We start from the raw sequence: 230,686 nt of genomic DNA, 5'->3' as shown, positions 1-230,686 counted from the left end.
GCGTTTGATGGCGATCTCCGTGATGGTCATTTTGCCGGTTCGTTCTACTATTCGATGTTCAGGTTACTTGGTCTTCACGGATACGCCGTCACTGAGATTGATGAAGCCGCTGGTGACGACGATATCGCCCACATTCAATCCATCGACAACTGCAACTTGTTCCGCGTTTCCGGCACCGGTGGTGATCCGTTTGCGCATTGCACGACCGTTCTGTAACACGTACACTTCGGGTTCCAACGAGGATCCGATGATCGCCTTTGCGGGGATGGTCGGTGCCGTAGCAGCATCGGCAGGAACGGAGCGCACAGTGGCGGCCATACCGGGCTTGAGTCCCTTGGTATCCGCACCGTTCAGCGCAATACGTACGGGGAAATTATGTGACATGTCGCCGCGGCTTCCTACGCTGGTGATGATGCCCTTGATGCGCATGCCACTGCCGGATGCAAGCACATCAACGTGTTGATCTTTTCTGAAGCGCTCTAACTCGGATCCGGGTACGGCGATCGCGAGTTCCAATGTGCGATCATCGCTGATCATGGCCACGGGCATCGATGGGTTCAACACCGTACCGACGTCCACGAAAAGTTGTGCTATGTAACCACCTATCGGCGCGGAGATCTCCGTACGTTGTACTTGTTCTTGCAAGGTGCCTAGTTGGACCTTCGCGGCTTGTAATGCGAGTTCTGTTTTCTCCAGTTGAACGCCTTGCACGGCATCTTGCGCCGCCAAAATTGAGTAGCGTTCTTGGTCTTTTTCCAAGCCATCCACCTGTACTTGTGCGGCGCTCAATTGCCTGCGTAATAGATCGCCGTCCAAGCGTGCGATCACCTTGCCCTTTTCCACCCACTGTCCCTCCTGCACCGGCACTGCGACCACACGCCCGGGTACTTCGGCCATCACTTTTCCTTCGCTAACAGCCTCGATCGTTCCGCTATAACGCACGCCTTCGGATAGTGCGATGGAGCGCACGGTATCCACCACTACATGCACAGGCGTATTGCGATCGAACCGGTACACCCGTTCTTCTTGGATGCGCTTGTTGCCGGCCAATTTCCATACGGTCAACGCCAGCAAAGCGGCAATCACGAACCAAGGGATGTAGCGTTTCATGGCTGTTCGGTTTTGAGCAGGACACCGTTGAGGCGCTGCAGTTCAAGTTGTGCTTTGCGCAGGTTCACCAGTGCGTTGAGATAGTTCATCTGCGCTTCGTGTTCGCTTTGTTCCGCGAGGATCAGATCTGGCACGGTGGCCAAACCCTGTGCGTGTTGCGCCATGGTGCTCCGCCGGATACGTTCGGCCAGCGCCAATTGCGCGGTGTTGTTCGTGATCACTTGTTCAGCGATCGTGAGTTGCCGTTGTACACCGCGGCGTTCCACATTCTCCTTGTCCAGCAGTGCATCGCGTTGCAATTCGGTGCGTTGCAGTTCGAACTTTTTGGACTTGATGCGATGGGCCAGAATGGTTCCTTGAAAGATCGGTACTTGCAGTTGAAGACCGAGGTATCCGATGGGATAGAAGTTGAAGTGATCGTCGGCTTCCAACGGTCCGAAACCAGTTGTTCCGTACATGCCTTGGCCGCTGATCCCGGGTAGTCGCGCACGTTTCATGGTGCGTAATTCGGCGTTCTTTAAACGCAAGGCTTGATCGGCCATGCGCCGTTGCGTGGTGGTGCCCGTAACGGTGTTGGTCATTTCTTTTTTTTCGGGTGCTGTGGTGTCCACGGAAAGTGATGCATCCAAAGGCATTCCGGTCAAGACTTTCAAGCCATCCAATACCTGTTCATATTGACCTTGCACTTGGGTCCGTTGCGTGGTGAGTTGGTCCAGCTGTAGTGCGATGCGATCCACATCGGTGCGGCGTGCGAGCGCTTGTTCGTGCAGCAATTCCAATGTCCTGACCAGCGCTGCGGCATTCACCACGTTGCTGTCCAAAAAGGCCAAACGGCTTTGGAGGATCTGCACGTTGTAGTAAACGGCACTTACTTCCATTACGACATCTTCGCGGGTGCGTTCGTGCTGGATCGCTGCCATGGCCGCAGCTTCCTTGCCCACTTGCACGGCACTGAACGATGCCGGATCGTACAAAGGAATTTGCAACGCCAAGTTGGCCGCAATGTTCTGCGGCGTACCGAATTGGATATCGCGGTACGTTCCAGCTGGTCCTCCGAAAATAGAAGCCGGCATTAGCTGATACGGCAGGTCGGTGTAGTACTTGTAGTCCACCATGCCACGCAACTTCGGTAGTAGCGCGCCGCGCAATTCACCCGTGCGTTCATCGGCGATCTGCATATCGATCTCGGCCATACACACACGGCGCTCGTTCACCATCGCGGAATCGATGCATTGTTGCAACGACATCACTTGGGCATGCACTGGCGTAAGGGTCAGCAGCAACGCGACCATACTTAGCCAACGGCGGTAGGAAGGTGGTGTGTATGGCGACCGATGCATCCTGCTAATTCATTTCCACTGGACTACTCGAAGTAGTTGCCGTACGTACCGAGATAAGTTTTCATCTCTGCCAACTGCTTTGCATTTCCCGCGTCAAAACCACTGAATTGTTGGTGGATCGGGATCAGGTAATTGTGCAGTTGGTTGTGCGCTTCACCGGTCATGGTGCAACGCTCGAAGATCAATCCGAACTCCTTTTCCAGAGAGGCTTTCGCTGCCTTGGCATCACCCTTTTCTGCGATCTGCTTATCGACAAGCACGATCATGTTCGCGATGCCCGATGTGGTCTCGGGGTTGGCTTTCCAGCGCTTTCCGTTATCAAGCGTTACGGTTGGTTCAGACTCAACTGCCTTTGTTTCCGCCTTTTCATGTTTGGCGTGATCGTGGCCATCCTGTGCAGTGCAGCCTAAAGTGAAGAATGAGAGCGCAACGGTGGTAATAGCAAATTTGTAGTTCATGTTGGTATGTTTGTTGAAATGGTTCGTGTTTGTGGTTGATGTGCGCGACCGACCCGAATGGCCGTTGCGTAAAAAACGATAGTGAGTAGTGTACGGAAGATCATTGCGACGATCGTTCGTTGTTCATGGACACCGCCTTGGTAGATGTACCAGCCAAAGGCCAGAGAAGTAACAAGAAGCACAACACTGGCCATCCACAGTGGATAGCGCGCCCACCATTTGTGTGCGAGCAGTCCGATAGCCGCAGCGAAGTAGAGAATGGATGCGAAGAAATTCGCCAGCACAACGAACTGGACGTAGTTACCTTCCTTCTCACGCATACCAAAGAGATCCAGCAAGATGGAGCTGCTCAGGAACAACGTAACGCCACCGAAAAGCAGCAGCACCGCGATCAATGTCCAGCGTATCCATGAAGTATTTCGTGCGTTGCTCATCGTGCAGTGATCAAGGTTAGTATAGTGTCGATCAACTTGTTTCCGGCCCGTTTCACGTCGGTCCGTTTACCCGACATACGCCATTGCAACATGTGCAATCGGAAGGTCCCCATGACGATCTGCACCAGCATGTCAGTGGGTATCTTCTGAGTGAAGGTGCCTGCTATCTGGCCAGCACTTACAACTGCGCGCAGATGAACACGCATTACCTCCATCAAGTTCTTTATCGCCGTATCGATCACCAGCGAGGACTCCATGAAGTTGGTGGCGAAAATGGCCATCAGGTATTCCGGATGCGCTTTGAAATAGGTAAAGTGGCTATCGAACATCGCGCGCAGTCGCAGGTCCGGCTGATCTTCCTGGCTGGCCACCTCCTCCATGCGTTCCTGTACCGAAGCAGTAAGCAGTTGCAGCATCTTCAACAGGATATCTTCCTTGCTGCTGAAGTGCCGGTAAAGCGCGGCTTCACTAAAATGCATGCGCTCCGCCAAGCGCTTCGTGGTCAAACGTGCATAGCCGTCCTCGCTGATCAGCTGCCCTGCGGCGGAGATGATCTCGATCTGGCGTGGTGTGATTGGGGAGGGCATGGGTGATCGAATGAAACGCTGATCACGCTGAAAGAGTTGATCAACGCGGATCAAATAAGCGGGTTGAGAATTCAGAAGTTGTTAGCAGCTGTTGGACTGTAGATCGGTGAATTAGTTCTTCAGGAATGAAGAGTACATCCACACCAATTTCTCTTGCTCGCGGATGTAGTCGGACATCAGCGCGTTGGTGCCTTCGTCGTTCGCTTTGCTGCTCAGATCCAGGATCTCTCGTTGTAATACGATCAGCTCTTTGAATGACTCGAGGATGTGTTCCACAGCCTTTATACCGTCACTGACCTTCGGACTTTCTTTGATACTGGCCAGTTTGGCATAGGCGGAATAGGTGTGCTCCGGTGTGGATCCGAGCGTAAGGATGCGCTCTGCAACCTCGTCCACTTTCAGTAGAAGGTCGTTGTATAGCTCTTCGAATTTCACGTGAAGTTCGAAGAATTTTTCACCCTTGATATTCCAATGGAAGCCACGGGTATTCTGGTAAAAAATGGAATAGTCCGCAAGCAACACGTTGAGCTTTTCACTAAGCTTCTTTGCTTTCTTGGGGTCGAGGCCGATGTGATTGGTTTTCATGTTTTGTTGGGTTTGATGCGATGGATCACGCGTTCGTATGATCTATTTGTAACGTTTAACAGCAAGTGGGTTCATGGTTTAGGAGGAATTGTAGACCCACTTACTATTCTTGAAACGATTCCCTTTTGGTCCGTGAACTCGGCCCACAACACACCGGCTAAGTGGATCGTGATGAATGCCACTAAGTAGTAAACGCCGAGTTCGTGAACCTCCTCCAGTGAACCTTTCCATTCCTTCGGTCCCCAAACAATAAGCAGCCCGGTGATCAAAGAGACAACGACGAACCCGTAGAACAAGAGGTAGGTCCACTTCTTGAATTTCTCCGTTGTGGATAGAGCTTTTTCCATCGGGTTCTGGAACTTCATCTTTCCGAAAGCCGGAAGCATGAAGCGGATCGCGAACAAGCCTACGAGCACATAGCCTGTGTAGATATGCCAGTCCCACATCGGCTGCCGGATCTTTTTTGCCAAAGCGATGGCCTGATCCTCCGAAACATGCTGCTCCGTGTTGGCAAGCTGGTCCTGGATGATGGTCGCCACATTGTACTTGTTCATCCACGTCAACCGCAGAAAGATCGTAAACAGCAACAAAACGAACGACACCGCAATGGCCCAATGAACAATGCGGTATAGGGCGGGGTAGTTTTTCGATTTCATGGTGAACGGATCCTTTATGCTGCTTCCTTTATGGTGAGCTTCATGGTGTAGAACGAGATACCTAGCCATACAACCGATACGGTCATGGCGACAGCACCAACGAGCACCAGTGCTGGCGGTACGCCGAAGTAGACTTCAGCCAGAATGCCGATGGGCATCAACAAGCCGGCCATGGCCAACCACGAGATCGCTTTGGAATTATTCAACGTTCCGTGGAAGTGGAGCAGCAGATAACCGATGATCACATTCAGCACAGCGAAGAGATTGCCATGTACATGCGCCAAACGAGATTCGAAGTGCTTGCCGGTAGAATAGGTATCCACCCATGCCTGCTTATCGGGTGCGAAGTCACGCAGGTAGATCAGTAGGAAACCATAGAGCATGAAGCCGCCCATGATCAGGAAACCGATGGCTATGTTGTTCTTGCCGTGCATGGTGTTGGTTGTTAATGGAACGCTGATGACGCAGAAAGAAATGATCAACGCGGATAATGGTTTGTTGCTTCTGTAGTGCAAAGTTAGTTAGTGTTCACTAACCTAATGTGACCAATGTCACCTTTATGCCCTTTCGACCTTGAATTGTGGCCGTTGGAAAAGTTCATCGCACAAAAAAGCCAAGCAATGAAACGTGATCACGATCCGTTGCCCGGCCATAGCTTGCAGGTATTTACGCCACAGCGGCTACGGTCTCTTTGTTGTTGAAGCGCTCCACACCATTGTAGGTCACTTCCCAGGTAACGGGTAACGCACGTTTCATCATTGCGCTTACACCACAGAGTTCGTTCTGGGAACGGTCCACCACGCGCAATGCGTCCTCCTCATGTGCGGCATCACCGTGCATTTCGTAGATCAGGTGTACGCTTGTGTATTGGATCGGGGCCTGCTTGCTTATCTCGCCCGATACGTGAACCTCGAAACGGTCGAGCGGTTTGTCGGCTTTGCGTAAAAGCGCTATAACGTCCATGCCGGTACACCCGGCCAGCGCTGTAAGCATAAAGGGCTTGGGTATGGAGCCTTGGTCCTCACCACCTGCGCGCTCCGGCGCATCCATTACCACCGTGTGGCCTCCCACCAGTGCGTTGAACTGCATCTTCCCCATCCATACTGCTTCTACGTCGTGTGTCATTTTTGTTTTGTTTTGTGGTCCGGAACAGTTGTAGACCGCGGGCAAAGTTCTTGATAAAAAGGAGTGTGGAATGTGAGCAAAGTCACTGTTCGACATGATGGACCGGGGCAACACGCGGGACGTGACGTTTTGATCTTTACAAATGTCAATTGTTAAACGCAACATCTATTTTCGGACGTTAATATCTTATTTGAACTCTTCACAATATATTTGCACCCTCGATGTTCTCCAAGACCTGTGAATATGCCTTCCGGGCTACCACGTTGATCGCTGCTGCAAGCGCAGCCGGTGAACGACTCAGTTTGGATGCTATTGCCGAACGCACGGATTCGCCGAAGGCGTTTACCGCAAAAGTGCTTCAGCAATTAGCAAAAGCAGGCATTCTGGCATCGAACAAAGGTCCCAAGGGTGGCTTCGACCTACCCCCCTACGCAGCGAAAAAACTGAAGTTGAGCCACATCGTAAAAGCGCTCGACGACGACACCGTTTATCGCGGATGCGGCATGGGACTGAAAGAATGCAATGCCCTCAAACCGTGTCCGCTGCACGATCATTTCGAGCGCATACGGGAAGACCTACGGACCATGTTGGAGAATACGACGATACATAGCCTAATTGTTGGATTAGAAGATGGCGCAACATTTTTGAAGCGATGAAGTTATATTCATATTTCGGACACTTTTATCCTTTATTGCGCGGATCAGTTCTGTTGGGCGGACTACTCACCACCCGGATCACCTTCGCGCAAAGCACACGTACCGACGGTTGGGTCACTAGCCCCGGCGTGTTGGGGACGTTGCTCCTGATCGGTGTGGTCATGTTCATTGCCGTGCTGATTATTTCCGCCAAGGTGGATCGGGTCCTGAAAGCCACTAAAAAACGCAAGCTGCGCGAACTTCAAATTCCGGATGACGAACTGCTTTCACTGGACCCATCCGCATTAACACCGGAACAGCTGCAACGCAGAGACGCATTGCATTTCAAACTGAAAGGCCATGAATTGGGTGGCACCTTTCCCGCATTTGATGAGAAGGCTCTGATCACGCGATCCACCAGTGAACCGGACAATCCGTTGGTGGACGAAAAGATCTATTCTGGCACGCGACTAGCCGTGCCACCAGAGCTCACCAAACTCGTGCTTTGGTACCTCGGCGCTGCAACGTTCTGGTTGTTCTTCGGCACGTTGGTCGGGGAATACCTCGGATTGAAATTCGTTTGGCCGGACCTGGATGAAGTTTCGTGGCTCTCATTCGGCAGGTTGCGGCCCGTGCATACGAACACCGTGTTCTGGGGCTGGGCTTCCTTGGGCATGATCGGCCTTGCCTACTTCGTTATTGCGCGTACCTCCAACACGGTCATCCACAGTTATCGACAAGGCTGGTGGGCTTGGGGATTGATCAACGCATCGGTGCTGATCGGCAACCTGTGCCTGATGGGCGGCATCAACAACGGTGGTGGCGAATACCGCGAATATATCTGGCCGGTCGCTTTGCTTTTCGCACTCGCGTTGATCATCACGTTCCGCAATTTCTACGCCACCGTAAAACGCCGAAAGATCGCCGAGATCTATGTGAGCAATTGGTACATTCTGGCCTCATTGATCTGGACGATCGTGCTCGCCACGATCGGCTACCTGCCATGGTACCAGAACGGTTTAGGCGAAACGATCATTCAAGGCTACTACATGCACCAAGGTGTGGGTATGTGGTTCATGACCTTCACGCTGGGCCTCATTTATTACTACCTACCCTCCGCATTGAACAAGCCGATCTACTCTTACTCGCTGGGTGTTCTCGCTTTCTGGACACAGATGCTTTTCTACACGATGATCGGCACACACCACTTCGTATTCTCGCCTCTGCCTTGGTGGATGCAGACCGTCGCTATCGTGTTCAGTGTGGGCATGTTCATTCCTGTGATCGCGGGTAGCACGAACTTCCTGATGACCATGCGCGGGAGTTGGAGCGCGATCGGACGCAGCTATGTACTACCCTTTTTTCTTGTGGGTGTGATCTACTACTTCGTTGGTAGTTCGCAAGGCAGCTTGCAAGCATTCCGCTTCACCAACCACGTTTGGCACTTTACGGATTTCAACGTGGCGCACTCGCACATGACCATGTACGGCATCATCACGTTCATCCTGTGGGCTTGTATGTATGCGATCATCCCCAAGATCACCGGTCACGAACCTCCGCAAGTGCTGGTTGGAGCACACTTTTGGTTAGCCTTCATCGGACTGTTCGCCTACACGGTTTCACTCATGGCGGGTGGCACGGCGAAGGGGATGGCCTGGATCGAAGGTGTACCCTTCATCGAAACTGTCGTGAACACCCGAGGTTATTGGACATGGCGTGCGATCGGGGGCACACTGATGTTCGTATCGCACCTGATCTTCGTCTGGAATTTCTACACCATGTCGCGCCGCACCCGACCTGTTCCTGCACTAACCACTAATGCCGCTTGAGCCATGATCAACTTCCACAAGGACCATGCGAATCTGGTGAACGTAGCCCTGCTGGTGTTCGTTGTATTGAGCGTCGGCATTGCCGTTATGCCTGCAGAAGATCTTCAGAATACACAGCCGTTACCGGGCATGCCGATGATGACCGAAGCGGAACAACGTGGCCTATCCGTTTATATTTCTGAAGGATGCGTAGCCTGCCATACACAACAGGTACGCAACATCGAAATGGATAGAACATGGGGATCACGCCCATCGATCCCGAGCGATTACCACTACAGCAAGCAACGCATGAACGTATGGCAACAATCGCCTTCGTTGCTTGGCAGTGAACGTACCGGTCCGGACCTTACGAACGTGGGCCAACGCCAACCCGGCGCACAGTGGCATTTGCTGCACTTGTACGATCCGCGCATGGTGGTAAATGGATCCATTATGCCACGCTACGGTTGGCTTTTTCAGGAAGTGGATTCCGCAAGCGTGAATGAAGGTGATGTGGTGGTGCCGATCCCCGCCGATCGCTTGAGCGGTCCCGGTAGAAAGGTGATCGCTTCACCGGAAATGAACGATCTGGTGGCCTACTTATCTTCATTGAAACAGGCACCATTACCCACTGGTGTAGAACCGGGCATTTTCCTACCCTCCCCCGGCGCCGATGGCAAAGCTGTAAAACTCACTGAAGCGGATGCCCTGCCCGATGGTAGTGCGATCTTCTCCCAAACCTGTTCTGCATGCCACCAAGCAGATGGTAAAGGATTGGCAGGAGCATTCCCACCATTGGCCGGTAGCGTGATCGTGAATGATAAGGATCCTACACAAATGATCAGTATTGTTCTTGGTGGATACGATGCACGTGCGGATTTTGGCGTAATGCCCGCACAGGCCGAGAACCTCACCGATGCACAGATCACGGCAGTGGTGAACTATGTGCGATCCAACTTCAGCAATGAAGCACCACCAACAACCGAAGAGGTGGTGAAAAGCACCCGATTCACTGTTTCCCCTGAAACCGCACTACCATGATGCGCGCATTCCTATTCTTTTGCACCATGCTGCTCACCATGCCTTCGTGGGCCTGTGATGTCTGCCAGAAACAACAGCCGAAAGTATTGCAAGGCATTAGCCACGGAACGGGCCCCCAAAGTAGTTGGGACATGCCGATCATCACGGTGTCGGCGATCATCGTATTGTTCACTTTATTCTTCGCTGTAAAGTTCATGGTGCGACCGAACGAAGGCGACCCGGATCACATCAAGCGTTCCATCCTCAACACCTCTACACACCATGGCTGAAGAACGCAGTATCAAGCTCTTTCTCGACGAGGACCATAGTCCGTTCGCTGAATTCGCGCCGCCGGTAAAGTTCCTTTTCGATACCACGAAGTTACCCGATGGTCCGCATACTTTGCGTATTGTGGCACGCAGCACCAATGGCGTTGAAGGCATGCGTACTATCCCTTTCGAAGTACGCAACGGCCCAGCGATCACCGTGCTCGGGTTAAAGCCCAACGAAGTGGTGGAGGATCGCATCCCGATCACCATCAACGCTTATGGTAGTGAACGTAGCGATGTGTTCATGATCACCGGCTCGGAAACGCCGAAGGCAGTTCCTTCCTGGGTGTGGGCCTTGCTGATCGCGTTCGTAGGCTTTGCTGCATTCTATTTCACGCTCTACTGGGATCCAGCTTCACAATGAGAACGCTTAACGATATTTCCACGCACGACCATATTTGTCTTCTCGTGGATACCTTCTACGGTAAAGTGCGCGTAGACCCATTGCTGGGTGGCATTTTCAACGACGTGATCCAGGACCGCTGGCCGGAACATTTAGCAAAGATGTACCGTTTCTGGGGCACCGTTCTGATCAATGAGGGATCTTACAGTGGCGTGCCATTCCGTCCGCACGCAGGCCTGCCCGTATCCGAGGAGCATTTTGCACGTTGGCTCACCCACTTCCACGCAACGGTGAACGAACTCTTCATAGGACCCGTTGCGGATCTCGCTCACATGAATGCAGAACGCATGGCGGAGATGTTCATGATGCGGATCGATCGGTTACGAAAAGATCCGCGTACTTTTATCCAGTAGAACGCCATGACAACAGAAACAACTCCCATCAAAAGGCACCCTTCACTGAAGCCATTGAGCCGCGATCACCACCGCGGCCTTTTGCTCTGCTGGAAATTACGAACAGGTCTACAGAAGAACATAGACCCTGAGCGTATGATGGCGTACTGCCAGCGTTTCCACGCGGAACATCTGGTGCCACACTTCGGCTTGGAAGAAGAAGCGATCTTCCCGGTGCTTGGCAACGACCACGAGCTTGTGAAACGCGCTCTTGCGGAGCACCGTAGATTAACACGGCTATTCACGGAGAAAGAAGATCCCATTACCCGCATCTCGCAAATAGAAGAGGAGCTGGAAGCCCATATCCGTTTCGAGGAACGTGTACTCTTCAAGGAGATAGAAGCCGTTGCCACTGAGAAGGAATTGGATCGAATTGATGCAATACACGGTTCATTGGCCCCGAAGGGAGCGGATGCTTTGGAGGAAGATGTGTTCTGGGAGTGAAAACGTGTTCGTTGCCACCGCACAAGTTCAACCAATACATTTTTCGTTCCGTGCCATTTATTCCGCTGCGATATGCTGGTTCCGCAAACTAACCGTTGAACACCCCTGTGTGATCAAGCACCAACCCACTGCCGCAGGTATCTTTGCGTAGAGAACGTGAATATGCCATTACTGAATTCGGAACGGAAGCTGACCGAACGGGTCAAGGAATTAGCTTGTTTATATGCGGTGGCCCGTATTGCGCAAAAACAGGACACATCGCTTTCTGAACTTATTGATGGGATCGTTACCATCATTCCACAAGGGTTCCAGTTCCCGGATATTGCAGAAGCAATAGTGCGGTTCGATGATCGGGTGTTCGGTAAGGAAACCGACTCCCATGAACTATTGGATGCGGAATTATCCGTTGACGGCATTCGCCGTGGAAGCATTGCCGTGTCCTACCCGAACGGTACGGATACGAAAGACATGCCACTTTTTCTACCGGAAGAACAACAGTTGTTGGACAAACTGGCCCAGGAACTTGCTTTGATCATAGAACGAAAAGAACACCGCGAACAACAGACGCTCGTGCAGACTCACTTGCGAAACAATGATCGGCTGGCCATTCTTGGGGAACTGACCGCTGGTATCGCTCACGAATTGAACACTCCATTAGGCAACGTGCTAGGCTACGCTGAATTGCTGCAACAAAATGAAACGCGGCCAGAACGTAAGAATGATCTGCAGCGGATCATCGACTCCGCGCTTATTGGGCGTGAGATCGTAAAGAAACTGATGTACTTCTCATGCGAAATGCCCGCACAGTTCCAACTTACCGATCCAGAGCAAGCCATACGTGGAACCGTAGGATTGATCGAATACCGCTTGAACGAACATCACGTTTGCGTGGATTGGAATATTGCCCCCAACCTGCCTGAACTACGTTTGGATGCGATCCAATTCGCACAGGTGATCACCAATGTCATGCTGAACGCTCTAGCTGCTATGCCCAACCATGGCAATATCACCATCGCAGCATACAAGGAAGGTAGTTCCGTAAATGTTGCGATCACGGATAATGGCAAGGGTATAGCGAATGAGAACTTGAAAAAGATCTTTCAGCCCTTCTTTACGACCAAGGCGGTAGGCGAAGGAACAGGACTGGGCTTAGCGGTCGTGCACGGCATCATGAAAGCCCACCAAGGCGATGTAACAGTTAGGTCCAAGGTAGGTGATGGTACCACGTTCACGCTCACATTTCCCATACCATGAAAGAACAACCGTCCGTGCTGCTTGTGGATGACTCCCGCGATATGTTGGAACTGCTGCGGCGGTACATGAACAACATGGGGCTAACACCATTTACCACCAACAATGTGGTGGACGCGATCGCTGTGCTCGAACAAGGCCCAGTGGATCTCGTGATCACGGACCTGAACATGCCCGATGTACACGGCACCCAATTGGTGCGCTACGTTGCACAGCACTTTCCGAAAGTGCCTATACTCGTGTTGACCGGATACCCCGAAGTGCAGGTGGCCGTGGATGTAATGAAACTGGGCGCCGTGGAATTCCTAGTGAAACCGGTAACGCAGGATGAGCTCCGTGTCGCTGTTGAGAAGGCGCTTGGCAATGCGACATTGGGATCCATCAATACCCCCTCGGCAACGATAGAAATTCCGGGAATTATTGGCCGCTCACAGACCATGCAGGATGTGTTCCGGGTGATCGAACGTACACGGAACAACCAAGCAACAGTGCTGGTAACCGGAGAAAGTGGCACGGGCAAAGAAATTGTTGCACGTGCGATCCATTACAACAGTGATCGATCATCTGCACCGTTCCTAGCAGTGAATTGCGGGGCCATCCCGGACCAGTTGCTGGAAAGCGAACTTTTTGGACATACCAAGGGTGCATTCACCGGAGCCACCACCAACCGAGCGGGTTTCTTCCAAGCGGCCGATGGCGGAACCCTATTCCTGGATGAGATCGGCAATGCTTCCGCAGCCGTACAAGCCAAGCTGTTGCGTGCGATCCAGGACAAGGAGATAACCATGTTGGGTGCCACGAAATCCCAACGCGTAAGTGTTAGACTGATCTCTGCCAGCAACTCAAATTTGCTGGATATGGTGAGGAACGGATCATTCCGCGAGGATTTGTACTACCGGTTGAACTTGATCAACATCCACTTGCCAGCACTGCGTGATCGCGCAACGGACATTCCCTTATTGATCAATCATTTCAACACCAAATACTGCAAGGAAATGGGCAAGAGATCGTTGCGCATTTCGGCTGCGGTACTGGATGCGCTACAGGAATATGCATGGCCGGGGAACGTACGGGAACTCGAAAATTTCATTCACCGCTCAGTGATCATGAAGGACAGCTCCATCACAATGGATGACCTACCGGAAGCCATGAAGACCAGCGCTCCAAAACGTTCCTCGAGCACTGAACTTCACTCCCTCGCCGACATGGAAAAGCACCATATTCAGCGCGTGATGGAAGCAACCGGGAATAACAAGACCAAAGCGGCGGAGATCTTGGGGATCGATCGGAAAACCTTGCGGGAAAAATTGAAGTAGTACCGGTACATTCCGTACCAACCGGGGAATTACACCCCACTTTTACGGTGCTAACGATCCGTGTTCGGTGGTTCTATGACAACGATCAAAATTTTCTAAAATCCTTTATTGACAGTACTTTCCGAAGGATACATCCGAACCTAGCCCGTGACGATCACCCGCTTGGCATAGCCCTTGACCTTGGATGGGCAATGAACAAGATCCCGTCACAACCTGGAATTAGGTCCTCTGCGTCGCATTCGATCTGTCCATCGTGTGTACATGATGGCGACTGCGTATTTCAACGCAACGCGGCAACTCCTATTCTATTCTGTCTAGAACATGAGGTAAAACCAACGCCAACGCTGATGACAGTAGTTGATAGCCGCGTAATTCCGAAGACAAGCATTCCCGGATTATGCGGATCTTGCGATCATGTTGAATACTGTGCGTTACGAAACATGGATCACATCACGTATCATTGTGAGCATTATAAATGAACCCCGTCAAACCTGAAATGACAACAGAAGCCATAAAAAAAGCCGAACGAAAGGAAGGCATGTACGAGGTGGTCATGGAGCAATTCGCCCATGCCGCCGATATCATGGATCTGGACCCCGGTGTCCGCAAGATCCTTGCAAAGACCAATAGCGAGATCGTGGTCCACTTCCCGGTGAAGTTGGACAACGGCAAGATCGAGGTCTTCACCGGCTACCGCGTGCAGCACAACAATGCGCTCGGGCCCTACAAAGGCGGCTTGCGTTACCACCAAACGGTGGACATCGACTCCGCACGCGCCTTGGCCATCTGGATGACGTGGAAGACGGCGCTGGCCGGCTTGCCGTACGGCGGCGCCAAGGGAGGGATCCAGATCGATCCGAAGCTGTACTCGCAGAACGAACTGGAGCGGATCACACGGCGCTTCACCTACGCATTGGGAGACAACATCGGGCCTGACCTGGACATTCCTGCGCCGGACATCAATACCAATGCGCAGATCATGGCCTGGATCGCGGACACGTATTCCTCCACGAAATCCCCTGCCACACGTTTCGCCAACCTGCACGTGGTGACCGGAAAGCCCTTGGGCGCCGGTGGCTTGGAAGGACGTGATCGTGCTACAGGTTTCGGTGTAGTGGTGAACTTGAAAGCGTGGGCAAAGCGACGCAACAAGTCTTTGAACGGGATGAAATATATCGTGCAAGGATTCGGCAATGTGGGCTATTGGACCGCGCACTTCCTACTGAAAGAGGGTGCCACCTTGATCGCCGTTCAGGATGCTACGGCCACCTTGTATGACCCGAAGGGTATCGATCCCGAGGCACTGCTGACGCATAGTGATGCGAGTGGACGCAACATCAAGGGATTCGCTGGTGCGAAAGAAATGGAACCAAAGGATTTCTTCGGATTGGATTGTGAGATCGTGGTGCCAGCAGCACTGGGAAATCAGATCACCGGTGAGAACGCAGGAGCAATTAAAGCAATGGTGATCGCCGAGGGAGCCAATGGACCAACGAACACCGAAGGCGAACGGATCCTGAGAGAAAAGAACATCGACATAATTCCGGACATCCTTTGCAATTCCGGCGGTGTGATCGGCAGCTATTACGAGTGGCTCCAGAACAAACGAAGCGAGATCTGGAAGATCGCAGAAGTACTGGAAATGCTCGAAGAAAAACTGGAGGACGCATTCACGAAAGTGGCGGATACTGCCACGGAATTCAACGTGGATTGGCGTACCAGCGCATACATCGTGGCACTTCGTCGATTGGAAAAGGCATATAAGGAGCGTGGTATATTTCCATAAGTATGGTGTCCATAGGGATCTTGAAGGAACGGGCGGACCGCCGGGTGGTGGTGCTGTCACCTGCCGGAGTCGAACGCCTAGGCGGAAAAGCCACCGTACTCGTACAGCGTGATGCTGGACGTGCGGCCGGTTTCACCAACGAAGCGTACACAGCAGCAGGGGCACAGGTCGTAGAGAGAGAGGAGGAAGTGATCAATGGCGCTAACGTGCTAGTAAGCTATGACCATCACTACTTGGGCGGGCCGCTCAATGGAGCAAAGACCTTCATCGGTTTCTTCAATTTCCTAGGCATGCCTTCCAAGCTGGACCTATACCAACGTCAAGGAGTTTCGGCATACAGCTTGGACCTCATGCCAAGAACGACCCTAGCGCAAGCCATGGACGTACTCTCGTCGGTGGGGTCGATCTCCGGATATCAGGCCGTACTACTGGCTGCTGAACGATCATTGGCTACCGTGCCAATGATCACCAGTGCTGGTGGAACATTGAGACCAGCGAACTTTCTGATCATGGGTGCGGGCGTGGCCGGCCTCCAAGCCATTGCTACAGCACGCAGATTGGGTGCGGTGGTAAAAGCCTATGATGTACGCAGTGCATCCAAGGAAGAGGTGGAAAGCCTAGGGGCGGAATTCATCGAGGTTGAAGGAGCCGTGAACGATCGTGGCGCTGGCGGTTATGCCGTGGAACAATCTGAAGCCTTTCTGCAACAGGTGCGTGAACGCATCTCCTTGGAAGCGGCAAGGGCTGATGTGATCATCACCACCGCAAGGATCCCCGGAAAGAAAGCACCGATATTGATCACTGACGATATGGTGATGGGCATGAAACCCGGCGCAGTGATCGTGGACCTCGCGGCGGCATCAGGTGGCAACTGCACGGTGACACAACCCGACCGGACGGTGATGCATAACGAGGTCACCATCCTCGGTCCCACATCGATCGAATGCAGTTGTGCCCACAGCACCTCCTTCCTGCTCTCCAACAATTACAGCACCTTCATTGAATACTACCTGGCACACCGCGAGAACATCACCAATGATGAGATCTTGCGTTCTACGCTGGTTGTGCAGAACGGCGAATTGGTGAATGAGCGTGTACGTGCACTCACAGCCGCAACTCTTTAACTTATGGAATTCAGCTACACGATCACGTCGATCGACGGTCTCTTCGTTGTTGCTCTTAGCCTACTGGTAGGCTTTGAGGTAATAAAGAACATACCTGCGGTCCTTCACACACCCTTGATGTCCGGATCCAATGCCATCAGTGGCATTATCCTCATCGGCGGCATTATACAGTTGCTCAACACTACACCGGATAGTCCATGGACCATGGCGGCGGCATCACTCGCAGTGCTTCTCGGCACCATTAATATCGCGGGTGGCTTCTTCGTCACGCACCGCATGCTTTCCATGTTCGTTGTGAAACGTAAACCAGCTAAAGGTCAAAAACCATGAACATGGAATTGATCTATCTGGCAGCAGCTATAGGGTTGGTGCAAGGCTTGAAGTTCATGGGCGATCCAGCTCGAGCAAAACTGGGCAATACCGTCGCAGCAGGCAGTGTCATTGTGGCACTTATCGCAGTGGCGATCGCCCATAGTAACCCGGGAACAAGCATGATCAGCATAGCCCTGTTACTCGGGCTTATCCTGATCGGCACGGTGATCGGAAAGGTGTGGAGCGATCGTGTGGCCATGACCGCAATGCCCCAGTTGGTGAGTATTTTCAATGCCTTAGGTGGTGCATGCGCAGTAGTTCTAGGGTTGAATGCTGTGTATAGCGAGGCACCAGTGGAAAATAATTTCCTTGCCGTTGTGCTCATTCTCGGTGGTGTATTCGGTGGTGCTGCATTTACCGGGAGTATGGTGGCCTACATGAAACTGGATGGACGCAAACTACCCCGTCCGGTAAAAGCGCACAAATACATAGCGCAAGCCCTTTTGTTGATCATGAGCGTCCTCACGCTTGCCTATCTTATAGTGCCCAGCATGTCTCCGTCGTTCCCAACGGTTCTGCTCATGATCTCCATGGCTGCATTGCTCTACGGGATCTTCTTCACCTTGCCAATTGGTGGCGCTGATATGCCTGTGTTGATCTCGTTGCTGAACGCCTTAACGGGTGTGGCCACATTAATGGCTGGCCTCATCTTCCACGATCCGGTGATGCTCATCGGTGGTATCCTCGTAGGAGCTACCGGTCTATTACTGACCACCCAGATGTGTACGGCCATGAACCGATCGTTGGGCAGTGTCCTTGCGGGTAGTTTCCGCTCCTCTGGCGCAGCTACTGACGAGGCTGAACAAGAGATCAAACCGATCACCGCTGTGGAAACGGCATCTTTGTTGGCGTTCAGCAGACAAGTGGCAGTTGTGCCAGGTTATGGCATGGCCGTGGCACAAGCGCAACGCGAATGTTTCGCATTGCAAGAGCAATTGCGACAGAATGGGGTGGAGCTTCATTTCATCATTCACCCTGTAGCAGGCAGAATGCCCGGACACATGAACGTGTTGCTGGCCGAAGCGAATATTCCTTACGCATCGGTCCTGGACATAGCTGCGGTGAATGGAAAGATGGAATACTACGATGCGGTGCTCGTGATCGGTGCAAATGATGTAGTGAACCCCGCAGCCGAGAACGACCCTACCAGCAGTATTTACGGAATGCCGATCATTCGCGCTTACAAAGCCAAACAAGTGATCGTCATGAAACGTGGCATGGCCAAAGGCTATTCCGGAGTTACCAATACCCTTTTCGATCGTGCTAACTGCAAGATCCTTTTCGGGGATGCCAAGGAAAGTTTGGAAACAATAATCAATGAACTGAAACGAATTTGACATGGAAAACCCACGCTTGATCATCTGCGCTAAAGAACGCGATCTAATTATGGCTTGGATCATTGGTGGCACGCCGCCCGATATCACCATACGCCAGAGTTTGGATAAACTCTACTCGGAACTCGAACAAGCAGATATCCGAAAGGCCGAAGAATTGCCGCACGATGTAGTGCGCGTTGGGAGCATTGTTACCATACAAGCTCCATCCGGAAGAAAAGAAGGTCTGGAACTGGTGATGCCGCGTGATGCTGACCTGAAAGCCAATAAACTATCTGTATTTACCGTAATGGGTTCGGCGTTGGTCGGTTACAGAGAAGGAACTTCCATTACTTGGAAATTGCCCAAGGGCGAAGAAATGATCTACTTGGAGAAAGTGGACAACACCAAGATCCATACGCAAGTGAGTGACTGATCGGTAACGAGCGGAAGGTCCCAAAACCTTATACTTTTGTCAACCAGCGATCCGTACGTTCCATAACGTGCGGATCGTTGCGTATTGGATCCCACCTGTATGAACAACTTTTTCATCCCCATTGTTGTGGCCATCGGCATTACTGCGTGCAGTACCACGGAACTCACCACGCATGACCGAACTTCGGGATATGATCTGAACAAGCCATCAGCGATCGCCGTACTGCCCGATACCCTCCACGAGGTTTCCGGCCTTACCGATATCGATGATCATACCGTAGCCTGCATCCAGGACGAGAACGGTGTATTGTTCTTCTACGATCTGCTGACCAACTCCATAAAAGAGCAGTTCCAATTCCACATTGATGGCGACTATGAGGGCGTAACGCGTGTTGGAGATGCCATGTTCATTCTGCGTAGCGATGCGACCTTGTTCAAGGTGGATCACTACAGACAGAACGAGTTCACGTTGTACACTTACCCTACCGGGATCCCGGCAAAGAATAACGAAGGGCTTTGCTACGATGAAGCGAACAACAGGCTTCTTATCGCCTGCAAAAGCAAACTAGGGAAAGGTTCGATATTCAAGGATAAACGGGCGATCTATGCGTTCGATGTGGCAAGCAGCACATTACTGCCCGACCCCGTTTTCGAGTTCGATCTACAAGTGATCAAGGACTTCGCTATCGCCAAAAAGATCGACCTACCCGTACGCACCAAAAAAAGTAAGGAATGCGCGGTGGAAGTACCCGTGCTGAAATTCAGCTCCTCAGCGATCAGCGTACACCCCATCCGGAACGAGCTGTACGTTCTTTCCGCTGCCGATCATTTGTTCTTCATTTTTGATATGCAAGGAAAGATCATTCACATGGAGGCCATTGATCCCAACGTGTTCAATAAAGCAGAAGGCATTACATTCCTTGCCAATGGCGATATGCTGATCAGCAATGAAGGGCAGGACGGCAATCCCACTTTACTACGCTTCAACTACCGTTGAAGACCCCGTTGCACGGGCACTAAGCGCAGATCATCCCAATGAGAGGATCGCGATCAAGGACATTACGCTGATCAGGACCCACAACAGGATCCCCAACACCATCGGCTTAACACCTACGGCGCGCATGGTTTCCAACGTAAGACTGGCACCAACAAGAAAGAGTGTGAGCGTTAATCCACGTTTTGCGGCCAGTGCTAACCAACCATACACCGTGGCATATTCCGGAAAGTAGCTGCTGAACACCATGGCGGCAATGAACGATCCAATGAACCACGGCAAGGTGACCTTGCCCCCACCCTTCATAGCCAACGCGGTGATCAACGACAGCGGAATGATCCAGAGCGCACGTTGCAACTTAACCGTGGTCGCAATTTGCAGGGCTTCTTCACCATAAGCCGCGCCGGCGCCGACCACCGAGCTTGTATCGTGTATGGCAATGGCGCACCATAGACCGAATTGATGCTGGCTCATGTCCAACAAATGACCCAGCAAAGGAAAGATGAGCAGGGCCACCGAATTCAAGATGAACACCGTGCCTAATGCTACGGTCATCTGTTTACCATTTGCTCTAACAATTGGCGAAACCGCTGCAATAGCACTGCCTCCGCAGATCGCTGTGCCGCTGGAGATGAGAAAGGCGGAGATCCCATCGACCCGTAGCCACTTGGCAAGGATCCAACCCAACATCAACGTGAGAACGATCGAGAATACGGTGAAGACCAAACCGTCCTTGCCTGCAGCGATGGCGTGTTGCAGGTTCATCCCAAAACCCAGACCCACCACGGAAGCCTTCAGCAGCCAGTTGGTAGCCTGCCGGTTCCATGCCGCGAACGGATCACCGATGGTAAGTGCCAGCACTAGACCAAGCAACAGTGCCAATGGCGGCCCCATCGCCGGACTTAGACAGAGCAACATGGCCACAACGAAGATGCCTTGACGTGTACGCGGCTCAACGTGCAAGGGAGGTACTCCTACTACCATGTCATCATTCTGCACGGTTTCTTCGGGTCCTGACTTCGGCCCTTTCATGGATCAAAATTCGCCAATAAACACCATTACGCAAATTAATGTTCGGCACGATCGGTCCTCAGTTGAGTATTGCGCAACTTTTGTTTCCGGATCATACCACAACGCCCGTCTTTGTGATCTACCAGGTACCGTATAAAGATGAAACACATCCGTTGGACCATGTCCGGTGCGATCCCGAATAGCGATCACTGTATGATCATAAGCAAAAGTGCATGACTTCGCTGGTAGATGAGACCCGACCATGCTCAAAGTGGATATTGTTCCAGATCATGAATTGAGGATCGACAATTTCAAATGACCGCGAGCGATACATGGACTTGTGATACGGCTGATCGAAGGGGGACCGTGATCATGTGTTCTTCACAATATTTACAGATCGCCTCGTTGGATCCTTCTTATCTTGTCAACAAGGGGTCCAGTACAAGGCAATCGTTGCATGAACGAAGTAGATCGGCTCCGAAACTTGAAATGATCAACCCAAAGGCCCAATAGGATAATGAAGAATATGAGCGCGATAGGTCTGGACAAGACCCGATCAAAGGAATTGGCAGAAAAACTGAACGAACTGCTTGCTGATTATTCGATATTCTATCAGAATACACGAGGTTATCATTGGAATATCAAAGGACCGGAATTCTTCGAGCTGCACTTAAAGTTCGAAGAGTTGTACAACGACCTTCTCATCAAGATCGACGAGGTGGCTGAGCGGATCCTCACGCTTGGTCATACACCACATCATAAATACTCGGACTATACGATGATCTCGCGTATTGCGGAGAGCAAAGAGATCTCCGATGGCGCTAAGGCCGTAGCGGAGGTCCTTGATTCCTTCAAGGTATTGATCGAGCTACAAAGGGAGTTGCTTTCACTTTCCGCCGAGGCGAACGACGAAGGAACCAACGCACTGATGAGCGACTATATCCGTGAGCAGGAGAAATCGGTATGGATGTATTCTTCATACCTAGGCAAATAATGAAACAGAACCGTAATGAACGAAAAACATGAAGCATACGACACATTAGTGGAGGCGATCAATGGTCTTCGAAAGCAGGGCTATGTGGAAGACTTCAACCTGAAAGAACAATGCATTGAGTGTAGGAGTCGCGATTTCATTTTGTTCCACCATGAATTCGAAATTGACAAATACTTCCGGTTCGAAGGAGCTTCGAATCCTTCCGATAATTCCATTCTCTATGCTATTTCCAGCAAGACGTCCGACCACAAGGGTGTTCTGGTGAACGGCTACGGCATATACTCTGACGAAATGAGTGATGAGATGATGGAAAAGCTCGGATCCTAATGGTACAACGTTGTCGAATATGACACGGCCTGATGGCTTAGAGCAACAGTTATCCAGCGGTAGGATCAAGTTTTTAGTATGTTCTGTATAAACGATGCATTGCCATCCGTTCGAATGTGACAGGACATCAGAACCGATTGCGGAACCGATCAACGCTGGTATATGCTTCATCAACGCATTCAGAAGCGGGAGCATTACTTTGTACATTAAGACGCACGATCAATTTTCTGCTTCCATCAAATCACCCCGACCGCGCAATTGCCTAGAGCATGAATGTAATTTTCATAGTTGTTCTGACAGTACTACTGGTACCGCACGACTATTTCATTTCCATTCTGACCATGCGCCACGACCCGGTAGCGCATACCATTGATATGACCTGGCATATGACCGCGCATGATGTAGAACACGCATTGGCTAATGTTGCGGACCTTAAATTGGGGTCGCAGCATGAGCACCCGAAAGCGGATAGTTTGTTGAATGCCTACTTCGTGGACCATCTGCATTTGAGCAAGGATAACAGCGAACTGCAATGGCAATGGATCGGTAAAGAGCTGGAAGGCGAGAATTTGTTCTGTTACATGCAAGTGCAGCACATGAATAGCCTTGTTGGCCTGCGCATATCGAATACGCTTTTGCACGATGTGTTCGCGGAACAACAGAATAAAGTGATCGTTGAGGGGATCGGCGGAGGAGGTCCTGTTTGGACCTACACGTTCAACTTGGGCGATGGGCCGGTAGTGCATGGAGAATGAACAGGTGGATACTGACCATACCGTTGTTGTTACCGTTCATCTACGCACATGCGCTTTCGACAACACAGATACACCATAGTACTAGAGCGGATATGGTGGGGTTCGCGGCCGAATTACGCGTGATCGAGAACCATTTAGGAGAGCTCGGCTCCGGGATCCGGGATCAATTGGTACCGATCGAAGTACAGTATTATTCATTCACGGATAACACGTGTAACAAGATCGATACGACACGGTTGTACGCTGGGATCTTGATCGTACACAGTTGTTTGGTTGACGATGTGAAAGCCATATTCAACGAAATGAAACGTGATCGATTCCCCATTGCGAAAGTGATCCCTATCAATTGCTACGGATTGAATGCGGACAGCACCGGTTGGAACGATGCTGCATCCATGGCCGATAACAATACATCAGCATTCAATTACCGCAGTCGGCCGACTTCGCCGAATATCAGCAAGCACACACAAGGCATAGCGATCGACATCAACCCATTATTGAATCCCTGCACAACCGCTGGTCCCAACGGTACGATAGTGGAACCTCCAAGTGGAACGTATGTACCGGGGCGTCGCGGAACACTTATCGCAAATGAGATACTGGCGATCATCGGCAAGTACGGCTGGTCCTGGGGCGGACTGTGGCCGAAACCGAAGGACCTCCAGCACATCGAAAAGACCAAGGGGAGGTGCGAGCATATGGAATTCAGTAATGTCCTGCGTCAATGACCAAGCAAGAAAAAGCCGCCTTCGTGCAGGAAACATTGGAACGGCTTTATCCCGAACCGGCCATTCCACTTGACCATAGGGATCCTTACACCTTGCTGGTATCCGTGTTATTGAGCGCGCAATGCACAGATAAGAAAGTGAACGAGATCACCCCACTCCTTTTCGCAAAAGCGGATACACCGGAAAAAATGATGCGGCTTGACGTTGACGAGATCCGCGAGATCATAAAGCCATGTGGATTATCGCCTATGAAATCGAAAGGTATTTGGGGGTTAAGCCGCATCATTCTCGAAGAGCACGATGGCCAAGTACCCGCTGATATGGCAGCCTTGGAACGTATGCCGGGCGTAGGACACAAGACCGCAAGCGTTGTTATGTCCCAAGCCTTTGATATACCTGCTTTTCCTGTGGATACGCACATCCACCGCTTGGCATGGCGATGGACCTTGAGCACAGGTAAGAACGTGGAACGCACAGAAGCCGATCTGAAGAAATTATTTGCGCGAGAAACATGGAACGCCTTGCATTTGCAGATCATCTACTTTGGTAGAGAACATTGTCCGGCCAAGAAGCACGACCCGCGCGTTTGTCCGATCTGTAGTGTGATCGGTAGGCGATCAATATTCGATTAGATCAAAGGTGACAAGTGTCATGATCGGATCAGGAAAGTATGCGTACTTTCCTTGCATATCTAAGAAACCATGAGCACAACGACATTACTTCACAACGAATTGATACACCGTTTGATGGCCGATCGCGAAGGTCCATGCATAAGCCTATTGTTCCCGACACACCGGACCATACCGGATTCGGATCAGGACGAGCTCATCCTACGGCGTCTCGCGAAAGAAGCCGAGGAGCGCATATTGGAACTCGGTGACAAACGCTCCATGGCCGCCATTTTGGAGCGACTAGGTGCCGTAGCTGGGGCCATCGACCACCGCCACAACGAGGAAGGTATGGCCATTTTCATTGCCTCGGATATCACCGAAGTGGTGCGGCTTCCGTTCCCTGTGGATGAACGCGCTGCGGTCGACGACACCTTCGTTACTCGAGAGGTCATCCGTTGGAAATTGGGCGGAGTGGATCACCATGTTCTGGTGCTTGGCACTAAAGGAGCAAACCTGTACCATGCCTCGAACGATCGACTCGTAGGTGAGGCACACGGTACATTCCCGATGCGCAACAAACGCTCTGCGGCCAATTCCCATGCGGCGAGTCATTCGACAGGTCAGACGAACCTACTGCGTGAGTTCAATTTGGACGTGGATCGGGCGGTGAGGAAAGTGGTCGGCATAAAGGGCCGAGTGGTGGTGGCGTGCACCCATGAACAATACCCGCATTTGGTAGCCGCTGCCGAGGATGCATCCATCTACATCGGGAATCTGCACGGCAGTTACGATGAAACCGCTCCTGCGGCAGTAGTGAAGGCGGCATGGACGCTGGCCTACGAAGATCAAAAGAAGCGTCATCTCGCGGACCTTGAGGTCTTGCGAAAAGCACCGGCCACGATGCACAGCACATCGATCATCGACATCTGGAGGCAGGTCCGTGAAGGCAGTGGAATGACGTTGTTGGTGGAACGCGACCTACGCATAGCGGCCAAAGTGAACGGAGAACACATTGAACTTGTGAAAGATCCGAAGGCTCCGGGCGTAGTGGATGACATCGTGGACGACATCATCGAAGAACAGATCCGAATGGGTGGCGAGGTACGTATCCTACCGAATGGGCTGTTAGCCGAATACAAGGGTATAGCATTGCTGCTTCGGTACTGAGCCGGATGAACCGTGGACCCTCGCGACTTAACTTCGCGCCGGTCCATGGGTACCATTGGTTACTACATAGCGCTTCCGTTCATTTATGGCATATCGATGCTACCGTTCCGATTGCTTTATGTGCTTTCGGACCTGATGAATTTTGTCCTATTCGGCGTTATCGGCTATAGGAAACAGGTGGTCATGACCAATCTGCGCAACAGTTTTCCCGAAAAGAGCGAGACAGAGCTCCAGGCCATAGCGAAACGATTCTACAGTTGGTTCTGTGATCTGACGTTAGAAACGTTGAAAACATTGACCATTTCGCCCGAAGCGCTAAAGGAACGGGTGACGTTGCACGGGATAGAGATCCTAAAGAATTATGCACAGCGGGATCAGAGCATTATCATTGTGTTAGGTCATTTTGGGAATTGGGAATTGGCGGGTGCCAGATACAGCCACGAACCCGGTCTACCACAACTGTATGTGATCTACCATCCCTTACAGAACAAGCATTTCGATGCGTTGATCCTTAAAATGAGAACACGCCATGGAACACGTCTTTATTCCATGCGGGAAGCCAGCAAAAGCATGCTTCGGGATCGGCACTTATTAACAGCAACTGCGTTCATAGCCGATCAGACACCATCTCCGGAACGGGCATTTTGGCTTACCTTTATGAATCAGGAAACACCAGTATTTCAAGGCACGGAGAATTTAGCCAAGAAGCTGGGATATCCTGTAGTGTACATTTCGATCACTCGACCGCGACGTGGGCACTACAACATGAAAGTGGAGACTTTAGTGGAAACACCGACCAACACTCAGGAAGGTGAGATCACGAAGATCCATACGCAACGATTGGAACAAGATATAAAAGAGAATAGCGATATATGGCTGTGGACACACAAACGATGGAAGCACCGAGGGCCTTTGCACCAAGCATGAAAGTGCGCACGGAGAAGGAATTGATCCTTGCCACGAAGCAATTCGCACAGGAAATACGTGCGAAAAGCTGGTGGCATTTGGTAAGTACGAGCATGCTTATGGCAACGTTCTATTTCGTCATATTTTGGCCAACAACACCCATTTGGCTAAAAGCGATCGCGAGCGTACTTACAGGACTGACGATCGCGCGGATGTTCATCATCTATCACGATCATCAACACAAGGCCATCCTGCAAAAATCGAAGATCGCCGATGCGTTCATGACGCTTTTTGGGCTCTACATTCTGGCACCTACCAGCATCTGGAAACGGAGCCACGACCACCACCACACACACAACAGTAAACTCTACACCAGTAGCATTGGATCCTACCCTATCGTTACAACGGAAAAGTTCAAGTCCTTCACCAAAAAGGAACGTGCGGTCTACCTGTTCATTCGCCACCCGATCACGATTGCCTTCGGATACATTTTCGTGTTCCTGTTCGGCATGTGCGTGCGTTCTTTCATCAACAATCGCGCAAAGCACTGGGACTCATTGCTTGCCTTGATATTGCACGTAGGTGTAGGCACAACGATCGTTCTGACCCTTGGCTGGACGGCGTTCTGGCTGGGCTTTATTGCTCCTGCTGTTATTTCTCTTGGTCTTGGCGCATACTTGTTCTACGCACAGCATAACTTCCCAACAGCAACATTCAGCGATAAAGAAGGTTGGAGTTACGTGAATGCAGCACTAGGGAGCAGCAGCTACATGCGTATGAGCAAGATCATGCATTGGTTCACTGGCAACATCGGTTTCCACCATGTACACCACCTCAATGCTCGCATCCCATTCTACCGCCTTCCAGAAGCACACAAGGCCATCCCGGAATTGAAGAACGCGAAGACGACTTCTTTGATGCCTGGTGAAATGATCCGGTGTCTTCGGTTGAAGGTTTGGGATCCCGTTAAAGGGAGAATGATCGGCTTCAAGGAGATGAACTGGAAGAGTTCGAAGGTGTAGCAATCCCTTGCTTTGGTTGTTGGTTGAACGTAAATGGCATTGCTGTGCGTTTAGAATCGTTTGTCGCTTATACGACTAATGATTCTAAAAGCGTAAAGCCAAGAACTAGTTCAACACAATATCGATCTTTCCTACTGGAGGTGCATCGACAACGCGAAGTGCGCGGGAGTAGCCTAGAATAAGTTGGATGGTGTTGGCGCGTGGACCCATACTCAGGTGGTTCTTCGGGGTCTTTGGTGTGTTGCGCGAGTTCTTCTTACGAAGGGTAGAGTGGGCCATAAACTAGAGGGTTAAGTTTCTTTCAATGATGCTCTAACGCCGACCCGGTTCCGCGTATTGCATGGGTACCACAAAAAAATAGCGGCGGACCCACTATTTGTGCCCGCCGCCTTGGAATCTTAACTTCTACCTATGCGCGTTCGAGCACCAGGTCCCTTTCCTTGATCATTCTCCGCATATTGATCAGGGCATAACGCATACGACCCAATGCCGTATTGATGCTCACGTCCGTTTGCTCGGAGATCTCTTTGAAACTCATGCTCAAGTAGGTCCGCATGATAACCACCTCCCTTTGTTCATCGGGGAGTGATTCAATGAGCTTCCGTACATCCGCATCGATCTGCACATTCACCATGCGCTGCTCCACGTTCTTGCCGGGTTGTGCAATGGTGGCAAACACATCATGGTCCTCATTGCTACGCACAAGTTTCATTTTCTTATTGCGGCGGAAGTGGTCGATCACCAAGTTGTGGGCAATGCGAATGACCCAAGGCAGGAACTTACCTTCCTCGTTGTACTTACCGTTCTTCAGGGTATTCACCACTTTGATGAATGCCTCTTGGAAGATATCCTCAGTAAGTTCACGGTCGCGTACAAGCAAGTACACATGCGACCACACTTTGCGTTTGTGGCGCAACAGCAATGTTTCGAAGGCGGCTTCACTGCCCTCCAAATATGCACGCACAAGTTGTTGGTCCGTAGACACCTCCGCAGTAGCGGTCCTTTGACTTTTTGATAGCATGGCCTTGCCCTTTTTTGGTCCGTTGTGGATCGAAAAATGTAGAGGGTAGAGGTCTTGCTATCTGGTCTAGGTTTTGGTGTATGACCCTCTGCTAAGTGCAGTGGGTGTGTTGGTCATTGGTTTACAGACGTGATTCGGTACAAGGAACGTTGCCTGTCATATGGATATTGTGTAGTGCCTTAAAAAAATTGTTTTTCAGCCTTACATAGGCAAAGATAATGCCTTGAACTCATAAAAGGCAAACCGATAACTGCTTTTGGGCTAACGTTCCTTGCTCCTTCAGCATTATTTTATGGTCATAGCGCTAGTTCGTTCACCTGAGGGCAATGCATGTTCGCTGGTGCAGTGATTTCTTTCTGGATTCATGAATTTTGAGATCTAAATAAAAATTCCATTTGCACCGCTAAGTAATATTCACCTCTGGTCGACCCTCCCGGCTCAAGGCCGGGATGACAGGATCGACGCTAAGGATGCGTATTGGCGGTTGCGGTGCTTTCTATCTCTCTTTAATTCTTTCTATCTGTATCACCTCTCATTATTACTTATTCATTTTCTACTTCAACCCGGATCCATAAGGTTAAATTTGCGCCGCTCAATCCTCCCTATCCCATCGAAAAGACCACAACAGCGGCAAAAAACCCTTCGACACCTATGCGACCGAAAGCACATGGTTTCATCCGTGTCCAAGGCGCAAGGGTGCATAACCTGAAGAACATCAATGTGGATATTCCGCGGGGCAAATTGGTGGTGGTAACCGGTCTGAGCGGTAGTGGCAAGAGCAGCTTGGCGTTCGATACCCTCTATGCTGAAGGGCAACGGCGTTATGTGGAGAGCCTCAGCAGCTACGCACGTCAGTTCTTGGGACGTCTGGAAAAGCCGGATGTGGATCGCATCATCGGAATAAGCCCGGCCATTGCCATTGAGCAAAAGGTGATGACCAGCAACCCGCGTAGTACAGTGGGAACCAGCACCGAGGTATATGACCATATGAAACTGCTCTTCGCACGAGCAGGTCACACCATCAGCCCGGCAAGCGGCCAAGAAGTGAAGCGGAATACCATTGAAGATGTGGTGGCTGGCGTTAACAGCTACCCAAAGGACGGTGTAGTGCTAATGCTGTCCCCCATCCATAGGCCAGAGGGTCGGAAACTGCATGAACACCTCGATATTCTGCAACAACAAGGATTCGCACGTGTTCACGATGGAACGGATGTTCACCGGATCGAGGATCTTCTGAAAGCCAAGACGGAACCCACAGGCACATGGTTCCTGGTCTTGGATCGATTGACCGTTGACCCTGGCAATGAAGAAAGCGAAAGCCGCATTGCGGATAGTGCAGAGGGTGCCTTTTTCGAAGGCCAAGGTGAATTGATCCTGTTGGGTGATGATGCCAAAGGCAAACAGCGCCAAATGGGCTTCAGCGATAAATTCGAACTGGACGGGATCACGTTCGAGGAACCTATTCCGAACCTGTTCAGTTTCAATGATCCGGTAGGGGCCTGTCCGAAATGTGAGGGATATGGCAATGTGATCGGAATTGATGCGGACCTGGTGATACCGAACAAGACCCTGAGCGTGTACGACGAGGCCGTTGCACCTTGGCGCGGGGAAAAATTGAGCGAGTGGAAAGAGAAGTTCATTGTCGCCAGCGAAGCATATGATTTCCCGATCCACCGTCCGATCCATGAACTTTCCAAGGAACAGTTGGACCTGCTTTGGAAGGGAGGAAAAGGCGTGAATGGGATCGATCGGTTCTTCAAATATGTTGAAGAGAAAAGCTACAAGATCCAATACCGTGTGCTCGGTAGTAGATACAAGGGCAAGACCACCTGCCCGCTTTGCGAGGGTTCGCGATTGAAACCCGAAGCACGTTACGTAAAAGTAGCCGGCAAGGACATCACGGAACTGGTGGCTTTGCCGATCCGCGAATGCTACGAATTCTTCCGAACGGTAGAATTGAATGAACAGGATCAACGCATCGCCTCACGCTTGTTAAAGGAGATCACGAATCGCCTTCAGTATCTTAATGAAGTTGGCGTGGGGTATCTCACATTGGAACGGCGCAGCAATACGTTGAGTGGAGGTGAAACGCAGCGGATCGATCTGGCCACTTCGCTTGGTAGCAGCTTGGTCGGAAGCATGTATATTCTGGATGAACCGAGCATCGGGTTGCACCCACGGGACACACTGGCGTTGATCGAAGTGCTGAAGAAATTACGCGACCTTGGTAACACGGTGATCGTTGTTGAACATGATGAAGAGGTCATGCGTGCAGCCGATCACATCATTGATATGGGCCCGATGGCCGGCAGTCATGGAGGTGAAGTGGTCTTCTCCGGTACCCATGCCGACCTTATCAAAAGCGATGGTCTAACGGCGAAGTACCTGACCGGCCGTGAGCAAATTCCGACCCCGACCAAACGAAGACCCGTTAAGGACAAATTGATATTGAACGGAGCACGTGAACACAACTTGAAGGGCATCGATGTGGCCTTTCCGTTGAACATGCTCACCGTGATCACAGGGGTAAGTGGCAGTGGCAAGACGACCTTGGTAAAGCGCATCCTCTACCCCGCTCTGAAGCGGGAGTTGGAAGGATACAGCGAACGTCCGGGCGAACACAAGGCATTGTTGGGTGACATCAAGCGGTTAAAGGCCGTTGAAATGATCGACCAGAACCCGATCGGGCGCAGTAGCCGCAGTAATCCGGTTACCTATGTGAAGGCATGGGATGAGATCCGCACACTTTATAGTGAGATCGATGTGGCGAAAATGCGCGGTTACAAGCCTGCCTACTTCAGTTTCAATGTGGATGGCGGGCGGTGTGATGTGTGCCAAGGCGAAGGCGAAGTACACATTGAAATGCAGTTCATGGCGAACATCAATCTGAAGTGTGAAGCGTGCAATGGAAAGCGGTTCAAGGAAGAGATCCTGGATGTGAAATTCGCCGCTACCGATGTAGCTGAATTGCTCGACATGACCGTGGATGATGCGATCGGCTTCTTCCAGGAACATGGCAACTCCAACGCATGTACACGCATTGTGAACAAGCTGTTACCGTTGCAAGAAACCGGTCTAGGTTACGTGAAGTTGGGACAGAGCAGCAGCACGCTTTCGGGCGGTGAGGCGCAACGTATCAAGCTGGCCAGTTTCCTAGCGAAAGGTCAGGATGAAAAACCAACGCTCTTCATTTTTGATGAACCTACAACGGGTCTGCATTTCCATGACATCGCTAAATTGTTGAAGGCATTCGACATGCTGATCAGCAACGGCCACAGCGTGTTGGTGATCGAGCATAATGTCGAAGTGATCAAATGTGCGGACCACGTAATAGACCTCGGCCCTGAAGGCGGAGATGGCGGTGGCCAACTCGTATTTGAAGGCACACCAGAGGAATTGAAAACCGCGAAGGGATCGTATACGGCGCAGTTCTTAGCGTGATCGCACTAGACTTGCTTTGGTATATAGGCGTTATCGCACCACCATCACGTGTCCCAACTTGGTCACTTGCTCAGTCGGTGTGCATTCGGCGTTGTATTCCAAGCGATAAACGTACACATCGTTCTTTACCGGAGTGCCTTTGAATGTACCATCCCATGGTCTGATCGGTGAACCGGTTTCGTAGATCTTCTCACCCCAACGGTTAAAAATGAGCAGCTCGGTAATCCCTTCACCATACCCTGTAATTATGAACGTATCATTTCTTCCATCATCATCCGGTGTGAATGCATTAGGAGCGAATAAAAACGCATCCGGGTCTTTTGGCAGAACGGTTATCGTATCCAGGTGTGGGCAGTTGAGCTCATCCCAAACCGTAAACGGGTAAGCGCCTTCACCGTACACAAGTTGTGTTCTATTGGTCCCTCCCATTACCCATTGATAGGCCGTTCCCTCTATCGGTATGGATAGAAGAACCTCAGCACGAGGACAAGCGATCAATGAATCCGAAAGATCAAATTCCACCGCTTGTAGAACTTCAACGGTATCACGGCCCGTACATGTTCCGGCAACTACTTCAACAAAATAGATCCCCCCTTCTGCAACGGTGATGGTCGGTGTGGTTTCACCAGTGTTCCACGAATAAGTGTCAACATCCGCAGTGGCGTCGAGCACGGTGGTCTCACCAAGGCAGATCACTGCTTGTGGAACAAGACTGGTTGGTAGATCATTGATCAACGTCACTGGCAAGGAATATTCATCGCTTTGTCCACAATCAAGATCGGCAATTGAAAGGGTAACGGTGTATGTTCCGGGCTCATCGTAGGCATGTGTGGGTTCGAACGTATCGTAGATCGTACCGTCGCCCATATCCCAATTATAACTCACATTACCTATGCTGGAATTCGTGGTTGAAACCAGCAGTAACGTGCAGCTATCGGTTTGTTGAACGGTAAAAGCCGCAGTTACCGGAACCAATGGATCGATGATCACCTGGATGTTGGAAGTAACGTCCGGTACGCATCCCCATAGATCGGTAATGACCAACGTTATATCGTACGTACCCGGTCCGGAAAAAGTATGGACCACATTCGTGTCATTGTACTGTGTGCCGTCGCTCATGTTCCACTCGAATGCCATATTGGATCCGGAACTAAGATTTGTAGTAGTCACAACCAATTCCTCACAATCAAGGACCTGATCGATAGTGAAATCAGCGACAATTTGGATCAACGGATCAATGATCACCTGTACCGAAACCGTATCGGCGATATTGCACGTGGTGCTATCCACAGCTATCAATTCAACGGTGTACGTACCAGCACCGGAGAACACATGCGTAATATCGGTTCCTGTCAGCTGAGTACCATCACCCATGATCCATGTGTACACAGGAGCGTTACCTATCGAAGTATTGGTCGTTGAAACCAATAGATCATCACAATCCGGAAGTTGCTCAATAGTGAAGGCGGCTTCCAACAGAATGGGTTCAGCTATTACGATGGTAGAAACAACCGTATCCGGTTGGGCACAGCCTACCGGGTCGTAGGCGATCAGCTGCACGTCATACGTACCAGCGGTCGCGTAGTTATGTACCACATTGGTATCGGTGTAAGTAGTACCATCACCCATATTCCATTGAAATGAAACACCAGAGCCTGTGGTCGTGTTGGTGGTTTGAACTTGAAAGACGGAACAATCAACGGTTTGGCTGATCGTAAAACCTGCTGTAAGTACCTGGGCCGTATTGATCGTTATTGGAAAAGTAATTGTATCGGCTACGGTACAGGTAAGCGAATCATAGGCAATAAGCATAACGGTATATGAACCTTGAGTGGTGTAGGTATATGTAGGTTCAAATATGGAAACGGTGGGGCTACCATCACCGAAATCCCAGATCCATTGGTCCCCGGTACTGGTGTTGGAGAATTCGATCTCAACAGGGGCACACCCTTCATTGATATTGCTTCCTCCGGCGGCATTCACAGCTGCTACTTGAAAATCGATCTTAAAAACGCCTATGTCGTACCCAAAAGGATAGGTACTGGAGAAGGCGTTGGCAGTTGTGTTGAAACCAAAGTCAGTACACACTCCTTGATACACGATACCATCCTTATCGAATCGGCTAGTACCACCATCCACATGATCGCCATCACCTCCATAATAGGATCCGAAAAGGAGACTGGTCAGATCCGCGTCGAACGCGGCCAAGTAAAAACCGCCGGTGGCTTGTAACGCATTCGCAGTAATGGGCATGCCAAACCCCATTGCATAAGGTCCAGCATGCATAGAAATGTAGATATGGCCACACACATCCACCAAAAAGGCTATGGGAGCAAGGTCCGTACCGTCGCCCATTTCCGTGGTAATGAGTGTTGCGGAAAGATCGGGTTCAAGTTTTGCAACGAAAACATCACCTGGTGTACCATAGGTTCCTGCAGGAGTGATGGGAATTGTCCCGGCGCTTTCCCCGTAGATATAGACAAAACCGTCCTGGTCCGTATCCACGAAAAATGCTTGATCGAGTGAGGTAGTGCCGAAAAAAGTGGACTGGGCCATAACAGAACCATTTCCGGAAATATGGGCTACGAAGGCATCATTGGCCCCACCGGAATATGCTGGCGCGAATACCCCTGGCGTTATAGGGAAGCCTTGCCCTTCTGCGGCTCCGCATACAAAATAGCCACCGGTACCGTCCGGCGTAAGTCCATATCCGGCATCCATACCAGCGCCGCCAATATACGTACTGAACAGCAATATGCTTAAAGCAGGATCCAATGATACCAGCACGGCATCTTGTTGCCCTGCGTTGGCAGCCTGCAAGGCACCTGGCGTAACAGGGAAATCCGTGGAGGATGTCGAAGCCGCAACGACACAATTCCCGGCAGCTTCGAGAACGATCTCACCTCTGAAGTTATCGCCGTAATTATATGCGATCTGATTGAACCCATCCATATCCGCACCACCGAGATAAGTAGATCCGATGATAGCGGATCCATTGGAATTGAGGTGGGTAATTACAATATCAGTGATCCCAAAACCTGGTCCATTTAGACTTGTATCATAGGCACCCATACTAACTGGGTAATCGAATGAGGAGCTTGAACCTAGAACAAAAAGTTCTTCATTGGCATTTACCACCATGCTATGCGGGAGGTCATCATCATTACCCCCCAAATAGGTAGCATACATCAGCGCAGAACCATCTGCACTGAGCTTACTAATTACAATATCGGTAAAGCCACCACCGAAATTCAGCTGGAATGAACCAACGTTAGTTGGGTATCCTTGCCCAAACGATCTTGCTCCCGTATAGATATGGCCCTGTTCATCAAATGTTGAGGCATGACCATAATTTTCAGAAGTACCTATATCACCTGTTCCGCTGAGTGTACTTGCCAACAGTAATGGATCGATCACAATAGGCCGCGAATGATCCACCTCTGCTCCGAAGCTGAAACCAACAGAGTTTCCGTTCACCACGAAGTTGCAATCCAGCTTTTCCTTGGCACCATCCGCATACCATGCAACCGGTTTCATTTCGATCACCTCTCCTACGCTTGTTCCAAGCACTAGCGCACCATCGTTGCGCAAGTGGATACCATCCAGGCCTTCATAGGCTAGATCGATCTGATGATGATCCGCTCCGGCATCCAACAGAATATCATACTTGTACATACCGTCTTCGGAATACCAATGCATATTGACTTCGGGCCATAGATCGGTATAGGCAATATCGTAGAAACACGGGACCTCCCCTGCCCATTTGGACGGATCGTTCCCTAGAAAATAATTCAAGTGATGTTGTTTTCTTCGACCCGCTTCCAGTCTCGGGTTGATGTTCGCACCCACGAATTTCATTCTCCAAGCATGACCATGCACTGTTGGTTGATCACTTGTCCTATTCAAATGTACCTCGTGCAAAAGATCTCCCGCGTCTTCCTGAAGTTTCGAGAATGTTATGCCATCCAACTCAGCGAACAACGCCAACCCGTTGACTTCCGCTCGATATAGCACTTTGGAAAGCCATTGGCCTTTGTTAGCAATGAAACTCACACCGGTACTTGCATGTCCCTGAATGACGTGAGAGTCGGCGGGGTCGTGTTCATGTCCGTCCTTCGCACTGGAAGAAAGGATCAACCCTGCAAAAAACATAACACACCACGACCGAATGAGAGAGATATTCATGTGTTCAATTCTTTTTACCCATTACAACTATTCCGCTAAAAATCGGGGTATGATCAGAACCAACCAAATTAGATACTAAATGTACATCGCAATATCCATAAGTAGCTCACCAATGTTCAGTTTCCAGCGATGCATAGCTACATATTTCATTATTACCCGCGTATCTACTCTGATACCAGATAAACCCAGAACCATCCAATTATGCCCTACCGCACCAAAGTCACATGCCCATGATGCTCGGCGAATTCATCCGAGGCGCAACGATCCTTGAACGAGATGATATAGAAATACGTACCATCGGGAACTCCTGATTCCGTGGCATTATCCTTTCCACCGTTCCAACCTTTTTGGATCGAAGTGGTCTCGTACATCTTCAATCCCCAACGATCGTAGACCTCCATTCTGAAATCCTGGAATCCGATCCCATCGACCCCGAAAATATCGTTCTTCTGATCGCCGTTCGGTGAGAACACGTTCGGAATGAAATTATGTGCGCGGATCGGTGAAATGTGGAATACATCGATGGTATCCAGAACGGCACATCCTTGCAGATCAGTTGCGATGAAGGAGTAGGTATTTCCACCTTCAACTGGAATAGCCTCCTCTGTACTTCCGGTATTCCACAAGATGTTCGAAACACCGTAATTCGGTGATAAGGACCCAATATCCGCACCACAGATGAAGATATCCTCCATCGGAGGCGGCAGTGTGGCCAAGAACACATCAATGGAATCCGTTGCCGTGCAGAACCCGTCTGTAACGGTCACTGTGTAATTACCGACCTCAGTCACTGTGATCGTGGCATTCAATGAACCCGTTTCCCACAAATACGTATCGAACCCTGTACCAGCACTGATCTGCGTTGTGCCGTTCGGGCACAGATAACCGGGTGAATCAGGGTCAAAAGCCAATGATGGCGTAGTGAACGTAACAGGCATCGTTGTGGAGTCCGCTGAAATGCAGATGCCATCCACGGCGAGCAGACCAACTTGATACGTACCAGGCCCAGCATATTCATGGGTCGGAGCTGTTCCTGAGGACGTGGCCCCATCACCAAAGGTCCAAGTGAATTGATTAGCACCAATGGATGTATTGTTCAGTTGAAGGAAATAACCATCGCATGTGCTTAGGGGAGTTGCCTCGAATGCCGCAAGTGTCGAAGCAGGATCGTACACATACAATGTGATATAGGTCGTATCGGCGATGTTGCAGGAATTCGGGTCATTCCCGATCAGTGTTACGAGATAAGTTCCCACGGAATCATAGGTAACCGTAACGTTAGTGCCGGTCTGTTGGGGTGAGCCGTCTCCGAGGTCCCAAATAAATTCAGGAGCGATCCCTGTTGCCGTGAGATTGAATGTGGCCGGAACGCACCCCGTAATGGCATCCGAAGAAACATTGGCTTGCACACCTGCCGTCTCGAAATCGATCTTGAATACAGCGATATCCCAACCAACCTGATTTACGGGGGCGTATGCCCACGTGGTGGACTGCATGCTTTGACCTCCGCTACAGACGCCCTGGTATACGATCCCGTTCTTATCGAATCGGCTTGTTCCACCATCAACGTGGCTACCACCATAATGCGTACCGAACAAAATATCCGAAAGTCCAACATCGAATGAAGCGAGATAGAAGCTACCGGTATTATACAGAGCGTCCCCCGTAACAGGTAATGCACCACTTGAGTTATAGCCTGAGATATAAACGTGATCGCAAACATCCACCAAGAATGCAACCGGAGCAACATCGCCAGGGATCATGGTCGTGATCGGAGCGCTCGTCAGATCAGCTTGCAGTTTAGCGATGAAGATATTCCCTTGACCGGTAGCCCCGTAAGTTCCGGCCGGTGCAACGGGAACGGTGCCATCCGTTTGGCCATAGATCCATACATCGTCCGAGCTATCCAGATCGATGAAATACGCTCCGTCACCGTTGGTAGTTCCAAAAAACGTACCAGCGATCTGCGTGGTCAGGTCACTGCTGAAACGCATAACATACCCATCGCGATCGCCGCCGATATAAGTTGTTTGGTAACCGCCGGCCGGGATGGGTAGATCAGTGCTTTCGGTAATACCGGCAATTAGGATCTCGCCATTAGCGGCAATGCGAAGACCCATGGCATTGTCATCCGATGTTCCACCTACGAAAGTTGATGCAAGAACTTGACCACACGTTGGATCCAACACGACGATAACGGCATCTTGACCGCCTGCTAGCGATGTTTGGAAAGCACCGGCGGTAGTAGAAAAATCAGCGGAGCTGGAAAAGCTGGAAACAAGAATATTGCCAACAGGATCAACGATCACTTCACCGCGATAGGCCTCTCCGTAATTCGCGTACATGGTATTGTAACCATCCGATCCAGAGCCACCCACGAAAGTTGAGCCTTCCAAAGCCGATCCATCGAACGAGAAATGTGTTACACTGATATCCAGATCAGCGTTGGTGTTATCGAAAGCCCCGACTGTGACAGGGAAATCTGAAGAACTGGTGGATCCCAGCACGATCAATTCACCAACAGCATTCGTAACAAGACTATGTGGGTTCTCACCATCGGAACCACCCAGATAGGATGCCCAGATCAAGATACTTCCGTCGGGAGAATATTTGCTCAGACTGATATCCGTTCCACCACCTCCCATTGCGGTCTGAAATGCACCGACCGTTGCCGGATATGTAGGCCCGAAATTGCGGCCAGCGGTAAATATGTTTCCCGCATTATCGAAGGTTGCGCAATGCCCATAGTTACTGGCACCTGTTGCACCGGAATACGTACCTGCGATCAGCACAGGATCTATCACGATCGTCCGCGACGGGTCCACAGGTTGATCAAATTTGAACTTCACGGTAGTTCCATCAAGAATGAATGAGCAAGGGATGGCTCCACCTTTTTCGTCGCCGTAAAAAGCAACCGGAGCCAACTCGGTAACATCACCAACAGTGGTCGTAAGGATCAACTCCCCTTCTTTTCCAATGCTCATGGCGTTCAATCCATCATACGTAAGGGCCACTTTCGAATGGTCCGCGCCTGGTTCCAGAACCACATCGTATTTGAAGTTGCCGTTCACTTTGGAAAGCATGACATCGATCCCTGGCCAAACATTTTGCTGGACCAGACCACCGAAAACGGGCACATGGCCTTTCCATTTGGACCGATCATTGCCAAGGAAAAAGTTCTCGTAATGTGCGCCCTTGTCCGTTCCTATGGTCCTATCCGAACGACCATCAACGAAACGCATACGCCATGCATGTCCGTTGAATACCAGCGAATTTTGTTCCTCATTCGATAAGAGTGCGATATCGTGCATCCGATCAGCAGCGCTGTCCTCCAACTTGGACCATGTCCAACTGTTCTGTTCAACGAACATCATTGCACCATTCACACCGGTCCTGTAAAGCACCTTATCCGACCATTGTCCAAGATTCTGAACGAATGTCTGTTGGACGTTCGCTGTAATGGTCGCATTAGTTCCATGATCATGTTCATGCTCGTTACCGGCTTGTACGGTGAACGCTAACGATAGGATCAATGCGGAAGAGATCAATTTTTTCATTGTGTAGTAGATCATGTTTGGTGTTCGACCAAGGCGTATTGTCAGCGTACGACCATGATATGGCCCAATTTTGTTGCCTGTTCGGAACGTGCACATTCAGCGTTGTATTCCAATCGGTAGACGTACATGTCATTCTTTACTGGTGTGCCTTTATATGTACCATCCCATGGTTTGATGGGTGAACCGGTCTCATAGACCTTCTCGCCCCAGCGATCGAAGATGAGCAGTTCGGTAGTGCCTTCTCCGTATCCGGTAATGATGAACGTATCATTCTTTCCATCACCATCCGGTGTAAATGCGTTCGGAGCGAACAACAATGCGTCCGGATCCAACGCGATGACCGTGATGGTATCCATGTGCGGGCAGTTCAGGTCATCCCATACGGTATATGGATAAACTCCTGCACCATACACGGTCTCCGTTCTACTTGTACTTCCAGTTTCCCACTGATAGGCCGTTCCCGCCATGGGCACCGAAAGAACAACTTCCGCATGTGGACATGCATTCAATGAATCAGTAAGATCCAATAGCAATCCTTCGAATACTTCAACTGAATCTTGACCAAAGCATGTTCCGGTATACACGTTCACGACAAATATTCCGCCATGATCCACCGTGATGGTCGGTGTTGTTTCACCAGTGCTCCAGACATAGGAATCCACATTCGATGTTGCATCCAGCACAGTCGTTTCTCCAAAGCAAATGATCGCGGTCGGAACGAGCGCCGTAGGCAGCTCATTGATCAGTGTCACCGGCAAGGTCATTTGATCGTTCTGACCGCACCCTAGATCGGTGATGGTGAGGGTTACGTTGTAGGTACCAGGATCCGTATATGTGTGCGAAGGATCGAACGTATCGTACACCGTACCGTCTCCCATGTCCCACGAATAGCTCAAACTATCTCCGGTACTCAGGTTGTTGGTTGTAACAAGCAATAGTGTGCAGCTATCGGTCTGTTGAATCACAAAGTCGGCGACCACGGGGTCAATGGGGTCAATGGTGACCTGTGTATAGCTTGTATCATTCGGCACACAACCCCAGAGATCCACGACGACCAATGTGATATCGAATGTTCCTGGTGTGGTATACGTATGTGTTGCATTGGAATCGGTATACAGGGTGCCATCGCCCATGTTCCATTCAAACGCCATGTTGGATCCAACGCTTTGATTATCCGTGGTCGCTATCATCTGCGCACAATCAAAAACTTGATCAATGGTGAAGGCCGCAGCGATCGGTACCAATGGATCAATGGTGATCTGCACTTCGGTGGAGTCGATGATATTACAGGTTGAACTATCGACCGCAATGAGTTGGATGGTGTAGGTGCCTGGTCCGGAGAACGTATGGGTAACATCCGTTCCGGTCAATTGTGTCCCATCACCCATGTTCCATGTGTACGTTGGAGCATTTCCGCTCGACGCATTCGTTGTGGAAACCACAACGTCATCACAGTTCGGCACTTGATCAATAGTAAACACCGCACCCACTGTATCCGGAGCGGCCATGAATACTTGCTGGAGCAACGTATCCGGTTGGGAGCAACCCGTAGGATCATACGTAATCAGTTGAATATCGTACGTACCGGCAAGATCATAATTGTGTGTCACGTTGGTATCGGTGTATTGCGTACCGTCGCCCATATCCCATTCAAAAGCAATCGGCGATCCCGTACTCGTATTCGTGGTAATGATCTGGAACGTGGAGCAGTCAGAATTCTGCGTGTAGGTGAATGATCCTGTAAGTGTTTGCGCTTGCCCGATGGTGACCGGAAAAGTTATTGTATCGGCCATGTTGCATGCGAGGGAATCGTAGGCGATCAGCGTAACGGTATAAGCACCTGGCGTCGTATAGGTATATGAAGGTTCAAAGGCATTGACCGGAAGGCTGCCGTCGCCAAAATCCCAGATCCATCCATCACCGGTACTGTTATTCACGAAGTCGATCTGGATGGGTGCGCAACCTTCGTTCAACGTACCCGCACCTGCCGCATTTACACCAGCAACTTGAAAATCGATCTTGAATACGCCGATATCCCAACCAATGGTCTGGTTCGTCGCCCATGCCCAAGGGGTGGTCTGCAAGCTTCCCATGCCACTGCACACCCCTTGATAGATAACGCCATTCTTATCGAACCGGCTTGTACCACCATCTACGTGGGATCCTCCGTAATAGGTACCAAAAAGCAGGTCGGCCATATCCACATCAAAGGCGGCGAGATAGAAAGAGCCGGTCTGATAGAGTGAGTTGGCGGTCATTGGTTGATCTGACGGAGAGTTATATCCTGAAATGTAAATGTTGTCGCAAACGTCCACCAAAAAGGCGACCGGAGCCATTGTACCCCATCCGCCGCCGCCAATGGGACCTATTGTTGTGGTAATAGGAAGAGAGGTAAGGTCTCCGGAAAATTTGGCAATGAAAATCCCAGCGTTTGCTTGGCCATATGTTCCGACGGGCGAAATAGGTATGATCCCTTCCGTTTGCCCATAGATCCACACATCCTCGTTCAAGTCGATATCAAGAAAGTACGAGGTATCCTCCTCATCAGTCCCGAAGAACGTGCCCGCGATCATTGAAGTCAGATCACTGGTCAATCGCACTACATAGCCATCTCGTGTACCTCCCATATATGAAGGGGTGACCGACCCCGGAGTGGTTGGAAAATTGGAACTTTCCGTACCACCAGTTACGAACACATCACCATTTGCGGCGATCCTCAATCCTAGGCCACTGTCATTGGCCGTACCACCTAAATAAGTGCTGTACAATAATGAGCTACAGTTCGGTTGTATGGCAAGCACAACGGCATCTTGTGCTCCACCGAGCCCAGCTTGAAGGCATCCTGCAGTGGTCGGGAAATTCGAAGAACTCGTGAAGCTCGCTACAAGTATGTTGTTCGCACCATCCAGGAAGATCTCCCCACGATAGGTTTCGCCATAATTGCCCCACATTGAGTTGACGCCGTCTTCTGCGGTACCACCGACGTATGTAGACCCGATCACTGAAGAGCAATCCGCACTGAAGTGGGTAATGACCATATCCGTGCCACCTCCATTGGATGAAGACATTGCTGCACTGGAAACAGGGTAATTGCTGGAGCTTGTTGAGCCGAGGATGCACAATTCACCAAGGGAGTTCACGATCATACTGTGGGGGTTCTCACCAGAAGAACCACCGAGGTATGTCGCCCAGATCAAGTTGCTACCATCCGGGTTGTACTTACTGAAGGACATATCCGTACCACCACCACCGTTCGCAATTTGGAACGCACCCACAGTAGCCGGATACCCGGATCCAAAATTACGCGCGCCTGAATAGATATTCTCACTGTTATCATATGTAGCACAGTGACCATAATTATCACTGCCTACTGCTCCGCTCAACGTACTAGCAATGAGCACCGGGTCGATCGTGATAGGCCGATCATGGTCATACCCTTCCTCCAAAAGGAAACGAAGCATACCATGCCGAACTTGGAAATCGCACTTCAACGGCTCTTTCGTTCCATCGCTATAGAATGCGATCGGCTTCAATTCCACCACATTACCGACCGAGGTTAACATGATGAGCTGTCCATCGGCATTAACAGCGATCCCATCCAATCCATCAAAGTAGAAAGCCACATCATTCGGATCGGAATTTGCCTTTAACAGCACATCATATTTCAAATTACCATCGACCGCGTGATACCGAACATCAATGCCTTCCCATACATTGTTATAGATCACTTCGCTGAAAGCCGGGACATGGTGTTTCCATTTCGAAGGTTCATTACCAAGGAAATAGTTCTCATATCCGGGTTGAATATCCTCCGCGCTTACGGAAAGGTCTTGGGACGGCTGAAAAAAGCGCATCCGCCATGCGTGTCCTTTGATGACCATAGCGTCGCGTTCTGCTTTGCTCAATTCGGCGCTATTATGGATCTTTTCACTTGTACCATCTTCATATTTCACCCAAGAGATACCGTTCCGTTCCATGAAGACCGTAGCACCGTTCACCCCCGACTTGTAAAGTACAGGTTGGTCCCATTGACCAAGGTTACGGGAAAATCGTACGGACCTGGATCCGTGATCGTGCTCCGCAAAAGTGCTTATCGGCAACAGCGCTGCCAAAAAGATCAAGTTGCGTAGCGACCTGTGTAGTGTAATGTCCATACGTTCAAAGTATTGAATACCAGTTAAGGGACGTTGCCAAGTCACGATCCGTTGCCCGATCGTAAATGGACTGATGCTCTGAAACGGTAAGAACAACGGATGGAACCGATAATCCGTTCGCCGCGTTCACTCGTTGATGCTATAAGCCCCTAACATGAAAATTGAATTTACTATCGCACCAAGGTCACATGGCCTTTATGTGTCGTTAATGGCTCAGTATCACACCGATCCTTGAAAGAGATGATGTAGAAATACGTACCATCCGGAACTTTGTTGGAACTGTTATCCAGACCACCATTCCAACCCGCCGAAGGGTTGCTAGCACTGTACATCTCTTGCCCCCAACGGTTGAAGACCTGCATGTTGAATTGATCCACGGCTAGTCCTGTGACCTGGAATGTATCATTCTTGCTATCTCCGTTCGGAGAGAACACGTTCGGAACGAAAGCCAAGCCATCAGCCAGAGCCACCAGTGTCACATTCACCGTATCGCGAACAACGCAGCCATACTCGTCCGTTGCTGTAAAGGAATAATCACCAGAACCAGTTGCAAGGATCGTCGCAGAGGTATCACCGGTATTCCAGACAACACTACTAGTAAGGAACGGTACACTCAACAACGGACTGTCCCCTGGACAAGTTAACACATCACCTGCGCTTGGATGAGTCGGTTGTGCAAACACTTGGATCGTATCCGAACCAAGGCAGATCCCATCGGTCACATTTACCCAATACTCTCCCGGTTGGGTTACGGTGATCGTGCTAGTTGTACTTCCTGTTGACCATGCATAGGTATCGAAACCGGGTCCGGCGGATAGTTGAACGGAGCTTCCGTTGCAGATCGCGATCGGAGATGGTAGGTCGATCACCATGAATGGAGGATCAAGCGTAATGCGTTGTGTGAGGAAGACGGTATCCAAACAGACCAGATCTATCGCTGCAAGAACAACGTCATAATCGCCAGGCCCACTGTATGTATGAACGGGGTTGGTGCTGGTACTCGTTTGTCCATCACCGAAATCCCAATGGTAGGCTAGATCGCCGACAGTGGTATTAAAGAATTCAGCGGAAAATCCTTGGCAATCGCTATTCGGGATGCCAGCGAATTCCGGTAGTTGATCAAATGGTTCGATTATATTCACAGAGACGTAGGCCGTATCCGCTCCATTGCACGAAGCACTATCGGAACCAATTAGCATTACATTATAAACGCCAACAGCAGAATACGTATGGACCACTACATCACCGAATTGTATGCCGCTGCCATCACCGAGGTCCCACGTCCACAACTCGGCATTCCCATTAGCGGTAAAGGTGATCGGCGAACCCAAACAACCGGAGAGTCCATTTGCACTTACCTCTATGTTTGCGCTCACGCCTTGTTCAAAATCGATCTTGAATACACCTAGGTTACAATTCTGCCCCATATCGGTACTACTCCATGCTCCTGGAGTTGTGGGAAAACTCCCACTACCACAACCAGCGCAAACAGCTTGGTAGACAACCCCATCCTTATCGAACCGTGATGTACCGCCATCCACATGTTCTGCTGCAGTACCTCCAAAGAAAGTAGCGTAGGCCAAAGAGACCGCTTCCTGGTTCAGTACCATCAAGTAGAAATCACTTCCATCAGTCGTCTGTTGATAAGCATCAGTTGTAACAGGAAGCCCGACGGTGGAACTTGTGGAAACTCCCCCACCTGCAGGATTGGTGGAACCACCCCATCCACTGAAGTAGATCTGACCACAGATACTGACCAGAAATGCAGAAGGACTGATGTTCTCAACACCGGTACTTCCGATGCGTGTGGACCAGATCGATGTACTCAGGTCAGTCGAGAATTTCTGAATGAACTGCGAACCATTCGCGTTGTTGTATTTGCCCGGTGTGATCGGAAAGTTCCCAGCTGTCTGACCAACAACGTATACATCATCCTGCGTATCCAATTGCACAAAGTAGCTCTGATCGAATTCCGTTGTGCCGAGGTAAGTGGATGAAAGCAACGTGGATCCATCCGCAGAGAATCGCGCGATAAAACCGTCTACTTGTCCTGCCAAAGCACCTGAAGCAGGAGTCCCGGCCATTAATAGATCCGCGCTTTGCGTACCACCTGTTGCATAGATCTCACCGGTGGATGATATCTGCACACCAAATCCTGCATCATTTCCTGATCCCCCATAATATGTAGCCCACGACATGGTAGTCAGCAGTGGATCCAAGCGGAATAAATAAGCATCCAAGCCACCGCCGAACGTACTCTGAACTGCACCTGGTGTAGTGAAAAGGTTTGTACTTGTTGTACTCGTGATCACGATCGGGTTCTCCGCTTGATCCATAATGATCTCACCCCGGAATGGATCGCCATAATTGCGCAACAACGGTGTAAATTGATTCAACCCATCGTTCCCGGAACCACCAACGTAGGTTCCCCCGATCAGCGATGTTGCTGATGCATCCAAATGGATCACGGCAATATCACAACCCGCTGTATACGTGAAACCATATGACCCACCAAATGGAGGAGACGTACCACCGTTGAAAATGGTCTCGAACGCCCCGGCGCTCAACGGAAGATCGGTCGAGGATGTGGTACCAAGAATGTACAGTTCATCTGCACTGTTCACGACCATACTGTGCGGAATATCGTTTCCGGTCCCACCGATGTACGTGCTCCATACCTGAGCCGTTCCTGTAGGATTGAATTTCGTGATACCCATATCCACGGTTCCACCACCGAATCCTGGTTGTTGCACCCCCAAGGTCGTCGGGTAACCTATCCCAAAAGCACTTCCTCCGCCATAGAGGTTTCCGCTTTCATCATAGGTTGCTGTAAGTCCGAAATTATCGGCATTACTACCGGAGTAGGTACTGAACGATACCACCGGATCAATGACAAGTGGATAGTTTGGATCAATACCATCAGGGAATTCGAACTGAACACGGTCGTTCTTCAGAACATAACATGCGGCAACAGACCGTTCCGTTCCGTGTACCACCTGCCACGCGACCGGACGTTGCTCCACCACCCTGCCAGCAGAAGTTTCAATGAACAACATCCCCCCTTCAACATGGATCTTATCCTGCCCTTGGTAATGCATCACTATCAACGAAGCGTCGGCCCCTGGCGCCACCAACCAATCGTACTTCATTCCACCTTTCCCCGATACACGAAGATCGATACCGGGATACATGTCCTTCAACATGGCTCCTTCAAAAGCTCCAGCACCTGTGCCCCATTTCGAAGGATCATTGCCCAAAAAGTAATTAACGTAATGTGGCATGCGGCCAATTCCTTCTTGCCCAACCATTGCAGCTCCATCGAACTGTACGGAATAAGCGTGCATGCGCAACGGCTCTGCGTCTTCGGTTTTACCGCCATGGATCCGGTATTCACCGCCGGAAGTGATCACATAGGTGAATGCTCCTTTTTCAACGAACACAGCACCACCTTCGGTAAGGGCACGATAGAGCACCTGATCCGGCCATTGCCCTTTGTTCTCGTGGAATTCCAACCCGTCGTAACCCGCACTGGGAATGCGAACGTGCTCGTGTGCCAACAATGAAGAACACCAGAAGGCAAAGCTGATGAGGAGGAAATTTCGGATCATAGGAGTGGAATTGATTGCACAATATAACGACGCACTTCCACTCAATGTAGTTGTATGGGTCCCGGTTCAGCCTCCGGACCATTCCTAGGAACCTAAAACCACTGTGGTCCCGGATCAAGCAAACTGCAGATCGTACAACTTCCGGTAGGAGCCGTTGAGTGCCAAGAGTTCTTGATGGTCGCCCTGCTCAATTATCCTGCCTTTCTCAAGAACAATGATGCGATCGGCTTTTTGAATAGTGCTTAACCGATGCGCTATCACAATACTTGTACGCCCTTTGGTGATATGTTCCGTTGCTTCCTGGATCAGTTGCTCGCTGATGCTATCCACGCTGCTTGTTGCTTCATCAAGAACGAGAACTTGAGGTTCATGCACCGCGGCACGAATGAATGCGATCAATTGGCGTTGGCCAACACTAAGAATACCACCACGTTCAGCAACTTCCGTATCATATCCATTGGGCAAGCGTTCAATAAAATCGTGCGCACCGACGGCTTTCGCGGCGCCGATCACATGCTGACGGGTTATCCGGTGGTCATTCAATGTAATATTGTTATGTACGGTATCACTGAACAAGAACACATCCTGTAACACCACGGAAACACTCTTACGGAGTTCGGACAGACCGTATTCACGGATATCCTTTCCGTCCAACAGAACCCGTCCCTTTTGGTACTCGTACGCACGACTGAGCACGTTAACGATCGAGCTTTTACCCGAACCGGTAGCTCCTACCAATGCGATCATCTCCCCTGCCTTCGCCTCGAATTGTATGTCCTTCAGAACGTGATCATCCTCCTCATAGGCGAACCAAACGTGTTCAAAGCGGATGTCGCCTTTCAAGCCTGTAGTCGAAGCAGTACCAGTATCCATAAGGGCTGCATCGGTATCCAGGATATTGAACACCCGTTCACTTCCGACCATTCCCATTTGCAAGACATTGAACCGATCAGCCAATTGCCTGATGGGTCTGTACATCATATTGATGAACATGAGATAGACGAACACATCGCCCACCGTTGCAGTACCTTGCAATGAATCCTTCACACCCCACCAGACCAGAAAAGCCAATGATACTGCACTTAGGATCTCAACGACCGGAAAGAATACACTGTACGCCAATATGCTTCGGATGTGTGCTTTCCGATGCTCGCGATTGATCGCTTGGAATTTGGTGAATTCCTGTTTCTCACGTCCGAAGAGTTGCACGATGGACATCCCTTGAATATGTTCCTGAACGAATGCGTTCAAACGCGAAACCTGCGTGCGTACATCCTGAAAGCTTTTCTGGATGGAATTCTTGAAGATGTTGGTACTCCATAAGAGCACTGGTACCGGTATCATGCAGAGCAATGCCAATTTCCAGTTCACTACAAACATGACCACGACGACGACCGTCAATTTCAGAATATCACCCATGATCATCAGCAGACCTTGGGAAAAAATATCGTCAATGGTCTCAATATCGCTGATCACGCGGGTAACCAGCGTTCCTATCGGGGTACGATCGAAATACCGCATTTTGAATCCCATGACCTTGGTGTAGAGTTTTTGTCGCAGATCGAACGTAACCGCCTGCCCGAGCCATGCTGTCCAATAACTCTGATAGAACTGGATCACCGTTTCGGCCACCAATAATCCACAAACGATCAGTGCTACGGAAAGCAGTCCTTGCGCATCACCGGTCAATGCGTAGTCATCGATCATATCGCCCATCAGCAACGGCCTGACAACGCCCATTCCGGCCAATAGAATGGTGAGCGCGAATGATAACCAGAACAACCTTCTGTATGGTTGTACGAATTGGAACACGCGAGCGAAAAGCTTACGGTCGAATGCTTTTCCTTTCGTTGTGGAACTCATCGGTTGAAATCCACTTGAAGATTAGGATCCTCCGGAATGATGAACGGGTACAGGACATGTTCCAAATAGAGACCACGCGCAGGTACACTTTTTCCAGCGGCGCTGCGATCCATCGCCGCCAACACCGCCTTCATTGAGTCGGCAGTTGCTTCGCCTTTTCCGATCCGGATACAAGTACCAACGCAGGCCCGCACCATGTTGCGCAGAAATCGATCAGCCTTGATCCGGAATACATAGCCTTCCTTGGTTTCTTTCCAGATCGCCTCACGCACATCGCAGATCATGGTCTTGTTGTCTGCACCTGCTTTGCAGAAGCTACTGAAGTCCTGTTTCCCGATCAAATAGGAACATGCTTTGTTCATCGCTTCAATGTCCAACGCAGGGAAAAGCATGTACGACCTGTTAGCCAAGAACGGGTCCTTACGGCGATTGATCAAGTATTTGTAACCACGTTCGGTGGCACTGAAACGAGCATGGGCATCATCGGGCACTATGATCATACGCCGAACAGCAATACTTTCCGGAAGCATGCTACTGATACGATGTGCGAAACGCTCGTTGATGATGCGGTCCGTAGGTGCTTCGAAATGCAGATAATACTCCGTGGCGTGAACACCGGTATCCGTGCGTCCGCAGCCTACCACGTGGAGTGCAGGAAGTCGCAACGCTTTACGCAACGCTAGTTCGACGGTTTCCTGAACACTAGGATCCGCAGGTTGCCTTTGCCAGCCGCGGTATGGTGTACCGTCATACGTAACTTCCAGAAAATATCGGGGCATGATCTCCATGTGCCACTAAGGCCAAAAGGGCTGCAAAGGTATCCAGTACTCAGAACAACACATTCAGGGTATCGCGAACTTGAATAATTGACGAGCTACGTTCAAGATAGCATGTTTCTTTGCACCTATGCGTATCGGTCTATTAAGCGACACACATAGCTGGCTGGATCCGCGAATAAGAACGCATTTCACGGAGTGTGATGAGATCTGGCATGCGGGTGATATTGGAACGGAAGCGGTTGCGGATGAGCTCGAGAGTTGGAAACCGGTTCGTGCCATCACTAGCGTTTCTTACTCTACCATAACCTTCAACGTAGCATGTTCAAGCACCACGAAATAAGTACCTGCATTCACGTGAGTTAGGTCGATCTCTGTCCGCTTTTCGGTCGTAATTCCACTTAATACCAACCGTCCCGTAACATCACGGATCTGGTATGCATCATTGGAAAGCGTCCCTAGAATAGCGAACTCACCGGTAGATGGGTTCGGGGCTATGGAAAACAATTGCTTTTCCGCGAATGTAGTTTCAAGTAAAATATCATTGCATATTGCATAGGCTACTTGGTTACTGTCTAAATAGTTTCCGCAGAACGTATAAACGGGATCACTGCATCCTAGCGGCGTTGTCCAATATGGGCGACGAATTCCTTCTAGACTGCCAATGCCTTCGACCCAGACATCTTCATTAGACAAGAATAACCTTTTCCTTGTACGCCCATCCAAATCAACGGTATCTGTGGATAGCACGACCGTATGTCCAAAATCATAGTAGTAGTCGTAATAGGCAGTATCGCTAACGGCGAGGCTAAAGTCATACAATACAGTTACTGTATCCTGTTGTTCTAGAAGCCATCTCAAAAATAACTTTTGAGAATTATCATTACGCAAGCCAACTGCACCATGCCTAAGAAGAGGTCTGCATGGTATTCATACCGAACGAATGTACGGCGCGAGTTAAACAACCACGCGAACAACCTTTCGACCTTCCAGCGGCGTTTGTAGCGCCGTAATTCCCGTCCATCTTGATGCACTTGTCGTTTTCTGTTACTCCTGTGCGGACATACCAGTTGGATTCCGCGTTTCTTCAATGTGCGTCTTAGTTTGTCACTGTCGTACGCCCTGTCGGCGATCACACGTTTGGGCTTTATGGCACACGAACGGATCGTCCTATCGGCTAGCTTTACTTCATGGGTGCTGGCGCTAAAGGCCCGTACGGTGAGAGGAATACCAACAGCGTCTGTGACTGCCATGATCTTGGTGCCTTTCCCTTTCTTAGTAGGTCCAACACAAGCCCCCTTTTTTGGCACTTGCGAAGGTGCCATCGATAAAGCATTCGGTAATGTCGATCTTCCCTCGATCGCGTAGATCCGATGCAAGAGCATGCAGCAGTTTATCCCAAGAACCGCTCTTGCACCAGTGTTTGTGGTACCGATGGCAAGTCTGGTATGGCGGGTATCTGCCAGGTAGATCTGCCCATGGTGCACCGGTCCGGCATATCCACAAGATCCCGTTAAGCACCGCACGTGGATCTTGTCTGGGCCTGCCACGTGTTTCGCTCTTATGAAAAATACTTGTAAGCGGTTTTTCCAACACTTCCCATTGCTTGTCGCTGATGTCCATCGCTTTTCTTAGCGAAGTACATTGCGCCAAAGAAGAAGATCAACTGGAACATTAAAAAGTTGATCAAAGCCCAGTGTTCATAGATAACTTAGGCAATGCTTATTTTTGAGATTCCTTCTAGTGTGTGCCAGAACAAGACTTGCTGACCAGAAACTGCAATATATCCTGCATTATTACCAAATTCCCCCCAATCAAGCCCCTGAAATTGGATAGCCGGTTCAGCGGAATACGTATAGTAATGCGACATTGTCCATGGCCCGTTCGTAGCATCTTGGCAAGGCCAATTTTCAACGAACGTTGCACTAACATTAGGAAATGTGCGATCATTTTGAGCATAGGTCATTTGGGATAAGACCAAACACACTGCGGAGCATAGGACCTCGATCTTCATCTTTAGGAAATATTATGGTTGATATACCATTCAGACATCAGCAACGCCAAATTTGTTACTCCAACGATCCAACAATGCAATATACAATGTTTTGATCCATTTCCGTGAATGACATTCCGCTTTCCTTTGCACCTATGCGTATCGGTCTATTAAGCGACACACATAGCTGGCTGGATCCGCGAATAAGAACGCATTTCACGGAGTGTGATGAGATCTGGCATGCGGGTGATATCGGAACGGAAGCGGTTGCGGATGAGCTCGAGAGTTGGAAACCGGTTCGTGCCGTTTGGGGCAATATCGATGGGACCGAGCTGCGCAAACGTTACAAGGAGCATTATCGGGCAAATGTGGAAGGATTGGATGTGTGGATGACCCATATCGGTGGGCGGCCGCCGCGTTACGACAGATCTGTTGCGGAAGAATTGAGATCGAACCCACCAGGTCTATTCATCTGCGGGCATTCGCACATCTGTTTGGTACAGTTCGATCAAAAGCTTCGCTGTTTATACATGAATCCTGGTGCTGCGGGTCGGCATGGTTGGCATAAAATGCGGACGATCCTGCGTTTTACCATTGAAGCTGGGTCGCCCAAGGATCTGGAACTGATCGAATTAGGGCCGCGCGGTTCGATATGATCTGAAGGATGACCGTTTTCCGACCTTTTCATACGTTTCATTTTATCCAGGTGAACAGCTGATCGTGGAATTCGTAACGGATCGAACACGCTTTGCCACTAAATGCCGTTCTACATTCGTTGCCTTGCCATGAAAAAGCTTTGGGAAAGAACTCCAAAATTTCTACGGAATCGCTACGCAGTGGCCGTGGTCGTATTGGTAGGGTGGATCACGTTCTTCGACCAGAGTGATATCTGGACGACTTGGAAGAACAGTCGCGAGTTGGGCCACATGCGTGATCAGCAAGCTTGGTATACCGAGGAAATTGCACGCACCAAAGAGCACTTACACGAGTTGAACAGCGACAAGGTCCTGTTGGAGAAATTCGCACGGGAACGCTATTTGATGAAGCGTGATAACGAGGATATTTTTGTACTCGTTGAAACGCAAAAGTGACCTGTCCTTATTCCGTAGTACTGGGGTCGGGATCTTTCGCACAACAGGTTAACTGAGGAATTCCGCATAGATCACTGACCAGTTTCTCAGTTCTTGTATTGCGTCCCCATAGCTTCAGGTGGTACGGTGTATCCAAAAACGCGGAATCGGGGTAAACGCATTGTTCAGGTTTCCCGACCAACGGGATATCCATCTGCTGTAGTTCTTTGAACAGTACTTCATCGCGCAGCGCATCATAACTGGACCGAGCGATCGCAGGCCAGATGAACACTACCGTTGCTCCAACGCATTCCGCTTCGCTCTCCAATGTTCGCCAAAGCGCTCGGAATTTCTCCCCGATCAAGGTATTGCTGAATACTTGCGTATCCAATGGTATCGTATCCAATTCCATTGGGAGATCATACCCTACCATATCCCCGAATTCATTAAACGCTGCTGCTCTATAGATCGGGTCTATCAGGTCCTTTCTGCTGGGGTCCAATAGCAGTTTCCAGCCTGCTTGCAAACGCATTGTTGCAGCACCTAATATCGCCTCTGGCCAATGCTTCTTGGGAACATAGTTCAACCCATTCAGGTAACGTTCGGTCACAATTTGAGTGACATGGTTGAATTTCTCTGGATCGGAGATCACGTCCTGTTCCAAGCAGACGAGTATCAGGTCACCTTTTCGTATTTCACCTTCGATCTCACGCACCATGAAACCGAATCCCAAAGCCGCATGGATCGACATATTAACGACCGGCCTGCACAGCGCTTTCTCCAGCATTTCACTGTCAATCCCGAAAGTTGCACTGCTTCCTCCAATTATGATCGCTTTGGGAGACTCAAGCGCGTGCAAACGTTCATGCTTGGCGTTCATTCCATCGTAATAATCAACGCGGGTGGCATGTGGGGACATGCTCACGATAATGGCAAGGATCAAAGCGATCATGCAGACAAAACCAATGAAGGTGAAAGCGAAACGAGCGGGTGAGTTCATCGCTTCCCTAGAATTGGAAGTAAATGAATTCATGGCTCGATACCAGATCGATATTCAGAACAATGGCATATATCATTGCAATATACAAAGACCACCGAACCACTATCGAGAAGGGCAAACGGGCCATCGCGTACGCATCGGTCCTGCTGCGCCATTCCACGATCAGAAGCAGCACAACAAAAAGCATTTCGAACCGCCAGCAATACAGGATCATAGCACCTAGGCTTTCTCCAATGTTGAGCACCATGTACTTAAAATGGTCCAGTGCAGCATGGATCGACGTGGCACGGAAGAAGATCCATGCGAACGTCACCAATAAAAATGTTGAAGCTATCTGACGGAATTCGCTAAGCTGTGGAACTTTAGCAGGCTTTTTTGATCGATCCTTTTCGGGAATGAAATAAGTGCCGTGCAAAGCTCCCCAAGCCATATAGGTCCAATTGGCACCGTGCCAAAATCCGCTCACGGTAAACGTGATCATCACATTTCGTAATCGCCCCCACTTGGTATTGTAGCCACCTAGCGGGATATACAGATAGTCCCGGAACCATGAACTGAGCGAGATATGCCAACGACGCCAGAATTCAGGGATGTTTCGCGAGAAATAGGGATAGTTGAAATTCTGGCTCAATTTGAACCCGAAAAGGCGTGCACAGCCGATAGCGATATCCGAATACCCACTGAAATCGCCATAGATCTGGAATGCGAAGAAGAATGCGCCGAAGAACAAAGCGATACCAGGAGTAGTAGCTGGGTCGCCAGCGAAAATGGTATCGGAGATGGTAGCACAATTATCTGCGATGACTATCTTCTTGAAGAATCCCCAAAGCATTCTGCGTAAGCCATCATTCGCATCTTCAAGTACAAAAACCCTTGAGCGCTGGAATTGCGTAAGTAGATCTTTAGCCCGCTCGATCGGACCGGCCACCAATTGCGGAAAAAAGCTAACGAAAGCAAGAAAGGTAACAGGGTCTTTGCCTGGTTTAACGTGACCGCGGTACACATCGATCACATAGCCCAGTGACTGGAACGTGTAAAAACTGATACCGATAGGTAGGATCACGCGAAGCGTTGGTAAATTGGCTTGGAAACCGACCACGGACAAGAGGTCGTCCATGCCTTCGATAAAGAAATTGAAGTACTTGAAGAAACCCAGGAGCGTAAGATTGATCACAATGCTGACGGTGAGCAGCCATTTTTTTTGGATAGCCGTTCTGCACCGGACCATACCCTGCCCCAACAACAGATCAATAACGGAACTAGCGAACAAGAGCGACAGGAAGCGCCAATCCCACCAACCATAAAAGAAGTAACTCGCAGCCAGTACGAATGCGTTCTGTAACTTCAAATTACGCCCAAACACGAACCAGTAGATCACGAAGACCACCGGCAAGAACACTAAAAAAGCAAATGAGTTGAAGAGCATACCACTGCCGGAGACAGAGCTCGGCGGTTGGCTAAAATAACGGAGTTTTTTTTACCCCATGATCATGGCACTACCCACGTGGAGACCATAGTGGATGTATTTCCCTTTGTTGCACCAAAATTGCTTTTGAACCACATACCGCTTCCTTGGAAGGTATGCCCAAAGGTCCTGTTCCTCGGAAAGATCCTATTGGCAGAATGCTTCAGTTGTAGAGAACATAGGATCCTCAAGCCACAGAAAAACCAGCCAGATCATCCCGCAGATCAGGATATGGGAGTGCGACATCGATCAATGATGATGCCCACCCTCTCCATGCACATGGCCATGGTTCAGCTCTTCGTCGGTCGCTTCGCGTACGTCTTTGATATCCACGTTGAAGTGCAGCGTAACACCAGCTAAAGGATGGTTCCCGTTCAGGGCAACTACACCATCCTCAATTGAGATCACGGTGAAAACACCCATTTCGCCACCTTCATTACCTGCTTGGAATTGCATGCCAGGCTCAATTTTTTGATCACCGAAACGATCAGCGGGAACTTTATGAACCAACGAAGGATCAAGATCACCATACCCCTCAGCCGCCGGTACGACCGCCATCAATTTTTCGCCTGCTGCCTTGCCTTCCATCTGGCGTTCCAAACCGGGAACGATCATGTTCTGACCCTGAATATATGAGAATGCATCACGGCCAGCGCTGGTATCCAACAATTTGCCGTCTGGGTCGTTAAGGGTGTAATGAAAAGTAACTACTGAGTTCTTGGAGATCTTCATTGTTCAAGTAAATGATCTGCAAAAGTAGAAAACCTTAACAATTGCATGATCCGGGTTACAACTGACCTCGTGTTTCTTCCCAATGCACCCACATAATTTTGTTCGCACGTATGCGGTGAACAACAACGTTCAAGCGCAACACGTCCTACCTTTGGAAAGGCTGATCAACCAATGCACAGCTCTATTCGGTCAAATGTTCAGTTCAGTCAATTTCTTCGGTATTCACAATTCATTGCATTTAAGTCCGCGTCTTGCAATTTTCCTTTTGATAGGATCTACGACGACCCAATGTGATGCGCAACTGTTGATCAATGAAGTGTGTAGTAAGAACAACACGGTCCTGGACAATGGCACTGGTGGTCATCCGGACTGGATCGAAATGTTCAATGCAGGAACAACCACACTCTCTCTTGCTGACTTTTATTTAAGCGATGCGATCAACGACCCAGCGCCCTGGCATCTTCCGAATGTGCAATTGGAACCAGGCGCGTACGAAGTATTCTTGAGCGGCGATAGCGACCAGAACGATCATTGGTTCCCTTTCAGCCTATCGCGTGATGGTGAATCGCTTTTTCTAACGGACGGCAGTGGATCCATGCTGGAAACGTTCATCATTCCATATTTGCGAACGGACCATTCCTACGGCCGTTGGAATGGAGGCGAATACCGATTCTTCGGAACGCCTACACCAGAAACAGCGAATACCACGGATGCCTATCTTGGATATGCACAAACGCCGATATTCGACAGTGATCCTGGCTTTGTTGGTCAGGGAACCACTGTGGCGCTTGCTTCAATTCCAAATGCTTCCGTTCGGGTAACATTGGATGGATCAGAACCGAACGGGAACTCGCAGGAATACAATGGTCCTTTTACACTGAACAATACACAGGTCATAAAAGCCGTGGCCTATGCCCCGGATCTATTGCCCTCTGAGACTGCAAGCAATACCTACTTCGTGAGCGAGAATACGGAGTTGGCCATGGTATCGCTGAGTGTACATCCGGATAGTTTATTCGATGAGGTTCTGGGACTCTATATGCTTGGACCGAATGCGGATCCGGAGTATCCACATTATGGGGCCAACTACTGGAGCGAACGAAGTATCACTGTGCGAATTGAATATTTCGATGAGCTGCACCATCGCGGGTTGGATCAAGTAGTGGACCTGAAAATGCATGGCGGTCGTGTATCACGGAACCAACCGCAACGTCCGTTCCGATTGACTGCGCAGAAGCAATATGGTTCCGAGCTGATGGAATATCAGTTCTTCCCGGAAAAAGCACATCTGAATAAATTCCATACACTGATCCTACGCAATTCCGGTGCTGATTGGTGCATTGCGGAACAACGGGACCAGATCTGGCACCAGACCGCATTGCATGGTGGGTTGGATATAGATGTACTGGCCTATCGTCCGGTTGCGGTCTATATCAACGGTGCATATTGGGGATTGATGGAATTGCGGGAACGGATCGATGATGACTACCTCCATTACAATTATGGCGCGGACCGCGAAGACCTTTTATTAATGGAGGAAGAGAACGTGAGCATAGAAGGTGATACGATCCACTTTCATGATCTGAAAGAGTACATCTATGGCCATGACATGAACGACCCGGTCCATTATGCCTATGTGGACAGCCTTTTGGACATCAAGAGTTTCATGGACTATGCCATCTTGGAGATGTACGCAGGGAATGTGGATTGGCCGAGCAATAACCTGAAATACTGGAAACCCTCAATTACTGAAGGAAAGTGGCGCTATCTCTTGTATGATCTGGATGCCACAATGAATATTTTCGGTTGGATCCCGATCGATCTGGATAGTTTCTATTGGGTTCTGGTCCATCGAGCTGGTTTCGTGCATGCGGAGATCTTCAGAAGCATGTTGGGGAATGATGAATTCAAGCGCAAATTCCTGAATCGTATGGCGGACCTGCTCAACACAAGCCTTTCGGAAGAATCATTCGGCAATGAGATCCGCATGAACCGGGACCGGATCGTAGCTGAGATCCCGCATCATTTTGCGCGGTGGGGCTGTTACATTCCCCAGTGGGAAGACCATGCTTATAGTATTATCCCGAATTTTGCGGAGGTGCGTGGTGACATTATGCGTGAGGATGTGTTGAGCACCTTCGAACTCCCGAATACTGCGCTTTTGATGTTTGACGTATTCCCGAGCGCTGCAGGTTCGATCGCACTGAACACATTGGATCCTGAACTACCCTTCAGCGGCATCTATTTCAACGAGAATGCCATCGACCTGAGCACAACACCCAGAGATGGTTATGTTTTCGACCATTGGGAATACGACGCAGGGTCTGGCGAACGAATTTTTGACCCTACGATCCAACGCTCATTTGGTATGGATGGTAAATTAGTGGCCTACTATCGGAAGGTTGGAGAGTCGTTGACCGTATTTCCTAATCCTTTCTCCGACAGAACGGTGGTAAGCCTATTTGCCGAAAAAGAAGGAGTGACCACAATACGATTGATCGATGTTGAAGGCCGTATTCACTTAGATCGCAAACAAAACGTTCAACGCGGGGTGAATACCTTGGATCTGGACCTTGGCTCGTTAGGCAACGGAGTCTATACGTTGTGGGTGGAACTGAACGACACATTCGTCACCCAGCGCATGGTAAAGACCGGGTCATAGATCTGCCACTTTATAACTCGTAACGATCGTATGTTAGCCGTCATGATCCGGGTTAAATGAAGCTTTGTGCTTCGTATCAAGTTTTGTGGTGGTGGACAGTTCAGTGCTTCGAAATCGCCAACTTCTTGTAGCTGCGAACCGTTCAGGTGCATACGTAAAGGATATGCATGAATTGTTGACCCAATTCCAAGGACCCGATTCAATGAACTCTATTAGGCCACCACTATATACTCTAAAGAAGTTATCCGAATACTTGGTCCGGAACACAATGATCCGTAATATTGTAGTGAGAAATATGTGGTGCCCTCTACCCATCTCATCCTATTATTAACTAAAACCTTCACAATGAAAAGATCCCTACTCACAGCTTGCGTGGTACTTGGTGCGCTCTGGTCGAACGCTCAGGTAACCACATTCGTTACACAACCGGCATCCTTGGAGGGTGCACAAGAATTCACTTGGGCCGACAATTGGGGCCAGACCCCGGATCTGAATGATCCCGCTAATTCAGTGACTGCATTTGCAGCTCTGGTCGATGACGACAGCGGTGCGGATTCATTGGGCTGTGAAGCCTTAGTTAATGGTGCGGACATCTTAGGAAAGGTAGCTGTAGTCTACCGTGGTGTATGTGAATTCGGAGCGAAAGCCCTTAGCGCACAGAACGAGGGTGCAGTTGCCGTTGTTATCATCAACAACAGTGGAGCTCCCGTAGCCATGGGAGCTGGCGCTGTTGGTGGAGAGATCACGATACCTGTGGTCATGATCTCTACTGACGCCGGCGCTCTTTTGCACGACGAGATCGTTGCAGGAAACGTGGAATTCCTGATCGGAAGCGTTCTCGGTGTGTATGAATACAACCTGTTCATGGACAAGAAAACCGCTTTAATACCGCAGTATGCAGCACTACCTGCTTCGTTGGCGAATGCAACCGGATTTGCAATGGACCTGGGTTCCTGGGTGCGCAACTTTGGATCCTTGGACCAGACGGACGTAGTGGTTAATTTAACGATCACACAGAACGGAACGGAACTCTATAACGAAACCTCATCTCCTACGCCAGTATTGAACAATGACAGTGCGTATATGGCACTTCCTTTGTTCACCCAAACCAATTGGAGTGGTTATTACGAGGGGCTTTATACAGTAACCTCTGCTAACACGGATGGATTTCCGTCGGACAATTCCTATGATTTCAACTTCCTTGCGGATTCATTGTTCACCTACGCAAAGGTTGATCCAGCAACAAAGACACCATTACAAGAGTCTTTTGTTCGCGCAACTTTGAATTCACCAAGTTATCAGGTCTGTGCGTACTTCTCAAGCCCAATGGCCGAAATGTATCAGATCGAAGGACTTTACACCGGAGCAACCAAATCCGGTAACGCCAGTATGGATGGTGAAGTATTGGAAGCAAGGATCTTTGAGTGGAATGATACGTTCACTGGATGGGCCGATGCAACAACCAACGATCTTGCACAGCTCACTACTGCAGACTATTTCTTCGAGGATAGCATTGGCGGGCTTACCCTTTATATCCCATTCAATGACCCATTCGTAATGGTGAATGACAAGCGCTACTTATTCTGTGCTTATTCACCTTCTACGGACGTGTTCTTAGGAATGGACGGTGGTCTTGATTATGGGCGCATTCAGGCTGATCTGGATGAGCCGATCTACTTGATGAGCGACAATGGAGCATGGGGATCATTTGCAGATGCAACCTATTCTGGAATTGGCGTGAAGATGACTTCTGCCATAGTAGGCATTGATGAGCAGAACCGTGTTGACGTTACACCTTTCCCGAATCCAACGAATGACTTCATTGTTATTCCGTTGACCGGACAAAGTGGTGCAGCCAACTTGCAGATCTATGATCAGAGCGGCAAGATGGTAGCTCAACAAAAAGTGAGTGTGGCCAACAATGGTAGACTTACTGTTGATGTGAGCAATGTTGCTACTGGAACATACCTCTTCAACATGAGCTTCGACAATGGCCAATACGCAAGTTTCCGCGTGGTGGTAACGAAGTAAGTTAGTGCGGTCCGACTACGAACGGCCGCTCCGAAAGGGGTGGCCGTTCGTGTTTCGGAAGGTTATGGCACACTCTCCGGGCTGTCCTCTCGGGCTTGACCCGGGAACGGAGAGCGTTCCATCACTCCCCAATATCCTCGTTCCAAAGCTCTGGTTCTGCGGCGATGAATTCCTCCATCATTTGCACACATTCTGGTAGGTCCAGATCGATCACTTCCACGCCGTGGCTCTCCATGAATTCGCGCGCTCCGGAGAACGTACGGCTCTCCCCTACTATCACCTTCTTGATCTTGAATTGAACGATCGTACCAGCACACATATAACAAGGCATCAGCGTGGAATAGATCGTTGTGCCTTTGTAACTACCGATGCGTCCAGCGTTATTCAGGCAATCCATTTCGCCATGAAGGATCGGGTTCTTCTCCTGTACGCGTTTGTTGTGTCCTTTGGCGATCAACTTTCCATCGCGTACCAATGCGGAGCCTATAGGGATACCACCTTGTGAGCGGCCCAAGCGGGCTTCGTCGATGGCTGTTTGCATGTGTTGGTCAATCATGAACGTCCTCGAATTAAGGCGAACAAGTTCCTGACAAGTACACCTAAACACATTCCGATCGCAATGAGTGAAGCGACTTGAATGGGACGAACAGATTCATTGCCTGTTAATCGTGCGTAGTTACCAATGGTCAACGCGAGTATGAACGCGGGAATGACGAAGGATCGTATGCGTGCTTTGCGGTCCATGCTATGTGGCTAATTGGTTTTGAACTTATCAACCCTTGTAATGCCGTGGCTTCTTAGTCACCAATGCAGCAGCTGGTTCCGGTACCCAATGATGTCGTCCACCTGCCAGTTCATCATCGAAGGTTTTTGGGATGTTACCAGCGCGGGTGCGGTCGCCCCAGGTCAGGTGTTCCTTGCCATCATCGCGGCGATCCATGGTGATGCAATCCTCCACTGGGCAAACGATGGAGCAGAGGTTGCAGCCTACGCAATTCTCTTCGATGATACTTGGTATGCGGTTCAATGGGTCGCTGGATAATCCGATGGCCTGATGCGCACCGTCCTCGCAGGCGGTGTAGCACAATTGGCAACCGATGCATTTGTCGGCGTTGATCTCGGCCACCACTTTGTATTTGAGATTGAGGTCTTCCCAATGCAGGATGTTCGGTAGTGCTTTGCCTCGGAAATCCTCAATCGTCTTGAAGCCCTTTTCGTCCATGTAGCGCTCCAAACCGGAGTTCAGGTCGCGGATAATTCCGAAGCCATAGTGCATCACGGCAGTACACACTTGCACGGAAGTTGCGCCGAGAAGAATGAATTCCGCAGCATCACGCCAAGTTTCAACACCCCCTATTCCACTGATCGGAATGCCCACTTGGTTGTCCTGTGCGCAATTCTTGAGCATGTTCAATGCGATTGGCTTTACGGCCGGGCCGCAGTAACCACCGTTCGTGCTTTTACCATCTACACTCGGGCTAGACACGAACGTATCAAGATCAACGCCGATCACACTTTGGATCGTATTGATCAACGAGATCGCGTCGCTACCACCTGCTCTGGCTGCACGCGCTGGTCTGGTTATATCCGAAATATTCGGTGTAAGCTTTGTGATCACCGGGACCTTGGCAACTTCCTTCACCCACTCAACAATGGTCTGTAATACTTTGGGTTCTTGACCAACAGCGCTACCCATTCCGCGCTCGCACATGCCATGTGGACAACCGAAATTGAGTTCGATCCCATCCGCACCCGCATTCTCCACATCGCGCACTATGTTGTGCCATTCTTCGCGGGTTTCCACCATCAAAGAAGCAATCACTGCATGATCCGGGAAGCGCTTTTTCACTTCGGAGATCTCGCGGAGGTTGTCTGCAAGTGGTCGGTCGGTGATCAGCTCGATGTTATTGAAGCCCACCATGCGATTATCACGGTAGTTCAACGCACCGTAACGGCTACTCACATTCACCACAGGTACACCAAGTGTTTTCCACACTGCACCACCCCAGCCTGCATCGAAGGCTTTCATAATCTGGTAGCCGGAGTTCGTTGGTGGAGCAGAAGCCAGCCAAAATGGGTTTGGGCTTTTGATGCCTGCTAGGTTTGTTCTTAGATCGGCCATGTTTGATCAGAAAATTAGATGATCAGAAGATCAGAAAATGGGACTGCTTCTTACTCACTGGTTCCCAAACTCTGCTTCTTATTCGATTCAATTGTTTAAATAAGCATTGATCCCGTGTGCTGCTTTCTTCGCTTCGGCGGCTGCGTTCACCACTTCCACACCACCGTTCACCGCATCGCCTGCAGCAAAGTATTTCGGGTTGTTGGTCTGGTAATGTTCGTTCACTACCAAGCGACCTCGATCATCGAGAATGCGGCTTTTGTGTTCGAGCTTCACTCCTGAGATCTGTTCCAGCAGGTCCACTTGTTTGCCCTGTCCCGTGCCGAGCAACACCATGTCGCAAGGCTCAATGAACTCGCTTCCGGCTATCGCTTCGATCTTACCATAAGCAGCTTTGTTGCGAATGAATTTTACACCGGTCACCGAGCCATTACCCATGATCTCAACAGGTGTAACGTTGAACAATGCCTTCGCACCACTCTTCTTCGCAAGGTCGAACTCGAACGAGTAGGCACCCATCTCGTCCGCACCACGGCGGTAGGCGATGATAACACTCTCTGCACCCATTCGGCAACTTTCGCTGGCGGCATCCATTGCTGTATTTCCTCCGCCAAGCACGATCACCTTGTTCCCGATAGGTGATTTGTGGTGCTTCATCCTCAATTCCTCTGCATATTCCAAAGCGCCGAGCACGCCTTTCTTGTCCTCGCCGATAACGCCTAATTTGGAGGTACTTCCAAGACCGATCCCGATGAAGATCGCGTCGAAGTCCTTCTCCAGTTTTTCAAGATCCGCACGACCTGCAATGGCTTTGTTATAATGCACATCAAACCCGAACTGTTCTTGCAAATAAGCCATTTCATCCAACGCTTCTTCGTTGGTGAGCTTGTAAGGTGCCACCCCATGAACGCAAAGGCCGCTTGGCAATGCCCTTGCTTCATATATAGTTACGGCATGTCCCAACATCCGCAACTCGCACGCAGCCGAGATCCCCGCAGGACCTGCACCGATCACCGCCACCTTCTTTCCGGTGTCCTTTCCAACTCGGAATAATTTCTTTTTGGTACGGATCACTTCCGCCGTGGCGTGTGCTTGCAACCTTCCGATCTCGATCGGTTTCACATCGCTATGATTGTATACACAAGCACCTTCGCACAGTTCCTCTGTTGGGCAGACATTGCCGCAAGCATGTCCCATCCAATTGCTATCATAGATCGTTTTGGCGGCACCTTCATTGGTTCCACTATTGATCTGCCGAATGAACTGAGGAATGTCGATCCCTGTCGGGCAAGCAGTTACACATGGCGCGTCGTAGCAATACAGACAGCGCGAGCTTTCGTAATATGCTTCGGTATCCGTCATCAACGGTTTCTTCGGATGGAAGTTGGCGTTGAACTCGGCTTCGGTGGTTGGTTTCTTGTATTCTGCCATGGTAATAGAGGAACGCTGATGACGCTGATCTTTATGATCAACTTATGATAGGTTTGAGAAGACTTTTCTTTTGATGCGTGGCTTCTTCCCAAAGTTCAGTAAAAGACCTACTTCACTATTTGTTGCCTTGAGGTAATTAACCAATTGGTATTCGTCTGCCTCGCAGAAGTCCTTTGCCGCCTTCAACTCAATAATGACGAGTTCTTCAACCAAAAGATCTGCAGAGTAGGTTCCCACTTTCACACCATCATAGAAGACCGTTATCGGGTGCTGGTTCTTAACATTCAATCCCATTTTCCTCAGCTCATGGAGCATCGCGTTCTCGTAAACCTTTTCAAGGAACCCGTAGCCCAACGTGTTGTACACTGTGTAGAACGCCTTAATGACTTGTTCCGTCAACTCCGAATGCTTGTAATTCCCAGCATCCAGAAGTTGGCTTTCATCATTCTCTATCATATCAATCAGCGTCATCAGCGTTCTATAGTTCCGTGAGTCTACCGTATGTCTCCGGTCGCCGATCTCTGTAGAACTGCCAAGTGCTTCTCACCTCCTCGATCATATCCAGATCGAATTCCACGATCAGTAATTCATCATCATCGCGGCTTGCTTGTGCGAAGATCTGACCGCGTGGATCCACAAAATATGATTGTCCGTAGAACTTTCCGAGGTTCCATGGTTTCTCCTCACCAACGCGATTAATGCAACCCATGAAGTAACCGTTCGCCGCGGCATGCGCTGGTTGCTCAAGTTTCCAGAGGTATTCACTTAAACCGGCTACTGTGGCTGAAGGGTTATATACGATCTCAGCACCGTTCAGTCCTAAGCAACGCGCACCATCAGGAAAGTGACGATCATAGCAGATGTACACACCCACTTTGGCATACTTCGTTTGGAAGACGGGATAACCAAGATTGCCGGGCTTGAAGAAGAATTTCTCCCAGAAGCCTGTGGTATGTGGAATGTGGTTCTTGCGGTACTTTCCAAGGTAGGTGCCATCCGCATCGATCACTGCGGCTGTGTTGTACAACACACCGGCTGATTCCTTCTCATAGATCGGAACGATGATCACCATGTTGTACTTCTTCGCGTAGGTCTGCATCAATTCCGTGGTAGGTCCAGGAACGCTTTCCGCGCTTTCGTACCATTTATGATCTTGACCGGGACAGAAATAGGGCGTATTGAAGATCTCCTGCAAACACAGGATCTGCACACCTTTTTTGCCTGCTTCCTCGATCATCGGAATGTGCTTTTGCACCATCGCGTTGATGATCTCTGGGATCGTTCCTTCGCCCTCGGTCATGGGCAGGCTCATTTGGATAAGACCGGACTTTATTTTTCTTGGCATGTTCTAGGAAAATAGAGAACGCTGATAACGCTGAAAGAACTGATCAACGCAGATCAAGAGTTCGTGAAGATCTTTCTTTTGAATTGCGGTTTGGTCCCGAAGTTAAACAGTATGCCGACTTCGATACGTGTAGCTTTGAGATAGTTGATCAATTGATGAACATGCTCATCTCGTAATCCATCTGCTGCCTTCAATTCCAGGATCACTTTATTATCGACTATGAGGTCTGCATAGTATTGCCCAACTTCTTGATCATGATATAGTACGGTAATTGGTCTTTGCCGCTCAACTGAAAGTCCCATCTCCTTTAATTCCAACAACATGGCATTTTCATAAACCTTCTCAAGGAAGCCATAACCCAACCTATTATACACAGCATAGAACGCTTTAATAATAACATCGGTCAACTCACTATGTAAATATTCCTGTCCATCCTTCATATCAGTGTTTATCCGTTCTTACTGCGTTATCAGCGTGCCATTCCTTCAAAGCATTCCACTCACCTTGTTCCGCTTTATGAACTGCCCGTATCCCTTCTTGATCTTCACCTCGCCTTTGTCGATAGCCACTTGTCCACGTAGGATCACGGTCTTAACCTTGCCGGTCAGTTGCATGCCTTCATAGCCACTATAGTCCACGTTCATGTGGTGCGTTTTGGCGCTGAGTGTATGCTTTTCGTTCGGATCAAGTATCACAATGTCCGCATCGCTTCCAATGCCGATCGTCCCTTTGCGCGGAAACATCCCGAAGATCTTGGCAGGATTCGTAGCGGTCACTTCCACGAACTTGTTCAATGAGATCCGTTTCTTGTTCACACCTTCGCTGAAGAGCAACTCCATCCGGTGTTCTATCGCTGGATGTCCGTTGGGGATCTTCGAGAAATCTGCGGAACCCATCGCTTTCTGCGCCATCATAAAGGGGCAATGATCCGTTGCTACTACCTGGATGGAACCTTGCTCGATCGCACCCCACAAAGCGGCCTGATCCTTCTTCTCACGCAACGGCGGGCTCATCACCCATTTCGCGCCATCAGCCTGTTCATAAAGCGAAGCATCCAGCAACAAATACTGAATGCATGTCTCGGCCAACACGCGCTGGTTGCGTCGCGTCGCATCGCGAACATGGTTCAATGCACCTTCGCAGGTCATGTGTACGATGTACGCCGGTACACCCGTGTGCCAAGCCATATCCGCAAAGCGGCCACTCGCTTCAGCCTCGGTGATCTCTGGCTGAGATAAGTAGTGGTACAGCGGTGCCATCTTCCCTTCAGCCCGGTGTTTCTGAACCAGAAAATCGATCATATCGCCGTTCGTCGCATGCACCGTAACGAGTCCGCCCTGCGCCTTCACTTCGTTCATCAGACCAACCATTTGGCGGTCATCGATCATCAACGCGCCCTTGTAGGCCATGAAGGTTTTGAAACTGGTGATGCCTTCCTGCTCGATCATCTCCTTCACTTCCTTCTTCGTCTCATCGTTGAAATCGGTAACGGCCATGTGCCAGCTGAGATCACCGAAAAGATTGCCCTGCATGCGGCCTTGCCATTGTTCCAGCGCATGTCGCAAACTTTTACCTTGGGTCTGTAGTATGAAATCGATCACAGTAGTTGTACCGCCATGCAAGGCAGCGCGCGTTCCGGTCTCGTAATTATCACTGCTGAACGTGCCCATGAACGGCATGTCCAAATGCACATGCGGATCGATACCTCCGGGCAATACGAACATACCTTTCGCATCAATCACCTCAGCTCCTTCAGCAGCAAGACCATGGCCAATGGCCTTTACGTGTTCGCCTTCAATGAGGACATCGGCGCGGTGGAAATCAGCGGCGGTTACAACGGTTCCGTTCTTTATCAGTATGCTCATGATCAATAGGGTGTCAGTATCGGCTCCAAGTTACTTGGTTGGATCAGAAGTTGGGCGTGCCCCTTCGTACCCTTCGGCTCCGCTCAGGGAACTTCGGGTCGGGTTTGGAGTTGCCCTGAGCGGAGTCGAAGGGTGCAAGCCCGTAAGCGAGGAGTCCCGCAGTCCGCCGTACGGCGGACTGCGGGACTCCTCGCTTACGGGCTTTCCACTACTATCCCTCACGCAAGTCCAGATTATCTCATCAGTGAACATCAAACTCTTCCTTACTAACTACCATTTCGTGCTATATCACTGGCATTTTCGCTCTGATCTGAGTACTTTTCGCACACCAATGGAACTGTCGCCACTTCATAGTATGATCACTGTATTGGACGAGCCGTATTTATCGATACGCAGGTCAGCAAATAATGAATTGATCCACTTAGAATGGAAGGGCCATGCGCGCAGCGACCAGTATCGTTCAAGCCTCGAATTGGCGCTGGATATTGTCGTGAAGTTTGATCTGGTGTATTGGATCGCCGACCTACGCGAAATGACGGCGATCCTTAAATCGGATGAGCAGTGGGCGAACGAGGTCTGGTTCCCGAAATTATTTGATTCGCGGTTAGAAAAAATGGCGATCTTGGAATCGTCTGACTACTTCAACCAGACCAGTGTTCAGCGGTCCTTCACCGCAGTCCATGGTCAGCTCACGTTCAAAGTAGCATGGTTCCCTAAACCATCGGAAGCATTGGATTGGATATTCCAGCAAGAGGCGGTAAGCGTTTGAATTTTCCTGGAACCAAGAAGTATTAGCTATTGAAGCGTAATCACATAAGCTCAACTATCAATTTTGGCTGATCGTTGATCGTCGCTACGCTTTCTAGATCTAGCTCTCAGATGACTTGGGGTCGTGGCCTCATTCCAAGCCAATACACCACAAAGGCTACTACGAACCCAGTGAACCAAGAAAGTTGATAAAGCAAAGCCAGCGCTTCGACCCAGAAACCGATAAGTGCGGCGAACACACCGACAACAAGCGCGACGATCGCTACTATGTTAAAGCCAGAAGTGAAACGGTACTTGCCGTCCACCGCGAAAAGATCTGGCACTGACAATTCTTTCTTGCGGATGATGAAATAGTCGCACAACAGAATGCCCAACACCGGACCAAGCAATCCGCTCACGAAGATCAGAAGTCCGCTGATCTCATCGAGCAACCACCATGGGCAGATCAAGATACCGATCAACCCAGCGATCACACCACCAACCCTGAAACTGATCTTCTGTGGGAACAAGTTGCTGAATGCGTTCGCGGGTGCTATGACGTTGGCTGCAATATTGGTACTGAGTGTTGCGATCAACATCGCCAATTGTGCAAAAATGACAACGCCTGGACTGGAGAATTTGCTGACCAACGAAACGGGATCCCACGGTGCATCCTCTGCAATAAGTACATCCCGGAAGGCGATGACCGCCGCGCTTGTGACGAAGATCCCGACGAACGAATAAAAGATCATGGTACCCGGCAAGCCGATGAACTGCCCGGCCAATTGATCCTTCTGGCTACTTGCATAACGTGTAATGTCCGAGATACTGATCGCCATGGTTGCCCAAAAACCGACCATTGCTGTGAACCACAATAAGTAGCTCATAAAACCTGCACTTTCCGGCACACCGGGGCTAGCACCAACTTTTAGTATGGTTGACTCTTGCCCTTCAGCGTTCCGGAACTGAACATTCACTGATGGTTCAACTCCCATTGCATGACTTGTCGTCGAACTAGTGATCGGTAGCCAAGCATCCGATCCGCCATCCATTTTAGTTCTAGGAACAATTCGATACTCCGTGGCTTTTGGTACTCCATCCGAACCGACCAACGGCGTTAATCGCAATTCGTGACCGGTAGTGGCATCCGCGTAAGGCACCAACACGGCAGTTGCATGTTGCAATTGTTTGCCTTGTTCCAGTGCTACACTTAATCCGCCCGCATTCGTTGCACCCCAGCCGATCAATAGCATCCCGATGATGATCAGGATCGGTGCAGCCCATGTCTCCAGCCATTTTATGCTTTCGGTACCGCGCCAAATGAACCAGATCTGGATCAACCAGAAGATCCCGAACGCAATGAATTTTCCAGCGCTCAATCCAAGATCACCAACATCACCAGTTGCAGCATTCCATATGGAATAGATCGCCAAACCTCCGATCCATGTTTGCACGCCGAACCATCCACATGCAACGATCGCTCTTACGATACTTGGAATGTGAATGCCGACCGTTCCGAAAGCTGCACGACCTTGCACAGGAAAAGGAATACCATACTTCACGCCCGCATGGCCATTGAGGACCATAGGTATGGTGATCACCAAATTAGCCAAGCCGATAATAGTAAGTGCGGCTTGCCAGCTAAGGCCAGCGCGCATCATGTAACTCGCCAATAGGTACGTAGGAATGCATACGGCCATTCCCACCCATAATGCCGCGAGGTTCCATTTGCTCCACGTGCGTTTTTCTACTGGGATCGGCGCCAGGTCTTCGCTGTAGAGTGGGGAGTTTTTGATGCTGTGCGTGAACGGTTGATCTACCATTGCGTTAATGGGGCCAAGGAACGGAATGTTGTTCGATCTGGGATCGGAGTGCATACAAAGCTTACTCCTCTTGACGACAACTTGATCGATCATATCGAAAAGGCCTTACCGTAACTTCGGGCCATGTTAGCGTCCCTACCTTCCCATTTACTAATCATTGGCGCTACGCTCGCTTGCGCCTTTGCCATGAATACGACAAGCGCTCAGAATATGATCCACAGCGAAGCAACTGCCGTCAAGATCGCACCTGTTCACCATAGCGCCTTGGTGTTGGAATGGAACGGCGTAACGGTCTATGTGGACCCGCACGATGGCGCTTATCGTTTCAAGCAGTATGCCGCACCGGATCTGATCCTGATCACGGACATCCACGGAGACCACTTTGATGCAAAGACCTTGCAAGAATTTGATCTGAGCAAAGCGCAAATCATTGCGCCGCAAGCTGTAATGGACCTACTCCCCGAAGCGTTGCAAAAGATCACTTCCGTACTTGCCAATGGCGCATCTATCGAAAAGAACAGCATTGGTATTGAGGCCATACCAATGTATAATATGCCCGACCCTAACGACCCACGCCACCCAAAAGGACGCGGCAACGGCTATGTGCTCACTATGGGGGGAGAGCGCATTTACATCTCCGGTGATACAGAGGACATCCCGGAAATGCGCGCACTGAAGAACATCGACATCGCCTTTGTTTGCATGAACCTACCATACACCATGACAGTAGACCAAGCGGCTAGCGGTGTGCTTGCTTTTCAGCCGAAAGTGGTGTATCCATGCCACTACCGCGGTCCGGAAGGGTTAAGTGATGTGGAACGGTTCAAAGAACTGGTGAACACGGGTGATCCAAAGATCGAAGTACGTCTGGTGGATTGGTATAAGGAGTGAGTTACTCCGCAAAGGCTTCAAACACCAATTGCGAACCAGCTCACAGATCAACTCACGGAGCCCTCTACGTCACATCTCTTCCAACGCCAAGGCCAACTCGTGTAACTTCAGCACAGTGTTCCAATTGCGGGCAGTGTTCACTACTCCAATACCCTTATCGAATTTGGCGGCCATTTTGGAAGTGCCGAAGCCATTCGGAGTGTGGATGTAGGCCACGCACTTCACCACCTTCAGTTGCTCGCCATCCACAGCTATAGCTTGAATGGCTTTTATACGGGCCGCATCGGCTGCAGAAGCCAACAATGCCGCGTGCAAGAACTTGGGTGTCGCTAAGGCGTTCGGGAACGGGTTGTTGGCGATCACCTCAGCCCATTCCGCAGCCGTTGACGCGAAAATGGGTTTATCGAAACCGAACTGCTCCTTGCACAGTTCCACTACTTTGGCAAGAGTCTTATCCCGAGTAAACGTGCTCCGCACCAATGCGTTGCCGCTGTTGATGTACGTGGTCACTCCAGTGAAGCCCAATTCCGTAAGCGCCTTTCGCAATGGGTCAACAGGTAGTTGTGTTTCTCCGCCAACACCTCTAAAGAGCAGAATATAGGTAGTGGACTTCGGCATGGAAGCGATAACGCCCTTAACGGATCAGTTAAGATACCCCGCACACGATCCGTGATTTAGTTGCACCCCTCATCCGCAATACTCAAGGCCTTGCTGATGATCTCCATCCCTTCATCAATCCCTTCTTTGCCGATCGTAAGTGGCGGTGCAACGAAGATCCAGTTCCAGCGCACGAAAGTGAACATGCCGAGCTCGGTCAGCTTGGCAGCCACTTTGTTCATGACGCCCATTTGATCAGGTGTTGCGTTCCAAGGTGCCATGGGTTCTTTGGTATCGCGGTTCTTTACCAGTTCAATGCAACCGAGCAACCCTGTATTGCGGAAATCTCCGATGCTCGGGTGTTTCTGGGCGAGTTTGGCCACACTTTCATCCACATAGCGGCCCATGTTGGCAGCATTCTCAACCAGGTTCTCTTCTTCGTAAATATCAAGAACAGCATTGCCCGCAGCACAAGCCACGGCATGCGCGCTGTATGTCAGTCCGATGGGTAATGGCTTATCATCGAAGTGCTTGATGATCTCTTCTTTCACGATGATACCTCCGAGTGGGATGTAACCGGCAGTGAGTCCTTTCGCCATGCACATGATATCCGGCACCACACCATGATGATCAATACCGAACCACTTTCCGGTGCGACCAAAGCCGCTCATCACCTCATCGCAAATTGTCAGAATACCGTACTTCTCGGCAATTGCGCTAACGCCTTTCCAATAACCCGGTGGGTATTTAATGCAGCCACTGGAACCGCTCTCCCCTTCCATCATGATGGCCGCGATGTATTGCGGGCCTTCGAATTTCATCACGCGTTCCAAATGTGCTAGTGCGTTCTCGGTGCACTCTTCAGGCGTCTTGCTATTCCAAGGACAGCGATAGAAGTACGGATTCTCAACATGGATGATGTTGGGTACACCTTGGCTATCATGAGGCAATCCGCGTGGATCGCCACCTGCCGTTAATGCACCATATGTAGCACCGTGGTAGCTCTGGTAAAGTGTAATGATCTTGTGACGACCGGTATGCAAACGGGCCAACTTCATTGCATGTTCCACTGCTTCGGTACCGCCGTTCGTAAAGAACGTACGGTTCAAAGTACCAGGAGTGATCTCGCTCAATTTCTTACTCAACTTTCCACGAGCCTCGGTGATCATACCGGGATGCACGTAACTCAGCTCAGCCATCTGTTTCGCCACGGCTTCCGCCACTTTCGGATGTCCATGCCCAATATTCACGTTCATCAATTGCGAACTGAAATCGAGGATCTTCTTTCCCTCTCGTGTGTAGAGGTAAAGCCCTTTTGCACGTTCGATGTTCAGTGGAATCAAGCCGCTTTGCTTGCTCCAACTGAAAATGCTGTGTTCGAGGTTGTCCTTTAGGATCTCGGAGGGGTTGGTTTTGGTTTGCATACTCATGTTGGTTGGCGCAGGGCCATGGTCTTTCTATTTCGCTAGTTGATGGTCCGGAGCGATCCGGATTCCATTCAAACGTACAAAGTTCAACAATTTATCTTCGGTTTATCTGAAGCTCTTCTAGGCTATTCGCCTGCGTTCTTTTGTTGAAAGTCACGTATAATTGGAGTGGCATATTGGATCAGGACAGGTCATAGGTCTGTCGAATCCCAAGCCCTGAAATGTAGCCGAGTTGCACTTTATCATTCAAGCTGAACATCATCGCCCGGTCGTGGCCGGTCAGGGTAGTCCCCTTCCCACGTGGTCTGCGCCACGGAATCGGCTATCGCGGTGACGAAGCCGCCCACAGCGACACTAGGATAATACGTACCGCTGAAATTCGGATCATCATTCAGCTGCTTCTGGATCTCGACCGAATCGCCTTCCAAACTTCCGATGACCGCCATCAGCGCATCCTGAACCGTCATGCCCTCAGGTAATTCATCAGGCTCTACCAAATCATCCCATTTCGCAGGATCCCGCAGAACATTCCGGTAGTTTTCTAAATACATATGTGTATCGGCCAGTCGCACTTTTAGGCCTTCGTAGCCAACGTAATACCGTCTCAAGAAAACCCTAGCTCCTTTGGACACGACCGCACCAGGCGCCAACCTGAAGGTGAAGGTATTGTCGTCCACCATGATCACCGTTCCAAGGCTCTTCCGCTTACTCACATCCATTATATACTGCAAAGTGTTCCGAGCCTCTTTCTCCAACCCCTTCGCAGTCATAAAGCACATGACGACTGCAGCGTTTGACGTTGTCGATTCCGGATAGAGATCGCTCCGCACCTTCGTCCGAAGCGTATCATCGACCGAACCTTTGACCATTGGCAAGGCTGTGATGAAAAAGGCACCAGCGAGCCCCAAAGTATCTCGAAAGAAAGGTGAATCCAATGAACTTTCATTCTGATGGCGCTTATATGTAATTCCCGCATTCGCGCAATGCGCCCTAAGCTCATCCTCGCCCCAAACAGCCATGGGTGCAAACACGAAAATGGCCTGTGATACGAACGCGCTCTTAATGGCCGCCGTGTCCACCCAAGCGGCAGTGCTGTCCGGCTGCAAGGCGGAAAAATCGAATTGGATGTAATACGGTTTGCCGTCGGTGAATGCCACATCTTTGGGAGCCACTCGGCCGTTGTACAACTTGAATAGGCCGTAGACCATAGCGCCCACGAGGATCCCTATTGAAACCGCAGCAAACAAGGATCGTCTTTTTTGCGACTTGATCGGCGCTGGCGCTGGCGGGACAACGGCCTTTTTCGAATGGAAGCCGAAGAGCTCCACCGGCTCATCGAAGCCTTTTAGTTTGGCTTTTCCATAGCGGATATGGCCGATGTCAGCCGATGGATCGTTAGCGGCCCAACCGACGGCATTCTCCCATACGGACCGGGACGTAAGCACTTGCCCACCGCTGGCCAATGATTCGATACGCGCCGCCATATTTACTTGCCTACCGAAAACATCCTGTCGCAAGGAATCCTCAACAGCCACCTGTCCCATGTGGATGCCGATCCGCACTGTGAGCGTGTATTCCCCTGCGGAAAGGTTTTCGCGGTTCATATGGATGGCCCGCTGAACTTCCACCGCACGTTCCACAGCGGCAGAAGGCTCGGCGAAAACGCATAGAAAAGAGTCACCGATCTCTTTAACGATAGTACCCGCTCCATCACGAGTAATGATCTTTCGAACCAACTCGTCATGCAAATGCCGCAAGCCCGTGTATACCTTTTCACCCAAGCGTTCCGTTGCATTGGTGCTGCCCACAATATCCGTGAACATCACGGCGAGCACCGCCGTATTCCGCCGCTTACGGAACTCCTCAACGGTCTGCACCTCTTCGGGGCTAAGCGGCGCTATTACGGGCGATACACCTTCCATGATGGTAAATGTATGCGGTTTGAACTAGCAGGGATCAGGGTTGCCGCCCCACTTCCCCGCGCTCAGGCTTCCGACTGTTGTCTTTAAACCGAGGAAGGGCCAGATCACTTGTTCAGCTATAGACCGAATGCTCGAGATTGTCCTTGTGGATCTCGGCGGGGTTGGTCTTGGTGGTCGTGCTCATAGTGTGCAATTACATAGATAATGGAACGCAGATGACGGGGAAAGAATGGATCAACGCGCATCTGAAAGGGAGCATCTATCTGTGATCATCAGATCTTTCAGCGTCATCAGCGTTCTATTTATCAGCTCATCCAATTCGTCTTCCCCTCAGGATTCCACTTGGTGGTGGTCTTTTTCAGTTGTGTCCAGAATTCAATGGAGCTTTTTCCCGTGATGTCGCAAGTACCGAACTTGCTATCATTCCAACCGCCGAAACTAAAGGGTTCGCGTGGCACGGGTACACCGATGTTTACACCGATCATACCGGCACTGGCGCGTTCCATGACTTGACGCGCCTGTCCACCACTTTGTGTGAAGACGGCAGCGGCATTACCATACGGGTTTGCGTTCTCGATCGCGATCGCGGCATCGAGGTCCTTTGCTCGTATAATGCTGATGACGGGACCGAACACTTCTTCTTTTGAAATGCGCATGTCCGCAGTAACGTGATCGATGATCGTGGGCCCCAGATAGTATCCGTCTTTTGCACCACCATCCACTTTTGGGTTGCGACCATCGAGGATCACTTTTGCACCTGCCTTTTCCGCTTCATCTATGAAACCGAGGATCCATTCGTAGGATGCTTTGCTGATCACAGGTCCCAAATTCTTTCCGGGGATCAACTTCTTGGCTTCGATAAGCATCTGTTGAATAATGTGGTCCACAGCGCCGATCCCCACCATTTGCGCTGCGGCCATACAACGCTGTCCAGCACATCCGCTCATGCTCGCTACAACGTTACTGGCTGTCATTTCCAGATGTGCATCGGGTAGAACGAGCAGGTGGTTCTTCGCTCCGCCCAGGCACAACGCACGCTTCAAGGATGCGCATGCACGGATGTACACCAGTTTTGCAACCTTGGTACTACCGACAAAACTCACCGCCTTAATTCCGGGATGATCACATATCGCTTCAACGATCTCGCGATCACCGTTCACCACATTGAACACACCATCAGGCAATCCGGCTTCCTTCAGCAATTCAGCAATGCGAATGGCACTGATCGGCACCACTTCACTTGGCTTCAGGATCATGGTATTGCCCAACATCAATGCGTTCGGGATGGTCCAATGCGGCACCATGTTCGGAAAGTTGAAAGGTGCAATGCTGGCTACCACTCCCAATGGTTTGCGCTCGATACGGCACTCTACGCCTTTACTCACTTCGAGCAATTCACCTTGTACCAACTGCGGCAGGCTACAAGCAAATTCCGTAAGTTCCATGCTCTTGTCCACCTCGGCATAGGACTCATCCATAGTCTTGCCGTTCTCTGTATGCACGAGCAGGGCCAATTCTTCACGATTCTTGGATAGTAATTCGCGGTACCTGAAAAAGATCTGCGATCGCTCTTTGATCGGAGTGCCGCTCCACGCTGGGAATGCGGCTTCCGCGGCTTTCACAGCGACATCAAGATCCTTTGCGGTTGAAAGTGCAACGGTACTGATTATGCTCCCATCCAACGGCGAGCGAACATCCATTTTCTTGGGAGTGCCGTTCACTGGTTTACCAGCGATGTAATTTGTCGTTTCGGGATATTTAAATGTTTCGGTCGCCATGTGATGAGATCGTATAAAGCTTTGAATGTACAAAGGAAGTGGTTAACGACCGTAATTCAGCGATCCGATCAGTATCGTTGCACGTAAATGTGGCATGGGGACCCGTTTCGTGCTCACACTAGTTGTGATCATTTTTAATTGTGTTAGTGCATCATACCTATTCGGTGGAACTCCCGAAGAACGCTGGTTCCGCTTTCGGTATGACAATGATTTTTTCACGGCAACCGATCAATACTTCACTCAAGGCATACGGTTGGAATTACGTACTCCGTGGATCTCGAGCTCACCGCTTCGCCACGTATTACCACGTTTCAGCGGTGCGGCCAGACAGCAGGATAATCTCTTCGCACAACAGGAATGCTTTACGCCGACCAGCATCCGGCGCGATACCATCTTGCGCACCGATCGTCCTTTCGCAGCAGCATTGTACATCGGCCAACGTTCAAAATCCACCAACACGGATCGGAAAGAACAGCTTACATCAGCGCTTTCCATTGGCATTATCGGGCCATGCGCCTTGTGTGCCGGAGAACAGCGTGGGATCCATAAAGCACTGAATAATATTGAACCCTTGGGTTGGCAATTCCAGATACAGAACGATGTGATCGTGAATTACGCACTACAGTTCGACCAACGGTTGATCGCATCGCGATTCGCCGAGATCAGCGGTGGGGCTGGTGCAACTGTTGGAAGCTTTCGAACACACGCGGACGTGAACTTGCGAGGAGAGATCGGTCTGTTCAATTCACACTTTGATGAACCCGTGGATATCCTGAAGAAACTTCGGATCAGTACATTCTTGCAAGGGAATGCTCGCTTTGTTGGTTACGATGCCACCTTTCAAGGAGGACTCTTCAACACTTATGATCCGCACGTGATCGCACCGACGAATATGGAACGGATCGTGCTTTTTGCAGAGGGCGGAGTAACGCTCCGCTACCGCGGGATCGGACTTAGTTACACCAAGAGTTTCATTACGCGCCAATTCACCACAGGACGTGACCATGCTTGGGGTTCATGTGTGATAACCGCTTACTTCTGATTAAGCCGTTCACTGATGGTTCTTATGCTGATCATATCTTCGCGGTGAACTAGCACGCAGATCCACCATGCCATCCGTAGATATCCTTTCGAAAGTCGACCTTCAAATGCTCGATAACGCCGTGAACGTTGTTAAACGCGAACTCGAATCACGCTATGATCTGCGCGGTACGAATAGCAAAGTAGAAGCGGATCAAAAAGCACTCACGATCAAGATCAGCACGGAGGATCACATGAAACTTGATTCCATTCTGGATCTATTGTTGGAGCGTAGTGGCAAGCAGAAAGTTGATGTGCGCAGTTATGATCTTTCGGAGGAACCGGTGCCAAGCGGAAAAGTGCTTTATCGGATCATCAAGATCAAGCAAGGGATAGAGCGCGAAACAGCGAAGAAGATCATTAAAGCGATTAAGGAAAGTGGTTTGAAAGTGCAGCCACAGATCATGGATGATATGATCCGGGTGACCGGTAAAAAGATAGACGACCTTCAGGCGATGATGGCTCTTTGTAAAGAAAAGGACTTCGAGTTGCCGTTGACCTTCGATAATATGAAGAGCTGAGGCAGCTTTTTAACCGTTCGAGCCGTCTCATTTGCAAACCCTTTCTCATGCTACGAATCATACTCTCCTCGTTGATCATCACATTCGCATTTCAATTGAATGCGCAGACCTATTTCTACATCAGTGATATTGATGTGCAACCTAACGATCCCACAACAGCGGATAATGTATCGATCGAACTGACCGGTGGCCTATCCAGCACCGGAGCATACGTCAGTGCGGCAAGCGCTACAATAACGAACAATGTGGTGAATATTTATATCACTGCAATGGATGATGGTGGGGCCACAGTGATCGTACCACACACTGAAACAATAACGCTCGGCATGCTCGATGCCGGCCAGTATACCATTGTGATCAACGGTACACAGGTGGATGATCTCGCCGCTGTGGGCCAACATTTCTTTGAAGTAACTACGGGAGGAGCAGCATGCGATAGTTTAGACGTTATCAGCATCCAGTGGCATCCATTCACCGATACCTCGATCGTGATCCATGTATCTAACATGAACTTGAATACCCTGTTCGACTATCCGAACTTCATTCTATTCGATGCGAATGGCGATACATTAGCGATGGAGATCACGAATTTCTTTGGTATCGGGATTGATAATTGGCATGTTCTGCCACTAGTTCAAGGTGCGGTCGTTCCTGAAAGTCCATTCCTTGGCACCTTGGAACTGTGGACCGGTTTTACGACCGAACTCGCGTGCTCTTGGACTCCCTTGTTCGATCTGTGCCCGGCCGATCCATGCGTTGCGGTTTATCCGACGATCCAAAATTTCGGGGGAGGGTTGGCCATTGGTGAATTTGATTGGACCATTAGTGATACGAATGCAAACATCATGGGTTCAGGCACCTGGACAATGACCGATACGATCCAATACGTTCAGGACACGATCTGCCTTCCACCGGGCAGCTATACAATGGATTGTTTCCCGCAAGATCCGCCTTCTGGTGGACAATCCACATTCGGTATACAGGCTGCGGGCTGGCTTAATGGACCAAACACACCGGTCGTGTGGTCCTTGCCTACCCCACTTGAATTCGATCTCTTCGAAGCGTGTATCGACGGTACGAATGGATTACCCAATGTGGCTCTTGCTAATGAACCGTCGATCCAGATCATAGGGACCACGGCTTATATATCGAATTCGGGTTCAGAACCATTAGGATCGATCATCCTTTACGATGCACAGGGCAAGTCCGTTGTAACCAAAGTGGTGAACAAGAACTCAGCAAGCCTCGATCTTCAGGGTTTGGCCGTCGGTATGCATATTCTTCGGGTCGGCTCTTATTCACAACGGCTTATTATTGGAGCGCATTGATCCTGAAACGAAACATTCAGAAACGGCGAAACCAGCCTTACGGGGCTGGTTTCATTTCTTCCTGATCTCCCGGCTTACGGGCCCGGATCGGGATTTTTAACGCCGCGAGGCAGTTTCCCTTGGTGATCAGTATGCCTTGGGAACGGTTTCCCGAACCCTGCCTTTATAACGCAACCGTGTTACAAATAGTTTCAGTAGGATCGAGTTTGTTCAAGTCAATGATTCAGTTCACGGATCGAACAGTGGAAGCTTCAGACCTTAAAGCTGAACTTAACCGCTGGTAAAGCAACAGGCGAATGAGTCCTTTCCTCGAACGTCACCGTTCCATGCAAGTCGACCAGGAGAACCGTTGAGCAACGCGTGCCATAACCGTTCGTTGCAATGAAAATTGAAGACAAGGATCGCTCCCACTCAAGCGGAACACCGGTTTTAGGAAGGTCACTATCTGATGCACGTTCGGCAGAACCAAGCACAGAAAAAAGACGATCCACAAGAAGATCGGTCGATCCATCCATTGCAGCTGCAACAGCTATTTTGGCAGAAACCACTTTCGGCCATGGCGTATCCAATAAATGATTGCTCAATCCATGAATGCCGGAGCTCAACAGCAGATCCGACCCATCAATGTTGTTGTGATATCTCAACGCATCCATAGGCCCATAAATTAGATTGAAGCCATCGTATTGTTCCGAACTCGTAGGGTCGATATCAGCATCCAACGCATTGCGCACAAGTTCTCCACGAGAAGGGCCATTAGCGATAGGACGGGAGAGATCCCGAAAGTTCGTAAGCGCTGCGAACCGTTCCGTTCTGGTCACTCCCAACCAAGTTCCACCACGGCGTAGGTCTTTACCTGCTAGAATATGTGGCGCATCATTCCAGAACTCAGCTTGTCTTGCTGGGCGCTCAAAGAATTCATCGCGATTGGCAGCAATGATCAAGGGGAACTCAGGGTGTTCTCCAATAGCGACGATGATCAAGCACATTAAGGCCCCAAGATAGAGAGGCGGTTCAATAATGGGTCGCGGAGATCAATAGACGAATAGATCAGGACTTCTGGCCACTTTACACGCTGGACTAGGTCCGATCAGAATAAGACTTCGCCTTTCAGGAACATCACGAAGATGAAGGTCATCAAAAAGTGATGAAAGAGCAACAACGCTGATACCAACGTCAACACATTCTTACCACTCTTATTGAGTTCCGGAAAGAGCTTCTTGTTATTCATGGCGATGATCGGCAAAGGCACTGTAGCCAATAAGAACGTAACTGCTAGCGTTTTGAACGCCAGGCCATTATCGAAGATCCCAAAGAATAAATGCGCGTAGTAGAATCCAAATCCAACGAAAGACAATAGAGCCAACCGGATGAATATTCTAGCTTCTGCAACCATTTGTTTTCGATTTTCCATAATGTAGACGCTGCATTTTCAACGTGGTTGCTTCATCCATGGTTACAATTTATCAACAGAAACGGCAGATGAATGCATTCCTAGCGCTGACGAACTACCATTATCAGCCCGTGAAGCACCTCTCGTATAGGTAAAGAACAAGCCAGTGATCGTCATGCCACAACCAACTAAGAACCAGTGCATTGGATAGGAATCAGGTATATATGATCGCCCATCCGTCAAGCCACTTGCCCGGCTTTCAGCCATCAGCGTTCCATCCATCAAGGCATCAATGCCAAACGACCTTTGAAGCGGTTCCAGTGTAAATGAAAGGATCATGAACATGGCGCCACCGATCAGTAATACCCATGAACGCGTATCGATAGTAAAGCCATGTACGTTGGAACGGCCTCGCAGGATCACTATCGCCAGTGCTATCAGACCTATAGAAACTACACAAGGCGCCCAGACCGGCCCCACCCAAGGCACCGGGACAAGGAACAAAAGGTCAGGATCGGTGAGGGATGCAGGCCAATCCAGAAGCACTTTCAACCAAACATAGTAGAAGATATCCCAGATCCCGAAGCCAAAACAGAACCATGCGAACCGCTCTAGCCGGGAACGTGTCACCAGAGCTGCTGGCGCCAATAGCATGACCATTGTTGCGATCTCCCTCCCGACCTCTGTATTCACGAGAAGCCCATCCATAGCAACTAATGGAAAATCAAACCCTTCCGGATAGTACATGGCCCGGAGATACACAACCACGGCACTTTCAAGAAAGGCCATTGCGATGAAGAATACGGCCATCCAAAGGAAAATCCGTTGAATGTCAGGGCGCATTCTGTGTGAATTTCAGATCGGCCAATAAGCCTCTATGATCACTTCCGGGAATTTCGAAAGAGCTGACCTCTGCAGAGCAAAGCCCTTTCGAAACAAGCAAATGGTCGATCGGTATCAACGCCAAAGGCCCTACGGAAGGCCATGTCCGTTGGTCTGTTCGTGTGGTAGGTAAGAGTCCAGAACTAGCACAGAAGCGTGTATAGACGCGGTCCCAATGCACGGTATTGAGATCACCGATGACCACGGTGCGCATGCTTACGGCAGCGACTATACGAGCCACCTCATCCAATTGGGCATTACGCTCCCGAAAATGACCGTAGGATATCGGTGAGGTCGCATGAATTGCTAGAACACGTACAGCTTCGCCACCAACAGGTACAATGGCTTCAATGAACGGAGAATGCTCTACGATCAATGTATTCACCGAGTTGAATGGCAGCTTGCTGAACAGCGCGATCCCGTAGCAATTCGAGCGTGGCTCCAGGTGTTGATATGGATAACTGGTGCATAATCCATTGGACAAGGCAACTGCCCATTCCGGACTTACTTCTTGGAATGAGACCAGATCCGCATTGCTTTCTTCAGCGATCGCGATCGCATCCGCATGCTTCAGATTGGGTTGCAACACATTCATATGTGCAATGCGTAAGGATGGCCCAGCAATATCAACAGTTGTGGTTGCGATCTGCGGGTCGCGCACTTGGATCAGGATAAGTCCTACAGCGAATGATGTTGAGAGAAATAGCCACCAACGCATAGCACTCAAAGCCAATACAGCGATCAATGCAAAGACGGCAGCCCATTGCAGCAGGAATGCCCGCGCAAGCATAGGGATGTACGCATCAGGAGCGATCGCAAGGCCTGTCGCCAAGGTCAGCACCAATGATGCAACGAGGAGTTCGGTTTGTTTGGTGCGTGAGAAAACTTTCATGTGGCACTACCGGAATTTCGAACAGCCAAGCGATCAATGCGTTTAAGAACAAGCCAAAGCGGTATGGCGCCAATGACACCGAATGATGCATCAACACATCTCCAGAAGAAGGGAATACCACGGACCGGTGCCCATAGAAATGCCAATGGCAGCACAAGCAGACAACACCAGAGTCCCCATTCGATCACCCAGCGATTGCGCACCGGATCGCGATACGGACCAACAAAAGCAAGAGCGATGACCACATGGGCGAAGGCCAACCAATCGGTTCCGTAGAACAACATTGGATAGGTATTACCCACGTGTGCAACAGCTTCTGCGGAATAAGCACTCCAACCGGACCAAGGTTCTCCCCAAGGCTCAGTGACCTCGGCCAATAATTGTGTACCCCACTCCAGCGGAACAGCTGTAAGTCCACTGATCATCAATGCTACCATGAAGATGATGATCCATATCCGGATGTAGTGCAGATCGCTCATTGTTTATCGGTCCATAAGGCAAGCTTTCTCATTTGAAAAGCTGTGTCATCATCTGCCAACGAAGATTCCTGCCAATGCTGCCCGGCGTAACGGTCTTGAAATGCCCTGTACTTGACATCCAGTTCACGACGAAATTCAACGGGGTTCAAGTGATATACCCATCGCACTTCATTCTTACTGTGCTGCGCCATTTGGGCTTCTATCACATCTAAATTGACATAGAGCAGTGGCAAGACCTTATCGCTCATGTGTAAGTAATTATCGATGTCGATCTCGCCTTTGTTCTGGTGATGCAGGTTGTGCCGTACGATGAACGTATCCCAATCCACACAGGCCAGACCGACAAGTGTGATGAACAATGCCCAGGTATTCAACCGTGCGAGGTAGAAGAAACTTTTCCGATCACGCACTTTCAAGAAGAGCGTTACCAGCCCTACCAGCACCAATAGCAAGAACACGATAACACCGATCCGCTTATATGCCAATCCATGGAAGCTGATGTAATGGTAATTGCGCAAGAACACCGAAATGCCTAGGATGAAATTCTGCACGATCCATGCTATTCCTAACACACGCATGGAGCCGGAACGCTTGTAAAAATTAAGGTTTCCACGGAAAAGATGAAGGAGGATAATGATGCTCAACAGGATACTGATGATCAACATCCATGTTCCGGAATGCACGAATTGTTTCAGACTGAAGTTCTCGGGTACGGTAAATCCGAACCAGAACCAATCGATATCGATCACGTTCACCACGAGCAACATGGCATTCATGATCACAAGCAGCACCAGACCAGCTTTGCGCTCACGTTCCAACGGCCCCATGGATGCCGGCGCCAACCAATGTGGCCGTGTTTTCCGTTTGCGCAACAACACATCGGTCCAGCGCGACTCTGAATTACTCAAAGACCTTGGCGCGATGCGACGCATGATCACCGCACTCACCACCATCGCCAGCAGCAAGAAGAAAATGTGGGGCGTAAAGAACTCTGCCAGCAGATCATAGAATTCATCCAGAAAACCGGCCGTGAGTTGATTGAATTTGGGGTTCCCGGCTTTGTAAAGTTGCAGGAACAACACCCCGATCAGAAGCGGGATCAACGCCACTCTGAACCAAGCCCATTTGCTCCCTTTGGCACTCTGCTCATCGTCTAGACCATCCCACCCTTGCCATGCAGCAAGCGGTGCCATGACAAAGCTTGTTATGCTCTGCGGCAATGCATAGAGCACACTTCGCAGCTGCGGTTCATGCGCGAATGCAACAGCAACACTGAGCGAAAATATGCTAGCGACAAGTGCGATCGAACTGTCATGGACATACACCGTGACCGCCGATATCAGCGCGCCGAACAACGCGAACTTTGCTGGTGTTGAAAGTCCCTTCCAGCCGTAACGCATGACCAAGAAAACAGTGGACCAGAACGTGAAGAGCGTCACGTTGATCCCGGCCGAACGTTCCCAGAACAGAAAGTCGAAAACGAAAGTGGTAACAGCGACCGTCGCTATCGGGACCCACCGACCAAGAGTCGCTGGGAGTTCCATATTGAACAAGGGGTAAGAAGGTTGTGGGGAGGAATTCATGGGGGGTCAGGGTTTAGGGATCAAACGTTCGATGGCATCAATGTGATCGCGGAACGCTTTAATTCCGCTGGGTGTTGCCTTGTAGCTGGTATTTGGTCGTTTTCCAACGAAGCGCTTACGTACTTGCACATATTTCAATTGTTCGAGGGCCGCGAGATGGCTAGCGAGATTGCCATCCGTAACACCCAGAAGTTCTTTCAGCATGGAATGGTCAACCCACTGGTGTACTACCAGCACGGCCATGATCCCCAGCCGAACGCGACTTTCGAATGCTTTATTGAGTTGCTCGATCATTTGTTGATCGCATCCTTGCGCTCATACCGTAGATACATCAACCCGCCATAAAAAATGTGTAGTACGCCGAAGCCCAATGCCCAGAACATCAGTCCGGCCTGCAGCCAGAACAATGCGATGATGCCTAATACCAGTTCACTTATACCAAGCCACTTCACTTCATCCAACGTGAACTTGCTTGCATTGAAGAGTGCAAGGCCATAGAACACCAGTGTGGCTGGCGGCACCAATCCGGGCAAGCCGTAGTAGAATAGGGCCAAGCAGAACACCCCGCCAGCAGAAAGCGGGATCATCATGTTCCACAACAACCGCTTCGCGCTTGCGTCCCACATGTTCTGTCCTGTACGTTTAGCTCGCCTCCACGTGAACCACGCTGCACCTGAGAGCGCAATGACAAGAACCATCGCAGCATCGGTGATCAGCGTTACCAGGAGTTCATCCACCTGGCCATACTCGCTCCCGGTTCCGTACGTGAGTACATCGCGCGAAGAGCCCAACGCCTCGGCAATATGATGTTGCGCAAGTGCTGCGCCACCGAGTGCCACCACTCCGGCAATAACGCCACTTATCCCGCTCAGGCTGAGAAAACGGGTACTACGGTCCATCAACCCACGGATGTGGGCGAGGTCATTGAGTTGATCGTGCTTTTCCATTACAAAGTACTTTGCGGTACAAAGTTAAGTAAAGAACGTGGTTTGTGATTGATCAGTATGGGGGAGAGTGTTTTAGGCTAAAACCAAAGGAGGACAGGGAGCCGCGTCGGCTGCCCTGTCCACTCTGTCCACCTGTTATAAAGAGGTGTAATAGACAAAACGAATGGCTTTTGGGAGACGTTTGTCTCTAATGGACAAAACGAATGGCGAGTTATCAACCGTTGTTGGAGAACCTAATTGCGATTCTGATCTTTGGGTGTCTGGCGAAACGGAAGTAGGCTCTGCTGGAGAGCAACCTGCCAGGGATAAACCTGATGACTGAGCGATGATCGGATGGGAACGGAACCTTCGGATCAACCGTTCCCATCGCGAGGTCCGCATGCCTTCAAAAACTCATCGATAAATTTTTGTTTCCGAGTCAAGGAGAGGCCATTGTGATTGCGAAGCTTGTTCTTCAGGTCTGCGAAGTAGCCATCTATTGCATTGGTGGTGTTGGGAATATCCAGTTCAGGATAGTCGTACCAAGTGAACAACCAAGGCAGATTGCACGATAGGCTCCGGTGTGCGCTCCGCAGGCGACCGTGCGTATAACGTGACTTGCCGGTGGTTGATTCCACAGTTCGTTCAGCGAGGAAGGCCTTCCATTTGGTATGCCATAGTTGTAGACCCCCAGTGAAGCTTTCCTTATCGGTCTTCTTCAGCATCTGTGTCAATTGGCGCAGCTCAATGGCTGCTGGCAACTTGGGCTTTCTAGTGAGATAGCGGGTAATGATCGCTACTTGATGAAATTGGCACATTTGCACCGGGATTCCTCTGCAGAGTTGCAACAGGCCTCGTCGGCCATCACAAACAACGGCGCTTATCTCCACGCCTTGTCCACGAAGGAATTTCAGACCATCCGCATAAAGCTGGTTGGTCTCATGTTTTACGTATTTCCTATACAGGACTGTGCCTGTAGTTGCATCCCTGAACACCATTACACCGAAGGTTCTCCCGAAGTAGGTCGTATCCATTAAAACCACGGCTGAAGATGGCAGAACAGCCTTGGCTTCAGTGCCTGTGTATTTGTCCAACGTCCGCTGTATGGTCCGAATAGAACAACCATACTTGAGAGCCAACTGCCTGTAAGTCTGTTTGCCAGCTTGATACTCAAACCATAGTTCTTCGGGCTGCTTTGTTTGGCCGCCTAAAAATTGCTTACCACAAGTGCGGCAACGGTACCGTTGCTTACCCCGAACCTGGCCGTATTTGTTAATAACTGGACCACCACACAAAGAGCACTTTTTTGGTTCATGACCTTTGAAAGGCCTCTAACCTAAGCCAGGCAGGACTTTCAGAAGGTTTTACCATTCGTTTTGTCCATTAACCCTATAAAGACTAAACTCTCTTATGAAACCGGGCGTGAATTCGCATTATGGTGTCCCCGTGAATTGGTATAAAACAAGGTCCGTATCGCTAGTACCCAACCAATCCTAATGCACATGCCCTTCACCCAGCAGCATAAGCGCCGCAAGGCCCGCACCGATCAACACAGCAACGAAACGTGCAGCGTTGAATCGGTGTTCCGGAGCACTCTCGAAGATGATGGTGGTGCTGATGTGCAACAACATGCCAATTGCAAGCGCGAGCATATTGTCCAGCGGTTGCATGCCGATTCCCTCCCCTACCAAATGTCCAACAAGAATTCCCATTGGCGCAGCGAGAGCGAAAATAATAAGGAGGAGCCACCCTTGTAGTCCATTGGTACCTGTGCGTTGCAGGACGGTAGCCAGCGCAATGGCCATTGGCATCTTATGCAACAGAACACCGAATAGGAAAGGCATGTCGCTCGCAACGTGTTCTTGTGCGAATGGCATTCCTTCAGCGAAGGAATGGATACATAAACTGAGCAACGTGATCAAGGGCAGCGCTTTTCCATGCGCTCCATGGACGTGCAAATGTCCGTGCTCGATACCATGGCTGAAGAACTCAAGTACCACCTGCAGCAGGAAGCCCGCCAGCACCCATAGGCCTATACCCGTCCCAACATGGTGATACAGCTCCGGCAACATGTGCAGGAATACGACACCAAGTAGGAAAGCACCACTGAATGAAAGCAATAAGCGTAACCACTTGGGGTCCGGCTTAAGCAAACGCACCGTTCCTCCTGCGAGCAGGGGCAGCACAAAAAAGAGGATCCCTACCGTGACTATCATGCGTTCGGTTTATGGGCCCAAAGAACAAAACGGCTGGAAGTGTCTTTATCAAATGGCACTGGAACTGGCCCATCTGTAAGGTCATCGATGACCAGACCGGCCGCCACTGCCATTTCGATAAGCTTTTCGGGCATTAGTGCTTGTACCCGTTCTTGGTAATGATGAACCTGATCACTGTCCGTGACGGTTATCCGCTTCACGAGGATAGCCTCTTCAAGACCGCGTTCAATTTTGAAATGAACCCCATCACGCACCACTTCTTCCATTGGTACAAGATCGCGAAGCACAGCGTGTGTATTCATGAAATCAAGCACGAACCGGCCACCAGGTCTCAACGCTTGCATCACCCCAGCGAACACTTTGTGATCATCTTCCAACGAATCCGAATAACCCAGACTCGTGAACAAACAATATGCACCGTCAAAACGATCGGTAGCGAAAGGGATGCGCATATCGTGTACGTGGAACTCAACGGCCGGTGCAGCGATCCGCGCATCCGCGATGCTTTGTTCGGATAGATCTATACCGATCACGTTCATGCCATGTTCCGCGAACCACAAGGCATGCCTTCCTCTCCCACAGGCCATATCCAATAGGTCGGAACCAGCTTTCAAGTTCCATTTCTCCAGGATGGAACTGGCCCATGGTTGTGCTTCATCACTATCGCGATGCCCATAGAGCAACGCATAATAACGGGTACCGAACCATTGGGTGAACCAGCTCATTAGCGTAATACAAGGCGGCGAAAGTAAAGGATCCATACCGTTAACAAATACGTGCATAACTCCGCATCTTGTTCTGGAAAACCTCCTGCAATGCAGCTTTCTTTGCAGGGTGGATGTACTGCGAGGTGCTGCCAACGCTAAGAAATGCTCGACCAAATACATGACCTGTATGATTCCTTGGAACGCCAGCGCGTAATGCTGTCGTTCAAGGGCTCCCTAACACCGGAGTTGATCACAGCGTTATTGGGCATGATCGAGCAGAAAATGGATATCATTGAATCCGACGCAAAGACGCGTAAACGGGTCTTCAATGTGGTCATGGAATGCCTTCAGAATCTATTTCATCACAACGCGGTAAAGCAAGTTGACAATGGGCAGGATGCCCATCTCAAAGATCCACATGGCGTTGTGATGATCGCGCACTTTGAAGAAGGATATTCCGTGGTCACAGGTAACTTCATTGCTGGGAAGGACGTGGAAAAAATGAAGATCCATTTGGACAAGATCAATGGATTGGAGCCCGATGGACTCCGGGATCTCTACAAGGAAACACTGACCAACGGCAAATTCAGCGCCAACGGAGGAGGAGGATTAGGAATGATCGACATTGCCAGAAAGAGCGGAGGCAAGCTCGAGTATGGTTTCGTGCCCTACGATGAGCACAATTCGTTCTTCAGCCTTAACGTTAATGTGATCAAATAGACCAATTACTGATGGAATCGTTGAAATTAGAAGGCTCACCAAAGACACCTCATGTGAACTTCGATCCTGAGAGCGGTCTCATGGAATTGAAAGGACGCTCCATACCGGAGAATTCCATTGAATTCTACAAGCCATTGATCGACTGGATCGACCAATACGGTAGGTCTCCAAAGGCCAAGTCGACGCTACATATGCAACTGGAATATTTCAATACCAGTTCTTCCAAGTCCATTCTGGATGTTTTCAAGAAATTGGAAGCCATCCGTGCTGCCGGGAACGAAGTGATCATTCTGTGGCATTACGAAGCGGATGATGAGGACATGCACGAAGCCGGTGAGGACTACGCTGGGATCATTAACGTACCGTTCAAAATGATCCTTATTGAAGAGGTCGACGGTCAGTGAGACCGTTTGTTCGGGATCAAATGCATCAGCTTGGGGAAGATCTCGAATTTCAGCGCGATCGCAAGCAGTAAGGACATCAGCCAAAGCACGAACGTGTTGGCCCATAACGTAGGTATCCGGAACCCGAATACATATTTCGCGGGTGCATAGAACTGAGCGCCGAACAATCCAGCTTTGACCGGTTCCAAGTAGACGGGGTCGTTCTTTTGTACAAGTTCACCTTTGTAGGATACGATCACGTTCACATCGTTCTTGTTCGTGACGATATCGGCAAGGCTCTCATTCCTATACTGATCCAACAGTTCAAAATAGGCCTCACGTGCTTCCGGCGTACCGGTCATTTTTGCGATGCGTTCTTCCTTGAGTGATTCCGCGGATTTATAGGTCCACCGGTAATGTTCGGTCAGGATGTTCAAGCTCTCATCTACCCTGTCCAGTGCACCCTGTGTAACGTGCTCTGGATCCAACTTTTGCAGATCCGGAACGGAGAATCCATTCAGTCGTTCAGTCTCCTTGGTCAGCTCCCCGCGCAACAGCTCGAGTTCATAGGCCATGTTCAAATTCTCCATGTGCCCATCCAATCCACGCCGCACGTTACCAACGGAATTCTGCAATTCACGCACCCATAGGTCTTTCTTCCAGTTCGCGGTCTTCATGCGCTGGTCCAACGCATAGAAGTTCCGTTCATATTCATTATCCATGAACTGCGTAACGGCAAGCCCTTCGTAAGCCCAGCGCGATGCCATTACGTTACCAATGAACGGCACACTATTCTGCGATGCGAACCACGGGTGCAGTTTATCGAACTTAACGATGATGCCACTGAACAGAAGCTGAGGGATGATCAGCACCGGGATCATGATATAGATGACCTTCGCACTATTGAAACTCGCACTGACATTCAGTCCCAATACGTTCGCAAAACAGGAAATACTGAACAGCAATAGCCAATGTGCGAATGTGAGACCACTGATCCCTAGAACGGCATTGCCAACCAGCACGAAGAAGATCATCTGTAATGCAGAGATCATGAAGAGAATACTGATCTTGCTTAGGAGATAGCTGGTATAGCTTAGGTCCAGGAATTTTTCGCGTTGGCGGATCCTGCGGTCCCGAATGATCTCTTCGGCACTTACCGTCAATCCTAAGAAAAGCGCAACAATTACGGCAATGAACAAGTATTGCGGAAGGTTCTCATTTTCTCTGAAAATGTATTCGCCACTGGTACCTGGTCCTGTGCGATAGAACTTCAGAAAGAAGGCCATTACAAAGGCCAGAATAGGAGCTTCCAATAAGTTGATCAGCACGTACTGGCGGTTGGCCAGTTTGCTAAGCAGATCACGTTTGAAGTACACCTGGAGCTGTCTGATCTTCCGCGGGATCGCGAACGTACTTTTCGGAATACTTCGTTCATCGGCGACCTGAGCAATACGTGCCGGCGCTTGTGCACGGAACACTTCGTTCCATGCTTCCGGGCTTATGCGCCTTTGATCGGTCTCGTTCCCGTATTCATCCACTAGCTTAGCTTCAAGAATATTGAAGATCTGTTCGGGGTTCACGTTGCCACACGCCGCACATTGTCCTACTTCACTGTTCACTTGACCGGTTACACGTTTAAAATAGACAACTGCATCCACAGGATCACCGTGATAGACCGGATGACCTTCCTGATCCATGAGCAGCAAGCGATCGAACAACTTGAAGATCTCCGATGAGGGTTGATGGATCACTATGAATACCAAACGACCTCTGAGCGCGAGTTCCTTCAGCAGGTCCATGATGTTCTCACTATCCCGCGAACTAAGACCGCTGGTAGGTTCATCAACGAACAACACGCTCGGTTCTCGGATCAATTCCAGTGCGATGTTCACGCGTTTGCGTTGACCGCCACTGATGGTCTTCTCCAGTGGACTGCCCACTTTAAGATCTTTGGTATCGTAAAGGCCAAGCGTTTGAAGCATTCGCATTACGCGCTCACTTACCTGCTCATCATTCAGGTCACCGAAGCTCAATTTTGCGTTGTAGAATAGATTCTGGAACACGGTGAGTTCCTCGATCAATAGATCATCTTGGCTAACATGGCCAATGACTCCCCGTATACGATCGCGTTCAGTATGTACATCTATGCCGTTGATCGTAACATGCCCGCGGCTCGGCGCTAGATTCCCGTTCAATACGTTCAGCAATGTGCTCTTACCACTTCCACTGCCTCCCATGATGCCGATGAGCTTGCCACCGGGTTCCACCATGTGCAATTCATGTAGGCCCATGCGCCCGTTAGGGAACTTGTATTCGATCCCATCCGCTTTGAATACCAACCGTGCACGACCTTTCTTGGCCATGAACGCACTCAGGATATCACTATAGTAGATCGGCACACCGTTCGGCGGGCGTACGCTGGTACCATTGCTCAACACGTAATGACTGTCCTGAGCCATGCGTTGACCGTTCATCATGACTTCATCCTGGCCGGTGTAACGCATAACGTACAGGTTCACGCTTGGCAGATGGAGAACGCGTAATTCACCTTCCAGGCCATGCGCGTGCAGGTGCTTTGCAGAGTCAAACGTATTCTCAACTGCTGCATTGATGTAGAGGAGGTGCGTTGCGTCCTGACGTTCCTTGGTATTCTGTTCAACGAAGACCTTGCATCGGTTGAAATCCTGCTGACCAATATTGAACGTTTCGGCCACAGTGGCAACAAAATCATTCTCTTGAGCGCTCACCTCGCCATTGGCTACAATGAACTCCAATAGATGAACAAGCACCACGAATTTCTGCCGTTGGTTAAGCTCTTCGTTCACCTGCGTGCAGATCTTAAGCACTTTGACCGAATTCAACGAAGTACGCTTTCGCCCTGAGCGGCTTTCACCACCACTTGCATGAAATGCCTGCACGAATGCATGGTACCTGGCCATGTGCGCAAGTGCTATTTCCGGACTGAACTGTTTTCGTAGGAACCGTTCCAATGGAAGCGAGTTCTCCGGCCGATCACCGTTACCAACGGAATCGCCTTTCGCAATAATGGCGAACAATTGCAATAAGGCCTTAAGTATCTTCTCACTCATGCATCACTTCCCCTTCGCATTACGGCAAAGAAGAACGCCCCTCTTTACGGGAGGAGCGTTCGAAATGTTGCGGTATGTAACGGAGAACTTCCTATTTCTTGAAGCCCATGAGCAGAACGGCACATCCGCTGCCTGCTTTTGATGCATCAAGATCAGCTTCCACCGTAACATCCATGGTGTTGGCAATGGAAAGGTCCCAATAGGGAGCATTGAAATGATCCTTGTTGGTATAAAGGATATTATGCTCTCTATCATAGACCGTAAAGAGCAGGATCCCGTCGGTTTCACCACTACAAGCGGCTATTCGGTAAGTAGTTCCGCCGAACAAGGTCATGCTGAATTCAGCTATCTCGTCGCCTTGTAATAAGGCTCTATAGAACTGACCATCGGGGATGTAATTCTCGGTAATGTGCTGCTCACATCGGGTTGCGATGGATTCACACATATTCTGCGCTGACGCCGACATAGTTGTGGCGATCACTGTTGAAAGAAGTAGTTTCCTGTACATGTTCAGGCGATGATCATAGAACGAATGGAAGTAACCGACTTGACGATCTCCTGTAACGTATTCTCAGGAATGGTCACCGAGGTCTTGCTTTTGATATAAGTCGTTTTGCTAGCAGTTTCGGTAACTGGCTGCTCAAAAGTATATGTGCTTGTAACCCCAGCAAAGTGGCCTTGCAATGCCTTTAGTTCCTTCACCAATTCCCCGGCACTGTTGTCAGTATCCGAAGCAACAAGGATCTCAATGAGGCCATTGAGGACATTCTTCTGCTCACCAATGCGATTCATCAGCGCTTCACTTTTCACCGCGGAAGGATCGGATACGGTCAGATATAGTGATTCAACCCATCCACCTGCAAGCACAAGCGAACTCACGTCATCCCGCTTATTGTTCTTCAAGTACTTATCTGCAGCTCGGAAGGCGATCCCGCTGAACCGCATCAAGCTATCCTCACTACCTAGGTTCGATTTGAAACGATCCAACAGCGCTTTATCGAAGGCATTTGCCACTTCCAGCTTACCGCCCAGTTTCTCGATCGCTTGCATGGTAGCTAGAGCACGTTGACCATCCTTATGCACAGTGGAATAGGACAGATCCGCACCGAATACCCCGAGCAATAAGCTCTGGCTAGTTTTACTCGTTGCCGTCCCACCTTTCTCCAAAGGTGCTGTACTTTCCTTATGATATTCAAGGCCTGCACTTCGCATTGCCATGGCCGTTTGTGTTGGCGAAGGAATGCTGAAAAGCTTACCACCGATGTTAAGTACTTCGGTTTCTTTCGGTGTCGTCGTGGTCAAGGAGTCTACGGCCTTAGTGCTATCCGTTTCGTGAGCTGGATCACCACAGGCGAATAAGAATAGACAAAGACCCGCGCCAACCGCGGACTTTATTGAGTATGGCAAAACCATTCGAATACGGTGTTTCATATGTTGGGAAGCGAAGGTAACATTGCGTTATACGGCCAGATCCTCAAAAGGCTTCAGTTTTCAACACTTATTGTCTAACGGAGAATGCCATACACCTTGTATGACACGAACGCCGTGGCATACGCAGATCCGTGAGCTGTTGAAATTAAGATCCGAAATACACAGATCACCACTTCAATATGCGTGAGCCTTTGACCCCATACCACAGAATGTAAACGTAGCATGGCACTAACAGCCAATACGCATGCTGTACGCCTATGCTCGGTAATGCGCTGAACCAACCATAGATCAAAGGAAGGATGGCGCCTCCAGCTATTGCCATAATGAGCATTGCGCTACCCACGTTGATCGCACGTCCAAGCCCATTTATTGCCAAAGGCCATATCGCTGGCCACATCAACCCATTCGCCAAACCGAGCAAGGCCAAGAACAATACACTGACCGGAACTTCCATCCTCGTGGCGCTGAAGGTGAGCAGATCGAATCCGGGTAGTGAAATAACAGAGCCGATAGGAACGAAGATCACGCCAAGGGCGAACACAATTCCAAGCAATGCGGAAACAACCAATGCCGTTGTCTGCGAAAAGAAACGAGGAATGCACGCAATACCCACGATATAGGCCAGAACCATGGCGATCAACGGATAACTGGGCAACAACTTGGCATGGTCCAGTGACACTCCCAATGCTTCTCCGTAAACACCGATCGTATCCACCGCTACCACTTCAACACCTACATACAAGAACAGCGCAATTACCCCAAGTATGAGGTTCGGAAACGTGAAAACTGATCGCGCCTTGTGGGTTTCTTTATCCTTTATGCTCTCCTGCTCCAATTCCGGCAACGGAGACCAACGCACAAGCAGCCCCAGCGCAGCAAGGATCGCCGCCATTACCGCATAAGGCATGATCACCCTTGAAGCGATCTCATCCAAACGGGTTTCTTGAGCTACGCTTTGCAATGCATCCAATTCAGCCTGTAGCGTGGACGCATCGCTCAACAACACCGCTCCCAGAACGATCGGTGCCAATACACCGGCCATCTTATTGCAGATGCCCATGATACTGATCCGTGCCGCGGCGCTTTCGATAGGACCGACCACGGTGATGTAGGGATTACTCGCTGTCTGGAGCAAGGACAGGCCAGTGCCAATGACGAACAACCCCAGCAGGAACAACGGATAAGACCGAATTTGTGCTGCGGGTATGAATAGCAATGCGCCCAGTGCCATGGTAAGCAGGCCATAGGTCATGCCCAGTTTCATACCAGTTCGCCCAAGTACCCATGCCATGGGTAAGGCAGTAAAGAAATAAGCAATGTAAAAGGCGAACGTTACGTAGAACGGTTCGGCGCCAGCATCCAGCTGACAAATGATCTTCAAATAGCTGATCAGTGGACCATTGATCCACGTTGTGAAACCGAATAGAAAAAAGAGCGCGCCAAGAATAATGACGGCTGATGTGGTTTGTTTACCGTTGGCCATAGTGCTGGCCGGTGAAAGTAGGTGGGTGGATCAGGTGAGCAGTAACCTCAGGAAAATGGTCATGCACATAGGGCTGTGGAATGACCGATCATGCACGTCACCAGTTCAAGGCCTTCTTATAATAACGTGGGAACCGGGTCGACTTTCTCACCGCCTCATAATATTTGTGCCAGAGCGGGGTTGTCAGGTCGTACAAGTTTTCTTTTTTCGGCGTGTTCTTGTCCTGGTCCTCGGATGTTTTCTTGCCTTTCATACTCTACTGACATTGAAGACCACAAGAACGCTGCCTACTCCTAAGAAGAACACGTTCATCATTGAGGAACGGTCGAGTACGAGCAAGGACCGGTAGAACCTGAACCTGACCTACATAAGTATGACGTGCTGTCAAGAAGCAAAAAGCCAACTTTGCAACCATGATCCGGACTAAATCCACTTCCTTTTGTTCGCGGATGTGATCCTTCCTTTGGCCGTACCCGGTCAATTCACTTACGCGTTACCGGAACTCTTTGGTAACGTAGAGGTGGGGATGCGCGTGGTCGTACCCTTCGGACGAGGCCGGAAATTGTATAGTGGGTTAGTGCATAAGATCCATGATCTACGGCCCAGTGTCCGGAACGTTCGAGAGGTGGTATCCGTGTTGGATGTCGTCCCCATTGTTACCAAGGAGCAATTGGACCTGTGGAAGGTGATGGCGGATCATTACCTGTGTACGTTGGGCGAGGTGATGATCGCAGCACTTCCTGCACAACTTTCATTGAGTAGCGAAACCCGCTTGATCGCAGGGGCGGACATTGCCGATCAACCGGCACCGAATGCTCGAGCCGTGATGTTGCTCGATGCATTGGAATTAAGGCAAGTGATCACGTTGGATGAAGCAGGAGAAATACTCGGGCTGAAAGACCCCATGCCCTTGATAAAGGCACTCATGGATAGTGGCCACTTGCTCTTGGAAGAGGAATTGCGAAATACATGGAAGCCACGCACGTATACCTTCGTTAAGCTTACCTCGGCTGCATCCTCTGAAGAAGCGCTCCATGGTTGGTTCGACAAGATGGAACGCGCACCGAAGCAACTTCACGTTCTTATGCGCTTCATTGAATTGAGCCGCTGCATGAGTGATTCGCCACTTGAAGTGGATCGCACGAAGCTTATACATGCCAGTGGGGCATCTACAGGTGTAGTAAAGCAATTAGTTGATAAGGGCATTTTTGAATTGTACGAGCGCGAAGCCGGAGCACCATCGAAGGATCGCTTGGGACTAGAAGCACCTGAACTTTCGGCAGCCCAAACAATTGCGTTGACTGAAGTGCAAGCTGCTTTTATGGAACGCGATGTGGTTTTGCTTCAAGGCGTGACAAGTAGCGGGAAGACCGAGGTGTATACCACACTGATCGATGCTGCCATTAAGCGTGGAGAACAAGTGCTGTATCTCCTACCAGAGATCGCATTGACCACACAGATCATTGCGCGTTTGCGCGAACGTTTCGGTGAGGATATTTCAGTGTTCCATTCGCGCATGGCACAGTATGAAAGAACGGCATTGTGGTTACGGTGCTCGCAGGGGGCTGATCCTCCACGGATCATCATCGGAGCGCGTTCCGCTCTGTTCCTACCTTTCCGTAGGCTAGGATTGTTAGTGGTTGATGAAGAACACGATAGCAGTTACAAACAACACGACCCTGCACCGCGTTATAATGCACGGGACATGGCTGTGGTCCTATCCGGTCTTCATGGCGCAAAAACGTTGATGGGCTCCGCGACACCTAGCATGGAAAGCCAACACAATGCACGTACTGGTAAGTACGGACACGTGCGGCTGGATGTGCGCTTTGGTGATGTCGCGTTGCCCCATATTGAGCGCGTGGATCTGCATGACGCATACAAACGCAAGACCATGCGGGGACATTTTTCCGCTACGCTGATCGATGCCATCCAAAAGGCATTGGACCAGAAGAAACAGGCGATCATTTTCCAGAACCGCCGCGGATATGTACCGGTGTGGCAATGCGAGACCTGCAGTTGGGTCCCGGAATGTGAACATTGCGACGTGAGCCTGACCTACCACAAACAGATGCACCAATTGCGGTGTCACTATTGCGGCAGGCACTATCCACCGCCTACTACATGCGGAAATTGCAACAGTCCGCGCTTACGGATGTTAGGCTTAGGAACGGAAAAGATCGAAGAAGAACTGACCGAACTGTTCCCTGATATACGCGTAGCGCGCATGGATCAGGACACCACGCGTGGGAAAAACGCTCTGGAGAATATACTAAGTGATTTTGGTCAAGGAAAAGTACAGATCCTAGTGGGCACGCAGATGGTAACGAAAGGCTTGGACTTCGATCATGTCAGTGTTGTGGGAATACTTAATGCGGATACGATCATGCGTTATCCTGACTTCCGTGCGCACGAACGTGCCTTCCAATTAATGGCACAAGTTGCAGGGCGATCCGGCCGCCGGGGTGATGCCGGCACGGTGATCATACAAGCCCAGGAAGTGCATCATGAGATCCTTGATCTGGTATCGCGTCATGACACGGATGGTATGTATGAGCGAGAGATCGTCCATCGCCGAACGCATGGTTATCCTCCATTCATCCGGCTTATCGAACTCACGTTAAAACACAAGTACGAAGACCGAGTTGCGGCAACCGCTAGTGCATTGGGCATGGCATTACGAGAAGGGCTCGGAGACCGCGTTCTTGGACCGGACATCCCGCTCGTATCAAGGGTTCGGGACAAGCATTTGCGCAAGTTGTTGATCAAGGTCCGCAGAAGCGCTCATCAACGCGAAAAGGACTTTGTTCGCGATACGATCGATAAGGTCTTCAGTGTAAAGGAGAACGCATCCGTCCAGTTGGTCACAGATGTGGATCCGATGTGATGATCTCTCAATTCAACACAACTTTCAAGGTGCGTTGATCACTTCCTGTATCGAACTGTAGAAGAAAGGTCCCTGGAATAATATCCGAGAAATTCAAACTTAGTTCGCAATTGGTGGTCCACGAAGTTCCATTCGCGATCCGGCGCCCATCCAGTTGTATAAGGTCCCACACGACTTTTACATTGTTACTGTTAAAAGACCTCAGAAAGATATGGCCATTGGAAGGATTAGGTGATAAAGACCAAGATACGGTTGTTTGCTCGTCGATACCGTTCCAGCTGCAATTGCCTTTCAATCCGTCGAAAAAATTCTTGGCGTTCAACAAGGCAGGAAAAGCACACCCGCTGTGGTCCAGCTCACCCAGATCCATTCCTTCGACCGAAGTAGCACCATTCAGTTGCATTGCGTTGATCGTAACAATCGAATTCTCAGCGAATACATGATCATCACCATTGCAATAGATGATACGCATCGGAGCAGTAGGAACCCAGTCATACAGATCGTTCTCACGCAATGCCACGCGCATGCGATGGTTCGGATCCGTAGAGAATGATTGTAAGACGGAATCCTGCAATATCTCACTCGGCGCAGCTGGCATTATGGCATCCACTTCACCGGAACCGTTATTCCCTTGGAACAGCGGTGGCAATGATGTTGCCCACGGTTCTTGGATCACTTCACCAATATCCGCGTATAGATCCGGATACACATAGCCATAGGAGAACAGAACGTAAGGCAAGTAATATGGGGCCGGATAAGGATCCGGTGTAACCATAGCTTGCGCTTGTGAACCACTTACATCGTACGGACCACTGCACGGAGCACTCGCAGTCAGGTTGAATTCTTCCCCGAGTTGCTCCTGGATCATCTTATGGGTTGCCATGCATGCATGTCCACCTTGGGAATATCCGGTAAGAAAAACCTGACCATTCAGCAAGACCGACTGTTGCGCACAGAACTCACGTGTGGCACGCATCATATCAATACTTGCCGTGGCTTCAGAGGCCGCATGGACATAAGGATGCGGGCCAGGGCTATCTCCTAAACCCAAATAATCGGGCAGCGCTGCCACGTATCCTGTGCCGCCCAAGAAATAACCAACGATCATCTCTCCGCTCAAGCGGGATGGTACGTCATCGCGGTTGAGAATGGTGCCGTGCATGTATGCGGCCAACGCGTGGTAGCAGGATGTACCAACCGGCAGCACCACAGCCCCGCTCGCAATTGTGGGATCACCGAACGCATCAACCGTAGTGTAGATCAAGCGGTGGACTTCCACATCGTTCTCGGCGTTACCCACGCCTAGGTCGATCAATTCCTGCTGCGTAAAAGAGATAAGCAACGAGTCGCTGATGAGAACTTGCGCAGGTAGTGTTGTGGCCATTGTCATTAAAAAAGAGCCGATGATCGTTGCTTTCATGTTCAGGGAGATGGTGAATGAGCGGATCAAGGTAACAGAATGAAATGCATTGGCGTCCCAGCGGTTAGGCGCGATACTTAGTTCAACCCAGAAGTGCTTTCCAAAGTGGCGCATTAGGCGAAAGAGCCTCAACATAGATCTGAGCATCCGTCATGGGATGTTGGAAGGACAATGATCGTGCATGCAACATGATGCTCCGATCCTTCTCTCCCCTTCTAGCACCGTATTTCACATCACCTTTAATGGGATAACCAGCAAGTGCCAGTTGTGCACGTATTTGATGGAATGCACCTCCGGTTGGTCGAATTTCCAGCAAGGTGTAACGATCCCCGATATTCATTGGCTTCACATCCAAGAGCACATCCACACCGTCCGGATCATTCGCACTTGTTTCCTTGGCACGCTTCATTTTTTGAGCGTGGATCAAGCGATGGTGCAATGCGCGCGGCTCCTTGAATACACCTTCCACAATAGCCCAGTATACCTTATCAACTTGACGGTCCCGGAACATGCCATTCAATGCGGCCAACGTCTCGGCATCACGGGCAAAGACAACTACCCCACTTACTGGCCTATCCAACCGATGCACCAGCCCAATGGTGGGGTCATCATAGTGAGCTTGAAGGACATCCAACAATGAACGATCACCTGAAAGATCCGGCTGCACGGGCATACCGGCCGGCTTCAACGCCACGCAAAGAAAGGCATCTTCGTACAGCAGGACCAAAGCGGTTTCAGTACTGCTCATCCGCGCTTGGGAATTCCTTGGCGCGTACATCTTTTACGTACCCTTCAACGGCTTGGGTGATCGTTGTATGCAGGTCAGCATAACGTCTCAAGAAACGTGGGTTGAAATCCTGATTGATCCCCAACATATCATGAAGCACGAGCACTTGTCCATCCACATGTTGCCCTGCACCGATACCAATAATGGGAATGGAAACGCACTTCGCAACTTCCTCAGCCAGCTTTGCAGGGATCTTTTCCAATACAATAGCAAAGCAACCAGCAGCCTCCAACAGTTTAGCATCTTCACGCAATTGATCAGCTTCTTCCTGCTCCTTTGCCCGAACAACATATGTCCCGAACTTGTATATGCTCTGTGGTGTCAAGCCCAAGTGTCCCATTACGGGGATACCAGCCGTCAGTATCCGCTCAATGGAACCGATCACTTCACGCCCACCCTCCAGCTTTACAGCATGTGCACCGCTCTCTTTCATGATGCGGATGGCACTGTTCAATGCACCTTTCGTATTTCCTTGATAAGTACCGAAGGGCAGGTCTACGACCACCAAAGCGCGTTGCACTCCGCGTACTACACTGGACGCGTGATAGATCATTTGATCCAACGTGATCGGTAATGTGGTCTCATGCCCGGCCATAACGTTACTCGCGCTATCGCCAACCAAGATCACATCAATACCAGCTCCATCAACAAGCTTGGCAAGCGAATAATCGTATGCCGTAAGCATAGCGATCTTCTGGCCATTGGCCTTTAGTTCCAGTAAAGTATGGGTGGTTACCCGTTTAATGTTCTTCAGTCGAGTGCTCATGGCTTATGCCGTTTGGAAGGGCCAAATCTACAGCCCTTCGGCAACGTCTCCGGTTCTACCACTTATCTAACGCTTCTTGCCGGTCCTCCCGCAAGGATACCGTTCCCGGATTGGAGGTTGGATATACGACCACAACCCTATCTTTGGCAACCACGAGCTGCGGCAAGATCAAGCACGGAGCCCATTTCCCATCCATGAAAAAACTTGTTCTATTCTTCTTTGCCTCGCTCCTGTTCTTTTGTTGCAGTACGGACTTGGACATCAATGCACCCTACAAGAACATCACCGTGATCTACGGTCTTTTGAACCAACGCGATAGCGTTCAGTTCGTTAAGATCAACAAGGCTTTCTTAGGTGAAGGTGATGCCTATGTCTTCTCGCAGATCCGGGATTCCAGCGAATTCAACAGTGAAGACCTCACTGTTAAAATGGTTTATAAGGTGGTCAATGGGGACCGCGTGGCCTCCTTCCCGCTGTTGGATAGCGTAGTCACCAACCGTGAGCCGGGGCTCTTTTATGGACCGGAACAAACGGTGTACTATTTCGTGGACCCTACAATGTATGACCCAATAGAAGGAAAACCCGTCTACCTCGATCAGAATGCTGAATATGAGATCGAGGTAGTGGCCAAGGGCGAGAAAATGACTAGCCGTACCACCATAGTTAACAATTTCGACATTCAATCCGTTGATGCAGAAATAAACTCTGAAATGACGGTGATGTCCTTCAATGGACAAAGTTATGGTGCGTTCGAATTGAACTGGGACGCCGGAATAGATGGAAAGCGCTATGAAGCACGCTGGCGTTTCAATTTCGATGAGTACCGCAATGGTGTTGCTGAAGCAAGATCGGTCACCCGTAACTTGGCACGACAAACATCCACGAATTCCTCATCCACGGCTGACGATTTTGCGGTATTTATCAGTGGCGAGGATTTCTTTGGAGCCATTGCCAATGATGTACCGGTAGATCCTGCTGTGGAAAAGCGTGTATTCACAGGGGTTGATTTCCTATTCACGGTGGCCAATGATGACTTTAACACCTTCCTGACCTTGAGCGAACCCATATCCGGTATTGTTGAAGACCGTCCGGCATGGAGCAACATTGAGAACGGATATGGCATCTGGGCAAGCCGGTTCACAAAGAATGTGGGCCAGTACCGCGTGGGGAAAAAATTAAATGGGTATAGCTTGAATGAGCTGGTGAACGGTAATCTCACGGGCAACCGGATGTTCTGTAATGATATGATCGATCAGAACACCTCATACGATTGTCCTTGACGCGCTGTCGTTTTGACATGCAAAAGCCCGCAGAAATAGCGGGCTTTTGCATGCTTGTCAGTTTCTGATACAGAAAGTCGCTTTGGCATAACCCTTGTCAGGGAGAGACGACTGAATAAAACAGATCAACAGAACGAATGAGCAAGATAATTGGAATAGACCTGGGGACCACCAACAGTTGCGTAGCTGTAATGGAAGGCAATGAGCCTGTGGTGATCGCCAATAGCGAAGGCAAGCGCACGACCCCAAGCGTGGTGGCCTTTATTGAAGGTGGAGAGCGTAAAGTAGGTGATCCTGCTAAGCGTCAGGCCATTACGAACCCTACGAATACCATCTCCTCCATCAAACGCTTTATAGGCAATACCTATGAAGAAGATGCCAAGGAGATCGCACGCGTACCGTATAAAGTGATACGTAGCAGCGCCGGTATGCCACAAGTAGCCATTGGCGACCGCAACTATACACCGCAGGAGATCAGCTCTATGATCCTGCAGAAAATGAAGAAGACCGCTGAGGATTACCTCGGCACCACGGTAACGGAAGCCGTTATTACCGTACCAGCCTACTTCAACGACTCTCAGCGCCAAGCCACCAAGGAAGCCGGTGAGATCGCTGGACTGAAGGTGCGTCGCATCATCAACGAGCCAACTGCTGCTGCACTGGCCTACGGACTGGACAAAAAGCACATCGATCAGAAGATCGTTGTATTCGACTGTGGTGGTGGAACCCACGACGTTAGCGTCCTAGAATTGGGTGACGGCGTGTTCGAAGTAAAAAGCACGGACGGCGATACCCACCTAGGTGGTGATGACTTCGATCAAGTGATCATTGACTGGTTGGCGGACGAGTTCAAAAAGGACGAGAACATCGACCTGCGTAAGGACCCAATGGCCCTACAGCGCTTGAAAGAAGCTGCTGAAAAAGCGAAGATCGAACTGAGCAGCACGACCAGTACTGAGATCAACCTGCCGTACATCATGCCGGTGGATGGTATCCCAAAGCACTTGGTACGGACCATGAGCCGCGCGAAATTCGAGCAACTGGCTGACAGTCTGATCAAGCGCACGATCGCACCTTGCGAAAGCGCTCTGAAGAACGCCGGACTTAAGACCAGCGAGATCGACGAGATCATTCTTGTTGGTGGTAGCACCCGTATGCCTGCGATCCAGGAAGCGGTTAAGAAATTCTTCGGAAAAGAGCCAAGTAAAGGCGTTAACCCTGATGAAGTAGTGGCCATTGGCGCTGCGATCCAAGGTGGCGTACTTACCGGTGAAGTGAAGGATGTATTGCTATTGGACGTTACTCCATTGAGCTTGGGCATCGAGACCATGGGCGGTGTCATGACCAAGTTGATCGAGGCCAATACGACCATTCCTACCAAAAAGAGCGAGACCTTCAGCACGGCCAGCGATAACCAGCCGAGCGTAGAGATCCACGTATTGCAGGGCGAGCGCCCAATGGCGAACGGCAACCGTACCATCGGTCGTTTCCACTTGGATGGTATCCCACCAGCACGTCGTGGGACACCACAGGTAGAAGTAACCTTTGACATCGATGCCAACGGTATCCTGAACGTAGGTGCGAAGGACAAAGCCACCGGTAAAGAACAGAACATCCGCATTGAAGCAAGCAGCGGCCTAAGCAAGGAAGACATCGAGAAGATGCGCAAAGAAGCTGAGGCTAACGCCGATAGTGACAAAGCGTTGCGCGAGAAGGTGGACAAGATGAACGCGGCGGACAGCCTCATCTTCCAGACCGAAAAGCAAATGGAGGATCTGGGCGACAAGCTCCCAGCCGACAAGAAGCAGCCGATCACCGATGCATTGGAGAAGTTGAAGACCGCTCACAAAGCAGAAGACATTGCAACAATGGATGCAGCAATGGCCGAATTGAACACTGTATTCAGTGCGGCGAGCGAAGAGATGTACAAGGCCGGTCAACAAGCGCAATCCAATGGCGGAGCACAAGGTGATAACTCATCCAATACATCTGATGCGGAAGTAACCGACGTTGACTTTGAGGAAGTGAAGGACGACGCAGCCAAGTAAATCGTGCTAACCTATAAGATCAAGCCCTGCACAAGAATGTGTGGGGCTTGTTCCATTTTAGGAGGATCCGCCTAGGCCTCAATTCATACAACAAGGCAAGATCAGCTTCGATCTACCCTAATTCTATGGACTAAGAGATCCATCGAGCGAACAGTCCATTTTGTGATGGCTGTTTTCTTTGCTCTTTCGGGTTTGAGTTGATGCCCTACTTTGCGCCTCTTGAGCCGGAATCCCAATGAAAACCTCAGCACATACAAGCAATTCCATCGAAGCACTTGAGTCAGAGTATCTGTACACGGACCTTTCTCAAATTGCAGGATCCGGCAACGGACTATTTACTGCTATCGACATTTTCAAAGATGAAACGATCGCGGTTTTTGTTGGTGAGCTTCTATCCGTTGTTGAAGCAAAAAAACGTGCTGATGAAGGAAATGACCGCTACTTCATCAGCTTAGAGAACGGCCGCATATTCGACTCGATGCACACTCCTTGTTTTGCGAAATTCGCCAACGATGCTCAAGGACCAAGCGTCACACACTTAAAGAACAACGCACGGATCGGATTAGATGACAACAATGATGTGTGCATAGTTGCAACGCGGAAGATCAAAGCTGGGGAAGAAGTGTTCTGCGGCTATGGCAAACGGTATTGGCAGAAGCATAGCTGATCATTCGTTAACTATCCGCGAGGTTGGAAGTAGGAACAAAGAACCTTGGTTACTAGTTGTACTGGTCGTTGGCAAGTGGTGAAAGACAAAAGAGGTGGCTCAACACGAGCCACCTCTTCAAGTTTCAACATTCGCAATAGGTCACACAAGATCGAAGCGATCCAAATTCATGACCTTATTCCAAGCCGCAACGAAGTCTTTTACGAACTTGGCTTCAGCATCTGCAGAACCATATACTTCAGCGAGGGCGCGTAACTCGGAGTTGGAACCGAAGATGAGATCAGCACGCGTTCCGGTCCATTTCAATTTTCCGGTCTTGCGATCATGCCCCTCGAATACATCCTGTGCATCGGTAGTTGCTTTCCAGGTCGTACCCAGATCGAGCAGGTTAAGGAAGAAGTCGTTCGTCAAGGACTCAGGTCGCGCAGTGAATACGCCGTGTTCCGCTTGCCCAAAGTTGGCGTTCATTGAACGCATGCCGCCGAGAAGAACGGTCATTTCCGGTGCAGTAAGCGTCAGCAATTGCGCCCGATCCACCATTAATTCTTCAGCACGAATGCTCGTACCTGGTCTGATGTAATTGCGGAAAGCATCAGCAACCGGTTCCAGAACGGCGAACGCCTCTACATCTGTTTGCGCTTGCGTCGCATCTGCACGACCTGGAGTGAACGGCACATTAACAGCATGACCGGCATTTTTAGCTGCCTGTTCAACGCCGGCACATCCAGCGAGAACGATCAGGTCCGCCATTGACACTTGTTTACCAGAATTTGCGCCATTGAATTCTTTCTGAATGCCATCGAGCTTAGCTAGCACGCCAGCCAATTGGGCTGGTTCGTTCACTTTCCAATCCTTCTGTGGCGCAAGACGGATCCGTGCACCATTTGCACCGCCCCGTTTATCCGAACCACGGAAAGTTGATGCGGATGCCCATGCAGTCGAAACCAATTGCGATAAGGACAAGCCAGATCCCATGATATTCTTCTTCAGCATAGCTGCGTCCGCTGCATCGATAAGTGCGTGTTCCACTGCAGGGATCGGATCCTGCCAGATCAACTCACCGGAAGGAACTTCAGGTCCGAGGTAACGTTCCTTGGGTCCCATATCACGGTGCGTCAACTTATACCATGCTTGTGCAAAAGCCTCAGCGAATTGATCCGGGTTCTCGTGGAACCGCTTTGAGATCGGAGCGTAGTCGGGATCCAATTTCAATGCCATGTCCGCAGTGGTCATCATGGGCGCGTGGCGCAATTGTGGATCATGCGCATCCGGCACAGTTCCCTTTGCTTCGGCATTCTTCGGTGTCCATTGATGTGCACCGGCTGGGCTCTTTGTTAAGACCCAATCGTATCCTAGCAGCACATCGAAATAGCCATTGTCCCACTTGATCGGGTCTGTTGTCCAAGCACCTTCGACACCACTGGAAATGGTATCTATACCAGCACCACTGCCAAAGCTATTCTGCCACCCAAGACCTTGCATTTCAATACCTGCACCAGCTGGTTCAGGCCCTATATATTTACCTGGGTCAGCAGCTCCGTGTGCTTTTCCGAATGTATGTCCTCCGGCGATCAATGCAACCGTTTCTTCATCATTCATGGCCATACGCCCGAAGGTCTCCTTGATGTCGCGCGCTGAGGCGAGAGGATCTGGATTTCCGTTCGGTCCTTCCGGATTCACATAGATCAAACCCATTTGCACCGCACCTAGCGGGTTCTCGAGTTCGCGATCACCAGCGTAACGTTTATCTCCGAGCCATTCGGTCTCCGGACCCCAATAAATATCCTGGCTCGGCTCCCAAACATCAGCCCTTCCACCGGCAAATCCAAAGGTCTCAAATCCCATGGATTCCAATGCGCAATTACCGGCAAGGATCATTAGGTCAGCCCACGAGATCTTCTTCCCATATTTCTGTTTGATCGGCCAAAGCAGTAAGCGTGCTTTATCCAGATTCACGTTATCTGGCCAACTGTTCAGGGGCGTAAAGCGTTGTGTTCCGAAACCTGCACCGCCACGACCATCAGAAATGCGATATGTACCCGCACTGTGCCAAGCCATACGAATGAACAATGGCCCGTAATGACCGTAATCTGCTGGCCACCATGGTTGCGAATCGGTCATAAGCGCGTAGAGATCCTTCTTAACAGCCTTTAGATCGAGGCTCTTGAATTCATTCGCATAGTTGAACGAATCATCCATAGGATCGGACAACGTAGAATTCTGGCGGAGGATATTCAATTTTAGTTGATCCGGCCACCAATCACGATCAGAGGCTCCTCCACCTGCGGTCTGGTTAAGGGCTCCACCCATGAAAGGACATTTACCTGCTCCGTTCACATCACTTAATTTTCCTTTATCTTCCATTTTACGCTAGGTCCAAATATTCGTGTCCCCAAATTTACGATGATCATCGTAGTCGGATAGCGCTTGACCTGCACAAATGAAATGACCTCGATCGAACCGAACGTCAGAATATAATTCAGAACCTATTGGAGCTTACATACGGACCATTAATGGTATGAACCTCTTTCGATGGAAGCGCACTTAATATCCTAGCGGACCGTAGCCAATTTCCCACCGTCGTAGTCCTCTTCCTTCACCACTCCACCGGCTGTATCGAAATAGTTCCATGTGCCAATGCGCTGTGTATCCATGCGGGCCTGATCGTAACGGGCTCGGCCTTCACACTTTAATGCGCCACCTGGATGGAACTCCTGCTGGGTGAATTCGATCTTCTTTTTATCCACCAACTGTAACTTACTGATAGGGTTTCCATCACCTGCGAATAGGTTCATCGTAATGTAATAGGGCTGCTTACGGTGTTTCACTTCCTGGTAACGCATTTTTCCATCCACGTAATAGTCGGTGTACTCGTAGGATGCACCCTCAGCATAGCGTGCTTCGGATCGGAGATTACCATTATCATGATAAGCGCGCATTACACTCTTCAACGCATCCAACTGTTTAAAGTCGCGCTCCAAAGCGCCATTCTGGTAATAGTTCTTATAGGTGTAATAGACAAAACGAATGGCTTTTGGGAGACGTTTGTCTCTAATGGACAAAACGAATGGCGAGTTATCAACCGTTGTTGGAGAACCTAATTGCGATTCTGATCTTTGGGTGTCTGGCGAAACGGAAGTAGGCTCTGCTGAGAGCAACCTGCCAGAGATAAACCTGATGACTGAGCGATGATCGGATGGGAACGGAACCTTCGGATCAACCGTTCCCATCGCGAGGTCCGCATGCCTTCAAAAACTCATCGATAAATTTTTGTTTCCGGAGTCAAGGAGAGGCCATTAGGATTGCGAAGCTTGTTCTTCAGGTCTGCGAAGTAGCCATCTATTGCATTGGTGGTGTTGGGAATATCCAGTTCAGGATAGTCGTACCAAGTGAACAACCAAGGCAGATTGCACGATAGGCTCCGGTGTGCGCTCCGCAGGCGACCGTGCGTATAACGTGACTTGCCGGTGGTTGATTCCACAGTTCGTTCAGCGAGGAAGGCCTTCCATTTGGTATGCCATAGTTGTAGACCCCCAGTGAAGCTTTCCTTATCGGTCTTCTTCAGCATCTGTGTCAATTGGCGCAGCTCAATGGCTGCTGGCAACTTGGGCTTTCTAGTGAGATAGCGGGTAATGATCGCTACTTGATGAAATTGGCACATTTGCACCGGGATTCCTCTGCAGAGTTGCAACAGGCCTCGTCGGCCATCACAAACAACGGCGCTTATCTCCACGCCTTGTCCACGAAGGAATTTCAGACCATCCGCATAAAGCTGGTTGGTCTCATGTTTTACGTATTTCCTATACAGGACTGTGCCTGTAGTTGCATCCCTGAACACCATTACACCGAAGGTTCTCCCGAAGTAGGTCGTATCCATTAAAACCACGGCTGAAGATGGCAGAACAGCCTTGGCTTCAGTGCCTGTGTATTTGTCCAACGTCCGCTGTATGGTCCGAATAGAACAACCATACTTGAGAGCCAACTGCCTGTAAGTCTGTTTGCCAGCTTGATACTCAAACCATAGTTCTTCGGGCTGCTTTGTTTGGCCGCCTAAAAATTGCTTACCACAAGTGCGGCAACGGTACCGTTGCTTACCCCGAACCTGGCCGTATTTGTTAATAACTGGACCACCACACAAAGAGCACTTTTTTGGTTCATGACCTTTGAAAGGCCTCTAACCTAAGCCAGGCAGGACTTTCAGAAGGTTTTACCATTCGTTTTGTCCATTAACCCTTCTTATACAACACCAGTTCACCGCCATCGTAATACCCTTTGTGCTTAAGCGTGCCATCTGCATAGGCATCTTCAACCCAACCAATGCAAGGTTGGCCATCGCAAAGGCGGATGGAATCACCGCCCAAGCTTTTATTGAGACGTTCGTAGCGTTCAAGATCAGCTAGAGGTTCTGCACCGCCATCGCCGATCACATAGTGCTCATCAACCGAAGTCGGAGCATCATAATATTGAGCGGAAGAGATCAAACCACAGGTGATGAAAAGGAAAAGAGCAGCATACTTCATGCTCCGTGTTACGCGGATGGACCAGAATGGTTTGGGTTCTCCAACAGCGATCCGACGGAACGGAAAATTCAGCAGATGAATAAAACAAAGGATCCACCGGACATTATACCAGGCCCGCTGCGACTGAAAGTAATGATCCAGGAAGGGAACCTAAGGCCGATCCAGACATAAGCGCGCCGGACACGCCATACCTACCAAGGCTCTAGTTATCAAAATCAGTATAAAGAAGGTATTTCCCTCTGATCTTCATGAATCCATCCAACCCATCCTTCCACGTTGCCCGGATCTCTTCTTCACTCTTACCGGCAACGATCGCTTCGCGCACTTTGGCGGTGCCAACGAGCTTATCGAAGAACGGTGTGAACAATCCTTCTCCATATGGGGATGCTTCATACATGCCGATCAACCAATTCAGCCGAAGCTTACGATCCATGCGGCTTTGGAAGCTTCCATACTCTTCCAGATCGAGACCTGTACACACTTTGCCCATATGTGGTGGCTCCTTGGCCCCTGGCATGGAAACAGGTGTAAATTGATATGAACCCATCTTACAACCAGGAAAACCAATGCACTGGAATGGTCTTTCGGTACCGCGTCCAACACTCACTATGGTCCCTTCAAAAAGACCTAACGATGGATATAGGTACACAGCCGCCATATTCGGCAAATTCGGAGATGGACGTACAGGTAGGTCGTAGATCGTGTTGTGATCATACCCCTCGCAAGGGATCACGACCAGGTCACATTTCACAGCATTCTTCAACCAACCTTCTCCGTTGATCATCTGGGCGTACTCCCCCACTGTCATTCCGTGTACAATGGGCACCGGGTGCATACCGACGAAGCTCTTGTTCTGCATTTCCAGCAGCGGGCCATCCACATAAAAGCCATTGGGGTCAGGGCGATCGAGAATGATCAGCTTCTTCTTTTGCTCTGCTGCAGCCTCCATGACATAATGCAAGGTGCTGAGATAGGTGTAGAAACGCACTCCCACATCCTGGATATCGAATACGATCAGATCCACATCGGCAAGTTGTTCGGCACTTGGCTTTTTGTTGTTTCCGTAAAGGCTGACCAAGGGCAGACCAGTACGCTCATCCTTTTGATCCTTGACATGTTCGCCAGCATCCGCCTCACCTCGGAAACCGTGTTCAGGAGCAAATACTTTCACCACGTTCACCTTCAACGCAAGCAAGGAATCGACCAAGTGGGTCTTACCGATCAACCCGGTCTGGTTGGTTACTACGGCCACACGTTTTCCGGTCAGTTGAGTTAGATATTCACCGGTGCGTTCTGCGCCAACTCGTACGCTTTTTGCTTTCTGTGGCAGCAATATGGCATTATCCTGAACGACCTGTCCACATGAAGGTGCAACGAACAAGAGTACGCAAGCTATCTTCGCGAACTGCCTAGCAGCATTGCCCAACGTGAGTTTTCCGCATTTCATCGCAAGCCGCATTCTACGATCGGACGACACGGCTCGCACCGCTCGATTATCGCGTCCTATCGTTGCCATTGCAATGGTCGGTATCGTGTTGGGTATGGCGGTCATGATCATTACAGTGGGTGTTACCACGGGGTTTCAACGTGAAGTGCGTGCGAAGGTAACCGGTGCTGGAAGTCATTTGCAGATCAATGCCATCCGCCAGAATGACCCCAAGGAAACCCCGCGCATAGCGATCGCTCAAAATTTCTATCCCAGTCTGGATACGCTTCCTGGGGTGAAGCACATCCAGATCTATGCCACTAAACCGGGGATCATTGAAACAGAGCAGGACATACAAGGCGTGGTAGTTAAAGGCGTTGGGGCAGACCACGACTGGACTTTTCTAGGCAAACACTTAGTGGACGGTCAGCTACCTACTATAGGCGATACTTCGCGCCCCATTGACCTCCTGCTATCCCGCTACCTCAGCAATCGCCTGCAGATCGGGACGAATGATACGATAACGGTCTATCTGGTAAAAGCAATAGATGATATACGACCGCGGAAATTCCGGGTAAGTGGCCTATACGAAACAGGACTTGAACAATTGGACCATCAGTTAGTATATGTGGACATTGATCATCTGCAACGCTTTTCACAATGGGGTCTACAAGCCGAGATCCGCGTTGATGATGAACTGACCGAGCACGGCATATCCGTTGAGGGGCTGGCTTTTGGTGGTGACCGGAACTACACCTACGACTGGCTTGGAACAACACTGAGAGGAAGGGGCCCGCATTGGGTGGAGATCCCTCTTGCCGGAGACACAACACTTACCCTTGTAGTTCGCGACGCCGACGGCACTATACCTGATACGGCTTGGGTGCGCATACTACGATCAATTGATACACCTACGAAAGCCCTTGTTACGGAACGTGGCGGAAGTGGTGGTAGCAACAATAAATACGCGGGAGGCTTTGAAATAGAGCTGGAAGAATTCAGTGATCTGGAGGAAATGGACGCGAAAATTTACCGCGACCACTTGGAACTTGGCTTACGATCCTTGAGTGTTCGTGACCGTTTCCCGGAGATCTTCGCCTGGCTGGAATTATTGGATACCAATGTGCTCGTGGTAATCGTGCTCATGATCATCGTAGCAATCATCAACATGACCAGTTCTTTGTTGATCATTATCTTGGAGCGGACCACTATGATCGGTGTATTGAAGGCCCTAGGTAGCAGCAATGACACTATCCGTAGTATCTTTTTGATCGACGCGGCCTACATACTTGGCATCGGCATTATTCTAGGGGATATTCTAGGGATCACTGCGTGCCTGATCCAACAGAAATTCGGGGTGATCACATTACCCGTTGAAAGTTACTACGTGGATGCGGTTCCAGTAACGCTGCACTTTTGGCCGATCGTCCTACTGAATTTTGGTACGCTTGCTGTTTGTGTTCTGGCCTTGATCCTACCCAGCATGTTGGTAAGCCGCATTGCGCCCGCGAAAGCCATTCGGTTTGATTGACTTGTTGGTAAATGGTACATGGTATAGCGTACCGAGTATTACCTTTTACCTTCGCGACCCTTGCAGAAAGAGCATCACACGAACATCGATCCAATGAAGATCCACGAGAATATCCTCACCACCATCGGCAATACCCCAATGGTAAAGCTGAACAAGATCACCAAGGACCTACCCTGTACGGTATTGGCCAAAGTGGAAACCTTCAATCCGGGTAACAGCATAAAGGATCGTATGGCGTTGAAGATGATCGAGGATGCCGAGAAGTCCGGCGCATTGAAACCTGGTGGAACTATCATCGAAGGCACCAGTGGTAACACTGGTATGGGCTTAGCGATAGCCGCGATCATTAAAGGCTACAAGTGCATCTTTACCACCACTGATAAGCAGAGCAAAGAAAAAGTGGATGCATTGCGTGCCTTCGGTGCGGAAGTGATCGTATGCCCTACGAACGTTGACCCCGAAGATCCGCGGTCGTATTACAGTGTTAGTTCACGGTTGGTGAATGAAACGCCCAACAGCTGGAAGGCCAACCAATACGATAACCTCAGCAACAGCGATGCACATTACGAAAGCACCGGCCCAGAGATCTGGGACCAGACCGATGGCAAGATCACGCATTTGGTGGTTGGCGTAGGCACCGGTGGTACGATCTGCGGAACTGGCCGTTACCTGAAGGAGAAGAACCCGAACATCCAGTTGCTTGGAATTGACACCTACGGATCCGTATTCACTAAGTTGAAGGAGACGGGCGAATTCGATAAGAATGAGATCTACCCTTACATCACGGAAGGCATAGGCGAGGATTTTGTGCCGGAGAACGTGAAGATGGAAATGATAGACCACTTCGAAAAGGTTACGGATCGCGATGCTGCCATCTACACCCGCAAGATCGTAAAGGACGAAGGCATTTTCGTTGGCAACAGTGCTGGCGCGGCTATTGCAGGCTTGCTCCAAATGAATGCCCGGTTCAAAAAGGATGATGTTGTCGTTGTCATTTTCCATGACCATGGCACGCGCTATCTAGGCAAGATGTTCAATGATGATTGGATGCGGGAACGTGGATTCCTTGTCGAGGAAAAACCCAAAGCCGGTGATCTGATCAAAGGCAAGGAAGTTGCATTGTTAAGTGTGGAAGCAGATGAACCCGTGCTGAACGCGATCGACAAGATGAGAAGCCACAACATCGACCAGATCCCCGTATTCGAAAATGGCAAACCAGTAGGAACCATAACCGATGCGCGGTTGTTCGATGCCATTTTGGAAGATGCTGAAGTACGTCACCAAAAAGTTAGTGTGGTAATGGGCGCTCCATTACCTATTGTTGGGGTGGAAGCCACGTTGGAAGAAGTCACCGGCAAATTGGGCAACGGGAATCCAGCGGTCCTGGTGAAACTGAAAGATGGGTACGGTATCATTACGAAGCAGGATATTATTGGGAAGTTGAAGTAGGCGATCAGACCATCAGACGATCAGATAATTTAGCGCCTGCTTAGTCGAAGAATTGAACGCTGATGACGCTGATCGTTATGATAGATCAAGATGGATCCAAGTACCTGATATCTGACCTTCTGATCCAGCACTAGCATGGGAATCCATACGGATCAAATAGGGCGCAACATTCAAATGCCCGACCTGCCCCAACGCATCATCTCCCTAGTCCCTTCCCAGACCGAATTGTTGTATGACCTTGGATTGGGAAAACGCGTGGTCGGCATTACCAAATTCTGTGTGCATCCGGAAACGTGGTTCAGAACCAAGCCACGTGTTGGCGGCACAAAAAAATTGGACCTTAAGAAGATCCAGGAGTTAGCACCGGATCTTATCATCGCAAACAAAGAAGAAAACCTGAAAGCTGAGATTGAATCCTTAGCGAAGGAATTCCCTATCTGGATAAGCGATGTTCGCGATCTACCCAGCGCACTGGACATGATCCTGAAAGTCGGTGCAATAACCGGAACGAGCGCGAAAGCCGAAGCGCTTCGCAACCAAATAGCTGAGCGGTTCTCAACACTTCAACCCTTGGACCCACCTGCAACGGTGGCCTACTTGATCTGGCGCGAACCGTACATGGCGGCTGGTCACGGTACATTCATCAACGACCTTTTAGAGCGATGTGGAATGATCAATGTCTTTGACAGCGACGATGCGCGGTATCCGGTGATCACCGCCAAAGAGTTGGAAGAAGCTGCACCGGACCTGATCCTACTCTCTTCAGAACCGTATCCTTTCAACGAAAAACACATTGAGGAACTGCACGAGACTTGTCCTGGAACGCCAGTGAAACTGGTAGATGGCGAGTTCTTCAGTTGGTATGGCTCCAGACTTCTTGATACTGTAGAATACTTGAACGGCCTGTTGCGCGGTTGATCGGCTGTGCGGTCCGCGCTAGCGGCCCTACTTTTGCGTTCCTCGTATGGAACGTTCGTTACTTTCAATTCTATTCCTCATCATTTTCACTCAGATCCATGGGCAGAAAGTGGGTATGGTCCTAAGCGGAGGCGGAGCTGTAGGCCTTACGCACATCGGCGTGATGCAAGCGTTGGAGGAGAATGACATTCCGATCGATTTCATTACTGGAAGCAGCATGGGGGCCTTGATCGGCGGCATGTACGCAGCAGGTTATTCACCATGGGAGATCGACTCACTTTTCAATACCGACCTATATAAGATCATGGCCGATGGTGGAATTGAGAAGCGCTATCAATACTACTTCAAACAAGATGCTCCCGATGCATCATTGATCAGTGTAAAGTTGGATCTGGATACCACTATTCAAACCAGTTTGCCCACTAATCTGCGCAAGCCTGCCTTATTGGATTTTGAGCAAATGCGAACCTTCGGGCCGGCATCCGCAGTTGCGCGGGAGAACATGGATAGCCTGTTCGTACCGTTCCGCTGCGTGGCCTCGGACCTCACAGATCAAACCTCGGTAACATTCAGCAGAGGAAATCTGGCAGAGTGCATTCGGGCAAGTATGTCCTACCCGTTCTATTTCAAACCCATCAGTGTGAATGGGCATTTAATGATGGACGGCGGCCTGTATAACAACTTCCCGAGCGATGTGATGTATAATGATTTTCTGCCGGACTTCATCATTGGCAGTAACGTATCCTACAACGCGCCACCACCCACCGAAGATGACCTGTTGAGCCAGCTGCGTGCCATGATGCAGGAACACACGAACTACACGGTGATCTGTGAGAATGGGGTGATCATTGAACCCCTGACCACCACCACCCTGTTCGATTTCAGCAACCCATCCATTGCAATAAAAGATGGGTATGATGCGGCGATGGCGCAAATGCCGGAGATACTTGCTCGAACGATCCGTAGAATGCCCCGTGCAGATTTGGAAGCCCGCCGTGAAGCGTTCCGTGCACGCATGCCAAAAATGGAATTCGGCGACGTAGTGATCCAAGGTTTGACGAAGTCGCAAAAGCGGTATGTGGCAAAGACCTTGTCACGCCGTGATAAATTAATGTCAATGGATCAACTGAAACCGACGTACTTCCGTTTGGTCGCCGATAGGAATATAGCTTCATTCTTTCCCAAGGCCACATATGACCATATGGCAAACAACTTCCGGTTGGAACTTAAAGCGAAGGCGGAAAAAGACCTTGAGGTCAAGTTCGGCGGAATGTTCTCATCACGTCCGATCAATACGGGAATGGTGGGTCTTCGCTATAATCTGTTCGGTTCAACCTCGGCTCGGATCGAAGCGAATTCATACTTCGGCAAGTACTATATAGCCGGTCAGGCAAAACTTCGGATGGACCTTTCCACAGCATCACCGCTTTACATAGAACCGGCATTCACGATCCACCGCTGGGATTATTTCCGAAGTTTCACCACGTTCTTTGATGAAGTGAGGCCAAGCTTCGTAGTGAACCGAGAGACCTGGGGTGGCATCAACGTAGGAATGGGATTGGGCAATAAAGGACTCTTACGGCTGGATGCAAAGATCGTGGAGACGAAGGATAATTACTACCAAACGGCAGAGTTCAGTGGACAGGATACTGCAGATGTCTCCTATTTCAGTCACTTTACGTCGGGACTGTTGATCGAACGGAACACACTTAACCGGAAACAACATGCCAATGCAGGTGAGTCGCTTGCTGGATCGATCCGGGTGGTTACCGGTCACGAAACCACGGACCTTGGTTCTACGCGTGCAGAGAACTTGATGGACCACCATTACAACCATGATTGGATAGTCGCCAAGATCACGTTGGACAAGTATTTCCTGCCAAGGGGCATATTCAAATTCGGTCTATTGGCTGAAGGCGTATTCAGCAGTATGCCCAATTTCGAGAATTATACGGAGAGCATTATCCGCAGCCCAGCATTCCGCCCTACGCCGGAAAGCCATACCTATTTCATCCCTGAATTCCGTTCTACCAAGTTCGTCGCAGGTGGAGCCCGCCTGATCGTTGCCGTTGCAAAGAATCGCTTCGATCTGCGTTTGGAAGGGTTCGTTTTCCAACCCTATGAGCCCCTGATCCAACAAACAGACGGCAGTGCTATAACAGGTCTAGGGTTCGACAAGCGGTATTACATGGGATCAGGGTCGCTGATCTACCAAAGTCCATTAGGACCGGTCTGGTTCAATACCAGTTACATTGATGGCTTAACGCAACCGTGGGTCTGGAGCCTCAATTTCGGCTACATCCTATTCAATCAGAAAGCACAGGAATGAGTGGCCTTATCACACATCTGCTCTTGGACCAATACGAAAGTGTGTCCGGTGAACTGGAAAAGCTGCAGACCGAGGACCGACCGGATGCAGCGTTGTGGGATCTGTTGGATGAACTGATGCTGGACCTGCATTTGATCAACCATGGATATGCCAAGGAAGGATACATTGAACACTTTGATCGGCGGTTGTTGGAAGTCTGTGCGGATGAGGGTGTTGCGGATAGGATGAAGGCTATTCGGTTCTGAGGGGGTAGTATTCAAAACCAGCTTAAGTTGTGCCTTGATCGTGACTTACGAACTATCGAAGAATTGATGAAAACCTTAATATATCTAGCGTTCGCTATGATCTTACATGCCTGTAACGGTCAAAATTATTTATCTGATGACAAACATCTGATCGGTGCCTATTACTTCTTTGAGGCAGGGCCACAAAGTTGTATTGTATACAATGGCCGTGAGGAGTATCGCGGTACTGGCGCTGAGGTTGTTCCTGGAAAGGTAATTGACACCTCAATTCGCGGGCACTACTTGGTAGCTACTAGTTTGAATGTAATCACTGGAACAAAGTCATATTGGGTCATTAATACCGATCGTGATATCAAGGCGTACTATCAAGGATCCATGTCTCAAACGTATTACGATAGCGTTCTCACCTCCAACGTATTGGGTCCTTTAAATTTTGGCCAATACGCAGCAATGCTTGACACACTTTCGCTCTAATTGTAACAAGCAAGATCAAGTATGCAAGTTTCACTTGCAATAAATGGTCTTGGCTTTCAACCCTAGACTCAATTAGACGGAGTTAACATGGTGCCTAAGCAAGGCACCATGTCCACTCCGTCCACCCAGTGCAATGACCCAACCGAACCCACAAAAAAAGCCCCAGCAATACGCCGGGGCTTTTAAAATTTTTAATAGGGTCACTTACGCTTGCGCCGTAGGCCCTCCGAAGCTCATCGGGATCTCGGTGGCTTCGCTTTCGCGGATAGGTCCATGAACGCCTTCATACTTCTGTACGTTATCTGCTAGGGCACGCATAAGGCGTTTGGCGTGTTGCGGAGTTAGAAGTACACGACACTTCACTTTGGCTTTGGGTACACCGGGCATAACACGCACAAAATCCAGAACGAATTCCGAATTACTGTGCGTAATGATGGCCAGGTTACTATAAATGCCATCAGCGATCTCTTCGCTGATCTCAATGTTCAATTGGTTCTGACGTGGTTGTTCTTTCTCGTCGGCCATGGTCTGTAGTTTATGTAGGCTTATTGGTCTAATTGTGTCGAATGAAAAACGGCAAGCGACCCGGTAGTGGATCAGCTTGCCGCTAGTTCAAATGCAACTTACTGTTCGCAAGATCATTCTTCGATCTCTTGTGCCTCTAATTTAGAGGCTAGCATACGCTGGTATTCGTCCTTATTCGCAACAATGTTCTTCTGGTAAGCGCGCACTCCGGTTCCAGCAGGGATCAGGTGACCAACGATCACATTCTCCTTCAGGCCGTTCAAGTGGTCTTCCTTCGCGTTCACAGCTGCCTCGTTCAACACCTTGGTCGTTTCCTGGAAGGAAGCTGCCGAGATGAAGCTTTCGGTCTGCAATGAAGCACGCGTAATACCTTGTAGCATGGTACGAGCCGTAGCAGGTTGTGCCTGACGGGCTTCAGCTAACTTCGAGTCCTTACGCTTCAGTACGCTGTTCTCGTCGCGGAACTTACGCAAGGTCAATAACTGACCAACGCGCAATGACTCGCTTTCTCCAGCATCTGTAACCACCATCATATCGAAGATCTGATCGTTCTCCTCCATGAATTCGGTCTTGTTCACGCTTTGCTTCTCCAAGAACTTGGTATCTCCGGGATCCTCGATCTCCACCTTACGCATCATCTGGCGTACGATCACTTCAAAGTGTTTGTCGTTGATCTTTACACCTTGCATACGGTAAACCTCTTGCACCTCGTTCACCAAGTACTCCTGAACCTTGGTAGGTCCTTGGATATCCAGGATATCGCCAGGCGCGGTGGAACCATCGCTAAGCGGCTGACCTGCTTTGATGAAGTCGTTCTCCTGTACCAGGATGTGCTTGCTCAAAGGCACCAGATAGTTCTTCTGCTCGCCGGTGCGGCTTTCCACAATGATCTCGCGGTTACCGCGTTTGATCTTTCCGTAGGAGATGATACCATCGATTTCGCTCACAACAGCAGGATTGCTTGGGTTACGTGCCTCGAACAATTCGGTAACACGCGGTAGACCACCGGTAATATCACCACCCTTGCCGGAGCTACGTGGGATCTTCACCAGAATGTCACCGGCTTCGATCTTTTGACCCTCACTAACTACGATGTGTGCACCAACCGGCAAGCTATAGCTCTTCAGCTCTTCTTTGCCTTTACCGTCCATAATGCGGATGGTCGGGTTCTTTTTCTTGTCGCGGCTTTCAACGATCACCTTCTCAGCGAATCCGGTCTGTTCATCGATCTCTTCACGGTAGGTCGCATTTTCTTCAATGCTCTCGAAGTCAAGCTTACCACTGAATTCGGAGATGATCACAGCATTGTACGCATCCCATATACAGATCAGGTCGCCTTTCTTCACTTTTTTACCACCTTTCATATAGATGAACGCGCCGTATGGGATATTGCTGGTGGTCAATACGATACCTGTATTGCTATCCACTATGCGCATTTCCGCACTACGGCTGATCACTACTTCGGCATCTTCTCCTTTGCGGTCTTTCTTACTGACCGTGCGCAATTCCTCGATCTCCAATACACCATCATACTTGGCACGGATCTCACTTTCCTCTGTGATCTTACCGGCCACACCACCTACGTGGAACGTACGCAGTGTAAGCTGGGTACCAGGCTCACCAATGGATTGTGCGGCAATTACACCAACTGCCTCGCCCATTTGGACGAATCGGCCAGTAGCAAGGTTGCGACCATAGCATTTGGCGCATACACCTTTCTTCTGCTCACAGGTCAATACACTTCGGATCTCCACTTCTTCGATCGGGCTGTTCGCGATCGCGGCTGCGATATCCTCGTCAATGTTCTCCCCACTAGCCACCATTAGTTCGCCAGTCTGTGGGTGATGCACATCGTGTACTGAGTTACGACCGAGAATACGATCATACAACGACTCAACGATATCCTCGTTCTTACGCAGTGCAGAAGCCAGAAGTCCACGAAGTGTACCGCAATCATCATTCGTGATGATCACATCCTGTGCAACGTCAACAAGACGACGGGTCAAGTAACCAGCGTCAGCGGTCTTTAGAGCCGTATCGGCAAGACCTTTACGTGCACCGTGGGTAGAGATGAAGTACTCGAGAATGGACAATCCTTCCTTAAAGTTGGAGAGGATCGGGTTCTCGATAATGTCCTGACCGCCACCAGCGCCACTCTTCTGCGGCTTGGCCATAAGACCACGCATACCACTTAGCTGACGGATCTGCTCTTTGGAACCACGCGCACCGGAATCCATCATCATATAGATGGAATTGAACCCTTGACGGTCCTTTTTGATGCGCTCCATCAAAGTATAGGTCACCTTACTGTTGGTGTGTGTCCAAATATCGATCGTTTGGTTATAACGCTCGTTGTTGGTGATGAGACCCATGTTGTAATTACCGGTAACCTCATCCACCTCGGCCTGTGCAGCATTAACCAGCTTCTCTTTTTCAGCTGGAACGACAACGTCATCCAAGTTGAAGCTAAGTCCGCCATGGAATGCACTCATGAACCCGAGGTCCTTAATATCATCCAAGAACTGAGCAGCGCGTGCAGTTCCGGTCTCCTTAACGACCTTACCAATGATGTCACGCAACGCTTTTTTGGTCAATACGTCATTGATGAAACCAACTTCCTTCGGTACCACTTCATTGAAGATGGTACGGCCGCAAGTCGTGTCAATGATCGCAGATTTACCGTGGAAATCAACCCAACGCAGTTTAATGTGCGTGTGCAGATCGAGTTGTTTCTCGTTATAGGCGATGATCACCTCTTCCGGGCTGTAGAACGTACGTCCTTCGCCTTTCATGGTGCGTTCCTCGTCGGTAACGCGGCCTTTGGTGATGTAGTACAGGCCCAACACCATGTCCTGGCTAGGTACCGCGATCGGCGCTCCATTAGCAGGGTTCAAGATATTGTGGCTGGCCAGCATAAGAAGCTGAGCTTCTAGAATTGCGGCGTTGCCCAATGGCACGTGAACAGCCATTTGGTCACCGTCGAAGTCAGCGTTGAATGCTGTACAAACGAGCGGGTGCAATTGGATAGCCTTACCCTCGATCAATTTAGGTTGGAAAGCCTGGATACCTAGACGGTGAAGCGTAGGAGCACGGTTCAATAGAACCGGGTGTCCCCACAATACGCTTTCGAGGATATCCCAAACAACGGGTTCCTTCTTATCTACGATCTTCTTCGCGCTCTTCACCGTTTTCACGATGCCACGCTCGATCAATTTGCGGATAATGAACGGTTTGAAGAGCTCAGCTGCCATATCCTTCGGCAAACCACACTCGTGCAATTTCAGTTCAGGACCAACAACGATCACGGAACGTGCGCTATAATCAACACGCTTACCGAGCAAGTTCTGGCGGAAACGACCTTGCTTTCCTTTCAGCGAATCGCTCAAGGATTTCAATGGACGATTGCTTTCGCTCTTTACGGCACTGCTTTTACGGCTGTTATCAAAGAGGCTGTCCACAGCTTCCTGCAACATACGCTTTTCGTTACGCAGTATCACTTCCGGCGCCTTGATCTCCACCAAACGCTTCAAGCGGTTGTTACGGATGATCACTCGACGGTATAGATCGTTGAGGTCAGAAGTAGCGAAACGGCCACCATCCAATGGTACCAATGGGCGAAGCTCAGGCGGAATAACAGGCACCACCTTCACGATCATCCACTCGGGCTTGTTCTCCATGCGCGTATTCGCATCACGGAAAGCCTCAACAACGTTCAATCGCTTCAACGCCTCGGTCTTACGCTGCTGGCTTGTCTCCGTGTTGGCCTTATGGCGCAGGTCGTAGCTCAAACCATCAAGGTCCAAACGCTTCAACAGATCATACAAGGATTCAGCGCCCATTTTAGCGATGAACTTGTTGGGATCCGTATCGTCCAGATACTGATTCTCCTTGCCTAGCACATCAAGGGTATCCAAGTACTCTTCTTCGGTGAGGAAGTCGAGGTACTGAAGTGCTTCACCCTCTTTGTTCATGGCCGGACCTGCTTGGATCACTACATAACGCTCATAGTAGATCACTTGGTCCAACTTCTTGGTAGGTAGGCCCAATAGATAACCGATCTTATTCGGTAAGCTGCGGAAATACCAGATATGAGCCACGGGCACAACCAATTGGATGTGTCCCATACGCTCACGACGTACTTTTTTCTCGGTCACTTCAACACCGCAACGGTCGCAAACGATCCCTTTGTAACGGATCCGCTTGTATTTACCGCAATGGCATTCGAAATCCTTAACAGGACCGAAGATGCGCTCGCAGAAAAGTCCATCACGCTCCGGCTTATAGGTGCGGTAATTGATGGTTTCCGGCTTGATCACTTCGCCATGGCTGCGCTCGAGGATCTGCTCGGGGCTGGCCAGACTGATAACGATCTTATTGAAGTTGCTGTTGAGCTTTACTTCCTTCTTCATGTTGTCGCGTTACTTGCTTGCGTTCTTAGTAAAGTTGCTCTTAACCAATGGCTTACTCCAATGAAACATTCAATCCCAATCCACGCAGTTCGTGGAGCAGAACGTTGAAGGATTCCGGAATTCCAGGGGTCGGAAGGGGTTCTCCCTTCACAATAGCCTCGTAGGCCTTTGCACGTCCCAAGACATCATCACTCTTAACGGTCAGGATCTCTTGCAGGATATTAGCGGCACCGAATGCCTCCAATGCCCACACCTCCATCTCACCGAAGCGCTGTCCACCGAACTGTGCCTTACCACCGAGCGGCTGCTGGGTGATCAAGCTATACGGTCCAATGGAACGAGCATGCATCTTGTCATCCACCATGTGTGCCAGTTTGATCATGTAGATCACACCCACGGTAGCTGGTTGGTCGAAACGAACACCGGTTCCACCATCGTATAGGTAGGTCTTACCGTTACGTGGAACACCTGCTTCGTCCGTTTCCTTATTGATCTGATCCAAAGTGGCACCATCGAAGATCGGTGTCGCATACTTGCGACCCAGTTTCTTACCGGCCCAGCCCAATACGGTCTCATAGATCTGCCCCAAGTTCATACGGCTAGGTACGCCCAATGGATTAAGAACGATATCCACCGGAGTACCATCCTCCAAGTAAGGCATATCCGCATCGCGAACGATCTTGGCAACGATACCTTTGTTTCCGTGGCGGCCTGCCATCTTATCACCAACGGTAAGCTTACGCTTCGCAGCAATATAGACTTTCGCCAATTTGATGATACCTGCTGGCAGTTCATCGCCGATGCTCACTTGGAACTTCTTGCGCTTGTACACACCGCTGATATCGCCGTGGCGAATATTGTAGTTGTGGATCAGCTCACGAACTTGATCGTTAACCTTTTTCTCAGAGGTCCATTCAGTTGGATCCACCGTGATGAAGTCCACGTTGGATAGAACCTTTGCGCTGAACTTCACGCCCTTCCGGATCTGTTCCTCTTTGTATTTGTTGAACACGCCATTGCTGTTCATACCTTCCAGAAGGACCATCATCTTCTCAACCATGTGGTTGTTGAACGTGGCCAATTCCTTATCGTATTCTTTATCGATCTGCTCAAGAACACCCTTCTCGCTGCCTTTGGACTTTTTATCCTTCACGGCACGCGCGAAGAGTTTTTTGTCGATCACAACACCTTTGATGCTTGGCGGAGCCTTCAAGCTCGCGTCCTTCACATCACCGGCCTTATCACCGAAGATCGCACGGAGCAATTTCTCCTCTGGGCTTGGGTCGGTCTCTCCTTTCGGAGTGATCTTACCGATAAGGATATCACCTTCACCGATCTCAGCACCAATACGGATCAGACCGTTCTCGTCCAGATCCTTGGTTGCTTCTTCGGATACGTTCGGGATATCAGAGGTCAATTCCTCTAGGCCACGCTTCGTATCGCGCACCTCCATGCTGTACTCATCGATATGGATGCTGGTGAAGATGTCTTCACTGGCCACGCGCTCACTGATCACGATCGCATCCTCGAAGTTGTAGCCCTTCCATGGCATGAATGCCACTTGTAGGTTACGACCGATCGCCAATTCGCCATCTTCAGTTCCATATCCTTCGCAAAGGGTATGGCCCGCACTCACCTTCTCGCCCTTGGTAACTACCGGACGAAGGTTCATGCATGTGCTTTGGTTGGTCTTCAAGAATTTGGTGAGCTTGTATTCTTTCTCGTCACCATCGAAGCTTACGTTACGCTCATCGTCCGTACGCTTGTACTCGATCACGATCCGGTCGCTGTCAACATACTTCACAACGCCTTCACCTTCAGCAACGAGCAAAACGCGGCTGTCGCGAGCTACCAATTCCTCTAGTCCGGTGCCAACGAATGGCGCTTCCGGCCGCAACAAAGGCACGGCTTGGCGCATCATGTTCGATCCCATCAACGCACGGTTGGCGTCATTGTGCTCCAAGAACGGGATCAAGCTAGCTGCAATGGACGCGATCTGGTTCGGAGCAACGTCCATCAGATGCAGTTCGGTCGGCTCCACTACTGGGAAGTCGCCCATCAACCGCGCTTTAACACGGTCGGTCTGGAAATCGCCCTTATCGTTGATCTTCGCATTAGCCTGCGCGATCATCTTGTTGTCTTCTTCCTCGGCACTGAGATAGGTTACATCACCTTTCAGGTCCACTTTCCCCTCGTTAACCGAGCGGTAAGGTGTCTCGATGAAGCCGAGTGAATTGATCTTGCTATAAACACACAGTGAACTGATCAGACCAATGTTCGGTCCCTCAGGGGTCTCAATGGTACATAAACGACCATAGTGGGTATAGTGAACGTCACGCACTTCGAAACCTGCACGCTCACGGCTTAGACCACCGGGTCCAAGCGCCGACATACGGCGCTTGTGAGTGATCTCACTTAGAGGGTTCGTTTGGTCCATGAACTGGCTCAACTGGTTCGTTCCGAAGAACGAGTTGATCACCGAGCTCAAGGTCTTTGCATTGATCAGGTCCGTAGGTGTAAATACCTCGTTGTCACGCACGTTCATGCGCTCGCGGATGGTACGGGCCATACGGGCCAGACCAACGCCGAATTGGGCGTGCAATTGCTCACCCACGGTACGTACACGACGATTGCTCAAGTGGTCGATATCGTCCACATCAGCTTTGACGTTCACCAACTCGATCAGGTACTTGATGATGAAGATGATATCCTCCTTCGTCAACACCCTCACGCTCAGTTCACTTTCAAGGCCCAACTTCTTGTTTATCCTATAGCGACCTACCTCACCAAGGTCATAGCGCTGCTCACTGAAGAACAACTTGTCGATAACACCACGAGCCGTTTCCAGATCAGGTGGTTCCGCATTACGCAATTGGCGGTAGATCACCTCTACAGCTTCCTTCTCGGAATTCGAGGTATCCTTTTGTAAGGTGTTATAGATCAATGCATAGTCTGCGGCATTCACTCCAGCTTTGTGCAGGATGATCGTTTTAGCTCCACTCTCCACGATCTCATCAACGTGAGACTCTTCAATGACCACCTCACGGTCGATCATCACCTCGTTACGCTCGATGCTTACCACCTCACCGGTGTCTTCATCCACGAAATCCTCTACCCAGGATTTTAGAACGCGAGCAGCCAGTTTACGGCCCACTGCGTCTTTGATATTGGCTTTGGTCACCTTGATCTCGTCAGCCAGGTCAAAGATCTCCAGAATGTCCTTATCACTCTCGTAACCGATAGCACGTAACAGTGTGGTTACGGGCAATTTCTTTTTACGGTCGATGTAAGCATACATCACACCGTTGATATCGGTCGCAAATTCGATCCATGAACCCTTGAACGGGATAACACGGGCAGAATACAATTTAGTTCCGTTGGCGTGGCGGCTTTGGCCGAAGAACACACCAGGGCTACGGTGCAACTGGCTCACGACCACACGCTCAGCACCGTTCACTACGAACGATCCTTTAGGGGTCATGTACGGGATCTGTCCAAGGTACACGTCCTGTACAATGGTCTCAAAATCCTCGTGCTCCGGATCGGTACAATACAATTTCAACTTGGCCTTAAGCGGCACGCTGTAGGTCAACCCACGCTCTATGCATTCATCGATGCTATAGCGTGGCGGATCCACGAAGTAATCGAGGAATTCCAGCACGAACTGGTTACGGGTATCCGTAATGGGGAAGTTCTCGCTGAATACTTTAAAGAGGCCCTCGCTCACGCGCGCCTCTGGAAGTGTTTCAATTTGGAAGAATTCCTCAAAGCTTTTCAGCTGAATATCAAGGAAATCGGGATATTGGATCGATGCAGGGCTTGAGCCGAAATCGATGCGTTTGCTTTTCTTGGAACTGGTCTTCGCCTGAGCCATGTGTGCGTGTAGGGGGGAAGGAGTGCGACCGAAGGATCTTAAGAACTGAGCACGATCATCTGCGTCAAGATCAAAATGCAGGATCGTGTATTGTTGCCAACTAAGTGGCTACAGACGAGACAGCCGGAAAGGCCCGCCTTGGGGCCTCTCCATGCTGCTGTGCTGCGAGCGCTGTTGTGGCTTACTTAACCTCAACTTCTGCTCCGGCTTCCGTCAATTGCTGCTTCAGACTTTCTGCATCCTCTTTGGATACACCTTCCTTCAGCGGCTTAGGGGCACCGTCCACTAGGTCTTTCGCCTCTTTCAATCCGAGACCGGTAAGTTCTTTCACCAGTTTGACTACTTGAAGCTTGTTAGCTCCGCTAGCCTTAAGGATAACGTCAAAGCTCGTCTGCACGATAGCAGCTTCGCCACCACCGGCCGCTGGGCCAGCTACAGCAACAGCCGCGGCTGCTGGTTCGATCTTGTATTCGTCTTTCAGGTATTGAGCGAGTTCACTAACCTCTTTTACTGTTAGGCCAACGAGTTGGTCGCCGATTGATTTGATGTCTGCCATCTTTGGTTTTTGTTACAATTTTGAGAAATTCGAGTTGGAAGTGCGTAACGCGTTTAGTCTTGTTGGTTGGGGCATCCGCCGTATAGCGGATGCCTTTACGGATCTTTTTAAGCTGCTCTTTCTTCGAGTGTCTTAAGCAAAGCACCGATCTTATGTCCAGCACCTCCTTGAAGGCCGCTGATAACATTTGTCATAGGACTTTGTAGCATGGCGATGATATCGCCAATAAGTTCTTCTTTGCCTTTCAAGGTCGTGAGCATGATCAGGTTCTCGTCTCCGATGAATACTGCCTCATCGATCCAAGCACTTTTCAATTCCGGCTTAGTCTTCTCCTTGGTACGCAGGCTTTTAATGAGCTTTGCGGGAGCGTTTCCCTTCTCAGCATACATCACAGAGGTCTGTCCCACTAACGTAGGCATCAATTCACTGTAATCCTTGCCATCGATCTGCTCCATTGCTTTACGCAGGAGCGTATTCTTTACCACCTTCAGTTTAATGCCTTGCTTGTGACAAGCGCGGCGTAGGATGCTGGTGTCCTCCGCATTCATGCTGGAGGTATCTGCCAAGTAAAGCACGTTGGTGCCCTTGATCTCTTCTACCAAGATGTCAATTGCTTGGTTCTTTTCGGTACGTGTTGCCATTTTTGTACGCTTTTTTGGGATCAGGCCACTTGAACTGTGCGGGTATCAACCAACACACTTGGGCTCATTGTACTACTAATGCTAATGCTTCTGATGTATGCGCCCTTAGCTGTGCTTGGTTTCAGCTTGGCCAGGGTAAGAAGGATCTCGTTGGCGTTCTCGCTCAACTTGGCTGCGTCGAATGAAGCCTTGCCTATAACGGCATGTATCACACCTGCTTTATCCACTTTGAAGTCGATCTTACCGGCCTTGACGTCCTTCACGGCTTTGGCCACATCCATGGTCACAGTACCCGTTTTCGGGTTCGGCATAAGACCACGCGGTCCGAGAACACGACCCAAAGCACCCACTTTGGCCATAACGGCCGGCGTGCAAATGATCACATCCACATCGGTCCAACCGCCTTTGATCTTTTCAACGTAGTCGTCCAGACCGGCCATGTCAGCACCAGCTGCAACGGCTTCCTCCACTTTCGCAGGATCAGCCAATACAAGTACTCGGACATCACGACCTGTGCCATGTGGCAAGCTCACGGTACCCCGCACCATTTCGGTGCTCTTCTTTGGATCCACGCCCAATCGAACAGCAATATCCACTGTACCATCGAATTTGGTATTACTTACTTTCTTCACGATCTCCGTAGCCTCATCAAGCGTGTAGATCTTGGTGGCGTCGTACATCGCCAGCGCCGCTTTGCGCTTTTTGGTCATCTGTGCCATAGCGTGCTGGGTTTAGAATGGTTGATCTCCTGTTACTGTTACACCCATGCTACGAGCAGTTCCTGCTACCATTCGCATGGCGCTTTCTACAGAGAAGCAATTGAGGTCTGGCATTTTGTCCTCGGCAATGGCTTTCACCTGATCCCAAGAAACGCTTCCCACTTTTTGACTGTGAGGAATACCACTACCGCCTTTGATCTTGGCAGCATCGATGATCTGCACCGCAGCTGGTGGCGTTTTGATCACGAAGTCGAACGACTTGTCGCTGTAAACGGTGATCACTGCAGGAAGAACTTTACCTGCCTTGTCCTGCGTACGTGCATTGAACTGCTTGCAGAATTCCATGATGTTGACCCCTTTGGCACCAAGAGCTGGTCCGACCGGTGGTGATGGGTTGGCCGCTCCTCCCTTGATCTGGAGTTTAATGAGGCCCGATACTTCTTTCATTCTTCGTTTGTTGTGTCCTGTTTAACGTTCACCTAAGGTGGACTCGGACTGGTTTTTCATTTCTATGCACGATGCACCCATCGTGTATTGGATGTGCCGTTGCGAACAACCTCACATTTCTTTTTCTACTTGCATGAAGCTCAGTTCAAGCGGAGTCTTCCGTCCGAAGATCTTCACCATTACTTTAAGTTTCTTCTTTTCTTCGTTGATCTCCTCGATCATTCCGTTGAAACCATTGAAAGGCCCATCGATGACCTTAACGGTCTCACCCATATGGAACGGGTTATGGTTGCTTTCATCAGCATCGGCAAGTTCATCAACCGTTCCGAGGATCCGGTTCACTTCTGCCTGCCGCAATGGCATTGGCTCTCCGCCCTTTTCAGCGCCAAGAAAGCCGATAACATTCGGCATTTGCTTGATCGTGTGAGCGATCTCACCGGTCAGATCCGCTTCCATAAGAACATAACCTGGAAAGAAATTACGCTCCTTGCTCACTTTCTTACCGTCGCGGATCTGGAAGAACTTCTCCATCGGGATAAGCACTTGAGCCACATGGTTGCCGAGGGTTGAACGACGGATCTCCGTATCGATCAATTCCTTCACCTTCTTCTCCTTACCGCTGATGGCACGTACCACGTACCACTTTTTAGTTGATGTAGTCGTCTCGGCCATCGCGTTTACTGGATCAGTTTATAAATGAAACCGATCATCCCTTTCCATGGATTGGTATCCCCTTGGCCCATATTCTGAACGCCGAAGATGTAATCCATCAAAAAGATTATCAACGATATGATCAACGCTGAAACCAGGACAACAATAGCGCTGGCTTGTAGGTCCTTCCAAGTAGGCCAACTCACTTTGTGAACCAGCTCGTTGTAGCTTTCGCTAACGTATGTTTTTATGCTTGCCACTTGTTCTATCTTTTTACTTGCACGGGTGGCAGGAATCGAACCCGCAGCCTAAGGTTTTGGAGACCTTCGCTCTACCAATTGAGCTACACCCGTAGGTCTGTTCCTGTTCCCCTACCCTTGGGGTGGCGAAGGCCGGTCCGCCGATTGCGGACCGGCCTTGCCTCCCGTTGAGGTTTTGGAATTTATTTAACGATCTCAGTTACCTGTCCAGCTCCTACGGTACGTCCACCCTCACGGATCGCGAAACGAAGACCCTTGGACATAGCAATCGGAACGATCAATTGTACACTGATCGTAACGTTATCACCAGGCATGATCATCTCACGACCTGCTTCCATCGTGATCTCCCCGGTTACGTCCGTTGTCCGGAAGTAGAATTGAGGGCGATACTTGTTATGGAATGGTGTGTGACGGCCACCCTCTTCTTTCTTCAACACATAGATCTCAGCTTTGAAATCGGTGTGTGGAGTAATGCTTCCTGGCTTAGCGATGACCATACCACGACGGATCTGATCTTTCTCAATACCGCGAAGTAGAAGACCAACGTTGTCACCAGCTTCACCACGATCGAGAAGCTTGCGGAACATTTCAACACCCGTACAGGTGCTCTTCATCTTTTCTTCCTGCATTCCGATGATCTCCACCTCTTCGCCGGTTTTTACTACACCGGTTTCAATACGGCCGGTAGCAACAGTACCACGACCTGTGATAGAGAATACATCCTCCACGCTCATCAAGAAAGGCTTGTCAACCTCACGAGGAGGAACTGGGATCCAGGTATCAACAGCATCCATCAGAGCCATGATGCTATCAACCCACTTCTCCTCACCGTTCAGTCCGCCCAAAGCGCTACCACGGATCACAGGGGTATTGTCACCATCATAATCGTAGAATGAAAGAAGTTCGCGAACCTCCATCTCAACGAGATCGAGCAATTCAGCGTCATCCACCATATCCACTTTGTTCATGAATACGACCAATTTAGGAACACCAACCTGACGACCAAGAAGAATGTGCTCACGGGTCTGAGGCATCGGACCATCTGTGGAGGCAACCACAAGGATAGCTCCGTCCATTTGCGCAGCACCAGTAACCATGTTCTTCACATAGTCAGCGTGGCCTGGGCAATCAACGTGTGCGTAGTGACGGGCAGCCGTCGAATATTCCACGTGTGAGGTGTTAATTGTAATACCGCGTTCTTTTTCCTCCGGTGCGTTATCGATAGAATCGAAGCTACGCATCTCAGAAAGGCCTTTGCCGGCCAGAACTGTAGTAATTGCCGCGGTCAACGTGGTCTTACCATGGTCAACGTGACCGATGGTACCGATGTTGACGTGGGGTTTATCCCTTTTGTAAGTCTCCTTTGCCATTTTGGTTCGGTATTGTTCCTGTTGTTAAGGTCCTTTATTCGTTGTACCAAGCGTATCGAAACCATCGTCTACGCCAGTGCCCTAGTATTCGCTGTTGAGCCTTTGCCGGGAATTGAACCCGGGACCTCTTCCTTACCAAGGAAGTGCTCTACCTCTGAGCTACAAAGGCTGATCTGTTCATTCTTCATTCGCACTTTACTTCTCTTTTTCAAGAGACATCTGGTGGTTTTCAGTAGAGCGGGAGACGAGACTCGAACCCGCGACGTTCAGCTTGGAAGGCTGATGCTCTACCAACTGAGCTACTCCCGCATTTGTTTTATTCATTTGAGCGATGTTCATCTTGGATCTGCCGTACGGCAGACTACCAACTGAGCTACTCCCGCATTTGTTTTATTCATTTGAGCGATGTTCATCTTGGATCTGCCGTACGGCAGACTACCAACTGAGCTACTCCCGCATTTGTTTCATTCATGTGAGCGACGTTCATCTTGGATCTGCCATTCGGCAGACTACCAACTGAGCTACTCCCGCATTTGTTTCATTCATGTGAGCGACGTTCATCTTGGATCTGCCGTACGGCAGACTACCAATTGAGCTACTCCCGCATTTGTTTTGGTGGCTATCATTCAGCACTGAATGGTCTTGATATGGACCTGTCCTGCAACCGACTTTCTTCCTCCATTATTTGGTCTTTGCTCGATCACCTTCCATTTCTCGTACCTCATATTTAAGGTCGTGAAAATTGAATAGGCGATCATTTTCGGTTCTTTCCAGTAGGAACCCATAGCGATCACATCGATCGAAAGGGTCCCAACGGTCGAACCGAGTGCTAGGGTTCAACTTCTCTTCACCTTTGCTTTTGTCTGGAAGCGACATTAGCGGCTCCGTGGAGTGTTAGTGGGGAGAGCAGGATTCGAACCTACGAAGTCGTAAGACAGCAGATTTACAGTCTGCCCCCGTTGGCCGCTTGGGTATCTCCCCTGAACCAATTCACGGAGCCAATGAAGGGACTCGAACCCCCGACCGGCTGATTACAAATCAGCTGCTCTACCAGCTGAGCTACATTGGCCTGTACAACAAAGAAAAGAACGTACGTTTTCCTTCTTCGAAACCATAAGGTCCCGATTTGGGCCTGCAAAGGTAGATAAAGATCCGGTTCCCACCAAAGGATGGATGAAAGAAAATTCAGTTCGGCATGTGCTTTGATCGGAGCCACGCTATAATCACCCACGATCACGACTGTCTTTAGAAGCAAAAGACCAGTGATATCGGAGGCTCACAGGTCGGCTCATCACGGAACCGATGAAGGCCGGTATTTTATGGACAAGGCCACTACGCTGAGCTAGAGGCCATATCCGTACCCATGATCGATCGATCACTTAAATGGCTCGGGACTTTTCTTTGGTCTTTTCAGCTTGACTGCGCAAAGCTTCAATGGTATTTACAGCAGCTTCTTCGAACGTTTTACCTTGTCGTTTGGCAAATAGGTCGTTGCCAGGAACGGCAAGGCGGATCTCCACCACTTTGTTCTCGCGGTTATCACCATCGTGTTCCAATCTAAGGAACACATCACCGGATAGTATGCTATCATTGAACTGTGTTAGTTTACTGAGTTTTGTTTTGATGAACTCTACCAGTTTAGCATCGGCATTGAAATGAATGGAATGGACGTTCACGTTCATGGTCTTAAATGGTTGGTTGGTTCTACATAGCGCTAAGCCCCTCCTCTTGGATGGGCTTGAGCATGGACTTTTCTAAGTTTTTCTACTGTGTTATGGGTGTAGACCTGGGTGGCTGCAAGGTTCGCATGCCCTAAGATCTCCTTTACTGCATTAAGGTCTGCTCCGTGCTCTAACATGTGTGTAGCGAAGGTATGCCTCAGGACGTGTGGGCTGCGTTTTTTTTGTGAGGTGACCCCACTAAGATAGTGAGTAACGAGTCGTTGGACGGTACGACGCGCCAACGGTTCACCATTTTTATCAATTAACAAACCATCTGCTCCTCTTGCTCCTCCGAATAGGACTGTCCTTTTCTTGAGGTAATTTGCAATGTTCTTGGTCAAGTCATCGCCCAAGGGGAGGATCCGTTCCTTATTGCGTTTACCCAGCACTCGCAAGCTGTTTGCGCCTAGATCAATGTCTCCGACCTTGAGCCCCATGAGCTCCGCCAAACGCATACCGGTGCCATAGAGCAGTTCCAGGATCAACCGGTCCGTCATTCCTTTAAACCCTTCAGGCCATTTCAGGTCATCGAACATACACTCAAGCCTCTGTTCTTCAACGAATTCAGGTAAGCGCTTAGGCGTTTTAGGTGGATCAATGAGGGCCGTAGGGTCAATTGTGACCGCACCTATGATCCGAGCAAATCGGAAAAAACTACGCAGTGAACTGAGCTTGCGGTTCACGCTTCTAGGTCCCGTGTCCTCCTCCATAAGGCGCATCATCCACATGCGCACCACTTTATCGGTGGCTTTCTCCGGTTCATTCACCCCGAATTCTTTCAGGAATGCGGCGAATTGCTTCAGGTCCCGTTGGTAGGCGGAAACAGTATGTGCACTGTAGCGTTTTTCGTAGGTAAGGTGATCAACGAACCGGTCCAATAACATCACGACCAAGGTAACGGCCGAATTAACCGGTCCAGTATGTTCCTCGACGAGTTGTTAATTACGTCTTGTTCGTTTGAAGAGCCTTAGGTCCAGCCGACCTGATCAAACCAATATATTCCAGAACTACCGCTAAAAAATAAAAGGCGAAAAAGCCTTGATGGTCTTTTCGCCTTTCGGTGAGGGGTCGGTCGGTCCTAATCGTCTGCTACTTGTAGAGTAAGCTTGTATGCAGCGCGGATCATTTCTTTTCGACGGTCCACTGAAGGCTTGATGAACGCTTGACGCTTGCGCAATTGACGCATTGTCTGGGTGCGCTCGAATTTCTTCTTGAACTTCTTGAGCGCCTTATCGATGCTCTCGCCTTCTTTTACCGGAATGATCAGCATATGCCTGTGTCTTTTTTGCTTAGGGGGCGCAAATATAAGGAGCGGATCGATCGCCGCAAGTTCGGATCAAAGAAATATTATTCGATCCATCGGTGAGCATGAACCGATCGCCGTTGGGATCAGGATACAATATACCGTCGGGGCCTACGCCTTCAGCAAATTCCTACTGATCACCACTTTCTGGATCTCGCTGGTTCCCTCTCCGATCGTGCAAAGCTTGCTGTCACGGTAGAATTTCTCCACCGGGAAATCCTTGGTGTATCCATATCCACCGAAGATCTGCACCGCTTCATTGCTGGCCCAAACGCAAACTTCGCTCGCATAATACTTGGCCATTGCGCCTTCCGTGGTCATTTCTTTATGCCTGTTCTTCAGATCAGCAGCACTTAAAGTAAGCAGTTCGGCAGCTTCGATACGGGTCGCCATATCGGCCAATTTGAACGCAATGGCCTGGAAATTGGCGATCGGCTGGCCGAATTGCTCGCGTTCCTTGGCGTATTTAACACTGGCCTCAAATGCACCCTTGGCAATACCAAGGCTCAAAGCCGCGATACTGATACGGCCTCCATCCAACACCTTCATGGCTTGTTTGAAGCCATCTCCCTCTTTACCAAGAATGTTTGCCTCGCTTACCCTGCAATCCTCAAAGATCACCTCTGCGGTCTCACTAGCACGCATGCCCAATTTATTCTCCTTCTTTCCGGCTTTAAGGCCTTTGGTCCCACGTTCCACAACGAATGTGGTCATCCCGTTACTATCCAGCAGGCCACCGGTCCGTGCGATCACAACGACCACATCACTGCATTGACCATGTGTGATCCAACATTTCGTGCCATTCAATACCCATTCATTGCCCTCTTTACGTGCCGTGCATTTCATGCGCATGGCATCGCTGCCCGTGTTCGGTTCCGTGAGTGCCCAAGCACCCAACCATTCACCGGAAGCCAGTTTAGGCAACCATTTGAGTTTTTGTTCGTGACTACCGAATTGTAGGATATGTCCGGTACACAAACTGTTATGAGCGGCAACGCTAAGGCCAACGGATCCGCAGATCTTAGCCACTTCAACGATCGTGGTCACGTACTCGAAATACCCTAATCCTGCCCCACCATATTGTACCGGGACCAAAACCCCCAGCATCCCAGCAGGGCCGAATTGTTTCTTGAAAAGGTCGATCGGCATATGCTGACTTTCATCCCAATCCATCACATTGGGGCGTAATTCACGCTCACAAAGGTCACGCACGGCTTGTGCGATCATGGTCTGGTTCTCCGTTGTGCTGAAATCCATGGTGTTCAATATGAGATCAAGCGAATGATCTCGGCGTTATAGGGTTCAAGGCGTTCAACGCCGTTCAAGAATTCGAGTTCGATCAAGAAACTAAAGCCCGCAACGATACCGCCTTGTTTTTGGATCAGTTCTGCTGCTGCTACTGCAGTTCCGCCGGTCGCAAGCAGATCATCATGGACGAGCACTCGCATGCCCGGCTTAACGCTGTCCACGTGCATTTCCACCTCAGCACTTCCGTATTCCAGATCATACGTATAGCTCACGGTACGCCAAGGTAATTTTCCTTTTTTCCGCACTGTAACGAATGGCACTTCGAACGCCAATGCCAACGGCATTCCGAACAAGAAACCACGACTTTCAATTCCAGCAATGGCATCCACGTTCAGGTGTGCCAATGCATCCTTGAACCCATGCACGCAATCATTGCTCAGCGTTGGGTCTTCCAGCACTGGCGTTATATCACGGAAAAGGATACCTGGCTTAGGGAAATCCGGCACTGCACGGATAGCGGCAGCAAGACGTGTATTTAGATCTTTCACGATGGGGGTGCGAATTTATACCATTTACCACACGCATCTGATCTGTCTTTATTTTGAACTCGACTCATCACTCCAACCTAAGGTATGGCGCCAACCGATCGTATACGCTATCAGTGACAAGAACGCACTTCTGAATGTCCTCGATCTTCGCAAATGGTCCATGCTGCGATCGATAAGCGATCAATGGTTTGGCGATCTTCCAACGGGCATAAGGGTGTTCAGCCAGTTGCTCTACGGTACATGAATTGATCGGGACATAATGAACGGCATTCGGATCCAGTGTTAAGAGATCCTTGATCCGCGCGATAGCATCCGGCTTGTCACGCAGTACATAGACTTCTTCCAATTGATCGAGCGAATGAAAACCGCCCAGCATATCCCTGTACTTGATGATACCTCTGGCAAAGGAAGGTCCGATCCCTGGCAGACCAACAAGTGTTATGGAGTCCGCGGTATTGACCTCTGTTTTTGTGAACAGCTTCCGGGTATACCGATCATTAGCTACATAGGTGGAGCTATCCTTGGAGTACTTCGGCCATTGTTTCTTTTCATACGGTGGTCGGGCTGCTCGCACATAACTGTCCGGCAGTAGAATGTATGGTTCCAGTCTCACGTACATTTCCGGGCTTATCGTGTACATCCGCTCCACGTCTTTTTTGGAACGGAACTCTCCGCCTTTGGTAACGTACCGTTCAATGCCATCGACCTGTCGTTCGGATAATCCCAGCGCGATCCACTCCGATCGTTCAATGGTATTGGGATCAAACGGGAAAGGCTCCGCTAACTGATCCACGTTCAAGGACTTCTTTGCAGAACGCAATGCCGACCAGGTCTCCATTTCAGCTTTGAGTGCTGTAAGGTCTCTTTCTGATGGCTCGTATACGAATTTCATGTATCCTACCCAAGCCGAGGCGATCAATAGCACCAATACTATCAGAAAGAACCCACGACGTTCACCTGCATGCAAATTCCCTAGGTCCTTGAGCTTTTCCTTCAAGGGTCTAGTATCCGCGATCCTGTGTTGTTTCTTTTTGGCCACAGACAAAGAAAGGCATATTAATAGGCCATCTCAACGATCCCACTTCATGGAGATGGTATTCAACAGCGCACTTCACCAATGGAGAAGACTTCCATGCGAAAGACACTGTTTTTTCACCCCCCCTTCAATTGTTTCGTGAGAACGTCCAACCCTTCTTCGAAACTATGCGGCGTGTAGCCAAGGTCCTTTCGCGCCTTGTCCAATACAAAACCTGTCCGTGGTGGGCGTTCAGCAGGTTGTGAAAGGCTTGCTGAATCAATTCGGGTCACGATCTTATCATCCAATTCATAGTACTTCGCCACTCGTTGGACCAACTCAAGAATGGTCATGCCATCGGGTCCGCACAGATGGTAGACCCCCTGTGCTTTTCGCTTCGCGATGCGGATACACCCATCGGCAAGATCTTCGGCGAGCGTTGGCATACGGTATTGATCATCTACTACATTGATCGGACTTCCTTTTTCCAGTGCCCCTTTTGCCCAAAGCACCACGTTGCTGCGGCTAAGCCCAGCTGCAACTCCATAAACAATAATTGTCCGTGCAATGGCCCAATGTGCAAGGCCTGAGTTCATTACGAGCTGCTCACCATCCAACTTGCTTTGCCCATAAATGCTCAACGGGGCGGCGGCATCCTCCTCTCGATACGGGCCATTCTTGCCATCGAAAATAAAATCCGTACTCAAGAAAATGAAATGGGCATTGTGCTTTTTTGAAGCGGTGATCAAGTTCTCCGTGGCTGTGACGTTCTGCAGTTTACACGCCACGGGGTCCAACTCGCAGGCATCGACATTCGTCATTGCGGCAGTATGGATCACCGTATCGGGTCGAACCGTATCGAACACGGCATCAACTTCACTTTTGATCGAAATGTCCAAAGAACGATAGTGATCTCCAAGCGCATTCGGGGTTCTATCCTCCCCTCTCGATGTCGCGATAAGTGTAACCTCTGGATCATTCCGTAGGGCAGCGATCAGTTTCTGTCCGAGCAAACCATTGCTTCCTGTGATCAAGATCTTCATGGGGCGAAACTAAACCAGCGATCCGGATCAGGTCATATCCGTTACTCGATGATCCAGCTACGAGAATGCAGCCCACATAATAGAGGGCAATTACTATAGTTCCCAAACAGAACTACGCTTGGCGAACGGCCTTTTGATCCGCTCCTTATGTTCCAGAACGAAGGCCATGACCAGATACACGACCAAATGCAGCCCAACTGTAATGAAACTGAGGTAGATGAACGAAAGTCGCACTTGCTCGGTCTTGATGTTGAGCTTTTGACCCCACCAGTGGCAAACGCCGAAAAATTGGCGTTCCAAAGCGGTTTTGGTCCGATCGATCATCATGGATTCTTGAGCAATTCTGCTCCAATGACGCAAGATAAGCAATGACGTTGCCTGCAGTATGAATTCTTAAGTTGGATCAGTGCCTGACTACGCGCCGCATTGGGATTCGGGATCCCGAGTGAGACCCAATTATCCGTGATCGTGTTCTTTTCAGGAGACAAATGCTCCAGAAGGTTGAACGCACGCTCAGCAAGGTGAGGCTGACCCTGAACTTTGCCCATGGCAAAAAGATAGGGCACAAGAACGTTCGCGACCAAACGCTCAGCGCTGGAACGCCCTATCCTTTTGGGCTCGTATTTACTCTCGGAATCGAACCGGTAATGCGTGTTCCAGTATGTTGACGCTTCAAGATCGAACATATCGATCAACGGTTCCGGATCATCATGCTCCAACAAAGCTCCGAAGTGCCCATCGAGGCGTGTGACCAGTGCGGCTAGTTGGGCAATGCGAATGGTCGGAAAATTCGATGGGCGCATTCTTCCGAATTTCCATGCAGCCAGCGGTGCGGGAGTAAGGCCATGCAGTTGGCTCAACACACGATGTTCAGCTTGCAGACCACGTGGATGGTCATCAATGAGATCCGTTCGCAACAGACCCGCCTGACCAAATAACAATGCTTCCGTCCGGAAAGGATCATCGCGGTACTTGAGCAAGTACTTCAGCGGAAGTGAATGTGCAAGCATGGCGAAAGGTTCAGCATTCACCTTGAAGCCGAATCCGTTCAACAGCATATGGTAGAATGTTTCCGCAGGGTCGCCATTCAATTCCTTGTAAACAGTTTCAACACGTGCGGTTTTCTCCTCAAGGCGTTCCACAAGGACACGATCCAACCAAGGGCCTATGCGCGATGGATCCACTCTGTGCACGTGTTCTGCACAAGGCACCTGCTCGCGGTTCTTCATCAGATCAAGGTGAAGAAGCACACGCTCTTTATCAATGCGCCCGGCCAATTCAACGGTAGGTGGAGATTGACCATTCACGGTGTGAACCGCTGTGTCGTAGGTGTGTACCACATGGAGAATGACATTCGTGTATGCAGGGTCATGTTGATGGCCATGCCGATCCCATTCGCTGGCTCGCACATGTACTTCAACGGAACCGACCCATTGTTGTCCATTGATCCGGATCCTAGCGTTGGCGAGATCAGGACCGCTATTGGACTGAATGTTACCCGGATGGAGTATCTCTATGGTGTGGCCGTCTGTGGTGCGGAGGGATCGTGCATCGAACAGGCGACGTTCCCAAAGGAACTGGAGCAAATGCTCACCATAAGGAAAGGAAGGATCAAGAAGCAACGTCCCCACCTCTTCGCTAGGCGTGGGTAACAAGGCGCACTTATCTGCTACCAGCTGGTTCTGCCTTTCTGCATTGCTCTCAAGTGACTTGTACGTAGGATAAGGCCGAATATCCATGGTATTTGCAATTTGACAGGAAAAGTGTCAAACCGGTTGCCAAAAGATACGGATCAAAAAATGATACGGCCGAACAGATCCAGGGCTATTCCTCCGACCCACGCCCGCAGTAAGAAAAAGGAACCACAGATGAACACGGATAATTCCGCCGCACGGCGGATAAATGATCAACACTGAAGCAAGATCTGCGAGTTGACTCCTTTGCGGCTAAACAAATTCACAATTAGTCTTTCCTCGGTAGGGCGGAGTGTTTGAGACCCGATAACCCTGCGAACAGATCACTGCTCCGATCGCCAGATAGCCCAACTCATTTCGCAATGACCCCTTTGGAGATCATTCTCAAGGCCATTGTCCGTTGCAATTCCAAAGCTGCTTTCCGCGCTGCTGGAATACCATCAACTCCTGCACCAGCGTAAAGGATCCCACGCGAGCTATTGATCAGTACACCACCATCCTTGGTCATACACTTATCAAGGACAGCATCCAGATCCCCCCCTTGCGCACCTACTCCGGGAACAAGAAAGAAACTATCAGGTGCGGCTGCTCTGGCCTGCTCCAGAACATCTATATGCGTAGCACCTACCACGAACATTGTATCCAAGGGGGAGGTCCATGAAACAACTGTTCGGATCACGGTCTCGAACAAAGGGCGATCTCCATTCACATTCAAGAACTGGAAGTCCTTAGCACCGGCATTACTGGTCACCCCAAGCACAATGGCCCATTTACCCTTACGCCCAACGAACGGCTCAATGCTATCCCGCCCCATGTAGGGTGAGATCGTCACTGCATCAACACCTAATCGATCAAAGAAGGCTTCGGCATACTTGCGTGCCGTATTCCCAATATCACCACGCTTGGCGTCGGCAATAATGAAGCAGTCTCCCTTGCTCCGGATGTACGCTATGGTTGCTTCCAGATCGGACCAACCTTCATCTCCTAATGCTTCGTAGAATGCTAAGTTGAGCTTGTAAGCAACCGCAAGATCATGCGTTACCTCCACGATCGCTTCATTGAATGCACGTACAGGATGACTTTCTGCCATGAAGTGCTCCGGTACCAAGTGGATCTCGGTATCAAGCCCTACGCACAAGAGGCTCTTCTTTCTGCGGATCATGGCTACGAGCTGATCACGGGTCATAGGGCTAAGGAACGATTCAATGAGTTGATCAACATGATCCTGTTCTATTCAACTTCCGACTTTAGTTTTTCGGTCCTATCCGCCAATTGTAACGCATCGATCACATCCTGAAGATCTCCATTGAGAACCTCCGTCAAATTGTGAACCGTAAGTTCTATGCGGTGATCGGTGACGCGGCTCTGAGGAAAATTGTACGTTCGGATCTTTGCGCTGCGATCTCCACTGCTCACTTGGCTCTTTCGGTGCGCCATTAGCGCCGCATTTTCCTTGTGAAGACGTTCCTCATACAGCTTATTCCGCAGCATTTGCATTGCTTTCAAGCGGTTGCCAAGTTGGTTACGCTCCGTTTGACACATGACCACCGTGCCTGTCGGAATGTGGGTCAAACGCACTTTGGTCTCCACCTTATTCACGTTCTGCCCACCTGCTCCGCCGCTTCTGGCCGTTTCCATCTTAACGTCGGCATCCCGCACTTCCACGTCGAACTCTTCTGCTTCGGGTAGGACCGTAACCGTCGCTGCACTGGTATGTATGCGTCCACTGGCCTCCGTTGTCGGTACCCGTTGAACTCGGTGGACACCTGCTTCGAACTTCAATACGCCGTAAGCACCTGAACCATTCACATTGAAGATCACTTCCTTGTAACCACCAGCAGTTCCTTCGCTTACATCGGCCACCTCGATCTTCCACCCTTGGCCTTCGCAATACCGGGTATACATGCGGTACAGATCACCGGCGAACAAACTTGCTTCATCTCCTCCGGTACCGGCACGTACCTCAACCGTACAATTCCGTTCATCGTTCGGGTCCTTCGGCACCAAGAGCATACGCACCTCTTCGTCCATGGCCTCTATTGCCACTCGGAGATCATCGCGCTCGGAACGAGCCATATCAAGCAGTTCGGTATCCTTCTCGGAACGCAACATTTCCTCTGCACCGGAAAGGTCATCATGCATTTGCCGATACCTACCGAATGCCAGATCGATCGGTTCCAGGTCGCGGTAATTCCGATTAAGCTCCACAAAACGTTTCTGGTCGGCGATCACAGTGGGGTCAGCCAGTTGTTTGCCGATCTCCTCCCGGCGGTCATGCAATGCAGAAAGTTTTGAAAGTAGCGTACTCATGGTCCGTTCAACAAAGCACCTGTTGCTCGTTCAGGCGGTGTATATAAAAATGCCTTGTGGGCTCGTAAGAACAACTTCCTTCTTGTCTGCTTTCTCTACCCTTCCGATCACTTTGGCTTCGATCGCAAAGGTGTTGGAAATAGCGATGATCTCTTCCACAATTTCACCAGGAACATAAAATTCCAAACGATGTCCCATATTGAAGACCGCATACATTTCCTTTGGGTCAGTTCCGCTCGTGCGTTGAATTGCAGCGAACAAAGGAGGTACAGGAAAAAGATCATCCTTGATGATACGTAGTCCTTCAACGAAGTGAAGCACTTTTGTTTGCGCACCACCGCTGCAATGCACCATGCCATGGATGTGTTCCCGCACGGTTGCTAGTACCTTTTGCACAATGGGCGCATACGTACGCGTAGGAGAAAGCACAGCTTGTCCGAAATTCAACGGTGTGCCTTCCAATGGATCCGTCAGTGCTGCCTGACCGCTGTAGACCAGGTCACTCGGAGTACTTGGGTCGAAGGTCTCGGGGTAGGAAGTTGCCAATGCCTTGCTAAAAACATCATGACGGGCACTGGTCAATCCGTTGCTGCCCATACCTGCATTGTACTGATCTTCATACGTTGCTTGTCCGGAACTGGACAAACCAACGATCACATCGCCGGCCGTTATGCGTGCATTATCGATCACCTCATCGCGCTTCATCCTACAAACGACCGTGCTATCCACGATAACGGTGCGCACGAGATCCCCAACGTCCGCGGTTTCCCCGCCGGTACTTCGGATCCCGATCCCGAGATCGCGCATTTTTTGAAGGAACTCCTCGGTTCCATTGATCAATTCAGAGATCACTTCACCCGGGATCAACCCCTTATTACGACCGATCGTACTGCTGAGCAGGATATTATTCGTCGCGCCCACACACAAGAGATCGTCCAAATTCATAACGATCGCATCCTGTGCAATGCCCCTCCACACACTGATATCACCGGTCTCTTTCCAGTATGCGTAGGCCAATGCACTTTTTGTTCCGGCTCCATCGGCATGCATCACCAAACAATGATCAGTGCTCCCTGTAAGATCGTCTGCAACGACTTTGCAGAACGCCTTTGGGTAAAGCCCTTTGTCCAACTTGGCAATGGCCTGGTGAACGTCTTCTTTGGAAGAGGAAACACCGCGTTGTGCGTATCGTGAAGCACTCATGGGTCCAAAATAGAAGAGCACCCACCGATCGGATGGATGCTCTTTACATCATTGTTCGAGCTAATTCTCAGGCTCCGGCGCGGGAGGGGTGCCACCTTCCTTTGGTACAAAATCCCAACGCAATACGCGGAATTCCGTACGGCGATTCTGCTGGTGCGCAGCTTCCTGCTCTTCCTTGGTCTTCATTGCTGCGATCTGTTTATCCGTGATACGCAATTTACTTTCTCCATATCCTTTCGGAACCATACGTGCTGGATCGATCCCCTTCGTAACAAGATAGTTCACGCAGCTCTGTGCACGATTCTGAGAGAGGGTCATGTTCCTCGCATCATTATCCCGGCTATCGGTGTGTGCACTCAACTCGATCACAATGGTAGGATTATCGATCATGGTTTGGTAGAGTGTTTCAAGGCTATCCTTGGACTCCTCACGCAGGAAGTGCTTACCGAGGTCATATTGAACCTCAGGTAACTTAATATCCACGACGGATCCTTCGATGATAGTAGGTTGCAAGAAATACTCCTTTGCGAAGGTGGTACTTTCATTCAACCCAACGGTAGTGACCTGATCCTTCACGACAAGGTATCCTTCTTTCTCGGCCAAAATGCTATAGCTCGTGTTCTCTTTGATATAGCGGTCCTTTCCATTCTCTGCGAAGTTGAACCCACCATTTTCGTCAGTGGTCGCACTGAAGTTGGATCCATTCGTGCCTACAACACTGATGTTCGCTCCTGAAATAGGGAGACTAGTGATCTTATCATAGACCGTACCTTGAAGTGCGAACTCCATGTTCGGCATAAAGAAGCGCCAGATATCATCCATACCCTTCCCTCCTGGGCGGTTACTGGTGAAATACCCGCGATCCTCCTTTCCATCGTAGATGATACCGAAATCATCATAGGGACTGTTCAACGGAGCCTTCAAGTTCTCTGGAGCTGTCCATTTTCCCTCTCCCGCTGGTTCAGCACGGAACTGATCCATGCCACCCATTCCCGGAAAACCTGATGTTGCGAAATACAATGAACCGTCCTCACGCACGAACGGGAACAATTCATCTTTCGGGGTATTGATATCTGCGCCAAGGTTAACAGGCGTGCCAACAGGCTTACCGTCCTTATCCAATTTAATGGAATACAGGTCCTTTCCTCCTTTATGCCCTCCAAATGGCACGTTGGAAGCGAAGATCATCATCCCGTCATCTGCTGTAAGTGCCGGATGGCCAACGGTCATGCTATCATTCTTATCCTTCTCCGGCTTAAGAACCAACATTTCCGGGGCGCTGTAATTATTACCTACCTTCTTACTCACCCAGATGTCACAACCGTATACTTTCTTTTTCTCCATAGGGCAACGCGTGAAATACATCAGGTTGCGCTTTTCGTTGAAGATCGGTGCACCTTCGTTACCAAACGTGTTCAATTCGGAAGGTAATTTCGTTGGTTCGCTCCACTTGCCCAAGCGGTCACGTGAACTCGTGAACAGATCACTGAATGAAGTACCGATGATCTGATCAATGTCGGTTCCACTGGCACCCGAGCGGGTACTGGTGAAAACAACGATCTCATTTTTCTTATCCGCAAATGCCGGCGTAAAATCGTAATCCGGTGTATTCAAAAGAACTTCTGGGTCTACGCTATAACGTGTAGGACTGTCCTTCCACTTCTGTGCGTTCTGACAAGCGAGGATACTGGCATCAGCACGCATATCATTCGGCTTTTTCTCTTTGTACTTATTGAATGCTGCGATCGCTTCGGCATACTTGCCTTGCTGCTTCAATGACTCACCGATCCAGTAATAGGTTATCGGGTCAGCATATTGGGCCTTGTTGGCCTTCTCATACCAGACCTCACTTTGTTGGGCATCACCCAAAGCACGGTAGCTCTCGCCCACTTTAAAGATCAGGTCGGCTTTAGCACTTGCGGTCTTTTCAACCGTATAGGCCTTTTTATAGAGTTCGATCGCATTGAAATAGAACCCTTTATTGAATGCCTCATCTGCTTCTACGGCAAGTTTACCTTGTGCTAACGTAACTGTGGTCAGCAACATTCCGAAGCTAATGGTGGTCAGGTACTTACTTATCGTCATGTGGTGGTTGGCTGGTCCTATTTCTTGTGGTCCGTGCGAAGATAAGCAGATCCTGCAATGCTCCGCATCAACTTTCTAAGTTGCCAAAAGAACGAAGAATTTCGGATGTTCCGCTCGAAATAATTCCAAAATCACATTCGACCTTAGCGTGTATACAGTAATTCACGCATTTTGGGTAGCGGCCAGAGTTCATCGTCCACCAGCAATTCCAACTTATCCGCGTGATATCGGATGGTGTCCAAACACGGACGGACATGATCACAATAAGCGATTGCTTTATCCCGCATTTCCGACAATAGATTCGCCTTTTTGCGTTCTGCCACCATTCGATCGACCATTGTTTTGATCTCACCGATATGGTCACTCATCTCTTCGATCAAGCTAACCTGCGTAGAACATGCTTTCTTGGCTTTTTCAGCGGATAGAACTTCACGTAATCCTTTCACATTCGTGATCAACCTGTTCTGGTATGCGATCGCCGTCGGAATAATATGGTTCTGAGCGAGATCACCGGCAACGCGGCTTTCGATCTGTATCTTCAATATGTAACTATGAAGCATGATCTCATGACGTGCTTCAAGTTCCACAGCGCTCATGACCTCCAGTTCCGCGAACAGCTTCTTCGTGTCCTTGTGGGCCCAGATATCCAAGGCGCGCGGTGTATCCTTAATATTCTTCAGTCCACGCGATGTGGCCTCTTTGACCCATTCCTCACCATAGCCATTCCCCTCGAACCTGATCGCTTTGCTGCTAGCGATGAGATCTCGAAGGACGCGCAGAATGGCTTCATCCTTCTTGGTTCCTTTAGCGATCAACGCATCAACATCCTTTTTGAATTGACGCAACTGGCTTGCAACAATGGTATTAAGGACGGTCATTGGACCAGCGCAATTCGCGCTACTGCCTACTGCACGGAACTCGAATTTATTACCCGTGAAAGCGAATGGGCTTGTGCGGTTTCGGTCGGTATTGTCCAGCATCACACTAGGAATACGACCAATATCCAATTTCAGTTCGGTCTTCCGATCCGGGGTCATGACTCCCTTAATGTTCTTTTCCAGTCCATCGAGCAAATTGCTCAAATGGTCACCAATGAACGCCGAAATGATCGCTGGAGGTGCTTCGTTGGCGCCCAACCGATGGTCATTTCCCGCACTTGCAATGCTACCGCGCAGCACATCCGCATGCGTATGGATAGCCTTGATCGTATTCACGAAAAAGGTAAGGAACTGAAGGTTCTCTTTCGGCGTTTTAGCAGGTCTAAGCAGGTTTTTACCAGTGTTGGTAGCAAGGCTCCAGTTGTTGTGTTTTCCACTACCGTTCACTCCGGCATACGGTTTCTCATGAAGTAACACACGGAAATCGTGTTTCTGCGCTGTTTTCTCCATGATGTCCATCAACAGAACGTTATGATCCACAGCTAGATTGAGTTCCTCAAAGACCGGTGCACATTCGAATTGGTTAGGAGCAACCTCGTTGTGACGGGTCTTCACCGGAATTCCGAGCATCAATGCTTCCGTCTCGAAATCCCGCATGAAAGCACGGACTCTATCCGGTATGCTACCGAAATAATGATCCTCCAGTTGTTGTCCCTTAGCAGGTAGGTGTCCGAACAGCGCTCTGCCGGTCATCATGATATCCGGTCTCGCGAAATAGAGGGCCTTATCAATAAGAAAGTACTCCTGTTCCCAACCCAGCGTTGCGTTCACCTTGGTAACATCCTTATCAAAGTATTGGCAAACCGCAGTAGCTGCTTCATCCATAGCATGTATGGCCCGAAGCAATGGCATTTTGTAATCGAGCGCCTCACCGGTGTAGCTGATGAAGATCGTGGGTATACATAACGTGCGACCGATCACGAACGCAGGACTGCTTGGATCCCAGGCGGTGTATCCCCTTGCTTCGAACGTATTTCGGATGCCACCATTCGGAAAGCTGCTGGCGTCCGGCTCTTGTTGCACCAAGAGGCTACCATCGAATCGCTCAATGCTACGCCCGCCGCCGATCGGTTCAAAAAAGGCATCATGCTTCTCTGCGCTCAGCCCGGTCAACGGTTGAAACCAATGTGTGTAATGCGTTGCGCCTTTTGTAGCTGCCCACTCCTTCATTCCACTGGCCACTTGGTCCGCGAGTTTTCGATCGATGCGCTGGCCGTGTAAACTGGCTTGCCTCACAGCATACCATGCCTCTTCAGTGAGGAACATGCGCATGGCATCGTCATTGAACACATTCGCACCGAAGTAATCACTGATCTTTTGTGAAGGGGGCTCGCTGAATTTGGGTTGGCGAGACATAACTTCCTCAATTGCTTTAGCTCGGTTGCGGGGGGTTGACATGGGAAAATGGTATTTTCTGGCACAAAGGTATGTTCAGATAGGGGGTACCGAATAAATAATACCATATTTTCTTATCAACACCCCAAAAAAAATCAGCCGAGCGCGGAAAAACAAAATTCCGAACTATCCAATCGCACGTCCGTGTTGAAACCTGACTAAGCAAGCACGCTGATCTTGATCTAGGCAGATCATGGTTGATCAACTCTCGATCTTTCCTTCGGCAGCGGAGGGTTCATCCGGTTGTTCCAGAGCTGGAGGTGGCGGGATCTCACGCGACTTAGGCGTTGCCGGAGGGTCAGAATTGAAAACTTTGCGCTGGTCCTCTACGGTGCGCCTCACATCATTCGCCCCTTTGTTGATCTCGCGTTGCACTTCATTGCTCGCATCACGAACTTGCCTTAAGGCGCGGCCCATCGTTCGTGCAATGTCCGGAATGCCTTTGGCACCGAAGAAAAGGAGCACGAAAAGGAGCACAACGATCAACTCCCCACCACTAATGTCGAAGATCAACGGGATGAACATGGAAGCAACAAAGGTAACAGCGCCGGATCCCTCAACTGAACAAAGTGCATTGAGAACCCAGTAAATAATGATCACGCTATCACTGCCGTCCGGAACAATAGAACGGACCGGATAATTTTGCACTGCTAAAATAGGAAAGGGACCCCTGATTGCGTCGCGGATCCCTTTCCATAATTAATGGTACCATGGGCAAAATTAAGGCAAAGGCTGGAACTCCGGTTTACGGACAGCTGTTATCGCTTATCAACCGAAAAGACTTCCATAATGCGGTAGTTGAAACCGGTGCAGACTTCGCTGTAAAGAAGCTCAATACATGGACCTTGATGGGGTCTATGATTTTTGCCGTGTTGCAAAGAACTTCAGGGCTTCGCGAACTCACCAGTGGTTTAGCGGGTTATAGCGAAGGTCTGAAACACTTGGGGTTTACTCACCTGCCCAAACGCAGCACCGTAAGCGATGCGAATAAGAAGCGGCCACCAGAGTTGTTCGCTAGGGTTTTTGCGGACATATACCGCCGATATAGACACTATTTATCGGACAGCAGTTTGCCAAAGAACGAACGTTGGCTACGTAATTTGTTCTTGGTAGACTCAACCACAATTACACTTTTCAAAGAGATCATGAAGGCTTGTGGGCGCACTCCTGCCGACGGAAAACGCAAGGGCGGGGTGAAGGTCCACATGGGTATGCACCTTACTGAAGAAGTGCCATCTCTGATTCGGATTACCAAAGCGGCCACCAACGACAAGCAGTTCATGCCTGAGTTCAAGAACATGGCCAAGGGAACCATATTGGTGTTCGACAAGGCGTACATGAACTACCCTTTGTATAGGCACTGGGGTAAGACCGGGGTGCATTTTGTTACGCGCCTAAACCTGCGAAGCACGGTGCAAATACTTCGCGATCGCACGGTAAGCGCAAGCGCCAAGAAGGCTGGAGTACTCAAAGACCAATGGGTTCTGCTGGGCCACGAAGGCGAACTCAACCCTATACTGTTGCGCTTGATAACCTACTACGACCAGACCTTCAAACGCACCTTGCAATTCATTACCAACATGGGTAAATGGGACCGGTGAACGTAGCCCAAGCCTATAAACAGCGGTGGCAAATTGAGATACTATTCAAGCGTCTCAAGCAGAACCTGAAGTTTACCGACTTCCTAGGTGACAATGAGAACGCGATCCGGATCCAGATCTGGTGCGCCTTGATCGCGGATCTATTGGTAACGATCAAGCGCAAATTATTCTCCTTCAAGATCCAGCCAGCATATTCAACGATGGTGGGCCTAGTGCGATTGCATTTAATGCGTTATGTGGATCTAAAGGAATTGTTGCTGAGCCCTGATGATCCTACACTTTTCGGATCGCCACCAACTCAACAACTTACGTTTTTTAACTTCGGACCACCCTAACTTTAGTGTCCAGCAGACCAGTTCAACAAAACCAGGTCTTCCAGAACGTCAATCTGCCGAGCTAGGATTGTTCCGGACGGCAGTGATCCCGCTATCTCAATTGAAATAGCGGGATCAACACTAGATGGCTGAAGTGCTCATTTTAGCGCGGTGCGGATCGGATCCTTTCCTTTCAACAGATCCGTTACAATAGCGCTGGCAACGAAAACTGAAGAGTACGTACCTACACCGATACCGATCAACAAGGCGAAAATGAATCCCTTTATGGAGACACCACCGAAGAAGAATATCACGAACAACACCAGCAAGGTGGTCAATGAGGTGTTCATGGTCCGTCCCAATGTGGAGTTGATCGCTTTATTGATCACTACTACATACGGCTCGCGCTTGTGATCTCCTAAGTATTCACGGATACGGTCGAATACCACCACGGTATCGTTGATGGAATATCCGATCACTGTAAGGATTGCAGCAATGAATGCCTCGTCGATCTCCAACGAGAACGGCATGATCTTATAAAGCAGCGAATACAGGCCGAGAACGATCAACACGTCGTGTACCAAAGATAGGACGCCGCCCAAACCGAATTGCCAGTTACGGAAGCGGATCGCGATGTACACAAAGATCAAGAATAACGCTATGCTCAATGAAAGGATAGCGTTCCCTTTAATATCATCGCTGATCGTTGGGTCAACCTTCCGGCTTTCGGTTATCTCATATTCAGGGCTGACCTTGCTAAGACCTGCATTCAAGCGGTCGTCAACCAGCGCATCCACTTCCTTACCGGCTTCATTGAACAAGAAGTTGGTAGTGATCTTCACCTGGCGATCACTTCCATAGGTCTTAACGTTCACTGTGCTTTTCACCCCGTCCTCAGAAATGAAATTAGGTTCAAGCGCATTACGCACATCATCCACCTTCACGCTGTTATCGAACTTCACAACATAAGTGCGACCTCCACTGAAATCCACACCCCAATTGAAGCCATTCGTCACCACGGAGAAGATCCCAATGGCGATAATGATACCACTGAAGATGTAGAAATACTTCCGCTTGCTCATGAAATCATAGTTCGCATTGACGAAAATGTCCTTGCTCCACTTGTTCCATACGGTGAATTCGATCCCTTTCTCCAGCATGGTGGTAATGATCATACGGGAGAGGAACAATGCAGTAAACAACGAGGTAAGAATACCGAGACCAAGCGTTGTAGCAAATCCTTGCACCGGACCTGAACCGAAGATCAATAGGATGGCGGCAATTATGAGCGTCGTTACGTTCGAATCCACAATAGCTGACATTGCGCCTTTATAACCAAGGTCAACAGCAGACTTCATCATTTTCCCTTGACGTAATTCCTCACGGATACGCTCGTAGATCAGAACGTTCGCATCCACTGCCATACCCATCGTAAGTACGATACCCGCAATACCAGGCAAGGTCAATGCGGCTTGAAGCGAAGCCAACGCTCCGATCAGTACGAAAAGGTTGAAGACCAAGGCAAGGTCAGCAACCCAACCAGCACGCGCATAATAAAGAACCATGTAGATCAGCACCACTAAAAGTGCAAAACCGAAAGAGTACATCCCTGTGCTCACGTTGTCCGCACCCAAGGAAGGACCAACAACAGTTTCATCGATGATCCTGGCTGGCGCGGGTAAAGCACCTGCTTTCAGGATATTGGCCAGGTCATCTGCTTCTTGGATCTGTGTATTGAGATCACCGGATCCCATGGAGATCGTTGAACGTCCACCAGCGATCTCAGAAATTACGTTGGGTGCGCTATAGACAAGATCATCCAACAGAATGGCGATCACTCTTCCAACATTCTCGCCGGTCATCAACTTCCAGGTCTGGGCACCTTCGCTATCCATGGACATTGTTACTTCAACAGCACCTTTGAAGTCAAAATCCTGGCTTGCATTCACAATGGAACTACCATCCAGTCGTGGCTTTCCTCCACGAGGGACTTTCAGCGCATAGAGACTCAGGAATTGGGCCTTTCCGCCATCCTGCAGGTCGAACGTTTGTGGTTTTGCGCCCCACGCCAGTTTCACATCCTTTGGTAGCAACTGTTTCATGGCTGAAGAATGCAGGTACGCATTTACCTGTGCGGTATCTCCAACTCGCGCCGAACCTAGAATTGGTCCCTTTGCTTGATTACTTGGTTGCAGCAAAGCAAATAGTGGATTCTTCCGAAGAAGTTCAGCACGTTCCTCTTCGCTCAATTCCGTATCCGTTGTATCAGCAAGTGTACTATCCGCAGCGGCAGTTGTAGAATCACCTTCTGCAACCACATCATCACCTAAGCTCGCAACACGCAAAGCCATTCGGCGGTTCTGAGCTTGGCCTTCCGGTGTATCATTGGTTGCAACCGGATGCTGTGAACCGTATCCCTCGGCATCCAATCGATCAGCAGCGATACCCTTTTCCGTTAGTGAGGCCACAACTGCGTCAGCACGTTCTTGGCTTAGTTTCACATTATTGGCTTCGTCTCCGGTATTGTCAGTGTACCCACCGATCTTCAATTTTACGTTGGAGTATGCTTTGAGGATCTCTGCGAGGTTATTCAATTGACCTTCTGAACTTGCGTCAAGAACCGCACTGCCACTTGCAAATGTGGTTCTGTCGAAATTGAACCAAGCCTCTTTATCCACAGACTTTTTCTCTTCCAGGAAACCGATCAAACTGCTTTCAACACCGGTCTTAGCCCCTTTGACCTCCACCCCTGATGAAAGTTTTCTACCGAACTCAGCGTCAGTGCTTGTGTTCTTGGTAGAATCTACAGTGGCCAAAGCACCTAAACGGTCATTCACTTGCTGAAGGACCGGGAATACGGTCTCGTTGTCATGGGTCTCCCAGAACTCCAGATTCGCGGTGCTCTGCAGCACTTTACGCACGCGCTCTTTGTCCTTTACACCCGGCAGTTCGATCTGGATCCGGCCAGAGAAGCTCTGTTTTTGGATCACCGGTTGAGCCACACCGAACTTGTCGATACGTGTACGCATGATACGCTCCGTATTGTTCAAGGCAGCCTCAGCTTCACGCTTCAACGCAGCAATATACTGATCATCAGTACCTTCACGCTCGAACATATCCTTGCGCTCGGGTGTGTAGAAGATCGCAGAAAGTGGTCCGTGACCGGGCACTTTTGCATATTCTTCACCGAATAAGGTGATGAAATCCTCACTGGCGCTCTTTTGACGTTCACGGGCATTATTGATCGCAGTAATAAAAGCCGGGTCCTGACTGTTGCCACTGAGGTTCTGCACCAGTTCCTGAACACTCACTTCAAGCGTAACGGCCATGCCGCCTCGAAGATCCAGACCCAGATTCATTTCCCTTGCCTTGCATTCGGCATATGTATAACCGAGTACCGGATAGATCTCATCCTCACTATGAGTGCGGAGGTATCGATTCTCGTAGATCAGCTGTAATGAATCCTTGTCGCGCGTTGCCATTGCTGGGACCGCTTCGATCAATGAATCTACTGAATAGCCCGCTTCTACCTTGGCTTTCTTCTCCATGCTCGACGTAGGCCAAGAGAAGGAAAGTTGCCATAAACATGCGAGCGCTAATAGGATGGTAAAGATCCATAGCGCGCCTCGATTTTGCATACTGTTTTCTTTTAAGAGGCGGCAAATATAGCGTTGTTGGGCATCGGAGAGCTATCTGAACAGGAACTCTGCGATCCACCAGCAATGATTGAAGCTCGTTCAATTGCACGAAAGGCAATATGCGCCTAGTGTATCAGAGTACTTCAAGAAACTTCACCGTAACACATTTTTCATGGACGCATAGGCCACTTGGTGCTCCACCTAAAGATCCATAGTGCCAGTGTCTTCGATCAGAACTTAGCCAACCTCTATTGGTTAACAAATCCGCAGGGCGCTTTGCATACCTATTGCTCATCTTTGCAACACCATTCAACTAAATAGTGATGCGCACATTTCTACTTCTGGCTGTATTCTGCATTTTAGCATTATCACCCACACAAGCTCAGCTTGATCTCACCTTTGATAATTCCATACCCGTACAAGCCTTTAGTGCGACCTTGGATCTAGCATGGGGCGGTGGATTGAATTTTGCGCAGACCAGTGATATCGACCTGAATTGTGATGGTATCAAGGATCTGTTCTTTTTTGATAGAGCCGGAAATTCTGTTGTTACCCTGCTGAACAATGGATCGCCAGGTCCGATGGCCTATAGTATTACGCGTGCTTATGATAATGTCCATCCATTCCCGGAACTGCATGATTGGGTATTGTTGCGGGATTACAATTGCGATGGCAAGGAAGATATTTTCGCCTATACGAACGCAGGCTTCACGGTATACAAGAACATCGGTGATTGCAATGGGTTGGCCTTTACCCAGGTCGGCGATTATCGCGTTGGATCCAATTATATTTCTTCCAGCGGAAGCGGTGTTTTTACCAATCTCTACATTGCCCAAACAGATATTCCAGGGATCGAGGATATAGACGGTGATGGCGATCTGGACATTCTATCGTTTGCGCTAACGGGTAGCTATATACACTATCACAAGAACTTAAGCATGGAAACGTATGGCACCTGCGATAGCCTCAAGTATGAGCTACGCAACCAATGCTGGGGTTTCTTCTCGGAGAACTCCAATAATAACTCCGTGACCTTGAATGCGCCTTGCGATTATAATGTACCCGCACCAGAAATGGGTGGTGAACGACCAACAACAGAAACAGATGACAATGACCGTGCTACAACAGCGCATGCCGGCAGTACGATACTTCCTTTGGATCTGGATGATGATGGAGACAAAGAGGTCCTATTAGGTGACATTTCGTTCAATAACATCGTAGCGCTGTACAATGGTGGATCGGTATCCTTGGGGATGATGACTTCCGAGGACACCTTATTCCCTAGCTACGATACATCCGTGGATCTACCTTTATTTCCAGGTGCCTACTATGAAGATGTGGATAATGATGGTAAACGCGACCTGATCACCAGTCCGAATGGAACATCGTTGGCAGCGAACATTAATAGCATGTGGTATTACCAGAACATGGGAACGGATGCCGCACCACAATTCCATTTGATACAGGAAGATCTTTTCCAAGGAAGGATGATCGATCTCGGTGAAGGTGCTTATCCGGTTGCATTCGATCATGATGGAGACGGCGTTATGGACCTACTGGTAAGCAACTATGGCTATTATGACCCGAGCGGCACGTACGCTGGAAAGGTGGCCTACTTCCATAATACTGGCACTCTCACAGCGCCGGCATTCCAATTAGAGGATGAGGATTATATGAATTTGAGTTCAAGCGGCATTGGCACAAGCATGTACCCCGCATTCGCGGATATGGATGGTGATGGCGACATGGACATGTATGTTGGTGACCTTCAAGGCAAGATCCATTATTTCGTCAATACATCAACCGGGCCTGTAGCTCAATTCGTTCTGCAACAGCCGAATATTCCGGACAGTAACAATGACACCATCGATATTGGCCAGTTCGCTACGCCACAATTCACGGATATGGATGGTGATGGACTTATGGATCTTATCATAGGAGAACGCAATGGCAATGTGAATTACTATCGCAATACGGGTACGGGGAGCTCACCTGTTTGGACCTTGATCACAGAGGATCTCGGTGGTGTACTCACCGTAGTTGCCCCGAATGTCACCGGCCACTCGGTACCATTCATATTCACCACCAGCGCAGGTAGTCGGGAAATGCTGTTGGGTTCAGAGAGCGGATGGTTATACCACTATGGTGACATCGACAACAACATTGCCGGCACATGGACCTTGATCGACAGCACGTTCATGGACCTCCGCGATGGGTACCGCACCGCATTATGCCTCTATGATTACACCGGAGATGGTAAGCTGGACATGGTACTCGGTAATCTACGTGGTGGGCTAAGCTTCTGGAACAGCTCGAATACACTAGGGTTCAATGAGGTCTCTGATGCGCGTTCTTTCTTCAGCCTTTACCCTAATCCGGCAACTACGAGTGTGGACCTGGTATTGAATGCGCCACCTGCAAAAGGTTCTACTTGGGTGATCCGGAATAACATGGGGCAACTTGTACAACAACAACAGGCGCTTCAACAGCAAACCCAAGTGAATATTTCGGCACTGCATGAAGGTATCTACCTGGTACGCTTGGAGGGTGCAAAGCGCGGACCGGCTGAGCACTTGATCGTGCTCAGGTAGAACGGAATTCATGGAATGAGCAGGAGTTCCTTTCCAGTCCTACAGTAGTTCGCAGATCATATGCAACAAAGGCGCCCAATTGGACGCCTCTGTTGTTCATGAAACGAATGGATCCGATCACGCGGAGACGCTGTTCATTTTATCCAGAACTTCCATTACCTCCTTCACAGCCTTAGCACTCTGGTGCGTTTCGGCCATCTCTTCTTTTGTCAATTTCAATTCAATGATGCGCTCAATACCATTTTTACCGAGGATCACAGGGACACCAAGGTAAACATCTTTAAGGCCGTATTCCCCTTGTAGCCAGGCGCACACTGGGAAGATCCGTTTTTGGTCGCGTACGATCGCTTCAACCATTTGCGCAGCAGCCGTGCCTGGTGCATACCATGCAGAAGTTCCGAGCAGATTCACGATCTCTCCACCACCCTTCTTCGTGCGCTCGACAATGGCATCCAGCTTATCCTTATCCATCAGCTCCGTTACCGGAATGCCTCCAACCGTAGTATAGCGCGGCAATGGGACCATGGTATCACCATGTCCGCCCATCAGAACAGCCTGGATATCCTTTGGGCTCACGCCGAGTTCAGTTGCTAAGAAAGCACGGTAACGCGCAGTATCCAGAATACCTGCCATTCCGAACACACGCTGTGCAGGGAATTTGCTGTTCAAGAACGCGCAGTAGGTCATTACATCCAACGGGTTACTTACCACAATGATGATGCAATTGGGCGAATGCTTGATCACGTTCTCCGTTACACTCTTAACGATATTCGCGTTGGTCGCTATGAGATCATCGCGGCTCATACCAGGCTTTCTCGGCAATCCACTTGTGATCACTACAACTTCACTGTTGGCAGTTCTTGAATAATCATTCGTACAACCGGTGATCCGGCTGTCGAACAAGCTGATCGGCGCAGTTTGCCAGATGTCCAGAGATTTGCCTTCAGCGAAACCTTCCTTAATATCGAGCAACACCACTTCATTGGCGAGCTCCCAACGGGCCACGGCATCGGCGCATGTAGCACCAACATTACCGGCCCCTACTACAGTTACCTTCATTGTTCTATCAATTGCTATAGGGTTGAACGATCGAGAATTCGAGTTGTTTCAGCGAAATAATGAGCATCGCTTGAACAGGAGGGCGAAGGTAGTGGATAGGCCGTTGCATCATGATCAGGCGGATACAAATACCGAAGTAGGCTGGATGGATCCTGAATGCGGGCAAATAGTCCAGATCCGATAAAACATACACGCATTACCCTGAAGAACAGTACATTAGATCGGTATAGGCACACCATCATCGTTACTGATACATGACTTAGCGCGGTATACTTGGCCCTAAGAACAAAAGAATTTTCCTTTCAGAGGCATCCTTTTACTAGGTCTTGCGTCTTGAAGAAAGATGGCTACCTTGTCGGCATCCATGAGCACGCACATTGCTGAACCGCGAGCACCAGAACGGGGTATTCCTCGACTGATGGTATCGTGGTTCAACGGAGAAAATAAAGAACGTTCCTATTCGGAAGAGATAGACGGCTGCATGCGTGGTGAGCGTAAGTATGAGCAGCGTTTATATGAGATGTTCTACGGTAAAATGATGGCCGTTTGCCAGCGATATACCAAGAACGCCGATCAGGCGAAGGATATCTTACAAGATGGTTTCATCAAGGTCTTTGGCAGTCTGGATAAGTTCAATAAGTCCGGATCCTTCGAGGGTTGGATCCGTCGGATCATGGTGAACACGGCGATCGATCATTTCCGGAGGGCGAAGAATTCATACTTATTGCTTGGAGAAGACCGGAGCATAGAGGATTTCGCCGATAGTGATGCAGAGGACATCAGGGCAGAAGAAGAAGCGGATGACGAATTCTCCATGAAGCCAGCTGACGTAATAAATGCAATGCAGAAATTGACACCAGCGTATCGCACGGTATTCAACCTGTATGTTTTCGAGGAGCATACCCATAAGGAGATCGCTGAGCTATTAGGGATCAATGTGGGAACCTCCAAAAGCAACTTGGCGAAAGCCAAGAATAATTTGAAAAAACTGCTAATACAGGAGCAAAAGCTTCGATAATGTCATGACGATGATAAAAGGTCAAGATGCGTTTGAGCGTTCTCTGAAAGGGGCCTTGGAACAGTATGAGGTACCTTACAACTCTGCCGATTGGGCGCAGATGGAAAAGCGATTGGATGGCCAGAAAAAGAACAACTGGACCTCCTCTGCGGCACTCTATCTTCTCTTGTTAGGCGGGAGTTTAGCTGTTGCCACTACGGTGCAACAACTTGCCAGCAGTGCGAATATTGTAGCAGAAAATAACATAGAAGCCACTTCGAACCCAACGCATGTTCCTGAACAATTCGCAGCAGAGAACGTTACTGCCATTGAGACCAATGAAATTGAGACACCAGCGATCGTCGCTAATGAGGCCCTGCCTGTTGTTGTTGAGAAAACCACTTCACTTCGTACACGTGATCCGGGACCCTCTTCAAATTCCATGATCTCCACAAGTGGCGCTTCTGATGTGGCCCCTGCACCAAAGCCTGCCTCTACCACTGTGGCTATTCGGCCTAGTATCACGGAAGGTTGCCCAGGAGCCAATGTTGAGTTTGCCGTGGACAATATGCCCAAAACGGGAATGCACTTGTGGAATTTCGGTGACGGTAGCTTCTCCAACAAACCATCCCCTGAACATACGTTCAGCAAGGCAGGCACGTATGAAGTAATGCTGTCTCATTCATCGACCGGTGGAGGTTCCATAGAGAACAAACCAGCGAGCGACCTCATCGTGATACACGAAGCGCCGGAGGCGCAATTCAAACCGCTGAAACAAGAATACGATAATACGGTGCCATCAGTTCATTTCGAGAACCGAAGCCAAGGAGCGAAAAGCTACGTATGGGATTTTGGTGATGGTAGTACTTCCAACATAGCCCATCCGGATCACGTATTCAAGAAAAAGGGTTCATACCCTGTAACACTTACCGTAACCAACGATAATGGTTGTGTGGATAGAACGGAACAGACCATACGCATTGAAGACGATTACGATCTTTTCGCTCCAAAAACATTTTCCCCGAACGAAGATGGCCGGGATGATGTGTTCATTCCAGAAGCGCTGAAGACGCTTGGAGTGAAGTTCCGCATGACCATTTATGATACCAAAAGCGGTCAAATGATCCACGAAACACGCGACATATCACACCCTTGGAATGGTCGCATCGGCAACAAAGGTGAGCTTTGCTCCACAGGCGATTATATGTGGATGGTGGAGATGAAGGACGGTGATAAGCTTGGTGGTAGCTATACCGGCACGGTGAGCTTATTGCGATAGGCTTCCTTGATAACCTTTTTTGAGAAGTCCGGGAGGTGTTCCGGACTTCTTATATTTGGGGGTCAGGCAACTCCTAACAACATTTATACATCATAGTATGTGTAAGTGGAACTCCGTTAAGGGACGGTATGTCCTGCAATTCCGAACACTGACCCTATATGACAACGACCTTTAACCCTATTGACAAGCTGAAGCATCTATTAGGATCGGCCATGGCATTGGTGGTGATCATTACCTCTACTTCAGCTTATGCTCAACCCTATAGCATCGCTGCTGGCACAGTGAATGCTTGCGCAAGTATTCTTGAGGATACGGGTGGACCTAGCGCACCATATAGTGACAATGAGAATTTCACAGTAGTGATCTGTCCGGATGTTCCGGGTGATGCAATATCGTTGACATGGGTGTTGTTCAACTTAAGTACCCAAGGTGCTCAAAATACGTGGGATGCTATCGAGATCTGGGACGGAAACAGCACTTCAGAAACATATTTGGGGTCATACTCCGGCACAGCACTTTCCGGATTGATCTCGTCTGCAACCAATATGAATTCTACCGGATGCCTCACCATACGATTCCGTTCGAATGGGATCGGTACCGGTGATTTTGCTGCGGGGATCACGTGCTATACACCCTGCGAACGACCAACGGCCGTGGCTTCCATGAGCGAAGCTGGTCCCGCAATGATCTGTGTTGGAGAAGAGATCAGTTTTGATGGTACTGCGTCCTATGCAGCAACAGGCTTCAATATCACTCAATATACATGGGTATTTGACGATGGCAGCACGTCAAACACACCCGTAACGAGCCATATATTCTCTGCGCCTGGTGAATACATTGTTCAATTGAATTTGATCGACGATAATCAATGTGTGAATTCAAACGTAGTTGATCTCCAAGTCCTTGTAAGCACTACACCTTCTTTTGCGGGTACCGTAGAAAGTATCGAAACATGTTTGGGAGCAACAGTTGATCTTACGGGTGTTGTAACACCAACGACCTGGACGGGAATTCCGGATGCGAACTTCGGCGATGGTGTATACCTGCCCGATGACCTTGGTATCCCATTCGTTAGTGATCTACTATTCACCCAATTCGATCCTGGGCAAACCTTAACGGATGCGAACGATCTTCAATCCATCTGTGTGAGCATGGAGCATTCATTCATGGGTGACCTTGTCATTCAATTGGCCTGTCCGAATGGCCAGGTAATGATAATGCATCAACAAGGTGGTGGAGGAACCTATCTCGGTGACGCAAATGATGGAGATGGCAATGCTAATCCCACGATCGGTGAATGCTGGGACTATTGTTGGAGTCCGACAGCAACGCTTGGAACTTGGGAAGAATCTTCGCAATGGGGCACCGGAACACCGAATACCATGCCTTCGAGTCAAGGCACGGCATTGATACCTGGCACTTATTCCAGCGTACAACCATTCACCAACATGTTGGGGTGCCCATTGAATGGAACATGGACGATCACTTTCACTGATCTGTGGGGTGCGGATAATGGTTTCTTATGTGACTGGTCGTTGAATTTCAACCCAGCAATAATTCCTGATGCTACGCAGTTCACTCCGGATATTGGCACCAGCACGTTGGACTCTGCTTCATGGTCCGGACCAGATCTAGTATTAGACCCCAATGACCCATTGACCGCTGTTGCCACACCGACGAATCCGGGAACCTATGCTTATCAATTTTTTGTAACGGATAATTTCGGCTGTTCCTATGACACTACGATCACTGTGGAGATCTCACCACAGTTGGAGCTCACGGCAGGTCTGGACATCGTTCTCTGCAGCGACCCGCTTCCAATGGGAGGTGCAGTGGTAGCAAATGGTCCTCCAACAAATTGTGTCTACACATTACAACTTCACGAATCATTCGGCGATACTTGGAATGGCGCATCACTGGCAGTGAATATTGATGGTGTAATTACGAATCATACGATCAGTACATCAGGTATGACCGAATTGGTGGTCCCGTTGAACGTTACCACGGGGGCTACGATCACATTAACGTTTACGGCCGGGACCAACTGGAACAACGAGAATTCATTTACCTTATTGGATGACGCTGGTACGATCATTTATGATTCGCCCGATGGTCCAGCCTCAGGTGTATCGTATACGGGGACCATTGTTTGTGGTGGTGGAACAAGTCCGGTAACTTGGATCTGGAGTCCTGTGGATGGCTTGACGGACCCTAGTGATCCGACCACCAACGTCTATGTTACGGAACCCACGATGTATTACTTAACGGGTTACTTGAACAACAATCCGGATTGTGCGGTTATGGATAGCGTGATCGTGAGCCCGGATCCTTCCATAGATGCTGGATCGAGCGCAGCAATTACTCTTTGCTTTGGGGACCCGGCCATCCAATTGACGGATTCGCTGGAGGGCACGCCGGACCAAACGGGAGTATGGACCGATGCTGGTAGTGCCATCGTACCGGGATCATTTGACCCGACAATAGGCGCTCCGGGTTCATACACCTATACGGTAACGAGTGCTGCAGGATGTGTGGCCACTGCTGATCTGGTTATTACCATTCTAGCTGCGGATGATCCACTCTGTTGTGGTGTTCCGGATGCAGGAGAACCGACCTTTTCATGTAACCTCTCGATAAACTTGAATGCTACACCTGGAAATACCGGAGTCGGCATTTGGACGGGACCGTCAGGAGCAGTATTCGGAAACGCGAGTAACCCACAGACCACGGTTACACTACAGCCTGGTATGGGAGGAACGCATTGGTTCTATTGGAGAGAGAATGATGGCGCATTCTGTAACACGGTGGATAGTGTACAAATGACCCTAACAGATCCATTGGCGATCACGTTCTCGAAGACGGATGCCATTTGTTATTCCTATTGTGACGGAACTGCTCACGCAACCGTTGTTGGTGGAAATGCAGCAGTGGCACTTGAATATATTTGGAGCACCGGTGAAAATGGTCCGGCATTAACGGACGTTACTGATCTATGTGCAGGGAATTACAGCTTACTCGTAACGGATGACAACGCTTGCATCGATACCGCGTCCTTCTTCATTGATGAACCTATCCTTTTGGAGATCGATAGCATTGCATCACAACCCGTTACATGTTCCGGCGATTGTGATGGCCAGATCGAGATCTACGATCCAGAGGCGGTGGAATACAGCTACAATGATGGACTCAGTTGGTCCGTTGATGCTATCGCGATCGGCATATGTGAGGACATCCATCCGGTGCGGATCCGTGATTCGGCCGGATGCTTTGGAACAGGAGTAATAACCGTAGATGGTCCACCACCTGTTGTTTCAGAATTCGAATGGGGACCGATTCCTGCGAACATCAATGCCCCGACCATTACCTTCCATAATACAAGTACAGGTTCGCAGAATTACGTGTGGGATATCGATGGCCTTCTTACGACCACGGATACGGATACGGAATTCACGTTCACTGATCGAGTTCCTGGAACATACAATGTCTGTTTGGTAGCAATGAACTATAACAATTGCATTGACACGACATGCCATGATGTTATCATTGACGACATTCTTTTCACCTACATACCGAATGCGTTCACTCCGGATGATGATGGAAAGAATGACGTGTTCGCAATGAGCGTCAACATCGATGTCATCACGAAATTCCAAATGATGGTATTCGATCGTTGGGGCCAGATGGTTTACACCGCTACTAGCCCATATGACCCGTGGTTCGGAAGCTACAAGAACAGTGGAGAGATCCTACCTCAAGGTGTTTACGCCTATAGGATACTCTTCGAGATCGCGGGTACTGAAGTACAAAAAGAATTTCTTGGTCACGTTACCTTGATCAAGTAGAAATAATTTTCGTCATGAAAAGAGCGGCAAAGGAGAAAGATCCAATGCCGCTTTTTCGTATCCATACGTTCCGAGATCAAAAAAACAAACCTATCATCTGATCAATGCTGTTCATAGGTCCGGTTCGGCACTTCGTCCAAAATTGAATAGAACAGTCTCAGAATTAGGATGGAGTACATATTTTACAACCCGTGAGAGCGTCAAAAACCTCGATCATTTTACCTGCCCTGAACCATCGATAACTGAACGATCGCGATCCCGGAACATGTCATCCAAAACCATTCGCATCGTCCTAGCCATCGCTCTGGCTCTGTTTTGGGGAAGTGGTATGGAATTATTCGGGCAGCCGTTTCCAATTTTCAATGGTACCGATGTTACCTGTGTGGGTGCATTCTTGGATAGCGGGGGCCAGGGCGGAACCGGATATGGGAACAACGAGAATTACATATATACCCTTTGTCCCGATGACCCGACCGGTGCCATTTCGTTGAACTTCATCACGTTCAACTTGAACACGGCCGGTGCCGCACCGGGTGATGTGATGGTGATCCATGATGGGAACAGCGTGGCCGACCCTATCCTTGGCTCATGGACCGGAACCGCACTTCAAGGCTTGGTCGTATCGGCATCGGCAGGAAATAGCAGTGGTTGTTTGACCATTGAGTTCACGAGCAATGCAACAGGACTTGGAGTGTTTGCGGCATCGATAACCTGCTACCAGCCTTGTACACGACCAACAGCAGTTGCTACGCATGGAGCGGTAGGCGCACAGCGGATCTGCCCCGGAGAAAGTGTCACGTTCAACTCTGCTGGTTCATATGCAGCACCTGGATTTTCCATCGCAACTCGCAGATGGGTTTTTGGCGACGGCACCTTTCTGAATAATGCACCGGCATCGGTGAACCACACATACACGCAGCCTGGAGGTTATATCGCGCAATTGGAATTGGTGGACAACAATGGCTGTGCAAGCACCAACTTGGTCGATCTGCTGATCGAAGTTGGTACAATACCGAGTTTTGATGGAACAGGTGGACCCTTGGTCGGATGCCCAGGCGAAACCATTTGTTTGGATGGTGATGTGAACGGTACTACATGGACCGAGAATCCGACCCCTGGTCTTGGTAGTGGGGTTTTCCTTCCGGATAACGTGGGGTCCTGCTTCAACAGCACCGTTACTTACAACCAATTTACGTTGGGTCAAACATTGACTAATGTAAATGGTCTGCTTTCGATCTGTATGTCGATGGAACACTCGTTCATCGGCGATCTTGTGATCACTATTATTAGTCCAACGGGTGAGTCAGTGGTCATGCACCAACAGGGTGGCTTAGACACATATTTAGGAATTCCTATCGATGATGATCTAACCCCGAACGCACAAGGCACATGCTGGAACTACTGTTTCAGCCCTACCGCGACCAACGGCACTTGGGTGGATAATGCGCAAGCCACATTACCAACTGGAACCTATGAAAGTTTGAACCCTTTGAGTGGTTTGGTGGGGTCGTCTTTGAACGGCACATGGACCTTACAAGTCTGTGATCTGTGGGCGCAGGACAATGGGTTCATCTGTGATTGGAATATGGATTTTGCGCCATCACTTTTTGCGGACCTGATCGAATTCACGCCTGTTTATGGTGCCGGTTGTGATAGCAGTTCATGGAGCGGTGCGAACATTTCAAGCACCACAGGGAATTGTAACCAGATCTGCATAACACCGCCGGGTGTTGGGAATTTCCCATACGTGTACACCGTACAGGACAATTTCGGTTGCACGTATGACACAACGATCACGGTGAGCATTGTCCAAGGACCTCAAGTGAATGCGGGCGCCAACGTTACCACTTGTGGCGATCCAGTGCAGTTGGGCGCGACAATTACCTCTGGCGGAATAGCTTCACCTTGTAACTACACATTGACGTTGAATGATACATGGGGAGATGGATGGTTTGGGGGATCCGGTGTAACGATCACAGTAAATGGTGTACCAACAGCTTGGACCTTACCCAACGGTTCCACAGGCAGTGTGGCGGTGCCGGTCAACAATGGTGAGGCCATCAGCTTGAACTATACTGCTGCATTCTTGTTCAATGGCGAGCAATCCTTTACGTTGACCAACTCGTCCGGAACCGTAGTGTATAACTCAGGTAATGGTCCTGCAAGTGGCCTGTCATGGAGTGGGACCGCGATCTGCCCGAATGGTGGCATGGTCTATAGTTGGAGTCCAGCTACCGGATTATCCGACCCGAACATATCAAACCCTTTAGCCACCGTGGGTTCAACTACCACCTATTGCGTGACAGTTTATCAGATGGGTCATCCGGACTGCGCTACGACCGACTGTGTGGATGTATTGTTCGATAACCCTGCTGATCCAGGTATCAACGGAAATATTACGGTCTGCGAAACATCCAGCCCGATCAATTTGTTCTCACAACTAGGTGGCACACCTGAAGTTGGCGGTGCGTGGACCACCCCATCAAGCACACCGCATAGTGGCAATTTCATACCCGGAACCGATGTCCCAGGGTTTTATACTTACACCACAACCGGCACAGGTGCTTGTGGACCAGCTACTGCAAGCGCAACGGTAGAGGTGATCGTCAACTTATTGACGGATGCTGGGGATAATGGAGATGTTACCGTCTGTAGCAATGCAGGTCCAGCAGGTCTGTTCGCCGAACTCGAAGGTACGCCAATTGCTGGTGGTACTTGGTCAGGACCAAGCCCAATAATTGGCGACGCCTTTGATCCGAGCACCATGAACGGTGGGCTGTATACGTATACAGTCCCAAGTCCAGCTCCTTGTCCAGCAGCAACTGCCGAAGTTTTTGTGGTTATAGAACAACCCGTGGATGCAGGGACTGATGGGGCCATAGTTCTTTGTTCAACTAATGGTCCTGCTTCTTTATTCGCTCAACTTGGAGGTGCTCCCGCTGCGGGCGGAATATGGACCGGACCGAGCGCAGTGGTCGGTGGCATGTTCGATCCAGCGACAATGACCGCTGGTGATTATACCTACACCGTTACAGGAACGGCACCTTGTCCGGATGAGACTGCAACGGTAACCGTAACGATCAACACACCACCGGATGCTGGAGCAGATGGTGCTATCACCTTGTGTTCCACCGATGCGGCGGCTTCACTGATCACTCAACTTGGCGGCACTCCGGATGCGGGCGGAACATGGACGGGACCTAGCGCTGTCGTCGGCGGCATGATCGATCCTGCGACTATGACCGCAGGTGACTACACCTACACCGTTACTGGAACAGCACCATGTGCGGATGATATGGCTACGGTTAACGTAACCATCAACACCCCACCGGACCCTGGAACGGATGGTGCGATCACTTTGTGCTCCACGGATGCGGCAGCTTCTTTGTTCGCTCAACTTGGAGGTACTCCTGCGACGGGCGGAATATGGACCGGACCAAGCACGGTGGTCGGTGGCATGATCGATCCAGCGACAATGACCGCTGGTGATTATACCTACACCGTTACAGGAACGGCACCTTGTCCGGATGAGACTGCAACGGTAACCGTAACGATCAACACACCACCGGATGCTGGAGCAGATGGTGCTATCACCTTGTGTTCCACCGATGCGGCGGCTTCACTGATCACTCAACTTGGCGGCACTCCGGATGCGGGCGGAACATGGACGGGACCTAGCGCTGTCGTAGGTGGCATGATCGATCCTGCGACAATGACCGCAGGTGTTTATACATACACCATTACAGGAACCGCACCTTGTCCGGATGATTTGGCTACGGTAACCGTAACGATCAACACACCACCCGATCCAGGAACCAATGGGGCTATCACACTTTGTTCTACAGATGCTGCTGCTTCATTATTCACACAACTTGGTGGCACTCCAGATGCAGGCGGTACTTGGACTGGACCTAGCGCGGTGGTCGGTGGTATGATCGATCCGTTGACAATGTCTGCTGGCGACTATATGTACACTGTTGTTGGAACTGCACCCTGCCCCGATGAAACAGTAACTATAACCGTAACAATAAATACACCACCAAATGCAGGAACGGATGGAGCGATCACCTTGTGTTCCACCGATGCTGCAGCCTCTTTATTCGGACAACTCGGAGGTGTTCCAGATGCAGGAGGAACATGGAACGGACCCAGTGTTGTCGTAGGTGGCATGATCGATCCTGCGACAATGACCGCAGGTGTTTATACATACACCGTTACAGGAACCGCACCTTGTCCGGATGATATGGCCAGTGTTGCAGTAATTATCAACACTCCACCGGATCCTGGAATGGACGGATCTATCACTTTGTGCGCCACGGATGCGGCAGCTTCTTTGTTCGCGCAACTTGGTGGCACGCCGAATGCAGGCGGAACATGGACAGGACCTAGTGCTGTTGTTGGCGGCATGATCGATCCGTTGACAATGTCTGCTGGCGACTATACGTACACTGTTGTTGGAACTGCACCCTGCCCGGATGAAACAGCAACTGTAACCGTAACCATCAACACCCCACCGGACCCCGGAACGGATGGTGCTATCACTTTGTGCGCCACGGATGCAGCAGCTTCTTTGTTCGCGCAACTTGGTGGCACTCCGGATGCAGGCGGAACATGGACCGGACCTAGCGCAGTAGTTGGTGGAATGATCGATCCAGCGACCATGCTTGCTGGAGTATACACATACACCGTTGCCGGAACAGCACCTTGTCCGGATGATATGGCCAGTGTTGCAGTAATTATCAACACTCCACCGGACCCTGGAACGGATGGTGCGATCACTTTGTGCGCCACGGATGTGGCTGCTTCTTTGTTCGCGCAACTTGGTGGCACGCCGAATGCAGGCGGAACATGGACAGGACCTAGTGCTGTTGTTGGCGGCATGATCGATCCTGCGACTATGACCGCAGGTGTTTACACATATACAGTGACCGGAACTGCGCCATGCCCCGATGAAACCGCAGCGGTTACCGTTACGATCAACACCCCGCCGGACCCCGGAACGGATGGTGCTATCACTTTGTGCGCCACGGATGCAGCAGCTTCTTTGTTCGCGCAACTTGGTGGCACTCCGGATGCAGGCGGAACATGGACCGGACCTAGCGCAGTAGTTGGTGGAATGATCGATCCAGCGACCATGCTTGCTGGAGTATACACATACACCGTTGCCGGAACAGCACCATGTCCGGATGATATGGCTACGGTTACCGTAACCATAAACACACCACCCGAACCAGGAACCGATGGTGCTATCACACTTTGTTCCACTGATGCAGCTGCTTCTTTGTTCGCGCAACTTGGTGGCACTCCCGAAGCAGGCGGAACATGGTCTGGACCTAGCGGTGTAGTTGGTGGCATGATCGATCCTGCGACTATGACCGCAGGTGTTTACACATATACAGTGACCGGAACTGCGCCATGCCCCGATGAAACCGCAGCGGTTACCGTTACGATCAACACCCCGCCAAATGCAGGTATCGATGGTGACCTTACACTGTGTATAACCAGTCCGGCAACTTCAATGTTCGCCGCGCTTTCAGGCACCCCAGATGTGGGTGGAACTTGGACAGGACCAAATGTAGTTGTAGGTGGATTGTTCGATCCTGCGACCATGACCGCTGGCGATTACATATACACTGTAACTGGAACAACACCCTGCCCGAGCGATGCGAGCATTGTAACGGTCAGCGTTGTAAGCACACCTGATGCTGGTTTACCTGGCCTAGTAACACTCTGCACAAGTGACGCAGCGATCGCATTGTTCAACCAACTCACTGGCACACCGGATGCTGGTGGAACATGGACAGGACCTAGCGCAGTTGTTGGAGGAATTTACGATCCAGCAACAATGACCGCTGGTGTTTACACGTACACGATCGATGTGCCACCGCCTTGTGTTAGTGTGAGTTCGACAGTTACTGTAACGGAAGTTGCGCCTCCCAATGCAGGCATCGATGGTGACATTACACTCTGTGTTAGCAGTCCAGCAGCTTCGCTTTTTGCAGCGTTGACAGGTGCTCCGGATGCAGGTGGAACTTGGACAGGGCCAAGTGCGGTTGTGGGTGGAATGTTCGATCCTGCGACCATGACCGCTGGCGATTACACGTACACCGTTTCCGGAACAGCACCATGCCCAATCGATGCAAGTGTGGTAAGTGTGACTATTGTGAATACACCGGATGCTGGACTTCCTGGTAATGCAACACTCTGCACAAGCGATGCTGCGATCGCATTATTCGATCAACTTACTGGCACACCCGATGCTGGTGGAGCATGGACAGGGCCAAGCGCAGTTGTTGGCGGCATGTACGATCCAGCGACAATGACTGCTGGTATTTATACCTACACGATCACTGTTCCACCACCTTGTGTTAGTGTGAGTTCGACAGTTACCGTAACAGAAATTGCACCACCGAATGCAGGCATCGATGCTGACATAACATTGTGTGTTAGCAGTCCTGCGACTTCACTTTTTGCAGCGCTGACAGGCGCCCCGGATGCAAGCGGAACATGGACAGGACCGAGCGCTGTTGTCGGAGGCATGTTCAATCCAGCGACCATGACATCTGGTGATTACACCTATACTGTTGCAGGTACCACACCTTGCCCGAGCGATATGAGTGTAGTGAGCGTATCGGTTGTAAGCACCCCCGACGCTGGGTTACCGGGCCTAATAACGCTCTGCTCAAGTGATGTAGCGATCGCATTGTTCGATCAACTTACCGGCACACCAGATGCTGGTGGAGCATGGGCTGGACCGAGCACCGTTGTTGGTGGCATGTTCGATCCAGCAACTATGACCGATGGTGTTTATACATACACGATCGATGTGCCACCGCCGTGTGTCAGCGTAAGTGCAACAGTTACTATTATGGAAGTTGCGCCACCCGATGCAGGCACGGATGGTTCAATGACGGTTTGCATTAGTAGCCCGGCTGGATCGTTGTTCGATCAATTGACTGGCACACCCGATGTAGGTGGAACGTGGACTGGACCAAGCGCAGTTGTCGGCGGCATGTTCGATCCTGCGACCATGACCGCTGGCGATTACATATACACTGTAACTGGAACAACACCTTGCCCGAGCGATGCAAGCGTGGTAAGTGTAACCGTTGTGAATACTCCGAATGCAGGACTACCAGGTAATGCAACGCTGTGTACCAGTGATGCAGCGATCGCATTGTTCGATCAACTTATAGGCTCACCAGATGTGGGTGGAACATGGACAGGACCAAGCGTTGTAGTTGGTGGCATGTTCGATCCAGCAACTATGACCGATGGTGTTTATACATACACGATCGATGTGCCACCGCCGTGTGTCAGCGTAAGTGCAACAGTTACTATTATGGAAGTTGCGCCACCCGATGCAGGCACGGATGGTTCAATGACGGTTTGCATTAGTAGCCCGGCTGGATCGTTGTTCGATCAATTGACTGGCACACCCGATGTAGGTGGAACGTGGACTGGACCAAGCGCAGTTGTCGGCGGCATGTTCGATCCTGCGACCATGACCGCTGGCGATTACATATACACTGTAACTGGAACAACACCTTGCCCGAGCGATGCAAGCGTGGTAAGTGTAACCGTTGTGAATACTCCGAATGCAGGACTACCAGGTAATGCAACGCTGTGTACCAGTGATGCAGCGATCGCATTGTTCGATCAACTTATAGGCTCACCAGATGTGGGTGGAACATGGACAGGACCAAGCGTTGTAGTTGGTGGCATGTTCGATCCAGCAACTATGACCGATGGTGTTTATACATACACGATCGATGTGCCACCGCCGTGTGTCAGCGTAAGTGCAACAGTTACTATTATGGAAGTTGCGCCACCCGATGCAGGCACGGATGGTTCAATGACGGTTTGCATTAGTAGCCCGGCTGGATCGTTGTTCGATCAATTGACTGGCACACCCGATGCAGGTGGAACGTGGACTGGACCAAGCGCAGTTGTCGGCGGCATGTTCGATCCTGCGACCATGACCGCTGGCGATTACATATACACTGTAACTGGAACAACACCTTGCCCGAGCGATGCAAGCGGGGTAAGTATAACCGTTGTGAATACTCCGGATGCTGGCTTGCCAGGTAATGCAACGCTGTGTACCAGTGATGCAGCAATCGCATTGTTCGATCAACTCACCGGCACACCTGATGCTGGTGGAGCATGGACCGGACCAAGCGTTGTAGTTGGTGACATGTTCGATCCAGCAACTATGACCGCTGGTGTTTATACATACACGATCGATGTGCCACCGCCGTGTTCAAGTGTTTCTTCGACCGTTACGATCTCAATTTCTCAACCACCGGTTGCTGGCGTTGACGCATCCATCGTTCTTTGTAATGTCAGTGATATTGAGGATCTATTCCCCCATTTAGGAAACACTGCAGAACCAGGTGGGATATGGAGCGGAGCGAGTCCAGGAGCATTGGATGGCTCGTTCGACCCAGCAACTGATCTACAAGGAATATACGTCTACACCGTTTCAGGAACAGCCCCTTGCCCCGCAGCCATAGCTACGGTCGAAGTAACTGTAGTAAGCACACCTGATCCCGGGAGAAGATGGAATGATCACAGTCTGTGGAACGGACCAAACTTTTGAACTATTCGATCAATTACTTGGAGCTCCGGATGTAGGCGGAACATGGACAAATTCCGCAGGCATCTCTGTTGGGGATACGTTCGATCCTGCACAACATACATCCGGGATCTACACCTATACGATCAATGCACCAGCACCCTGTCTAAGTGCAAGTAGTAACGTCACAGTAACAGTTATTCAACCGCCAAATGCGGGCATTGACGGTAGCATAACGCTTTGCACGAACGGTGCGGCATTGGATCTCTTCACACAGTTAAGTGGCAACGCTGATCCGGGAGGAACTTGGAGCGGACCGGGAGCTTTTGGTCCAGATGGTGTATACGATCCATCCATAGGTGTTGCTGGCGTGTACGTCTATCAGGTTGAAGGAACTGTACCCTGCCCCGCGGATGTTTCGGAAGTGGTGGTAGCACTGACCCAAACTCCGAATGCAGGCCAGAATGCAACATTGAACTTATGCGTTAGCGGATCGCCATTGGATATCTTCCCAAGCCTTGGAGGAGCTGAACTGGGCGGCACTTGGACAGGTCCGAACAACACCCCATTCACAGGGATCTTCACACCCGGCACCAATGTGGATGGGAATTACACATATACCATTCCGGGCATCGCACCTTGTCCATCCGCATCCGCAATAATTACGGTCCAGCAACTTACGGATCCGGATGCTGGGCAGAACGGGGAGATCATTTTATGCACTACCGCTGCACCCGCTACACTATTCAACAACGTACAGGGTACACCTGATTCAGGTGGTTCATGGTTCATGCCAGATGGCACACCGTTCGATGGCATATTCGATGGAGCGACCCATCCAGCAGGAACTTACAGCTACATCATACAGGTTCCACCACCCTGCATCAGTGATACCGCCTTCGTATTCGTGACCACCGTTCAAGGGCCTGATGCCGGAGAGGATGGTAGCGCCACACTATGCGACAATGCACCGGCGATCCCGTTATTCGATGAACTCGGTGGAACACCGGATGCAAATGGTTCATGGACTGGACCAGGCAGTTTCAATGCAACCCATTTCACACCTGGCGCGGATGTTCCAGGTAATTACATCTACACGGTTCCCGGCGCAACACCATGCCCCAACGCAACGGCAATGGTCGTTATCGATGTGAATCCACTACCTTATGCTGGCGGCAATGGCTATCTGTCGCTCTGTCCAGGGGCCGCACCGGTATCGCTTTTCGATCGACTGGAAGGAACCCCGGATCCCGGTGGCACATGGACTGGCCCTGGAGGGAGTCCGAGCAATGGCGTATTCGATCCGAGTACGGACCCACAGGGTATTTACACGTACACTGTTTATGGCATTCAACCTTGTCCGAATGCCAGTTCAACCGCAACTGTGAATGTATTCGTGGTTCCAGCACCGGACGCTGGTCCCGATGCGATCAGTTGCAACCTCACGTTCACAATGAATGCAACCGGTGAATGGGCAACCGGTGTTTGGACGAATGTGAACGGTGCTGCGTTTGGGAACAATGCGGATCCCGTATCGCCTGTTACAGCACCAGCCGGTGGTAATTACACGTTCATTTGGTCCACCATAACTGCTGATGGATGCGCGAGTTCGGATACGGTCAATGTGCTGTTCACGGATCCGATCATAGCCAATGTCACGGTAACTGATGCGATCTGCTTTGGTGCTTGTGATGGCACCGCAACAGCAACTGCAACAGGTGGTAACGCAACTCCGGGAGCTTACACCTACACATGGCAGGTCGCAGGTACGGGAGACACCACCGCGATCAGTGGCTTATGTGCATATTCATTCACCGTGAATGTGGCGGATACCAATGCATGTAACGTTACGATCCCATTTATCATTGACCAACCGGACCCTTTGACCATCGCTTCGGTAATAGGCCAAGGTGAAACATGCCCTGGCGATTGCGACGGCATCATCATCATTGAAGATACAGCTGGTGTATTGTTCAGTTTGAATGATGGACCGTTCACGACGCAGACCATTTATGGCGATCTATGTCCTGATGACTACACTGTCCACATGCAGAATGCAGATGGATGTGAAGCAAGTGGTGCGGGATCCGTAGGCACTCCTCCTGTTGTGGAAGCTTCGTTCTACTTCGACCCGGATACATTGTTCACCAATGAACCCACAACATTAATGGTGAATACATCCGTGAATTCAACGAATTTCTTATGGGACTTTGCAGGTCTTGGAACAAGTACGGAGATCGTACCGACATTTGAATTCATCAGTCCTCTTGGGAACACGTACGAAGTATGTTTAACATCAATGGATGACAATGGGTGCCCGGATGTCTATTGCGCTTCGATAGCCGTGTTCGATATTCTGGATGTCTTTGTACCGAATGCGTTTACGCCAAATAACGATGATATCAACGAAGGTTTCTTGCCTATATTCAATCGTGACCATGGGATCGAGAATTACAGCTTCATGGTCTTCGATCGATGGGGCGAGCAGATCTTCTCCACGGAGGTGATCGGTTCGACATGGAATGGCAACTATTCCAGTATGCAATCCGAGACCGAAGTCTACGTATGGAAGTTACAATTCCGGGATGCTTACTCCGGTGAGTTGTACGACCTCACAGGCCATGTTACGCTGTTGAAGTAAAGCACGGTTTTTAGCGGGGCGGGTATCTCCCCTATCTTGGCAAACGCAATTGCTATGGCCAAGACCACTGACTTCATCCTGAACGACCGTACGATCCAAAGCACCGCGCCAACGGGCACGGTCCTGCTGGACATTATCCGTTACCACGAACAATTATCAGGCACCAAGATCGGCTGCCGCGAAGGCGACTGCGGAGCTTGTACGGTACTTGTCGGCGAGCTTAGGTCTTCGAGCGGAGCCGAGAAGCCTAAGCTCGAATACCGCTCGATGACCTCCTGTTTGTTGGCCTTGGCGAACGTGCACGGCAAGCACATCGTTACGGTGGAAGGCCTCACCGAGCCCTTGGAGCATGGTGCAGGCGTGGATAAACTAAGCCCCGTACAACAAGCGATGGTCGACCAAGGCGCCACGCAATGCGGCATCTGCACGCCGGGCTTCGTCGTATCGTTGAGCGGTTGCTGCCTTTCGCAGGAAACCATTACTTCAGAGCTCGCCGTGCGCTCCATCGACGGGAACATCTGTCGGTGCACCGGCTACAAAAGCATTGAACGCGCAGCCGCGGATGTCGCCGAGCAACTTGCCAAGAAGGACGTGAATGATCCTATCGCCTGGAGCGTGAAGAATGGGTTTGTGCCGGGGTATTTTTCAGAGATCACGGAACGGTTGAAGACCATTGCGCCCGCACCGCCCGTACGGGCGGGAAATTTCCCGCCCCTAGCGGGCGGCACAGACCTCTACGTGCAAAAGCACGACACCATGCACCATGCACCGATCCGCTCGGTGTTCAACGACGAAGGCTTGAAGGGCATCCGCATCGAAGGCGATGAATGCATCATCGGCGGAGCAGCCGTGGCGAACGAGCTGATCGCTTCGCAGGAACTTCGCGCGCGTTTTCCAAAGCTGGAAAAGCACTTGCTGCTCGTGAGTTCCACCCCCATTCGCAACATGGGCACACTGGCAGGGAACTTCGTGAACGCCTCGCCCATCGGGGATCTCACCGCCTTCTTCATCGCGCTCAACAGTACGATCACACTTCGCAGTTCTTCAGGTGAAGAGCACCAATTGAAGTTGAAGGATCTCTACAAAGGCTATAAGGACATCGACAAGTCCGCGGACGAGATCCTCACCACTGTGCGCTTCAAGCTACCCACACAGCACACACGCTTCAACTTCGAAAAAGTGAGCAAGCGCACGTACTTGGACATCGCCAGTGTGAACAGTGCGATCCGCTTGGAGATGGACAACAGCACGATACGAAAAGCGTTCCTGAGCGCCGGTGGCGTGGCACCTGTTCCTAAGTTCCTCGCGAATACTGCCGCCTTCCTTGCTGGGAAAGAGGCCACACCGGAAAACGTGCGCAAGGCCGTAGCTGCTATGAATGATGAGATCGCACCGATCAGTGATGCGCGCGGCACCGCGGACTATAAGCGCTTACTGTTGCGTCAACTCTTCTTCGCGCATTTCATGGAACTGTTCCCAGAGCGGTTCAAACTGAAGGAACTGGCATGAATACGAGCGGCAAGAAAGGAGCGCAACGCTTGATCCCTGACATGGAGACATTCGCTGAAACCGTTGCCCACGGCTTTGCTGTTGGATCCACAACGGCGAGCATGAAGAACGTCGACAGCGCATTCCACGTCACCGGGCGATCCATCTATTTGGATGACATCCCGGTGCAACAAGGCACACTGTATGCGCTTCCGTATGACGCGCCCTCCGCCCATGCGCACGTCAAAAAGCTCGATTTGTCCAAAGCGTTGACCGTTCCCGGCGTGGTGCGGATACTTACCTACAAGGACGTTCCGGGCGAGAACCAGATCGGTGGCATCATTCCGGATGAACCGCTTTTCGCAGAGGACGAGATCCATTTCTGGGGCATGCCAGTTGCGTTGATCGTCGCCACTTCGGAAGATGTGGCGCGGCAGGCACGCGCGCTCGTCAACATCGAATTGGAAGAATTGCCCGTGATCACCGATCCGCGTGAAGCACGTGCGAAAGGCGAGTTGATCATTCCGCCGCGCAGGTTCCAGCTGGGCGATACACAGAAGGCGTGGGACAAGTGCGCGCACATTTTCGAAGGTCGGGCTGATACGAACGGACAGGAACATCTTTACATCGAGACGCAGGGCGCGTATGCGTATCCGACCGAGCACGGAAGCGTTCGCATCAGCAGCAGTACGCAAGGACCAACCGCTGTGCAGAAAACCGTTGCGCGCGTGCTTGGCGTACCCATGCACAAGATTGAAGTGGATGTGACCCGCTTGGGTGGCGGCTTCGGCGGTAAAGAAGATCAAGCATCCGCATGGGCGGCATTAGTGGCCATGGCCGCGTTCGTGATGAAGAAGCCGATAAAATTCAGCATGCACCGCATGGACGACATGCGCATGACGGGCAAGCGGCATCCGTACAGCAGCGATTTCAAGATCGGCTTCGATAAGGATCTGAAGATCGTGGTCTACGAAGCAACTTTCCACCAGAACGCCGGAGCTTCAGCGGACCTCTCCCCTGCCGTAATGGAGCGCACGCTCTTCCACGCCACAAATGCCTACCACGTTCCGAATGTGGATGTGACGGCCTATTGCTGTCGCACAAATCTTCCGCCCAACACCGCATTCCGAGGCTTCGGTGGACCACAAGGCATGTTCGTCATGGAAGCCGCCATCGCGAAAGCCGCACAGACACTTGGTGTTAGCGCACGCGAGATCCAGAAACGCAATTTGATCAAGGAAGGCAGCGAGTTCAGCTATGGTCAGATCGCCGACCACGTCTTGGCGAAAGAAGCATGGGAGCTCGCGGAGAAGACCTTCGACTTCGACAAGCAGCAAGCGGAGATCGATGCATTCAATGTGAAGAGCGAAACGCACAAAAAGGGCATGGCGATCATGCCGATCTGTTTCGGGATCTCCTTCACCAACACGCCGATGAACCATGCACGAGCGCTGGTACACGTGTACCAGGACGGCAGTGTGGGCGTGAGCACCGGCGGCGTGGAAATGGGCCAAGGCCTTAACACCAAAATGGTGCAGGTTGCCTCAGCAGCCTTCGGGATCGGCGTGGAGCGCATCAAGTTGGAAAGCACCAACACCACGCGCGTTGCGAACACCAGTCCCAGCGCAGCCAGCGCAACTGCGGACCTCAACGGAAAGGCGCTGGAGATCGGCTGCAACGCCATTCTGGAGCGCATTAAAGAGAAAGCATCACGGATCCTCACGAGCAAGCCGGAGGCGATCACGATCGAGAATGAAGCGGTGCTCAACAACGGCAAAGCCACGGACCTCGACTGGAAGAATTTGATCCACCTATGCCACTGGGACCGCGTGAACCTGAGCGAAAGCGGACACTACGCCACACCGAATATCCACTTCGACAAGACGAAGGAGAAAGGCCATCCCTTTGCGTACCACGTGTATGGAACAGCAGCCGTAATGGTCACTGTAGATTGCATCCGTGGCACCTACGTTACAGATGCAGTAAAACTGGTCCACGACTTCGGCAAACGCATGAACGACGCTGTGGACATCGGCCAGATCGAAGGCGGTGTTGTGCAAGGCCTTGGATGGATGACGATGGAAGAGATCGTTTATAATGACAAAGGCAGATTGCTCAGCAACGCGTTAAGCACGTACAAGATCCCTGATATCCACAGCGTACCGAAGGAACTGATCATCGAAGCACTACCAACCGATGGACATCCGTTGGCGATCCGTAGAAGCAAGGCCGTAGGCGAGCCGCCGTTGATGTATGGCATCGGGGTGTACTTCGCGATCGAGAATGCAGTGCGGGCGTTCAACCCGAAGTATGTTGCGAAGTACGATGCACCATTTACTCCTGAGAAGGTTTTGATGAGCCTTTACACCTAATGGAACGATCATCCCAATATGCCGCGAAGTTCATCAGAGACTTGTCTGCTCTTGTTGAGCGATTGGCAGCACGCGACATTGTAATCGGCTCGCTTCACACAGAGTATTCGTCATTCGGTAGTTGGCAGCTCATCGCCATTAAGCATCACGAGGCAGTGCGTTTCCGTTGGGACGGTCGCGACGGCTACCTAACTGTTGCGGGTTCGCCGATGCCAGATAGCCGCACCCAAAAAGAATGGAGGGAGGAGGTTGTCAAGGGGTTTGACAGAGTTGCAGGGGATGACCCTCAACTGTTCGTTGACCAGTATCTGACGAAGAGGTTTCCAATTTGATTCCATGGCGGCTCGATTACAAGCGGCTACTGCATTTCGCGTGAGGGATAGAAGCGGAAAGCCCGGAGCCGTCTTCGGCGAGGACTTGCAGCGGATAGCCCGACGGTGTGCATTCAACACCGGCACGCCCAAAAGAATAGAACCCTCTCCAGTTCAAGACCGGAGTGACGAACGCTGAAAGAACTGACCAACACTTATAAGAGAGCCATCATATTTGCGTAGATCTGCGCGCATCGTTCGCGTTAACCGCGTTCCCTTCTCACTTTGCAAGCTGCACCCTACCTTTGGATAACAACCAAGTGCCATGAGCCGCATTGAATTCAAACAAGCGAACATCGCAAAGCAGGTCTTCAATACCAACGACGAGGAAGTCTTAGATCAAGTGAAGGCAGTGCTTGATCTACAGAAAGCCGATTGGTGGGAAGATCTACCTGCCAAAGTGCGCAAGGATGTTGAGCAAAGCCTCGCACAAGCCGATAACTGCGAAACGGTCAGCCATGCCGAAGCGATGAAGCAGATCCGCGCATGGCGAAAGCGGTAAGGTGGACGCCCAAGGCGATCGCCACATACATCGACGTACTGAAGTACCTGCGGGAAAAGTGGACTGGACGGGAAGAGCAACGTTTCGTGGATGAGGTCGATGCCACCATCCGTTACATCGTGATGTTCCCAAAAGGATTTCGCAGTACCGGTCATGCCCGCTTGCGTGAAGCGCCTATCAAACCTTACAACATACTGCTCTACCGCATCGACCGAAAGGCGATCGTGATCATTGGTCTCTTCGATATGCGCCGACACCCGAAATACCTGAAGAAACTGAAGAGTGGATGGAAGAAAGCATGAATCGTGTTTCCTATCTTCTGGCGATCCGGCGCAGCAAGGCGGTGGGCGAGCCGCCGTTGATGTATGGCATCGGGGTGTACTTCGCGATCCAGAACGCGATCAAGGCCTTTCGGCCGGACGCGCGGATGGTGTTCGATGCACCGTACACGCCGGAGAAGGTGTTGATGGGGTTGTACTCATGACCACTCGGGCAAGATTCTCTTTCGTCCTGGGGCTGGTCATGGCCTTTACGGGATGCAGGGAAGAGCCGTACCGCGAAATCCGTGAGCGTTATGACAATGGCCGCGAGGAGATCGTACGCACATATCCCGAACGTGGCGATACCAGCCGCTATACCCTGGAAGAGTTCTATCCTAGTGGGAAGAGGCGGGTCGTTGGTCATGCTCAAGGAGACACAATCATCCTCACCAGTTGGTATGAGAACGGGCAATTGGAGGCCGAATGGTCAGTGGTCAAAGAACTCGAGCACGGTGATATCCGGTGTTGGTATCCGAATGGCAAGCTCAAAAAGACGAACACGCTATTCCTTGGCGAAGAGAGCGGAGAGAGACGAGAATGGTACGATGATGGACGACCGAAGTACGAGGCGACATTCGAAGACGGCCGGCAGACCGGGCGCACTCACTATTGGTCAAAGACAGGTCGCTATATTTCCCGCACCTACATCAACGATACGCTGGAAGGCCCGACCATCGAGATCGACAGCATCGGCGGCCGCATGGTCGGACAATACCGGAACGCCCTGGAGGAAGGGCAATGGACCTGGATGGATAGCACGAACAGGATCCTCAGTTCAAGGATCTATCACAAAGGCAGGGTCATCTCGGAGCATATCAGGTGAACCGCGTTTACGTGAGGGATAGGAGCAAGTAGCCCGCAGGCGTCTTCGCCGAGGACTACTGCGGATAGCCCGACGGCGAGTCTTCGAGCCGGCACGCCCAAAAGAATAGAACGCTGATAACGCTGAAAGAGCTGATCAACACTGATCAGAAAGGCATTCTATCTGCGCCTATCCGCGCGCTTCGTCCTCGTTATCTGCGTTCCCTTCTCCCTTCCAAGATCTTCAAGAACGACCGCGTCCGGATCTCCGCCAGCGACAGCCCTGTAGCCAACGCCTCCTCCTCGCTGATCGCACCGCAATTCAATCCGCGCAGGAAGTAGTTGAGCAGGCCCTGACCGGTCGCGGCATCGTCGAAGACATCGCTGGTGAGCGTGGCGCGCGCGGCGCGTTCCACGAAGGCTTTGAGGCGCGCGGCGGCATCGTCGTAGCTCTCCAGGAAGAAGCTGTAGACGGCGGCGTAGCGCATGGGGAACTGCGCGGGGTTGAGGTCCCAGCCTTGGTAGAGGCCCTTCCAGAGCGAGTGGCGCGTGTGGTCGTAGGCCTTTTTCCAGTTGCGGTGGATCACGGCCTTGTTCTCGGCGCGTTGCTTCGGTGTGAGTTTCGCGCCACGGTGCGGACCGATGGGCATGACGTTGGTGGCGCCATCGCTGAGCCAGATGCCGGTGGCGCCGAGCGCGACCTTCATCATCATGTGCGCGAAATCGCAGACGGCGTGGCCCATGTCCTGGTACTTCGCGGTGATGTTGTTGGCGGCGGTGTAGTCGTAGGTGCCAAAGGCCGTGGCGATCATGCGGCCCTTGCTGGCGAGCACGAAGCGGCGCAGCGGGTTGCTGCCATCGGAACCGATGGTGGCCTGCGTGGTCTCCACCATCATCTCCATTTTCAGTGCGCCTTTGGCGATCTTGGTGTTGGCCTCGATTACTTCGAAGAGTTGCACCAGCGCAGTGATCTGCTCTGGGATGGACACTTTGGGCAGCATCACCACGAAGTTGTTGGGCAGCTTGCCGCCAGTCTTGCTGGCGAGGGTAGTGAGAAAGATGTCGAGTGTGCGCGCGCCGCGTTCCTTCAGGTCCTCGGTGAAGGGTTTGATGCGGATGCCGATGAACGGCGGAAGTGACTTCGCCTTCATGCCTTTGGCAGCTTCGATGGCGGCCTGCGCGGCAGTGGCGTCTTCTTCTTCCCAGCTGCGGTTGCCGAAACCGTCCTCGAAGTCGATGCGGAAATCCTCCAGCGCCTCGGTGCGCAGCTTGTGGATCACTTTGTTGTAGGTGGCGTAGGCGAGCCAGCCATTCTCCTCCTTGCGTTTGGTCGGCGAAAGCTTCGCAAAACGCTTCTCCAACTTGGCGATGTCGACGGCCTTCTTCGGCAGTTTTTCATAGCCGGGCAGCTCTATGGCGCGAGCGAATTCGGTGAAGTCGGCGGCGTTCTCCATGAACGTCTTCAGCGCGGCGTTCGCCATCTTCTGCGCGGTCTCGGCAGTGAAAAGGTCCGCGCCTCCATACACGGTGTGCACGGGCTGGCGGTCGGGCTTGTCGCCGGGGTAGATCAGCTGGAATGCCTTGTTGGCCTTGCCGAGGCTGGCGAGGATGCGGGACTTGTCTTTGGCGGGGATGCTTGAGGGCATAAAAGTGCAATTGGACTCGTGAAAACGTGTGTTACTGAAGGCGCAGATCAACTCCCCCGATATGTCGAATACCCCCAAGGGCTCAACAGCAGCGGCACATGGTAATGACCATCCGCGCCGAGTTCAAAGACCACTTCGATGTAAGGGTAGAAACTCTTCGCTTTATGTTCACTGAAATACGCGCTTACGTCAAAACGGATGCGATAAATTCCGGCTGGAAGTTGCGTGTCCTTTGGTAACAGCTCTGGAACACGGCCATCGGCGTTAGTGCTGCCCATGACGAGGTCTTCCCATTTGTGTTCGACAGTGGAGCGTTGCAGCGTAATGCGGATTCCGCGCGCAGGCATTCCGCGCGCCGTGTCAAGGACGTGTGTGCTGACGGTGCTCATGCCAGAAGTTTTTTCAGCCGCAGCTTCGTGATCTTGTTCTGCTCTCCCGCCGCGATATGGATCTCGTCCTTGGGGGCGTTCTTCATACGGGTTTCAAGCATCGCCAGCATTTCTGCTGCACTTTTTCCGGTGGCACACACAATGAAGATGTGGCCGAATTTCTCTTCATAGGCTGTGTTGCCCGCAGCGAGCTTCTCGATCACCGCAAGGTCTGCACCTTCCAATCCTTTCTGCTCACCGGCGGCCCACACTTTTGTGTTCGCGTATTTCTTGGCCAGACTTTCCACATCACCGATGCGCGGGTGGTGTGTAAATGCCTCTTCGTAATCATCCACGTCACATTCTTCCCAGATGGTATCGCTGGTCTCTAGAACCTCGGCGAGGCTTTCGTATGGCCTTGCATAGACCATGCGCTCTACCCATTGGGCAGCGCCGCAGCATTGTTCAAAGGCAGTGGTCGCATCGTCCTCATTGAGACGATTCAGTTGGTCGAGTTTCATTTTCAGGTTCGCCGGAGAGGCACAAAGTCACACAGATGGAGAGGGTAAAAGTCGTGAAAAACTGATAAAGTCGTGGTGGATCAGGTTTATGGCGTGGACAGAGGCACCGAGGCAGTAGACCCTGAGCCAAAGAAAATGGAAATGGAAGCTACATCACAACTACAGGTGAACATATGTTCTGATCGTGTGACCCTCTACTTTCTTGGGCTGAGCGAAGTCGAAGTTTCTCATCACGCGATCGTCCCCCATAACCGGATCCTACTTACCCCTCCATCCGGGAAAATATTCAAACGAACATGAGTGACCGGCTCATTACACGAAACCTCTTTCTCGAATTGGTGTTCGTGATGTGCTTGCATTTTCGTCCGTTCGATGATGGTTGACCACTTCGCATTGGCGAGATCATCCGTATCACTGGAGCATCCTTCCAGCGTGAAGGAATCAGGGTAATTCCCTTTGAAGTGTGCCGTGTCGATGAGTGCTTTTTTCAGGATTCCTTTATGTGCCAGGCGTATGATCACCCAGTCGTGGTTGTTCGGTGTACGGTTGCGCTTCGTCTCCCAACCATCACCCATGTTGATGCCACGACCAGGCATCAGCAGGTTGTTCATGTGGCTGAAGAACATATCGTTGCATTGGATGGATAATGCGCCGTTCTGGGCAGACGCAAGGTCGATAAGTTCATCGGCTTTTACTGCTGTCCAATCGCGCTGTACCTCTCCGTAGACGCGGAGACGTGCAACACCGCCGTCCGGATAGATGTGGAGTTTTACGTGGGTGAAAAGGCGATCGGCCGAAGGTGAATGATGCACGGGAACCAAGTGCTGCGACCCAGGGTTCAACACCGTCTTCCCTAGCACTTCCACCCATTCCGCCTTTTCCCAGTTGCCATCGGGTGCGTAGCAAGCATCAATAGTGCAATACTGTGGTTGGTTCCCGAGGAAGTGTGCAGTATCCACATCGAAACCTTTGATCACCCCCGCAGCACCGAGTTGAATGACTGCTTCATCGTGGCCTTCGGTGCGTTTGCGACGACTTTCCCAACCGTCCATCCACTTGCCACGCTCCGTAAATTTCTCCGGAATGAAGATGGCCTTCTCCGGTTTGATCAGGTTCTCCTTCGCGGCGAAGAAATCATCGGTACACCACAGTACTTTTCCTCCGAAGCGTTCTGCTGCGAGGTCTATGAGTTTGGTGAAGTTGGGGGCTTGTGTGTCGTTAGTCATGAATTCTTCCTATTTCAAAATTGATCTCGTCGGAATGAGCTTTCCTGTTTCATGCAACCATACTTGCAAATTCTCAGCGAGCTTGGCGGAACCTGGAAAAGTGGGAATGAATACGAGATGGTCACCTGCGCCATTGGTCGCAATTGCAATTGCCTCGGCTGGGAAGCTCAATGAACTCTTTGCATTCTTCGTTTCCAAGCCTATGTGATTACAGGTTCTGCTCAACCTCTTACTGTCAGACTTGTCCCAAAAAGGAAAGAGTTGCCAAACTTCGCTCGCCACACTTACTTCGCTACCGTTCATCAACATCATCTTCTTTTTGAACGCGTCAGGGAACTGAACTCCTAATTCTCGTTCGGTGTCTTCAATGAATCTTCTTTCGACAGGAAAAGGCATGGACCAGCAGCGTGTTAGTCTTCGCAATCCATCAAAAGCGGTGCGACAATGAGTTGACCAAAACTACCTTTTGTAAAAATCGTCATTCCTCCCAGAACCGTCCGATCCACCACCCCACTCAACGTCATCCCCAAATACGGCGTGAGCTTATGCCGGTGATGGATCTCCTTCACCACAAAACTCGCTTCGGGATCCCAAATAACGAGGTCTGCATCGCAGCCAACTGCAATACGACCTTTGGTCTTCAGACCAACGAGATCAGCAGGTTGTTCGCATAACAAACGTGCAACATCTTCTAATGAAAATCCGCGTTGTTGAGCTCCTGTCCAGAATGCGGGCAATAAGAATTGCAGCCCTGCGATGCCACCCCACGCTTTCATGAAATCTCCACTCGTGGTTTCTTTGATATCCGGCGGTGCGGGGCTGTGGTCGGTTGATACGAGATCGAGCGTTCCATCCTTCAGTGTTTCCCAAAGCAATTCGTTGTTCGCGCGTTCGCGGATCGGTGGGGCGCATTTGTATTCTGTGGCACCATCAGGAATGTGTTCTGCAAAAAAAACCAAGTAATGCGGGCAAGTTTCGGCGGTTATTCGGAGACCACGCTTCTTCGCATCACGGATCAAGGGCAACGCTTCGGCGGAAGAAACGTGTACGATATGGACATGAACATCGAACTCGTCGCTGAGGCGCATCATTAGCGCGACTGCATCGGTTTCCCATTTGGCTGGGCGGGAGGCGAGGTAGTTGGCGTACGAGCGGGCATCGGTGAGACTCCGGGTCAAGCCCGGAGTGACCGTGCCCGTGGTGGATCGTATGTCCTCCAACTCACAATGCACTAACAAGACCGCATCATGTTTCTTTAAGATCGGCAGTGCCCTCCGTAGATCTGCTTCGGTGACATTCGGGAATTCCTCAATGCCGGAATGCGTTAGAAATGCCTTGATGCCGAATACACCGGCACTCAACAATTCATCGAGGTCATCGATGTTGCTTGGAATCACACCGCCGTAGAATCCGCAGTTGACGTGCATCTTTCCCTTGGCGGCTTCAAGCTTCACCTTCAGTGCTGCTGCCGTGGTAGTGACCGGGCTAGCATTCAAGGGCATTTCGATCATAGTTGTGGTGCCTCCAGCAGCTGCGGCTTTCGTGGCAGTTTCAAAGCCTTCCCACTCGGTGCGTCCCGGTTCGTTGATGTGGACGTGTACATCGATCACACCGGGCATGATAACGTTGTCACCGACGCTTTCGAACGGAATTCCCTTGGACTCAACACGGCCTTTCAAGACCTCGGAGATCTTGCCGTTGGCGATGATGACCGTAGCTTCAATTACACCTGTTGGGGTGATCACGCGGGTGCTATGGATCGCTACACTTTCCATGTATGTAGATAAACCACAGAGAGCACAGAGGACACGGATGAGTTGCAATTCTCTGTGCTCTCAGTGTTCTCTGTGGTTGAATTGAGCGTTGTGATCATGGTATTTGAGCGCCCTGCAAGATCCATCGCTTCAACACGATCCGTTCTTCCTCGGTCATGTTCGTTTTGTTGCCTTGGGGCATGGTGTGGGTACGTACAGCGCGGGTCATGATCTTATCCGCCATGGCTTTGATCTGTTCTGGCGTATCGTACATCACGCCGTTGGGTGCGGTGGTCCATTGATCGTCCGTTGGGTTTGCGCTGTGGCATTGCACGCACCGGGCTTGGATAACCACGTTCGCTTCTTCAAAGGTAGTGGGGATCGCGGAATCCAACGTGTCCTCGAATGCTGGGGATATTGCCATGCTCATGATCACCAATGCTAGGATGCTAACTACCAGGACCCATGTGCGTTTGATGCCACGATCCAACAAATTCCAGTAATGTTTTATGCCAGCGCTTGCGACCATGATCACCATCAGGATCCACCAATTACCGCTGTGCCCGAACGTACTTGGGAAGTGATTGCTGAGCATGATGAACACAACCGGTAGCGTGAGGTAGTTGTTGTGCAAGCTGCGCTGTCCAGCCTTCTTGCCAAGCGACGCATCCAACGGCTGGCCGGTCTTTGCCGCACGCACCAACGCTTTCTGACTTGGAATGATAGTGAAGAATACATTGCCCGCCATGATCGTTCCAAGCAATGCACCCACGTGTATGTATGCTGCACGTCCGCTAAGCAAGTGCGTGAGGATGTAGGTTATCACACCCAACACAACCACACCAACTAATGCGAAAAGATCCTGTCGCAACACCAAACGCGATCTGCTCATGGCATCGTAGATCACCCAACCCAAGATCATGGAACCAATACCGATACCGATCGAAGCTGGCGCAGAAAGTGTAGCGATCGTAGGGTCGATCATGAACGCTTTCGCATCGGCGTAGTAGACGATGAACATCAGCGAGAACCCACTCAGCCAAGTGAAATACGCTTCATACTTGAACCAGTGCAGGTGCTTCGGGATCTCCTTCGGTGCGACCTTGAATTTCTCGACGTAGTAGAAACCGCCCCCGTGAATGGCCCAGAGATTACCTGCGAGTTCATCGCGCAGGCCTTCCGTTCGATTCAGGTTGTTCTCTAGGAAGATGAAGTAGAACGAAGCCCCGATCCACATGATGCCCGCGATCACGTGGGTCCAACGTACCGCTAGATTCAACCACTCCATGGCATAACCTTGCATGGGCGTGCCTTGTATGGCGACGAACGCGACATAGAAACCTGCAATGATCAACCCAAAGAATTTCGAAGCTTGTCGCGATGCGATCGCCGTTGATCGCGCATCCTCGACATCGAACTTAGTGGCGGAAGACAGTTCCGGATCAGCGAGCTTATCGTTCAGGACCAATGCCAAGTTCCGGAACCAAAGAAAAAGGAACAGGAACAGCGCAAGCATGATTCCAACGATGAAATTGACCGGACCGGCCGCCAGTTTTTCGCTGAAGCTGAGACCGGGAGGCCCACCCTCTATCGGAGCAGCATTGCTGACCGAATTTACCGGTAACGGATCTGCTGTACCTGCAACGCTTATCCCGGATGTAGCATCAGCATTGATCGCATTCGTATCAGCAACCTCTTGTATTGCCTCTACCACCATCGTATCCGCCAACATCGGTACATCGATAGTATCCTGCGCGAATGCCTCGGCTGCAAGGCAAAGCAGAACTAGGCAAAAGAGATATGCAGCAATGCGTCCCACAGGCAGCGAAGATGGTGGTTTTGGTTTTGTTCTACGACAAAGAAAGATCCCAGTACTTTGAACGCCCTATCGTGAACAAGGAACTTCAATTCTGGAAAAACGCATTGACCGCATTGGAACGCGGCGAGGAATGCATGGTGCTTGTCGTTGTGGAAAGCATCGGCAGTAGCCCTGGGCGTGCAGGTTTCAAAGCATTGGTATCGTCGGCAGGCGAGTTACATGGCTCCATTGGCGGCGGGAGCATGGAACATAAGTTGGTCGAGTTGGCACGGTCGCAACTCAAGACCGCAGGGTCCCTTCGTGCCTCAGAAGAGCCTGCGGAGGTTTGGGAGTCCGCAGGGTCCTCTGCGAGAGACCCGGCGGAGGTTTTACAGCTAAGCGGATCCACCGAGAACGATCCTTTTCTCATGCGCCAGATCCACCGGGCCAACGAACCAACGGACCGTTCAGGAATGATCTGTTCGGGAGAACAAACCATCGGTTTTTATCTGCTGAAACTGTCTCACCAGCCGCTGATCAAGAAGCTGGCAGAGAAGATCGCCACGGGCATTAATGGCACGTTACGATTCGACCACAACGAGATCTCGTTGCTGACCGAGCCGATCAAGCCGGGGCGAGCATTCCTTCAGCCATCTGCAACGGAATGGACCTATATCGAACCGCTTGTTACTCGACCGCGGATCATGATCCTAGGAGCAGGCCACGTAGGCTTAGCGTTAAGCAGGACCATGCACCAACTGGGATTCCATGTGCATCTTATGGATGATCGCGCCGAACTGAACACCATGGCCCAGAACCAATGGGCCCACATCAGCAGCGTGGTTGATTATGCATCCATTGGCGATGTCATTCACAGTGATCCGGAACTATTCGTGGTGTTGGTTTCATTCGGCTACAGGACCGATGATCTATTGGTACGGCAATTGATCCGAAAACCGTTCAAATACCTCGGCATGATGGGGAGCGAAGCGAAGATCAAGACCTTGTTTGTGGGATTACGGAAAGATGGCTTTACAGCGGAAGAGATCGGCCGTGTGAGGGCACCGATCGGTTTGGCCATTGGAAGCAGAACCCCCGAAGAGATCGCGATAAGTATTGCTGCGGAGATCATAAGCGTGCGAAATATGGCAAGCAATCCACTGTAAATCAGTGGATCACTTGATACCATCAGCTCAATTGTCTTGGTTAGGCATCCCATACCCCCGTGATCACGTCATGTATAAACGGTGGTGAACTACGATCTTTGCCGCCATTCAGAAAAAACGTGATCCACGCAAACCAATTCATACATGGCCAGTGCCGTAGTTCCGTGCATCCGACCATGGGTAACAGTCATATGCATCAACGGACTATCAACTGCTTGCGGTCTGTGATCACTAGCCTATTGTTGGCTGTTTTCATTCCGCTGGCGACGAACGTCAATAGCCAAACGATCTTCAGTATCACCGAAGGTTCCATCACTTCGTGTAGTGGTGCGATCGTTGATAGCGGTGGTGAAGGCGGACCCGGATACAGCAATAATGAATACTATGTTGCTACGATCTGCCCGGATTCTCCCGATGTCGGGATCAGCCTATCCTTCATTATCGGCAATTTGAGCACAGCCGGAGTACCGACCGATGAGTTGGTGATCTATGATGGGAATAGCACGGCTGCACCGGTCTTGGGCACCTATACGGGAACGACATTGAGTGGGGCAGTTGCTTTTGCCAGCTATGCGAACCCGACCGGCTGCCTTACGTTGGAATTCACATCGAACAGCATAGGAACTGGATCATTTGCTGCTACGATCACCTGCTTCATTCCTTGTTTACCTCCGACCGCAGTGGCTTCCATGAGCGAAGCTGCGCCTGTTAGGATCTGTCCAGGTGAGTCAATAAATTTCGATGGTTCGGCTTCATCCTCCGCTGGTGGTTTCAACATAGTGAGCTACGAATGGGATTTCGCGGATGGAACAACAGCTACCGGAGCAACGGTGGATCATGCGTTCATGGAAACCGGAGATTATCTGGTGCAGCTGACCCTTGAAGATGACAACGGCTGTAACAATACGAATTTGGTAGACCTACAAGTGTTGGTAGGAACCGAACCAAACTTTGTTGGAACCACAGCCGGACCGACCGTTTGCGAAGGAGGAACCGTTCAGTTGAATGGTGTAGTGAATACGGTCACTTGGACAGGTATTCCGGAAGTGGACCTTGGCGGTGGAGTTGCCCTTCCTGACAATGTGGGCGAAACATTTTCGAGCAGCATCGAGAACACCTATTTGCAGCCGGGAGCCACACTTACGAACATCAATGATATCCAAAGCATCTGTGTGGATATGGAGCATTCGTTCATGGGCGACCTCGTGATCAATATTACCTGCCCGAATGGGCAAAGTGTAATACTGCACCAGCAAGGCGGAGGAGGAACGTTCCTTGGCGAGCCGATCGACATTGACACACAACCGGATGACCAAGGCACCTGTTGGAATTATTGCTGGAATGCCAGTTCACCCAATGGCACATGGGTGGATGCTTCTGCGAATGGGATGACAACTCCTTCCATGGGAGGCAACGCATTAACACCAGGCACCTATGTACCCGTTGGCAACATGAATTCGCTCTTGGGTTGCCCATTGAATGGAACCTGGACCTTGAACATCACGGACCTCTGGGGCTCGGACAATGGGTTTCTGTGCAATTGGGAAATGAACTTCGACCCAAGCCTTTACCCCGACCTTGTTCAATTCACCCCAACGATCGGTAACACTACGGATTCCATTGCTTGGTCCGGCCCCGGTGTTGTGGTGGATCCTTCAAACCCACTGCAAGCAACTGCAACGCCCACCGAACCTGGCGATCAGGATTACACACTGACCGTTACGGATAACTTCGGTTGCACATACGACACGACGATAACCGTGATTGTTACCAATGCACCGCAAGTTGGCGCTACAGTAACATTAGGAGCTACATGCAGCGATCAGGCTCTGTTGGAGGCTGAGATCATCGCCTTCCCACCTGCGTCGAGCACATGCAATTACACGATCGTATTGCATGATACCAATGGAGATGGCTGGACAGGCAACGCAAGTATTACTGTTGTGCATGACACAGAAACGGATGATTTTCCGATGCCCGGCGGTAGCACGCTCACGGCAACATTCTCGGTCACCACAGGTGATGCGATGACCTTATTGTACACTGCAGGTTCATTCAATCAGGACAACTCCTTCGAGGTATTCGACAACTCCGGTGCGTTGGTCTATAGCTCTCCACAAGGCCCCGGTACCGGTACGCTTTGGACCGGCACCGCGAACTGTGGTCCCGGCACAGGCCCACTGGTCTACACGTGGACACCGGCAGGCAGTACGACCCCTGCAACTGGTCAGACGACCACTGCGGCCGTAACCGTTCCAACGGAAGTGGTCGTTACGGTATTTCCGCAGGATGCCCCCTATTGTTCTACCACGGATACGGTCCTGGTAATTCCTCCTTCGTTCTTGGACAATGACAGTATGGTTGTGGATGCGAATTGTTTCGGAGAAGAGGGATCCATTACGATCCTGACCTCTGGGCCAGGTGGGCCGTGGAACTACAGTTGGCAGAATGACCTAGGCAGTGTTATCCAGACTACGCAAGCCTCAGTGGGAGACGCGCTCGAAGCACCAATTGGCACCTTCACCGTGATCGTTACCGAAGGACCAACAGGTAACGGGTGTAGCGATACATTGATCGCGACCATTGCTGAACCACCTTTATTGGAATGGCAGAGCGTGCCTAGCGATACTACGATCTGCGTTACCGGAGATGCTGCTCTGAACGCAACCGCAATTGGTGGTACGGCGCCGGTAAACTTGGTATGGAACAACGGGCTTAGCGGAAATGGAACACAGACCGTTAGTCCGTTGGCCGGCTCGGTCCTGAATGTTGTGGTACAAGCTGTTGATGCGAATGGTTGCACAACGGATAGTGCGATCACAGCCATTACCGTCCTTGACTATCTAACATTCGATGCACTTGTACCGGATACGGAGTGCTACGGTATTCCTGTGCCATACGAAATGATGAACCCTTCGGGTGGCGATGGCAACTATACGTACAATTGGTGGGGTATTGGGATCGGCACCGACCCAACTGCTGTTTTCCTGAACGATAGTACGGGCAACATATGCGTATCGCTGAACGATGGTTGCGAAACGCCACCGGTATCAAATTGTGCCGAGTTGGTGATCCTGCACAGTCCAGATCTGGTGTTAACAGCGGATACAACACTTGGCTGTGCGCCATTGAGCGTCCGTTTCGACATACTGGATACGACGGAAATGGCGCATGTTTCGTGGGACTTCGGAAATGGCTTTGGTCCATTGGACAGTACTAGTGTAACGAATTTGTATACCGTGGGAAGCGTGTACGATGTGGGCGTGAATGTGCTGTGGCCGAATGGTTGTTATACGGATTCCGTGTATGTGGATATGATCGAAATACTCACGGTTCCCGTTGCACATTTTGATTGGTCACCACACCCGCCGACCATTTTGGATCCAGTTGTCGAATTCTACGATGCATCCATTCCGAACGTGGTTGCGTGGGATTGGGACTTCGGCGAGTTCGGAACGAGTACACAACAGGACACGATCATTGAATTTCCGGAAGATATCGGTGGCGACTACCCTGTGCAGCTTGTTGTTTACAATGCTCTTGGATGTTCGGATACGGTCCGGGTCTTAGTGCGTGTAGAGGATGAATTCATCGTTTATGTACCGAATGCCTTCACACCGAACGGTGCAGATGGGAATGAGATATTCCGAGTTGAAGGAAATGACCTTTCACCTGAAGAGTTCAGCTTGATCATTTTCGACCGTTGGGGCGAACAGATCTTCAATACGAACGACATAACCCAAGGATGGGACGGCACACTGGGTGGAAAAGGCGGAGCCATTCTGCCACAAGGAGTGTACGTCTACAAGTTGGAAGTACACGCGTTGAGTTCCACGAACAAGCGGAAGGTCTACGGACACGTAACGCTGTTGCGTTAGTTCGTTTCTAGGCACAGGGTCGCCTTTGGTGGAGGTTTAACTTTTAGCCACATCACTCCAGGCTCATAGTGAGTGTCCATCACCGAGCCATTTCGTTGCGACTTCAAGTGCATTATCCAATGAGCGTCGCAGATCAACGTCTGATGTTGGAATATCCAATTTCTTAGTTGAATAATCCCATACATGTACGAATGAATTTCCATCCGCGTCTGGTTTGTCAACCCATATCTGACACTTTGTTTGATTTCTAGAATTGAGTATCACAGAGCGTATTTGCACATCCTGATTCAATCGGTAAAGGTGAAGACCGTTATCCTTACACCACAATTCGATTATCGGATCAATGCTTGAGTAGTTCACAACCATTTTCACCACCACATCTCGGTTTCAGTACCTTGCCGTTGAAAAGCCATGTTACCAAATTTAATAGCATAATTCGGTCTCCCATAGTCGGCTAAGGCAAACACTATTCCAATGGTCTAGGGAACTTGGTCAAGACCTTCCTACACGGGTCAAAAACACGAATCCTATAATTGGGTGTAAATGGGTGTATCTTTGGGTGTGATATCCGAAACAAATGGGTGTAATTGGGTGTATAATTGGGTATAATGATCGATATTGCTAAGCTTCGCATCACTCCCGAGATTCTTGCACTGATCGCCGGGATCGACGAATTCAAGGGAACTTGGCGTGCGATCGGGACCCTGGCTCCGGAGCGTTTACGGGCGCTTCGAAGAGTGGCTACCATAGAAAGCATCGGATCTTCCACGCGCATTGAAGGTAGTCAGCTTTCCGATGCAGAAGTAGAGCGGATCCTCTCCAACTTGGAAGTAAAGTCCTTTGGCTCCCGAGATGAACAAGAGGTTGCAGGCTATGCTTACGTTATGGAAATGGTGTTCGAGTCCTGGAAGCACATCGACCTAACAGAAAGCCACATTCAGCAATTGCACAGAGACCTTCTTAAATATAGCGAAAAGGACACGCGTCATCGTGGTGCGTATAAGTCCGTGTCCAACAACGTTGTTGCATTTGATGGGGAAGGAAAAGAGGTCGGGGTCGTCTTTGTCACGGCTTCGGTCTTCGACACGCCAAGACTAATGACCGAACTCCTTGAATGGACCAATGAACAATTCGAGCATAGAACGCTTCACCTGTTATTGGTCATCGCGAATTTCATTGTGACCTTTCTTGCAATACATCCTTTCCAAGATGGCAACGGTCGGTTGAGTAGAGCACTTACCACCCTATTATTGCTTCGCTCGGGTTATGCGTATGTACCTTACAGTTCGCTGGAAAGTGTAATCGAGGCCAACAAGGAAAAATATTACCTGGCCTTGCGAAGAACACAGGTCACAATTCGGACCAATGAGCCGGATTGGGAGCCTTGGCTGATCTTCTTCTTAAAGTCGTTATCGAAACAAGTGAGCAACCTAGCAGAAAAGGTAGAACGGGAAAAGATCATAGTCGCTACCATTCCCGAACTTTCCGTACAAATACTTGACCATGTAAAACAACATGGCAGCGTAACCATGGCCGGCATGATCAAGTTGACCGGTAAGAGCCGCAATACCTTAAAAATGCACTTCCGCTCCTTGGTCGCAGATGGCCACTTGAAAGCGCATGGGCAAGGCCGCGGAAGTTGGTACGGTAAGGTGTGATCCGAACCACCGCCAAGTGATTTTTCGAAAGAAGGATCCGGTGCCTTTCTAACACTTGGTTCTTAGCGTATCTTGGCATTGTAACCGCTTAACAACGGCGTACGAACAACCCACTAACCAACGTCAAAACCCTCCACTTCGATTGGCGAAGTTTTGCAAAAATCAGCAACTAGCTTAATACCATTTCGCAACATATCCAACTCGGAGCCAAACCATTAGACAATCCCAAGTCATAACTGTGTATATCATATTGTTACTTACATGATCGTTAGCAGCCATTCAAGAATGAAAAACACTCTCCCTCTCGGTTTACTAATTCTCTGTCTGCAAGGGTGCTACTTTGGCGATAATCCATCGGTATATCATAGGGAACTACCCGGTGGGTTACGCCTCAGCGCAATGTTCAGTATGGAAGAGATGGCACTATTCAAGAAGAGCAGTTCATCGGCCGTGGTCAAAAGTACTATTACCAAAATTGGCTGGACTGATAATTTTGTTATTGCTCAATCACATCCATATCCTCACGGAATTCCGACCGATACAATCGGATCTCGGATAATTTTCAGAGAAATCAAGGACTCGGCCGACATAGCCTACTTCTTGTTCCACCGCAGACAAGATGTTGTCAATATGTATGGCAAATGGCATTTGCGATATCCTTTCGTAGAGCTTAAAACAGATTCAACCACTGACTATAAAGTACTTCCAAAATGGTACATAGTGGACATCAATAATGACTTCCAGGTGTTTGGTACGTACTCCTACGATGAATTCATCGAAAAACGAAGAACCCTTGGCCTTCCTGATACCTTATCCTTCTTTCTTACTTTCCCATTCGAAGAATATAAATGAACGGCTGCTAACAAGGGCTATGCGCAACTTGCCAACGCACAACCTCAACACGCTGCGCATAGCCTGAACGTTAGCGGTCATTTCCAATACACCATCGACGTTTGACAAAATGACGGATGACATCTATGCGATTACCTTTTATCGAGCATTAATAAAGTCATTTGTCATTTGGATATTCTTGATTCTTGCTATCTACATAAGTTTCAGCTTCAGGCTAATTCCTGCGGCTAATAACTCTCGTATTTTAACGATCTCATTCGAACTGATTATATGGACAATAGCCATTATGGGGCTATACATACATTTTGATTATTTGAGGCACTCGATTAGAAAGGAGCTGATCCTTTCCAAAAATGCTATTACGATATTAGACAGACGAACCAAGACTTCCACTGAGATCAAATACGCCGATATTAAGCATATTGAGCATTATGAAAGCATGGGTCCAGCAAGACTTCCTTGGTCGAACCATGAATATTTTTGTGTCGTTGGAATGGATGGACAAGAAATTATAGTTCCTTGCTATATTACTAACCTAATGACATTTCGGACGAACAGATTTGGCATCCAGGCAAGCAATAGGCCATACCGTACATCTAAGCGGTATTTACCAACAATCCGTCATGTCTGAAAAGGAAACGACCGCTAACAACGGCTATACACAACCGCCCACACACAAGCCGACGCATTGGTTGCGCATAGCCTAACCGTAATCGGCAAACCTATAGCGATAGTTCTAACATCAATCGAGAATTACGAAAAGACCTAAAATATTACTTGTGACAATTGTAGTTGTAAGCGGACTCATAGTTCTGTATTTCTTCTGCGGACTGTTTACTCCATACAATTATTTTACAGCAAAATGGGACATTGCACAAAACAGACCGAGAATCTTGCAATATGGAGAGGCAATGAATACAGACGAACAAGCTGTAAAAATTGCAGCAAATTTTGGATTCACCTACGACATTGTCGCTGGCTGTTTGGTGACAACTCCCCTAGTTAATGGTGTTGACATATATAATTCTGTAACGACAAAATATTTGGACAATAAACTTGGCAGCAACTGGAAAAAAAAGTTTGACTTTCAAGTTGACTCTTTGTTTCGTGAGGACAGGGTTGACACAATTCGTAAAACGATTCTTGCTATTGACGAGGTAAAAGAATTAGACAATTATCTTGATTCAGCCTCTAACGGAAAAGAACATTTATTCATCTGGGTTTTGCCACAAGAAAAAAACAATCCCAATGTTAGAGTAAGCAGAAAAATGCCTGACAGTACAATAAGAGTTTTTTATAACTATCAAGTAGACCCATACAGTTTACAAGCATCTTCAATTCAATACTAAATGACAATGTTAGACATCGCCCTTAATAAAATTTGGGTAAACATCTGGACCACATTTATTCGGACGGAAAGAAGGGCAGCCGATAATAGCACCTACCCAAAAGGCGGAGTTTTGTGTTCCAAAGACAGTTTTGTGGTTAATGGTAGTTTAGTTTTTCAATTCAAGTTTTGGGATAAAAGTCCCGCCCTTCGGGTAGCTCCAAAACGTCAGCCCAATCAACAACCCATACCCCAATGAAAAAAGAACCCCAGATCGCTCCAGGGTTCTTTCAGTTTCAGGAAATACGTTGGATCAAACGTCCAGTTTCGCGTAGATCGCGTTCTTCTCAATGAACTCGCGGCGTGGTGGTACTTCATCACCCATTAGCATGCTGAAAACACGGTCGGCCTCTGCACCATTCTCGATGGTTATTTGGCGCAAGGTGCGACGTTCCGGATCCATGGTGGTTTCCCATAGCTGCTCGGCATTCATCTCTCCCAGACCTTTGTAACGCTGTATGCCCACGTGGACATCCTTATCGCCTTTCATGCGTAGCATTTCACGGTCGCGCTCGGCATCGCTCCAGCAATACACGAGTTCCTTTCCTTTTTTGAGAAGGTACAGTGGTGGAGTAGCAATGTAGAGATAGCCTTGTTCGATCAGCGGTTGCATGTGCCGGAAGAAGAAGGTCATGATCAGCGTTTGGATGTGGCTGCCGTCGATGTCAGCGTCGCACATGATCACGATCTTGTGGTAGCGAAGCTTTGTCATGTTCAAAGCCTTGCTATCCTCTTCCGTACCGATGAATACACCAAGTGCCGTGTAGATATTCCGGATCTCTTCGTTCTCGAGGATCTTGTGCTGCATGGCTTTCTCCACGTTCAGGATCTTACCGCGCAGTGGAAGGATCGCTTGGAATTCGCGGTTACGACCTTGTTTGGCCGTACCACCAGCGGAATCTCCTTCCACCATGAAGAGCTCGCTGGCACTGGCATCCTTGCTTTGGCAATCGGCCAATTTACCCGGCAGGCCACCTCCGGAGAAGGCACCTTTGCGTTGTACAAGTTCACGTGCTTTTTTAGCAGCGTGCCGGGCCGTTGCAGCAAGGATCACCTTGTCCACGATCAGCTTTGCATCCTTCGGATTCTCCTCGAGGTAATTCTCGAGCATTTCACTTACCGCCTGGTTCACGGCACCCATCACTTCGCTGTTACCCAGCTTGGTCTTGGTCTGTCCCTCGAATTGAGGCTCTTGCACTTTTACACTGATCACACAAGTAAGACCCTCGCGGAAGTCATCACCAGCGATCTCGAATTTCAGGTTCTTCGTTGCACCTGTGCTTTCCGCGTATTTCTTCAACGTACGCGTAAGTCCGCTGCGGAATCCAGCAAGGTGTGTTCCACCTTCGTGCGTGTTGATGTTGTTCACGTACGAGTGCAGGTTCTCCGCATAGGAATCGTTGTAGACCATGGCGATCTCAACGGGAATATCCTGTTTTTCGCCTTCGATGTGGATCACCGATTCAATGATCGGGTTACGTGTTCCATCCAGGTAACGCACGAACTCAGGCAAGCCCAATTCACTGAAGAATTCCTCGGTGTGGAATGAACCGTCCTCCAACGTCTTCCGCTCGTCGGTCAATCTCAAACGGATCCCTTTGTTCAGGAACGACAATTCACGCAGACGTGTAGCAAGGGTATCGAAGTTATACTCCGTTACCTGAAAGATCGTAAGATCCGGCTGGAACAGAATGATGGTGCCACGCTCGGTGGTCGTACCAACTTCCTTTACCGGGTACTTGGGCTTTCCTTGGCTGTACTCCTGTTGGTACACTTTGCCATCGCGGTGAACTTCTGCAAGGAGCATGCTGCTCAATGCATTCACGCAGCTCACACCAACACCGTGCAAGCCACCGGATACTTTATAGCTGTCCTTATCGAACTTACCACCTGCGTGGAGCACGGTCATAACAACCTCCAACGCGCTACGCCCTTCTTTGGCGTGCATATCCACCGGAATACCACGGCCGTTGTCCTTTACGCGGATGCCGTTGGTCGGTGTGATCTGTACATCGATGGTATCGCAATGACCAGCTAGGGCTTCGTCGATCGAGTTATCTACTACTTCATACACCAGATGATGATATCCTTTTGCGCCGATATCGCCTATGTACATCGCCGGGCGTTTACGCACCGCTTCGAGTCCTTCGAGGACCTGGATACTATCTGCGGAATAACTTGCTGGCGCCTTCTTCTTATCGCTCATTTCTACAACTGTCTCTGACATGGTTCCAAATTGGATCTTGCCGCCTTGTTCAGCGGGCTTGCGAAGATACCCGAAAAAAGCACTCAAAATGAGCTATTTCCCAACAATAGCGGGGGTTTTGTTGATAATTAACGAAGTCAGGAATTTGGTTATTCCGGATGGATTGCTATGGATGGAAAATAGCCTGCGCAAAGGCACCGGTCAAACCACCTTTTTGTTCACGACAAGCTGGCACCAGGTCAGGTGCCAGTAGCCCATGCAGAACGTGTTCCTGCTTAGAACGCGTAGGTTGCTCCAAGTAGCACCATGGAACGTTGCACGGTGTATCTGTGCCAACGTTCGTACTTGCTTGCACTCAGGTTACTCAGATCCAAGAACATACTTAACCGTTTGGTGTATCGGTATTCCACGCCCAAATAAAGGTCCATGTATCCCTTCATATCGAATACACTCGATTCAGGAACGACAGTTGTACGGATCTCCTCTTTGGCTTTCCGCAAGCCCATGAACTGCATCTCGACCTTCAGGATCAGTTTATCGCGTACGTCATAGTTCGCGCCGATCGCAAGTTGGTAGGGAGGAAGGTTCCATGCTTCGGCCTCGACCTCCTGCGTGTAACTGCTTATATCGACCCTTGCGGTCACGCCCAAAGCCTCGCGAGCGTGGTAGTGCAGTTCACCACTGATGTTGAGGACACTGACATCATCGTACAGGATCGATAGTTGATCACCATAGGGCGTATACGGGTTGCTCACGAAGAGCATGCGGTCCTTCACCTTGCTCGCACTCACGCGTGCATCGAAACCAATGCTGTTGCTGAGGCTTCCTCGGATGCCGCCGTAAATATCATACATCTTGCTACTGTTCGCTAGCACTGGCGCACCATTCAACCAAGGGTTGATCCGTGTAACACTGCGGAAACTGTTCCGCTGTTTAGCACCATCCACACCTACGTATGGGATCAGGATATCATCGAACAAATTGTAACTGAGATAGGCCTGCGGGTAAAAGTGAAAGGTGGTCTTTCCAAGTGCATCGACGTACATGCCCACACCCACTTTCACCACGTACTTATCTCCTTTCGTACTCACGTTCGGCATCAACCCGACCAATGTTCCGCTTTGCCGCACGTCGGTGAATTGCATGGTACTATCGATGTAACGATGCGCTTTGTATGCGTTGTTATCGATCAACAACCCAACACCATAGGTCTCCTTGCCATAAACGGTAGAGAGGTCCGTATTGATCTTTACGTTGGTCTCTGAACTACCGGTCAGGTTGCTGTATGCATGGACCTCAAGCCCTACATCGTGCGCGATCTTGCTGCTATCACCGTAAAGCGATCGCACGCGTCCACCAAAACCGATGTCGTTGTACACTTGTTTCACTTGGTCATTTGCAGGTGGTGGTGAAATATTGATGACCTCGGCAATGCTGTCGGTTCGTTCGTAACCATAGTAGCTCACCCTGCGGCGATCGTACATCAAACGCACGCTCACTTCATGTTTCGGCAAGTTGTGTTTGTAGAACCCATCGATGTTGTTGAAGCTGTATTCACTAGGCCCAACATCATCCAGACCACCGTTACTGCTGAAGTGTTTCATGTGGATCCCGTAACCGTTGGTCTTGCTACGCGTTTGGTCATAGAAAACCTCGCCCAGTGGTGTGGTGTATAAACCGAATCCACCTTTAACGAAACCCTTGTACAAGCGCTCGTTCGAACCGAGCACGCTCAGCTTTGCCGCAGCGATGCTGTCCACACGTGCGGGTACTTCGCCCTTCACGTTCAGCACTTCATAACGCACAGGTAAGGTCGGCAGGATCGTAGCGATCGGTTCCGGACGTACATCAACCTTCTCGGCATCGATCAACGTAGGGCTATAGATACCCTGGATCTCATACTGGCTTGTGGGTTCAGTTCCTTGCCCGAACGCCAAGGAGCAGGTCAGAAGCGCGGTCACAAGAATTGAATAGTGCTTGCTCGTGATCATCATTTTCCGTCGTTGGTATTAGGCATTGGCACTTCGATCTCCTCTTGTTGCTCCGGCTGAATGGACTTCGCTTCGCCGGAATTGATAACATCCAAGCGTTGTTGGGCTTGTGCCACAAGATCGGACTCCGTGCAGTTGTTGATCACGCTTTGCAGTGTCGCTTTTGCTTGGAACATATCCTTCAGTTGCACATACACATCGCCCAACAAGATGAACGACCTTGCTTTCCAGTGATCGTAGCTCGGATACTTCTTCACGAGATCGAACACCTCTTTCTCGGCATCGCTGTATCGAGCCTGAAGAAAACGGACATAGGCCATGTTGTACTTCGCCTCCGCACCCAGCATATTGCTGCTGTTCGAGGTTACCGCTTTGAAGCGCGTATATGCTCCATCGAGATCGTCCTTATCCAGCAACCCTTTTGCTGCGATCAGACCTGCTTCTGCGCGTAGATCCGCATTCGCATCATTGTTCGCCGCTACCTTATCAGCAGCTTTGGCTGCATCGGCGTGGCGGTTCAATTCCAACAAACAACGCATGCGGCCCACCTGCGCTGCAAGCACATTCAGCGGAGAGCTTGCTACGCTTTCCAACTTGGTGTAATAATCGAGTGCGCCTTCGTAGCGTCTTTCATTGTAACGGATCTCGCTGGCACCACTAAGCGCATTCTCCATGAACTGGGTCCCGTTACGTTCCACCACCTTTTCCAGATCAGGCAACGCCTCCGCGAACTTGCCTGCTTTGTACAAGCAATCGCCTCGGTAGAAATATGAATTCACGGCATACGCACCATTGGGGTATTTCACCAGGTAATCGCCCAATGCACCGATCGCTTCAGGACATTTTCCTGCGGTGTACAACGCTTCAGCGCTTCGGTAATACTTGGTATCGAGATCCAATGTGGCCATATCCACGAAGCCCAGCGTCTTCACATAAGCCTCGTACTCGGCCACCCTACCCTGCTCTACATAGATCGCTTCGATAGCGCCCAATGCTTCGCGCGATTCATCCACGGTATTGTACTTGGCCACGATCGCCTTGAACTCATCCAAGGCTTCTTGGGTCTTGCCTTGCCGTTTGTGGATCAGTGCCAATTGCAACATGCTTTGGCGCACGTTGGGGCTGTTCGGATGCTCGTTCACCACCGCACCGTAGTAGGTCGCGGCATTCGCATCCTGTTCCATGTTGATGTACGTTTCACCGAGCTGGAACTTCGCATCCGGTGCATAACGCGAATTCGGTTTTTCGCTGAGCAGTGCTTTCAACGTTGCCACCTTTTCGGCAGAGTTACCAAGCAGACCTTGGCATACCCCTTTCTGGTACTGGGCATAGTCACGGCTATCCGTTCCGGTGCGCATCGCATCGTCGTAGGCTTTCACTGCGAGGTCATTCTGCTTGTTCACGAAGTAGCAATCGCCGATCCGCAGCATGGCATCAGCTCGTTGTTTTGCATCACCCTTTCCTGTGGCGGTGAATCTTCGGAAGGCGGTACTGGCCTCATTGTAATCCTTCATTTTGAAGAACGTGTAACCCATACCGTATCCTGCGAGTTCATACATGTCGGTGGCATACGCACCGGCAGTGTTCCGCAGATCATCGTATTTGCGCAATGCAGCAGGTAGGTCGCCATCGCCGTAGTACGACTCGGCCATCCAGAAATTTGCTTTCGCGTTCACGCTTTGATCCACAGGATACTTCAGCGCACGCTCAAAGAACAACGCAGCACTCTTGAATTTGCGTCCTTCATAAAGCTCAACACCCCGGTCGAAGGCCAAGCGTTGATAGGCTTCCTGCAAGCGCAGGTCCTTGTTCTGGATCTCATCGAGAGACTCCAGTGCGGCCTCGTAGTTCTTGGTCTTCAAGTAAACGTTCAGAAGGAACTCATAGGCTTCATCACGCCGAACGGTATTGGGATATACTTTCAAATAATTCCGCAATGCGGTTATTGCTTCGTGATACGGATCGAAGCTCAGTTCGTAGGCTAACTTCGCATAGTTGAACAATGCGTCTTCGGCGACCTTGGGATCATTGCCCATGTCATACGCCTTCTTGAACGCGTTCCGAGCGTAGTTCTTCTCGTTCAGTTTCAGGTAACAATCGGCCATGTGGTAGGCGGCCAGTTGTGCAAGGCTATCCGTTCCATTAGCCACCAGATTGAATTCGTTCAACGCTTTGCGGTAATCTTCTGTGCGGTAATACGTGTAACCGAGGATGTACCGATCACCGATCTCCACCCCGACACGCTGCGAACTTTTCTCCAAGTACGGCAATGCTTCGGCATATTTACCCGTGCGGTAATTTGCTTCACCGGCCAAACGATTGATCTGTGTTTCTCTTCGGTTGTTGGTGCCATCGTTCAACATGGGCTCCACGTAGGCATTCAGTTCATCATACTTTCCTTGTAGGAATAAGATCTCTGCGATGTAGGAAGGAACGACCTTCCCGAAATTCTCGTCGTTCTCCAATTTCTTGAATCCGATCAATGCGGTTTCGTGGTTTCCTTTTTCATAGTTGATGTGCGCGGTGTAGTAGGTGGCCGGTGCTTTGTACACTCCGCTATCATTGGCAACAATACTTAATTCAGCAAGTGCGAGGTCCTTCTCTTCTTCCTGGAAATAGGAGTAACCACGTTTGAACCGGAATTCATCGAGTTCCGAAGGCTTCAGATCGAAACGATCGATCCTTTCACTCCATGCAAGTGCTTCCTTCCATTTTTTCCGAGAGAAGGCGTGTTTGAACAACTCCAGACGAACGGTTCCAACATGAAGATCTTCCGGATGGTTCTCGATAAAGGCCAGCAGACGATTGCCTGCATCGCCATTGAACAGGCGCACAGCACAAATTGCCGCTAGATATTCGGCTTCGGTACGGGTAGCATCGTGCCGGTCCGTGATCCGTTCGATGACGCGTTCCAGTTCATACTGTGCCGCACCATACTTCGCCTTATCGAAAAGCTCTTGGGCGTGCGCCAGATCTGCATTCTGGTTCGCATAATGCGCTGGTCGCTGGGCAAGTAGCGCGCTCGGAGCAAGCAACAGAACCACCGCAGTGATCAACGCACAGCGCAGGATGCCCTTCGTGCAGCTCTTTGGGGAGTGAATTGGATGGATCTTCATCAAGTGGTCAAAGTTCTTTGGAACGTTGGCGGGATACGGCTGGCCGGGGTTCTACTTATCCACGCGGAGGTGTTCGATCTAGGGTGGAAAGTGAATGGAACGCAGATAACGCTGAAAGTGATGATGAAAGCAGATAGAGAACACTAGCGCACCCATTCGCTAGGTCATTTCGGGCTACGACCTCAACACCCTATTAACAACACGTGAAAAACAAAACACTTACTCATGAACGTGGAACGGGTAAATAAATTACAACCTTTGTCACCATGTCCAGTGAACCGATCATCCTTCTTCATGGTGTGCGCATTTTCCAGCGCGAGAACCTGATCTTGAACAACGTGGATTTCACCGTGCAGAAAGGTGAGTTCCTTTATTTGATCGGCAGGACCGGCTCCGGGAAAAGCAGTTTAATGCGCACGCTTTACGGCGATCTACCCTTGAAAGAAGGTGAAGGTCATTGCTGCGGATTCGACCTGAGCAAGCTGAAACGCAAGCAGATCCCGTTCCTTCGACGCAAGATCGGGATCGTGTTCCAGGATTTTCAGTTGCTGACCGATCGCACGGTGAACGATAACCTGCTGTTCGTTCTGAAGGCAACGGGTTGGAGTGAAAAGAGCCGCATGGACGAACGCGTTCAACAGGTCCTGGAAAAAGTGGGCCTGGCGAACAAAGGCTACAAAATGCCCCATGAGCTTTCTGGTGGTGAGCAGCAGCGCGTAAGCATTGCCCGTGCTTTGTTGAACGATCCGGAATTGATCCTTGCCGATGAGCCCACGGGCAACTTGGATCCCGAAACGACCGAGGAGATCCTTGATCTGCTCTTCGAGATCAGCCGCAGCGGCAGGAGTGTGATCATGGCCACGCACGACTACACGCACATGAAGAAGATCAACACCCGCGTGGTACGGAGCGAGGATGGAAAATTGTTGGAGTTGAGCGCTGTGGGAGCTTAGTATTCGTGTCCCATTTCGGGTTCCTACTTGAGCAACCCGACGATCACCTCAGCGTTCCGCTTGTTACAGAACCGATCACCCAGCACTTGCACCCTTCGTTCCAATGCTTGGCCATTGGCCGGTTTGGACATGCAGGCCAGAATGCTGGTGCGCATCGTTGCAGCGCTATCGTGTACATGGCAAAGTTCAGCAAGGCCTGTACCTTCAACCATTGGGGTATTGCAAACAACGTGGCGCCCGGTGTACAAGCAGAGCAGTAACTTCAGTTTGATCCCAGTCGCTTGAAAAGTGGGTAGCACATTGACCTGTGCTTTGCTCACCAGTCGATGGATCTCTTGCGTACCAATGTTCGCTCGCAACGAAACGTTCTTAGATCGTGCGATCTCCTTCTTCAACTCACTGCTCGCATCACTTCCGGCAATCACCAATTTCACAGGTAGGTCCTTGAACACTTGACGGACCAGGAACAATGCAGCCTGATCATTCTCCGCAACGCCAAGCGCTCCGTGGTAGAATGCGAAGTCACCGACCCCATCAGGCACATCCACCTTATCGCTTGCATGGAAAGCAGGCAAGTGCGTTACATGATTGAAATGACCTTCGAAATACGCTTGATCCTTCGGAGAAATGGCTAAAATGTGATCGGCTTCGCTCAACACCAATTCGAACTTTTGCAGTTTACGCGCTTCGTTGATGAAGTAGGTCCGTCGGAATGCATTTCCCTCTGCTTTGGCCAATGCTGCATAATAATCGTGTTCCACATTGTGCGCACGGACCAAACGTGTGCGCCCGAGCAACCGTGGATCACCCAAATAATAGCAAGTATGCAAACCCTCGAACAGGATGGGATGATCATCTTTCAGCAAGCGCGTTAGCAACGCCTCACTTCTGCGGCTGGTAACTACGAAGGGCAGATTGCTCAGCAACTGGTACTTCCCTTGTCGGCGCGAGTAGTAATGGACTTCGGTGCAGAGTTCCTTCAGGTCCTTGGCCCGCTCTCTGCCATACTCAAAACAATGCAGATGAACCTTCACGCCAAGTTCCGCAAGTGCTTTAACCTTGTAGTAGACATCGATGACCCCGCCATAGCTGGGCGGCGACGGAATGTCGAAACTCACGATATGAATGTGCTGATCAGCCAAATTGGAAAAGCGCTTTCAACGCTTCCGTTTCACGTTCGCCATTCAGCGAATTGGCCGCGAAAATAGAGTTTTGGCGCAATGCCTTGCGACGAACTTCATCACCGATCAATGTTCGTACTGCCCCTACGATAAGGTCGGGTTCCGGAGCGGGGAGAACAATACCTGCATCATACCGTCTCACAATTGCCGCAACCTCAGGCAGATCCGTAGCAAGAACAGGAATGTGGGCGCGGAAATAATCGAACAACTTATTCGGCAGGCTAAAACGATAGTTCAGGTTGGTATCCTTATCCAGCGATAAGCCGAGATCCGCATTCCGGGTGTATTGCATCATCTGCTCATAAGGCATGCGCGTGATCAGGCGCACACGTTCCTGCAACCCTTCCGCAGCAACCATCTTCTGCAGCACGGGCCAAGCATCTCCCCCACCCACGAGCAGCAACAGGGCATCGGGGAGTTCTTTCATGGCCAACACAGCTTCTTCCGCACCGCGCTGCACATTGATCCCACTGCCTTGCATGATCAAAATGAAATTATCCGCTGGCAGCCCAAGATCCGACCTGGAAGGCAACGGCCCAAGATCGCGGTGCATGGGGATATTGCGCACCACTGCCGGTCGTATGCCATACCGTTCCTTGTAAGCATCGGCAATGCTATCGTTCACGGTTACCACATGCTTCAGTTTCGGAAAGATCCAACGCTCAATGCCCAGCCAGACGCGCCTTACGCCGGGCCTCTCCACCAGCTCCGGGACCTCAGTAAAGTACTCGTGGCTGTCGTAAACTAGCTGCTTGCTGCGTAACCGAGCTACCAAGTAGTTCGCCAGCAAGGTATCGAGGTCATTCGCTACTAGCAGATCGCTTTTTTCGCGCAGTAAAAGCCAGAACAGCCGCAGGTTGTATTCGGCATAGAACAGCGCTCCTTTGCTGAAGAACAAGCGCATTCGCCGCGTTGCATACGGCCTTTCCAACGGCGCACTACCCGGCAAAACACGACCTACAAGCAATACGTCATACCCCAACTCCCGCAATACGGTGCAGGTACGGTGTACCCGGTTGTCGGTACTCAGGTCATTGGTAACAGCGACAATGGCGCGGCGAGGCATGGGTGCAAAGGAACGGCCCGGGGCGTTATGCTGCGGGCCGTTCGTTTTGCGCTACGTCACTTTCTCGCTATACTATCGCAGGATCTTCACAACACGTTTGGTTATGGGCTTAGCGTCAACCAACAACGTAATGTAGTACACACCAGGTGCTAGATCACCGGTTGCCCACTCGTATTGGTAATTGCCTGCCTCCAAGCTAGCCTCTTGCAGCACTTGCAATTGCTTGCCATCTGCACTGTTAGCGACTAACTGCATGCGACCACCCTGATCCAATTGGTAGAAAATAGTGGTTTGCGTTTCGAATGGATTCGGAGCAATACGGAGGTAACGGTCATTTGAGTTCAACGTTTTTTCATCGATCTCTACACCACCATTCTGAATTGCACCATGAGATGCGCAGCAATTTGCAACACTCTGCTCCATTGCATCCAACCGATCCATGACCTGCTGCAACTGATCATTCAGTGCATCATTGGTGGCTTCTGCATCGGCGAGTTGTTGCTGCTGTTCTTGGAACGCGGCTACGAGGTAGGGCGTCAAACCACTCAAATTAACCGCTTTAAAAGGAATGGCTGCATAGATCTCATTACCTACACTATCCACCATTGCTGGTTGAGATGTTTGCATCACCATTTCTGGAAATACAGTTTCCAACTCTTGCGCCAAGAATCCATATTGTTGCTCTTGAGGCAGACCCATACTTGGGTATTGATCAACATTGAAAACATACGTTTTCGGGTTCAATTGCAACAGCCTTTCAGAGGCGCTTTCAATATCCTCGATGTTGGACTTCAGGCTCTCGTCCGATGATGTCCAATTCCCTCCCGGTGTATAAGTCCGGCCCGGAAAAAATCCAGCCCAATCGTCTGATCCTTGACCAGGACCCCAACCATACACACTGTAACGTTTTGTGCCTTTTCGAGCCCAACCAAGAACGCCATAGGAATTCGCAACCGTTCCTGTACTATTTGCCTCGGCATATACACCATAAGTAGACGTAGCGCTACCGGAGCCTATAACCGCAGCATGTAAACCCCATGCATTCGTTATTGTGCTACCTTCAGTATTAACTAAGCCTCTAATTCCATACGCTCTTGTTAGCGTCCCACTAACAGGTGCAGTCGCTTTACCTGATACACCAATAATTTCTGTTGATGCACCACCGGTTGGCTGGGCTGTGATCTCAGCGGTTATCCCGGTGCCACCGGTTTCTAGACCTGTTACAACCGATCTGATCCCAGTTACAGTACCCATGCTTGAACCAGATACTGGTTCCACCACGGTATTAATGCCATACGTTGTACCAGCTGAGTTCCCGAGATAATTCACCATCAAACCTCCGCTAAAGCTCGCATCCGCAGCCGAATGTTTTACATGGAGCTTATATAGTGGGTTCCAAATACCAATACCTACACCACGATCTTCTTGCGGACAACCTGGATTACTTGGATATGCGGTAGCAACATTTGAATTTGTTCCTGCGCCACCCGGAAGTGTCCACTCACAGCCACCCAGAAAGTCGCTAGCCGGACGGTGCTCGATCAAACCGGTTGTCATATCCACCGTCACTACCTCGTCGCTTTCACTATCTGCGTCGCTAGGTAGTTGCCGAATTCGCACTTTACCAGTGCCAACATCCAAACGATCGAGGGGTTCACCAGCTATCGCATTGAAATTACCAATACCGACATTCACATCATCATTACTTACTGCGGTTAGGCGCATGCCTTCTAGGCCCTCTTGGCTATCTGCACCTCCAGTGGAACTGCCATTGAGTTCACTGGTGAACAACAAGCTGATATGATCCGGAGCTGTGTCGCCATCCCGCTTGGCCACTTGGATCACAAGGTCGGTGTAGCTCTGGCCGTCTTCCTTTAAGCCTACATAACCCATAGTTCCGCCGCCTGTGTACGTGGTGCCTGTTTGCGCCCAGTCGCGGTAAGCATCTTCATAATCACTGTTAGTGGCCGCAGCCAAATGCTCCAAGCTGAATGGGCCAGGCGCACCGCTGGTGTAGAACGCATCAACATCGGGGCTGTGCAGGATGAAACCATCAGCAACCACGCTACTACCTCCTACTGTGTAGGTGGCATCTGGCAATAATGCGAAACGTTTTACGTCGTTCGTAAACATTTCAATCTCTAACTCCGGAATGGTCTTGAGTTTTAAAGACTCAGTCGCGTCGATGTTGCAACCAACGTAGTTCACTGGATCGGTAACAGGGTTACCTGGTCCGGGAGCGCCTTCGTGCCAATCTTGAGCAAAGCAACTCAGCGTGACAAAGGTTAGGCCGCACACTAAGGCAAGTTTTAAATGTTTCATTGTTCGGTTCAGATTCTCCGGACAATCTCATCGCACCATGAATTTTACGAATGCAGTTCTTCCTTCTCCTTGTAATACGCCGCAATACAAACCACTCGGCCAGTTCGATGTTTGAACTATCACCTCGTCCTGAACCGCAGACCGGGACCATACAAGTCGTCCACCAGAGTCCAGAATGCGTACACCCAACCCAAGCTCATGCGGCCACCGGATAACGACACTTCCGTTGTCGTTGTCCACAAGGCAAAATTGTGTGACATCCTCATACGGCATTCCCACGGTGGAGTCATCCTCCGTGACGTGAACGTTGTCGATGTAGACGTAGGCAACTTCCTGAAAGCTTGAGACCACCGGCACATGTTCCGTGAGGTCGTTCTCGAAGAAATTACCGATCACCAAGTACTGGTAGGCACTATCGGCGACGAAAGACCCTTCAACCAATGTCCAGCTCACTGTGTCCAGCAATACTTCCGTGGAGTACACATGGGCATAGTTCCGAAATTCGATCGGTCCAGGCGGAGCAAATTGCTCCTCGTTCAGATTCGTGAACAAAGCGCCCACATTGTTGCAACCGGAAGTAGTGATCTCGACTTGACCACCATAGGCCAAATTGGTCCAAAAAGAAACTTGGTACCGGTGCCCTACTTCCAACGGTTCCAGCAGAGATACTCCAATGTACTCCCTGTAGTTATTGAACTCCGAATAGGCCACAAGACCGGCGTAAGCCTCACTTTCTTGCGCATGTTGGAAACCCGCGACATTGTACGGTACTGAAACCGACGAAAATGGATCGATCTCCGCACAACCATGAAAATAGTCAGGGCTTGATTTCCATGCCCTCCAATAGAGCGGCTGATTCCCTACCGTGAAGCAACAAGACTGAGGACAGGAATCATTCAATTCAAGACTGGGGTTAGGCACGAGATTTTGCCCAATTGAGTAGAAGGAATTAAGGGACATTAGGAAACAAACAACCGTTTTAGTTACGTACCAGCTAATGTGACCTCTTGAGAAATGCATTCGTTCATTGGCGACACTGATTGCGTCGCTCCGTTCATGATGACCAGCGACTGTCCGGCCATATCGGTCTTTTCAAAATACAAGCATCGCATGGCATCGACCAATTCCATCGTGCTCGCCCAAGTCACCGCTTGGGGCGTGTACCGGCTTACTGTTGTTCGGCGGGTACTCCTAAATAGTGCTCCTCGACTTCGCTCGGCGTACTATTTGGGTAGTTATCTTTGCAATGTTCTGTTTCGTTTTTTCTTTAGTAGGGATTAGTGGGACAAGAGCGACCGGCCCTCGATGTTTCTAGCATCGGGGGCTTTTTATTTGAAGTAATGTAAGGTGTGGCGCTTACTTTTAGCAGCCATTTTAGCTCGAAGTCTCGAAGTCTCGAAGTCTCGAAGTCTCGAAGTCTCGCTTTGAGCCGAGCACGAAGATTGAACTTCGTAGCAAGTTTTTATAGTGTACTTGCACTGACATTTCGCTCAATGTACAAATGAAAATCGATATGTGAAAATTTTGTTAATCGGTTTTGCATTCAATAACGCACAAAAAGCCCATCCCAAATTTCTACCACTTCCCTACTCCATGTGGATAAATGGGGAACCCGGATCTTCTTCCGCAGAATAGCACGATCGTAAACTTGCACTGCGCGATCGTACTATGCAACTACAAAGCAATTATCCACTTACCCAACACAACACCTTCGGCATTGCGGCCCATGCGTTGCTTTTCGGTCGTTTTAACAGCACCGCGCAATTGGCCACATTGCTGAACATGCCCGAAGTTGCGGGTATGCCGCGCTTGTTCTTGGGAGGCGGAAGTAATATCCTGTTCACACAGGATTTTCCCGGCGTGGTGTTGCTGAATGAAATTCCGGGAATTACGGTCGTTAAAGAAGATGACGAAAACGTGGTTGTAAAAGCAGGTGCAGGCGTTGGTTGGCACCAGTTCGTATTGCATTGTGTTGAAAATGGTTGGGGCGGTATCGAGAACCTTTCGTTGATCCCCGGAAAGGTGGGTGCAGCTCCCATGCAGAACATCGGTGCGTATGGCGTAGAGATCAAGGACAACTTCGTGGAGCTGGAGGCTTATCGCCTTGCGGATGGTGAACTGGTCACGTTCGATCGTGAAGCTTGCCAATTCGGTTATCGGGAGAGCTTTTTCAAACGTGCAGGGAAGGACCAGTATGTGATCGTTAGCGTCACCTTCCGATTGGATAAAAAGCACATACTCAACACGAGCTACGGTACTATATCCCAGGAATTGGAGCAAATGGGCATCTTGGAACCAACCATTAACGATGTGAGCAATGCGGTGATCGCCATCCGAAGCAGCAAATTACCGGACCCCAAAGTGCTGGGCAATGCGGGTAGCTTTTTTAAGAATCCGGTCGTTGCGAAGGAATTAGCGGAGAAGATCAAAAAAGACTTTCCAGATGCTGCGGTCTACCCCGCAGGTGACGGGCTGGTGAAACTCGCTGCGGGTTGGTTGATCGAAAAAGCGGGTTTGAAGGGCTATGACGCAGGCACACACGGCGTACACGATAAGCAAGCGCTGGTATTGGTAAACAAGGGCAGTGCCACCGGCAAGGAGATCTTCGATCTAAGCACCAAGGTCCTACAAAGCGTAAAGGAAAAATTCGGCGTTGATCTGGAGCGCGAAGTGAATATTCTGTGATCATACCGGATCGTGCAATACCCATGGCATGGATCATGCTCTGGAAGAAAGACCATTCCAAAGACCAGATAGAACAACAATAACGCCCCTCTCTGTGCATTTGTGCATCTTCGCAGTACCGGCCATTCAACATAGAGATCCAATCCACTTCGCATGAACCAACGCACCATTCTGTTTTTCCTACTTCTTGCCTTCTTCACACCCACGTTCAGCAGCGCGCAACACCAGCTAACGTTGAGTGAATCCATACTGAAAGCCGGTTCCGATTACGCACCCGAACGCTTGCGCGGACTTCAATGGGTTGAAGGAACCAGCACCTACAGTTACGTAAATGACAGTGCGCTTATGATCGGAACACTGGGCAAGAGCATGGATCGTCCTTTCGTAACGTTGCGCGACTTGAACGCATCAATTCCGGACAGCACGGAGCTGCGCCGTTTACCGGCTGTAACGTGGGAGGATGGAACCCATTTCCATTTTATGCACGATGGCAAGATGTTCCGCTACGAGCAGGGAGCCAAAAGGATTGAGGTAACACATTCATTGCCGGCAGAGGCAGCGAACGAAGACTATGACCCCGTGCAAGGAAGTATTGCCTATACCGTGGATGATGACGTTTTCGTGATCCGCAAAGGAGGTGGCCGAAGCGTGCGCATTACGACGGATGGTGGAGAAGGGATCGTAAATGGCAAGAGCGTACACCGCGATGAATATGGAATTACGAAAGGCACGTTCTGGGGTCCGAAGGGAAATGTGCTTGCCTTTTATCGGATGGATGAAAGCATGGTCACCGAATATATGTTAGAGGATATCAGCACGAAACCAAGCACCTTCAACGTGATCCGCTACCCCATGGCCGGCCAAACAAGCCATCACGTTACGATCGGTGTGTACGACCTGCGTTCCGGCAAGAAGATCATCTTGAACACCGGCGCTCCCGCAGACCAGTATCTCACCAACATTGCATGGGAACACGACGGTGCACATTTACAAGTTGTTCATTTGGATCGCGCAACGGAGAATTTGAAAGTGGTTCGCTATAGTGTCGAGACCGGCAAGCCCGTTGGTACGCTCCTCACGGAACATGACGATAAATATTTGGAACCTCAGCAACCTGCGAAATTCCTCAAGACCAAACCCACTCAGTACATCTGGTGGAGCCAGCGCGATGGGTGGCCGCACCTTTATCTCTATGACCTCAACAAAGGAATGGTCCGTCAATTGACGAAAGGGAATTGGGTCGTGCAGAACATAGTTGGCATGGATCCACTGGAGACATTCGTCATAGTGGACGGTTCCGGCGAGATCGAAGCAGGCAGACCCACTGGTGCTATGGATACCCATTTGTACCGTGTTGAATTGCGCAGTGGAAAAACCACGCGTCTAACAAAAGAGGCTGGTAAGCACAGCGGCCAGCTGAGCAGTGATGGTGCCACGTTGATCGACACCTGGAGCAGCATGATGGTACCTGGTCGGACTGAACTGATCGACGCCAAGAACGGCAGCATCATGAAAACGTTGATCAATTCAAAAGACCCGCTCGCGGAAGTGACCAAGGGTACAATGGAACTACTAACCATCCCCGGGGAGAATGGCGACATGCTGAACGCTCGTCTGATCAAACCAAGTTATTTCGATGAGAACACCCGCTACCCGGTATTGATCTACGTGTACGGCGGCACGCATGTACAACTGGTCCGCAATTCATTCTTGGGAGGTGCCTCGCTATGGATGATCGAAGCGGCTGAACGCGGCTATCTGGTCTGGACCGTGGATGGTCACGGTAGCAGCGAACGCGGACGTGATTTCGAACAGATCATACACCGGCAATTGGGTATCACCGAGGTAAACGACCAGATGCGCGGTGTGGATTGGTTGAAAGCATTGCCCTATGTGGATAGCACGCGTATCGCAGTGCATGGCTGGAGCTTTGGAGGCCATATGACCACCGCAATGCTTACACGTTATCCCGGAGTTTTCAAGGTGGGTGTGGCTGGTGGCCCTGTTATGGATTGGAGCCTTTATGAAGTGATGTACGGAGAACGGTACATGGATACACCCAAAGAAAATCCAAAAGGCTATGAGGCAACAACACTACCACTGCTTGCGGATAAATTACAAGAAGACCTCCTGTTGATCACCGGAGGCGTTGACCCTGTAGTTCTACCGGAGCACAGTTTCAGTTTCTTAAAAGCTTGCGTGGACAGTGGAACGCAAGTGGATTTTTTCGATTATCCGGGGCATGAGCACAACGTACGTGGGAAGGACCGGGTACATCTGATGGAAAAAGTTCTGCGTTATATCGATGCACGCATGTTGAACTATCGTTAATGCAGCAGGTCATGAACTATGCGCTGGCCCTTGCTTGTCTTCTGCCGATCACGCTAGTTGGGCAAACCACCTATCAAGTGGAAGTTGGTGGGAACATGCTGAGTGGGCCTGCACCCTACTACCAGCCTCAGTTCCTTACGATTGACCTGGGCGATAGCGTTGAATGGCATCAGGTGAATGGTTGGCACAATGTCGCTGGAACAACGGCGCTCTATCCGGACAATCCGGAAGGGTTCACATCCGGCGAACCGGCACAGGGAACTTGGACATATTCAACCGCATTCACGATCCCTGGGTTCTACCAATATCACTGCACGCAAACAGGACATAGTGCAACACAATTCGGAACAATTACCGTGTTGGATCCTAACGGCATCAATGCGTTCACGAATGATCTTGATGTACATATTTTCCCAGTTCCAGTGGAAACGATGCTGAACATTTCAACACCTTTAGCGGAGGTTGAAGCGGTCGCAATAATGGCACTCGATGGCCGGATCGTGTTGTCCGAAAACGTCAGCGGAACTTCTTCGTTCGAGCTTGATGTACACGAATTATCAGCAGGAAATTACCTATTGATCCTAACGCACATTGCTGGGAAAAAGTCAGCTCACGCGTTCGCGAAGCAGTGATCAGAACGCGCGCATCACACGCAGGTTGATCGCTTTCCCGTTCTCTGGTCTGGCCTGAACGGAATAGGTACCCGGTGCCACAGATGCCATCGGAAGCTGGATCACATGTTTGCCCTGTGCCAGAACGCCATCGTGCAACAACGCTACCTCCTTGCCCAATGCATCCACAAGTCGGATCGAATACCGATCACTAACAGGAACATCAAGCCACAACTGAGCATCTACTGAGGCAGGATTCGGGAAAGCAAACAACGTAGGCTTCGAAACAGCAATTTCACTTACTGCTGTAGGAAGACCGTATGGAATAGCCAGTATTGCGAACGACGCGATGGAAAGTTTCGCAAGCTCTTCGTAATAGGGAACATCGAAGAATTCCACGCGATCATTCTGTGTGTGGTAGGTCGGATTACCATCATTGGTGAACTCTTCGATCATCAACACCGCGCCATATCCTTCATTCCAGAACGACGCATGATCGCTGTACGTCGCTCCTGGGTTGGTCACGATCAGGTCGATATCGAAATTATACCGGTCCAGCACCGCAACCACGGTATCAGAAATGTCCAATGAATTAGCGATCGGTCGTACGTGTACGCGTGCCTTGCGATCTGCATTGCCATCATAGGCGATCGCATCCATGTTCACGACACCCTTGATCACTACATCGTTCGCGGCTTGTGAGCCTGCCCAAAAGGCACTGCCTACCAAGCCCTGTTCCTCTTCGTCCCAAAATCCGAATACGATGGAATACGCGAAGGGGATATCATGCAGTACGCGAGCAGCTTCCAATAATGCGCCTGTGCCACTGCCGTCGTCATCCGCAGCTGGCGCCGGTCCCGTACCTGCTGGTAGCGCATCGAAATGCGCGCATAGAACTACGTACTCGTCAGGATATAGACTACCTACCTTCGTAGCTACCACGTTGCCACCCGTTGCGCTGAACGTTTGGACCGTGGGTGTATAGCCGAATTGGGTCAGCTTCTGTTCCAAATACGCCTGTGCCACGGCATTACCTGGATTGAATTTGTTCCGATTCACGATCAGCTCGGGACCATTCCCGATATCGATCGGTGTTTCACCGCTGATCTCTTCCACATAATGGATCATGGAATCGATCTGCAATGCATCGATAATGGACTGGACCACGATATCCTGTGCAGAAAGATGAAGAATGGAAGTTGCTGAAAGAACAACTGCAACGAGCGAGCGTTTGATCATAGGTCAATGTTAACGAAAAGTCGGTTATTCGACCTAGGCCGATCTATACTTGGGGTGGATTACAGAACCACTACGCGTTCAACATATTTACGCGTATCCGTACTCACGATCACAAGGTATGTGCCGGTCCGCTCAGACAACTGCAACTGCCATTTACCTGAACCATTCGGTATATGCCCGGCCACTCGTGCCCCGCTCATATCGAACACATCGATGGAATTCACCTTATCGGTAATACCTTCGATCTGTAACAAACCGTTATTGACCGGATTAGGAAAGATCCGCACACCGAGTTCCCGCAGATCATCTACGGCAATGGTCTGATCGATGACCTCGACGTCCTTCACGAGCACAGGAGAGGGGTCTGCCGCTTCATACATGTCCCTGAACGTATCGATATCATTTGTGTTGAACGCGAACATCTCTTCCATCCAACGCGGCGGCGCACTCTGGTACCACAAGTTCGAAACTACCCGGATAAGCCCTGTGTGCCCATTCATAGGCACGTGGTAATGCACCTTATCCGTTCCGCTACCCTCCACACCCGTACTACTTTTATTGAAGTCAATATCAGTAACGGGAACACCTGCGATCAGAACAGTATCATACGCGTAATTCGATGTGGTGAATCCGATAGGGGTCAAACGATTGTCCTTCAACGGTTCTTTAGCTCGTTCAAGGACCGTGGTCTTATTACCGTTCACATCACCCATGACCATTTCGTAGATCTGTGCCTGGTCTGGCGAAGTGATCACATCATGATGGGGTTCCCAACTAGCATCGTGCCCCATGACCTCGTAATCGCTATTCCATCCGCCACTGTGGAAAAGCGTATCATTTTCGGCACTTAATACGATTATTTCCACAAAAGCTCTTCGCGCAGGATAACCCGATGGAAATTTATGTCCAGCCAGGTTGGTCAATGTGAGATCAATGAATGCAGTATCGGCATCACGCGAGATCACGTTCAGGTCCAGAAGGGCCGACTTTTGCTTCAACATGTTATCCGACCGTGCGATGGTGCTGTCGAATTGTGTCGTACTTGCTGTGAGACCCAGTGCTGCGCTATTGTCCCGGAGAAGACCCAACATGAATGTATTCGCACCGGCAAAATGGTGGAGACCAAATGGGCTTTTGCCTTGCAGAAAGAGGTAGTTCGCAGAGATCACAACGGCATCATCAATTCGCGGAACGTGGCAACCCTGGCACGTTATTCCACCCTCTGGATTGGCATCGGTATCATAGATCGAATTCACCCACTCATGGTACGTAGCCTGCTCCACGAATTCATCACCCGTAAGCGCACCGGAAAGATCCGCTGTCTCAGTAAGCAACGTGTGGCAACCTGCACATAGACCAGCATCATTAATATGGGCACCATACATAGGATCGTATCCAACGAAGCTGGTCATTGGCGCACCGAATACCTCCAGATACGGACCATAGGCTACGCGGTTCGTATCGAATAGGATCTTACCTGAAAAGTGAAGTCCGATACTATCAGGACTTTGCATGTGGCAAGCCAAGCAGCTCACCCCATCAAGTCCCATTGAATCCGTGGCCAAGGTATCCATGGTATAATGTCCCCCCGTCCTGAAAAACTCATCATAGCGGCCCATTGGAGCATGACAGCTCGTGCATTTATCCTCCAATTCTTCTTTATGTGCTGGGTTCACAGTTACTTCATGACTGACCTTCGCACGCCAGAATGGATCATGTGCCGCGTTGGCCATCATGGTACTGCGCCAATCATCAGCAACGTTCACATCAACACCGTCCTCATCCACTCCTGCATAATTATTCACGATGTCCTTTCCGTGACAACCACTACATTTTCCACTTGCCGCGAAATAGTGGTTCGTTGCTTCAGATAGAGGTAGCCCTGCATCACGATAGTCCTTCAATTCCGCCGCGCTATGGTATGCTTTCGCTTCTGGTAACCTGCCATCTTTCCAAGCAACGAACAAGGCAACAGTTCCCACCAACAGGGCTAAGATCAGAACACGGGAAATGGAAGAATAACGTTGTAGCATAGATAAGATGTAAGAAGTGTATGCTTGCAAATCTAGGGCGAAACGCCGCTGGTCGCCAACTCACTTACCCCTACTCTTGATATCGTGGAATGGATCCTGACCGGATACCATTATAAACGATCCAGCTCTTCTCGAACGAACGTGATCAGTTCGTGGACGTTGGATACGGATAGGTCGAAAGAAATACCGGCCTTAGCGTAGATCTCCGGCAACGTTCGGGTATAGCCGAGTTTCAGCGCATCGGTATACATGTGCAACGCTTCAGTAGGGTTCTTTTTGTAGTTGCGCCATACACCGATAGCTCCCAATTGGGCAATGGCGTACTCGATGTAGTAGAACGGTCCTTCGAAAATATGGAGCTGTTTATGCCAAAGTGTAGCGCGTACTTTATCAAGCCCACTCCAATCGACAACGTCGCCGCCAAAGCGCTGATGGATCTCCACCCAAGCCTTTGACCGTTCCTTGATGGTCCATTCGGGATGTGTATAGATCGCATGTTGAAAAGCATCCACTGTTGCCACCCACGGCAGGATCGAAAGAACGCGTTCCAATTGATCACGTTTCGCACGGCGCAGCTCTTCCGGATCGGTATAAATAAGGTGCCAATGCTCCATGGTGAGCAACTCCATGCTCATACTTGCCAACTCGGCCACTTCACTTGGGAAGTTCTTGAACCCGGTAATTGGCAACGGATGCGTTAGGAACGAATGCACTGCATGCCCCCCTTCATGCACCATGGTGATCACATCACTGGTGGTGCCAACTGCATTCATGAAGATGAACGGCGGACCTGTTTCGTAGAGCGGATAATTGTAGCCACCCGGCGCCTTTCCATCCCGCGATCCAAGGTCCAAACGTCCCATGGTGCGCATCTCACGCAAGCAATCGGCGAAGTACGGATCCAATTCCTCAAACACTGAAATAGCGAGATCCGCCAATTCATCCGGTGAATCGAATGGCCGTAAAGGTGCTCTACCCAATGGGTCGACAGCAAGGTCCCAAGGGCGCAATGACGCAACACCCAAAGCGGTCTTACGCTCTTTTGCCAAGCGGTCCATAACAGGCACCACTTCCTTTTCAACGCTTTCATGGAACGCAACAGCATCTGCGGGAGTGTGATCGAAGCGCCCCAGAGCGCTATACATATAGTCACGGAAATTATCGAAGCCGGCGTTGACCGCAACTTGCTGACGTTTCTTCACCATTGCGGTGAACAGCTCATCGAGTTTAACCGTGTCCAAAGCACGACGCTCAGCGATCAAGCGATAAATGGCTTCGCGCTCATCGCGATCCGTACTTTCAAGGATAGCACCTGCTTTCGGCAGCGTAATGGTCTCTCCTTTCCACTGCACATTCATAGCACCCATGATGGTGCCGTACTCCTGTGCCATGGATCGCAATTCGGCCTGTAAAGGCACGTTCGCTTCACGGAAAATGCGCAATTGTTCACGGATGCCACGGAGATAAACAGGATATCCTTCGCCGTTCAGACCTTCCACATGTGGATCGGCCATGAGCTTCCGTTGCAATTTATCGGTCCATTGCTCCACCTCTGGAAGCACTTCGCTAACGAATGCATTGTAACGTTTGCTCACTGCATCATCACGGGTATCCGAGGTCATGCGGATATACCGCCAAGCACCTTCTTCGGATAGTGCCGCATCCAGTTCGCTCAGGTCTTTCAACCAGCGTTCCAATTCATGGCGCGATGTTATACTGCGCTCATGCAATTCCTTGAAATACGTAGCAACGGAATTCCAGTCCTCTATCCTCAGCGCAACCGGCAGGAACGTACGGGCGGCACTTGTTACCGGAGTCATTTAACCACCGCGTTGCGCGGATTTACGCATGGTAGTTGCTTTCGCTTTGGAAGTACCGGCTGGCTTTTTCGGAGCAGCGGCTTTTTTCGCCTTCTTTATTACCGGTTCGTCGGTTCCTTTTGCTGCTTTCTTGGACTTGGTCTTCTTGTCCCCGTCCTTGGCGTCGCTCTTTTTCTTTTTCTCTTCTTTCTTGTCGAATTCACCAGCTTTCAACAATTGACCATACCAGGTGAACAGCTTGCGTACATCACTTGGGTAGATACGATCGCGATCATGCTCGGGAAGCGCTTCACCCAATTTCTTGAATAATTTATCGTCGTCCGCGTTCTTAGGATCCAAGCTGGCCTTACCACTCTCCACTTTATGCAAGCTCTCCAACACTTTCGCCAAAGGCACATCCTCACCGGTGGTGAACATACTGATCTCGTCCAACGAGCTCACTTTAACACTGCTGTGCACAGGAGCACGCTTATTGTCCGTCAGCGATTCAACGATGAGTGCTTGCCTGCCCTGCGCTACAATGCGATAAAGACCGGGCTTACCTGAAATGGAAATGATCTTACTAAGGTCCATGCTATTTGTTGTAGGGACAAATCTAATGAACCCGGCGTGTTAGGTCGGGAAAAATAGTATTGAATTGTGATCGCCACGATTTCTTTGTTGTTTGCAGTCCATTGGGTCGACCGGATCCTAGGTGCAGGTGAAACTTCCATAACTAAAGAACCCCGCTGATAGGCAGGGTTCTTTTGTTATGGTTCTATTCACGTATCAATTGCGCACAATACGATGTCTTTCACGCATATTGCCCGACTCGATCTCCATCATATAGATACCGGAAGCCAAGCCGCTGATATCAACATGGTCCGTAGTTCCAGCAGCAACCGTGTGCCCTGCGGTCATGACCACGCGACCGTTCAGATCGATCAATTGCCAAGAAGCTGCTCCGTTGCCATTTCCATTGGCGATGGACAATACGTTATCCGCAGGCACCGGATAAATGCTCACCGCATTACTTGCGGAATTCTCACCGACACTAATATCAGTGCTCATGTCCACGTAAACTACATCATCAACGTAGAACTCACCGACCGTCGGTGTACCTCCTCCATATGAAAAGAAGTCGATCGATCCGAGTTGGTTCGGGCCGGCAGCACCATCAGTAAGGGTATTGAAGGCGAACGAAGAAACCATATTCCCGTCCACCATGATCACAGCGGTCATTGCCGTCAGATCAAATGCCATGGCAACGCTGAACCATGCATCCTGTGGGTAAGTTCCAGTTATGGAATCACCAGCGGCCATACCTGAAATAGCCCCTCCATCCTGTAAGATCACTTCCGCAGCGAAGGACCCAGCCGCAGGGATCTCAATGTGTTGAATATTGAAGTAACCGCCTTTACCCGTTGGAACATACATGTTCCAAGTAAGGGCATATGAACCTGTTGTTTTATCGCCTAAGCGTAGCAATAGGTCGCCCGGTCCACCGGCTGCAGCGGTTGCAATGCACGCAATACTGTTAGTTCCGCTGTTTGCAAAAGCCGTCGAAATTACTTGATCAGCACCACCGGCCCAGATCGCCCAGTTCGTGGGGTTGGTTGCGGCCACCATATCACCAGCTGCATACGACTCGAAGTCGTCTGAATAGATCACTGTTTGCGCATTGGCGGCAAACAGTAGGGTTGCGGAAAAAGCAAAAAGTAGTGTTCGTTTCATTTTGAATGAGGGTTTGGTTCACTGCTAAAGGTACGTGATCCGGATCAATCTCGGAAATCACCTCAAAACACGTGCTATCCGAACACAATGCATGGGCGTCAACGGTCGCGATCAGCTATATGGAGCACTAAAAAACTTCTCAGGTCTTCTGCTTCTTCTTCCGCGCAGCGGGAAAGAGGATATTGTTCAGGATCAAACGATAGCCTGCAGAATTAGGGTGCAGGCTCAGGTCCGTGGGCGGATCGCCCACCATATGCTGATAGTCCTCGGGGTCGTGGCCACCATAGAAAGTCCATTGTCCAAGACCGAATTCACCATGAATGTATTTCACCGTGCTCTGCGCTTTGTTCTCACCCATTACCGTAACACCAGGTTTCACCAAGTTGCCTCGGAATGCGGTGGTCTGGCCCATGAAACCGCGGACCACTTGCTCATGGCTCTGGCAGAGCATCGTAGGCACCACATCCCATTTGGCACTGAAGTCGAAGAGCGTGAAAAAATCGCGCTCCTGCCCGATCCTGCTATGGATATCCGTAGCATCGATATCAGAGAATTCGTAGACCATGGGATCCGTGATCAATTTGAAATCCTTGAATGCGAATGCTTTATTGAAGTCGATCTTTTGTTGTACCTGCGGATCAATAGGGTCATGATCGAACTCAGGAGCACAAATATCAACACCTTCTGCGGCTAATGCAATGTCATATGAATCCGTTCCCGAACACATGGTGAAGAGGTAACCACCACCACTCACGTAATCCCGGATCTTCAATGCCACAGCAAGTTTCATTTGACTCACTTTGGCAAATCCAAGACCACCTGCCATCTCTTCGCTTTCCCGAACGTTCTCGATGTACCAAGGTGCACTGCGGTAGGTTCGATAGAATTTACCGTACTGACCAGTAAAATCCTCGTGATGCAAATGGAGCCAATCGAATTGTGGCAATGCACCACCAATGATCTCTTTGTCATAGATGCGTTCATATGGTATTTCCGCATAGGTCATGACCATGGTAACAGCATCGTCCCACGGTTGAAATGATTCGGGAGCATACACGGCGATCTTGGGCACCTTCTCCAATTTCACAGCCTCCATATTCGCCTCAGGATCGCTGATCTCCTGCAGGATCAGTGCAGCTTGACCGTCGGCGATCACTTGGTAGGTTACCCCGCGTATGGTGCATTCCTGCTCCAAGGTCAGGTAATGATCGATGAGAAAGCTACCACCTCTGTAGTTCAGTAACCAGTCAATCGGAAGATCCTGTTGTAAGGTCCAAAAAGCGATACCATATGCTTTGAGATGATCCCGCTGGCTATTGTCCATGGGGATCAACAGTTTGGTAGCGAAGGTCCGCCCTCCCACCAGCAAGAAGAGAACTACAACGGAGAACCGAAGGAAGTTAGAACGGTGCAGCGTCGTCGAAATCGTTTTCATCGTTCATGCGGCTTTGGCGGGTAACAGTGCGGAAGGCATTTCCACCATCCTCATCCATTCCCATGCCATCATTCCCGAAACCACCGGACATGGTCTCCAGGTCAGCAAATTTAGCCAACTCAGGAATGAAACGAAGCCTAACGGTATCTATTGCACCATTCCTATGCTTGGCCACGATCACCTCACCCACGCCAAGCGTACTACCATGTTCATCCTCGTAGATCTTGTAATACTCAGGCCGATACAGGAAACAAACGATATCCGCGTCCTGCTCAATAGCGCCCGATTCACGGAGATCGCTCAACATCGGTCGCTTATCACCACCGCGTGTTTCCACTGCACGACTTAGCTGTGAGAGTGCAATGATGGGAATATCCAATTCCTTGGCGATACTTTTTATGGAACGCGAAATACTACTGATCTCCTGTTCCCGGTTACCCCCTTTGCTATCCCCACCAGCGGTCATAAGCTGCAGGTAATCAATGATGATCAGATCCACATTGTGCTGGCTTTTCAATCTGCGGGCCTTAGCGCGTAGCTCGAAGATATTCAAGCCCGGCGTATCATCAATATAGATGGGCGCATTGGTAAGACGTGCAATATGTTGGTGCAGGATGGTGAACTCGCTATCCGTGAGATCTCCTTTCCGCAATTTCTCTGAACTGATCCCTGCTTCACTTGCGATCAAACGTGTGACCAACTGCGTGCTGCTCATTTCCAAGCTGAACACTGCAACGGCACGTTTATGTTCAACCGCGATATTCCGGGCCATGCTGAGCACGAAGGATGTTTTTCCCATTGCTGGTCGTGCCGCCACGATCACCATATCACTGCGTTGCCAACCTGCTGTGAGCTTATCCAATTGCACGAAACCTGTAGGAACACCGCTAACGCCACCGGTCTTGGTCTTCGCGTTCTCGATCTGCTCAATGGCTCCCTGTATCAGATCGCTCATGGGTTCGTAGTTCCGTTTCAGGTTTCCACTGGTTACGGTATACAGATCTTGTTCTGTCTTGTCCAGCAGATCGAATACGTCGGCACTATCCTCGTATGCATCGCGCATTGTATCGGAACTGATGCGGATCAATTCACGGAGGATATGTTTTTGGCTGATGATGCGTGCGTGGTACTGCACGTTGGCACTGCTTGCAACTTTGTTCGTGAGTTGGCTGATGTAGAATGGTCCACCTACGACATCAAGCTCGCCGCGCTTTTTCAATTCCTCCGTGACCGTGAGGATGTCGATCGGTTGATCATTCCGGAACAGACCAAGAATGGCATCAAAGATCTTGCGATGTGCTTCCACATAGAAGCTCTCCGGTTGCAGGATATCGATCGCTTCGTTCACGGCATTCCTTTCCAGCATCAACGCACCCAGAACGGCCTGTTCCAATTCCGGAGCTTGTGGTGGAAGCTTACCAGCTTCTATCGCCGTATCCATCAATGAAGACGCTTGCCGACGCGCTACTCCTCGTTGCTTATCAAATGATCTTGGTGTAGATATCTCAGCCATTCATTGCTTAACCCACCTAACGTATTCAGTGTCCCTCGACATATGTGCGAGCGATCCATTGAACAGAACTGTTTTTGGGGATTGGGGTGTCAAATGTAGAGCCATCCTCCTGTCGATCGGTCAGGAATGTTTACAACTATTCTCCGTAGGATCAACAAAAATGCTGTGTACATCTTTGATCCCCGAAATGAATGTTGCGGTCTACCGTAACTTTCGGCAATGCCAACGCGTTGGATCTTGTGGATATTGATCGTTCTGTTGCTCTTTTCAACCAGTTGTCGTAAAGACAAGGACGAGAATTCACCGCACGTTGAATTCGAATTGCCCGGCAATTCGTTCACCGCTCAAGTTCCTGCGGCGTTCATCATTCGTGTAAAAGTGACGGATGACAGAGCATTGGAGAGCTTGTCCGTGATGATCGTGGATGACAACAATATTCCGATCGCTCCTGGATTTACTGCCGATCTTGCTGGCACGAGCGTAACGATCGAGCGCGAATTGACCATCACCGATGAGCGCATACTGAGCGGACCCTATAAATTGATCGCTCGTGCATTCGATGGTACTAATGAAGGACGCGCTTTCCATTCGATCAACATACACGCAGCTCCGCTTAGACTTCGCGCTATCTACGTAACACCACCCAACGGCAGTAGCCCTGCCCTGATCGCCAAGATCGATAGTGTTGGATCGATCTCCACGTTTGCCATGATCAATGAATTCTATGGATCTGCTATCGATGGTGGCACACAACATCTCTACATAGCTGGAGGACAATATGACCCAATGATCGCCTACCCCACCTCGGGAACAAGCGGTCAGTGGCAAGTGAATAATTCAAATGCTCTACCCTATCCGTATTTCACTGGTCTGGATCTTGATCCGACCGACAAGAAACTTTATTTATGTAGCAATGATCAATTCATTCGGGGCTATTCCGGTAATGGAACCCAACAGTTCACGGCACTTGCCATTCCGGATTTCAGACCATACAACACATTGTTCCTTGGCGATATTCTTGTGAATGAACAACGCAGCAATACGTTGCCGCAACGCAAGTTGGTAACGTATGCCAGCAGTAGTGGAGCACTCTACGAGCAATGGCCACTGGACCTTGACCTGATCGATATGTATCGAAGGACCGAGCAAACATTCCTCACCTTCGGCAACAGAAATGGCGATGGCGTGATCGCCGAACGTCATGCGACACTTGGTGGAACGTTCGAGATGCAGGTTTTCTCCGGAAATGAGATAACGGCAACAACCCGGATCAATGATGCCCTATTCGTCATCGCCGTTGGGGGAGAAATAAAACGATTTGATGTAACCACAGGTACACTGATCACTATCGCTCTACAACCTGCCGATGCCTTGACCTATGAAGCCGCTGCCGGAGTTGTTTACATTGGATCCGGAGATCAATTGCTTACGCTGGATCCGAACTCCGGTGCTATTCTTGGATCGGTTACCATACCACTACAAGCGGGAACGATATTAACGCTTCACAATCGTTGAGCTTCGAACGATGCCCATCCAGTTCCCAGTACTAGATCACTTCACCTTTCGCATTGCGCAGTGGCTTGCCTTTTAGCACCACACCCATTTCACAGAATTTCTTGATCCTCCGCTCCACCAGCTTATCGGGCGCGAGTTTCACCAACTGTTCAAGTTGCTTGTTCAATTCAGTCCGCACTTTTTTGCAAGCCTCATCCGGATCTGCGTGCGCACCGCCGACAGGCTCATTAATAATACCATCGATCAATTTATTCGCAAGCATATCCTTAGCAGTAAGCTTCAACGCACTTGCGGCGATCTCCTTATAATCCCATGAGCGCCAAAGAATGGAGGAGCATGATTCCGGAGAGATCACCGAGTACCACGTATTCTCCATCATCAAAACTTTATCACCGATACCGATCCCTAATGCACCACCTGAAGCGCCTTCGCCAATGATCACGCAGATCACTGGAACACGTAATTGCATCATTTCGATCAAATTACGGGCAATGGCCTCACCTTGGCCGCGTTCTTCTGCTTCGAGACCCGGGAATGCTCCCGGCGTATCGATCAATGTCACCACGGGTTTATTGAACTTTTCAGCCAACTTCATCAACCGTAAGGCTTTTCGATAACCTTCAGGATTCGGCATTCCGAAATTCCGGAATTGACGCATTTTCGTATTAACGCCTTTTTGTTGTCCAATGAACATTACCGTTCGGCCATCCAAGGAACCGAATCCACCCACCATTGCCTTATCGTCCTTAACCGTACGGTCACCGTGCAGCTCTATGAACGTGCCGTCGCTCATTTCATTGATATACTTCAATGTGTATGGCCGATCCGGATGGCGGCTAACTTGAACACGTTCCCAAGGTGTTAGGTCGCTGTAAATTGACTTCCGCGTCTGTGCCAATTTCTTCTCAAGGTCTTTCAATGTGGACTTTACATCCACCTCACCTTGTGAAGCCACGTCCTTCAATTTTTCGATCTGCTCGATGATGTTCTGTATCGGCTTTTCAAACTCCAAGAATGTCTGCATACGGACTGGTTAAGAAGAGCGAAGGTAGGAGGATGGAAATAACCGACCACACCATTTTAGACCAACCATCATTTCCTCCAATACCTTAGCGACCCGATATGATCATCTTTCCACATGCCAAGATCAATCTAGGCTTGAATGTCGTGCGCAAACGCGAAGATGGGTTTCATGATATTGAGACCGCAATGGTGCCGATTCCATTGCAGGATATTTTGGAAGCTGTGAAGGACCCTAGTCTTGGCCAGGGTGAAATATCCTACACACGAACGGGTATTTCCATTGCCGGAACCTTGGAAAGCGATCTGTGTTGGCGTGCCGCCCAGAAACTTTATGCTACGCGAATAATGCCGGGTATTCGACTGCACTTACACAAAGTAGTCCCACTAGGGGCTGGACTTGGAGGTGGTTCGAGCGACGCTGCACATACACTTCTATTGTTGAACAATTTGTTGGACCTCGGCATAAGTACTAACGAACTTCATTCCTTGGCTGCATCCCTTGGAAGTGATTGCCCATTCTTTTTGACCAATGGCCCTCAACTTGCGGAAGGGCGAGGAGAAATACTGCGTTCACTGGATCTGGATCTTAAAGGTCATTGGGTATTAATTGTCAATCCTGGTTTACATGTTCCAACCCCGGAAGTGTACCGCAATACCAGACCAACGGGCCGTTCTTTCGGAGCAAATTGGGATAAAGCGATCGGGTTAATGAACAAGGGGCCAGTTTCTACTTTTTCTAACTCAGCGATCCGTGAGTTGATCCCGAACGTAATGGAGGATCACGTGTTCAATACCTATCCTCAAGTGGAACAGGCCTTCAAAAAGTTGATCGAAGCCGGTGCATTTCACGCAGCAATGTCTGGATCAGGTTCAACTGTCTTTGGGTTGTTCACTACACCGCCACCGATCTTGGAATGGCCTAGTGACCATAGGACCTGGAGTTTCCAATTCTGACCACCTCCTAGAACAACCCTTCCAATAGCTCTCTAAGTTCTTCATGGTCCGTTGGCTTCGCCACGATGATACCATCTCTTGACAGCAGGAAGAAACTTGGTGTTGACCTTACGGCATATGCCTTCGCGAGTGGAGAACCCCATCCGATCAGTTCTGAAAAACAGGGCCAATTCAGCTTTTCGACCGTGATCGTTTCTTTGAACTCCATCGTATCCGCATCCAAAGCGATCCCAATAATCTCGAATCCTTTTCCATGTTCATCCGCATAAAGTTGGCGCAATCCGGGCATTTGATCGTGACAATGATCGCACGTACTGGAATAAAAGAAGAGCGCAGTGTATTTTGCCGTGGAAAGCAAGGTTGCAATATCCGTGGTATCCTTAGTTAATGGGTCCGGCAATTTGCCATCAGGTGCTTTTGCGCCAACTGTAACGCGAAGCAATTCAGCTACTATTCGCAGCAGGTCGTTATCCGGAGGAACCAATACCTTTTCTCCAACCACGTAGCTATCGACCAAATGTTGCGTTACATGGTCAGGGCCATATTGATCAAACAGTTCAATTAGCAACGCACGTGTTCGGGACCAACACTCCAGATCAGGTTCACTCCAGAAAAGCACCGAATCACATACCCTGACCAAGCCATTCTCCATATCCATGGGAATACTTTGCAGAACGGCCATTACAGCTTTATCGTGAATAGCACTTCGCAACAATTCTCCATCGGACCAATCAAAAGCATCGCGAATAGCCTCGAATCCCATTGGTATGGAGCTCATAAGTTGGCGATCGGCCACCACCATTTTCGTAAAATAACTTGAAGGATCCTGTTCGATCAAACGATCCAAATTCGATTGTTTGGCCGCAATTATCGATGCATCAATGCTATCGAATCGTTGTCTGGCCACAGTATCATGGTATGAAGAACCGCTACGTGCCTTCAAATTATCCCTTGCCCTTTCCTGACTATCCCTGCTAATTGCCTTATACTCCCACAAACGCTGGTTCTCCAATGAAGCGATGATCTGCACATGTTCTTGGAGTGGCCTACCGCTAAAGCGCAAGTTCAGTTCTGTTTCGTGCGGATCGAGAATGATATCGACCAGGTCGGTATCATTGACTGTAAGCTGATAGAATCCAGTGGCGTACGCACGGTCCTCAAAACTGAACGTAGCATTCTTTCTCACCAAAGCAGAATCGATCCTGGTATGCTCTCCACCGAAAGTATTCCATAGGACCACTTGCTCTGGCAATGAGGTACTGGGTTCAAACTCGAAAGATCCCGAGATCGTTTGGGTCCGGACCGTTGAACTGCTGATGCAGAATAACGATGTAAGCGCACCGATGAAGAATTGACGAATTGCTTTGGACCAGATCATTGCCAATTGATACGAGTTTCAGTTCGGAATTATACCAGTTGTGCAAAGATCGTGCGAAGATCTGAAAGGCGTTAATGAGTTAACCTCTGCTGCTACGCCCAATAGACCCGAGCAAGAATAAGAACGCTAACTATTCGGTCCACCTATTGGTTGGGTACTACAAAGAGGATCCCGAATGATCCTACCCGGATCTAGGA

180 protein-coding genes, 5 tRNA genes and 3 pseudogenes (1 of these 188 cut by a window edge) are annotated in these 230,686 nt (G+C 50.2%); 73 read left to right on the top strand and 115 right to left on the bottom strand.

Going from position 1 to position 230,686, the window contains the following annotated elements:
* The 10 genes and pseudogenes from IPF95_10065 to IPF95_10020 form a co-directional block, all read right to left on the bottom strand.
* Positions 1-30: pseudogene (locus IPF95_10065) on the bottom strand (efflux RND transporter permease subunit); it reaches 3,097 nt to the left of the window's first position.
* A gap of 33 nt (positions 31-63) precedes the next feature.
* Positions 64-1,110 (bottom strand): efflux RND transporter periplasmic adaptor subunit, encoded by a 1,047-nt coding sequence (locus IPF95_10060; protein MBK6475037.1) that lies wholly within the window; start codon positions 1,108-1,110, stop codon positions 64-66.
* Positions 1,107-2,450: a TolC family protein gene (locus tag IPF95_10055; GenBank protein ID MBK6475036.1), complete on the bottom strand. Its 1,344-nt coding sequence runs from the start codon at positions 2,448-2,450 to the stop codon at positions 1,107-1,109. Before IPF95_10055 ends, IPF95_10060 begins: the two co-directional genes overlap by 4 nt.
* Positions 2,451-2,473: 23 nt before the next feature.
* Complete coding sequence (locus IPF95_10050) at positions 2,474-2,908, bottom strand: hypothetical protein (GenBank protein MBK6475035.1); 435 nt, start codon at positions 2,906-2,908, stop codon at positions 2,474-2,476.
* The gene (locus IPF95_10045) at positions 2,905-3,342 is read right to left on the bottom strand and encodes a hypothetical protein (protein MBK6475034.1); all 438 of its coding nucleotides are present in this window, start codon (positions 3,340-3,342) and stop codon (positions 2,905-2,907) included. Before IPF95_10045 ends, IPF95_10050 begins: the two co-directional genes overlap by 4 nt.
* Entirely contained in the window at positions 3,339-3,929 is a 591-nt protein-coding gene (locus IPF95_10040; GenBank protein ID MBK6475033.1) for a TetR/AcrR family transcriptional regulator, read from the bottom strand. The genes IPF95_10045 and IPF95_10040 overlap by 4 nt, the downstream gene beginning before the upstream one ends.
* A gap of 111 nt (positions 3,930-4,040) precedes the next feature.
* Entirely contained in the window at positions 4,041-4,514 is a 474-nt protein-coding gene (locus tag IPF95_10035; GenBank protein MBK6475032.1) for a DNA starvation/stationary phase protection protein, read from the bottom strand.
* Between the two features lie 71 nt (positions 4,515-4,585).
* On the bottom strand, positions 4,586-5,170 hold the full coding sequence (locus tag IPF95_10030) for a cytochrome b/b6 domain-containing protein (protein ID MBK6475031.1): 585 nt from the start codon (positions 5,168-5,170) through the stop codon (positions 4,586-4,588).
* 14 nt (positions 5,171-5,184) lie between these two features.
* Positions 5,185-5,604, bottom strand: a complete 420-nt coding sequence (locus IPF95_10025) for a hypothetical protein (GenBank protein ID MBK6475030.1) — start codon at positions 5,602-5,604, stop codon at positions 5,185-5,187.
* 232 nt (positions 5,605-5,836) lie between these two features.
* Positions 5,837-6,295 carry an OsmC family protein gene (locus tag IPF95_10020; GenBank protein MBK6475029.1) on the bottom strand — a complete coding sequence of 153 codons (459 nt, stop codon included), beginning with the start codon at positions 6,293-6,295 and terminating at the stop codon, positions 5,837-5,839.
* Positions 6,296-6,516: 221 nt separating this feature from the next.
* On the opposite strand from IPF95_10020, the gene IPF95_10015 reads away from it, so the two are divergent.
* The 15 genes from IPF95_10015 to IPF95_09945 all read left to right on the top strand — a co-directional run bounded on the left by IPF95_10015 (position 6,517) and on the right by IPF95_09945 (position 19,920).
* A complete protein-coding gene (locus IPF95_10015; protein MBK6475028.1) occupies positions 6,517-6,951 on the top strand; it encodes an Rrf2 family transcriptional regulator in 435 nt (144 codons plus the stop codon).
* Positions 6,948-8,759 (top strand): cbb3-type cytochrome c oxidase subunit I, encoded by a 1,812-nt coding sequence (locus IPF95_10010; GenBank protein MBK6475027.1) that lies wholly within the window; start codon positions 6,948-6,950, stop codon positions 8,757-8,759. The genes IPF95_10015 and IPF95_10010 overlap by 4 nt, the downstream gene beginning before the upstream one ends.
* A 3-nt stretch (positions 8,760-8,762) precedes the next feature.
* Entirely contained in the window at positions 8,763-9,779 is a 1,017-nt protein-coding gene (locus tag IPF95_10005) for a cytochrome c (protein ID MBK6475026.1), read from the top strand.
* Positions 9,779-10,048 (top strand): hypothetical protein, encoded by a 270-nt coding sequence (locus IPF95_10000; protein MBK6475025.1) that lies wholly within the window; start codon positions 9,779-9,781, stop codon positions 10,046-10,048. Before IPF95_10005 ends, IPF95_10000 begins: the two co-directional genes overlap by 1 nt.
* Positions 10,041-10,451, top strand: a complete 411-nt coding sequence (locus IPF95_09995) for a cytochrome C (GenBank protein MBK6475024.1) — start codon at positions 10,041-10,043, stop codon at positions 10,449-10,451. Before IPF95_10000 ends, IPF95_09995 begins: the two co-directional genes overlap by 8 nt.
* A complete protein-coding gene (locus tag IPF95_09990) occupies positions 10,448-10,843 on the top strand; it encodes a group III truncated hemoglobin (GenBank protein MBK6475023.1) in 396 nt (131 codons plus the stop codon). The genes IPF95_09995 and IPF95_09990 overlap by 4 nt, the downstream gene beginning before the upstream one ends.
* Positions 10,844-10,849: 6 nt before the next feature.
* A complete protein-coding gene (locus IPF95_09985; protein ID MBK6475022.1) occupies positions 10,850-11,326 on the top strand; it encodes a hemerythrin domain-containing protein in 477 nt (158 codons plus the stop codon).
* Positions 11,327-11,488: 162 nt separating this feature from the next.
* On the top strand, positions 11,489-12,580 hold the full coding sequence (locus IPF95_09980; protein ID MBK6475021.1) for a sensor histidine kinase: 1,092 nt from the start codon (positions 11,489-11,491) through the stop codon (positions 12,578-12,580).
* On the top strand, positions 12,577-13,893 hold the full coding sequence (locus IPF95_09975; GenBank protein ID MBK6475020.1) for a sigma-54-dependent Fis family transcriptional regulator: 1,317 nt from the start codon (positions 12,577-12,579) through the stop codon (positions 13,891-13,893). Before IPF95_09980 ends, IPF95_09975 begins: the two co-directional genes overlap by 4 nt.
* 553 nt (positions 13,894-14,446) lie before the next feature.
* Positions 14,447-15,679 (top strand): Glu/Leu/Phe/Val dehydrogenase, encoded by a 1,233-nt coding sequence (locus IPF95_09970; protein ID MBK6475019.1) that lies wholly within the window; start codon positions 14,447-14,449, stop codon positions 15,677-15,679.
* A gap of 2 nt (positions 15,680-15,681) precedes the next feature.
* The gene (locus IPF95_09965; protein ID MBK6475018.1) at positions 15,682-16,803 is read left to right on the top strand and encodes an NAD(P) transhydrogenase subunit alpha; all 1,122 of its coding nucleotides are present in this window, start codon (positions 15,682-15,684) and stop codon (positions 16,801-16,803) included.
* A gap of 3 nt (positions 16,804-16,806) precedes the next feature.
* Positions 16,807-17,133, top strand: coding sequence for an NAD(P) transhydrogenase subunit alpha (locus tag IPF95_09960; GenBank protein ID MBK6475017.1), 327 nt, complete (start codon positions 16,807-16,809; stop codon positions 17,131-17,133).
* Positions 17,130-18,512: an NAD(P)(+) transhydrogenase (Re/Si-specific) subunit beta gene (locus IPF95_09955; protein ID MBK6475016.1), complete on the top strand. Its 1,383-nt coding sequence runs from the start codon at positions 17,130-17,132 to the stop codon at positions 18,510-18,512. Before IPF95_09960 ends, IPF95_09955 begins: the two co-directional genes overlap by 4 nt.
* A 1-nt stretch (position 18,513) precedes the next feature.
* Complete coding sequence (locus tag IPF95_09950) at positions 18,514-18,924, top strand: GreA/GreB family elongation factor (GenBank protein ID MBK6475015.1); 411 nt, start codon at positions 18,514-18,516, stop codon at positions 18,922-18,924.
* Positions 18,925-19,023: 99 nt separating this feature from the next.
* Positions 19,024-19,920, top strand: a complete 897-nt coding sequence (locus tag IPF95_09945) for a hypothetical protein (protein ID MBK6475014.1) — start codon at positions 19,024-19,026, stop codon at positions 19,918-19,920.
* Positions 19,921-19,950: 30 nt separating this feature from the next.
* Here the strand turns inward: IPF95_09945 and IPF95_09940 are convergent, their stop codons facing one another.
* Complete coding sequence (locus IPF95_09940) at positions 19,951-20,901, bottom strand: putative sulfate exporter family transporter (GenBank protein MBK6475013.1); 951 nt, start codon at positions 20,899-20,901, stop codon at positions 19,951-19,953.
* Positions 20,902-21,445: 544 nt separating this feature from the next.
* Between IPF95_09940 and IPF95_09935 the strand changes: the two genes are divergently transcribed.
* The 8 genes from IPF95_09935 to IPF95_09900 all read left to right on the top strand — a co-directional run bounded on the left by IPF95_09935 (position 21,446) and on the right by IPF95_09900 (position 27,438).
* Positions 21,446-21,922, top strand: a complete 477-nt coding sequence (locus IPF95_09935) for a DNA starvation/stationary phase protection protein (GenBank protein ID MBK6475012.1) — start codon at positions 21,446-21,448, stop codon at positions 21,920-21,922.
* A gap of 15 nt (positions 21,923-21,937) precedes the next feature.
* Positions 21,938-22,249, top strand: a complete 312-nt coding sequence (locus IPF95_09930; GenBank protein ID MBK6475011.1) for a phosphoribosylpyrophosphate synthetase — start codon at positions 21,938-21,940, stop codon at positions 22,247-22,249.
* 269 nt (positions 22,250-22,518) lie between these two features.
* On the top strand, positions 22,519-23,004 hold the full coding sequence (locus tag IPF95_09925; protein ID MBK6475010.1) for a hypothetical protein: 486 nt from the start codon (positions 22,519-22,521) through the stop codon (positions 23,002-23,004).
* Positions 23,001-23,732: a M15 family metallopeptidase gene (locus tag IPF95_09920; protein MBK6475009.1), complete on the top strand. Its 732-nt coding sequence runs from the start codon at positions 23,001-23,003 to the stop codon at positions 23,730-23,732. Before IPF95_09925 ends, IPF95_09920 begins: the two co-directional genes overlap by 4 nt.
* Positions 23,729-24,364, top strand: coding sequence for an endonuclease III (gene nth / locus IPF95_09915; protein MBK6475008.1), 636 nt, complete (start codon positions 23,729-23,731; stop codon positions 24,362-24,364). The genes IPF95_09920 and nth overlap by 4 nt, the downstream gene beginning before the upstream one ends.
* A 69-nt stretch (positions 24,365-24,433) precedes the next feature.
* On the top strand, positions 24,434-25,510 hold the full coding sequence (locus IPF95_09910; GenBank protein ID MBK6475007.1) for a hypothetical protein: 1,077 nt from the start codon (positions 24,434-24,436) through the stop codon (positions 25,508-25,510).
* A 45-nt stretch (positions 25,511-25,555) separates the two neighbouring features.
* Positions 25,556-26,437 (top strand): lysophospholipid acyltransferase family protein, encoded by an 882-nt coding sequence (locus IPF95_09905; protein ID MBK6475006.1) that lies wholly within the window; start codon positions 25,556-25,558, stop codon positions 26,435-26,437.
* 2 nt (positions 26,438-26,439) lie between these two features.
* Positions 26,440-27,438 carry a fatty acid desaturase gene (locus IPF95_09900; protein ID MBK6475005.1) on the top strand — a complete coding sequence of 333 codons (999 nt, stop codon included), beginning with the start codon at positions 26,440-26,442 and terminating at the stop codon, positions 27,436-27,438.
* Positions 27,439-27,543: 105 nt separating this feature from the next.
* On the opposite strand, the gene IPF95_09895 is transcribed toward IPF95_09900, so the two are convergent.
* Together IPF95_09895 and IPF95_09890 are read right to left on the bottom strand one after the other, a co-directional pair.
* Positions 27,544-27,717: a hypothetical protein gene (locus IPF95_09895; protein ID MBK6475004.1), complete on the bottom strand. Its 174-nt coding sequence runs from the start codon at positions 27,715-27,717 to the stop codon at positions 27,544-27,546.
* Positions 27,718-27,847: 130 nt separating this feature from the next.
* Positions 27,848-28,459 carry a sigma-70 family RNA polymerase sigma factor gene (locus tag IPF95_09890; GenBank protein ID MBK6475003.1) on the bottom strand — a complete coding sequence of 204 codons (612 nt, stop codon included), beginning with the start codon at positions 28,457-28,459 and terminating at the stop codon, positions 27,848-27,850.
* A gap of 651 nt (positions 28,460-29,110) precedes the next feature.
* On the opposite strand from IPF95_09890, the gene uvrA reads away from it, so the two are divergent.
* A complete protein-coding gene (uvrA, locus tag IPF95_09885) occupies positions 29,111-31,900 on the top strand; it encodes an excinuclease ABC subunit UvrA (protein ID MBK6475002.1) in 2,790 nt (929 codons plus the stop codon).
* A 30-nt stretch (positions 31,901-31,930) separates the two neighbouring features.
* Here uvrA and IPF95_09880 read toward each other — a convergent pair whose 3' ends face one another.
* From IPF95_09880 to truA, 6 genes are all read right to left on the bottom strand, one after another.
* On the bottom strand, positions 31,931-36,085 hold the full coding sequence (locus IPF95_09880; protein MBK6475001.1) for a PKD domain-containing protein: 4,155 nt from the start codon (positions 36,083-36,085) through the stop codon (positions 31,931-31,933).
* Between the two features lie 206 nt (positions 36,086-36,291).
* Positions 36,292-39,657 carry a gliding motility-associated C-terminal domain-containing protein gene (locus IPF95_09875; protein MBK6475000.1) on the bottom strand — a complete coding sequence of 1,122 codons (3,366 nt, stop codon included), beginning with the start codon at positions 39,655-39,657 and terminating at the stop codon, positions 36,292-36,294.
* A gap of 26 nt (positions 39,658-39,683) precedes the next feature.
* Positions 39,684-43,796 carry a PKD domain-containing protein gene (locus tag IPF95_09870; protein ID MBK6474999.1) on the bottom strand — a complete coding sequence of 1,371 codons (4,113 nt, stop codon included), beginning with the start codon at positions 43,794-43,796 and terminating at the stop codon, positions 39,684-39,686.
* Between the two features lie 170 nt (positions 43,797-43,966).
* A complete protein-coding gene (locus IPF95_09865; protein ID MBK6474998.1) occupies positions 43,967-47,404 on the bottom strand; it encodes a gliding motility-associated C-terminal domain-containing protein in 3,438 nt (1,145 codons plus the stop codon).
* A gap of 114 nt (positions 47,405-47,518) precedes the next feature.
* Entirely contained in the window at positions 47,519-49,267 is a 1,749-nt protein-coding gene (locus IPF95_09860) for an ABC transporter ATP-binding protein (protein MBK6474997.1), read from the bottom strand.
* Positions 49,264-50,055 carry a tRNA pseudouridine(38-40) synthase TruA gene (gene truA, locus IPF95_09855; protein MBK6474996.1) on the bottom strand — a complete coding sequence of 264 codons (792 nt, stop codon included), beginning with the start codon at positions 50,053-50,055 and terminating at the stop codon, positions 49,264-49,266. Before truA ends, IPF95_09860 begins: the two co-directional genes overlap by 4 nt.
* A gap of 118 nt (positions 50,056-50,173) precedes the next feature.
* Here truA and IPF95_09850 point away from each other — a divergent pair, with 118 nt between their 5' ends.
* Entirely contained in the window at positions 50,174-50,386 is a 213-nt protein-coding gene (locus tag IPF95_09850; protein ID MBK6474995.1) for a metallophosphoesterase family protein, read from the top strand.
* On the opposite strand, the gene IPF95_09845 is transcribed toward IPF95_09850, so the two are convergent.
* On the bottom strand, positions 50,338-50,904 hold the full coding sequence (locus tag IPF95_09845) for a T9SS type A sorting domain-containing protein (GenBank protein ID MBK6474994.1): 567 nt from the start codon (positions 50,902-50,904) through the stop codon (positions 50,338-50,340). The genes IPF95_09850 and IPF95_09845 overlap by 49 nt on opposite strands.
* A pseudogene (locus IPF95_09840) lies at positions 50,901-51,666 on the bottom strand (IS5 family transposase). The gene IPF95_09845 and the pseudogene IPF95_09840 overlap by 4 nt, the downstream one beginning before the upstream one ends.
* A 525-nt stretch (positions 51,667-52,191) precedes the next feature.
* Here IPF95_09840 and IPF95_09835 point away from each other — a divergent pair.
* On the top strand, positions 52,192-52,692 hold the full coding sequence (locus IPF95_09835) for a metallophosphoesterase family protein (protein MBK6474993.1): 501 nt from the start codon (positions 52,192-52,194) through the stop codon (positions 52,690-52,692).
* A gap of 129 nt (positions 52,693-52,821) precedes the next feature.
* The gene (locus IPF95_09830) at positions 52,822-53,127 is read left to right on the top strand and encodes a septum formation initiator family protein (protein ID MBK6474992.1); all 306 of its coding nucleotides are present in this window, start codon (positions 52,822-52,824) and stop codon (positions 53,125-53,127) included.
* 7 nt (positions 53,128-53,134) lie between these two features.
* Here IPF95_09830 and IPF95_09825 read toward each other — a convergent pair whose 3' ends face one another.
* The 3 genes from IPF95_09825 to IPF95_09815 all read right to left on the bottom strand — a co-directional run bounded on the left by IPF95_09825 (position 53,135) and on the right by IPF95_09815 (position 56,303).
* Positions 53,135-54,106 carry a hypothetical protein gene (locus IPF95_09825; protein ID MBK6474991.1) on the bottom strand — a complete coding sequence of 324 codons (972 nt, stop codon included), beginning with the start codon at positions 54,104-54,106 and terminating at the stop codon, positions 53,135-53,137.
* 7 nt (positions 54,107-54,113) lie between these two features.
* Positions 54,114-55,532: an MBOAT family protein gene (locus tag IPF95_09820; GenBank protein ID MBK6474990.1), complete on the bottom strand. Its 1,419-nt coding sequence runs from the start codon at positions 55,530-55,532 to the stop codon at positions 54,114-54,116.
* A gap of 288 nt (positions 55,533-55,820) precedes the next feature.
* A complete protein-coding gene (locus tag IPF95_09815) occupies positions 55,821-56,303 on the bottom strand; it encodes a peptidylprolyl isomerase (protein ID MBK6474989.1) in 483 nt (160 codons plus the stop codon).
* An 82-nt stretch (positions 56,304-56,385) separates the two neighbouring features.
* Between IPF95_09815 and IPF95_09810 the strand changes: the two genes are divergently transcribed.
* Positions 56,386-58,965 (top strand): CotH kinase family protein, encoded by a 2,580-nt coding sequence (locus IPF95_09810; GenBank protein MBK6474988.1) that lies wholly within the window; start codon positions 56,386-56,388, stop codon positions 58,963-58,965.
* Positions 58,966-59,310: 345 nt separating this feature from the next.
* Positions 59,311-60,996 carry a T9SS type A sorting domain-containing protein gene (locus IPF95_09805; protein ID MBK6474987.1) on the top strand — a complete coding sequence of 562 codons (1,686 nt, stop codon included), beginning with the start codon at positions 59,311-59,313 and terminating at the stop codon, positions 60,994-60,996.
* A 121-nt stretch (positions 60,997-61,117) separates the two neighbouring features.
* On the opposite strand, the gene IPF95_09800 is transcribed toward IPF95_09805, so the two are convergent.
* From IPF95_09800 to hydA, 7 genes are all read right to left on the bottom strand, one after another.
* Positions 61,118-61,549 carry a nucleoside deaminase gene (locus IPF95_09800; protein ID MBK6474986.1) on the bottom strand — a complete coding sequence of 144 codons (432 nt, stop codon included), beginning with the start codon at positions 61,547-61,549 and terminating at the stop codon, positions 61,118-61,120.
* Positions 61,550-61,768: 219 nt separating this feature from the next.
* Complete coding sequence (preA, locus tag IPF95_09795) at positions 61,769-63,118, bottom strand: NAD-dependent dihydropyrimidine dehydrogenase subunit PreA (protein MBK6474985.1); 1,350 nt, start codon at positions 63,116-63,118, stop codon at positions 61,769-61,771.
* Between the two features lie 87 nt (positions 63,119-63,205).
* The gene (locus tag IPF95_09790) at positions 63,206-64,549 is read right to left on the bottom strand and encodes an FAD-dependent oxidoreductase (protein MBK6474984.1); all 1,344 of its coding nucleotides are present in this window, start codon (positions 64,547-64,549) and stop codon (positions 63,206-63,208) included.
* Between the two features lie 42 nt (positions 64,550-64,591).
* Positions 64,592-65,005, bottom strand: a complete 414-nt coding sequence (locus tag IPF95_09785) for a GxxExxY protein (protein ID MBK6474983.1) — start codon at positions 65,003-65,005, stop codon at positions 64,592-64,594.
* Between the two features lie 22 nt (positions 65,006-65,027).
* Positions 65,028-65,894 carry an acyltransferase gene (locus IPF95_09780; protein MBK6474982.1) on the bottom strand — a complete coding sequence of 289 codons (867 nt, stop codon included), beginning with the start codon at positions 65,892-65,894 and terminating at the stop codon, positions 65,028-65,030.
* Between the two features lie 53 nt (positions 65,895-65,947).
* Positions 65,948-66,334 (bottom strand): GxxExxY protein, encoded by a 387-nt coding sequence (locus tag IPF95_09775; protein MBK6474981.1) that lies wholly within the window; start codon positions 66,332-66,334, stop codon positions 65,948-65,950.
* Positions 66,335-66,379: 45 nt separating this feature from the next.
* On the bottom strand, positions 66,380-67,759 hold the full coding sequence (hydA, locus tag IPF95_09770; GenBank protein ID MBK6474980.1) for a dihydropyrimidinase: 1,380 nt from the start codon (positions 67,757-67,759) through the stop codon (positions 66,380-66,382).
* A gap of 355 nt (positions 67,760-68,114) precedes the next feature.
* On the opposite strand from hydA, the gene IPF95_09765 reads away from it, so the two are divergent.
* Positions 68,115-68,528 carry a hypothetical protein gene (locus IPF95_09765; GenBank protein ID MBK6474979.1) on the top strand — a complete coding sequence of 138 codons (414 nt, stop codon included), beginning with the start codon at positions 68,115-68,117 and terminating at the stop codon, positions 68,526-68,528.
* Positions 68,529-68,634: 106 nt separating this feature from the next.
* Here IPF95_09765 and IPF95_09760 read toward each other — a convergent pair whose 3' ends face one another.
* A complete protein-coding gene (locus tag IPF95_09760; GenBank protein MBK6474978.1) occupies positions 68,635-70,329 on the bottom strand; it encodes an NCS1 family nucleobase:cation symporter-1 in 1,695 nt (564 codons plus the stop codon).
* A gap of 123 nt (positions 70,330-70,452) precedes the next feature.
* Between IPF95_09760 and IPF95_09755 the strand changes: the two genes are divergently transcribed.
* Complete coding sequence (locus IPF95_09755; GenBank protein ID MBK6474977.1) at positions 70,453-71,220, top strand: MBL fold metallo-hydrolase; 768 nt, start codon at positions 70,453-70,455, stop codon at positions 71,218-71,220.
* A 69-nt stretch (positions 71,221-71,289) separates the two neighbouring features.
* On the opposite strand, the gene IPF95_09750 is transcribed toward IPF95_09755, so the two are convergent.
* The 4 genes from IPF95_09750 to IPF95_09735 all read right to left on the bottom strand — a co-directional run bounded on the left by IPF95_09750 (position 71,290) and on the right by IPF95_09735 (position 76,944).
* On the bottom strand, positions 71,290-71,838 hold the full coding sequence (locus IPF95_09750; GenBank protein ID MBK6474976.1) for a DUF1697 domain-containing protein: 549 nt from the start codon (positions 71,836-71,838) through the stop codon (positions 71,290-71,292).
* A gap of 56 nt (positions 71,839-71,894) precedes the next feature.
* Positions 71,895-73,247, bottom strand: coding sequence for an aminotransferase class III-fold pyridoxal phosphate-dependent enzyme (locus IPF95_09745; GenBank protein MBK6474975.1), 1,353 nt, complete (start codon positions 73,245-73,247; stop codon positions 71,895-71,897).
* Between the two features lie 239 nt (positions 73,248-73,486).
* A complete protein-coding gene (locus IPF95_09740) occupies positions 73,487-75,166 on the bottom strand; it encodes an adenylate/guanylate cyclase domain-containing protein (protein ID MBK6474974.1) in 1,680 nt (559 codons plus the stop codon).
* Between the two features lie 305 nt (positions 75,167-75,471).
* Positions 75,472-76,944: a CoA-acylating methylmalonate-semialdehyde dehydrogenase gene (locus IPF95_09735; GenBank protein MBK6474973.1), complete on the bottom strand. Its 1,473-nt coding sequence runs from the start codon at positions 76,942-76,944 to the stop codon at positions 75,472-75,474.
* A 94-nt stretch (positions 76,945-77,038) separates the two neighbouring features.
* On the opposite strand from IPF95_09735, the gene IPF95_09730 reads away from it, so the two are divergent.
* From IPF95_09730 to IPF95_09720, 3 genes are all read left to right on the top strand, one after another.
* A complete protein-coding gene (locus IPF95_09730) occupies positions 77,039-77,986 on the top strand; it encodes a lipid A deacylase LpxR family protein (protein ID MBK6474972.1) in 948 nt (315 codons plus the stop codon).
* A gap of 67 nt (positions 77,987-78,053) precedes the next feature.
* Positions 78,054-78,545 carry a YajQ family cyclic di-GMP-binding protein gene (locus IPF95_09725; GenBank protein MBK6474971.1) on the top strand — a complete coding sequence of 164 codons (492 nt, stop codon included), beginning with the start codon at positions 78,054-78,056 and terminating at the stop codon, positions 78,543-78,545.
* Between the two features lie 47 nt (positions 78,546-78,592).
* A complete protein-coding gene (locus IPF95_09720; GenBank protein MBK6474970.1) occupies positions 78,593-79,873 on the top strand; it encodes a T9SS type A sorting domain-containing protein in 1,281 nt (426 codons plus the stop codon).
* Positions 79,874-80,124: 251 nt separating this feature from the next.
* Here IPF95_09720 and IPF95_09715 read toward each other — a convergent pair whose 3' ends face one another.
* The 11 genes from IPF95_09715 to IPF95_09665 form a co-directional block, all read right to left on the bottom strand.
* Positions 80,125-80,859 carry an NRDE family protein gene (locus tag IPF95_09715; GenBank protein ID MBK6474969.1) on the bottom strand — a complete coding sequence of 245 codons (735 nt, stop codon included), beginning with the start codon at positions 80,857-80,859 and terminating at the stop codon, positions 80,125-80,127.
* A 101-nt stretch (positions 80,860-80,960) separates the two neighbouring features.
* A complete protein-coding gene (locus IPF95_09710; protein MBK6474968.1) occupies positions 80,961-81,266 on the bottom strand; it encodes a hypothetical protein in 306 nt (101 codons plus the stop codon).
* Between the two features lie 60 nt (positions 81,267-81,326).
* Positions 81,327-82,073 (bottom strand): hypothetical protein, encoded by a 747-nt coding sequence (locus IPF95_09705; protein MBK6474967.1) that lies wholly within the window; start codon positions 82,071-82,073, stop codon positions 81,327-81,329.
* Positions 82,074-82,095: 22 nt separating this feature from the next.
* A complete protein-coding gene (locus IPF95_09700; GenBank protein ID MBK6474966.1) occupies positions 82,096-83,037 on the bottom strand; it encodes an endonuclease/exonuclease/phosphatase family protein in 942 nt (313 codons plus the stop codon).
* Entirely contained in the window at positions 83,034-83,516 is a 483-nt protein-coding gene (locus IPF95_09695; GenBank protein MBK6474965.1) for a hypothetical protein, read from the bottom strand. The genes IPF95_09700 and IPF95_09695 overlap by 4 nt, the downstream gene beginning before the upstream one ends.
* Positions 83,513-85,099: a DUF4173 domain-containing protein gene (locus IPF95_09690; GenBank protein ID MBK6474964.1), complete on the bottom strand. Its 1,587-nt coding sequence runs from the start codon at positions 85,097-85,099 to the stop codon at positions 83,513-83,515. Before IPF95_09690 ends, IPF95_09695 begins: the two co-directional genes overlap by 4 nt.
* A 6-nt stretch (positions 85,100-85,105) precedes the next feature.
* Entirely contained in the window at positions 85,106-85,393 is a 288-nt protein-coding gene (locus IPF95_09685; GenBank protein ID MBK6474963.1) for a transcriptional regulator, read from the bottom strand.
* Entirely contained in the window at positions 85,390-86,046 is a 657-nt protein-coding gene (locus IPF95_09680; GenBank protein MBK6474962.1) for a hypothetical protein, read from the bottom strand. The genes IPF95_09685 and IPF95_09680 overlap by 4 nt, the downstream gene beginning before the upstream one ends.
* A gap of 353 nt (positions 86,047-86,399) precedes the next feature.
* Positions 86,400-87,164, bottom strand: coding sequence for a hypothetical protein (locus IPF95_09675; GenBank protein MBK6474961.1), 765 nt, complete (start codon positions 87,162-87,164; stop codon positions 86,400-86,402).
* Positions 87,165-87,518: 354 nt separating this feature from the next.
* Positions 87,519-88,241 carry a ZIP family metal transporter gene (locus IPF95_09670; GenBank protein MBK6474960.1) on the bottom strand — a complete coding sequence of 241 codons (723 nt, stop codon included), beginning with the start codon at positions 88,239-88,241 and terminating at the stop codon, positions 87,519-87,521.
* Positions 88,238-88,966: a class I SAM-dependent methyltransferase gene (locus IPF95_09665; GenBank protein ID MBK6474959.1), complete on the bottom strand. Its 729-nt coding sequence runs from the start codon at positions 88,964-88,966 to the stop codon at positions 88,238-88,240. Before IPF95_09665 ends, IPF95_09670 begins: the two co-directional genes overlap by 4 nt.
* A gap of 144 nt (positions 88,967-89,110) precedes the next feature.
* Between IPF95_09665 and IPF95_09660 the strand changes: the two genes are divergently transcribed.
* Together IPF95_09660 and IPF95_09655 are read left to right on the top strand one after the other, a co-directional pair.
* Complete coding sequence (locus IPF95_09660; protein ID MBK6474958.1) at positions 89,111-89,668, top strand: hypothetical protein; 558 nt, start codon at positions 89,111-89,113, stop codon at positions 89,666-89,668.
* Between the two features lie 11 nt (positions 89,669-89,679).
* The gene (locus IPF95_09655) at positions 89,680-90,072 is read left to right on the top strand and encodes a DUF1987 domain-containing protein (protein MBK6474957.1); all 393 of its coding nucleotides are present in this window, start codon (positions 89,680-89,682) and stop codon (positions 90,070-90,072) included.
* Here IPF95_09655 and IPF95_09650 read toward each other — a convergent pair.
* The 4 genes from IPF95_09650 to IPF95_09635 form a co-directional block, all read right to left on the bottom strand.
* Positions 90,066-93,140, bottom strand: a complete 3,075-nt coding sequence (locus IPF95_09650; protein MBK6474956.1) for an ATP-binding cassette domain-containing protein — start codon at positions 93,138-93,140, stop codon at positions 90,066-90,068. The genes IPF95_09655 and IPF95_09650 overlap by 7 nt on opposite strands.
* Positions 93,141-93,231: 91 nt before the next feature.
* On the bottom strand, positions 93,232-93,648 hold the full coding sequence (locus tag IPF95_09645; GenBank protein ID MBK6474955.1) for a hypothetical protein: 417 nt from the start codon (positions 93,646-93,648) through the stop codon (positions 93,232-93,234).
* Between the two features lie 2 nt (positions 93,649-93,650).
* Positions 93,651-94,571 carry a hypothetical protein gene (locus IPF95_09640; GenBank protein MBK6474954.1) on the bottom strand — a complete coding sequence of 307 codons (921 nt, stop codon included), beginning with the start codon at positions 94,569-94,571 and terminating at the stop codon, positions 93,651-93,653.
* A 166-nt stretch (positions 94,572-94,737) separates the two neighbouring features.
* Positions 94,738-96,054: a sugar MFS transporter gene (locus IPF95_09635; protein MBK6474953.1), complete on the bottom strand. Its 1,317-nt coding sequence runs from the start codon at positions 96,052-96,054 to the stop codon at positions 94,738-94,740.
* A 439-nt stretch (positions 96,055-96,493) separates the two neighbouring features.
* Between IPF95_09635 and priA the strand changes: the two genes are divergently transcribed.
* The gene (priA, locus tag IPF95_09630; protein ID MBK6474952.1) at positions 96,494-98,941 is read left to right on the top strand and encodes a primosomal protein N'; all 2,448 of its coding nucleotides are present in this window, start codon (positions 96,494-96,496) and stop codon (positions 98,939-98,941) included.
* 7 nt (positions 98,942-98,948) lie between these two features.
* Here the strand turns inward: priA and IPF95_09625 are convergent, their stop codons facing one another.
* Genes IPF95_09625 through panB form a run of 3 tightly spaced genes read right to left on the bottom strand, consistent with a single transcriptional unit; the run spans position 98,949 to position 101,914 of the window.
* The gene (locus IPF95_09625) at positions 98,949-100,475 is read right to left on the bottom strand and encodes a hypothetical protein (GenBank protein ID MBK6474951.1); all 1,527 of its coding nucleotides are present in this window, start codon (positions 100,473-100,475) and stop codon (positions 98,949-98,951) included.
* Positions 100,444-101,109: an RluA family pseudouridine synthase gene (locus IPF95_09620; protein MBK6474950.1), complete on the bottom strand. Its 666-nt coding sequence runs from the start codon at positions 101,107-101,109 to the stop codon at positions 100,444-100,446. Before IPF95_09620 ends, IPF95_09625 begins: the two co-directional genes overlap by 32 nt.
* Positions 101,096-101,914 (bottom strand): 3-methyl-2-oxobutanoate hydroxymethyltransferase, encoded by an 819-nt coding sequence (gene panB / locus IPF95_09615; GenBank protein ID MBK6474949.1) that lies wholly within the window; start codon positions 101,912-101,914, stop codon positions 101,096-101,098. The genes IPF95_09620 and panB overlap by 14 nt, the downstream gene beginning before the upstream one ends.
* A 194-nt stretch (positions 101,915-102,108) precedes the next feature.
* Between panB and IPF95_09610 the strand changes: the two genes are divergently transcribed.
* The 3 genes from IPF95_09610 (at position 102,109) to IPF95_09600 (ending at position 105,909) form a co-directional block, all read left to right on the top strand.
* Positions 102,109-103,194, top strand: coding sequence for a DUF4249 family protein (locus tag IPF95_09610; GenBank protein ID MBK6474948.1), 1,086 nt, complete (start codon positions 102,109-102,111; stop codon positions 103,192-103,194).
* 137 nt (positions 103,195-103,331) lie between these two features.
* The gene (gene dnaK, locus IPF95_09605) at positions 103,332-105,242 is read left to right on the top strand and encodes a molecular chaperone DnaK (GenBank protein ID MBK6474947.1); all 1,911 of its coding nucleotides are present in this window, start codon (positions 103,332-103,334) and stop codon (positions 105,240-105,242) included.
* A 235-nt stretch (positions 105,243-105,477) separates the two neighbouring features.
* Complete coding sequence (locus IPF95_09600) at positions 105,478-105,909, top strand: SET domain-containing protein (GenBank protein MBK6474946.1); 432 nt, start codon at positions 105,478-105,480, stop codon at positions 105,907-105,909.
* Between the two features lie 141 nt (positions 105,910-106,050).
* Here the strand turns inward: IPF95_09600 and katG are convergent, their stop codons facing one another.
* The 5 genes and pseudogenes from katG to IPF95_09575 all read right to left on the bottom strand — a co-directional run bounded on the left by katG (position 106,051) and on the right by IPF95_09575 (position 111,876).
* A complete protein-coding gene (katG, locus tag IPF95_09595) occupies positions 106,051-108,219 on the bottom strand; it encodes a catalase/peroxidase HPI (GenBank protein MBK6474945.1) in 2,169 nt (722 codons plus the stop codon).
* A 242-nt stretch (positions 108,220-108,461) separates the two neighbouring features.
* On the bottom strand, positions 108,462-108,971 hold the full coding sequence (locus tag IPF95_09590) for a hypothetical protein (GenBank protein MBK6474944.1): 510 nt from the start codon (positions 108,969-108,971) through the stop codon (positions 108,462-108,464).
* A gap of 154 nt (positions 108,972-109,125) precedes the next feature.
* Positions 109,126-109,891: pseudogene (locus IPF95_09585) on the bottom strand (hypothetical protein).
* Positions 109,892-110,135: 244 nt separating this feature from the next.
* On the bottom strand, positions 110,136-110,429 hold the full coding sequence (locus tag IPF95_09580) for a hypothetical protein (protein MBK6474943.1): 294 nt from the start codon (positions 110,427-110,429) through the stop codon (positions 110,136-110,138).
* Positions 110,430-110,631: 202 nt separating this feature from the next.
* Positions 110,632-111,876: a DUF1343 domain-containing protein gene (locus IPF95_09575; protein ID MBK6474942.1), complete on the bottom strand. Its 1,245-nt coding sequence runs from the start codon at positions 111,874-111,876 to the stop codon at positions 110,632-110,634.
* Between IPF95_09575 and IPF95_09570 the strand changes: the two genes are divergently transcribed.
* The 6 genes from IPF95_09570 to IPF95_09545 all read left to right on the top strand — a co-directional run bounded on the left by IPF95_09570 (position 111,857) and on the right by IPF95_09545 (position 118,801).
* The gene (locus IPF95_09570) at positions 111,857-113,386 is read left to right on the top strand and encodes an ABC transporter permease (GenBank protein ID MBK6474941.1); all 1,530 of its coding nucleotides are present in this window, start codon (positions 111,857-111,859) and stop codon (positions 113,384-113,386) included. The two genes, IPF95_09575 and IPF95_09570, sit on opposite strands and share 20 nt — an antisense overlap.
* A gap of 93 nt (positions 113,387-113,479) precedes the next feature.
* A complete protein-coding gene (locus IPF95_09565; protein ID MBK6474940.1) occupies positions 113,480-114,835 on the top strand; it encodes a pyridoxal-phosphate dependent enzyme in 1,356 nt (451 codons plus the stop codon).
* Between the two features lie 135 nt (positions 114,836-114,970).
* Positions 114,971-115,753, top strand: a complete 783-nt coding sequence (locus IPF95_09560) for an ABC transporter substrate-binding protein (GenBank protein MBK6474939.1) — start codon at positions 114,971-114,973, stop codon at positions 115,751-115,753.
* Positions 115,754-115,799: 46 nt separating this feature from the next.
* A complete protein-coding gene (locus IPF95_09555) occupies positions 115,800-118,082 on the top strand; it encodes a patatin-like phospholipase family protein (GenBank protein ID MBK6474938.1) in 2,283 nt (760 codons plus the stop codon).
* The gene (locus IPF95_09550; GenBank protein ID MBK6474937.1) at positions 118,079-118,327 is read left to right on the top strand and encodes a hypothetical protein; all 249 of its coding nucleotides are present in this window, start codon (positions 118,079-118,081) and stop codon (positions 118,325-118,327) included. The genes IPF95_09555 and IPF95_09550 overlap by 4 nt, the downstream gene beginning before the upstream one ends.
* 66 nt (positions 118,328-118,393) lie before the next feature.
* Entirely contained in the window at positions 118,394-118,801 is a 408-nt protein-coding gene (locus tag IPF95_09545) for a hypothetical protein (protein MBK6474936.1), read from the top strand.
* A 204-nt stretch (positions 118,802-119,005) separates the two neighbouring features.
* Here IPF95_09545 and IPF95_09540 read toward each other — a convergent pair whose 3' ends face one another.
* From IPF95_09540 to IPF95_09390, 31 genes are all read right to left on the bottom strand, one after another.
* On the bottom strand, positions 119,006-119,326 hold the full coding sequence (locus tag IPF95_09540; protein ID MBK6474935.1) for a DUF3467 domain-containing protein: 321 nt from the start codon (positions 119,324-119,326) through the stop codon (positions 119,006-119,008).
* A gap of 113 nt (positions 119,327-119,439) precedes the next feature.
* Complete coding sequence (gene rpoC / locus IPF95_09535) at positions 119,440-123,735, bottom strand: DNA-directed RNA polymerase subunit beta' (protein ID MBK6474934.1); 4,296 nt, start codon at positions 123,733-123,735, stop codon at positions 119,440-119,442.
* A 52-nt stretch (positions 123,736-123,787) separates the two neighbouring features.
* A complete protein-coding gene (gene rpoB, locus IPF95_09530; protein ID MBK6474933.1) occupies positions 123,788-127,609 on the bottom strand; it encodes a DNA-directed RNA polymerase subunit beta in 3,822 nt (1,273 codons plus the stop codon).
* A gap of 181 nt (positions 127,610-127,790) precedes the next feature.
* The gene (rplL, locus tag IPF95_09525) at positions 127,791-128,165 is read right to left on the bottom strand and encodes a 50S ribosomal protein L7/L12 (GenBank protein ID MBK6474932.1); all 375 of its coding nucleotides are present in this window, start codon (positions 128,163-128,165) and stop codon (positions 127,791-127,793) included.
* Between the two features lie 107 nt (positions 128,166-128,272).
* On the bottom strand, positions 128,273-128,806 hold the full coding sequence (locus tag IPF95_09520) for a 50S ribosomal protein L10 (GenBank protein ID MBK6474931.1): 534 nt from the start codon (positions 128,804-128,806) through the stop codon (positions 128,273-128,275).
* Positions 128,807-128,826: 20 nt separating this feature from the next.
* Positions 128,827-129,525, bottom strand: a complete 699-nt coding sequence (locus IPF95_09515; GenBank protein MBK6474930.1) for a 50S ribosomal protein L1 — start codon at positions 129,523-129,525, stop codon at positions 128,827-128,829.
* Between the two features lie 12 nt (positions 129,526-129,537).
* A complete protein-coding gene (gene rplK, locus IPF95_09510; GenBank protein MBK6474929.1) occupies positions 129,538-129,972 on the bottom strand; it encodes a 50S ribosomal protein L11 in 435 nt (144 codons plus the stop codon).
* Between the two features lie 111 nt (positions 129,973-130,083).
* The gene (gene nusG / locus IPF95_09505) at positions 130,084-130,644 is read right to left on the bottom strand and encodes a transcription termination/antitermination factor NusG (protein ID MBK6474928.1); all 561 of its coding nucleotides are present in this window, start codon (positions 130,642-130,644) and stop codon (positions 130,084-130,086) included.
* 5 nt (positions 130,645-130,649) lie between these two features.
* The gene (gene secE / locus IPF95_09500; protein MBK6474927.1) at positions 130,650-130,883 is read right to left on the bottom strand and encodes a preprotein translocase subunit SecE; all 234 of its coding nucleotides are present in this window, start codon (positions 130,881-130,883) and stop codon (positions 130,650-130,652) included.
* 20 nt (positions 130,884-130,903) lie between these two features.
* Positions 130,904-130,976: transfer RNA gene (locus tag IPF95_09495), tRNA-Trp, on the bottom strand.
* 89 nt (positions 130,977-131,065) lie between these two features.
* Positions 131,066-132,253: an elongation factor Tu gene (gene tuf, locus IPF95_09490; protein ID MBK6474926.1), complete on the bottom strand. Its 1,188-nt coding sequence runs from the start codon at positions 132,251-132,253 to the stop codon at positions 131,066-131,068.
* 97 nt (positions 132,254-132,350) lie between these two features.
* Positions 132,351-132,422, bottom strand: a tRNA-Thr gene (locus IPF95_09485).
* Positions 132,423-132,489: 67 nt separating this feature from the next.
* Positions 132,490-132,562 (bottom strand) — tRNA-Gly (locus tag IPF95_09480).
* A gap of 372 nt (positions 132,563-132,934) precedes the next feature.
* Positions 132,935-133,129: a hypothetical protein gene (locus tag IPF95_09475; protein ID MBK6474925.1), complete on the bottom strand. Its 195-nt coding sequence runs from the start codon at positions 133,127-133,129 to the stop codon at positions 132,935-132,937.
* A gap of 22 nt (positions 133,130-133,151) precedes the next feature.
* Positions 133,152-133,234, bottom strand: a tRNA-Tyr gene (locus IPF95_09470).
* 15 nt (positions 133,235-133,249) lie between these two features.
* Positions 133,250-133,322: transfer RNA gene (locus IPF95_09465), tRNA-Thr, on the bottom strand.
* Between the two features lie 310 nt (positions 133,323-133,632).
* Positions 133,633-133,935: a ribosome-associated translation inhibitor RaiA gene (locus tag IPF95_09460; GenBank protein ID MBK6474924.1), complete on the bottom strand. Its 303-nt coding sequence runs from the start codon at positions 133,933-133,935 to the stop codon at positions 133,633-133,635.
* Positions 133,936-133,967: 32 nt separating this feature from the next.
* Entirely contained in the window at positions 133,968-134,858 is an 891-nt protein-coding gene (locus tag IPF95_09455) for a tyrosine-type recombinase/integrase (GenBank protein MBK6474923.1), read from the bottom strand.
* Positions 134,859-135,052: 194 nt separating this feature from the next.
* Positions 135,053-135,244, bottom strand: a complete 192-nt coding sequence (locus tag IPF95_09450) for a 30S ribosomal protein S21 (GenBank protein ID MBK6474922.1) — start codon at positions 135,242-135,244, stop codon at positions 135,053-135,055.
* A gap of 144 nt (positions 135,245-135,388) precedes the next feature.
* Positions 135,389-136,534, bottom strand: a complete 1,146-nt coding sequence (locus tag IPF95_09445; GenBank protein MBK6474921.1) for an acyl-CoA dehydrogenase family protein — start codon at positions 136,532-136,534, stop codon at positions 135,389-135,391.
* Positions 136,535-136,539: 5 nt separating this feature from the next.
* Positions 136,540-137,073: an adenine phosphoribosyltransferase gene (locus tag IPF95_09440; GenBank protein MBK6474920.1), complete on the bottom strand. Its 534-nt coding sequence runs from the start codon at positions 137,071-137,073 to the stop codon at positions 136,540-136,542.
* 67 nt (positions 137,074-137,140) lie between these two features.
* Complete coding sequence (locus IPF95_09435) at positions 137,141-138,070, bottom strand: helix-hairpin-helix domain-containing protein (GenBank protein ID MBK6474919.1); 930 nt, start codon at positions 138,068-138,070, stop codon at positions 137,141-137,143.
* 155 nt (positions 138,071-138,225) lie between these two features.
* Positions 138,226-139,131: an NAD(P)-dependent oxidoreductase gene (locus IPF95_09430; protein ID MBK6474918.1), complete on the bottom strand. Its 906-nt coding sequence runs from the start codon at positions 139,129-139,131 to the stop codon at positions 138,226-138,228.
* A gap of 93 nt (positions 139,132-139,224) precedes the next feature.
* Positions 139,225-139,458 (bottom strand): PspC domain-containing protein, encoded by a 234-nt coding sequence (locus IPF95_09425; protein ID MBK6474917.1) that lies wholly within the window; start codon positions 139,456-139,458, stop codon positions 139,225-139,227.
* Positions 139,455-140,870 carry a DUF2851 family protein gene (locus IPF95_09420; GenBank protein MBK6474916.1) on the bottom strand — a complete coding sequence of 472 codons (1,416 nt, stop codon included), beginning with the start codon at positions 140,868-140,870 and terminating at the stop codon, positions 139,455-139,457. Before IPF95_09420 ends, IPF95_09425 begins: the two co-directional genes overlap by 4 nt.
* 307 nt (positions 140,871-141,177) lie before the next feature.
* Positions 141,178-142,011, bottom strand: coding sequence for an orotidine-5'-phosphate decarboxylase (gene pyrF, locus IPF95_09415; GenBank protein MBK6474915.1), 834 nt, complete (start codon positions 142,009-142,011; stop codon positions 141,178-141,180).
* A gap of 44 nt (positions 142,012-142,055) precedes the next feature.
* On the bottom strand, positions 142,056-143,135 hold the full coding sequence (gene prfA, locus IPF95_09410; protein MBK6474914.1) for a peptide chain release factor 1: 1,080 nt from the start codon (positions 143,133-143,135) through the stop codon (positions 142,056-142,058).
* Positions 143,136-143,165: 30 nt separating this feature from the next.
* On the bottom strand, positions 143,166-144,338 hold the full coding sequence (locus IPF95_09405) for a phosphoribosylformylglycinamidine cyclo-ligase (protein ID MBK6474913.1): 1,173 nt from the start codon (positions 144,336-144,338) through the stop codon (positions 143,166-143,168).
* A gap of 60 nt (positions 144,339-144,398) precedes the next feature.
* Positions 144,399-146,423: an OmpA family protein gene (locus IPF95_09400; protein MBK6474912.1), complete on the bottom strand. Its 2,025-nt coding sequence runs from the start codon at positions 146,421-146,423 to the stop codon at positions 144,399-144,401.
* Positions 146,424-146,566: 143 nt separating this feature from the next.
* Positions 146,567-148,759: a glutamine synthetase III gene (locus IPF95_09395; GenBank protein MBK6474911.1), complete on the bottom strand. Its 2,193-nt coding sequence runs from the start codon at positions 148,757-148,759 to the stop codon at positions 146,567-146,569.
* Positions 148,760-148,957: 198 nt separating this feature from the next.
* Positions 148,958-149,404 carry a twin-arginine translocase TatA/TatE family subunit gene (locus IPF95_09390; GenBank protein MBK6474910.1) on the bottom strand — a complete coding sequence of 149 codons (447 nt, stop codon included), beginning with the start codon at positions 149,402-149,404 and terminating at the stop codon, positions 148,958-148,960.
* A 62-nt stretch (positions 149,405-149,466) separates the two neighbouring features.
* Between IPF95_09390 and IPF95_09385 the strand changes: the two genes are divergently transcribed.
* Together IPF95_09385 and IPF95_09380 are read left to right on the top strand one after the other, a co-directional pair.
* On the top strand, positions 149,467-150,357 hold the full coding sequence (locus IPF95_09385) for an IS4 family transposase (protein MBK6474909.1): 891 nt from the start codon (positions 149,467-149,469) through the stop codon (positions 150,355-150,357).
* Positions 150,345-150,692 (top strand): transposase, encoded by a 348-nt coding sequence (locus IPF95_09380; GenBank protein ID MBK6474908.1) that lies wholly within the window; start codon positions 150,345-150,347, stop codon positions 150,690-150,692. The genes IPF95_09385 and IPF95_09380 overlap by 13 nt, the downstream gene beginning before the upstream one ends.
* Positions 150,693-150,829: 137 nt before the next feature.
* On the opposite strand, the gene secD is transcribed toward IPF95_09380, so the two are convergent.
* Positions 150,830-154,309, bottom strand: a complete 3,480-nt coding sequence (secD, locus tag IPF95_09375) for a protein translocase subunit SecD (GenBank protein MBK6474907.1) — start codon at positions 154,307-154,309, stop codon at positions 150,830-150,832.
* 323 nt (positions 154,310-154,632) lie between these two features.
* On the opposite strand from secD, the gene IPF95_09370 reads away from it, so the two are divergent.
* A complete protein-coding gene (locus IPF95_09370; GenBank protein ID MBK6474906.1) occupies positions 154,633-156,900 on the top strand; it encodes a VCBS repeat-containing protein in 2,268 nt (755 codons plus the stop codon).
* Positions 156,901-157,017: 117 nt separating this feature from the next.
* Here IPF95_09370 and mdh read toward each other — a convergent pair whose 3' ends face one another.
* Positions 157,018-157,959 carry a malate dehydrogenase gene (gene mdh, locus IPF95_09365; protein MBK6474905.1) on the bottom strand — a complete coding sequence of 314 codons (942 nt, stop codon included), beginning with the start codon at positions 157,957-157,959 and terminating at the stop codon, positions 157,018-157,020.
* Positions 157,960-158,377: 418 nt separating this feature from the next.
* On the opposite strand from mdh, the gene IPF95_09360 reads away from it, so the two are divergent.
* The 12 genes from IPF95_09360 (at position 158,378) to IPF95_09305 (ending at position 181,172) form a co-directional block, all read left to right on the top strand.
* The gene (locus IPF95_09360) at positions 158,378-158,977 is read left to right on the top strand and encodes a sigma-70 family RNA polymerase sigma factor (protein ID MBK6474904.1); all 600 of its coding nucleotides are present in this window, start codon (positions 158,378-158,380) and stop codon (positions 158,975-158,977) included.
* 4 nt (positions 158,978-158,981) lie between these two features.
* A complete protein-coding gene (locus tag IPF95_09355) occupies positions 158,982-160,235 on the top strand; it encodes a PKD domain-containing protein (protein MBK6474903.1) in 1,254 nt (417 codons plus the stop codon).
* 158 nt (positions 160,236-160,393) lie between these two features.
* Positions 160,394-164,077 carry a gliding motility-associated C-terminal domain-containing protein gene (locus tag IPF95_09350; protein ID MBK6474902.1) on the top strand — a complete coding sequence of 1,228 codons (3,684 nt, stop codon included), beginning with the start codon at positions 160,394-160,396 and terminating at the stop codon, positions 164,075-164,077.
* A gap of 265 nt (positions 164,078-164,342) precedes the next feature.
* Positions 164,343-172,679 carry a proprotein convertase P-domain-containing protein gene (locus IPF95_09345; GenBank protein ID MBK6474901.1) on the top strand — a complete coding sequence of 2,779 codons (8,337 nt, stop codon included), beginning with the start codon at positions 164,343-164,345 and terminating at the stop codon, positions 172,677-172,679.
* A complete protein-coding gene (locus IPF95_09340) occupies positions 172,645-175,296 on the top strand; it encodes a gliding motility-associated C-terminal domain-containing protein (GenBank protein MBK6474900.1) in 2,652 nt (883 codons plus the stop codon). The genes IPF95_09345 and IPF95_09340 overlap by 35 nt, the downstream gene beginning before the upstream one ends.
* A 54-nt stretch (positions 175,297-175,350) precedes the next feature.
* Positions 175,351-176,805 carry an FAD binding domain-containing protein gene (locus tag IPF95_09335; protein MBK6474899.1) on the top strand — a complete coding sequence of 485 codons (1,455 nt, stop codon included), beginning with the start codon at positions 175,351-175,353 and terminating at the stop codon, positions 176,803-176,805.
* 101 nt (positions 176,806-176,906) lie between these two features.
* Positions 176,907-179,156, top strand: coding sequence for a molybdopterin-dependent oxidoreductase (locus IPF95_09330; protein ID MBK6474898.1), 2,250 nt, complete (start codon positions 176,907-176,909; stop codon positions 179,154-179,156).
* Positions 179,156-179,488 (top strand): hypothetical protein, encoded by a 333-nt coding sequence (locus IPF95_09325; protein ID MBK6474897.1) that lies wholly within the window; start codon positions 179,156-179,158, stop codon positions 179,486-179,488. Before IPF95_09330 ends, IPF95_09325 begins: the two co-directional genes overlap by 1 nt.
* A gap of 304 nt (positions 179,489-179,792) precedes the next feature.
* Entirely contained in the window at positions 179,793-180,029 is a 237-nt protein-coding gene (locus IPF95_09320) for a hypothetical protein (protein ID MBK6474896.1), read from the top strand.
* Positions 180,014-180,331, top strand: coding sequence for a type II toxin-antitoxin system RelE/ParE family toxin (locus IPF95_09315; GenBank protein ID MBK6474895.1), 318 nt, complete (start codon positions 180,014-180,016; stop codon positions 180,329-180,331). The genes IPF95_09320 and IPF95_09315 overlap by 16 nt, the downstream gene beginning before the upstream one ends.
* The gene (locus IPF95_09310) at positions 180,316-180,513 is read left to right on the top strand and encodes a hypothetical protein (GenBank protein MBK6474894.1); all 198 of its coding nucleotides are present in this window, start codon (positions 180,316-180,318) and stop codon (positions 180,511-180,513) included. Before IPF95_09315 ends, IPF95_09310 begins: the two co-directional genes overlap by 16 nt.
* Positions 180,510-181,172 (top strand): hypothetical protein, encoded by a 663-nt coding sequence (locus IPF95_09305; protein ID MBK6474893.1) that lies wholly within the window; start codon positions 180,510-180,512, stop codon positions 181,170-181,172. Before IPF95_09310 ends, IPF95_09305 begins: the two co-directional genes overlap by 4 nt.
* A 190-nt stretch (positions 181,173-181,362) precedes the next feature.
* Here IPF95_09305 and IPF95_09300 read toward each other — a convergent pair whose 3' ends face one another.
* The 7 genes from IPF95_09300 to IPF95_09270 form a co-directional block, all read right to left on the bottom strand.
* Positions 181,363-182,796, bottom strand: coding sequence for a phosphoenolpyruvate kinase (locus IPF95_09300; GenBank protein ID MBK6474892.1), 1,434 nt, complete (start codon positions 182,794-182,796; stop codon positions 181,363-181,365).
* A 47-nt stretch (positions 182,797-182,843) separates the two neighbouring features.
* Positions 182,844-183,185: a hydroxyisourate hydrolase gene (gene uraH / locus IPF95_09295; protein MBK6474891.1), complete on the bottom strand. Its 342-nt coding sequence runs from the start codon at positions 183,183-183,185 to the stop codon at positions 182,844-182,846.
* Entirely contained in the window at positions 183,182-183,685 is a 504-nt protein-coding gene (uraD, locus tag IPF95_09290) for a 2-oxo-4-hydroxy-4-carboxy-5-ureidoimidazoline decarboxylase (GenBank protein ID MBK6474890.1), read from the bottom strand. Before uraD ends, uraH begins: the two co-directional genes overlap by 4 nt.
* A gap of 230 nt (positions 183,686-183,915) precedes the next feature.
* On the bottom strand, positions 183,916-184,911 hold the full coding sequence (alc, locus tag IPF95_09285; protein ID MBK6474889.1) for an allantoicase: 996 nt from the start codon (positions 184,909-184,911) through the stop codon (positions 183,916-183,918).
* Positions 184,912-184,920: 9 nt separating this feature from the next.
* Positions 184,921-185,307: an SMI1/KNR4 family protein gene (locus IPF95_09280; protein MBK6474888.1), complete on the bottom strand. Its 387-nt coding sequence runs from the start codon at positions 185,305-185,307 to the stop codon at positions 184,921-184,923.
* A 14-nt stretch (positions 185,308-185,321) separates the two neighbouring features.
* Positions 185,322-186,686, bottom strand: a complete 1,365-nt coding sequence (gene allB / locus IPF95_09275) for an allantoinase AllB (GenBank protein ID MBK6474887.1) — start codon at positions 186,684-186,686, stop codon at positions 185,322-185,324.
* Positions 186,687-186,780: 94 nt separating this feature from the next.
* On the bottom strand, positions 186,781-187,968 hold the full coding sequence (locus IPF95_09270; GenBank protein MBK6474886.1) for a urate hydroxylase PuuD: 1,188 nt from the start codon (positions 187,966-187,968) through the stop codon (positions 186,781-186,783).
* A 527-nt stretch (positions 187,969-188,495) separates the two neighbouring features.
* Here IPF95_09270 and IPF95_09265 point away from each other — a divergent pair.
* The 5 genes from IPF95_09265 (at position 188,496) to IPF95_09245 (ending at position 197,366) form a co-directional block, all read left to right on the top strand.
* Positions 188,496-189,629 carry an XdhC family protein gene (locus IPF95_09265; GenBank protein ID MBK6474885.1) on the top strand — a complete coding sequence of 378 codons (1,134 nt, stop codon included), beginning with the start codon at positions 188,496-188,498 and terminating at the stop codon, positions 189,627-189,629.
* Positions 189,630-189,853: 224 nt separating this feature from the next.
* On the top strand, positions 189,854-193,507 hold the full coding sequence (locus IPF95_09260; GenBank protein MBK6474884.1) for a gliding motility-associated C-terminal domain-containing protein: 3,654 nt from the start codon (positions 189,854-189,856) through the stop codon (positions 193,505-193,507).
* A gap of 608 nt (positions 193,508-194,115) precedes the next feature.
* Positions 194,116-195,165, top strand: a complete 1,050-nt coding sequence (locus IPF95_09255; protein ID MBK6474883.1) for a Fic family protein — start codon at positions 194,116-194,118, stop codon at positions 195,163-195,165.
* A gap of 285 nt (positions 195,166-195,450) precedes the next feature.
* A complete protein-coding gene (locus IPF95_09250) occupies positions 195,451-196,017 on the top strand; it encodes a hypothetical protein (protein ID MBK6474882.1) in 567 nt (188 codons plus the stop codon).
* Between the two features lie 911 nt (positions 196,018-196,928).
* The gene (locus IPF95_09245; protein MBK6474881.1) at positions 196,929-197,366 is read left to right on the top strand and encodes a hypothetical protein; all 438 of its coding nucleotides are present in this window, start codon (positions 196,929-196,931) and stop codon (positions 197,364-197,366) included.
* Between the two features lie 291 nt (positions 197,367-197,657).
* On the opposite strand, the gene gyrB is transcribed toward IPF95_09245, so the two are convergent.
* The 3 genes from gyrB to IPF95_09230 form a co-directional block, all read right to left on the bottom strand.
* Entirely contained in the window at positions 197,658-199,610 is a 1,953-nt protein-coding gene (gene gyrB, locus IPF95_09240; protein ID MBK6474880.1) for a DNA topoisomerase (ATP-hydrolyzing) subunit B, read from the bottom strand.
* A 275-nt stretch (positions 199,611-199,885) separates the two neighbouring features.
* Complete coding sequence (locus tag IPF95_09235) at positions 199,886-201,604, bottom strand: hypothetical protein (protein ID MBK6474879.1); 1,719 nt, start codon at positions 201,602-201,604, stop codon at positions 199,886-199,888.
* Positions 201,601-204,717: a tetratricopeptide repeat protein gene (locus tag IPF95_09230; protein ID MBK6474878.1), complete on the bottom strand. Its 3,117-nt coding sequence runs from the start codon at positions 204,715-204,717 to the stop codon at positions 201,601-201,603. Before IPF95_09230 ends, IPF95_09235 begins: the two co-directional genes overlap by 4 nt.
* A gap of 3 nt (positions 204,718-204,720) precedes the next feature.
* Here IPF95_09230 and IPF95_09225 point away from each other — a divergent pair, with 3 nt between their 5' ends.
* Both IPF95_09225 and IPF95_09220 read left to right on the top strand, forming a co-directional pair.
* Positions 204,721-204,864 carry a hypothetical protein gene (locus IPF95_09225; protein MBK6474877.1) on the top strand — a complete coding sequence of 48 codons (144 nt, stop codon included), beginning with the start codon at positions 204,721-204,723 and terminating at the stop codon, positions 204,862-204,864.
* 119 nt (positions 204,865-204,983) lie between these two features.
* A complete protein-coding gene (locus tag IPF95_09220) occupies positions 204,984-205,670 on the top strand; it encodes an ATP-binding cassette domain-containing protein (GenBank protein MBK6474876.1) in 687 nt (228 codons plus the stop codon).
* Between the two features lie 23 nt (positions 205,671-205,693).
* Here the strand turns inward: IPF95_09220 and IPF95_09215 are convergent, their stop codons facing one another.
* The 4 genes from IPF95_09215 to IPF95_09200 all read right to left on the bottom strand — a co-directional run bounded on the left by IPF95_09215 (position 205,694) and on the right by IPF95_09200 (position 211,160).
* Positions 205,694-206,788 carry a glycosyltransferase gene (locus tag IPF95_09215; GenBank protein MBK6474875.1) on the bottom strand — a complete coding sequence of 365 codons (1,095 nt, stop codon included), beginning with the start codon at positions 206,786-206,788 and terminating at the stop codon, positions 205,694-205,696.
* Positions 206,789-206,804: 16 nt separating this feature from the next.
* Positions 206,805-207,917 carry a glycosyltransferase gene (locus tag IPF95_09210; protein ID MBK6474874.1) on the bottom strand — a complete coding sequence of 371 codons (1,113 nt, stop codon included), beginning with the start codon at positions 207,915-207,917 and terminating at the stop codon, positions 206,805-206,807.
* Between the two features lie 72 nt (positions 207,918-207,989).
* On the bottom strand, positions 207,990-210,239 hold the full coding sequence (locus IPF95_09205; GenBank protein ID MBK6474873.1) for a tail fiber domain-containing protein: 2,250 nt from the start codon (positions 210,237-210,239) through the stop codon (positions 207,990-207,992).
* Positions 210,240-210,266: 27 nt separating this feature from the next.
* Entirely contained in the window at positions 210,267-211,160 is an 894-nt protein-coding gene (locus tag IPF95_09200) for a hypothetical protein (protein MBK6474872.1), read from the bottom strand.
* Between the two features lie 747 nt (positions 211,161-211,907).
* On the opposite strand from IPF95_09200, the gene murB reads away from it, so the two are divergent.
* The 3 genes from murB to IPF95_09185 all read left to right on the top strand — a co-directional run bounded on the left by murB (position 211,908) and on the right by IPF95_09185 (position 215,887).
* Complete coding sequence (murB, locus tag IPF95_09195) at positions 211,908-212,924, top strand: UDP-N-acetylmuramate dehydrogenase (protein ID MBK6474871.1); 1,017 nt, start codon at positions 211,908-211,910, stop codon at positions 212,922-212,924.
* A 153-nt stretch (positions 212,925-213,077) separates the two neighbouring features.
* Positions 213,078-215,255, top strand: coding sequence for a DPP IV N-terminal domain-containing protein (locus tag IPF95_09190; GenBank protein MBK6474870.1), 2,178 nt, complete (start codon positions 213,078-213,080; stop codon positions 215,253-215,255).
* On the top strand, positions 215,255-215,887 hold the full coding sequence (locus IPF95_09185) for a T9SS type A sorting domain-containing protein (GenBank protein MBK6474869.1): 633 nt from the start codon (positions 215,255-215,257) through the stop codon (positions 215,885-215,887). The genes IPF95_09190 and IPF95_09185 overlap by 1 nt, the downstream gene beginning before the upstream one ends.
* Here IPF95_09185 and IPF95_09180 read toward each other — a convergent pair whose 3' ends face one another.
* The 7 genes from IPF95_09180 to dnaB form a co-directional block, all read right to left on the bottom strand.
* Positions 215,888-217,105 carry a Zn-dependent exopeptidase M28 gene (locus IPF95_09180; protein ID MBK6474868.1) on the bottom strand — a complete coding sequence of 406 codons (1,218 nt, stop codon included), beginning with the start codon at positions 217,103-217,105 and terminating at the stop codon, positions 215,888-215,890. It abuts the gene before it with no gap.
* A 59-nt stretch (positions 217,106-217,164) separates the two neighbouring features.
* Entirely contained in the window at positions 217,165-219,138 is a 1,974-nt protein-coding gene (locus IPF95_09175; GenBank protein MBK6474867.1) for a T9SS type A sorting domain-containing protein, read from the bottom strand.
* A 110-nt stretch (positions 219,139-219,248) separates the two neighbouring features.
* Entirely contained in the window at positions 219,249-220,958 is a 1,710-nt protein-coding gene (locus IPF95_09170) for a M3 family oligoendopeptidase (protein ID MBK6474866.1), read from the bottom strand.
* Positions 220,959-221,531 carry a DUF5606 domain-containing protein gene (locus IPF95_09165; GenBank protein MBK6474865.1) on the bottom strand — a complete coding sequence of 191 codons (573 nt, stop codon included), beginning with the start codon at positions 221,529-221,531 and terminating at the stop codon, positions 220,959-220,961.
* Positions 221,532-221,726: 195 nt separating this feature from the next.
* Positions 221,727-222,671, bottom strand: coding sequence for a T9SS type A sorting domain-containing protein (locus IPF95_09160; protein MBK6474864.1), 945 nt, complete (start codon positions 222,669-222,671; stop codon positions 221,727-221,729).
* Positions 222,672-222,810: 139 nt separating this feature from the next.
* Positions 222,811-224,106 carry an asparagine synthetase B gene (locus tag IPF95_09155; protein MBK6474863.1) on the bottom strand — a complete coding sequence of 432 codons (1,296 nt, stop codon included), beginning with the start codon at positions 224,104-224,106 and terminating at the stop codon, positions 222,811-222,813.
* Positions 224,072-225,547, bottom strand: coding sequence for a replicative DNA helicase (gene dnaB, locus IPF95_09150; GenBank protein MBK6474862.1), 1,476 nt, complete (start codon positions 225,545-225,547; stop codon positions 224,072-224,074). Before dnaB ends, IPF95_09155 begins: the two co-directional genes overlap by 35 nt.
* 291 nt (positions 225,548-225,838) lie before the next feature.
* Here dnaB and IPF95_09145 point away from each other — a divergent pair, with 291 nt between their 5' ends.
* Positions 225,839-227,134 carry a hypothetical protein gene (locus tag IPF95_09145; GenBank protein ID MBK6474861.1) on the top strand — a complete coding sequence of 432 codons (1,296 nt, stop codon included), beginning with the start codon at positions 225,839-225,841 and terminating at the stop codon, positions 227,132-227,134.
* A 31-nt stretch (positions 227,135-227,165) separates the two neighbouring features.
* Here IPF95_09145 and IPF95_09140 read toward each other — a convergent pair whose 3' ends face one another.
* On the bottom strand, positions 227,166-228,158 hold the full coding sequence (locus IPF95_09140) for an acetyl-CoA carboxylase carboxyltransferase subunit alpha (GenBank protein MBK6474860.1): 993 nt from the start codon (positions 228,156-228,158) through the stop codon (positions 227,166-227,168).
* A gap of 98 nt (positions 228,159-228,256) precedes the next feature.
* Here IPF95_09140 and ispE point away from each other — a divergent pair, with 98 nt between their 5' ends.
* The gene (ispE, locus tag IPF95_09135; GenBank protein ID MBK6474859.1) at positions 228,257-229,111 is read left to right on the top strand and encodes a 4-(cytidine 5'-diphospho)-2-C-methyl-D-erythritol kinase; all 855 of its coding nucleotides are present in this window, start codon (positions 228,257-228,259) and stop codon (positions 229,109-229,111) included.
* Positions 229,112-229,118: 7 nt separating this feature from the next.
* Here the strand turns inward: ispE and IPF95_09130 are convergent, their stop codons facing one another.
* Positions 229,119-230,489 carry a TlpA family protein disulfide reductase gene (locus IPF95_09130; protein ID MBK6474858.1) on the bottom strand — a complete coding sequence of 457 codons (1,371 nt, stop codon included), beginning with the start codon at positions 230,487-230,489 and terminating at the stop codon, positions 229,119-229,121.
* Positions 230,490-230,686: the final 197 nt, after the last annotated feature.

The organism is Flavobacteriales bacterium (genome assembly GCA_016704485.1).
GTDB lineage: Bacteria > Bacteroidota > Bacteroidia > Flavobacteriales_F > PHOS-HE28 > PHOS-HE28.
The sequence above is the reverse complement of the archived record's forward strand: the minus strand, read 5'-3'. Positions and strand labels throughout refer to the sequence as shown.

Bases quoted from the DNA above. Each gene is read 5' to 3' on its own strand.
- IPF95_10060 (MBK6475037.1), bottom strand. From the start codon at position 1,110: ATGAAACGCTACATCCCTTGGTTCGTGATTGCCGCTTTGCTGGCGTTG.
- IPF95_10055 (MBK6475036.1), bottom strand. From the start codon at position 2,450: ATGCATCGGTCGCCATACACACCACCTTCCTACCGCCGTTGGCTAAGT.
- IPF95_10050 (MBK6475035.1), bottom strand. From the start codon at position 2,908: ATGAACTACAAATTTGCTATTACCACCGTTGCGCTCTCATTCTTCACT.
- IPF95_10045 (MBK6475034.1), bottom strand. From the start codon at position 3,342: ATGAGCAACGCACGAAATACTTCATGGATACGCTGGACATTGATCGCG.
- IPF95_10040 (MBK6475033.1), bottom strand. From the start codon at position 3,929: ATGCCCTCCCCAATCACACCACGCCAGATCGAGATCATCTCCGCCGCA.
- IPF95_10035 (MBK6475032.1), bottom strand. From the start codon at position 4,514: ATGAAAACCAATCACATCGGCCTCGACCCCAAGAAAGCAAAGAAGCTT.
- IPF95_10030 (MBK6475031.1), bottom strand. From the start codon at position 5,170: ATGAAATCGAAAAACTACCCCGCCCTATACCGCATTGTTCATTGGGCC.
- IPF95_10025 (MBK6475030.1), bottom strand. From the start codon at position 5,604: ATGCACGGCAAGAACAACATAGCCATCGGTTTCCTGATCATGGGCGGC.
- IPF95_10020 (MBK6475029.1), bottom strand. From the start codon at position 6,295: ATGACACACGACGTAGAAGCAGTATGGATGGGGAAGATGCAGTTCAAC.
- IPF95_10015 (MBK6475028.1), top strand. From the start codon at position 6,517: ATGTTCTCCAAGACCTGTGAATATGCCTTCCGGGCTACCACGTTGATC.
- IPF95_10010 (MBK6475027.1), top strand. From the start codon at position 6,948: ATGAAGTTATATTCATATTTCGGACACTTTTATCCTTTATTGCGCGGA.
- IPF95_10005 (MBK6475026.1), top strand. From the start codon at position 8,763: ATGATCAACTTCCACAAGGACCATGCGAATCTGGTGAACGTAGCCCTG.
- IPF95_10000 (MBK6475025.1), top strand. From the start codon at position 9,779: ATGCGCGCATTCCTATTCTTTTGCACCATGCTGCTCACCATGCCTTCG.
- IPF95_09995 (MBK6475024.1), top strand. From the start codon at position 10,041: ATGGCTGAAGAACGCAGTATCAAGCTCTTTCTCGACGAGGACCATAGT.
- IPF95_09990 (MBK6475023.1), top strand. From the start codon at position 10,448: ATGAGAACGCTTAACGATATTTCCACGCACGACCATATTTGTCTTCTC.
- IPF95_09985 (MBK6475022.1), top strand. From the start codon at position 10,850: ATGACAACAGAAACAACTCCCATCAAAAGGCACCCTTCACTGAAGCCA.
- IPF95_09980 (MBK6475021.1), top strand. From the start codon at position 11,489: ATGCCATTACTGAATTCGGAACGGAAGCTGACCGAACGGGTCAAGGAA.
- IPF95_09975 (MBK6475020.1), top strand. From the start codon at position 12,577: ATGAAAGAACAACCGTCCGTGCTGCTTGTGGATGACTCCCGCGATATG.
- IPF95_09970 (MBK6475019.1), top strand. From the start codon at position 14,447: ATGGAGCAATTCGCCCATGCCGCCGATATCATGGATCTGGACCCCGGT.
- IPF95_09965 (MBK6475018.1), top strand. From the start codon at position 15,682: ATGGTGTCCATAGGGATCTTGAAGGAACGGGCGGACCGCCGGGTGGTG.
- IPF95_09960 (MBK6475017.1), top strand. From the start codon at position 16,807: ATGGAATTCAGCTACACGATCACGTCGATCGACGGTCTCTTCGTTGTT.
- IPF95_09955 (MBK6475016.1), top strand. From the start codon at position 17,130: ATGAACATGGAATTGATCTATCTGGCAGCAGCTATAGGGTTGGTGCAA.
- IPF95_09950 (MBK6475015.1), top strand. From the start codon at position 18,514: ATGGAAAACCCACGCTTGATCATCTGCGCTAAAGAACGCGATCTAATT.
- IPF95_09945 (MBK6475014.1), top strand. From the start codon at position 19,024: ATGAACAACTTTTTCATCCCCATTGTTGTGGCCATCGGCATTACTGCG.
- IPF95_09940 (MBK6475013.1), bottom strand. From the start codon at position 20,901: ATGGTAGTAGGAGTACCTCCCTTGCACGTTGAGCCGCGTACACGTCAA.
- IPF95_09935 (MBK6475012.1), top strand. From the start codon at position 21,446: ATGAAGAATATGAGCGCGATAGGTCTGGACAAGACCCGATCAAAGGAA.
- IPF95_09930 (MBK6475011.1), top strand. From the start codon at position 21,938: ATGAACGAAAAACATGAAGCATACGACACATTAGTGGAGGCGATCAAT.
- IPF95_09925 (MBK6475010.1), top strand. From the start codon at position 22,519: ATGAATGTAATTTTCATAGTTGTTCTGACAGTACTACTGGTACCGCAC.
- IPF95_09920 (MBK6475009.1), top strand. From the start codon at position 23,001: ATGAACAGGTGGATACTGACCATACCGTTGTTGTTACCGTTCATCTAC.
- nth (MBK6475008.1), top strand. From the start codon at position 23,729: ATGACCAAGCAAGAAAAAGCCGCCTTCGTGCAGGAAACATTGGAACGG.
- IPF95_09910 (MBK6475007.1), top strand. From the start codon at position 24,434: ATGAGCACAACGACATTACTTCACAACGAATTGATACACCGTTTGATG.
- IPF95_09905 (MBK6475006.1), top strand. From the start codon at position 25,556: ATGGGTACCATTGGTTACTACATAGCGCTTCCGTTCATTTATGGCATA.
- IPF95_09895 (MBK6475004.1), bottom strand. From the start codon at position 27,717: ATGGCCCACTCTACCCTTCGTAAGAAGAACTCGCGCAACACACCAAAG.
- IPF95_09890 (MBK6475003.1), bottom strand. From the start codon at position 28,459: ATGCTATCAAAAAGTCAAAGGACCGCTACTGCGGAGGTGTCTACGGAC.
- uvrA (MBK6475002.1), top strand. From the start codon at position 29,111: ATGCGACCGAAAGCACATGGTTTCATCCGTGTCCAAGGCGCAAGGGTG.
- IPF95_09880 (MBK6475001.1), bottom strand. From the start codon at position 36,085: ATGAATATCTCTCTCATTCGGTCGTGGTGTGTTATGTTTTTTGCAGGG.
- IPF95_09875 (MBK6475000.1), bottom strand. From the start codon at position 39,657: ATGATCTACTACACAATGAAAAAATTGATCTCTTCCGCATTGATCCTA.
- IPF95_09870 (MBK6474999.1), bottom strand. From the start codon at position 43,796: ATGGACATTACACTACACAGGTCGCTACGCAACTTGATCTTTTTGGCA.
- IPF95_09865 (MBK6474998.1), bottom strand. From the start codon at position 47,404: ATGATCCGAAATTTCCTCCTCATCAGCTTTGCCTTCTGGTGTTCTTCA.
- IPF95_09860 (MBK6474997.1), bottom strand. From the start codon at position 49,267: ATGAGTTCCACAACGAAAGGAAAAGCATTCGACCGTAAGCTTTTCGCT.
- truA (MBK6474996.1), bottom strand. From the start codon at position 50,055: ATGGAGATCATGCCCCGATATTTTCTGGAAGTTACGTATGACGGTACA.
- IPF95_09850 (MBK6474995.1), top strand. From the start codon at position 50,174: ATGCGTATCGGTCTATTAAGCGACACACATAGCTGGCTGGATCCGCGA.
- IPF95_09835 (MBK6474993.1), top strand. From the start codon at position 52,192: ATGCGTATCGGTCTATTAAGCGACACACATAGCTGGCTGGATCCGCGA.
- IPF95_09830 (MBK6474992.1), top strand. From the start codon at position 52,822: ATGAAAAAGCTTTGGGAAAGAACTCCAAAATTTCTACGGAATCGCTAC.
- IPF95_09825 (MBK6474991.1), bottom strand. From the start codon at position 54,106: ATGAACTCACCCGCTCGTTTCGCTTTCACCTTCATTGGTTTTGTCTGC.
- IPF95_09820 (MBK6474990.1), bottom strand. From the start codon at position 55,532: ATGCTCTTCAACTCATTTGCTTTTTTAGTGTTCTTGCCGGTGGTCTTC.
- IPF95_09815 (MBK6474989.1), bottom strand. From the start codon at position 56,303: ATGAAGATCTCCAAGAACTCAGTAGTTACTTTTCATTACACCCTTAAC.
- IPF95_09810 (MBK6474988.1), top strand. From the start codon at position 56,386: ATGCACCCACATAATTTTGTTCGCACGTATGCGGTGAACAACAACGTT.
- IPF95_09805 (MBK6474987.1), top strand. From the start codon at position 59,311: ATGAAAAGATCCCTACTCACAGCTTGCGTGGTACTTGGTGCGCTCTGG.
- preA (MBK6474985.1), bottom strand. From the start codon at position 63,118: ATGGCCGATCTAAGAACAAACCTAGCAGGCATCAAAAGCCCAAACCCA.
- IPF95_09790 (MBK6474984.1), bottom strand. From the start codon at position 64,549: ATGGCAGAATACAAGAAACCAACCACCGAAGCCGAGTTCAACGCCAAC.
- IPF95_09785 (MBK6474983.1), bottom strand. From the start codon at position 65,005: ATGATAGAGAATGATGAAAGCCAACTTCTGGATGCTGGGAATTACAAG.
- IPF95_09780 (MBK6474982.1), bottom strand. From the start codon at position 65,894: ATGCCAAGAAAAATAAAGTCCGGTCTTATCCAAATGAGCCTGCCCATG.
- IPF95_09775 (MBK6474981.1), bottom strand. From the start codon at position 66,334: ATGAAGGATGGACAGGAATATTTACATAGTGAGTTGACCGATGTTATT.
- hydA (MBK6474980.1), bottom strand. From the start codon at position 67,759: ATGAGCATACTGATAAAGAACGGAACCGTTGTAACCGCCGCTGATTTC.
- IPF95_09765 (MBK6474979.1), top strand. From the start codon at position 68,115: ATGATCACTGTATTGGACGAGCCGTATTTATCGATACGCAGGTCAGCA.
- IPF95_09760 (MBK6474978.1), bottom strand. From the start codon at position 70,329: ATGGTAGATCAACCGTTCACGCACAGCATCAAAAACTCCCCACTCTAC.
- IPF95_09755 (MBK6474977.1), top strand. From the start codon at position 70,453: ATGTTAGCGTCCCTACCTTCCCATTTACTAATCATTGGCGCTACGCTC.
- IPF95_09750 (MBK6474976.1), bottom strand. From the start codon at position 71,838: ATGCCGAAGTCCACTACCTATATTCTGCTCTTTAGAGGTGTTGGCGGA.
- IPF95_09745 (MBK6474975.1), bottom strand. From the start codon at position 73,247: ATGAGTATGCAAACCAAAACCAACCCCTCCGAGATCCTAAAGGACAAC.
- IPF95_09740 (MBK6474974.1), bottom strand. From the start codon at position 75,166: ATGGAAGGTGTATCGCCCGTAATAGCGCCGCTTAGCCCCGAAGAGGTG.
- IPF95_09735 (MBK6474973.1), bottom strand. From the start codon at position 76,944: ATGGCGACCGAAACATTTAAATATCCCGAAACGACAAATTACATCGCT.
- IPF95_09730 (MBK6474972.1), top strand. From the start codon at position 77,039: ATGGGGACCCGTTTCGTGCTCACACTAGTTGTGATCATTTTTAATTGT.
- IPF95_09725 (MBK6474971.1), top strand. From the start codon at position 78,054: ATGCCATCCGTAGATATCCTTTCGAAAGTCGACCTTCAAATGCTCGAT.
- IPF95_09720 (MBK6474970.1), top strand. From the start codon at position 78,593: ATGCTACGAATCATACTCTCCTCGTTGATCATCACATTCGCATTTCAA.
- IPF95_09715 (MBK6474969.1), bottom strand. From the start codon at position 80,859: ATGTGCTTGATCATCGTCGCTATTGGAGAACACCCTGAGTTCCCCTTG.
- IPF95_09710 (MBK6474968.1), bottom strand. From the start codon at position 81,266: ATGGTTGCAGAAGCTAGAATATTCATCCGGTTGGCTCTATTGTCTTTC.
- IPF95_09705 (MBK6474967.1), bottom strand. From the start codon at position 82,073: ATGGCCGTATTCTTCATCGCAATGGCCTTTCTTGAAAGTGCCGTGGTT.
- IPF95_09700 (MBK6474966.1), bottom strand. From the start codon at position 83,037: ATGAAAGTTTTCTCACGCACCAAACAAACCGAACTCCTCGTTGCATCA.
- IPF95_09695 (MBK6474965.1), bottom strand. From the start codon at position 83,516: ATGAGCGATCTGCACTACATCCGGATATGGATCATCATCTTCATGGTA.
- IPF95_09690 (MBK6474964.1), bottom strand. From the start codon at position 85,099: ATGAATTCCTCCCCACAACCTTCTTACCCCTTGTTCAATATGGAACTC.
- IPF95_09685 (MBK6474963.1), bottom strand. From the start codon at position 85,393: ATGATCGAGCAACTCAATAAAGCATTCGAAAGTCGCGTTCGGCTGGGG.
- IPF95_09680 (MBK6474962.1), bottom strand. From the start codon at position 86,046: ATGGAAAAGCACGATCAACTCAATGACCTCGCCCACATCCGTGGGTTG.
- IPF95_09670 (MBK6474960.1), bottom strand. From the start codon at position 88,241: ATGATAGTCACGGTAGGGATCCTCTTTTTTGTGCTGCCCCTGCTCGCA.
- IPF95_09665 (MBK6474959.1), bottom strand. From the start codon at position 88,966: ATGAGCTGGTTCACCCAATGGTTCGGTACCCGTTATTATGCGTTGCTC.
- IPF95_09660 (MBK6474958.1), top strand. From the start codon at position 89,111: ATGCTCGACCAAATACATGACCTGTATGATTCCTTGGAACGCCAGCGC.
- IPF95_09655 (MBK6474957.1), top strand. From the start codon at position 89,680: ATGGAATCGTTGAAATTAGAAGGCTCACCAAAGACACCTCATGTGAAC.
- IPF95_09650 (MBK6474956.1), bottom strand. From the start codon at position 93,140: ATGAGTGAGAAGATACTTAAGGCCTTATTGCAATTGTTCGCCATTATT.
- IPF95_09645 (MBK6474955.1), bottom strand. From the start codon at position 93,648: ATGTACAGGAAACTACTTCTTTCAACAGTGATCGCCACAACTATGTCG.
- IPF95_09640 (MBK6474954.1), bottom strand. From the start codon at position 94,571: ATGAAACACCGTATTCGAATGGTTTTGCCATACTCAATAAAGTCCGCG.
- IPF95_09635 (MBK6474953.1), bottom strand. From the start codon at position 96,054: ATGGCCAACGGTAAACAAACCACATCAGCCGTCATTATTCTTGGCGCG.
- IPF95_09625 (MBK6474951.1), bottom strand. From the start codon at position 100,475: ATGCGCCACTTTGGAAAGCACTTCTGGGTTGAACTAAGTATCGCGCCT.
- IPF95_09620 (MBK6474950.1), bottom strand. From the start codon at position 101,109: ATGAGCAGTACTGAAACCGCTTTGGTCCTGCTGTACGAAGATGCCTTT.
- panB (MBK6474949.1), bottom strand. From the start codon at position 101,914: ATGAGCACTCGACTGAAGAACATTAAACGGGTAACCACCCATACTTTA.
- IPF95_09610 (MBK6474948.1), top strand. From the start codon at position 102,109: ATGAAAAAACTTGTTCTATTCTTCTTTGCCTCGCTCCTGTTCTTTTGT.
- dnaK (MBK6474947.1), top strand. From the start codon at position 103,332: ATGAGCAAGATAATTGGAATAGACCTGGGGACCACCAACAGTTGCGTA.
- IPF95_09600 (MBK6474946.1), top strand. From the start codon at position 105,478: ATGAAAACCTCAGCACATACAAGCAATTCCATCGAAGCACTTGAGTCA.
- katG (MBK6474945.1), bottom strand. From the start codon at position 108,219: ATGGGTGGAGCCCTTAACCAGACCGCAGGTGGAGGAGCCTCTGATCGT.
- IPF95_09580 (MBK6474943.1), bottom strand. From the start codon at position 110,429: ATGAAGTATGCTGCTCTTTTCCTTTTCATCACCTGTGGTTTGATCTCT.
- IPF95_09575 (MBK6474942.1), bottom strand. From the start codon at position 111,876: ATGAAATGCGGAAAACTCACGTTGGGCAATGCTGCTAGGCAGTTCGCG.
- IPF95_09565 (MBK6474940.1), top strand. From the start codon at position 113,480: ATGAAGATCCACGAGAATATCCTCACCACCATCGGCAATACCCCAATG.
- IPF95_09560 (MBK6474939.1), top strand. From the start codon at position 114,971: ATGGGAATCCATACGGATCAAATAGGGCGCAACATTCAAATGCCCGAC.
- IPF95_09555 (MBK6474938.1), top strand. From the start codon at position 115,800: ATGGAACGTTCGTTACTTTCAATTCTATTCCTCATCATTTTCACTCAG.
- IPF95_09550 (MBK6474937.1), top strand. From the start codon at position 118,079: ATGAGTGGCCTTATCACACATCTGCTCTTGGACCAATACGAAAGTGTG.
- IPF95_09545 (MBK6474936.1), top strand. From the start codon at position 118,394: ATGAAAACCTTAATATATCTAGCGTTCGCTATGATCTTACATGCCTGT.
- IPF95_09540 (MBK6474935.1), bottom strand. From the start codon at position 119,326: ATGGCCGACGAGAAAGAACAACCACGTCAGAACCAATTGAACATTGAG.
- rpoC (MBK6474934.1), bottom strand. From the start codon at position 123,735: ATGAAGAAGGAAGTAAAGCTCAACAGCAACTTCAATAAGATCGTTATC.
- rpoB (MBK6474933.1), bottom strand. From the start codon at position 127,609: ATGGCTCAGGCGAAGACCAGTTCCAAGAAAAGCAAACGCATCGATTTC.
- rplL (MBK6474932.1), bottom strand. From the start codon at position 128,165: ATGGCAGACATCAAATCAATCGGCGACCAACTCGTTGGCCTAACAGTA.
- IPF95_09520 (MBK6474931.1), bottom strand. From the start codon at position 128,806: ATGGCAACACGTACCGAAAAGAACCAAGCAATTGACATCTTGGTAGAA.
- IPF95_09515 (MBK6474930.1), bottom strand. From the start codon at position 129,525: ATGGCACAGATGACCAAAAAGCGCAAAGCGGCGCTGGCGATGTACGAC.
- rplK (MBK6474929.1), bottom strand. From the start codon at position 129,972: ATGAAAGAAGTATCGGGCCTCATTAAACTCCAGATCAAGGGAGGAGCG.
- nusG (MBK6474928.1), bottom strand. From the start codon at position 130,644: ATGGCCGAGACGACTACATCAACTAAAAAGTGGTACGTGGTACGTGCC.
- tuf (MBK6474926.1), bottom strand. From the start codon at position 132,253: ATGGCAAAGGAGACTTACAAAAGGGATAAACCCCACGTCAACATCGGT.
- IPF95_09475 (MBK6474925.1), bottom strand. From the start codon at position 133,129: ATGTCGCTTCCAGACAAAAGCAAAGGTGAAGAGAAGTTGAACCCTAGC.
- IPF95_09460 (MBK6474924.1), bottom strand. From the start codon at position 133,935: ATGAACGTGAACGTCCATTCCATTCATTTCAATGCCGATGCTAAACTG.
- IPF95_09455 (MBK6474923.1), bottom strand. From the start codon at position 134,858: ATGTTATTGGACCGGTTCGTTGATCACCTTACCTACGAAAAACGCTAC.
- IPF95_09450 (MBK6474922.1), bottom strand. From the start codon at position 135,244: ATGCTGATCATTCCGGTAAAAGAAGGCGAGAGCATCGATAAGGCGCTC.
- IPF95_09445 (MBK6474921.1), bottom strand. From the start codon at position 136,534: ATGGATTTCAGCACAACGGAGAACCAGACCATGATCGCACAAGCCGTG.
- IPF95_09430 (MBK6474918.1), bottom strand. From the start codon at position 139,131: ATGAAGATCTTGATCACAGGAAGCAATGGTTTGCTCGGACAGAAACTG.
- IPF95_09425 (MBK6474917.1), bottom strand. From the start codon at position 139,458: ATGATGATCGATCGGACCAAAACCGCTTTGGAACGCCAATTTTTCGGC.
- IPF95_09420 (MBK6474916.1), bottom strand. From the start codon at position 140,870: ATGGATATTCGGCCTTATCCTACGTACAAGTCACTTGAGAGCAATGCA.
- pyrF (MBK6474915.1), bottom strand. From the start codon at position 142,011: ATGACCCGTGATCAGCTCGTAGCCATGATCCGCAGAAAGAAGAGCCTC.
- prfA (MBK6474914.1), bottom strand. From the start codon at position 143,135: ATGAGTACGCTACTTTCAAAACTTTCTGCATTGCATGACCGCCGGGAG.
- IPF95_09405 (MBK6474913.1), bottom strand. From the start codon at position 144,338: ATGAGTGCTTCACGATACGCACAACGCGGTGTTTCCTCTTCCAAAGAA.
- IPF95_09400 (MBK6474912.1), bottom strand. From the start codon at position 146,423: ATGACGATAAGTAAGTACCTGACCACCATTAGCTTCGGAATGTTGCTG.
- IPF95_09395 (MBK6474911.1), bottom strand. From the start codon at position 148,759: ATGTCAACCCCCCGCAACCGAGCTAAAGCAATTGAGGAAGTTATGTCT.
- IPF95_09385 (MBK6474909.1), top strand. From the start codon at position 149,467: ATGGGCAAAATTAAGGCAAAGGCTGGAACTCCGGTTTACGGACAGCTG.
- IPF95_09380 (MBK6474908.1), top strand. From the start codon at position 150,345: ATGGGACCGGTGAACGTAGCCCAAGCCTATAAACAGCGGTGGCAAATT.
- secD (MBK6474907.1), bottom strand. From the start codon at position 154,309: ATGCAAAATCGAGGCGCGCTATGGATCTTTACCATCCTATTAGCGCTC.
- IPF95_09370 (MBK6474906.1), top strand. From the start codon at position 154,633: ATGCGCACATTTCTACTTCTGGCTGTATTCTGCATTTTAGCATTATCA.
- mdh (MBK6474905.1), bottom strand. From the start codon at position 157,959: ATGAAGGTAACTGTAGTAGGGGCCGGTAATGTTGGTGCTACATGCGCC.
- IPF95_09360 (MBK6474904.1), top strand. From the start codon at position 158,378: ATGGTATCGTGGTTCAACGGAGAAAATAAAGAACGTTCCTATTCGGAA.
- IPF95_09355 (MBK6474903.1), top strand. From the start codon at position 158,982: ATGACGATGATAAAAGGTCAAGATGCGTTTGAGCGTTCTCTGAAAGGG.
- IPF95_09350 (MBK6474902.1), top strand. From the start codon at position 160,394: ATGACAACGACCTTTAACCCTATTGACAAGCTGAAGCATCTATTAGGA.
- IPF95_09345 (MBK6474901.1), top strand. From the start codon at position 164,343: ATGTCATCCAAAACCATTCGCATCGTCCTAGCCATCGCTCTGGCTCTG.
- IPF95_09340 (MBK6474900.1), top strand. From the start codon at position 172,645: ATGATCACAGTCTGTGGAACGGACCAAACTTTTGAACTATTCGATCAA.
- IPF95_09335 (MBK6474899.1), top strand. From the start codon at position 175,351: ATGGCCAAGACCACTGACTTCATCCTGAACGACCGTACGATCCAAAGC.
- IPF95_09330 (MBK6474898.1), top strand. From the start codon at position 176,907: ATGAAGAACGTCGACAGCGCATTCCACGTCACCGGGCGATCCATCTAT.
- IPF95_09325 (MBK6474897.1), top strand. From the start codon at position 179,156: ATGGAACGATCATCCCAATATGCCGCGAAGTTCATCAGAGACTTGTCT.
- IPF95_09320 (MBK6474896.1), top strand. From the start codon at position 179,793: ATGAGCCGCATTGAATTCAAACAAGCGAACATCGCAAAGCAGGTCTTC.
- IPF95_09315 (MBK6474895.1), top strand. From the start codon at position 180,014: ATGGCGAAAGCGGTAAGGTGGACGCCCAAGGCGATCGCCACATACATC.
- IPF95_09310 (MBK6474894.1), top strand. From the start codon at position 180,316: ATGGAAGAAAGCATGAATCGTGTTTCCTATCTTCTGGCGATCCGGCGC.
- IPF95_09305 (MBK6474893.1), top strand. From the start codon at position 180,510: ATGACCACTCGGGCAAGATTCTCTTTCGTCCTGGGGCTGGTCATGGCC.
- IPF95_09300 (MBK6474892.1), bottom strand. From the start codon at position 182,796: ATGCCCTCAAGCATCCCCGCCAAAGACAAGTCCCGCATCCTCGCCAGC.
- uraH (MBK6474891.1), bottom strand. From the start codon at position 183,185: ATGAGCACCGTCAGCACACACGTCCTTGACACGGCGCGCGGAATGCCT.
- uraD (MBK6474890.1), bottom strand. From the start codon at position 183,685: ATGAAACTCGACCAACTGAATCGTCTCAATGAGGACGATGCGACCACT.
- alc (MBK6474889.1), bottom strand. From the start codon at position 184,911: ATGACTAACGACACACAAGCCCCCAACTTCACCAAACTCATAGACCTC.
- IPF95_09280 (MBK6474888.1), bottom strand. From the start codon at position 185,307: ATGCCTTTTCCTGTCGAAAGAAGATTCATTGAAGACACCGAACGAGAA.
- allB (MBK6474887.1), bottom strand. From the start codon at position 186,686: ATGGAAAGTGTAGCGATCCATAGCACCCGCGTGATCACCCCAACAGGT.
- IPF95_09270 (MBK6474886.1), bottom strand. From the start codon at position 187,968: ATGCAAGGTTATGCCATGGAGTGGTTGAATCTAGCGGTACGTTGGACC.
- IPF95_09265 (MBK6474885.1), top strand. From the start codon at position 188,496: ATGGTGGTTTTGGTTTTGTTCTACGACAAAGAAAGATCCCAGTACTTT.
- IPF95_09255 (MBK6474883.1), top strand. From the start codon at position 194,116: ATGATCGATATTGCTAAGCTTCGCATCACTCCCGAGATTCTTGCACTG.
- IPF95_09250 (MBK6474882.1), top strand. From the start codon at position 195,451: ATGAAAAACACTCTCCCTCTCGGTTTACTAATTCTCTGTCTGCAAGGG.
- IPF95_09245 (MBK6474881.1), top strand. From the start codon at position 196,929: ATGAATACAGACGAACAAGCTGTAAAAATTGCAGCAAATTTTGGATTC.
- gyrB (MBK6474880.1), bottom strand. From the start codon at position 199,610: ATGAGCGATAAGAAGAAGGCGCCAGCAAGTTATTCCGCAGATAGTATC.
- IPF95_09235 (MBK6474879.1), bottom strand. From the start codon at position 201,604: ATGATGATCACGAGCAAGCACTATTCAATTCTTGTGACCGCGCTTCTG.
- IPF95_09230 (MBK6474878.1), bottom strand. From the start codon at position 204,717: ATGAAGATCCATCCAATTCACTCCCCAAAGAGCTGCACGAAGGGCATC.
- IPF95_09220 (MBK6474876.1), top strand. From the start codon at position 204,984: ATGTCCAGTGAACCGATCATCCTTCTTCATGGTGTGCGCATTTTCCAG.
- IPF95_09210 (MBK6474874.1), bottom strand. From the start codon at position 207,917: ATGCCTCGCCGCGCCATTGTCGCTGTTACCAATGACCTGAGTACCGAC.
- IPF95_09205 (MBK6474873.1), bottom strand. From the start codon at position 210,239: ATGAAACATTTAAAACTTGCCTTAGTGTGCGGCCTAACCTTTGTCACG.
- murB (MBK6474871.1), top strand. From the start codon at position 211,908: ATGCAACTACAAAGCAATTATCCACTTACCCAACACAACACCTTCGGC.
- IPF95_09190 (MBK6474870.1), top strand. From the start codon at position 213,078: ATGAACCAACGCACCATTCTGTTTTTCCTACTTCTTGCCTTCTTCACA.
- IPF95_09185 (MBK6474869.1), top strand. From the start codon at position 215,255: ATGCAGCAGGTCATGAACTATGCGCTGGCCCTTGCTTGTCTTCTGCCG.
- IPF95_09180 (MBK6474868.1), bottom strand. From the start codon at position 217,105: ATGATCAAACGCTCGCTCGTTGCAGTTGTTCTTTCAGCAACTTCCATT.
- IPF95_09175 (MBK6474867.1), bottom strand. From the start codon at position 219,138: ATGCTACAACGTTATTCTTCCATTTCCCGTGTTCTGATCTTAGCCCTG.
- IPF95_09170 (MBK6474866.1), bottom strand. From the start codon at position 220,958: ATGACTCCGGTAACAAGTGCCGCCCGTACGTTCCTGCCGGTTGCGCTG.
- IPF95_09165 (MBK6474865.1), bottom strand. From the start codon at position 221,531: ATGGACCTTAGTAAGATCATTTCCATTTCAGGTAAGCCCGGTCTTTAT.
- IPF95_09160 (MBK6474864.1), bottom strand. From the start codon at position 222,671: ATGAAACGAACACTACTTTTTGCTTTTTCCGCAACCCTACTGTTTGCC.
- IPF95_09155 (MBK6474863.1), bottom strand. From the start codon at position 224,106: ATGAAAACGATTTCGACGACGCTGCACCGTTCTAACTTCCTTCGGTTC.
- dnaB (MBK6474862.1), bottom strand. From the start codon at position 225,547: ATGGATACGGCGATAGAAGCTGGTAAGCTTCCACCACAAGCTCCGGAA.
- IPF95_09145 (MBK6474861.1), top strand. From the start codon at position 225,839: ATGCCAACGCGTTGGATCTTGTGGATATTGATCGTTCTGTTGCTCTTT.
- IPF95_09140 (MBK6474860.1), bottom strand. From the start codon at position 228,158: ATGCAGACATTCTTGGAGTTTGAAAAGCCGATACAGAACATCATCGAG.
- ispE (MBK6474859.1), top strand. From the start codon at position 228,257: ATGATCATCTTTCCACATGCCAAGATCAATCTAGGCTTGAATGTCGTG.
- IPF95_09130 (MBK6474858.1), bottom strand. From the start codon at position 230,489: ATGATCTGGTCCAAAGCAATTCGTCAATTCTTCATCGGTGCGCTTACA.